At 56.5% G+C, this 230,686-nt stretch carries 186 protein-coding genes and 3 tRNA genes (1 of these 189 cut by a window edge); 134 read left to right on the top strand and 55 right to left on the bottom strand.

Features of this window, described 5'->3' with window-relative positions:
• Positions 1-1,632: 1,632 nt before the first annotated feature.
• Both VI215_10595 and VI215_10600 read left to right on the top strand, forming a co-directional pair.
• Positions 1,633-2,415, top strand: a complete 783-nt coding sequence (locus VI215_10595; protein HEY6192758.1) for a hypothetical protein — start codon at positions 1,633-1,635, stop codon at positions 2,413-2,415.
• A 72-nt stretch (positions 2,416-2,487) separates the two neighbouring features.
• Positions 2,488-2,871: a VOC family protein gene (locus VI215_10600; GenBank protein ID HEY6192759.1), complete on the top strand. Its 384-nt coding sequence runs from the start codon at positions 2,488-2,490 to the stop codon at positions 2,869-2,871.
• Between the two features lie 36 nt (positions 2,872-2,907).
• Here VI215_10600 and VI215_10605 read toward each other — a convergent pair whose 3' ends face one another.
• On the bottom strand, positions 2,908-4,956 hold the full coding sequence (locus VI215_10605) for an O-antigen ligase family protein (protein ID HEY6192760.1): 2,049 nt from the start codon (positions 4,954-4,956) through the stop codon (positions 2,908-2,910).
• A gap of 227 nt (positions 4,957-5,183) precedes the next feature.
• On the opposite strand from VI215_10605, the gene VI215_10610 reads away from it, so the two are divergent.
• From VI215_10610 to ndk, 10 genes are read left to right on the top strand one after another with little or no spacing between them, the layout of a single operon-like run.
• Complete coding sequence (locus tag VI215_10610; protein HEY6192761.1) at positions 5,184-5,891, top strand: phosphoribosylaminoimidazolesuccinocarboxamide synthase; 708 nt, start codon at positions 5,184-5,186, stop codon at positions 5,889-5,891.
• Between the two features lie 18 nt (positions 5,892-5,909).
• A complete protein-coding gene (locus VI215_10615) occupies positions 5,910-6,560 on the top strand; it encodes a phosphatidylserine decarboxylase family protein (protein ID HEY6192762.1) in 651 nt (216 codons plus the stop codon).
• A gap of 49 nt (positions 6,561-6,609) precedes the next feature.
• Positions 6,610-7,377 carry a CDP-diacylglycerol--serine O-phosphatidyltransferase gene (pssA, locus tag VI215_10620; protein ID HEY6192763.1) on the top strand — a complete coding sequence of 256 codons (768 nt, stop codon included), beginning with the start codon at positions 6,610-6,612 and terminating at the stop codon, positions 7,375-7,377.
• A 15-nt stretch (positions 7,378-7,392) separates the two neighbouring features.
• A complete protein-coding gene (gene purS, locus VI215_10625) occupies positions 7,393-7,641 on the top strand; it encodes a phosphoribosylformylglycinamidine synthase subunit PurS (protein ID HEY6192764.1) in 249 nt (82 codons plus the stop codon).
• A 1-nt stretch (position 7,642) separates the two neighbouring features.
• Complete coding sequence (gene purQ, locus VI215_10630; protein HEY6192765.1) at positions 7,643-8,365, top strand: phosphoribosylformylglycinamidine synthase subunit PurQ; 723 nt, start codon at positions 7,643-7,645, stop codon at positions 8,363-8,365.
• Between the two features lie 12 nt (positions 8,366-8,377).
• Entirely contained in the window at positions 8,378-8,572 is a 195-nt protein-coding gene (locus VI215_10635; protein ID HEY6192766.1) for a twin-arginine translocase TatA/TatE family subunit, read from the top strand.
• A 40-nt stretch (positions 8,573-8,612) separates the two neighbouring features.
• Positions 8,613-10,097 carry an Asp-tRNA(Asn)/Glu-tRNA(Gln) amidotransferase subunit GatA gene (gatA, locus tag VI215_10640; protein HEY6192767.1) on the top strand — a complete coding sequence of 495 codons (1,485 nt, stop codon included), beginning with the start codon at positions 8,613-8,615 and terminating at the stop codon, positions 10,095-10,097.
• The gene (gene sucD / locus VI215_10645) at positions 10,094-11,062 is read left to right on the top strand and encodes a succinate--CoA ligase subunit alpha (protein HEY6192768.1); all 969 of its coding nucleotides are present in this window, start codon (positions 10,094-10,096) and stop codon (positions 11,060-11,062) included. The genes gatA and sucD overlap by 4 nt, the downstream gene beginning before the upstream one ends.
• 1 nt (position 11,063) lies before the next feature.
• Positions 11,064-11,435: a rhodanese-like domain-containing protein gene (locus VI215_10650; GenBank protein ID HEY6192769.1), complete on the top strand. Its 372-nt coding sequence runs from the start codon at positions 11,064-11,066 to the stop codon at positions 11,433-11,435.
• 12 nt (positions 11,436-11,447) lie between these two features.
• The gene (ndk, locus tag VI215_10655; GenBank protein ID HEY6192770.1) at positions 11,448-11,876 is read left to right on the top strand and encodes a nucleoside-diphosphate kinase; all 429 of its coding nucleotides are present in this window, start codon (positions 11,448-11,450) and stop codon (positions 11,874-11,876) included.
• Positions 11,877-11,883: 7 nt separating this feature from the next.
• Here the strand turns inward: ndk and VI215_10660 are convergent, their stop codons facing one another.
• Entirely contained in the window at positions 11,884-12,696 is an 813-nt protein-coding gene (locus VI215_10660; GenBank protein HEY6192771.1) for an RNA methyltransferase, read from the bottom strand.
• A 325-nt stretch (positions 12,697-13,021) separates the two neighbouring features.
• Between VI215_10660 and VI215_10665 the strand changes: the two genes are divergently transcribed.
• The 5 genes from VI215_10665 to VI215_10685 all read left to right on the top strand — a co-directional run bounded on the left by VI215_10665 (position 13,022) and on the right by VI215_10685 (position 22,747).
• Positions 13,022-13,942 carry a TIGR01777 family oxidoreductase gene (locus tag VI215_10665; protein HEY6192772.1) on the top strand — a complete coding sequence of 307 codons (921 nt, stop codon included), beginning with the start codon at positions 13,022-13,024 and terminating at the stop codon, positions 13,940-13,942.
• Between the two features lie 152 nt (positions 13,943-14,094).
• Positions 14,095-16,275: a DUF4331 family protein gene (locus tag VI215_10670; GenBank protein ID HEY6192773.1), complete on the top strand. Its 2,181-nt coding sequence runs from the start codon at positions 14,095-14,097 to the stop codon at positions 16,273-16,275.
• Between the two features lie 501 nt (positions 16,276-16,776).
• Entirely contained in the window at positions 16,777-18,972 is a 2,196-nt protein-coding gene (locus VI215_10675; GenBank protein ID HEY6192774.1) for a DUF4331 family protein, read from the top strand.
• Positions 18,973-19,081: 109 nt separating this feature from the next.
• Positions 19,082-20,422 carry a tetratricopeptide repeat protein gene (locus VI215_10680; protein ID HEY6192775.1) on the top strand — a complete coding sequence of 447 codons (1,341 nt, stop codon included), beginning with the start codon at positions 19,082-19,084 and terminating at the stop codon, positions 20,420-20,422.
• A gap of 81 nt (positions 20,423-20,503) precedes the next feature.
• Positions 20,504-22,747 (top strand): hypothetical protein, encoded by a 2,244-nt coding sequence (locus tag VI215_10685; GenBank protein ID HEY6192776.1) that lies wholly within the window; start codon positions 20,504-20,506, stop codon positions 22,745-22,747.
• Here the strand turns inward: VI215_10685 and VI215_10690 are convergent.
• Positions 22,748-22,825 (bottom strand) — tRNA-Val (locus tag VI215_10690).
• 244 nt (positions 22,826-23,069) lie between these two features.
• Here VI215_10690 and VI215_10695 point away from each other — a divergent pair.
• Positions 23,070-25,121: a M13 family metallopeptidase gene (locus VI215_10695; GenBank protein ID HEY6192777.1), complete on the top strand. Its 2,052-nt coding sequence runs from the start codon at positions 23,070-23,072 to the stop codon at positions 25,119-25,121.
• A 14-nt stretch (positions 25,122-25,135) separates the two neighbouring features.
• On the opposite strand, the gene VI215_10700 is transcribed toward VI215_10695, so the two are convergent.
• The 5 genes from VI215_10700 to VI215_10720 all read right to left on the bottom strand — a co-directional run bounded on the left by VI215_10700 (position 25,136) and on the right by VI215_10720 (position 28,990).
• Positions 25,136-27,295 (bottom strand): efflux RND transporter periplasmic adaptor subunit, encoded by a 2,160-nt coding sequence (locus tag VI215_10700; protein HEY6192778.1) that lies wholly within the window; start codon positions 27,293-27,295, stop codon positions 25,136-25,138.
• A gap of 258 nt (positions 27,296-27,553) precedes the next feature.
• On the bottom strand, positions 27,554-27,715 hold the full coding sequence (locus VI215_10705; protein HEY6192779.1) for a hypothetical protein: 162 nt from the start codon (positions 27,713-27,715) through the stop codon (positions 27,554-27,556).
• A gap of 330 nt (positions 27,716-28,045) precedes the next feature.
• Positions 28,046-28,117, bottom strand: a tRNA-Gly gene (locus tag VI215_10710).
• Between the two features lie 229 nt (positions 28,118-28,346).
• Positions 28,347-28,700: a helix-turn-helix domain-containing protein gene (locus tag VI215_10715; protein HEY6192780.1), complete on the bottom strand. Its 354-nt coding sequence runs from the start codon at positions 28,698-28,700 to the stop codon at positions 28,347-28,349.
• Positions 28,697-28,990, bottom strand: a complete 294-nt coding sequence (locus tag VI215_10720) for a type II toxin-antitoxin system HigB family toxin (protein ID HEY6192781.1) — start codon at positions 28,988-28,990, stop codon at positions 28,697-28,699. The genes VI215_10715 and VI215_10720 overlap by 4 nt, the downstream gene beginning before the upstream one ends.
• An 882-nt stretch (positions 28,991-29,872) precedes the next feature.
• Here VI215_10720 and VI215_10725 point away from each other — a divergent pair.
• Positions 29,873-32,713, top strand: coding sequence for a T9SS type A sorting domain-containing protein (locus VI215_10725; GenBank protein ID HEY6192782.1), 2,841 nt, complete (start codon positions 29,873-29,875; stop codon positions 32,711-32,713).
• A gap of 361 nt (positions 32,714-33,074) precedes the next feature.
• Here VI215_10725 and VI215_10730 read toward each other — a convergent pair whose 3' ends face one another.
• A complete protein-coding gene (locus tag VI215_10730) occupies positions 33,075-33,242 on the bottom strand; it encodes a hypothetical protein (GenBank protein ID HEY6192783.1) in 168 nt (55 codons plus the stop codon).
• A gap of 134 nt (positions 33,243-33,376) precedes the next feature.
• On the opposite strand from VI215_10730, the gene rlmD reads away from it, so the two are divergent.
• A complete protein-coding gene (rlmD, locus tag VI215_10735; GenBank protein ID HEY6192784.1) occupies positions 33,377-34,786 on the top strand; it encodes a 23S rRNA (uracil(1939)-C(5))-methyltransferase RlmD in 1,410 nt (469 codons plus the stop codon).
• On the opposite strand, the gene ubiE is transcribed toward rlmD, so the two are convergent.
• Positions 34,776-35,507, bottom strand: coding sequence for a bifunctional demethylmenaquinone methyltransferase/2-methoxy-6-polyprenyl-1,4-benzoquinol methylase UbiE (ubiE, locus tag VI215_10740; protein HEY6192785.1), 732 nt, complete (start codon positions 35,505-35,507; stop codon positions 34,776-34,778). The two genes, rlmD and ubiE, sit on opposite strands and share 11 nt — an antisense overlap.
• A 242-nt stretch (positions 35,508-35,749) precedes the next feature.
• Here ubiE and VI215_10745 point away from each other — a divergent pair, with 242 nt between their 5' ends.
• The 7 genes from VI215_10745 (at position 35,750) to VI215_10775 (ending at position 47,746) form a co-directional block, all read left to right on the top strand.
• Positions 35,750-37,075, top strand: coding sequence for a hypothetical protein (locus VI215_10745; protein ID HEY6192786.1), 1,326 nt, complete (start codon positions 35,750-35,752; stop codon positions 37,073-37,075).
• Between the two features lie 239 nt (positions 37,076-37,314).
• Positions 37,315-39,798, top strand: coding sequence for a DUF5916 domain-containing protein (locus tag VI215_10750; protein HEY6192787.1), 2,484 nt, complete (start codon positions 37,315-37,317; stop codon positions 39,796-39,798).
• Between the two features lie 126 nt (positions 39,799-39,924).
• Complete coding sequence (locus VI215_10755; GenBank protein ID HEY6192788.1) at positions 39,925-40,530, top strand: sigma-70 family RNA polymerase sigma factor; 606 nt, start codon at positions 39,925-39,927, stop codon at positions 40,528-40,530.
• A complete protein-coding gene (locus VI215_10760) occupies positions 40,527-41,330 on the top strand; it encodes a zf-HC2 domain-containing protein (GenBank protein HEY6192789.1) in 804 nt (267 codons plus the stop codon). Before VI215_10755 ends, VI215_10760 begins: the two co-directional genes overlap by 4 nt.
• A gap of 13 nt (positions 41,331-41,343) precedes the next feature.
• Positions 41,344-42,651: a HEAT repeat domain-containing protein gene (locus tag VI215_10765; protein ID HEY6192790.1), complete on the top strand. Its 1,308-nt coding sequence runs from the start codon at positions 41,344-41,346 to the stop codon at positions 42,649-42,651.
• Between the two features lie 214 nt (positions 42,652-42,865).
• A complete protein-coding gene (locus tag VI215_10770) occupies positions 42,866-44,806 on the top strand; it encodes a TlpA disulfide reductase family protein (protein ID HEY6192791.1) in 1,941 nt (646 codons plus the stop codon).
• A 513-nt stretch (positions 44,807-45,319) separates the two neighbouring features.
• Positions 45,320-47,746, top strand: a complete 2,427-nt coding sequence (locus VI215_10775; GenBank protein HEY6192792.1) for a DUF5916 domain-containing protein — start codon at positions 45,320-45,322, stop codon at positions 47,744-47,746.
• A gap of 58 nt (positions 47,747-47,804) precedes the next feature.
• Here VI215_10775 and VI215_10780 read toward each other — a convergent pair whose 3' ends face one another.
• Positions 47,805-49,079, bottom strand: a complete 1,275-nt coding sequence (locus VI215_10780; protein HEY6192793.1) for a DUF6600 domain-containing protein — start codon at positions 49,077-49,079, stop codon at positions 47,805-47,807.
• A 281-nt stretch (positions 49,080-49,360) separates the two neighbouring features.
• On the opposite strand from VI215_10780, the gene VI215_10785 reads away from it, so the two are divergent.
• The 5 genes from VI215_10785 to VI215_10805 all read left to right on the top strand — a co-directional run bounded on the left by VI215_10785 (position 49,361) and on the right by VI215_10805 (position 55,568).
• The gene (locus VI215_10785; protein HEY6192794.1) at positions 49,361-51,082 is read left to right on the top strand and encodes a hypothetical protein; all 1,722 of its coding nucleotides are present in this window, start codon (positions 49,361-49,363) and stop codon (positions 51,080-51,082) included.
• Positions 51,079-51,396 carry a hypothetical protein gene (locus VI215_10790; protein ID HEY6192795.1) on the top strand — a complete coding sequence of 106 codons (318 nt, stop codon included), beginning with the start codon at positions 51,079-51,081 and terminating at the stop codon, positions 51,394-51,396. Before VI215_10785 ends, VI215_10790 begins: the two co-directional genes overlap by 4 nt.
• A 170-nt stretch (positions 51,397-51,566) precedes the next feature.
• On the top strand, positions 51,567-53,867 hold the full coding sequence (locus VI215_10795; protein ID HEY6192796.1) for a TonB-dependent receptor: 2,301 nt from the start codon (positions 51,567-51,569) through the stop codon (positions 53,865-53,867).
• 165 nt (positions 53,868-54,032) lie between these two features.
• A complete protein-coding gene (locus VI215_10800; protein ID HEY6192797.1) occupies positions 54,033-54,293 on the top strand; it encodes a hypothetical protein in 261 nt (86 codons plus the stop codon).
• Positions 54,294-54,314: 21 nt separating this feature from the next.
• Positions 54,315-55,568 carry an FAD-dependent oxidoreductase gene (locus VI215_10805; GenBank protein ID HEY6192798.1) on the top strand — a complete coding sequence of 418 codons (1,254 nt, stop codon included), beginning with the start codon at positions 54,315-54,317 and terminating at the stop codon, positions 55,566-55,568.
• A 13-nt stretch (positions 55,569-55,581) separates the two neighbouring features.
• Here VI215_10805 and VI215_10810 read toward each other — a convergent pair whose 3' ends face one another.
• On the bottom strand, positions 55,582-56,199 hold the full coding sequence (locus VI215_10810; protein ID HEY6192799.1) for a c-type cytochrome: 618 nt from the start codon (positions 56,197-56,199) through the stop codon (positions 55,582-55,584).
• On the bottom strand, positions 56,196-57,545 hold the full coding sequence (locus VI215_10815) for a c-type cytochrome (GenBank protein HEY6192800.1): 1,350 nt from the start codon (positions 57,543-57,545) through the stop codon (positions 56,196-56,198). Before VI215_10815 ends, VI215_10810 begins: the two co-directional genes overlap by 4 nt.
• A 316-nt stretch (positions 57,546-57,861) precedes the next feature.
• Here VI215_10815 and VI215_10820 point away from each other — a divergent pair, with 316 nt between their 5' ends.
• From VI215_10820 to ychF, 4 genes are all read left to right on the top strand, one after another.
• On the top strand, positions 57,862-58,515 hold the full coding sequence (locus tag VI215_10820; GenBank protein HEY6192801.1) for an XRE family transcriptional regulator: 654 nt from the start codon (positions 57,862-57,864) through the stop codon (positions 58,513-58,515).
• A 157-nt stretch (positions 58,516-58,672) separates the two neighbouring features.
• Positions 58,673-59,335 (top strand): response regulator, encoded by a 663-nt coding sequence (locus VI215_10825; protein HEY6192802.1) that lies wholly within the window; start codon positions 58,673-58,675, stop codon positions 59,333-59,335.
• A gap of 28 nt (positions 59,336-59,363) precedes the next feature.
• Positions 59,364-60,050: a hypothetical protein gene (locus tag VI215_10830; GenBank protein HEY6192803.1), complete on the top strand. Its 687-nt coding sequence runs from the start codon at positions 59,364-59,366 to the stop codon at positions 60,048-60,050.
• 280 nt (positions 60,051-60,330) lie between these two features.
• Complete coding sequence (ychF, locus tag VI215_10835) at positions 60,331-61,428, top strand: redox-regulated ATPase YchF (GenBank protein ID HEY6192804.1); 1,098 nt, start codon at positions 60,331-60,333, stop codon at positions 61,426-61,428.
• A gap of 3 nt (positions 61,429-61,431) precedes the next feature.
• On the opposite strand, the gene VI215_10840 is transcribed toward ychF, so the two are convergent.
• The 8 genes from VI215_10840 to VI215_10875 form a co-directional block, all read right to left on the bottom strand.
• Positions 61,432-62,484, bottom strand: a complete 1,053-nt coding sequence (locus VI215_10840) for a PA0069 family radical SAM protein (protein ID HEY6192805.1) — start codon at positions 62,482-62,484, stop codon at positions 61,432-61,434.
• Between the two features lie 265 nt (positions 62,485-62,749).
• A complete protein-coding gene (locus tag VI215_10845) occupies positions 62,750-65,284 on the bottom strand; it encodes a TonB-dependent receptor (GenBank protein HEY6192806.1) in 2,535 nt (844 codons plus the stop codon).
• On the bottom strand, positions 65,281-65,895 hold the full coding sequence (locus tag VI215_10850; protein ID HEY6192807.1) for a hypothetical protein: 615 nt from the start codon (positions 65,893-65,895) through the stop codon (positions 65,281-65,283). Before VI215_10850 ends, VI215_10845 begins: the two co-directional genes overlap by 4 nt.
• 78 nt (positions 65,896-65,973) lie before the next feature.
• A complete protein-coding gene (locus tag VI215_10855; GenBank protein ID HEY6192808.1) occupies positions 65,974-66,303 on the bottom strand; it encodes an iron-sulfur cluster assembly protein in 330 nt (109 codons plus the stop codon).
• Between the two features lie 157 nt (positions 66,304-66,460).
• On the bottom strand, positions 66,461-66,880 hold the full coding sequence (locus tag VI215_10860; protein ID HEY6192809.1) for a Rieske (2Fe-2S) protein: 420 nt from the start codon (positions 66,878-66,880) through the stop codon (positions 66,461-66,463).
• A gap of 8 nt (positions 66,881-66,888) precedes the next feature.
• The gene (locus VI215_10865) at positions 66,889-68,118 is read right to left on the bottom strand and encodes a hypothetical protein (protein HEY6192810.1); all 1,230 of its coding nucleotides are present in this window, start codon (positions 68,116-68,118) and stop codon (positions 66,889-66,891) included.
• Positions 68,102-69,427, bottom strand: coding sequence for a Fe-S-containing protein (locus VI215_10870; GenBank protein ID HEY6192811.1), 1,326 nt, complete (start codon positions 69,425-69,427; stop codon positions 68,102-68,104). The genes VI215_10865 and VI215_10870 overlap by 17 nt, the downstream gene beginning before the upstream one ends.
• A gap of 16 nt (positions 69,428-69,443) precedes the next feature.
• Positions 69,444-69,887 (bottom strand): Fur family transcriptional regulator, encoded by a 444-nt coding sequence (locus tag VI215_10875; GenBank protein ID HEY6192812.1) that lies wholly within the window; start codon positions 69,885-69,887, stop codon positions 69,444-69,446.
• A 397-nt stretch (positions 69,888-70,284) separates the two neighbouring features.
• On the opposite strand from VI215_10875, the gene VI215_10880 reads away from it, so the two are divergent.
• From VI215_10880 to VI215_10955, 16 genes are all read left to right on the top strand, one after another.
• Positions 70,285-71,043, top strand: a complete 759-nt coding sequence (locus VI215_10880) for an SDR family NAD(P)-dependent oxidoreductase (protein HEY6192813.1) — start codon at positions 70,285-70,287, stop codon at positions 71,041-71,043.
• Between the two features lie 145 nt (positions 71,044-71,188).
• Entirely contained in the window at positions 71,189-72,310 is a 1,122-nt protein-coding gene (gene speY, locus VI215_10885) for a deoxyhypusine synthase (GenBank protein HEY6192814.1), read from the top strand.
• A 73-nt stretch (positions 72,311-72,383) separates the two neighbouring features.
• On the top strand, positions 72,384-72,593 hold the full coding sequence (locus tag VI215_10890; GenBank protein HEY6192815.1) for a histone H1: 210 nt from the start codon (positions 72,384-72,386) through the stop codon (positions 72,591-72,593).
• A 121-nt stretch (positions 72,594-72,714) separates the two neighbouring features.
• Positions 72,715-73,929, top strand: coding sequence for a dipeptidase (locus VI215_10895; protein HEY6192816.1), 1,215 nt, complete (start codon positions 72,715-72,717; stop codon positions 73,927-73,929).
• Between the two features lie 173 nt (positions 73,930-74,102).
• A complete protein-coding gene (locus VI215_10900) occupies positions 74,103-75,272 on the top strand; it encodes a glycosyltransferase family 2 protein (protein ID HEY6192817.1) in 1,170 nt (389 codons plus the stop codon).
• Between the two features lie 96 nt (positions 75,273-75,368).
• The gene (locus VI215_10905) at positions 75,369-76,472 is read left to right on the top strand and encodes a glycosyltransferase family 9 protein (GenBank protein ID HEY6192818.1); all 1,104 of its coding nucleotides are present in this window, start codon (positions 75,369-75,371) and stop codon (positions 76,470-76,472) included.
• A complete protein-coding gene (locus tag VI215_10910; protein HEY6192819.1) occupies positions 76,473-78,767 on the top strand; it encodes a YfhO family protein in 2,295 nt (764 codons plus the stop codon). It begins immediately after the preceding gene.
• Complete coding sequence (locus VI215_10915) at positions 78,751-79,197, top strand: hypothetical protein (GenBank protein ID HEY6192820.1); 447 nt, start codon at positions 78,751-78,753, stop codon at positions 79,195-79,197. The genes VI215_10910 and VI215_10915 overlap by 17 nt, the downstream gene beginning before the upstream one ends.
• Positions 79,194-81,164 carry a tetratricopeptide repeat protein gene (locus VI215_10920; protein HEY6192821.1) on the top strand — a complete coding sequence of 657 codons (1,971 nt, stop codon included), beginning with the start codon at positions 79,194-79,196 and terminating at the stop codon, positions 81,162-81,164. The genes VI215_10915 and VI215_10920 overlap by 4 nt, the downstream gene beginning before the upstream one ends.
• 12 nt (positions 81,165-81,176) lie before the next feature.
• The gene (locus VI215_10925) at positions 81,177-82,307 is read left to right on the top strand and encodes a glycosyltransferase (protein ID HEY6192822.1); all 1,131 of its coding nucleotides are present in this window, start codon (positions 81,177-81,179) and stop codon (positions 82,305-82,307) included.
• Complete coding sequence (gene wecB, locus VI215_10930; protein ID HEY6192823.1) at positions 82,308-83,414, top strand: UDP-N-acetylglucosamine 2-epimerase (non-hydrolyzing); 1,107 nt, start codon at positions 82,308-82,310, stop codon at positions 83,412-83,414.
• 6 nt (positions 83,415-83,420) lie between these two features.
• A complete protein-coding gene (locus VI215_10935; GenBank protein ID HEY6192824.1) occupies positions 83,421-84,338 on the top strand; it encodes a glycosyltransferase family 2 protein in 918 nt (305 codons plus the stop codon).
• Between the two features lie 187 nt (positions 84,339-84,525).
• Positions 84,526-85,092 carry a dTDP-4-dehydrorhamnose 3,5-epimerase gene (gene rfbC / locus VI215_10940; protein ID HEY6192825.1) on the top strand — a complete coding sequence of 189 codons (567 nt, stop codon included), beginning with the start codon at positions 84,526-84,528 and terminating at the stop codon, positions 85,090-85,092.
• 247 nt (positions 85,093-85,339) lie between these two features.
• Entirely contained in the window at positions 85,340-87,538 is a 2,199-nt protein-coding gene (locus VI215_10945) for a T9SS type A sorting domain-containing protein (protein ID HEY6192826.1), read from the top strand.
• 225 nt (positions 87,539-87,763) lie between these two features.
• Positions 87,764-88,204 (top strand): hypothetical protein, encoded by a 441-nt coding sequence (locus VI215_10950; GenBank protein HEY6192827.1) that lies wholly within the window; start codon positions 87,764-87,766, stop codon positions 88,202-88,204.
• Between the two features lie 6 nt (positions 88,205-88,210).
• Complete coding sequence (locus VI215_10955) at positions 88,211-89,776, top strand: oligosaccharide flippase family protein (GenBank protein HEY6192828.1); 1,566 nt, start codon at positions 88,211-88,213, stop codon at positions 89,774-89,776.
• On the opposite strand, the gene VI215_10960 is transcribed toward VI215_10955, so the two are convergent.
• The gene (locus VI215_10960) at positions 89,768-90,763 is read right to left on the bottom strand and encodes a glycosyltransferase family 2 protein (protein ID HEY6192829.1); all 996 of its coding nucleotides are present in this window, start codon (positions 90,761-90,763) and stop codon (positions 89,768-89,770) included. The two genes, VI215_10955 and VI215_10960, sit on opposite strands and share 9 nt — an antisense overlap.
• Before the next feature lie 100 nt (positions 90,764-90,863).
• On the opposite strand from VI215_10960, the gene VI215_10965 reads away from it, so the two are divergent.
• From VI215_10965 to VI215_11020, 12 genes are all read left to right on the top strand, one after another.
• A complete protein-coding gene (locus VI215_10965; protein HEY6192830.1) occupies positions 90,864-92,081 on the top strand; it encodes a DegT/DnrJ/EryC1/StrS family aminotransferase in 1,218 nt (405 codons plus the stop codon).
• Positions 92,078-92,851, top strand: a complete 774-nt coding sequence (rfbF, locus tag VI215_10970) for a glucose-1-phosphate cytidylyltransferase (protein HEY6192831.1) — start codon at positions 92,078-92,080, stop codon at positions 92,849-92,851. The genes VI215_10965 and rfbF overlap by 4 nt, the downstream gene beginning before the upstream one ends.
• Positions 92,842-93,948, top strand: a complete 1,107-nt coding sequence (gene rfbG, locus VI215_10975) for a CDP-glucose 4,6-dehydratase (protein ID HEY6192832.1) — start codon at positions 92,842-92,844, stop codon at positions 93,946-93,948. The genes rfbF and rfbG overlap by 10 nt, the downstream gene beginning before the upstream one ends.
• A gap of 77 nt (positions 93,949-94,025) precedes the next feature.
• Positions 94,026-94,586, top strand: coding sequence for a dTDP-4-dehydrorhamnose 3,5-epimerase family protein (locus VI215_10980; protein HEY6192833.1), 561 nt, complete (start codon positions 94,026-94,028; stop codon positions 94,584-94,586).
• Positions 94,579-95,487, top strand: coding sequence for an NAD(P)-dependent oxidoreductase (locus VI215_10985; protein HEY6192834.1), 909 nt, complete (start codon positions 94,579-94,581; stop codon positions 95,485-95,487). Before VI215_10980 ends, VI215_10985 begins: the two co-directional genes overlap by 8 nt.
• Positions 95,484-96,461: a glycosyltransferase family 2 protein gene (locus VI215_10990; protein ID HEY6192835.1), complete on the top strand. Its 978-nt coding sequence runs from the start codon at positions 95,484-95,486 to the stop codon at positions 96,459-96,461. Before VI215_10985 ends, VI215_10990 begins: the two co-directional genes overlap by 4 nt.
• A 263-nt stretch (positions 96,462-96,724) precedes the next feature.
• Positions 96,725-98,692, top strand: coding sequence for a sugar nucleotide-binding protein (locus tag VI215_10995; protein ID HEY6192836.1), 1,968 nt, complete (start codon positions 96,725-96,727; stop codon positions 98,690-98,692).
• A gap of 12 nt (positions 98,693-98,704) precedes the next feature.
• The gene (locus tag VI215_11000; GenBank protein HEY6192837.1) at positions 98,705-99,649 is read left to right on the top strand and encodes a GDP-mannose 4,6-dehydratase; all 945 of its coding nucleotides are present in this window, start codon (positions 98,705-98,707) and stop codon (positions 99,647-99,649) included.
• A gap of 19 nt (positions 99,650-99,668) precedes the next feature.
• Complete coding sequence (locus VI215_11005) at positions 99,669-100,652, top strand: glycosyltransferase family 2 protein (protein HEY6192838.1); 984 nt, start codon at positions 99,669-99,671, stop codon at positions 100,650-100,652.
• Positions 100,653-100,680: 28 nt separating this feature from the next.
• A complete protein-coding gene (locus VI215_11010) occupies positions 100,681-101,910 on the top strand; it encodes a glycosyltransferase family 4 protein (GenBank protein ID HEY6192839.1) in 1,230 nt (409 codons plus the stop codon).
• A gap of 344 nt (positions 101,911-102,254) precedes the next feature.
• Positions 102,255-102,908 (top strand): class I SAM-dependent methyltransferase, encoded by a 654-nt coding sequence (locus tag VI215_11015; protein HEY6192840.1) that lies wholly within the window; start codon positions 102,255-102,257, stop codon positions 102,906-102,908.
• Positions 102,909-102,941: 33 nt separating this feature from the next.
• Positions 102,942-105,458: a YfhO family protein gene (locus VI215_11020; protein ID HEY6192841.1), complete on the top strand. Its 2,517-nt coding sequence runs from the start codon at positions 102,942-102,944 to the stop codon at positions 105,456-105,458.
• 73 nt (positions 105,459-105,531) lie between these two features.
• Here VI215_11020 and rpsU read toward each other — a convergent pair whose 3' ends face one another.
• From rpsU to VI215_11035, 3 genes are all read right to left on the bottom strand, one after another.
• Positions 105,532-105,726, bottom strand: coding sequence for a 30S ribosomal protein S21 (gene rpsU / locus VI215_11025; protein HEY6192842.1), 195 nt, complete (start codon positions 105,724-105,726; stop codon positions 105,532-105,534).
• A gap of 35 nt (positions 105,727-105,761) precedes the next feature.
• Positions 105,762-106,160, bottom strand: a complete 399-nt coding sequence (locus VI215_11030; GenBank protein ID HEY6192843.1) for a hypothetical protein — start codon at positions 106,158-106,160, stop codon at positions 105,762-105,764.
• Positions 106,161-106,502: 342 nt separating this feature from the next.
• Positions 106,503-108,926: a beta-propeller fold lactonase family protein gene (locus tag VI215_11035; protein HEY6192844.1), complete on the bottom strand. Its 2,424-nt coding sequence runs from the start codon at positions 108,924-108,926 to the stop codon at positions 106,503-106,505.
• Positions 108,927-109,313: 387 nt separating this feature from the next.
• Here VI215_11035 and VI215_11040 point away from each other — a divergent pair.
• From VI215_11040 to VI215_11055, 4 genes are all read left to right on the top strand, one after another.
• Positions 109,314-109,387 (top strand) — tRNA-Ile (locus tag VI215_11040).
• A 343-nt stretch (positions 109,388-109,730) separates the two neighbouring features.
• On the top strand, positions 109,731-110,600 hold the full coding sequence (locus VI215_11045; GenBank protein HEY6192845.1) for a hypothetical protein: 870 nt from the start codon (positions 109,731-109,733) through the stop codon (positions 110,598-110,600).
• Between the two features lie 86 nt (positions 110,601-110,686).
• Positions 110,687-113,914, top strand: coding sequence for a T9SS type A sorting domain-containing protein (locus tag VI215_11050; protein ID HEY6192846.1), 3,228 nt, complete (start codon positions 110,687-110,689; stop codon positions 113,912-113,914).
• A 166-nt stretch (positions 113,915-114,080) separates the two neighbouring features.
• Positions 114,081-114,224, top strand: coding sequence for a hypothetical protein (locus tag VI215_11055; protein ID HEY6192847.1), 144 nt, complete (start codon positions 114,081-114,083; stop codon positions 114,222-114,224).
• Between the two features lie 15 nt (positions 114,225-114,239).
• On the opposite strand, the gene VI215_11060 is transcribed toward VI215_11055, so the two are convergent.
• From VI215_11060 to VI215_11105, 10 genes are all read right to left on the bottom strand, one after another.
• Complete coding sequence (locus VI215_11060) at positions 114,240-116,033, bottom strand: ABC transporter ATP-binding protein (GenBank protein HEY6192848.1); 1,794 nt, start codon at positions 116,031-116,033, stop codon at positions 114,240-114,242.
• Positions 116,034-116,148: 115 nt separating this feature from the next.
• Positions 116,149-116,529 (bottom strand): hypothetical protein, encoded by a 381-nt coding sequence (locus tag VI215_11065; protein ID HEY6192849.1) that lies wholly within the window; start codon positions 116,527-116,529, stop codon positions 116,149-116,151.
• Positions 116,530-116,735: 206 nt separating this feature from the next.
• Positions 116,736-118,367 carry a DUF1501 domain-containing protein gene (locus VI215_11070; protein HEY6192850.1) on the bottom strand — a complete coding sequence of 544 codons (1,632 nt, stop codon included), beginning with the start codon at positions 118,365-118,367 and terminating at the stop codon, positions 116,736-116,738.
• A 12-nt stretch (positions 118,368-118,379) separates the two neighbouring features.
• Positions 118,380-120,098, bottom strand: coding sequence for a DUF1800 domain-containing protein (locus VI215_11075; protein HEY6192851.1), 1,719 nt, complete (start codon positions 120,096-120,098; stop codon positions 118,380-118,382).
• A 164-nt stretch (positions 120,099-120,262) separates the two neighbouring features.
• Positions 120,263-122,539, bottom strand: a complete 2,277-nt coding sequence (locus VI215_11080) for a M28 family metallopeptidase (protein ID HEY6192852.1) — start codon at positions 122,537-122,539, stop codon at positions 120,263-120,265.
• A 282-nt stretch (positions 122,540-122,821) separates the two neighbouring features.
• Positions 122,822-124,063 (bottom strand): M48 family metallopeptidase, encoded by a 1,242-nt coding sequence (locus tag VI215_11085; GenBank protein HEY6192853.1) that lies wholly within the window; start codon positions 124,061-124,063, stop codon positions 122,822-122,824.
• Positions 124,060-126,018 (bottom strand): tetratricopeptide repeat protein, encoded by a 1,959-nt coding sequence (locus VI215_11090; protein HEY6192854.1) that lies wholly within the window; start codon positions 126,016-126,018, stop codon positions 124,060-124,062. The genes VI215_11085 and VI215_11090 overlap by 4 nt, the downstream gene beginning before the upstream one ends.
• Positions 126,019-126,143: 125 nt before the next feature.
• Positions 126,144-126,527 (bottom strand): Co2+/Mg2+ efflux protein ApaG, encoded by a 384-nt coding sequence (gene apaG, locus VI215_11095; protein ID HEY6192855.1) that lies wholly within the window; start codon positions 126,525-126,527, stop codon positions 126,144-126,146.
• Positions 126,528-126,575: 48 nt separating this feature from the next.
• Positions 126,576-128,666, bottom strand: a complete 2,091-nt coding sequence (locus tag VI215_11100; protein HEY6192856.1) for a tetratricopeptide repeat protein — start codon at positions 128,664-128,666, stop codon at positions 126,576-126,578.
• Positions 128,663-130,447, bottom strand: coding sequence for a tetratricopeptide repeat protein (locus tag VI215_11105; GenBank protein ID HEY6192857.1), 1,785 nt, complete (start codon positions 130,445-130,447; stop codon positions 128,663-128,665). The genes VI215_11100 and VI215_11105 overlap by 4 nt, the downstream gene beginning before the upstream one ends.
• Before the next feature lie 652 nt (positions 130,448-131,099).
• Here VI215_11105 and VI215_11110 point away from each other — a divergent pair.
• The 43 genes from VI215_11110 to VI215_11320 all read left to right on the top strand — a co-directional run bounded on the left by VI215_11110 (position 131,100) and on the right by VI215_11320 (position 181,640).
• Positions 131,100-132,293, top strand: a complete 1,194-nt coding sequence (locus VI215_11110) for a glycosyltransferase family 4 protein (protein ID HEY6192858.1) — start codon at positions 131,100-131,102, stop codon at positions 132,291-132,293.
• Positions 132,290-133,489: a glycosyltransferase family 4 protein gene (locus VI215_11115; GenBank protein ID HEY6192859.1), complete on the top strand. Its 1,200-nt coding sequence runs from the start codon at positions 132,290-132,292 to the stop codon at positions 133,487-133,489. Before VI215_11110 ends, VI215_11115 begins: the two co-directional genes overlap by 4 nt.
• 59 nt (positions 133,490-133,548) lie before the next feature.
• Positions 133,549-134,391: an ABC transporter permease gene (locus VI215_11120; GenBank protein ID HEY6192860.1), complete on the top strand. Its 843-nt coding sequence runs from the start codon at positions 133,549-133,551 to the stop codon at positions 134,389-134,391.
• Positions 134,388-135,641 (top strand): ABC transporter ATP-binding protein, encoded by a 1,254-nt coding sequence (locus VI215_11125; protein HEY6192861.1) that lies wholly within the window; start codon positions 134,388-134,390, stop codon positions 135,639-135,641. Before VI215_11120 ends, VI215_11125 begins: the two co-directional genes overlap by 4 nt.
• A gap of 77 nt (positions 135,642-135,718) precedes the next feature.
• The gene (locus VI215_11130) at positions 135,719-137,005 is read left to right on the top strand and encodes a methyltransferase domain-containing protein (protein HEY6192862.1); all 1,287 of its coding nucleotides are present in this window, start codon (positions 135,719-135,721) and stop codon (positions 137,003-137,005) included.
• A gap of 179 nt (positions 137,006-137,184) precedes the next feature.
• A complete protein-coding gene (locus VI215_11135; GenBank protein HEY6192863.1) occupies positions 137,185-138,636 on the top strand; it encodes a glycosyltransferase family A protein in 1,452 nt (483 codons plus the stop codon).
• A gap of 379 nt (positions 138,637-139,015) precedes the next feature.
• A complete protein-coding gene (locus VI215_11140; protein HEY6192864.1) occupies positions 139,016-140,176 on the top strand; it encodes a glycosyltransferase family 2 protein in 1,161 nt (386 codons plus the stop codon).
• Between the two features lie 10 nt (positions 140,177-140,186).
• Positions 140,187-141,167, top strand: a complete 981-nt coding sequence (locus VI215_11145; protein HEY6192865.1) for a glycosyltransferase family 2 protein — start codon at positions 140,187-140,189, stop codon at positions 141,165-141,167.
• A gap of 35 nt (positions 141,168-141,202) precedes the next feature.
• Positions 141,203-142,333 carry a glycosyltransferase family 1 protein gene (locus VI215_11150; protein HEY6192866.1) on the top strand — a complete coding sequence of 377 codons (1,131 nt, stop codon included), beginning with the start codon at positions 141,203-141,205 and terminating at the stop codon, positions 142,331-142,333.
• Positions 142,334-142,343: 10 nt separating this feature from the next.
• Complete coding sequence (locus tag VI215_11155; protein ID HEY6192867.1) at positions 142,344-143,519, top strand: glycosyltransferase family 1 protein; 1,176 nt, start codon at positions 142,344-142,346, stop codon at positions 143,517-143,519.
• A gap of 742 nt (positions 143,520-144,261) precedes the next feature.
• The gene (locus VI215_11160; GenBank protein ID HEY6192868.1) at positions 144,262-145,257 is read left to right on the top strand and encodes a hypothetical protein; all 996 of its coding nucleotides are present in this window, start codon (positions 144,262-144,264) and stop codon (positions 145,255-145,257) included.
• Between the two features lie 80 nt (positions 145,258-145,337).
• The gene (locus VI215_11165) at positions 145,338-146,309 is read left to right on the top strand and encodes a glycosyltransferase family 2 protein (GenBank protein ID HEY6192869.1); all 972 of its coding nucleotides are present in this window, start codon (positions 145,338-145,340) and stop codon (positions 146,307-146,309) included.
• 111 nt (positions 146,310-146,420) lie between these two features.
• Positions 146,421-147,383: an NAD-dependent epimerase/dehydratase family protein gene (locus VI215_11170; GenBank protein HEY6192870.1), complete on the top strand. Its 963-nt coding sequence runs from the start codon at positions 146,421-146,423 to the stop codon at positions 147,381-147,383.
• A 111-nt stretch (positions 147,384-147,494) separates the two neighbouring features.
• The gene (locus VI215_11175) at positions 147,495-148,331 is read left to right on the top strand and encodes a class I SAM-dependent methyltransferase (GenBank protein HEY6192871.1); all 837 of its coding nucleotides are present in this window, start codon (positions 147,495-147,497) and stop codon (positions 148,329-148,331) included.
• 1 nt (position 148,332) lies between these two features.
• Positions 148,333-149,358, top strand: a complete 1,026-nt coding sequence (locus VI215_11180) for a Gfo/Idh/MocA family oxidoreductase (GenBank protein ID HEY6192872.1) — start codon at positions 148,333-148,335, stop codon at positions 149,356-149,358.
• 86 nt (positions 149,359-149,444) lie between these two features.
• Positions 149,445-150,293, top strand: coding sequence for an SDR family NAD(P)-dependent oxidoreductase (locus VI215_11185; protein HEY6192873.1), 849 nt, complete (start codon positions 149,445-149,447; stop codon positions 150,291-150,293).
• A 66-nt stretch (positions 150,294-150,359) separates the two neighbouring features.
• A complete protein-coding gene (locus VI215_11190; GenBank protein HEY6192874.1) occupies positions 150,360-151,343 on the top strand; it encodes a galactokinase in 984 nt (327 codons plus the stop codon).
• Positions 151,340-152,074 carry a sugar phosphate nucleotidyltransferase gene (locus VI215_11195; GenBank protein ID HEY6192875.1) on the top strand — a complete coding sequence of 245 codons (735 nt, stop codon included), beginning with the start codon at positions 151,340-151,342 and terminating at the stop codon, positions 152,072-152,074. Before VI215_11190 ends, VI215_11195 begins: the two co-directional genes overlap by 4 nt.
• Positions 152,071-152,667 (top strand): SIS domain-containing protein, encoded by a 597-nt coding sequence (locus tag VI215_11200; protein ID HEY6192876.1) that lies wholly within the window; start codon positions 152,071-152,073, stop codon positions 152,665-152,667. Before VI215_11195 ends, VI215_11200 begins: the two co-directional genes overlap by 4 nt.
• Positions 152,664-153,212 (top strand): HAD-IIIA family hydrolase, encoded by a 549-nt coding sequence (locus VI215_11205; GenBank protein ID HEY6192877.1) that lies wholly within the window; start codon positions 152,664-152,666, stop codon positions 153,210-153,212. The genes VI215_11200 and VI215_11205 overlap by 4 nt, the downstream gene beginning before the upstream one ends.
• A 182-nt stretch (positions 153,213-153,394) precedes the next feature.
• A complete protein-coding gene (locus VI215_11210; protein ID HEY6192878.1) occupies positions 153,395-154,162 on the top strand; it encodes a transaldolase in 768 nt (255 codons plus the stop codon).
• On the top strand, positions 154,159-155,193 hold the full coding sequence (locus tag VI215_11215; protein ID HEY6192879.1) for a GDP-mannose 4,6-dehydratase: 1,035 nt from the start codon (positions 154,159-154,161) through the stop codon (positions 155,191-155,193). Before VI215_11210 ends, VI215_11215 begins: the two co-directional genes overlap by 4 nt.
• 96 nt (positions 155,194-155,289) lie before the next feature.
• Positions 155,290-156,294 carry a GDP-mannose 4,6-dehydratase gene (gene gmd / locus VI215_11220; protein ID HEY6192880.1) on the top strand — a complete coding sequence of 335 codons (1,005 nt, stop codon included), beginning with the start codon at positions 155,290-155,292 and terminating at the stop codon, positions 156,292-156,294.
• 18 nt (positions 156,295-156,312) lie between these two features.
• Positions 156,313-157,398: a GDP-L-fucose synthase gene (locus tag VI215_11225; protein ID HEY6192881.1), complete on the top strand. Its 1,086-nt coding sequence runs from the start codon at positions 156,313-156,315 to the stop codon at positions 157,396-157,398.
• The gene (locus tag VI215_11230) at positions 157,385-158,221 is read left to right on the top strand and encodes a glycosyltransferase family 2 protein (GenBank protein ID HEY6192882.1); all 837 of its coding nucleotides are present in this window, start codon (positions 157,385-157,387) and stop codon (positions 158,219-158,221) included. The genes VI215_11225 and VI215_11230 overlap by 14 nt, the downstream gene beginning before the upstream one ends.
• 462 nt (positions 158,222-158,683) lie before the next feature.
• Positions 158,684-162,856, top strand: coding sequence for a PKD domain-containing protein (locus VI215_11235; protein ID HEY6192883.1), 4,173 nt, complete (start codon positions 158,684-158,686; stop codon positions 162,854-162,856).
• A gap of 201 nt (positions 162,857-163,057) precedes the next feature.
• Complete coding sequence (locus VI215_11240; GenBank protein HEY6192884.1) at positions 163,058-164,110, top strand: glycosyltransferase family 2 protein; 1,053 nt, start codon at positions 163,058-163,060, stop codon at positions 164,108-164,110.
• Between the two features lie 68 nt (positions 164,111-164,178).
• Entirely contained in the window at positions 164,179-164,766 is a 588-nt protein-coding gene (locus tag VI215_11245) for a radical SAM protein (protein HEY6192885.1), read from the top strand.
• The gene (gene queC, locus VI215_11250; protein ID HEY6192886.1) at positions 164,763-165,446 is read left to right on the top strand and encodes a 7-cyano-7-deazaguanine synthase QueC; all 684 of its coding nucleotides are present in this window, start codon (positions 164,763-164,765) and stop codon (positions 165,444-165,446) included. Before VI215_11245 ends, queC begins: the two co-directional genes overlap by 4 nt.
• Positions 165,447-165,810: 364 nt before the next feature.
• Positions 165,811-166,191, top strand: a complete 381-nt coding sequence (locus tag VI215_11255; GenBank protein ID HEY6192887.1) for a hypothetical protein — start codon at positions 165,811-165,813, stop codon at positions 166,189-166,191.
• Between the two features lie 84 nt (positions 166,192-166,275).
• Positions 166,276-166,653: a hypothetical protein gene (locus tag VI215_11260; GenBank protein HEY6192888.1), complete on the top strand. Its 378-nt coding sequence runs from the start codon at positions 166,276-166,278 to the stop codon at positions 166,651-166,653.
• Positions 166,654-167,097: 444 nt separating this feature from the next.
• Positions 167,098-167,475 carry a hypothetical protein gene (locus VI215_11265; GenBank protein HEY6192889.1) on the top strand — a complete coding sequence of 126 codons (378 nt, stop codon included), beginning with the start codon at positions 167,098-167,100 and terminating at the stop codon, positions 167,473-167,475.
• Positions 167,476-167,904: 429 nt separating this feature from the next.
• Positions 167,905-168,282, top strand: coding sequence for a hypothetical protein (locus VI215_11270; protein ID HEY6192890.1), 378 nt, complete (start codon positions 167,905-167,907; stop codon positions 168,280-168,282).
• Between the two features lie 287 nt (positions 168,283-168,569).
• Positions 168,570-169,928 carry a type II secretion system F family protein gene (locus tag VI215_11275; protein ID HEY6192891.1) on the top strand — a complete coding sequence of 453 codons (1,359 nt, stop codon included), beginning with the start codon at positions 168,570-168,572 and terminating at the stop codon, positions 169,926-169,928.
• Positions 169,929-170,025: 97 nt separating this feature from the next.
• Entirely contained in the window at positions 170,026-171,813 is a 1,788-nt protein-coding gene (locus tag VI215_11280; GenBank protein HEY6192892.1) for a GspE/PulE family protein, read from the top strand.
• A 187-nt stretch (positions 171,814-172,000) separates the two neighbouring features.
• Positions 172,001-172,570, top strand: a complete 570-nt coding sequence (locus VI215_11285) for a hypothetical protein (protein HEY6192893.1) — start codon at positions 172,001-172,003, stop codon at positions 172,568-172,570.
• Between the two features lie 66 nt (positions 172,571-172,636).
• Positions 172,637-173,218 carry a hypothetical protein gene (locus tag VI215_11290; GenBank protein ID HEY6192894.1) on the top strand — a complete coding sequence of 194 codons (582 nt, stop codon included), beginning with the start codon at positions 172,637-172,639 and terminating at the stop codon, positions 173,216-173,218.
• A 15-nt stretch (positions 173,219-173,233) separates the two neighbouring features.
• The gene (locus tag VI215_11295) at positions 173,234-174,268 is read left to right on the top strand and encodes a hypothetical protein (protein ID HEY6192895.1); all 1,035 of its coding nucleotides are present in this window, start codon (positions 173,234-173,236) and stop codon (positions 174,266-174,268) included.
• Between the two features lie 244 nt (positions 174,269-174,512).
• Complete coding sequence (locus VI215_11300; protein ID HEY6192896.1) at positions 174,513-175,742, top strand: PilT/PilU family type 4a pilus ATPase; 1,230 nt, start codon at positions 174,513-174,515, stop codon at positions 175,740-175,742.
• Between the two features lie 31 nt (positions 175,743-175,773).
• The gene (locus tag VI215_11305) at positions 175,774-177,357 is read left to right on the top strand and encodes a hypothetical protein (protein ID HEY6192897.1); all 1,584 of its coding nucleotides are present in this window, start codon (positions 175,774-175,776) and stop codon (positions 177,355-177,357) included.
• Positions 177,358-177,394: 37 nt separating this feature from the next.
• A complete protein-coding gene (locus VI215_11310) occupies positions 177,395-178,279 on the top strand; it encodes a hypothetical protein (GenBank protein HEY6192898.1) in 885 nt (294 codons plus the stop codon).
• Positions 178,280-178,298: 19 nt separating this feature from the next.
• Positions 178,299-179,579, top strand: a complete 1,281-nt coding sequence (locus VI215_11315) for a type II and III secretion system protein (GenBank protein ID HEY6192899.1) — start codon at positions 178,299-178,301, stop codon at positions 179,577-179,579.
• Positions 179,580-179,633: 54 nt separating this feature from the next.
• Positions 179,634-181,640 (top strand): hypothetical protein, encoded by a 2,007-nt coding sequence (locus VI215_11320; protein ID HEY6192900.1) that lies wholly within the window; start codon positions 179,634-179,636, stop codon positions 181,638-181,640.
• A gap of 84 nt (positions 181,641-181,724) precedes the next feature.
• On the opposite strand, the gene hemL is transcribed toward VI215_11320, so the two are convergent.
• From hemL to ccsA, 16 genes are all read right to left on the bottom strand, one after another.
• On the bottom strand, positions 181,725-183,023 hold the full coding sequence (gene hemL / locus VI215_11325) for a glutamate-1-semialdehyde 2,1-aminomutase (protein ID HEY6192901.1): 1,299 nt from the start codon (positions 183,021-183,023) through the stop codon (positions 181,725-181,727).
• 141 nt (positions 183,024-183,164) lie between these two features.
• On the bottom strand, positions 183,165-184,178 hold the full coding sequence (gene hemB / locus VI215_11330; protein ID HEY6192902.1) for a porphobilinogen synthase: 1,014 nt from the start codon (positions 184,176-184,178) through the stop codon (positions 183,165-183,167).
• Positions 184,179-184,569: 391 nt separating this feature from the next.
• A complete protein-coding gene (locus VI215_11335; protein HEY6192903.1) occupies positions 184,570-185,661 on the bottom strand; it encodes a glycosyltransferase in 1,092 nt (363 codons plus the stop codon).
• Positions 185,662-185,725: 64 nt separating this feature from the next.
• Complete coding sequence (locus VI215_11340) at positions 185,726-187,003, bottom strand: APC family permease (protein ID HEY6192904.1); 1,278 nt, start codon at positions 187,001-187,003, stop codon at positions 185,726-185,728.
• On the bottom strand, positions 187,000-187,797 hold the full coding sequence (locus tag VI215_11345; GenBank protein ID HEY6192905.1) for an alpha/beta fold hydrolase: 798 nt from the start codon (positions 187,795-187,797) through the stop codon (positions 187,000-187,002). The genes VI215_11340 and VI215_11345 overlap by 4 nt, the downstream gene beginning before the upstream one ends.
• Positions 187,798-187,942: 145 nt before the next feature.
• Positions 187,943-188,872, bottom strand: coding sequence for a TerC family protein (locus VI215_11350; GenBank protein HEY6192906.1), 930 nt, complete (start codon positions 188,870-188,872; stop codon positions 187,943-187,945).
• Positions 188,873-188,943: 71 nt separating this feature from the next.
• Entirely contained in the window at positions 188,944-190,251 is a 1,308-nt protein-coding gene (locus VI215_11355; GenBank protein ID HEY6192907.1) for a citrate synthase, read from the bottom strand.
• A gap of 186 nt (positions 190,252-190,437) precedes the next feature.
• Positions 190,438-191,799 carry a protoporphyrinogen oxidase gene (gene hemG / locus VI215_11360; protein HEY6192908.1) on the bottom strand — a complete coding sequence of 454 codons (1,362 nt, stop codon included), beginning with the start codon at positions 191,797-191,799 and terminating at the stop codon, positions 190,438-190,440.
• 93 nt (positions 191,800-191,892) lie between these two features.
• Entirely contained in the window at positions 191,893-192,870 is a 978-nt protein-coding gene (hemH, locus tag VI215_11365; protein HEY6192909.1) for a ferrochelatase, read from the bottom strand.
• The gene (gene hemF / locus VI215_11370; GenBank protein ID HEY6192910.1) at positions 192,867-193,745 is read right to left on the bottom strand and encodes an oxygen-dependent coproporphyrinogen oxidase; all 879 of its coding nucleotides are present in this window, start codon (positions 193,743-193,745) and stop codon (positions 192,867-192,869) included. Before hemF ends, hemH begins: the two co-directional genes overlap by 4 nt.
• A 304-nt stretch (positions 193,746-194,049) precedes the next feature.
• Positions 194,050-194,472, bottom strand: coding sequence for a ferritin-like domain-containing protein (locus VI215_11375; protein HEY6192911.1), 423 nt, complete (start codon positions 194,470-194,472; stop codon positions 194,050-194,052).
• 33 nt (positions 194,473-194,505) lie between these two features.
• Positions 194,506-195,546: a uroporphyrinogen decarboxylase gene (gene hemE, locus VI215_11380; protein HEY6192912.1), complete on the bottom strand. Its 1,041-nt coding sequence runs from the start codon at positions 195,544-195,546 to the stop codon at positions 194,506-194,508.
• Positions 195,539-196,399 carry a uroporphyrinogen-III synthase gene (locus VI215_11385; GenBank protein ID HEY6192913.1) on the bottom strand — a complete coding sequence of 287 codons (861 nt, stop codon included), beginning with the start codon at positions 196,397-196,399 and terminating at the stop codon, positions 195,539-195,541. Before VI215_11385 ends, hemE begins: the two co-directional genes overlap by 8 nt.
• Before the next feature lie 132 nt (positions 196,400-196,531).
• Complete coding sequence (hemC, locus tag VI215_11390) at positions 196,532-197,494, bottom strand: hydroxymethylbilane synthase (GenBank protein ID HEY6192914.1); 963 nt, start codon at positions 197,492-197,494, stop codon at positions 196,532-196,534.
• Positions 197,491-198,762 carry a glutamyl-tRNA reductase gene (hemA, locus tag VI215_11395; protein HEY6192915.1) on the bottom strand — a complete coding sequence of 424 codons (1,272 nt, stop codon included), beginning with the start codon at positions 198,760-198,762 and terminating at the stop codon, positions 197,491-197,493. Before hemA ends, hemC begins: the two co-directional genes overlap by 4 nt.
• Before the next feature lie 144 nt (positions 198,763-198,906).
• Positions 198,907-199,731, bottom strand: coding sequence for a cytochrome c biogenesis protein CcsA (gene ccsA / locus VI215_11400; protein HEY6192916.1), 825 nt, complete (start codon positions 199,729-199,731; stop codon positions 198,907-198,909).
• Positions 199,732-199,871: 140 nt separating this feature from the next.
• Between ccsA and VI215_11405 the strand changes: the two genes are divergently transcribed.
• Together VI215_11405 and VI215_11410 are read left to right on the top strand one after the other, a co-directional pair.
• Positions 199,872-201,260, top strand: a complete 1,389-nt coding sequence (locus VI215_11405) for a dipeptidase (protein ID HEY6192917.1) — start codon at positions 199,872-199,874, stop codon at positions 201,258-201,260.
• 1 nt (position 201,261) lies between these two features.
• Positions 201,262-201,804: a cob(I)yrinic acid a,c-diamide adenosyltransferase gene (locus tag VI215_11410; protein ID HEY6192918.1), complete on the top strand. Its 543-nt coding sequence runs from the start codon at positions 201,262-201,264 to the stop codon at positions 201,802-201,804.
• Positions 201,805-201,806: 2 nt separating this feature from the next.
• Here VI215_11410 and VI215_11415 read toward each other — a convergent pair whose 3' ends face one another.
• Positions 201,807-203,489, bottom strand: a complete 1,683-nt coding sequence (locus VI215_11415) for a glycosyltransferase family 39 protein (protein ID HEY6192919.1) — start codon at positions 203,487-203,489, stop codon at positions 201,807-201,809.
• A gap of 756 nt (positions 203,490-204,245) precedes the next feature.
• Between VI215_11415 and VI215_11420 the strand changes: the two genes are divergently transcribed.
• From VI215_11420 to VI215_11475, 12 genes are all read left to right on the top strand, one after another.
• On the top strand, positions 204,246-204,689 hold the full coding sequence (locus tag VI215_11420) for an NADH-quinone oxidoreductase subunit A (protein HEY6192920.1): 444 nt from the start codon (positions 204,246-204,248) through the stop codon (positions 204,687-204,689).
• A 14-nt stretch (positions 204,690-204,703) separates the two neighbouring features.
• On the top strand, positions 204,704-205,195 hold the full coding sequence (nuoB, locus tag VI215_11425) for an NADH-quinone oxidoreductase subunit NuoB (GenBank protein HEY6192921.1): 492 nt from the start codon (positions 204,704-204,706) through the stop codon (positions 205,193-205,195).
• Positions 205,196-205,232: 37 nt separating this feature from the next.
• Entirely contained in the window at positions 205,233-205,685 is a 453-nt protein-coding gene (locus VI215_11430; protein ID HEY6192922.1) for an NADH-quinone oxidoreductase subunit C, read from the top strand.
• 3 nt (positions 205,686-205,688) lie between these two features.
• Entirely contained in the window at positions 205,689-206,849 is a 1,161-nt protein-coding gene (locus VI215_11435) for an NADH-quinone oxidoreductase subunit D (GenBank protein HEY6192923.1), read from the top strand.
• Between the two features lie 4 nt (positions 206,850-206,853).
• Positions 206,854-207,915, top strand: coding sequence for an NADH-quinone oxidoreductase subunit NuoH (gene nuoH / locus VI215_11440; protein ID HEY6192924.1), 1,062 nt, complete (start codon positions 206,854-206,856; stop codon positions 207,913-207,915).
• A gap of 22 nt (positions 207,916-207,937) precedes the next feature.
• Entirely contained in the window at positions 207,938-208,567 is a 630-nt protein-coding gene (locus VI215_11445; GenBank protein ID HEY6192925.1) for an NADH-quinone oxidoreductase subunit I, read from the top strand.
• A gap of 2 nt (positions 208,568-208,569) precedes the next feature.
• Entirely contained in the window at positions 208,570-209,079 is a 510-nt protein-coding gene (locus VI215_11450; GenBank protein HEY6192926.1) for an NADH-quinone oxidoreductase subunit J, read from the top strand.
• Entirely contained in the window at positions 209,076-209,390 is a 315-nt protein-coding gene (gene nuoK / locus VI215_11455) for an NADH-quinone oxidoreductase subunit NuoK (protein ID HEY6192927.1), read from the top strand. Before VI215_11450 ends, nuoK begins: the two co-directional genes overlap by 4 nt.
• A gap of 12 nt (positions 209,391-209,402) precedes the next feature.
• A complete protein-coding gene (gene nuoL / locus VI215_11460; protein ID HEY6192928.1) occupies positions 209,403-211,652 on the top strand; it encodes an NADH-quinone oxidoreductase subunit L in 2,250 nt (749 codons plus the stop codon).
• Between the two features lie 44 nt (positions 211,653-211,696).
• Positions 211,697-213,295, top strand: coding sequence for an NADH-quinone oxidoreductase subunit M (locus VI215_11465; protein HEY6192929.1), 1,599 nt, complete (start codon positions 211,697-211,699; stop codon positions 213,293-213,295).
• A gap of 101 nt (positions 213,296-213,396) precedes the next feature.
• Positions 213,397-214,896, top strand: coding sequence for an NADH-quinone oxidoreductase subunit N (locus VI215_11470; protein ID HEY6192930.1), 1,500 nt, complete (start codon positions 213,397-213,399; stop codon positions 214,894-214,896).
• A gap of 54 nt (positions 214,897-214,950) precedes the next feature.
• Positions 214,951-215,691 carry a response regulator gene (locus VI215_11475; GenBank protein ID HEY6192931.1) on the top strand — a complete coding sequence of 247 codons (741 nt, stop codon included), beginning with the start codon at positions 214,951-214,953 and terminating at the stop codon, positions 215,689-215,691.
• Between the two features lies 1 nt (position 215,692).
• Here the strand turns inward: VI215_11475 and VI215_11480 are convergent, their stop codons facing one another.
• Positions 215,693-216,472, bottom strand: coding sequence for a type III pantothenate kinase (locus tag VI215_11480; protein HEY6192932.1), 780 nt, complete (start codon positions 216,470-216,472; stop codon positions 215,693-215,695).
• A 12-nt stretch (positions 216,473-216,484) separates the two neighbouring features.
• Positions 216,485-217,252 carry a biotin--[acetyl-CoA-carboxylase] ligase gene (locus tag VI215_11485; protein HEY6192933.1) on the bottom strand — a complete coding sequence of 256 codons (768 nt, stop codon included), beginning with the start codon at positions 217,250-217,252 and terminating at the stop codon, positions 216,485-216,487.
• A 352-nt stretch (positions 217,253-217,604) separates the two neighbouring features.
• On the opposite strand from VI215_11485, the gene dnaK reads away from it, so the two are divergent.
• From dnaK to VI215_11530, 9 genes are all read left to right on the top strand, one after another.
• Positions 217,605-219,548, top strand: a complete 1,944-nt coding sequence (gene dnaK, locus VI215_11490; GenBank protein ID HEY6192934.1) for a molecular chaperone DnaK — start codon at positions 217,605-217,607, stop codon at positions 219,546-219,548.
• The gene (gene clpB, locus VI215_11495) at positions 219,545-222,193 is read left to right on the top strand and encodes an ATP-dependent chaperone ClpB (GenBank protein ID HEY6192935.1); all 2,649 of its coding nucleotides are present in this window, start codon (positions 219,545-219,547) and stop codon (positions 222,191-222,193) included. The genes dnaK and clpB overlap by 4 nt, the downstream gene beginning before the upstream one ends.
• Positions 222,194-222,501: 308 nt before the next feature.
• Positions 222,502-223,404 carry an isoaspartyl peptidase/L-asparaginase gene (locus VI215_11500; protein HEY6192936.1) on the top strand — a complete coding sequence of 301 codons (903 nt, stop codon included), beginning with the start codon at positions 222,502-222,504 and terminating at the stop codon, positions 223,402-223,404.
• Entirely contained in the window at positions 223,401-224,762 is a 1,362-nt protein-coding gene (locus VI215_11505) for an RsmB/NOP family class I SAM-dependent RNA methyltransferase (GenBank protein ID HEY6192937.1), read from the top strand. The genes VI215_11500 and VI215_11505 overlap by 4 nt, the downstream gene beginning before the upstream one ends.
• Positions 224,763-224,848: 86 nt before the next feature.
• Entirely contained in the window at positions 224,849-225,370 is a 522-nt protein-coding gene (locus VI215_11510; protein HEY6192938.1) for a tetratricopeptide repeat protein, read from the top strand.
• A complete protein-coding gene (locus VI215_11515; GenBank protein ID HEY6192939.1) occupies positions 225,367-226,275 on the top strand; it encodes a DUF58 domain-containing protein in 909 nt (302 codons plus the stop codon). The genes VI215_11510 and VI215_11515 overlap by 4 nt, the downstream gene beginning before the upstream one ends.
• A 56-nt stretch (positions 226,276-226,331) precedes the next feature.
• Positions 226,332-229,247, top strand: coding sequence for an excinuclease ABC subunit UvrA (uvrA, locus tag VI215_11520; GenBank protein ID HEY6192940.1), 2,916 nt, complete (start codon positions 226,332-226,334; stop codon positions 229,245-229,247).
• Between the two features lie 90 nt (positions 229,248-229,337).
• Entirely contained in the window at positions 229,338-229,715 is a 378-nt protein-coding gene (locus VI215_11525; GenBank protein ID HEY6192941.1) for a response regulator, read from the top strand.
• A gap of 174 nt (positions 229,716-229,889) precedes the next feature.
• Entirely contained in the window at positions 229,890-230,051 is a 162-nt protein-coding gene (locus tag VI215_11530) for a hypothetical protein (GenBank protein HEY6192942.1), read from the top strand.
• A gap of 27 nt (positions 230,052-230,078) precedes the next feature.
• Here the strand turns inward: VI215_11530 and VI215_11535 are convergent, their stop codons facing one another.
• Positions 230,079-230,686: the 3' portion of a PBP1A family penicillin-binding protein gene (locus VI215_11535; GenBank protein HEY6192943.1), read on the bottom strand. 1,615 nt of this gene lie beyond the right edge of the window; 608 of the gene's 2,223 nt are visible here — the last part of the coding sequence; the start codon falls outside the window, past its right edge; its stop codon occupies positions 230,079-230,081.

Genomic DNA, 230,686 nt, shown 5'->3' on the forward strand with positions numbered 1-230,686 from the left:
ATCCAGAGTCAAGTGTGTTGCCAATTACACCACCGGGCAATGTCAAAAACACCAATTTTACCAAGGGGTTCTCTGGAAGGGGGCTGATTTAGCCGCGAGGGTGCAACCATTTTGCAACCACTGGGGTCAATTGGTATAGAATGGTACGAAAATGATTCCACTTGTGCAACCACTTGCCTGAATACAGAATGATGCAATGCGTGGTTAGCATCATTATGCGTCTCAACGAGATGGTACCAGGTTGTCCCATTTTGCGCGGGGAAATCAATCCTCAAACGAAAACTGCAACCGGAGCTATGAGAGTTTCGGATCGTAAACTCTGGGATTGTTCAGCTACTCACCCCCGATCGATTGTTTTTCCCCATTTAAACGCTTACCTTCCATTGTACTGCGCTTCTATGGAGGTAGCGCTATGGCCCACGGAAAGCTGCTCGCATCGCTAAGTTCCTTCCTCGTTGTAATGGTCTGTCACACAAACGCGTTCTCGCAAATTTCCAGTACTGTATGGCTAACGATTCGAGATAATGCAGGTGGCCATGATTCATTAGTGTTCGGCAATGACCAACGCGCTACATATTGCCTCGATACAGTATTGGGTGAAAACGCATCACCTCCTTACCCGCCAACCGGATTTGCTGCTGTTTTTTTGAGCATACCCGGAAGGCAGAACTGTTTCACCACCCTTGGGATAATCAAGAAGGATTTGCGTGATTTCCCACCTACACATAGAGACACATTCCAAATCCGGTTTCAAAACGTAGATTCCTTAGCGGAGCTACCCAATGTGTCTGCAACACTGCGATGGCCGGATGTAGCATGCTTAAGCGCTCGGTGCGATAGTATGTTTATTGTCGATCCCTCGGCTGCCATTCTACCGACCAGGGTTGACATGTTTGCGCAAGACAGTCTCATTTTGCAAAGTGTATATGATCCCAATGGGCCCAATCCAACCGCCCCGGTGTACACATTCTTCATCTACGATTACGGTCTACGGCAAATTGTTGATGATTGCATGCTCGGACCCGAGGTTGTCACTTACTCCGCTAGCCATATAGATACAGCGTCCGCGACCCTCAATGGAGGTGTTGCAGGTAACTGCTACAGCGTAGACTCCGTTGCCTTCCGATTCGGAACCACAACGAGTTACGGTAATGGGATTTCTGCGACGCAGGGTGCAGGAGCTACCTACTTCGCGCTCGTTGCAAATCTCACACCCAAGACAACTTATCACTATCAGATCATCTCATATCTAAAGCGTCCGTGTGGTCCATCCTGGATCTTTGCTGGCGGGGATAGTACTTTCACAACCGCGTTCTTGACATCTGCCCAAGATGACCTGATTGATCTTCCGCGGGAATTTTCGTTAGGCCAAAACTATCCTAACCCATTTAATCCATCAACATCAATCTCCTACAGCATCCCAAAACAAACCCACGTCCGACTGCAAATCTTCAATCCGCTAGGACAACTCATCACTACACTCGTGGATCAGGACAAACCCCCCGGCACCTACACCGCTAAATGGGACGCCAGCACCCAGCCCAGCGGCTTATATTTCTATCGGTTATCAGCGGGAGAGCTTGTTCAGACGAAGAAGGCAATCTTGATCCGATGAGAGAGCGTCGAGCAATCATGAATGGAATGAAGTGGGTTTGCTTTCTATTGGTGACAATTATTGCATATTCCTGCAATGATTTTATCGAGCCCGATGTATTCGGTCCGACGGTAAGTCGTGGGTCAGGGTACGCCCGCCGAATTCAGCTAAACTATTCCCACGCTGACTCGATTGAAGCTGGCAATTTCGCTGTGTGGTATTCCGGACAAAATCGTCCATCCGACAGCTTGATCTCTGAGTTGTTGTACTCGCTCAATTACCTGCGATATGCGTTCGACGACAGTATCCGTTTTCAAAATGCGCCAGTCCTCCAGCAGAGGTTTCTAGCTCCCTGGGTGGTTTCCGAATTGCTTTTGAAAGTTGATGATACGACAGCCCATAAGATAAACCTTGGACAATATGACGGCTGGAATAGACTTGACGAGTATCTCCGTCCGGCCTATCATGATTCGGCGGACGTATTGGCCTGGTTGGACCTGCATTTTAATGGATTTCTCCATCCGAGGAGACTCGGAGAATTGTACCGTCAACTTCCGGGAGTAATTGATTGGGAGGAAAATCTTATTTTCCTCGGCGACTGGGGTGCCTTTCCAATTTACCCCAGCTTCGATGGTGAAGATTGGTCGTACCTATTCACCAGCGGAACCGGTTTAGGGCCCGGCTCCGCTTGGTACTTCAGATATGTCAGAGGTATTCCGCACTACATTGGTGTGTGGAATTCTGGAGAGCCCGAACCTCCGTGGTGGATTGATGTTCAAAACGGTATAGATTTCGTGCATTGGGATGGACCGCCACATTGACCAACGAGCGGTGTCTTCTGCGTCATCCGAAGCATAACTTATCATCTTCTCAGAATTTAATTCAAGGACGCCATGGAAAACAATAAACAACCCGCTTATGGTAACGGCAAGATCTGCTACCTCGAGATTCCTGCCGTTGACATCGATAAATCTTCCGCCTTTTACAGAGACGTTTTCGGGTGGCAGCTCCGAACACGGGGGGACGGGCACATCGCCTTCGATGACACGGTCGGGCAAGTGAGCGGCACGTGGGTGACCGGACGGAAAGCGGGAAGAGAACCGGGAGTCTTGATCTACATCATGGTTGACAGTGTCGAGAACACGATAAAAGCAGTGAGCGCCCATGGAGGGAAGATAGTCCAACCCATCGGTATGGACGCACCTGAGATCACGGCGAGATTCAGCGACCTGGCGGGAAATGTCTTCGGACTCTATCAGCAGCCGTCAAAAGGGTAGATCCACTCCTCGCCCACACGGCACGAAAGGCAGTCCCTAGTGTAACCCCTTCGCAGCCCGCTGAGATACTGCCAGGCGCGCCAACCTCCCTTTGACACCCGGATCATCCGGGTTGATAGCCCGCGCCTGCTCCAGAGTCGACTCAGCTTCCTGCAGTGACCCTACCGCTTCATAAAAATCCTCCGCCGCAAGGAGCAGAGAAAGGTTCTGAGGAAAGGTCTTCCGGATGTTGGAAACCAGATCAGCGCACCCGGCGGGCGCACCGGGCCGGCTGCAGAGATCGGCCAGATTTTCAATCCCCTCCTTCGCATGGTCAATTGATCCGCTCCGGATCGAATTCGATAGCAGCAGCTTGAGGCACGCATACTCGCTATCCGGCTGATTCAGCTTTCGCCGAAAGAGGGATGCATAGTAGACCGTCTGAGGGGATGTCTCGAGCTGCATCTCTTCCGCCATGGTCCGGATTGCGCGCGTCGTATCGCCAAGCTCAAAGTCGGCAATCGCATGGATGAACCGTGCCATCGGATAGTTCGGGTACTTCGTCAGGATTGTGTCGACGTGCCGACGCGCCTCCTCATTGCGCCCCTGCTGCGCCAGATTTGCCGCTAGATAGATTCGGGCATCAGCAAGATCGGGATCATGAGAGATTGTCTCGGTGTACATGGTAAGGGCGGCGCCCGGCTTGACCTGAGTCCGCAGGAGGTTACCCGCGAGATAAAACTCCTGCGCGCGGTAGCGTTCTACTACTCGAGGAACATACCATATCAACAACAAGGCAAAGAGTGCATATGGTGCGAGATGAATCTTTTTCACCCACTGAGGGAGAGTGATCGAGAAAGAGCGTGCCTCCGTTGCGCGCTTCTCATGCAAAAGTGCGAGGATCATCCAGAACATCAAAGCGACGGGCACCGTCCGAAGATTCATGCTTGCAAGATTGTCCATGAGGATCGCTGCAATGGCGCACAAGAGTCCCGCCACCATAATCCTTTCAGCGGATTCCGCCTGCTTCATTCTCTTTATCGCAGACCGGATCGTCAGACCAACGATCGTCACGAATCCGAGAAGCCCGGAAAGACCTGTCTCCGAAAGAATCTCAAGGAATTCATTATGGGCGTGCGGGACGATATCCTCCGAATGGGCCATCCAATACTCCGGCGAACGGAATTTCGGAAGGAACGCTACGAAATTGCCAATCCCCTGGCCGAAGAGCGGGGAGGCGAGGAACGCGTTCCACGCTCCCTTGTAAAAATAGAGTCTCCGCGCAATGGAGGAGGTGGGGTTCGATTCGACGATCGCAAGTAATCGACGTTGTACCATCTCAGGGAAGAGGAGGAACATCAAGACTGCCGCCGCGGCAAGGATTCCTAGCGCAATCCAGCGTGTTCTCGCCGGGCGGACGTTCAGGAACACGAGCAAAAGGACTCCCGCTGCCGCTCCCGCCCACGCGCTTCTTGCTTCCGTTGTGATCAATAAATAGCCGATGACGATAAGCAATAGCCCCATCGGAATCCGGGCCTCGGGACGCGGGTTCGCAAGTATCCTGGCAGCGAGAAGAGCCACCATCGGTGCAAGAAAGCCGGCAAAATAGGTTACATTTCCGAATGTCGATATTGTCTCCCGTCCGATCGTCACGGATGAAGATCGATCCGCCGAAAAATGCTGGAAGATTGCGACGATGCCTGCTACGATTGTTATCCCGATGAGCGACTTGAAAATCCTTTGCGCGAATCCCCGGTCTTCAAGCAGTTGGATGCTGACGGCAAAGAGAAGCGCGTAACACAACAGATCTCCCAGACCGGTTACCCCGAGTGTCAGATTTGGCGCATTGAGGAGTGAGATCGCTGAAAGTGCGACATACGCGAGGACTGCGAGATCGATCGCACTGAACGTCCGGTGAATCTTCATCCTCTGCAGCGAGTGGGAAGTCCAGGCTGCGGCCAGGAGTGCGGTTGTCACGTAAAGAATCGGCCGCTTCAGCATCGTGCTATCGTTGACATTCACGACAAACACCAGCGACGTGCCGGCAAGTGCGAGTATGACGAGCCACTGCATGAAAAGGAGCCCGGTGTCCGTGCGGGTTTTCATCGTTCGAGGATCGGATGCGATGGAGGGACCTAAGTTTGAAAGTTGAAAACTGAAAGTGTCGCATTTTTCCACGAAAGTCAAGTATTTGGGGCGTGACGAGGCGTTTCGAGGTTTGACTTTCAGGGGTAATTTCGTTATATATCAACCGCACTTCGAATCCATCATCGCGATTCATGAAAGAACCGGTGCAATCTTTGCTCGAGGACTCAGCTGTTAAAGTAGCAAGAGTGGCAAAGGGAGACCTCATCTCGGAGCGGAACGGAAAGCACCTCTATCATTCCGAGAAGCCCGATCTTGCCATCCAGGAATTTGCCTCAAATGGAATTGACGACGGGAAAAAACGTTCCAAGTCGAGGGAACTCGACGGATTGAGGAACGAAATTTCCACCTACCTGTTTGAGTATCTCGAAGGGTTCCACATTCCCACCCACTTTGTCAGCAATCTCTCCGATATCCGGATGCTGGTCCGTCGCACGGAGAGTATTCCCCTTGAAGTCCGAATCTACAACTACTCCGGATCCGCGTTGACGAAACGGTTCGGGATGAAAGAAGGGGTGAAGCTCGATTTTCCGGTCATCGAGCATTACTATTGTAACGGCAACCAGACCCCATCCTGGATCAACGAGTATCACGTCTACGCGTTCGGGATCACGACAGCCGAGGAATTCAAGCAGATCAACCGCACTGCCGCCAAAATCAATGCGGTGCTGCGCGGGCTCTGCGACAGGCGGCAACTCCTGCTTGCGGATCTCCGGCTGGAGTTCGGACGCTCGAAGGGTCAGATTGTTCTCTCGGATGAACTTTCCCCCTCAACGTGCCACTTCCTGGACCTGTCGGTGGAAGACAAGAACGGCCGGGATCGCTTCCTTCCGGACCAGCCTAATGCGCTACCCGCCTTCACCGAACTGCGGGACCGATTAAAAGTCAGAGCTTAGAAGGACCGGTCAAGCTCGGTGATCACCCGATACGGTTTGGATACGGTTCTGAAAGTTTCGTTGCTTGCAGCGATCATCGTCACGATCGCGATGACGGCCCTTCGTAACGATCTCCTCAGGTACACGATTGTCGGCGCCGTCGCGATCTTCGTTCTGCTCGTCCTCAATTTCTTCCGTGATCCGAAACGAACGCCGCCTTCGGGCACTGACCTGATTGTTTCACCGGCCGACGGCCGGATTGTTGCGATACGCGAGGTGGTCGAGAGCGAGTTCCTCAAACACCCCGCGGTGCAGATCAGCGTCTTCATGTCCCCCCTCGACGTCCATGTGAACCGGTTCCCGATTTCGGGCCGGATTGCCCACTTTCAGCACATTCCGGGTAAATTCGGGCTTGCCTACACCGACAAATCGTCGGAAGAGAACGAGCGCACCCACATCGGTATTGAATCGGGATCGAGGAAAATATTGTTTAAACAAATAGCAGGCGCCGTGGCCCGGAGAATTGTGGCTGATCTTAAAGTCGGGCAGCCGGCGGTGCTCGGCGAACGCTTTGGCATGATTAAATTTGGCTCGCGCGTGGATGTCGTTATACCCAGAGAATCGATTGTGAAAGTTGCCCTCCACGACAGGGTCGTGGCGGGCGAAACCGTGCTGGCCCATTTCGCATGACCGGCGATGGGCGTGCTGCCCAGAATTTGGAAGTAAAAGGAGGGGATAAGTGAAAATTACTCGTGCGGTTGTTCCGAGCCTCTTTACGGTTCTGAACATGTTCTGCGGATTCGGGGCCATCATTCACACGGCGCAAGGGGATTACATCCTGGCTTCGTGGTTCATCATCCTCGCCGCGTTGTTCGATGCGTTCGACGGCGTCATGGCGAGGATCACGAAATCATCGAGCGATTTCGGCGTGGAGTTCGATTCGTTGTCTGATGTGATCTCATTTGGTGTGGCGCCCTCGTTCCTTGTCTATCGGCTTCAGTTGCACACGCTGGAGGGCCCCGGCATGCTTCTGAGCGCCATGCCCATGGTCTTCGGAGCTCTTCGGCTCGCGCGGTTCAATTCTCAACTCGTTTCATACGACAAGGACTATTTCAAGGGGTTGCCGATTCCGGCGATGGCGGTGATGATCGCGTCGTTCGTGATGTCGTTCTACCATGAAGGAACGAACCTCAATGCGCTTGAGACGTCGCTCCTTGTTCCGATGATCATCATCCTCTCTCTGCTGATGGTGAGTTCGATGAAGTACGACGCGGTGCCCAAGTTTACCGCGCGCGGGATCAAACAGCATCCGGCTCGTTTCACCGTGGCGATCATCGGCATCACGGCAATAGTTATCACCCGCGGCGGCGCGCTCTTTCCCTTCTTTGTGTTTTACACCGCGACGGGCCCGCTCCGGCACCTCGTCCGCGTGATCCAGAATTCGATCCACCCGGTCACGAAGGGCCTTGAGGAAAAGGACACCGAAATCACGAGCGTCGATCTCTGAGAGAGCGGAGGCGCATTGTACCTGGCGAAAATCATGGTGACGACACGGAAATCGATTCTGGATCCGCAGGGCAAAGCAGTCAGCCATGCGCTCGAAAGCCTGGGGATGGAAAAAATCGTCGAGGTCCGTATCGGCAAGTTCATTGAGTTGAAGATCGATACGGCGAGCGCTCCGGCGGCGGAGCAGATGGCGAACGAGGCGTGCAAGAAATTGCTCGCAAACCCGGTGATGGAAGATTATTCATTTTCTGTCGAGCAGATCTGAAATGAAGTTCGGCGTCGTTGTGTTTCCGGGATCGAACTGTGACCATGATGCATTCGATGTTCTGCACCGTGTCCTCGGGCAGGACACAGAGTTCCTCTGGCATAAGGACTCGTCACTCGGGAACGTCGATGTCGTGGTGTTGCCGGGGGGATTCTCGTACGGCGACTATCTTCGGTGCGGAGCGATCGCGCGTTTCTCCCCGATCATGAAGGAAGTCGGCGCGTTTGCGGAACGGGGCGGAATCGTCGTCGGAATCTGCAACGGCTTCCAGATCCTGTGCGAAGCGGGCCTCCTGCCCGGCGCGTTTCTCAGGAATGATCGCATGACGTTCGTGTGCAAGAAGGTACATCTCCGCGTGGAAAATTCCGGCACCCGGTTTACCTCCAACTGCCGGGCCGGCGAGGTTCTGCGCATCCCGATCGCTCACGGCGAGGGAAACTATCAGGTGGACGATGCAGCGTTCCATGAGCTCGAACGGAACCGACAGATTCTCTTCCGCTATTGTGACGGCGAGGGACAGGTGACGTCTTCCGCAAATCCCAACGGCTCGCGTTCCAATATCGCCGGCATCATGAACGCCCGCGGAAACGTGATGGGATTGATGCCTCATCCGGAGCGCGCGGCGGATCCCGCGCTCGGCGACACGGATGGACAAGAGATTTTTCTCTCGCTCATCGAGAGCTTTGTGTTGAACGAACAGATCACAGACCAGTCGATACCATAGAGGAGTTTCACAATGGGCAGTCTAGGCACACCTGAAATCATACTTATCGCTCTCGTTGTCCTGGTGTTGTTCGGCGCGAAAAGGATTCCTGAATTTATGCAAGGGCTCGGCAAGGGCGTCCGTGAGTTTCGGAAGGCCGCACGCGATATCCAGGGAGAAATCGAAAAACCCGACGAGCCGAAGAAAATTGACAACAGCACCAAGTAAGCCGGTCTGAAGTCCCGCTGCCCGAAACCCGGGCGGCATTATGCCCGGTCCCGCCAGAGCCGGGCACCTTTCCCGAGTCAACCAGAATCAGGAGATACAGGTACTGGAGAATTTCGATACTCTTCGCCAGGAGCTTGCATCCGGCCGCGCCACGTGCGCCGGGATTACGGAGCGCTATCTCGGCAGGATCGAGAAAAAGAAGCATCTGAACGCATTTCTCAAGGTCATGCGCGAGGAGTCATTGGAACGCGCGGCCCTTGTCGACCGGAGACTCGCCGCGGGGAGCGCGGGCCCCCTCGCAGGCATGGTCATTGCGGTCAAGGATGTCATCAATATGAGGGGCGTGCAGGTCACCTGCGGCTCGAAGATCCTCGAAGGGTACGAGTCCCCGTACGATGCCACTGTGATCCAACGGCTCGAGGCCGCGGATGCAATTCTGATCGGCAAGACCAACATGGATGAATTCGCGATGGGCTCGTCGACCGAAAATTCGGCGTACGGCCCCACGCTGAACCCGGTTGATGAATCCCGCGTTCCGGGAGGATCGAGCGGCGGGTCGGCGGTCGCTGTGGCTGCAGGGCTTGCGACGGCAGCGCTCGGCACCGACACGGGCGGATCGGTCCGCCAGCCGGCGGCGCTGTGCGGTGTAGTCGGGTTGAAGCCGACGTACGGCCGGGTCTCCCGGTACGGGCTCGTCGCGTTCGCCTCCTCATTCGATCAGATCGGCGTCTTCGGTACGACTGCGCTCGACGTTGCGAAAGTGCTCGGTGTGATCGCGGGACACGATCCGTGCGATTCGACATCCTCGACGCTGCCCGTGCCCGACTATGCGGCAGCTCTTAACGGAAGCGTCCGGGGTCTCCGGATCGGGTTGCCGAAGGAGTATTTCACTCCCGCGCTCAACCGCGAGGTCGCAGGCGCGATCATGGCAAAGGTCGATGTTTTGAAGAATGCCGGTGCAACGGTACACGACGTTTCATTGCCGCATACGGAGTACACGATCGCAACCTATTACATTCTCACGACCGCGGAAGCATCCTCAAACCTTGCCCGCTACGACGGCGCACGGTACGGGAAGAGAGCCGAAGGGGCGCGCGATCTCGTCGAGATGTACACGAAGTCGCGCAGCGAAGGATTCGGAGAGGAAGTCAAGCGGAGGATCATGCTCGGAACCTACGTTCTTTCCGCCGGCTACTACGATGCCTATTACCTGAAGGGGCAAAAAGTGCGCCGGCTGATCAAGGAGGATTTTGACCGTGGGTTCGGGGAGGTCGATTGCCTGGTTACTCCGACGTCGCCGACCACGGCGTTCAAGATCGGCGAAAAGGTGGAAGACCCTCTGACGATGTATCTCTCGGATATCTACACGGCTTCGGCCAACCTGGCCGGCATCCCCGGTATCAGTATTCTTTGCGGCCATGACCGCCAGGGTTTACCGATCGGGCTCCAGATTCTGGGGAAACAGTTCGACGAGGCGACAATTCTGCGAGTTGCAAACTTTTTGGAGACTACGAAATCCGTATGAGCATTCTTATCGATAACAAAACGCGTCTTGTCGTTCAGGGCATCACCGGAGGCGAGGGAACGTTTCACACCCAGCAAATGATCGAATACGGGACGAAGGTCGTCGGAGGGGTTACGCCGGGTAAGGGCGGCCTTCAGTATTCGGGGAACGACGAACACCGTTTCCGGGGGACAGTCCCGGTGTTTAATACCGTCGCCGACGCGGTGAAGAACGAAGGCGCCAACGCAAGTGTGATATTCGTCCCCGCTTCCTTCGCTGCAGACGCCATACTCGAGGCCGCAGATGCGGGGATCAAGCTGATCGTGACCATCACAGAAGGCATACCGACTCGCGATATGGTGAAGGTCTACGGGTACCTGCAGAACAAGGGTGTCAGGATGATCGGCCCGAACTGTCCCGGCATTATTACCCCAGGCAAGTGCAAGATCGGTATCATGCCCGGGTTTATTCACCGTCCCGGCCGCGTAGGCTTGATATCACGGAGCGGAACGCTCACCTATGAAGCGGTCTGGCAGGTGACCGAGCTGGGGATGGGGCAATCCACATGTATCGGGATCGGGGGAGATCCGGTTATCGGCACACGGTTCCTCGACGCCCTCAAACTCTTCAACGATGACGACGGAACAGACGCGGTCATTCTGATCGGAGAAATCGGCGGCACCTCGGAAGAAGAAGCCGCTGCCTATATAAAAAGGGAGTTTAAGAAACCGGTCATCGGGTTCATAGCAGGGCGCACAGCGCCGCCCGGACGGCGCATGGGTCACGCCGGGGCGATCATTGCGGGGGGAAAAGGGACGGCCGCCGAAAAGATGAAGGCCATGCGAGAGGCGGGCATTCACGTGGTCGAAAGCCCCGCGTCGATAGGGGAGATGACAAAAAAGGTTCTCGGCAAGAAGGCCGCTAGAAAGCACGTGGTCATTTCCAGGGGAAGAAAAAAACGGCCCGCTGCAAGAAAGAAGAAGTAGCGTGAAGCATTCCCCCGGTTTCCTGAAACTTGTCAATGATGCGAAAGCCCGCGTCAAACAGACGACGCCTGAAGAGGTCAAGGCCAGGATCGACCGGGGAGAGAAAGTCGTCCTCACCGATATCCGGGAGGACCGCGAGTGGGATGCAGGCCACATCGCCGGCGCCGTTCATCTGGGAAAAGGCATCATCGAACGGGACATCGAATCGAAGGTTCCCGATAAGGATACCGAGATAATTCTCTACTGCGGCGGCGGGTTCCGATCCGCCCTCGCCGCGGACAATTTGCAAAAAATGGGATACAGCAACGTCGTCTCCATGGACGGGGGCTGGAGAAGATGGAAAGAGCTTGGATATCCCACCACTACCCAATAACGAAGGAAACGTATGTCTGTCGAACGAACACTGGCAATACTAAAACCCGATTGTGTGCGGAAGAATCTCACCGGAGAGGTGATCGCGCGGATTGAAAAGGCGGGCTTCAAGATCATCGCCATGAAAAAGGCGCGGTTGAGCACAGAAAGCGCCGGAGAGTTTTACGCGGTACACAAGGGGAGACCCTTCTACGACGGACTCGTTGAGTTCATGAGTTCAGGCCCTTGCGTTCCGATCGCACTGGAACGGGAGAATGCGGTCGCGGAGTTCCGGACGCTCATCGGCGCCACGGATCCGAAGGATGCCGCCGCGGGAACGATTCGCAAACTCTATGCGGATAACAAGGGTGAAAACGTCGTCCATGGCTCCGACTCGGCGGAGAACGGGAGGATTGAAATCGGGTTTTTCTTCTCGAACAAGGAGCTGATCGAGGCCCGTTGATCCGGCCTCACCGCCTTCCGGCCAACGCCCTCGACTTCGCCGCTTCGTAGAGAAACACCGCGCTTGCGCTGGCGACATTGAGCGAATCGACTCCGTCCGACATCGGAATTGCGACCCGCTCGTCGCAAAGTTCCAGGATCTTCGCCGATATCCCCGCATCCTCGTTTCCCAGCACCAGGCAGCAATTCCTGCTGAGATCGATTTCGTGAAGAGATCTGTTCCCGCCTGGGGCGGCGGCGACGAGCATCATGTCATTGTTTCTTGAGAGCAGCGTCAAGGATCGTGCGAGGTCATCGACGTGGACAACCGGAAGCTTGAAAACGGTTCCCATCGAGTTCCTGACGGCACGCCGGAGGTAGGGGCTGCTTGACGTTTCTCCTACGATAAGAGCATCCACGCCGAAGGCGGCGCAATTCCTCACTACCACACCGACATTCTCAGCGCTCACAAGACCCTCAAGTGCGACAAGCAACCGCGGAGGCTTCAACTCCTGGATAATCTCTTCGAGAGTCCTGGGGGAGGGGATGGTGGCGACGGCCATTATACCCTGGTGAAGGTTGAAGCCGACGATTGATTCAAGAAGTTTTTTATCCGCAACAAAGAGCTGAGCGTTTTCGACCCGGGCAATAAGACCGGCGGTTTCTGGAGAATCGCCGGAGAAGAGTTGCTCATACCATTCTGGTGTAAGGAGGATCGAAACGACTTTGAGATCGCTCGCCAGCAGGCGGCGGACCACTTTGTCGCCTTCCGCGACAAAGAATCCCTGGCGAATGTGCTCAAGAGGCCGGCGAAGTGTTCGATAGGGCTGCAGCTCGGGCATTTCGAGAGATGTGACGCGATGAAATTGTGGCGGGTTCACAAGGGCAGTTAGGAAATGTTGGGCTTACATGGGATTTGCCATGTGCATGTTCACAAGATAGGGGGGAAGGCCGAGAGAAACAAGCTCACCCTGCGTTGGTAGAGTCTCACTTTCATCTCGTCTCGTCATCCCGACATGTTCCAGGTCGGGATCTTTCCAAAAGAGTTGAAAGATGCTGACCAGGAGCATGTCAGCATGACGAGTTCAAGTGAAGGAGGGCACCCCCCTTGCGGTGGCAAATTACTTCCAAAATCTGTATCATACCCACAATCCAAGGAAGGCCTTCATGCGAATTCTCATCACCGGCGGGACCGGATTCATCGGGAGCCTGCTGATCCCGAGGCTCACCAAAGAGGGGCACCATGTGGTTGTCCTCACGAGAACGCCGGGATCGGTCAGGCTTTCCTCCCAGCTCGTCGAAGCGGAGCATTGGGACGGCGTGCACCCCGGTCCATGGATCAATCGCATCGAAAGAGTTGACGCCATCATCAACCTGGCGGGCGAGAATATCGCCGACAAGCGGTGGACGCGGTCGCGGAAGCAGATGCTCATCGACAGCCGCATCCAGTCGACGCGCGCGATCGTCGACGCCATTCGACACGCACCCAAAAAACCGTCCGTTCTGATTAACGCTTCTGCGGTGGGTTACTACGGGAGCGTCGAAGAAGCGGATGTTGTTGAAAACTTTTCCCGGGGAAATGACTTCCTGTCTGAACTTTGCTGGGCGTGGGAACAGGAGGCATGGAATGCCGAACGCATGGGGGTGAGAGTAGTGAGGCTTCGCTTCGGCATCATTCTGGACAGAAAGGCGGGGGCCCTGAAGAAGCTCATTCTGCCGTTTCGTCTCTACGCGGGGGGATGGCTTGGTTCCGGCCGCCAGTGGTTTCCCTGGATTCATAGCGACGATCTGGTGGGCATCATCATGTTCGCCCTGGAACATACCGATCTCTCGGGCCCCGTCAATGTCGCCGCTCCGGAACATGTGACGAACAAAGAATTTTCCCTGGAGCTTGGAAGGGTGATGAGGCGTCCATGCTGGGCTCCGGTCCCGGGGTTTGTCTTGCGCCTCGCCCTCGGGGAGCTCGCGGGGATGATCCTCACCGGCCAACGCGTGATCCCCGAAAAGCTTCTGAACGCCGGTTATGAATTCCGATATCCCACGCTGACCCGATCCCTCGAGGCAATTTTCTCCTATCCGCCCGCCTGAACCCCGCCGGGGTTGCTGATCCGTTTCCAGTCCCGTTACGTATGATCAATATCGACCGGTTCCCGCGACAGTAAGCGCGTGAAACAGTTGCCTATTCCATCCATTTCACTAATTCATCGTTCCGTAAGATTCAATCCAATCATGGAGGTTGTATGAAGAAATATTTTCTCATCGCGGCGCTGGCGGCTGCGATACTCACGCCGATGACGTTCCTTCTCCGGCAACCGACCGACGCTTCCAGTCACCGGGAAGCGCCGCTCATTACGAACGATCCCCTTGCCGACAACACCGATCTGTACGCATTCCGGTGTCCGGATGACACAAACTTCGTCACCATTGTGGCGGATTACATTCCGTTGGAATTGCCCGAAGGGGGCCCGAACTACGGAAATTTCGGCGAGAACATCCGGTATGAGATCCATATCAAGAACAAGACCTCCGTTGCTACACTCGGAAGCGCAAAGGATGACATCACGTATCGGTACACGTTTACTCTGAAAAACGAAGATCCCACGACCTTTTTCAATATTCGCCTCGGAAAACAGAACCTGAAGGCGACCTACAAGTGCGAAAAAAGCGTCGGCGGATTGGCATTCGTCACGATCATACAGAACGGCGTCGTCCCGCCCAACAATATCGGTCCCCGGTCGATCGAGGGAGGCGCCGGCCTCAACACTTCGTATAACTCGCTTGCCACGTCCGCGATTGCGACCGCGTCCACCGGAGAGACGGTGTTCTGCGGTCCCCGCGACGATCCCTTCTTTGTCGACCTGGGTGGGATTTTCGATCTCGGGCAAACCCGCAGCTCGTTCGGGAGCGATCCGTCTGATCCGAATACGGCCCGCGACGCGGTCGCGGGCTTCAACACCCATTCAATCATCATGAAAATCCCGATTAACCTTCTGCAGAAGGATGGCAAGTCTGTCTCGCAGGCATCGAACATCCTCGACCCCGATTTTGTGATCGGAGTCTGGGCTTCGGCCAGCCGGCAAAAGCTCTCCATCCTCTCGGACGGCGGGAAACCCCCGAAGACTTCCGGACCCTGGATGCAGGTTTCACGCCTGGGAATGCCGCTGACGAATGAAGCCCTCATTCCGATCGGCGACAAAGATTATTGGAATTCCGTCACGCCTTACAGCGCCGATGAGCAGGAATTTGTTCATTACTTCGCGAACCCGGAGCTCGCCCTCTACATGGACGACAGCCAGTTCGGAGGCGCGGTTCCGGGACTCAGCCCTCTCCGCGTCCAGTCTCAATCGTTCCCGGCGATCGGCGTCTTGCCGGGCTACTCGACCCCGGGCTTCGATTTTCGGAACGGCAAGGACGGGGCGTTTGCGGTAACACACCTCTCCCCCGTGCCCGATCTATCCGGCACGGCGTTCGCGGTCCCGGTGCAGCCCGGACTTGTCGGTGCGGGGCAACCGCGACTGGCGGACATTTTTCCGATCTTTTACTTCGGAGTCCCGAACGCGATCCCCTATCAGCTTGCCACCGGTAAGACCGGCGGACCGTTGAGCGCCGGGAAGCCGTTCATCCACAATTTTCTCCCGATCACAAACGATGCCGGGAAATTGTACGGCGGCGATATGCTCCGTCTGAACATGGCGACACCGGTCACGCCCCGTGGGACGGACGAATTTACGAAGTACGCACGGATGGGGCTCATCCGGGCGGCCGTGCTTGGACTGGTTGCAGCCCCCTACAACACCAATCCGAGCCTCCAGGCGATACCGCACATGGATGGATTCCCGAACGGAAGGCGGCTTGAGGACGATGTGACCACGATCGAATTGCAGGCGGTGGGCGGACTCGTCCTCGGTGCGGTCGGGCTTCCGTTCAACGATGCGACGGCGGCGAACTACTCGGACCTCGCTTCGCCGAAGCTTCTTGCCGAACTCGGCTATAACGGCGGGCCGACAAAGAACGACGAAGCGATCCTGGCGGCGTTTCCGTACGTTCCCGAGCCCCATCGCGGTTACGATTACGTTAAGCAGCTTACGGTCGCCTCGGCGCCTCCGGCGGCAACCAAGATGAGCACCGGGGACTTTCTGGGAGCGAGCGCACCCAAGGCGTTCCTGCTGGACCAGAACTATCCCAACCCGTTCAATCCATCGACGGAGGTCCGCTATCATCTCTCTACGGCAGGCGCGGTGAAACTCGCGATTTACAACCAGATCGGTCAGCAAGTCGCAAAGCTGGTCGATGAGGAGAAAGGGCCCGGAACCTACGCGGCAAACTGGAATGCAGGAAGTCTCGCGAGCGGAACATATTTCATCACCCTTACGGTCGGGTCGGAGCTCGTATCAACGAAGAAGGCGACTCTGGTGAAATAAGGGTGGCGTCTCGGTCCCGGTAGGCGCAGCCTTTCGGCTGCGTGGCAAGATCGCAGCAGTTCACCAGCCACGCGACCTGAAGGTCGCGCCTACCGATGCCTCGGGCTTGGTAGGCGCAGGCTTTAGCCTGCGTTCGCTCGGCTCGGCAGTTGAAATTCAGCAACCACCCGACAAATCAAATTTACATGGAGTAGGAAGAAAGCCGTCTCCTAACAAGGGGGCGGCTTTTGTTTTGTCCGAATCCGGCAAATAATTGTCATGGATCTCGGATCGAGTAAGGAATCCGATTCCGGGTAAGTATCGTATATAGGTTAAACCTCGCTTAGCGGGATCGGTCAGTAGATGGATTTCCGATCCGATTCCGCTTGATTCAGACAGCAAAGTTGGCTATTTTGGTCTGCCTGAGGTAGGTATCAGGGTTCTGCAGGCTCCTCGGCTCGGGGGAGGAAACAGGTTCGAATAACCACCAAATCAACACCCACAATCCATCAGGAGTGTGTCATGAGGAAATTGTTCTTGCTGGCAATCGCCGGAGCATGCATCGCTGTTGCGATCGTCTTTGGACTCCGGAATTCCACCAATGCGTCGAGCCACCGGGAAGCGCCCATTATCAGCGCCGACCCCCTTGCCGACAACACCGATTTGTACGCCTACCGGAATCCGTATGACACAAGCGTCGTCACGATCGTGGCAAACTATATCCCGCTCGAACTCCCGGAAGGCGGTCCCAACTATGCGTCGTTCGGGGAGGGCATCCTGTATGAAATTCACATAAAGAATAAGACCACCGTCGGCCCTTTGGGGAGTGCCGGGGATGATATCACCTACCGGTTCACTTTCACCAAACAAAATGAAGATTCCTCGACCTTCTTCAACATCCGTCTCGGAAAGCAAAATCTCAAGACGACGTTCGTGTGCGACAAGAGTGTCAATGGCGGCGGCTTTTCACAGATCGCCAGCGGCTCTGTTCCTCCCAACAACATCGGGCCCCGTTCAATCGAGACCGGAGTGGGACTCAACACAACCTACGGCGCGCTCGTAGCGAATTCGATCGTGACGGCGGGATCCGGAGAGAAGATTTTCTGCGGGCCGCGCGACGATCCCTTCTTTGTCGATCTGGGCGGCGTCTTCGATCTGGGTCAAACGCGCAGCACCTTCGGAACCGATCCCGGGAATGCCGCCAATGCCCGCGATGCGGTCGCCGGTTTCAATACACACGCGATCGTGATGAACATTCCGATCAGCGTGCTGCAGAAGGACGGGAAGACGGTCGATCAGGCCGCCAATATTCTTGATCCCGATTTTGTGATCGGAGTGTGGGCCTCCGCCAGCAGACAACGTATCCGCACTCTGTCGCTGACCGGCGGTCCGCCGGTAGAGTCGGGACCGTGGGTCCAGGTTTCGCGCCTCGGAATGCCGCTGACGAATGAAGTGATCATCCCGCTGGGTCAGAAGGATTACTGGAACGCCGTCTCTCCGTACAGCGCCGAGGAGCAGGGGTTCGTCGATTACTTCGCCAACCCGGAGCTCGCGCTCTACATGGACTCGACTCTCTATGCCGCCGCCATCCCTTCCTTCGCGTCGCTCCAGATACAGTCGCAGTCGTATCCGGCGGTCGGAGTCATCCCGGGTTACTCGACCCCCGGCTTCAATTTCTATAACTTCCACGACGGCGCATGGGCGGTCACGAAGCTCGCGAGTCCGCCGAACCTTTCAGGCACAGCGTTCGCCGCCGGCGTTCAGCCCTCGCTGGTCGACAGCGGAAAACCCCGCCTCGTCGACATCTATCCGATCTTCTACTTCGGTGTTCCGAATCTCATTCCCTACCAGCTCGCGACCGGCAAGGACGGCGGACCGCTCGATACCGGCAAGGCGTTTATCAACAATTTCCTGCCGATCACCCTCGACAATGGAAAGTTATATGGCGGGGACTTGCTTCGCCTGAACATGGCGACTCCGGTGACGCCTCGCGGCACGTCGGAATACAATCAGTACGCCGGGATGGGCCTCATCAGGGCGGCCGTTCTCGGTTTGACCGCCGCGCCCTACAACACGAGCAAGAATCTTGAGGCGATACCTCATATGGACGGGTTCCCGAACGGACGACGGCTCGAAGACGATGTGACAACCATCGAGCTCCAGGCGGTCGGCGGGCTGGTTCTTGCAGCGGTCGGCCTGCCGTTTAACGATGCCGTCGCGGGCGATTATTCCGACCTCGCCTCCGGTGCTCTCGTCGGGCATCTGTTGTACAACGCCGGGCCGACACAGAACGACGTGCCGTTCCAATCGACGTTCCCGTATCTCGCCGATCCCCACCGCGGATGGGACTACGTGAAGCAACTGACTGCGTCCGCGCCCGCAGGGCCGACGAGCGTCGGATCGGACTTCATGGGCCTGAGCGTGCCGAAGGCGTTCTTCATCGATCAGAACTATCCCAATCCGTTCAACCCTTCGACGACGATAAAGTATCATCTCTCGGGGACCGACCAGGTCACTCTCAAGGTGTTCAATGAGGCCGGTCAGGAAGTTGCCACACTGGTCGACGCCCGGCAGAATCCGGGAACCTATTCGGTTAATTGGGATGCGGCTGTCGGCGGCGGGAACGGAAAAGCGGGTCTGGCGAGCGGTGTCTACTTCTATAGGCTGCAGGTCGGCAGTTCGATCCTCCCCGCCAAGAAGGCAATGTTGATAAAGTAATGTGTAACCTTACGCAGATGGTGAAAGCTCCGGCTACTGGTTCCCCATGGGGACAAGATATGGTGATGATGGGGCCGGAGCTTCCCACCTGTTTTCGAAACGGACAAATATGAAACAATCCTCCAAAATAGTCATTGCAATTCTTGTCGTCACCGGGCTCGGCGTGGCGGCGTACTTTGCGCTGTTGAAGCGGAACTCCGGACCTGAGATCCCGTCCCTCAGTCTGAGAGGGGGGAGCGCCAATGCCTCGACCGAATTCCTCAACGCGCAGAAGGCGGTGGAGTATTATCGCGACGAAATCCGAAAGCATCCCGAGACCGTGAAGAACTATCTCGAGCTCGCCCAGTTGTACCTGCAGGAAGCGCGTGTCACCGGACGGCACCATGAGTATATGCCGAAGGCGAGGTATCTGATCGACGAGGCCCTCAACCGCGATCCGCAGAACTTTGACGCGCGGATGATCAAAGGAACGATGTTGATGACGATGCATCACTTCGGAGAGGCAAGAGAGCTCGCCGAGGATGCCGTGAAGCAGAATCCTCACAGTGCCATCGGATATGGTGTCCTTTGCGACGCGCTCGTGGAATCGGGGCGGTATGAGGAAGCTGTCAAAACCTGCGACCGGATGCTCAGCGTTCGGCCGGATCTCCGGTCCTATGCCCGCGCCTCATACCTGCGCGAACTGCACGGAGACAATCCGGGAGCTGTTGAAGCCATGAAGATGGCCGCCGATGCCGGGGTCTACGGTCAGGAGAACCGTGCCTGGGCGCTCTACAACCTGGGGAAGCTCTTCCTGAACCAGGGCAACCTGGATACGGCGGCGTACATCTTCAAAGGGATTCTGGAGGAGCGTCCCGACTATGCCTATGCGATGAGCGGCCTGGCACAGGTTAGGCGGGCGAAGGGAGAGACACAGGAAGCGGTCGAGCTGGTCACGAAGGCCTACCAGCAAACCCCGGAACATATTTTTGTCGAGCAATTGGCCGACATCTACCGCGCGACGGGCCAGACGCAGAGCGCCGACGGCGTGGCGAAGATCGTGCTGCAAGCGTTCGAACAGCATGAGAAGGATGGATGGAACATCAACAGGGAATACGCGATGTTCTGCGCGAACCACGGGATGAATCTTAAGGAAGCGCTCGACCGCGCGAAGAAGGAGTTTGACCTACGCCCCGACAATATCGATGTTCTGGAAACGTATGCCTGGACGCTCTACAAGAACGGCAAGGGAGCTGAGGCGGTACCATATATAGAGAAGGCGATGCGCCTCCGGACGAGGAGCTTCAATCTCCACTATCACGCCGGCGCCATTTACGCCGCGGCGGGCATCAAGGATAGCGCGGATGCGTACTTCGCGAGGGCGAAGAATGAAAACCGATTTGTGAATGTGTTTTGTCCGGATGTGAATCAGCAGATGAAGAATTCTCCCGGAATCGCGGGGAATCAATAAACTGTCATCCTGAGCGCCTATTTGTCATCCTGAGTCCCGCCTGCGCGGGATAAACTTCGCGAAGGATCTCCAACCCAAAAAATGACAAAAAAACTTTCATATCTCCTCTTCCTGCTTCTCGCGATCGCAGGAATCTCCCAGAGTCATCCTCTCGGGATCTTCAGCATCAACCGGTACACCAGAATCGAACCCGGACGTGGGGCGATCCGGCTCGTTTATGTGATGGATGTCGCGGAGATTCCGTCAATCCAGGAGTTCACGAAGATCGATGCCAATCATGACGGAGTTGCCGACGAACAGGAGCGGAACCGTTATGCGGAGGCAAAGCTTGCGGAGATCGCAGGAGCGTTCCGGCTCTCCGTTGATGGAACGCAGGTCGAGGCACATCCGATCGTGCATGAGTTGTCATTTCCCGAAGGTCAGGGCGGGTTGAAAACCACCCGGCTGACGTCGATATTCGAAGCTCCGCTCTCAGGAGAGAGCCGCACGCACGACGTTTCCTTCCTCGATCACAATTTCGACGACCGGATCGGATGGAAGGAAATCGTTGTTCGCCCACTTTCCGGCGCCGAACTCGAGCAATCATCCGTCGGGACGGACGATCTTACGGACGAGTTGCGGAACTATCCTGCCGACCGGATTTCGAATCCCGTCAAGATTTCCGAGGCGAAGATTCGATTTTCACCCGGGAATTCATCGGCAGATTTCTCGGTTGCGTCGATGACCCGGAAGGTCATTTCCCGGACCAAAGACGGGTTTGCGGAATTGATTTCTCCGAAAGAGCTGAGCGGACCGGTAATGCTCTTCTCGTTACTGATCGCCTTTATCCTTGGAGCGGGACATGCTCTCACGCCGGGCCACGGCAAGACGATCGTGGCCGCGTATCTTGTCGGGTCGCGGGGCACCGCAAAACACGCCGCCTTCCTCGGACTGACGGTGACCGCAACTCACACGATCGGCGTGTTCCTCATGGGGCTTATAGCGCTCTTCGCATCCCGCTACATCCTTCCAGAAAATTTATTTCCCTGGCTTGGGATGGTATCGGGCCTCATCGTGGTGGGGATCGGTCTCTCGCTGGCCCGGAAACGCATTCGCCTGGCTCGTGGCAAGACGCAGCCGGAGGATGGGCATCCCGTTCATGAACACGGTGAGGGTCACGATCATGTTCATACTCACGATCATGCTCATTCGCACCATCACGAGGGGAGCCATGCGCACAATCATCTTCCGCCCGGGGCCGACGGGACGCCTGTTACATGGAAGAGTTTGCTCGCCCTCGGAGTGTCGGGCGGAATGCTTCCATGTCCCTCTGCGATCGTCGTCCTGCTCAGCGCTGTCGCGCTAGGACGCATCGGGTTTGGATTGCTTCTCATTGTCTCGTTCAGCGTCGGGCTCGCCGGTGTGCTGACGGGGATCGGGCTTCTCATGGTGTACGCGCGGCGCTTTTTTGAGCGGTTCAACACGACAGGAAGGCTGGCTCGCTGGCTTCCCGTGGGAAGCGCGCTGATAGTAACCGTGGCGGGGCTTGTCATCACGTTTCAGGCATTCGCTCAAACGGGCATCCATCTGCCTGTGGATTTTTGGGGTTCCTCAACTCCCCTGAGGACCGGATCGCTCTCTGTCCTCGGGCTGGGTTTTGTTCTCGGACTCAAGCATGCTCTCGATGCGGACCATCTTGTGGCGGTCTCCACGATCGTGAGCGAGAGGAAGGGGCTCGTAAGCGCTTCGCTTGTCGGAGCCCTCTGGGGTCTCGGTCATACGGCATCGCTTCTGATCGTGGGCCTTCTTGTCATTCTCTTCCGAGTTCAAATACCCGACCGGGTTGCCATGGGGATGGAATTTGCGGTAGCCATCATGCTCGTCATTCTCGGTGCCAACTTGCTCCGAAAACTCCGGAAGGGCGCGACTCTCCATCTTCATACTCATACGCATCACCACCACCTGCATATCCATCCGCATCTTCATGAACCGGCGGCTGCGCACGGCCACCCTCACGGAGCGGCGGGTCATCATGCAGTGAAGACATCCAGAAAACCGTTTCTGATCGGAATGGTACATGGAATGGCAGGAAGCGCGGCGCTCATGCTCGTCGTCCTCGCGGCGATTTCCTCCAGAATGGTGGCCCTGCTATACATCGCTATTTTTGGATTTGGGTCGGTGGGCGGGATGTTCCTCATGAGCGCACTGATCAGTGTTCCATTTGCGATCACTGCGAAGCATGACGGCATCAACAAAATCGTCCAGACCACGGCGGGAGTGGTGAGCGTCGGCTTCGGATTATTCCTGGTCTGGCAGATCGGGTTTTCGGAGGGATTCCTGCTGTAGTGGTGGACGCTGCTGGGTTCGAACCAGCGACCCCCGCCTTGTAAGGGCGGTGCTCTGAACCAGCTGAGCTAAGCGTCCGGGAATGACTTAAGAACACACGATCCGGGGCTGCCTAAGTAACCTCCACCTTTCGTAACAAACCACCCCTCTTCGCGTACCAAAGATAGCATATTGGCGCGACCATCGCAAACGACCGCCTTCTCCAGACCCTCTATTTCCTTGGGTTTTAGGAAAAATCTTGGTACATTTGTGCCGGGGAGGCGCTGATCCACCGGCAAAAATCTGTTACTCATCACACAATTACGCGAAAGAACAGTACATCATGAACAAGTTCATCCTCTCTCTCCTTACTATCGCCAGCTTCCTGGTCGCCCCGTTTGCCCTGTATGGTCAGGACGGACAGGCATTGGACGCGACCGACCCGCTTGTTTCTCACATCGATACCAGTGTGAAGCCCGGGGAAGATTTCTTCCTCTATGCAAACGGAAAATGGTTTAAGGAAAATCCGATTCCTTCAAGCGAGCAGAGCAACGGACTCTGGCAGTTGATCCAGGATACGATCAATGCGCAGGTTCGCGATGTGTGTGAGTCGTCCGCCAGATTGACAAACGCGGAGAAGGGGAGCAACAAGCAGAAGATCGGGGATTTCTTCCTCACCGGAATGGACAGCGTCGCGCTCAACAAGAGGGGGATCGAGGATCTCAAGAGCGACTTTGACATGATCGACGGAATCAAGGATACGAAGGGCGTCATGCAGGCAGCCGCATATGTTCACGCCGTCTCCGGCTCCCCGATGTTCGGATTTGGCGTCGGCCAGGACGATAAGATCAGCAGCAAGAATGCGGTCTTTATCGTCCAGGGTGGACTGAGCCTTCCGGACCGGAATTTCTATTTCGACAAAGACGCCCGGACGGTGATGATCCGTGGAAAATTCGCCGAACACGTCGGGAACATGTTCAAGATCATGGGCTATGACGAGGCAGCGGCGGGGAACGCGTCCGAGAGACTCGTCAAGATGGAAACGGCCATCGCGGAGAAATGCCGCAAGCGGGAGGACACGCGCGACCCGGTGAAGAACTACAATAAGATGTCCTTCAAGCAATTGACCGAGTCGACCCCCAACCTCGACTGGAGTACCTTTATGGACGGAGTCGGGTTGAAGCAGGTCGACACCGTGGTCGTGGGTCAACCCGAATTCCTCACCGGAATGAACGACTATATCAAATCGTTTCCCCTGGACGACTGGAAGATCTACCTCAAGTTCCATCTTGTGCGGGGTCTGGCTCGTTACATGGACGATAAGACCTATAAAGAGGCGTTCAGTTTCTATTCCACCGTCCTCCGCGGAGTTCCGGAACCGAAGCCGCGATGGAAACGCGTTGTCGAGCAGACAAACGGATCCCTCGGTGAGCTGATCGGCCAGGTCTATGTCGCCGAATATTTGCCGAAAGGAACGAAAGAAAAGCTCATGGAGATCGGTAATGCGATCAAGAGCGTCTATGCCGAGCGGATCAAGGCCCTGGACTGGATGAGCGATGCGACGAAGCAAAAGGCCCTCCAGAAGCTGAGCACCATCATGATGAAGGTGGGCTATCCGGACAAGTGGAAGGACCTGAGCAGCCTGGAGGTCGATCGTTCATCGTACGTCCACAACGTGAAGAACGCGAACCGGTGGAGATTCGACTACGACATCGCGAAGTACGGGAAGCCGGTGGACCGCACGGAGTGGGGAATGGAACCGCAGACCTACAACGCGTACTACAATCCCTCCAACAATGAAATCGTCGTGCCGGGATGCAATATCATCGTCCCCGGATACGAACGAAAGCTGGCGGACGATGCGCTTCTCTACTCCGTGATCGGAGGATCGACCTTCGGTCACGAGATTACGCATGGATTCGACGACCAGGGAAGCAAGTACGATGACCAGGGAAACCTGAACAACTGGTGGGAGCCGGAGGACAGCGCAAAGTTTTATACGAGAACCAGGATGATCGTCAAACAATACAACGAATATAGCCCGGTCGATACCCTCCATATCAACGGCGAACTGACGCAAGGGGAGAACATCGCCGATCTCGGAGGCATCATGATGGGATACGAGGCCTTCAAAAAGACAGACCAGTGGACGAAGCATCAGGTGATCGCAGGCCTCGACCCGGCCCATCGTTTCTTCCTCGGGTACGCGCTTGCGTGGATGGTCAACGAACGGCCCGAGGCGGTTGCCAATCAGATCAAGAGCAACGAGCATTCTCCCGCGAAATACCGCGTCATCGGCCCTTTAACCGACATGCCGGAATTTGACGCGACATTCGGTATCAAAGAGGGAGATCCGATGTGGCGCTCCGAAGCGCAGAAAGTGAAGATCTGGTAAGTGACTCAGCCGGGTCACCACCACGACCAGAATTCGACTCTCACGAACCGAACGAGCCGCCGCCCGATGATATTGATGAGAGGCTGATCGCCGCAGTAGATTTTCGCGTTTCCGCTCATCTCGGGCTTGAGGAGCATTGATGAATTCTCGAGGGAAGTCATGACGAGGATCGTCCGGTCATCCCTCAATTCTGTTTGCTTCACGGCGATGGGCGCTATCGAGCTGACCGTACCCTCAAAATCGAGGCTCGGAAACGCCTGAGCCTTGAGAACCACTTTCTCCCCCAGCCTGACGTCCGCGATCTCCTTCTCGGGTACCGAAATCTCCGCGGTGACGGTCTTGATATCGTTCACCGCGGCAATGAGGTCCCCCTTCTTTACATTCTGGCCGATCTTCTCCCTCAATTTGTGCGAGGTGACGACGCCGGAGATCGGGCTTGTGATCGTGAGGAGTTGTACCTGCCGTCCAAGGTAGTCCTTCTGCGCTTCCAAACTCCCGATTTTTGCCTGCAATGCCTCGATGACCTCTTTTCTGCTGCCGGCCTGCAGCAACCTCAGCTCGTCGGCGGCCTCATCCAGCTCCTTTTTCCGTACGACAGATGTCCCCTCCGTCTCGGTGAAGTTCTTTTGAGAAATAATCTGTTTCTCAAGAAGCGACTTATCCATGTCGAGGTCTTTGTTCGCGTACTTAAGGCGCTCCACGGCTTTGGCAAGACGGGTCTTGGCAAGCTCAATCTCCTCCGGCCGTGCGCCCGCCTGGAGCAGTTTAAGCTGCGCCCTATTCTCGTCGATCTGAGCTTTGATTTTCGCCAGTTCGGAGCTGTACTCTCTGTCGCCGAGGCGTGCGATCGGGGCGCCTTTTTCGACGACGTCCCCTTCGTCATGGAAGATTTCCTCGATGATACCTTCCACTTCGCCCCGGACCTCCGCGTTGCGGCTCGGCAGAATGGTAAACTGTCCCGAGACCTTGAGCTCGCCGCGGTAGAACACGAGGAATAGGAGGAGCACGGCTCCAACCACAAGAAATTTAACCGGTTTACTTACGCGCTTCATTATGGATTGGCTATTCGTGAAAACCGACAGAGGGCGCCGCAGAATTCTCCTGAGTGTCCCCCGAAAGAGCCCTGTCAGCAAGAGGACAAATATAACAAATCCCCAGCCTTGATACCGGGAGGTCAAAAACCCTCCAAGCCTCGAAAGGACAAAGCTGAACAACCAGTACGAATAGACAGAGGCGAGCACGCTATAGATGAGGAAAATCCGCCGTTGGCGCGGGGTTATTTTCTTCATCTGCCCTGCTGCAGAGCTCCAGAACCTGCCGACCGTCCCTCTCAGATACTCGAACGCTTTTCGCCGGAGGTTGGGAATCTCCAGATAGTCGCTCAGGAGGTAATAGCCGTCCAATTTTATCAGCGGATTGAGATTGAAAAGAGACTTGATGCCGGAAGTTGCCGTGATGACCACCGCCATATTATTCACGACGCTGCCGGGATCCGTCACCCGCCAGACGATCGTTGCAAGGGCCCAGAGAAAAATCTCGAAATAGGCTCCCGCAAACGTGACCCAGAGCCGTTTTGACTTCTCCCTGAAGAGCCAGGCGTCGCTCACATTGCAATAGAATGCGGGTTGGAAATACAGGAGCAGGAATCCGACCTCGTGGACGCTTCCCCCAAATCGTTTGCAGCTCACCCCGTGGGAAGTCTCATGGGCTGCGATGACAAACAACACCACCACCCAGGCGAACAAGAGCGATTGAAACTGGAGCAGGTTCCCGAAACTAACCCTGAGCTCGTTCCAGTTCGAAAACGTGATCGCCCCCGCGAACAGGATCAGAAGGCCCGACCCGACGACGAACGACGGAGTGAAGAGGAAGCCCAGCCGTTTCGCCAATCGGCCGAACAGCAGGTCGGGATCAAAAAGCTTTACTCGCACGTAGAAGGGGTTTCCGCGAATCCTCCCGGGTGCCGCCGGAATGGATCCCGTACCGCTCCGGCCTTCTGCCAGAAGGCCCTTCTGCCTCAGGTTATTAATGAACCGGTCGAGGGTCTCGCGCGGGAGCGTACCGCCCAGCTCTCGTTCAGCCATCGTCTTCACGGTCTCGAGAGAATTCCTTCCATCCAGCTGCCGCAGGATGACAGCTTCGGCCTCCTTGAAGCTGAAAAACCTCCCCGACACAGGGTCCTTAAGGACGAACCCCGTCTCTTCGGTTAAGTCGTGACGGCTGATAACAAGATCGCTACGTAGCCTCAGTTCAGAAGTTTCCATCCAAATTACGTTAGATACAAAATGGCGAAGGCCACCCTATCAGGGAAGCCTCCGCCATTCTTGTTTGTTGGATTTGCCTCGAGCCGAACCAGGTTTGTTTCAGGCATTCCGACAGCAAAGGTGCCATGGAGTCCGCCGTGCCTGTGCCCGGATCAGTTCGAATGCGGATTAGTGGCCTCCCTGGTTGCCCGGCTGGCCTTCGTATCCCAGAGTACCGTTGCCCTGGTTACCGGGTTGCCCCTCGTACCCGAGTTGCCCCGGGGCCTGAGAGGGAGCGATTTTCTCTTCGAGTTCTTCGAACTCGAGAGTGATCTCTCGATCTTTCTCCATTGTTGTCACCTCCTTTCCTGTTACCTATCCCGACAACAATAAGCTAATACCTGAACATCGAGCGAGAAAAAAGAATTCCAAAAAAAGGAACGGGGCCGGCAGATTAAGAAATTTTCACGGTGAGGGAATTAGCGCGTGCGGGGTATCTGACAAACAAGAGTGCCCCTGGTGCTAACGCCAAGATAGGGAAGCTCACTAATTTAGTCAAGAAAAATCAAGCGCGCTTTCCCGGTTTACTCGATTAATATTCCGGGAGGTGATTGAACGGGGACACAATCTGCGGGGGGGAAGGGAGGGGTGTGTTAACCTGGTAAACGCTCAAATATCTTGAGCGGGAGACGGGGATCGAACCCGCGACGTCCAGCTTGGGAAGCTGGCATTCTACCGCTGAATTACTCCCGCAAAATAGGATGTTTCCACCAATTCTCTGATAGATTCTATCGGAGTGAGCGCACTGCAGCTACAAATATAACAAAAAAGCGATGAATTGCAGCCCATTCGGATTCATGGGCAGTGTCTCAATTTCACCGAACATGTCATCCTGAGGAAGCGTAGCGACCGAAGGATCTCCTCTTTCCGAACTGAGAGATCCTTCGCTTCGCTCAGGATGACAAAATAGGAGACTACCGATTTATGCGCCGAGAAGCACTTCGGCAGGAACTTGCAACTTACGATGAAGGATTTTCATCATCTTCACAGAAAGATTTCGCTTGCCGTTGAATATCTCCGATACCCGAGCTGGCGTGCCAATGATTTTCGCCAGGTCTCCATTAGACATTCCTAATTGTTCCATTCTGAATTTGATCGCCTCGACGGGTGTCGGGGCTTCGATCGGAAAGTGCTCATCTTCGTATTTCTCGACCAGGATAGCCAGAACTTCCACCATGCGTCCGTCCCTGGAATCCGGCTTTGCATCGAAATGGGATTCAATGAAAGAAAGGGCTTCCTTGTAATCTGCCCTGGTTCTAATCGGTTGTATGCTCATATCGTCTCCGCATTTATCATATCGTACTCGTGATGAGTTCCGATAAATCGTATGTAAACTATCTTCGGCTTGAACTTGATTGCCGTAATAAGCCTGTATTTGTTTCCGCAAATGTTGAAAACGACCCTCCCGTTTTTCAAGACACTTGCAGTGCCGTAGAGCGCCTTGATTTCATTACTGTGCTTCCAATCCGCTTTCCTTGCCTCATGGTACCACGCCCTGATTGATTGTTCCGCATCCTTGTGCCGTTTGGCAAAGTGAATCAAAACAGGGCGTGTTATCACTCTCACGGCGGTTATGCGCCTTTCCCAAAGTGGGAATATTTATTCCCATTTTGGGAATACTCAAATTAAGCAAAACTATTCCTCTTTGTCAACAATGGAAGATTGAGAATTCGGCGCGTTGGGAGGCATGTCCCGGATAAAAGCCGGCGAAATAAGCCGAATTCACAATTGTAGGGACCCCAAACCAAAACATCGGTAATGTCGCAGTTTCATCTTCTCTCGTCATCCCGACATGTTTTAGGTCGGGATCTTCATGAAAGAGTTGAAAGATGCTGACCAGGAGCATGTCAGCATGACGAGGTGGAGAGGCGTTCGGTCAAATTTAGACACCACCAAAACACCCTGCCCCTTGACTTTCAAACAGGCCTTTCTATATTGGATCGATTGATTGTCTCTTCGAAAGTTCGGTACAATCTGCTAGTTTCTTTGGTTCGGCTCCGCCAGCCAAGGGATGTTAAGTCATCAGCCTTATCAACGCTCATTGGAGGAGTCATGATGTTCCGATACTCTTGTTGTTCCATTCTCTTCGCGCTTAGGTGTCGGTCAGGCCGCCGCGTGAAATCAGCGATCTGTCTGCTTTTTCTTATCGCTCTGCTATCACTCATGAGCGAGTCAGGTTCGGCCCAGTTTTTACAGCAGGGTGTCAAGCTCGTCGGCACAGGCGCGGCCGGTCTTGCCCAGCAGGGTGCCTCGGTCTCATTCTCCGCCGATAGTAACACGGTACTCGTTGGCGGAATCGCAGACAGCAATGGTGCCGGCGCGACGTGGGTTTTTACCCGTTCAGGCAGCGTATGGTCACAGCAGGCGAAACTCGTCGGTACGGGCGCTGTAGGATTTGCTTATCAAGCAAGATCGGTCTCCCTTTCCGCAGATGGCAACACGGCACTGGTGGGTGGAGACAATGATAACGGCCACGCCGGAGCGGCGTGGGTCTTCACCCGCTCAGGAGGTGTGTGGTCGCAACAGGGAAACAAGCTCGTAGGCACGGGCGCAGTGGGTAATGCCGGCCAGGGCGTATCGGTTGCCATTTCCGGCGATGGCAATACCTCAATCGTGGGGGGTCTAAGCGATAATGGCGGGATCGGGGCAAGCTGGGTTTTCATACGCTCGGGTGGTGTCTGGACGCAGCAAGGAAGCAAGCTTGTCGGCACAGGGGCCGTAGGCCCCTCCGTTTACCAGGGCTACTCGGTCTCGATCGCCGCCGACGGGAATACCGCCATTGTGGGTGCGGCTGCTGATAATAACAGCGTGGGTGCAGCATGGGTATTTACTCGTGCCGGAGGTGTGTGGACTCAGCAAGGAAGCAAGCTTGTGGGCACCGGTGCTTCGGGTTCCGCTAGTCAGGGTATATCTGTATCGATAGCCGCCGATGGAAATACCGCGATCGTGGGGGGACCTGGAGATAACAGCCTTGCCGGAGCAGCTTGGATTTTCATACGGAACCTGGGTGTGTGGTCCCAGCTGGGAAGTAAGCTCGTCGGCACCGGGGCTGTCGGCGCCGCTCACCAAGGGTCTTCGGTCTTCGTCGCTGCCGACGGGTTTACCGCAATCGTGGGGGGACCGCAAGATAGTAGTAACGCCGGTGCGGCGTGGGTCTTCGGACGCTCGGGCAATATATGGTCGCAGCAGGGAGGCAAACTGCTGGGTTCAGGGGTTGTGGGACTCAGTCAACAAGGGTTCTCGGTCTCCCTTTCCAGCGATGGCAGTTCGGCAATTGTTGGAGGGTTTAGCGACAGATCTGGTGCCGGCGCAGCATGGATTTACTCGCGGACAGGTAGCGTGTGGACTCAGCAAGGAACCAAGCTGGTCGGCACAGGTGCCGTGAGCATAGCCCGCCAGGGAGCCTCTGTTGGTCTCTCCGGCGATGGAAATACCGCGATCTCGGGCGGTACATTGGACAGTTCCGGCCTCGGCGCGACGTGGGTCTTCACTCGGGCAGGCGGAGTTTGGACACAGCAGGGGAGTAAGCTCGTCGGTACAGGCGCCTCTGGGAGTTCGGGTCAAGGCGTCTCACTCTCACTCTCCGCCGACGGCAATACGGCCATCGTTGGTGCAAACGCCGATAGCAGCGCCACGGGCGCCGCATGGATCTTTACGCGCACCGGAGTCACCTGGTCGCAGCAAGGAAGTAAGCTCGTTGGCACCGGGGCTGTTGGTGTCGCCCAACAAGGCGGTTCCGTGTGCCTCTCCGCCGACGGCAATACGGCAATCATGGGTGGGAGGGTTGATAATAGCTTTACCGGTGCGGCGTGGGTATTCACTCGAACGGGCGGGGTTTGGACTCAGCAAGGAGGCAAGCTTTTCGATGCGGGTGCCGCAGTTTCTACGCAACAAGGGGCCTCGGTTTCTCTTTCCGGCGACGGCAATACGGCGATTATAGGAGGGCCGGGACTTAATAGTAGTGCGGGTGCGGCTTGGATCTACGCACGGACTGGAGGCGTATGGACGCAGACAGGCGGGGCGCATGTGGGTACAGGCGCCACAGGCTCTGCGCATCAAGGCGCCGCAGTTTCGATTTCCGGTGACGGCAATACTGCGATAGTGGGCGGACCGTATGATAGTTCTCAGGTCGGAGCCGCATGGATCTACGCACGCGTTGCCGGAGTCTGGACTCAACAGGGAGGGAAGCTGGTCGGCACGGGCCATGTGGGTTTTTCACAGCAGGGCACCTCAGTCTCCATTTCGGGCGATGGAAATACGGCAGTTGTGGGGGGCCCTAACGACAGCAGCGGAGTGGGTGCCACATGGGTTTTCACACGGACCGGCGGTGTATGGTCTCAGTATGGAGGTAAGCTCGTAGGCGCCGGGGGTGTGGGCCTTGCCAATCAGGCCAAGTCGTCTTCCCTTTCCGCAGACGGCCATACGGCAATTGTGGGTGGGTATGTCGATAACTCTGGCTTTGGTGCGGCGTGGCTCTTCGCGAAAGCACCGACTACTCTGGAAGATACGCTGGGAAACGGGTGGAATATGGTATCGGTGCCGCTGAAGGTGGAGGATTATCACAAGACGGTGCGCTATCCCACGGCAATCTCAAACGCTTTCGCATATCAGGGTGGTTATATCACGCAGCCGATTCTCGCCAATGGGAAAGGATACTGGCTGAAATTCGAAGGGGCTCAGACTGTTCCCACCAGCGGTTACGAACGGTCGTTGGATTCGATTAACGTGTTGTCGGGTTGGAATTTGGTGGGATCTCTCAGTGCCCCTGTCAGCGTTTCGAGCATCACGAGCTCACCGGGCGGGATTGTCACATCGCCGTTCTTCGGATACGACGGCTCGTACCAGATTGCAACTGCTATCGAACCCGGCCAGGGATATTGGGTGAGGGCAAACCAGACGGGAAAACTTTATCTTTCCACAGCCAACGCCCTACCCGAGGCAGGGCGAATCAGAATCGTTAACAACGGCGAAAGTCCACCACCGCCGCCGGATCACGGAGACAATTCGGCGTCGAGTGCCGCCCCCAGAGAATATGCGCTTGAACAGAATTACCCCAACCCGTTCAATCCGGTGACGATTGTAAGGTATCAGGTGCCAGCGGCCGGTCATGTGGTGCTAAGTGTCTACAATCTCCTTGGTCAGAGGGTCGGGACTCTGGTGAACGGCCCTCAGAGCCCCGGGTACAAGTCGGTAAGCTGGGACGCGAGCGGAGTGCCGAGCGGTATTTATTACTATCGTCTGACGGCGGGTACGTTCACGGCGACGAGGAGCATGCTTCTAATCAAGTAGTATCGATTGAAGGTAGTGGCTGAGTTTAAACCGTCAAACCGAATGAACGCAGGCTAAAGCCTGCGCCTACCAAGCCCGAGGCGTCCCAATATGCGTTCCGCCGCGGAGCGGCGGAACGAGAACCGGGGTATAGGTAGCCGCAAGCTTTAGCTTGCGGGTTTTTGATCGAGGAGCTGTGCCATGGCGGGAAAAAGACCGCAGCCTAAAGGCTGCGGCTACCCTCCGCGAATGATTGGCGCAGCCTGAAGGCTGCGGTTACCAAGCCCGAGGCATCCGTAGGCGCGACCTTCAGGTCGCGTGAAGTTTTACGCAGGCTAAAGCCTGCGCCTACCAAAATGGTGGGGGAATACTTCGCGTCGGTTTACTTTATTCCCCGCTTCCTCTTCTCGATCAACACCTGCGCATCGACCGGCGCCGCGCAAATCGCGCAGACATAGCGACGGGTGGTTTCATTGAAGTCCGGTTCGCGAACCTGCTTGCAGTTCGGGCAACGGATCATCAAGGGTTTTTCTTCCTTTGGTTTCGGCACGATTTCCTTCCTGTTGTAATCTCAACCCGGTTCCGTTCAGATCCCGTGCGGCGCAGAGCGCCGCACATATGCGTTCCCCAGCAGAGCGTGGGAACGAGGACAAAGAGGCCAGTGAATATATTTGTATATTAGGTATGATGCAAAAAGGAGACGAAGTAACACTCAATATCGACAACCTCTCCGGAGACGGGAAAACTGTGGCCCGCCTCGACGGAATGGTGTATTTTGTCGATAGAGCGGTCCCGGGCGATATTGTCCGGGCGCGAGTCTGGAAAGTCAAGAAGAACTTTGCGGATGCCCGGGCTGTCGAGGTCCTCACGCCCTCTCCCTTCCGTACGGCGCCGAAATGCAAACACTTTGGAGTGTGCGGCGGCTGCAAGTGGCAGGATCTTGCCTATGAGGCTCAACTGCGGTTCAAACACAAGCTTGTCGTCGATGCCTTTGAGCGGATCGGCGGGTTTGTGGATCCCGTTGTTCATCCTGTCCTCGGTTGCGAGGATCCCTATTTTTACCGCAACAAGATGGAGTTCACGTTCTCGAATTACCGGTGGCTGACCGACGAAGAGGTCCACCGGAAGGAACCAGCAGAGCCCGCGGTCGCTCTCGGGTTGCACGTGCCCGAGCGGTATGACAAAGTAGTCAACCTCGAAGAATGCTGGCTCCAATCGGAACTGAGCGCGGCGATCGTGAATACCATCCGTGAAGTTTGCAAGGTCTGGAACCTCTCGGTTTACTCGACCGAAACCCAGGAAGGATACATGCGACACCTCGTGATCCGGGAGGGGAAGAGGACCGGCGACGTGATGGTCAATCTTGTGACGAGCGCCGACTGGCCGGAAGGGATGGCGAAGTTGAGCGGCCTCCTCTGCAAGCAGTTCCCGCAGATCACCACAATCGTCAATAATATCACGACGCGGAGATCGATGGTCGCCCGTGGTGAGGTGGAGAAGGTCTATCATGGTCCGGGTACGATCAACGAGAAGCTGGGAGAGTACTCATTCCGCCTTTCGGCAAATTCCTTTTTTCAGACGAACACGCTCCAGGCGGAACGGCTTTACGAAACGGTCCGCACCCTCGCGAATCTCACTTCCAGGGACGTTGTCTACGATCTCTATTGCGGAACAGGCACCATTGCGATTTATCTCTCACAACATGTCGACCGGGTTGTCGGGATCGAGCTCGTGGCGAGTTCCATCGCCGATGCCATGCGGAATGCGGAGGTGAATCGTGTGGGAAATTGCTTTTTCCTGCAGGGCGACCTGAAGGATCGGTTAACCACGGACCGCGCGTGGATCGGTGAACATCCCCGCCCGACAGTCATCGTCACCGACCCGCCGAGAAGCGGCATGCATCCGAAAGTCGTGGAGCAGATCGTTAAGAGTTCGCCGGAACGGGTCGTCTACGTGAGCTGTAATCCTTCTACTCAGGCGCGCGATGCGAAATTGCTGGCCGGGTCAGGGTATGTGCTGAAAGAGATCCAGCCTGTCGACATGTTTCCGCATACCGACCATGTCGAGGCGGTGGGTCTCTTCGTTAAGAAGTGACTTCCGGCTTTCTTCCGACGTAAATCGTTGCGCCCCCGAAGGTCAGCGGGTGCGCCGCCGGGGAAGCAAATCCCGCCTTCGCCATTGAGGAAAGAAAATCGCCCCGCTCGGGAAAATGTCGTATCGACTCCGGGAGGTACCGGTACGCACTCTCGTGCTTTGAAACGATCCTGCCGAACAATGGAATTCCGATCGAGGAGTAGAGGTTGTACAAGCCTCTCATGACAGCCCCATCGGGTCTCGAAAGCTCGAGAATAACGGAGATTCCTCCGGGAACGAGGACCCTCAGCATTTCCCGCAATCCGGCCTCGCGATCGGCGAAGTTCCGGATGCCGAACGCCACAATTGTTCCGTCGAACGACCCTTCGCGAAAAGGAAGCCGAAGAGCGTCGCAGATGACGAGATCCACAATCCCCCCATCCGCGCGGTTGTTAAGTTTCTGTTCGAACACTCGAAGCATCGCGGGAGCGAAGTCCGTGGCAACGACGCGGGCCGGCCTGATGGCCAGGACCTCGAGCGAAACATCTCCGCTTCCTGCGGCGATGTCGAGAATCTTCCCACCCTTCTTTTCCGCGAGGAACGAAACGGCCTTCCGCCGCCAGCGAATGTCCAGTCCGAAGCTCAACATTCGGTTCAGGCGATCGTAGGTTGGCGCGATCGCATCGAACATCTCCTTGATGCGGCGTGGATCCTGCGGATGGCTGTTGGCATTCTCATTCATCGGTCGTCAATTTCTCCAAAAATAGGATCAGTTGCAACACTTGTTCGCAGGAAGACGAATAGTCGGTAGCCGCAGCCTTCAGGCGGCGTTTGACGGCACGCGACCTAAAGGTCGCGCCTACCGAAACCTCTGGCGTCGTCTCTCTTGGTAGCCGCAGCCTTCAGGTTTTGTCATTGAAATCCATCCGAGCGAAACCTCGGACAGAGACGGACGTACACGTTCTAGTGATGCGCCCCGTCGACATGTCTCGATTCTATTCATCGATCTGCACCTCCCTTGGCCGGGGGATTCTCCTTTGTGCCATCGTGACGCTACCGTCGACAACGGCCCGCGCGCGCCAGCCGGGCTTTTCCGACACCGCCGCTGTCTATTTTGGGGAAATAAGAGCCGCCACCGCCCAGAACCGGGATCTGTGGAATCTAGACCTATACGGGCCGATCCTCCTCGTTGAGAGAGAATCGAGGAACGTGTACGCAAATCTTGCCGATTCGGCCGGGACCCTCAACCCCGAGGGATCCGTCTATACAGGCGTTCTTCCGAAAACGGTGAATATCTCCAACACCTCGCTCCGATGGGGAGGAAGGGAATGGGCGATGATCATGCTTCCCTTGCCGGCCGGGAAGAGCGCCCGGCTCAATCTCCTTGCGCACGAGCTCTTTCACCGATCACAATCTGCTCTCGGATTCACAAATCGGAACCCGGACAACAATCACCTCGATCGGAAGGATGGCCGGGTCTATATTCGTCTCGAGCTCGAGGCGCTGAAACAAGCGCTCCTTGCCGGCTCCGCCGATGACCTGCATGAGCATGTGGCGAACGCCCTAGCGTTCAGGCAATTCCGCCGCGCATTATTTCAGGGCGCCGACACCACCGAGAACCAGATGGAGCTGAACGAGGGGATGACCGAATTCACCGGCGTTATGCTGAGCGGACGATCCGACCGGGAAGTGCGTGATCATTTCATGAAAAGTATTGGCGACTTCCTCGTGGACCGCTCCTACGTCCGGGCGTTCGCATATGAAACAATCCCCGTCTATGGCTACCTGCTTGCCAGGACAAACCCAGGCTGGAACAGGGAAATTGGCGGGAATACGGATCTTACAGCCTACTTCGAAAAAGCGTTCGGCATCTCGCTGCCGCCGGATTTGAAGAGGACCATGGCCGGAATCGGGGAAAAGTACCATAGTAAGATTATCGTCGACGAAGAGACCGAACGGGATACCCGCCTCCAGAAACAGATCGCTGAATACAAGAGCCGCTTTATCGAAAAACAGCATCTCGAAATCCCTTTGCAGAACATGAACATGTCGTTCGATTACAAGCTGATTGTGCCGCTTGAGGACAAGGGGACAGTCTATCCCACGATCCGGGTCGTGGACAATTGGGGAATCCTGACCGTGAAAAATGGGGCGCTTATGAGCCCCGGTTGGGACAAGATCACCGTGAGCGTGCCCGCCGAACTGGGTGAGAAATTCTTGAAAGGTGACGGGTGGACGCTCGAATTGAAAGAAAATTATGAGGTGGTCAGCGACCGGCAGGGGGGAAACTATGTCCTAAAGAAGAAATGACCGGCAATTACACACAGAACCACCGCCCCTAGTTTGGTCGTGCCGCAGTTTCACCTTCTCTCGTCATCCCGACATGTTTTAGGTCGGGATCTTTATAAAAGAGTTGAAAGATGCTGACCAGGAGCATGTCAGCATGACGAGGTGGAGAGACGTTCTGCCAAACCGAGACACCGCCCCCAGTTTGCTTTTCTCCCTCCTTTCTCCTATGTTCGACAAATTCCATCAACCCTCTGACCATCTTGACGAGATATCCCTTACTGCTCGGCCTGGCATGTCTCGTTCCCATTGGCCTTCTTCAGGCAGAATCACCCACCAAAACGATCGCAGCGCACCGCGTCGCGTCCGGGCCGAGGGTCGACGGTATTCTGGGTGACGAGCAATGGCGAGGAGTCTCTCCCGACACGTCGTTCGAGCAGTTTGATCCCGAAGAGGGAGCGGCGCCGACGGAGAGAACCTCTGTCCGGCTTGTCTATGACGATCATGCGCTCTATGCGGGCATCGTTTGCTATGACTCATCTCCGGACGGCATTGTCGAGCAATTGACGCGGAGGGACCGGACCGGCCAGGCCGACCGGTTTTCCGTGATCATCGATTCCTACCACGACCACACGACCGCGTTCCTCTTCAGCGGAACGATTTCCGGCGTCCAGACCGACGGCATTCTTTCGGAGGACGGACGCGTCTATGACACGGAATGGGATGCCGTGTGGGAATTCGACGCAAAAATAACCAGGGAGGGCTGGTCGGCCGAATTCAGAATCCCCTTCAGCGCGATCCGCTTCGCTCCCCGGGACTCCGGATATGTCTGGGGAATCAATTTTCGCCGCTACATCGCCCGAAAACGTGAGACGGACGAGTGGGTGATGCTTCCCCGGAAAGAAACCCCGGTGGGTGTTATCTCCTCCGTCTCCAAAATGGGGCACGTCTACGGAATAGACCACGTTCGCCCTCCGCTTCATCTCGAACTCCTGCCGTACGCCGATATGAAGGAGAGTTTTCTCTCCCAGCCCGATCCGTTTCCTCTCCGGAAGGAGTTCAAGGCCTCCGCGGGACTCGATCTGAAGTATGGCGTGACGAACAACGTGACGCTCGATCTGGCCCTCAACCCCGATTTCGGCCAGGTGGAAGTCGACGCGGCTGTCCTCAATCTCACCGTTTTTGAGACCTTCTATCCCGAGAAGCGCCCCTTTTTTTTGGAGGGCTCGCAGATATTCTCCTTCGGCAATACGTTCGACAGCCAGTCGATGCGCCTCTTTTATTCGAGAAGGATCGGCAAGAACCCGCTCCCGTCGGAATCGCCCCCGCCCGGATATTACTTTCTGGAAACTCCGCCCGTGACGACGATTCTCGGCGCGGCCAAGATAACAGGGAAGACGGATGACGGACTTTCCTTCGGATTGCTCTCGGCCGCGACGGATCGAGAGGAGGGGGTTGCGGAGGATGCGCTCGGTCACCGGACTTCGCCCTTATTGTTTGAACCGAGGGCGAGTTACGACGTGTTTCGTCTCAAGAAGGATTTCGCCGGGAACTCGTATGTGGGAATGATGGCGACAGGAGCGTTCAAGGAGGAGAATTCCCCGGTCCTTGCGGGCGGCGTCGACTGGAACCTGCGCGTGGGCGATGCGGGTTATGCGCTCGACGGTTTTCTCGCGGGCTCCCAGGCGATCTCTCCGCTCGCCTATCCGGTGGTGGACCGGGTCACCGGAGGGTCGGGAAAGGTGGGCCTCGGAAAAATCCAGGACGAGCACCTCCTCGTTCTTTCCCTGTATGATTTCACGACGAGAAATTTCTGGATCAACGACATCGGCTTTTACAGCCAGCCCCGCGAGCATGGAGGGATCACTCAGATCACCTATAAGGATGAGCAGCCGGCGGCACCCCTCTTACGGTACTATCTGAACGCCGACGTGCAATACCGTTGGAACTGGGACGCGGTCAACACGGTCAGCATCTTTGAGACGGAACCGATTTTTCAGATGAGGAACTTCTGGTCGCTGGATATCGATCTGATCCACGACTTCCCCGCGTTCGACGACGAGAACCGGGGAATCAATGGAACGTACCATCGTTCCGAGGGAAACAGGATCTCGGTTAAGCTCGATTCCGATGTACGGCAGGTTGTGGTCGCCACCCTCATCGGGCAGTACCAGCATACGGCCCGGGGTATGAGTTCGGGTTCGGCGATAGCCCAGCTCACCGTTCGTCCGAGCAGCTGGATGGAACTCGACCCGTCGGTGGCCCTTACGCGAACAAGGAATGAAGAGACCTGGGTGAGGGATGTCTCAACGGGCGGACCGCATCTTCTTCCGCATGGGGAGAATCTCTTCGCCGACCGTGACATCGATCAGTATGATTTCTCATTGCGGGGAACGATCACCTTCACGCGGAGCATGAGCGTCCAGTTCTTCACACAAGTCCTGCTGGCAAAAGGGGCATACGAGCATTTCAAGCGGTTGGCGGGACCGGACCAGCTTCCGGACTTTGACTTTTTCAACAGCATCTACTTCCAGGGTTTTAATTTCAATGAGAAGGTGTTGAATGCGAACGTCGTCTTCCGTTGGGAGTACCTTCCGGGAAGCACGCTCTATTTTGTCTGGACGCAGGCGCGATTCGGCGAGAATGGGGTTTTTGAAAGGAATCTTTCGGATAATTTCTCCGACACGTTCCGGCTGCCGATGGATAATGTTCTCCTGCTCAAAATGAACTACTGGTGGAGCCTTTGATTTAGGGGCCGAAAACCCCCAAACACAACTCCCTTTGCCGTATTCCGTAAAACCCTCCATGGGCTGTCAACGGAACGGTTGCCTCCCTTGTCTAACCTCCAGAACATCATACAAAGAGACCTCCGGATGCCCGCCGAAGACGAGCGGCGACTGATTCTCGATGCGCAGAAAGGAAGCCGCGAGGCCTTTCGTCTTCTCGTCGAGCGCCACATGAAGCAGGCGTACAACATCGCCTATGGAGTCATCGCCGATCACGATGAAGCGGAAGATATTGCCCAGGAATCGTTTGTTCGCGTGCATCGATCCATCCGCTCGTTTCGCGGAGATTCGGGATTTGGGACCTGGCTCTACCGGATTGTGATGAACATGTCGATCAATCGACTGCGACAGAAAAAAGTGAGAGAACGGAGAGAGGTACATCTTGAAAGCGGATTTCATGAACGATCGGGCGCAAATCGCCCCGCGGGAATCATCCTTGGGAACGGCCAACCGGACACCGGGCTGCCGGGTTCTTCGGAACCGGACTTCCACGCGCATCTCGAGCGTGCCCTTCACAAGCTCCCGACCCTCCAGAGGGCGGTCGTGATCCTGAGGCATATGAACGGAATGTCGACGAAACAGGTTGGCGCGATCCTCAATTGCTCCGAGGGAACGGTGAAAACACATCTCCACCGGGGTCTGCGAAAGATGAGAACGATGCTGGATTTTCTGAAGGTTGAGGGGTTGGAATGAGGCACTCGAAGATAAAATTGATGCTCTATGAGTTTGTTCGCTCGGAACTCCCGCAGGAGGAAATGGCCGAGGTTGAGTCTCATCTTTGCTTCTGCGAACAGTGCGCCCGTGAGGCGGAGGGAATCAGGGAGATTGTGAACCTCACCGCAGCCGCGGGATCCACGCCGAGCGCCGGGCGATCCCCGGAATATTGGAACAAGTTCGCGTATTCCGTCGAAAGCAGAATCCGGGCAATCGGCTCGCGTGCGAAGCGCCGGCCGGTGACGATTCTTGACGATCTCGCCGCATTCTTCACGCTCCGGCCTCGCGCCCTCGCGATCGTTGGAAGCAGTCTTGCGCTCGTGGTTCTTGCCGTCCTCGTTTCCCGGAACACCCGGCCCCGGCCCGAAAACCCGGAGCAGTCCTCGAACATCGAGGCCGCGCCTGTCCAGCCTGTTCTCGCAGAAAATAAGATCGGCGACTATTTCCGCAGATCGAAAGTTCTGCTTGTCGGAATCACGCATCTCAAGGCGGACGACGACCAGCCGATCGACCTGAGCAGCGAAAGCAAGGTGTCCCGTGAGTTGCTGGACGATGCCCGCTACCTGAGGAACCAGCCGCTCGATCTTCGGTCGGCGAAACTGATCGACGATCTGCAGAAAATCCTGGTGGAGCTCGCGAATATCAAGGAGCACGAGGCGTTGCCGAACGTCGATATCATCCGGAGCGGGATTCATCGGGAAAACCTGTTGTTCAAGATTAGAATGGCGGAAGCGTCGTGCGATTCGACGCGGTTCGTACCGGTCCGTGACACCTACTAATGAAAGAAGGACTATGACAACCAGGAAAGTGCTATTTCTTTTATTCTGCGGTTCAGTGGCGTTGGGCCGGATCAGCGCTCAAACGGGGTCGGCATCTACAGTCTATTCGGGCGATCAATGGGCCCCTTTCACGGTCGCCGCAGCATGGGGATCGTCTGAGGTGCCGGAGCCTTTTGGCTCGGAAGGCAAGAAGAACGATCCCGCCTACCCCTTGTATAAAGAGGGATACCATTTTATCCTCGACGGCAAATGGGAGGAAGCAAGGAAGAAGCTCGGAGAAATGATCAAGAAGTTCCCTTCCAGCGCCTACATCGACGATGCGGAGTATTGGTCCGCGTATGCGATGATGTACCTCGACGAGAAAAAGGCCGCGAAGGAATACGAGAAGTTCATCTCCCGTCACCCCGAGAGCCGCTATTATGACGACGCCGTGGCCGACCTCTCAGGTCTGGATGGAAGCACGGTGGGCCGGCCGGTTCCGGTGCCGATGATCACCACCGCGCCGAGGGTCTGGACAAGCAGCAGCAGCGGCCGGGGGAAAGGGAGCGGCAGAGGGATGATGTACATCGACTCGCTCGGCGGAACCGGATTTGTCATGAGCTCTGAAAGCCTGATCGTGCACAACCTCGGCAGCTCGCTTCGATCGGGTGGAGTAAGGGGTTACGCCTACTCCTCCGGAAATCCGCCCGTACTAAGAAGCCTCAACCGTGCGCTTACGCTTCAGTCACGCGCCCTCAGGGCGGCCCGGCTTCCGAGCATGGCCCACGCTCCGAGGGCGACGCTGGCGCCGGGCTTGTTCGAGCGGGAGGAAGATCTTGACGCAGAAACCAGATTGAAGCTGGAGGCGCTCGAAGCTCTGGGATCGTCCAAGCAAGACTCGGCCGCGTTCCGGGCATTGAAGGATATTGCCCTCGATCGCTCGGAAAACCGGCGGCTCCGGACGGCAGCGATGGAACAGCTGGTAGATTTCGAGGCGTATGATCCGATGCATGTGTTTCTCGAGATCGCCAAGAAGGATACCGGCCTCGAAATCCAGGATGCGGCGATCGATTATATCGGCATGCTCACGAAAGACAAGAACAGGTCCGTTGAGACGCTGATAGAATTGTTCTATGCAATACCCAATAATCGGGCGGAACAGCGCGGGAACATCTTTTATTCGATTGCCGAGGTCGGAAACGACAAGGCGGTAGACTTTCTCGCCAAGATCGCGAAGACGCATGAAGGGTACGACCTTCGCAGCGAAGCGATCTATTACCTGGGCAGTATCGGCAATGAGCGTTCCAGGGCGGCGTTGTACGACGTTCTGAGGGAGAAGTAGCGGAGTTTGATGTTGTAGGGGCGACGCATGCGTCGCCCGGGGTGATTCTGCAAACCCGATGTGACGGGCGGGGCATGCCCCGCCCCTACGAAAACGACCTACCACGAAGTCAATCCTCCGTTTGGTTCCGAGGTATACATTTAGTACGTTGGGTCAGGGGTCTCAGGAAGACCTTCCGTCCCCGGCAGACCCCAAGACTACCCCAGGAGGATCCATGAAATCTGCAATCGTGTTCCTGTTTCTCGCCGCATGCGCCTATGCGCAGGGTCAGCAGGGCAACGCCCCATTTAGCATTCTTCCCGAGCAACCTACAATCGGTTCGACGATCAGTGTGACCTACAGTAGCGACGCCCCCGGAGCTCAGCTCGCCGGCGCCGATGCGATCGAGCTGTTCACACTAGTGTTCCGCCCGGGCGAGTATGAGATGTTCCTCGATACCCCGATGAAGAAGGAAGGGAGCAAATGGGTGGCTTCCTTCCCGCTTACGAACAAGAATAGTTGCTACCTGGTCTTTCGTTGCGTATCCGCGGGAAAAGCGGATGAAGGCGGGGATCAGGGGGTCGATGCGCTTATCTACGGCGAGAATGGGAAGCCGGTACTGGGCGCGCATGGCGCGCGTGCCTTTTTCATGAGCAGGGGTCAAATCAATTCGTTCAAGCGAACCAGAGACCCTGCCGGGGCCACCGAGGAGTTCAACAGGGAACGAGAACTCTACCCTCAGAACTGGCATGCGGTGAACGATTATCTCGGCATGATCTCGCGCCAGGACCAGAGCGACAAAGGAACGCCCAAGCTGGCGCCCGAAGTGGAGAAATTTGCTGAAATGTTCAAAGACAATGACGAAGCCACCTCCGCGATCACAAGCTGGTTCAACGCAATCGGAGATAGCGCCAGGGCGCAGGCTACAGGGAAGGCGGCTCTCACGAAGAATCCGGACGGTGTGTTCGCCCGCCAAACACGCTGGTCTCGTATCCTCGAAACGGGTGAGTTGATAACACGCGCCGGCCTGATCCACGAGTTCCTGGCCGATCATCCGGAACTGGACAAGAAGGAAGTCCGTTCAAAGATGCTGACCATGTTCGCCGACTACACGAAGGTGAAGGAATACGATCGGGCGGCCGACGTTCTTTCGAAAATCGAAAACCCATCGTGGCAATGGTACAACGAGTTGGCGTGGGGCCCCATTGAGAAAGGCGAAAACCTCGAAAAGGCGACAGCCTGGGCGCGGACCGGCGTCGATCTGAGCCGCCATCCGGATCCGGACGAAAAGCGATTTTATTCAACCCTCGCCGAGTGGGAGAACAACTGCAGGTATAGTACGGGTGAAATGCTCGATACGTACGCGTACGGATTATTCCAGCTCGCGAAGTACGATGAGGCGGAAAAGGCTTCTGCCGAATCGTTTGATCTCACCAAGGGGGATGATGCGGATATAGTCCAACGATACCTCGATTGCATGATCATGGACAAACATTACGAAAAGGCGGTTGAAGTCGGAATGGAGTCCGTCAAACGGGGGAAGAAGAACGAGAAGGTCCTGGCCAGTCTGAAACGAGCCTATGCCGTGAAAGAAGGGCAATCCGGGGGCTTCGACAAATTATCCGCGGAGAAGCAGAAGGAGTTCGATCAATTGCTCACTTCGGCGAGCCAAACGAGAAACGACCAGGTGCGCAAAGACGTCGCGGCAAGCCGGGTTAGCAAACCCTCGGTCGATTTTACCCTCAACAACCTGGAGGGAAAGCCGGTCGCCTTTTCATCCCTGAAGGGAAAAGTGGTCGTGATAGACTTCTGGGCGACCTGGTGCGGACCGTGCAAAGCATCGTTTCCCTACCTGCAGAAAGTGTACGATAAGTACAAGGATAACCAGAAAGTGGCGTTCCTCGTGGTGGACACCTGGGAACGCGTAAAGGGATTGCCGGCCACCGTCGAGAACGCGAAGAAATTTGTAACGGATAACAAATACACCTTTCCGATTCTGATTGATGAAATCTCGGGAACCAAACTCTCCGATAAGTATCAGGTCACCGGAATCCCGACGAAATTCATCATCGACAAGAAGGGGAATGTCGCGTTCGTGGCGGTAGGATTCAACGGTCCCGAGATGGAGCAGGAGTTGACCGCGCAGATCGAGCTTCTGCTGGGAGAGTCGATGTAATTGCACAGGCCGCTACGCCCCGAGGCTTGATGATTTTTGGTAGCCGCAGCCTTTAGGCTGCGGTCTTTTTCCCGCCATGGCACAGCTCCTCGATCAAAAACCCGCAAGCTAAAGCTTGCGGCTACCGGTACCCCGGCCGCAGAGCGGCCAAATATTCCGTCCCCACGCGGAGCGTGGGAACGAGGAATGCCTCGGACTTGGTAGCCGCAGCCTTTAGGCTGCGGTCTTTTTCCCGCCATGGCACAGCTCCTCGATCAAAAACCCGCAAGCTAAAGCTTGCGGCTACCGATACCCCGGCCGCAGAGCGGCCAAAAATTCCGTTCACACGCCGAGCGTGGGAACGAGACAAGATGCTGACCTGAAGCATGTCAGCATGACGAGTTGGAGAGGAGTGTCGCAAGAATCCGACACCACCGCATCGTGGTGTCGTTTGTTTATCACCCCCGCTTTGCGTATTTTCTTCCCACCGAAACACCCGAACAACAAACTCCCGGCAATGAATTGAAGCAATCCGTGTTCGTTCTACTGGCGGCCTCTGTTCTCTCCGCTGCGGCCGCGGTCGCGGGCGATAATCCCGCGAGCCTCCGGGCCGTCCGGGTGACGAGCCCTCCGCGCCTGGACGGAGTGCTCGATGACGACGTTTGGAAATCGGCCGAACCGGCATCCGGGTTCATCCAGCGAAACCCGGATGAGGGAAAACCCGCCTCGGAACGGTCTGAAGTCCGCGTCCTGTATGACGACGACGCCCTCTATTTCGGTTGCATGTACTACGACGCGGAACCGGAGAAGATCGTCGCACGCCTGACCCGCCGCGACAACGAGATCGAATCCGATGAAGCCTCCATCCGCATCGATTCCTACCACGATCATCAGACCGGGTACGAGTTCACGTTCAATGCCGCGGGCGTGAAGATCGACAAGCTGCAATACGACGATGCGGACCGGGAAGACGACTCGTGGGATCCGGTGTGGTACCTGCAAACGAGGATTACCGACCAGGGTTGGTGCGCGGAGATAAAAATTCCCTTCCGGATCCTGCGATACCGGACCGGGCTTCCCGACAGCGCTGAAAATGTCTGGGGGCTGAATCTCCTTCGCTATATCAGCCGAAAGCAGGAGGAAGAGCGTTGGGCCTTCACTCCGAAGAGCCAGAGCGGGTTCATCTCCCGTTACGGTCATCTGACTGGACTACGGGGGCTCCCCGATCCGCGGCAAATCGAAGCGCTCCCGTTCGTGACCGGCAAGCAGAGTTATGACCCCGCGACGGGCAACCGGGACCGGCGGCAGGAGACGTCTGGGAACGCCGGGCTCGACCTCAAGTACGGACTTTCGAGCAACCTGACGATCGATGCCACGTTCAATCCCGACTTCGGACAGGTGGAAGCGGATCCTGCGGTTCTCAACCTCTCGACTTTCGAGACGTTTTACCCCGAAAAGCGGCCGTTCTTCATCGAGGGAACGCAGATTCTTCACTTCACTACATTCGGCGATCAGAGCGGGCCGGGATTATTCTACTCCAGAAGAATCGGCCGGGGGATTTCTCCCGGCGAGGTATCGGTTCCGGCGGGCGGAAAGATCGAAGATCTCCCCGAGCAAACCACGATTCTGGGCGCCGCGAAGTTGACGGGAAAAACAAACGGCGGGCTTTCTCTGGGAGTTCTTCAGGCCGTCACAAAAGAAGAAAATGCGGTCGTGGTCGATGCTCAGGGCCGCCGCTCCGAGCAGCGCCTGGAGCCGCTCGCGGATTACACAGTCCTCCGCTTGAAACAGGATCTCTTTACGAATTCCAATGTCGGAATGATCTTTACTTCAGTGGCAAAAGACGGACGTCCCCCTTCATTTACCAACGGGTACGATTGGAACCTGAGATTTGCCCAGAACACCTACCTCCTGAACGGATTCCTCGCTTTTTCGCAGGCGACGGCTTCCGGCGACCAGCGCATCACCGGGGAGGCGGGAAAGGCGAATTTTGCAAAAGTGGGCGGGGAACACTGGCTCTGGTCGCTCTCGACAGACTTCACATCGAACCATTACAATATTAATGACGTCGGTTTCTTCTTCAGCCCCGACGACATCGGGTCGATCGCCTCGGTCACATACAAAGAGGATGTCCCCGGAACTGTCGTGAGGTCCTATAACGCCGGTGTCTTCTACCATCACCGTCACGATTTCGAAGGGGCGAATCTTTTCAGGGACTTTCATCTCAACACCAATCTTCTCTTCTCCAACTATTGGGGGATGAGCGCCTCCGCGGACGCAGATTTCGGGATGTATGACCACCGGGAAACCCGGGGAAACGGGTTGTACCGGAAGCCCGCGCGCTACGCGACAAACGTTTCTCTGTATTCGGATTCGCGCGGCCTTGCTGTCGTGTCGTTCGGTCAGACCTTCGCGTGGGACGAGAAGGAGAAGCGGGAGGCATCGACGTCCATCGGCCTCGATATCAACACTCCCTCCTGGATGGAATGGAACCTCTCCACAGGCATCGACCACGTAAGCCGGCTGGAAGCGTGGGCCGATACGATTCTCGTTTCGGGAACGACGCGAAGCATCTTCGCCGACCGGAGCACCGATCAGGTGAACTTTACTCTGCGAAGCACGATCACCTTTACGAGGGAGCTTACGCTCCAATTATACGGCCAGCTCTTTCTCGCAAAAGGGCATTATGAGGCGTTCCGGCAGCTGGCGGGGACATCGGATTTTATTCCGCCGGATCATTACGACCGAAACCGGGATTTCAACGGGCAATCGTTCAACACGAACGTCGTATTGCGGTGGGAATACCTCCCCGGAAGCACGCTCTTTCTCGTCTGGTCGCAGGCGAGGAGCGGCGGCGATGGGGAATACTCGTCGACATTTACCGACAACCTCGATGCGACATTTGTCCATCCTCCCTCCAATGTGGTCTTGCTAAAGCTGAGTTACTGGTTCAGCCTCTAAAAAAAAGGGCAACCCTGCAATGCGGGGTTGCCCTTTTTTTTGAACTTAGCGGCCGGAGTTACCCGCGTCTGCCGCGAGGCGGTTCGTCACGCCGTTCTTTCGGCTTCTCTCTGGGCGCTTCCCGTCCCTGGGGATTGCCGCGCTGGCCGGGGGCTGGTCGTACCGCCGGCATCCGCCGTTCCTGCGGTGCCTGCCGCGTTTCTTGTTGCCGGCGTTCGGGCCTCGGGGTTTCTCTCATCTGCCGTTCCCGCCCGTTGCTCCGGTCTGAAGGCCGGGGTGTCTCGATCCTTCGCTCTGGCGCCTGAGGACGTTCGACCTGAACGCGCCGTTCGACCCGCGTGTCGCGGCGTGGTTCCTGAGGCGTCTGGGGTTCGGCTCTTCTGCCCTGTTCCGGTGCGCGCTCGACCGGCGTTCGTTCCTGAATTCTTGTATCCCGCCGCGAATCGGGAGGGCGGACCGCAGGATTATCGGACCGGTCGCTCCGCCGATCAACGGGGCCGTCGAACGATATCGGATGTTCCGCACGCCGCGCATTCGGAGGTCTCACATCGTTTCCGCGAACCTGCGCATCCAGCCTGGGGCGGAAGACCTCTACGCGCTGGCGATCGCCATCCTTCATGAACCGTTCACCGTTGCCGCGATCACGGGCGATGACGTCGACTTTGTCCACACGCACATTGCCCCGCCGTTCCACGAAGTTCACGTCGATCCCCCTGTTGATGACACGATCGTTGTCGACGCTGATTCCGACGACCGACCGGGTATTACCGAAAATCCTTCGCGTTCGGTCGACCGGTTGAACGTAGTCGACCACCCGTGTCCCGCAAAAGTACCGGCCGGGTACGAAGTTCCAATAATTGTACGGCGTCGACCAATTGTCGCGGTAGGTGATTCCGAAGCTCACGTCGAACTCCGCGTACGGTGACAACGGCGCCCAGCCGATGTAGTCGTCGTCGTAACGCCATTCGACCCAGGCAGGACCCCACGTTTCACCCGGTACCCAGATCCACCCATAATAGTCGTCATAGTACCAGCGGCCGTAATGGTAGGTGGCCCATCCGAATGATTCATCGGAGACCCAATACCATCCGTAATCACTCCAAACCCAACGGCCGTACAGATAGGGTCGCCAGCCGTGCGATACGCCGAACGGTCTCCAGGCATATCCTGAATTGAAGTCGATCCATTCGCCGCGCCGGGAGAGCGAGGAGTAGAAAATTCCAAAATTTCCTCTGAACCCTTCGCGCCGTCCGAAACCGTCGAACGGGGGCTCGGATCTTGCCACCCCCGCCATGGTCGCCAGGGCAAAGAATAACACCAGTAATCGTTTCATGGCTGACTCCTTCTCTTAAAATTCATACTCCTTCCAGAGATGCGGCAAAGCGCGTGCCAGTGCCGGAAACGGCTTTATTCAACAGAATTTCGCTGTTTTTTGACCGTTTGTCCAAAAAATCAGTCATATTCGTTGATGAATAAAGACAACAAGCATATTGGGTAATTCGCAGTTGACTTTTTCAGGATATTCAGCTACGTTATGGCGGGTCGGGAAGAACGAGACCCTCCTCTTCCGAAACACGGAATTCAACCAACCACTTCTAAGCTTAAAGGTAACCCTTGAAAAGGGTCATCCGGCATTCATATCTCCTGTTCGCCGTGCTGTTGCTTCTTTCCCCCCGGGAAGCGCGTCCGCAGGCGTATGGCCCGGAGAACTTCCACTTGCTGGTGGGCGACATCGTGAAGCGCATCGTCACCGGCGAGCAGGAGTCAATCCCCCCGACGGCAAGCGACCTCCGTGAATGGCGGAAGGTGTTTTCCTCCCTTCACTCGCACACCTACGATAATTGCCGGAAAATACTCGCGAAGTATAATTACGTGCTGCTTGAAGTGTCGGACGGGAGAGGCGGGATTGCCTACGATGTCATCAGGGAGAACACTCCCGTCGTTCGCGGATGGGGAACGTTCATCTTCAACCGTAGCCAGTCGAAACGGCTGTATGTCCAGGTAGCGCACCCGTTGCGTGATGCAGAATCGGCGCCCATCGGAGCGGAGCTCTTCCGGCGGCTCGGCGCCGAATGGCTCCTGATCGCGGGAACCGACCGGTCGGGAGGATTTTCCGACGACGAAATCCCGAAAATGAACGAGAGGCTCTTCCAGCAATGGCATGAGATGCTGACAGACCTCATTCATGTGACTCTCTCGGTCCATACCTTTCCCTCACAGGGCTATCCCCACCCGATCGATACGACGGACGTCGTTGTGAGCAACGGCAGGACCTCGGATGAACAGTGGGGAATTTCGCAGATCAGCCTTGCACTTCGGGACACGCTCCGGAGGGCAAACCTCTCCTGCGCGCTTGCCATGTATGATTCGGGGTATGCCCGGCTTTCCGGCACCGGAAGCAGGCAGGGTACCTTCTCGAACGACAGCGTGGGATTCGGTCACTGGCTGAACCTGGAGTTTTCGGACCGGATTCAGAGAGATCAAATCGCCCGCACAAACCTGCTCGCGGCAGTCAACAGGGCGCTGGATGTCACCGGGCAGAAGGTCTCCCGGCAGATGAACCGGGCGTTCGGGCTGGTTTCCCCGAGGGTTGTGCGCGTCGATGCGCAGCACCCGTTGCTCTTTCCGCCCTCCGCAAGCGAGAACTACCGTATTATTTCGTTCAACAGCCGCGAGGTGAAGCACGATACCGTCGTGATCCGGGTTGGCGACTGGATGGACCTCAAGGAACCGTCCATCGCGAGCGCATCGATCTCCAGCCTCGATCCGCGCCAGGCGGATCTCATACGGCAGTTCGGATCGCGTTCCGCGCGCGATTCCCGGGGCGAAGCAAAAATTGTCGAACGTCCCCCCCCCACAGCCCGGTTCGGAGGCCCCGGCGCCGCCACCCAGCCCACCGGAAACGATAACGACCCGGCCGATGAACCGCTCCAGGTGCACCGCATTCCTCTTGAATCGGTTTTCGCATCGACCGTCACGAGCGATTATCACCCCGGGGGGGCGCAGTTTCAGTGGCAGGGCGCGGTCTACCCGGGCTTTTCTCCGTCGGGACCGGTCTTTCAATTTGCGGGAGGGGTGCCCCAATCGGGCGGGATCAATTCGCGCTCGAATCTCATGATCCCTCTTGTCAACAGCTCGTATCCCGCCGCCGGGGCGAAGTTCGTCGGCGTGCAGATGACGGCGATGCTGGTGAACCAGATTACACGGCTTGCGGAGGCCGCGCACGTTCAGCGCGATGTTACGCTTCTCGCAGAGCAGGATGAACAGGGAAAGTATTTCCTCAGGATCTTCCCGGGAAAGTCCTCCGGCCCCGAACCGGTGATGGTCAAACAGTGACCAGGATGGTGTTCTACCGGGCTCTCGCCCTCCTCGTTGCAGTCAACTATTTCGGATTCCGTACCGAGTTATTCGCGCGGGAGGTCGATGAAAACCATCCCGCCTATTTTAATCACTCCGCATTTTCAGCTCCCTCCGTCAATTGGGAGACGTACGACAAGGACAATGCCCCCAAGGCATTTGTCTTCCATGGAACGGCCCAGTTCGAGCTTCTCGGCACGCTTTCCCGGCCCGAACCTCTGACAGTAGAGTTCTACCCTCCGTATCGCCTCATTCAAGATAAGTCTCCTCCGGCACCCTTCCGTTCGGCATAGGCTGCCCGGAACCGCCGCACATTCGCGTGCGGGGTTCCCTGCCGGCCAGTTCATCCTACCAATCATTGCGCCCCGGTACAGAACGGCGAAATCGCCTGTCGGTTAGCATCGGCCGCCCGAACGTCCCCCGGTCGCAATCGTTCTCACAATATTGAAGAAGGGTTTATGCCATGCCAAACAGCGAATACCTGGTGCGTCTCAGACCGTTTATACCCGGAATGATCCTCCTGATGCTCTCCGTCGCCGCGGAAGCACGGACCGGAGGGATTCACGGAACCGTGAAGGGTCCGGCCGGACCAATCGTCGGCGCCACGGTCCGGGTTCTGGAACTGGATCGTGCGGCACGCTCGGACGGCAACGGCGAGTTTGCGTTCCCGAACCTGCCGGATGGAAACTACAGGGTCTTCGTTCGTGTGGTCGGGTACGCTTCTCAAACAAACTCGGTGGAGGTGCTGAATAACACCGCCGAGGCAGCCTTCACGCTGCATGAGTCGGCGGTCGAGATGGAGGAGGTCGTCGTCTCCGCCGCGCCGTCGGCCCGCACGGCGGATGAACAATATCAATCCGCCGAATCGAAGGCGATGGTGGAATTCCATGAGAGCCCCGGCTCGGGCTTTGCGGACAAGATCTCGGATCTCCCCGGCGTTGCGGTCCGCGGGATGGGCTCCGCCCCCAACCGCCCGGTTCTGAGGGGACTCTCCGACAACCGGGTGCTGATCCTGGAAAACGGTCTCCGGAACGGAGACATCTCCACGTACGATCCCGCCCATGCCACACCGATCGAAGCGATGAGCATTTCGCAGATCGATGTCGTTCGGGGTCCGGCGAGCATTATCTACGGTCCCAGCACGATCGGCGGGTTGGTGAATGTCATGACCAATACGATCCCTGCGGCGTCGACAAACCAGTTCTCGGGGACGGTCTCGCTCTCGGGGAATTCCGTGAGCGACGAGTACACAGGTTATTTCAACGGGGTGGTGAGCAGCGAGGGGCATGCGTTCGGGGTTTCAGGAGGCGGCCTCCATTCGCAGGACATTCGCATCCCGGAAGGAGTCTATAGCGACGGGATCCAGGATTTTACGCTCAGCCGCATCCCACAGTCGTTCAATCATTCGGACGAAGCGGGGATCGGTTACTCGTACCAGGGTGGGTTTGGAATGATCGGTCTCGGCGCAAAGTACTACGAGATGAACTATGGAATCCCGGGCACCCCTGCGAACGATAATTGGGAGACTCTCGAGGATCCGGCCGGAACTTCCCGGATAGCCCAGATCAGAAAGTCGATCGAGATGCGAAGCCTCTTCGATGTGGGGGGCTCGTTCGTAAAGCAGGCGAAACTGAACGCAAACTTCGTGGATTATAACCATTCGGAATACCCGACTGCGCAGGATGAGACGGGTGTCTATGACTTCCTCGCGACCCATTTTCACAAGCAGCAATTCAACGGGACCCTCCAGCTCCAGCACCAAAAAATCGACAAGATTGAAGGGACGCTGGGACTCTGGACCAATGTGGAGGACCTTTCTCTCGACGGCGATGAGCCTCTCGGTCCGAACTCGCTCACGACGGGGATCGCCTTGTATGCTTTCGAAGAGTACCTCTTGAACGACATGACCCGTTTCCAGGCAGGTCTTCGGTTCGATTATAATCACATCCATACCAATCCCGATCCGTCGTCCACCGATTCAGTCTTCCGGACCCTGGACGAGTCGCGCACGTCGAATGCGGTCACGGCCTCGCTCGGGATCCTCAACAGGTTGTCGAACGACCTGACGTTTTCGCTGAATCTTGCCCGCTCTTTCCGGGCGCCGACGGTCCAGGAGCTCTTCGCAGACGGCCTCGATGCCCCGAGTGGGACCTACACCATCGGGAGGGCGGATCTGAACTCCGAAACCGGGTTCGGTATCGACGCCTCGCTCAAGGGGAACACGTCCGACATGTCGTTCGAGTTGACCCCGTATGTAAATTTTATCGGCGACTATGTGTACGGATTTCTCACGGGAGAGGAGCTTCTCGGATTTCCGGTGCGCCGGTTTGCGGCGACGGACGCTCGTCTGATGGGGTTTGAGGCGAGCGCCATGGTCCAGGTTGCCCGGAATTTCGCGTTGAAGGCGAGCGCCGACTACGTGAACGCCGAAGACACGAAGCAGAGCGTGCCGCTCCCATTCACGCCGCCCGCGCGGGGGCTGCTCCGGGCGAGCTACCAGGACGAACGTTGGTCAGGATTAGTGGAATGGCGGTTGGCGGCGAGCCAGACGCGTCTCGGCGATGGCGATACGCCGACGGAAGGGTACGGCATCGTGAACATCGGGGCCGGGGTCCGGCTTCCCCAGGATGGCATCGTGCATAATATCAGCATCCATTGCGACAACCTGTTCGACAAGGGCTACCGGGATAACCTCTCCGTGATCAAGGACTTCCTGCCGCAGCCCGCGCGAGGGTTCCGGCTCAATTACGATCTGGTGTTCTAAGTTGTCATCCTGAGGAGCGCAGCGACGAAGGATCTCGTCGCCCGAATCGGTGAGATCCTTCGCTTCGCTCAGGATGACATTTCTCGTTCCGACGCTCCGCATCTTTTGTCCTTATTTTTTTATATATTTTGATGGCCTCATCACCATCATGCTCAAAAGGGTACCATGACAACGAAAGCGCCTTCTTCCGTCGCGGAATTTCCCGCCGAATCGCGGGAAAGAATCGCGTATTCGAGCGTCGCGTCGATTCCCACCGAAGAGCCCAACGATCGAAACCGGCTCGGGTATCACATCTGGCGGTGGATCTCGAACCGCGAAGGGACGCTCGAGGGAGCTATCGCCGAATCGGGATCGCGTATCAAGATCAGCCCCGCCGAGGCCGCCAGGATCATTCGCGAAGAATTGAAGAAGCAGGGGGTAGAATAAAACTTCCCTGACCGGCCATTCATGGGACACACCCATTCACCTCAGGTGGCCAGGCCGAATCTCACCATTCTGGGTTCAGGGTTCGGGGCGTTCAGCCTCCTCAAGGCGGTTGACGCACGAACCTACGACGTTGTCCTCATCAGCCCGCGCAATCATTTCCTCTTCACCCCGCTCCTTCCGAGCACCACGGTCGGCACCGTAGAATTTCGAAGCATCATCGAGCCGATCCGGACCGCCAAAAAAGGAGTGCGATACTACCAGGCCTCCTGCAATTCGATCGACGTGACGAAAAGAACCGCCGGGTGCGAGAGCGCTCTCGACGGCTCGGCCTTCACGATCACCTACGACAAGCTCGTCATTGCCGTGGGCGCCGTCGTGAATACGTACGGGATACCGGGAGTGGAGGAGCATGCGCATTTTCTGAAGGAAGCCGCAGACGCACGGCTGATCCGTCAGAAAATCATCGATTGTCTCGAGGAGGCGACGATACCGGGCCTTTCCGAAGAAGAGCGCCGCCGGTTACTCCACTTCATCGTGGTCGGGGGAGGGCCGACCGGCGTGGAGTTCGCGGCTGAGATGCACGATTTCCTGGTGGAAGACCTCCGGAGAGCCTACCCGGGCCTGACGGACGAGTTCAGGATCACGCTCCTTGAGGCCGCGGACCATATCCTGAGCACCTTCGACGCGGCATTGAGCTCCTATACGCTCGAGCATTTCCGGCGCCAGCGAATCGACGTCCGGACAGGTTCCGGCGTGGTGAGGGTCGATCGCGAATCGGTTCATCTGAAAGACGGGACTTCGTTCCCCTACGGGCTGCTTGTCTGGTCCACCGGCAACGGGGGTGCGCCGTTCGTACGGTCGCTACCGCTGAAAAAGGATCACAACGACCGGATTATTATAGACGAATACCTCCGTGTTCCGGGTTGTGACGGGGTCTATGCGCTGGGTGATTGTGCCACGCTCGAGGAGCGGAATGTCCCGGCTACCGCGCAGCTCGCGCAGCAGGAGGGACGTTATCTGGCACGCAGCCTGAACGCCCTTGCGAGGAACAAGCCTGTGCCTCCATTCCGGGAGAGGAATTTGGGGATGCTCGCCTACGTCGGGAGCAACCGCGCCCTCGCAGATCTCACCTCGGTGCGGGCCCACGGCTTTGCCACGTGGCTGTTCTGGAGGTCGGCTTACTTTACAAAACTGGTGAGTCTCAAGAACAAGGTGCTTGTGTTCTTCGATTGGTTCAAGGCCCTTCTCTTCGGCAGAGACATCAGCCGGTTCTGAGTCGGCTTCGCTCTTATTGCCCCTTATGACGGGCTACTTCGATCCCGGGATACATTTCGATGGTGGTGGTGTCATCGAAGGTTGCACCGGTAGCGTCTGCCGGGATCCCGTGGAACACCGGTTTCAGGTGGCGGAGATAGGTAACGATCGCATGCCGGTCTTCCTCGGTGAAGTTTGAGTATAAGGCCCACGGCATATCCCTGAAATGGGCAACCCGGCCCTCCGGCAATAATCCCGTCCGAAGAACACGTTTCGCCTGTTCGTCCGTCCGCCTCCCAAGACCGGTCTCTTTATCGGGCGTGAGGTTTCTCGTCACGAACGTGCCGAATCCCCGATAGACTCCCTGGTTCCCGCCCGCAAGGTACTCATCCCACTTTGGGCCTTGCTCCCCCAGGGGAGTGTGGCATCCGCTGCAGTCAACAGTCGTTACCAGATACTTGCCACGTTCTGCCAGGACCTTCTCGGCCGGGTCTGTGATCGAGTCAAGCGACGGAACCGGAGCGCCAGTTTGCTTCGTAAACTCTTCGGGGGGAACGAGCATAAACGGCGGAATGAAATAGAGGAATCCGAAGAATCCTGCCACTATCAGCACGGCGAGAACAATCCCCACCCACTTCAGTATCTTTTTCATGGCTGATCCTCCACGGTTGGCCGGTGTGATGGAATCATGTCGGAAGAAATGCCCTTTTCGCGTGTCGTCCCCGCATTTCCGGAATAGACACGAATGGGAAAATCTTTCTTTAGAATCAGAGCCTGGAATTTCCCCCACATGTACGAAAAGAACCCGGGCGATTTCGGATCGGGAATCTTGTTGTAGACCGGAGGCAACGTCCGGAGATATGCGACAATCGCATTGAGATCCTCCGTTTTCATGAGCGCGAATGCCGGCCAGGGCATGGGATAAGGAATCATGCGGCTTCCGTCGCGCCGCACCCCCTTCGTGATGAACGTTTTGATCTGATCGTCCGTCCAGGCGCCGAGCCCGGTCTCCTTGTCGGATGTAAGGTTATACGTTACGACATCATCGAACGGATAAAGGTTCATTCTCGTTCCGCCGGCAAGCCAGAGCGCTTCGATAGGGCTCCCATCCGCGTTCGCAGGCGTATGACAATACGTGCACCCGAGAGTACTGACGAGGTACTTACCCCGCTCGACGGGATGCTGTTTCGCCGCCTCATCCTGCATCGCATAGAGTGCTTTGATCTCCTCTCCGTTCATCGACCAGACAGGTTTCCTTGAAAGCGAGACGACGTAATTCGCAAGATCCCACATCTCATGGTCTGTGGCGGAGCCCAGGAACGAGGGCATCGGGGTTCCGTCGATTCCGGTCCTGAAACGGAGGTAGATGTCGGCGGATGTCGCACCCCCCCGGAACGTCCATCCCTCGGTGAGGTTCGTTGCATTGATGGAGTGTCCATCATCATCCTGCAAATCGGTTGCGATCGCATCCTTTCCCGCTCCATCGCTCCCATGGCACGAGGCGCATTCGAGCCGTTCGTAGACCTTCCTGCCCGAAGCAATGCTCGACGGTGATGCCGCCACCGGGGCACCCGGGTGCACCGCCTTTGGCGTTTCGTTCTGAAACCGGGGGGAGAGTGATTTGACATACTGGAGAAGCGCCATGAGCGAATCGCCGTTCAGAAATGGCTTCCAGTCGGGCATAGCGGTGCCATGAAGACCGTTGCGGATCGAATTCAGGAGATCGTCATCGGTGGGAATGCTCCCCGATTCCGTCGAACGGTACTTGAATTTTCCGGCTGTCAGATTTCTTGGCCGGGGTGTCAGATAACCCGAAGCTCCGCCGTCGCCCTTGCCATCCTTCCCGTGGCAGGATACGCATCGGGCATCGTAGATCGCCTTGCCCAGGACAATTTTCCCCTGTTCAGGCGGTGTTGGTGTCTGCCCCCTGCCCGTTTCCGCGATGAAGATCAGGGAAACAGCAAGCGGCGCAATGAGCAGGGTGTATCTTCCGGACATAAAGACTCCATTGCAAAATTTTGAGGTCGGCGGCGGAGGAGAAGCCCGTCCAATGTAGCAAACCCTGATGAGAAAACAAATGGGCCGGATTCGGGGGGGGCCGGTTTCAAGAAAAATGTCATCCTGAGCGGAACGGAGTGGAGCGAAGGATCTCCAATCGACAATCAATGAGATCCTTCGCTTCGCTCAGGATGACACTGTGCGCCGCCCCCACTTGACAAGAACCCTTAAAAGTCATATATTTGCATGGCGACAAATATGTCGCAGCATAAATGAAATCCGACAAAACTGGCGTAACCGGAGGGCATCAACCGAGATGAGATCGACACTGGGAGAACGTGTTCGGACCGCGCGTGAAAACAAGGAGCTCGATCAGCAAACCCTGGCCGTGAGGATCGACGTGGCGACGAGGACCCTCCAGCGCTGGGAGAAAGGGGAGCAGGTCCCCGACAGCAACTATTTGATGCGCCTCGCCAAGCAAACGGGTGTACGGCCGGAATGGCTCCTCACCGGTGAGGGGGAGTTGTACCCGCCCGTAAATTCGCCTGCCAATATCATCCCCCTTGTCCATGACAAATCGTTCAGGAAGGTGACCCTGGTCGAGATTCCGGTCCTCTCCTCCGTCCCGGCGGGGAAAGCGGCGGCTCTTTTTCACACCGAACAGGCAGAGCGATATGTGACGGTCGATAACATCAAGGATAGAAGCGCATTTGCGCTCGTGGTGAAGGGAAACAGCATGTCGCCGAGGATCGAAGATGGCGATATTGTGGTTGTAAGCCCCCAGCAGGAGGTGCACACCGGGGACATCTGCGTCGTCAGGGTCAACGATGAAGATGTGCTAAAAAAAGTCAAAATCGACGAGCAGTATGTCCACCTGATCCCCCTGAACACCAGCTTTGAACCGATGACCGTGCGAAAGCGCGATGTCATGCTGATTTGGAAGGTTGTCAAGGTTATTAAGAACCTCTAGATTCCCGCCATTTGAGCGGGTTCTTGCCCGCCGTGCCTACCCCGAAGGGCGCATTACGCGTGACGTGGACTACCCCTAGTGACTTCGATCACATACCCTCACTCCCTTTACTCATATCTTTGTACTGTATTAAATCAAAAGGAAGAAAAGGGGACAAATGGTCGAATACAGACAGAATACGAACGGACTGAAGTCATCGGCGGTCTACCGGAAGCCGTTGAACGTCGGGCTCGTCGCCAAGATCTGCAGAGTCAGTAAGAAGACCGTTCTGAATTGGATTTACCGTGATGCGATGAAGGCCTCGAGGACGTACGGAGGGCACTATCGCGTATGGCCCGCAGACCTGAAGGCGTTCCTGATCAAGTCAGGTCTGGATGTCCCGTTCATGTATGTCGACGACCGGCAGACAAAGTTCCTCATCGTGGACGATGACATGCAGTACACAATCCTGATGAAGGAAGCGATCTGCACACACTTTCCGAACGCCGATGTGATCACGACCGACGACGGATATGAAGCACTCCTCCTGATGGGGGAGCGCAAGCCGCACGTCGTGCTGCTCGATCTGAAGATGCCAAAAGTGGATGGTTTTCAGGTTCTGGAGCTTCTGAGGGCACGTAAAAAAGACAACATGCTTAAGATTGTCGTTATGTCCGCGTACCTCGACGAGGAAACGAGGGAGCGGCTGGAGGGGACGGTTGCGGATGAAGTATGGGAAAAAGGCAAAAATATCGATGAGATACTTCACGCCCTGACCGAATTGCTCGACATGAGGAGTAAGGCGCAGCTTCGCAACACGCTCCTCACACCCGTTCTCTAACAGCCATCCAACCAACCCGAAAATGGAAATGGTTCACATTCTGCTGATCGATACCTCATCGACGTTCAAGAAGCTCCTTGAGGCGACCTCCGACGGAGCCGAATCCGTCCAGTTCGAGGTGACTCTCATCCAGCCTCGCGGAGACGTGGAAACACTCAGCGAGGTGAGCCGGAAAGCGGACGCGATCGTCTTCGGCGAGAAGCTTCCTACCTCGACCGTCGTTCAATTCTCCCGGTCGGTTCGCGAGCGTGGAGTCCAGGCGCCGATTCTCGTCCTGACGAAGCAGAGCGAGGCCGGGGTGCCGAGGAATTATCAAAAGGCGGGTGTGGACGATATGTTCAACGTCGCAGAGATGAAGACGCCCCTCTTCTCATGGACGTTCATGAGCACCCTTCGGAATGCCCAGACGAAGAAGAAGGCGAAAGAGTTCGACACGCTCCAGGACCGTCTCAAGAGCGCAAACCAGTCGCTCGCATTCATCACGCACGAGATCAATAATCCACTGAGCGTCATCCGTCTCGCGTTGTACCACCTCCAGGTCGACGACGGCTCGAAGGGGCGGAAGGAAGCGCTGTTCCACATGCTGTCGGAAAATATCGACAAGGTGAACAAACAGCTCGAGCAACTGCGGAGCGTCAGACGGCTCCTCGGAAATGGTAGTTCCGGCTCCTCTCCCGATACTTCCACCGCGCGTCAGAAACAGCAGGTCGCGTAACCCGGGTCGCAGGATTCTCTAGGCCTCGGTAGCCGCAGCCTTCAGGCTGCGATCTTTTTTCCCGCCATGCCACAACTCCTCGATCAAAAACCCGCAAGCTAAAGCTTGCGGCTACCGATACCCCGGCCGCAGAGCGCCGCGATATGCATTCCCAAGCAGAGCGTGGGAACGAAGAAATAGCCCGAACCCCCACCGGCCATTTTCTTGTAAACCTCCCGGATTATGGCTACATTCTCACCGAGACACCTTTCCATTTCCATCTCATCCGAGTTATCTAAGAATGGGTTTTAATTGCGGAATCGTCGGACTTCCCAATGTCGGGAAGTCCACGCTGTTTAATGCCATCACGGCCGCCGGAGCTGCCGCGGAGAACTATCCCTTTTGCACGATCGATCCGAATGTCGGCGTCGTCGCGGTGCCCGACAGCCGGCTCGACGAGCTGGTCCGCGTCTACAGGCCCGCGAAGGTAACCCCCACGTCGATTGAGTTTGTCGACATCGCCGGACTTGTGAAGGGCGCGAGCCGGGGGGAGGGGCTCGGCAACCAGTTCCTGGCACACATCCGGGAGGTGGACGCGATTTGCCATGTCGTACGCTGTTTCGAGGATGAAAACGTCGTTCACGTGGACGGGAGCGTCAACCCGAAACGCGACATCGAGATCATCGAGGCCGAATTGATCTTGAAGGACCTCGACACGGTCGAAAAGAAAATGACCGATGCGGAAAAGCGGGGAAAAGGGGGCGACAGGAAAATCCGCGCCGAGGCCGAGTATTACGCCCGCCTGAGAGAGCATCTGCTCTCCGGCCGGCTGGCCCTCTACGAGCGTCCCGAAAACCCCGACGAGTCGCTCCTGCTCAGGGACCTCCACCTCATCACAGCCAAGCCGGTCATGTACATCGCCAACGTGGACGAAAAGCATCTCACGGATCCGGGCGGATTCGTCCAGCCGGTTCGCGAGATCGCTCTGAAGGAGGGGGCGAAAGTGGTCCTCGCCTGCACGAAAATCGAGGCGGAAATCGCCTCGATGCCTTATGCCGAGCGGGAGGAATTCCTGAAGGAGCTCGGTGTGAAGGAATCGGGGCTCGACCAGGTCATCCACGAGGGATATGCGCTCCTCGACCTGATCACGTTTTTTACCTGCGGACCGAAGGAAGTGAGGGCGTGGACAGTCAGGCGCAACACGCCGGCTCCGCAAGCCGCCGGGGAAATCCATTCCGACATCGAGCGCGGTTTCATCCGGGCTGAAGTGATGAAATCCGCGGATCTGATCACCTTCGGGTCCGAGCAGGCGGTCAAGGAACGGGGTCTCCTGCGAAGCGAGGGGAAGGAGTACGTCATCGAGGACGGGGATGTCGTCTTCTTCCGGTTCAACGTCTGATCGTCAACCGAACAGCTCTGTCTGGCTCCGGGGAGCCCTCCGGAAATGATGTGTGGGAAAGCTGTATTCTCTCATGTTCATCCCCAGTTTTCTGCGCGTCACCTCGAAGAGTTGTTTGACGGCCCGCGCGATTTCGCCTTCCCCCTTCATCCTGCTTCCGAAGCGCTGATCGCTCAATTTTCCCCCCCGCATACCGCGGATTCTGCCCAATACTTTCGACGCGGTCTCCGGAAGTTCCCGCTCCAGCCAGTCGATGAAGAGCGGTTCCACCGGACCGGGGAGCCGCAGGATGGTATACGCCGCCGACGAGGCGCCCCGGGCGGCTGCTTCTTTGAGGATCAGGGGTATTTCCCGGTCCGTTAATCCGGGAATGACCGGCGCGATGATCACGCACACCGGTATCCCGTTCGAGGCGAGTGCCTCGATGGTCTCGAGCCGTTTGTACGGGTCTGCGGTCCGGGGCTCCATTTTTCTAACGAGCCCGGGGTCGAGGCTTGTCACCGAAATTGTGGCAAGAACGAGGTCCAGCCGGGCGAGTTCCTTGAGGATATCGAGATCGCGGGAGATCAGCGAGTTCTTTGTGATAATCCCGACGGGATTTCGGAACTCGAGAAAGACCTCGAGGCACCGCCTCGTCAGTTGGAGGGTTCGTTCGACCGGCTGGTAACAATCGGTGTTCCCGGAGAGGCTGACCATCTGCGGTTTCCACGACTTGCGCCTGAAGGCCTCGGCCAGGAGTTCCGGAGCGTCGTGTTTGACGAGGATTCTGGTCTCGAAATCGAGACCTGCGGAGAATCCCAGATATTCGTGACTCGGCCGCGCGTAACAGTAAATGCAGCCATGTTCGCATCCCCGGTAGGGATTGAGGCTGTACGTGAAAGGGACATCGGGGCTGTCGTTCCTGGCAAGGACCGATTTTGACGAATCTTTGTAGAAGACTGTTCGCGGCCGCTCGGCCTCCCCCTCGTACTCTATCTCGAGGGGCTCAAGGTGGAGCGTCTCGAACCGGTTCGGGGTGTTAAAGGACGCGCCCCGACCTTTGATGCTCTCGGGCATGTCAGGATTAGAATGTGTCGGTGAACGATCCTCCCTAAAATAAATATAAGAGTTTTATGGGAAAGATCCGCGCCTACCGCCGCCTCGGACTTGGTAGCCGCAGCCTTTATTAGGCTGCGCCGATCATTCGGGGAGGGTAGCCGCAGCCTTTAGGCTGCGGTCTTTTTCCCGCCATGGCACAGCTCCCCGATCAAAAACCCGCAAGCTAAAGCTTGCGGCTACCGATACCCCGGATCTCGTTCCGCCGCTCCGCGGCGGAAGGCATTTAGAATTCCGCCTTCGCCCCGACCCTGATGCGGCGCGGTTCGTAATAGGCCGCGGGGTCGCCGAGCTCCCCTCCGATTTTCCCGTTCGAATCGACCCACCTGACGTTATCCCTGTTCAGCAGGTTGCGTACATCCGCGTAGAACGTCATCGAGCGTCCATGCTCGCCCCCGAAGCGCCTCGAGATTTTGAGATTGACCAGAAGCACGTCTTCCATCCGCGCATTATTGGGGACGAACAGGGCGTTCGGGTAGAGGGGATTGAATCCGTCCCGGGTCGGGAAATAGGTGTAGGGCCGGGGCGAATTGTAAAGAACGATCAGATCGCCTTCGATTCCGAGCGGCAGTCTCGGCTCGACGTCGAGTTTCAAGGTGTGGCGCTGGTCCCAGCTCAACGGGAAGGTCACAGGAGCGAGCGGAAACCCCCACTGGGCGAAATTGATCCGCTGGTCCGCATATTCGCTGACACCCTCGGTGGTCATGTAGGTGTACGAGACGCTCCCGGAGAGACGCTCGTCGTTTTCGCGGCTGACGACGAATTCCAATCCGCGGGCGAAGGCTTCCGCATTATTGACGTAGGAGGCGAAACCGAAATCCCCCGAGAACTTGCTGTCGAACGGGACGAGCGTCCTGGCGTCGATCTGGTTCTGGATGCTCTTCTGGAAATAGGTCACAGAGCCCACAATTTTTTCCGTGAACTGGCGCTTATACCCGATCTCCCAGGAGATCGTCCGTTCCGGTTCCAGGTTTGGATTTCCGGTCAACACGTTCCGCGACCCTTCCCGAAGCTGAACCGGGGTGATCCCGGAATAGAGATAGTTGAAAAGGGGGAACTGAAAGTACTGGCCGAAGTTGACGAAGAGAAAATCCGCCGGGCCCACGGGGGCCGCGACGGCAACACGGGGGCTCAGCGTTTGCTTAAAGCTTGCCCGTGCGGTGCCCGTCACCCGCTCCATAAACTCACCCGGAGCCGTTGGGACGAATTCGACGACCGGCCGGTCGGCCGTGGGGTCGAGAAAATCCCAGCGGAAACCGAAGCTCGCGTTCGATCCGTCCCGCGCAAGTTCAATCTTGTCCTGCACGAACACGCTCCCCGAGCGGGGATAATACCGGTAACTGTTGCTGTAGTTCAGAAGCGGCGCGTTCGCGACCGGTTTTCCGAAATAGGTAAGCTGCGGCTCATATTTTACAAGTTCGGAGTTCAGGTCGTACCCGTTGAGCTCGAAACCCGCCTTCAACAGGTGCGATCGGATCGCGTCATCGGTGATCTCCCCCTTGAGCGTGTAGATGATCTGGCGGGTGTCCGCCCACCAGTTTCGCTTTCCCCCGATCACATAGCGGAGGAACAAATCGTACTCGTACGGCTCCGGATCGATGCCGGCCTTCGAGTCCTCCCCGATGTGCGCCCCGAGATAAAACCTGCTCAGGCTTGCCGTATAGAAGAGGTGGTCGCCTACCGCGTGGGAGAGGGTCGCGACGAGACGGTACGAATTCCTTTTTTCAGGCGGAAGCCCCGCGAGATTGAAGCGCCAGCCGTACTCATAATCCCGCCAGGTGTGGAGGGAGTACATCCCCTGGACGCTCAGCCGCAGCCGGGGCGAGAAGAGATATTCGAGTTTGTCGAACCCGTCAAATTCCTTTGAGACAGGAGACGAAAAAAACAGGCGGAAGTCCTGCCACCACCTGGTGTCGGTGAGAAGGAAGTCGTTCGACGCGAAGTAGAACAGGCGGTCATGAATGACCGGACCCGATGCGGTGAGTTCCCCCTCCGTGGAGCGATTGCTCTCGGTACTCCAGCTTTCCGGGAGCAGGTTATCCTTTTCGACCCGGAGCGCGGCGGCGCCCGTATTCGAGCCGGACCGGGTGACGACATTGACGACTCCTGAGAGCGCGTTCCCGTATTCGGCTTCGAACCCTCCGGAAACGATCGTCATGCCGGTTATGGAACCCTTCGGGATGGTAGCGCCGGGCCCTCCTCCCATGACATCCTGGATGGGGAGGCCGTCGACGAGGAAGACGACCTCGTCGGTCCTGCCTCCGCGCACGTTTCCTTCGGAGGTCGTTCCGGGCTGAAGAGTGAGGACGTCTGACATCGTGGAGACCGGAAGCTTGTCGAGCTTGACCTCCCCGATCGAAAAGGCGGTCGCGGCCTGGTCTTTCTGTATGAGGGGCCGCTTTGCCTCGACTTCCACTTCGTGCAGTTCGATCGGCGACGGTTCGAGTTCCGCATCGAGAGTGTTGCGCAAATCCGGTATGACGGTGAAGTTCCTGATGACGACTGTCGTGTATCCAAGGAGGCTGAATGAAACTCTGTAGATCCCTGCCCGGACATTACTGATTTCGAAATAGCCGCCGGTGTCGGTGACGCTCCCCTGCGTGGTGGAAAGGATGAGGACGTTGACCGCGGCAAGCGGGATACGCCGCTCCGCGTCGAACACCCGTCCGTTCACGATTCCGGTTGTGCCGCGAAATCCCCGGGCCGCGACCGGATTGTGGAGCGACACAATCAAGAGAATGCCGCCGAGAAGGGGCTTCATTGCAGCACGCAGGGTCCGTCGGTCTGGATGGTCGGGCAGATGTTCCCCGGGACGAAGTCGCTCACCGGTTTGAACGTGAGGAGGATCGGTCCGAGCGGAACGACTCCGGTGTGGTCGAACACCTGTACCTCGCCCGCGATTGTGAGCGTGACCTCGCCGGCGATCCTCCTGTAGGGACAGGCGGGGTCGTCGGAGTAGACGAACGCGTCGCGGCGAACGTCTCTTCCGCTGTCGTCGATGAAGTCCCAGACGTAGCGGAGGTGGATCGGGGCGCCGGGATCGATCGTGAGAACGTTCGAGATGCTGTCGTAATTCGCAAGGGTGAGCAGGCGGGGGCCGAGAGCCGCGGTTGCGTGGAAGGAAGTATCGCTCCTCAGTGTGATCCGGAGCTCTCCTCTCAATAGCGCGGTCGACTGCAGTGTCTCGTCGAAGATATTCCTGACCGCGATGCAGGCCTCGACGTTGTTTTCACGCGTACGGAGGACGTATCGCGCCTCCATCGTTCCCTGGAAGACGTTTTTCGGATCGACCCGGTCGGGGAGTGTTTCGTGGCAGGAGCCTCCGAGGAGAAGGAGGAGAGCGTACAACACGCCCGTTCTGAGATAATTCAATCCAGCCAAGCGCCTGCCGGGTAAAAAAATGGAGGATTCCTGGAGGGTCCCCGTCGGGGGACTTTTAAGGGAGGACGCTTACTTGACGCCGAGTTTTTTCTTCGCCTCTGGCGACATCATCGACGGCTCCCAGCGGGGTTCCCAGACGATCCGGACGTCGGCTTCGTGCACGCCCTCAAGCTTGAGCAACCGCTCCCGGATGTTGTTCGAGATCTGGGCTCCCATGCCGCAACCGGGCGTCGTCAGCGTCATTTTCACGCCGACCCAATCATCGATGATTTTCACATCGTAGATCAGTCCCAGTTCCACCACGCTGATCGGGATTTCGGGGTCGTAGCAGTCCTTGAGCGCCTCATACACCTGCGCTTCGCTCGTCGATTGTTGTTCGGTCGATTGTCGTTCATCCATCGGAGGGTCCTTCCTTTCAGACTCAAGTTACGGTTTTTAGGAACCGATTCCAAAAGCACATAGTGGGTGAGTTTCAACACCCGAGCCTAAAGCCCGCAGCCTAAAGGCTGCGGCTACCAAGTCCGAGGAATCGGTACCCGCAATCTGAAGGTTGCGGCTACAGCAGGATGGTAAGGTTTGTTCCGTCGATGCGGGTCGCCAGCGCCCGGAGGGGTTTACTTGCGGGGCCGCGGGTTGCAGTGCCGTCCAATGCAAAGGTACTGCCGTGGACGCTGCAATAAAAGAGACTCCCGGTGTACTCCAGCTCGTTGGAGGCATGGGTGCAACGAAGCACCAACGCTGTGAACGTGGCGTCGGGGAGCTTGCGAACGGCAATTTCAAAGCCAAGGTTCTTCGGACGCACGATTTGAATCTCGCGGTCCTGAAACAGGGAGAGAGGCAACGAAATAGTCTTGTCTTTCGCGTCCGCCTCGATCGCGGGCACCGAGGCGCACGATTCCAGCTCCGCGAATGTCATCGCCCCGCCGATTGCGACGCAGAGCATGCACGAAAGCCGCAGGAATTCCTTACGCTCCATCACCCACCCTAAAACGACCACCCGATTCCGGCATTGACGAACGTAGTGCCCGACTCGGACGACGCGGCCGTATGAAAAAATCGGATATCCGCCTTCAGCGCAACGCTATTGACCGGCAGGTAGTTCAGTCCAACGATGACATGCTGCTGGTTCAGCCGCTCGTCGATCACCGCGTTCGAGGGGACCTTTGAATTCATATCCAGCTTCTCGTACCTGACGAAGCCGATGAGTTGCGCCCCCTTCATCCTGGAGGAGAGAAGATCATACCCAACCTCAAGGTAAGCCCCATACTCTGATTCTGCAGTGTTGTTGCCGTAGGCCCGATTGAGGGCGAAGGCGTCCGGTATCGAAACGAAGGTGCCAAGAGCCCTGAACGTAAATCCGTTCACGGAATATTGGAGATCCGCCTCGCCCAGACCGACCGGCGTCCCGAAGAAGCCGGAGTTCAACTGCAGGGCGCTTGCGCTGTCGGAATTAACCCCCACGGTCCCGCCATAGTAACCCGAAACCTTCGCCCGCAGATCCCCCCGGTTCCACTGAAGCGAACCGGTGAGCGCCCCGTTGTTCGCCGTCGCAAGACGGCCCTCAAATCTTCCCTCACGAATGCCGCTTCCGTTCTCGAACGCCGCTCCCGACAACCCCGTGACGAGTCCGGCGCTGTATGTCAACGGCGTCCCGTTGATGCTTCCATAAAAACCGACACCGATCTCCCGCCACGTGGAGGGGATGATATAGGTCTCGACCTGTGTACGTTCATTGCCGTTAAATGAGGTCGGAAGATGATCCTCGTTCAAAATCCCGAGCGGAGGCAGAAACAATCCCGCCTTAAAATAGTTCATCGGGTCGAGACTGAACTTCACATAGGCCTGTTCGAATGCGACTTCGCCCCCCTCTTCCCCGCCTGTCACTTTCGCGTCTTCCACCTCGAGCTCACTGAAAAAAGAAATATCCGGGCTGAACCGGTGGCCCACGAACAGTACCACGCGCTCCAAATCGGCCGTGGCGGTCTGTGAAGCGGAATTATGCTGGTAGAGAGCATTTCCGTATCCTCCGATGTCCGTGGAAGGCTCAAACCTCCAATTCGCATTGAGAGAATCTTCCGCCGTGCCCCCCGCCTTCTGTGCGTAAAGCGCACTTGTTGAACAAATGAGGAGCGATGAGAGGAGCAGTTGTTGCGCCGGGAACCGGGCTACCATCAGGGTGGAGATGAACGCGGTGAGCCTATTTTGAATCCTCATTGATATCGAAATATTTTCGTTTGCTCTGGAGGTCGCTGAGCTTGATCTCGATATTCCCTCCGCTCAGGCGGGATGGGAGATAGATGGGTGCGCAGCCGTTTCCCTCCATCGATCCGCTGTTATTCTCGTCCGGTTCGGCCTCCCCGCGGGTGAGATGGAGTTTGCTGAGGGGGGAAGGGGCGTCGCATTGCGAACAGATCAACTCGCCGTTCTTCAGGTAGTACCGGCCGAAGCTGTAGCAGGCATAGCAGGCGTCAAAGGCGGTTGCGAACTTGCCGAAGCCCGTCCGGAGGACAAAAAAACGGATCGTCAGGCCCGCATCGGTGATGGAATATCGGTGGAGGTTATTATCGCTCACCTGGCTAACGGGGATTTCGATTAGCCCGGAGGCGGGAGTCGAAATTGTCTTCGCCGAGAGGTCCATTTCTGTGTTTGACGAAAAGATATCTCCCACGCCGAGGAAAAAGATGATGCAGATGGAGGCGACGCCCGCGCTCAACTGCCATCTTCGCGAACCCCGGGCCCTCCCGGGCAATGCGGGATCCCCGGCAGGAGGGATGCCGGCCGGCTGCTTGGCCGGTTTCCCCGGAATCAGGAGCATGATCGCCGGAATGCTCAGGATTGCGAGGATGAAGAGGATGTTGTTCTGGACGATCGGCCCCAGGAGCCCCATCATCTTCGGGTTGGCGGGGAACACCCCGTACTCGTAAAACTCGTGAAACGCGTTCACGATCAGCTGGACGGTGAAAATCAAAAGGGTGACGGCGGTGACCCGCAGGAACCGGGTGATATTGATTCGCAGGCTCCCCCGGATGAAGAGGACGGCGAAGATGGCCGCCATCGCCAGGCCGATTACAGTCCCCCAGATGCTGCGCCACGCGCCCGTGCTTAACGCCACGGCCTGAAGGAAAATCGCCGTCTCGATTCCTTCCCGGACGATCATCAGGAAGGTGAAACTCAGGATGCTGGCGTGGGATTTCCAGGAGGTGGTCGACTCGACGATCGAGCTGATCCGGGCCTCGATTTCGCGTCGGATCTTCTTTGCGGTGAGCCACATCCAGGCGATCATGGAGATCACGAAGACCGCCGCGGCGAGCATAAACCAGCCCTCCAGGGATTCCTGGTCGATCGCGAACTTCTGAAGAAGAACGGCGCCTCCGACACTCGCGAGGAGCGCGAGGACAAGGCCGGTGTAGACCGAAGTCACGAGGGACGGCCTTTCGATCTTCCTCAGGTACACGATGAGGATCCCGAGGACGAGCGCGATCTCTATTCCTTCGCGCAGGGCGATGATCATCGATTCAATCATTGGCGGTCACTTGATATCATTTCTTTTTTGACTGGCAGGCCTGGCAGACGCCGAAAATCTGCAGGGTGGAGTTATGGGGCTTGAATTTATGCTCGGAGCAGACTTCCTGCTGCAGCTTGTCCAATTTGTCGTTAACGAACTCAATGATGTCGCCGCATTCCAGGCAGATCAGATGGTCGTGGCGTGGCCGCCCGAAGGCCTTTTCATACCGGGAGTGGTTTTCGCCGAAGCGGTACCTGGAAATCAAGCCGCAGTCGACAAGCAGGTCGAGTGTATTATAGACGGTGGCCCGGGAAACTTGCACCCCTTTTGCGTTGAGCTTTGCGAAAAGGTCGTCCGCGTCGAAGTGACCCCCTGTATGCATAATCTCATCGAGCAGGAGAAAGCGCTCGCGCGTCGGACGGAGCTTTTTCTCTTCGAGATATTGAATCAGGATGTCTTTTGCAGCCGAATCGTCCACGGAGGAGGAGGGTATTTAGAATTGGTCTAAATATAAACAATATCCCGAGTTGAGTCAAGAAAAATCAACGGGGAGAGATGCTTGACCAGGTTCTCTGGATCTTGATTATGACCGATGTGAACAAACATAGCCTAAAGGCTGCGGCTACCAAACCCGAGGAATCGGTAGCCGCAAGCTTTAGCTTGCGGGTTTTTGATCGAGGAGCTGTGCCATGCCGGGGAAAAGACCGCAGCCTAAAGGCTGCGGCTACCAAACCCGAGGCACCGGTAGGCGCGACCTTCAGGTCGCGTGACGGTGAGACAGCGAAATTCAGCGGGTATAGCTTGGGAGCCAATGTTTGATCCGATCTGAGGAATCTTGTACATTCAATAGTTTTTTCACTATTCGCGGGGATTTGATGCTCGATTTCAAGGATCGGATTGCGGTGGTTACGGGCGGCTCAAGGGGTATCGGCGCTGCCGCCTCCATTTTGCTGGCGAAGGCGGGCGCCAATGTGGCGGTGCTCTATGCCGCAGACAGGGCCGCGGCGGTAAGCACCTGCAGAAAGATTCAGGCGCTTGGAAGATCCGCCGAACCTTTTCGCTGCAGAGTGCAGAATTATCAGGAATGCAAGGCTGTCATCTCGTCGATCCTGAAGAAGTTCGGCCACATCGATATTCTCGTCAATAGCGCAGGTATTTGGGAAGAGGGGAAGATCGGATCTATGTCACCGGCCCATTGGAGCAGGACGATCGCGATAAACCTTACAGGCACCTTCAACATGTGCGATTTGATAGTTCCAAAGATGAAAGCGAGGCAATTTGGCCGTATTATCAATCTCTCGAGCACGGCCGGACAGAGAGGGGAGGCTGATCATTCTGCCTATGCCGCTTCCAAAGGAGGGATTATCTCTTTCACGAAGTCGATCGCGGTGGAACTCATTCCATTTGGAATTAGAGCCAATTGCGTAGCCCCGGGGTGGGTGCGGACTGACATGGTGTCGCATGTGATGCGTTCAAAGAAGCAGGAAGGAGCAATCCTCAACACGATCCCGCGAGGAAGGATAGGAACCCCCGGCGAGGTGGCTGGATCCATCCTTTTTTTGGCATCCGGATTAGCCGAGCATGTCGTTGGGGAAGTCATCAACGTCAACGGAGGTAGCGTTCTGTGCGGATAAAAGGCTCAAAATCCATTGATTTCAGAACCTTTCCCAATACCTGCAAATTCTTTGATTTTTGAAAGATTTTACTTGTTTAATTCTTCGAATTTTGTATATTTGAGCCATAAAATTGAGAAGCTTTGATTTCACATCGGAAAACTGATTGGCTGAGAACAAGAAAAACGACCTCAAAGGAAAACGAATTGTACCGAGACCAATACCCAAGGATGCCAGGGTGAGTGATCTCGTGGATAATTATTATCAAGCATATAACGCCGGTAGAATCCGCGAAGCATGCCATCTTATGGTGGAAAAGATACTTGCGCGTGATTCCACGGTCGGAATGAGCATTACAGGTGCGCTTACCCCTGCCGGTTTGGGCGGTTCTTGCATAGTCCCCTTGATGAAGGCGGGGTTTGTCGATTGGGTGGTCAGTACTGGTGCGAATCTCTACCACGACACGCATTTTGCAATCGGGCATTCACTCCATCGCGGTTCCCCGTTTGCGGATGACCGGTTGCTCAGAAAGAAGGGTATCATCCGTATTTATGACGTAGTTTTTGACTATGACGTCCTTCTTTCGACAGATGCCTTTTTCCGCCGTCTTTTCAGGTTGCCGGAGTTTCAACGGGAGATGGGAACAGCGGAACTGCACAACCGTCTCGGGAAGTATGTAGCTGAGCGCGAGCGGCTGGCAAGGGTCAAAAACAGCAGTATTTTGGCGACGGCCTACAAGTGCGGGATCCCGATCTATACCTCTTCACCCGGGGATAGCTCCATCGGGATGAATATTGCGGAAGTTGCCCTCGACGGGTACAAGATCAAGCTGAACGTCCTCCTCGATGTCAACGAGTCGGCGGCGATCGTGCTTTCAGCGAAGCGGCAAGGCGGCAAGAGCGGGGTTGTCATCCTGGGAGGGGGCTCTCCCAAGAACTTCGTTCTGCAGACTGAACCCCAGATACAGGAGGTGCTCGGCATAAAGGAGAAGGGGCACGACTATTATCTGCAAATAACGGACGCTCGTCCCGATACGGGCGGGCTTTCCGGCGCAACTCCGGGAGAGGCAGTCACGTGGGGGAAGGTCGACCCCGATAAGCTGAGGGATACCGTCGTGGCCTATGTGGACTCGACGATAGCGGTTCCGATCATGACATCGTACGTCCTGGCCAAAGTGAGGCCGCGGCGCCTCAGGCGGCTGTACGACAGGCGGGAAGAACTGATGCGGGGCTTGCACAGTGAGTATCTTAAATCCAAGAAGCAAAGATCAAAGTCCAGATATAAATAATCCATTCCCCTGGTAGATGGGGACCGGCCGGATCGACGGCGGGAAATTTCACTCACAATATGGAGTAAAAACAATGAGCAGATTCACTGAATTGCGTGACCTGTTGACCAGTTTCGAGAAGGATTTCATCAAATTCTACGAAAAGGGAAACAAGTCAGCCGGAACCCGCGTCCGGAAAGAGATGAACGAACTAAAAAAGAAGGCCCAGGAAATCCGCAAGGAAATCCAGGACATCAAGCAAAAGGCAAAAGAAGCAGAGGGCTCGGGCACGCCGGGCATGTAATCCACACCGGATCTTTCTTGTTGAGAGACTCCTGTCGATCCCCACGGGGACTGGCACGGAGTCTCTCGTTTTTGGAGCGCGCCTTCGCCGGAATCATCGACGTGGCCGCAGAACTGGAGGTATGTTCACGTTGAATTCACTCGGAAAGAGTCTGTTGACTCCGGCCCTCTCGCTCGTCCTTTTCGGGTCGATCATGGGGTTCGGCGCCGGTGAGAGCGATTACCGGAAACTCCACTTCGATGCCCTGGTTGTGGACACCCACAACGACGTCGTCCAGCGAATCCTCGCGGGGGAGGATATCTCGAAGCTCACCAGGCACGGTCAATCCGACCTTCCCCGGTTTCGCGAAGGAGGCCTCGATGTCGAAATGTTTTCGATCTGGGTCCCGCCGGAGAAAAAATCGCGCTCCTATTTCGATCAGGCGGATGAGCAGATCGATTCCGTCGAAAGCTTCGTCCGGCGCAACCCGTACGAGGCAGGTCTGGCGCATTCATCCGCCGAATTGGAGCGGCTGGTCAAGGATGGCAAATTTGTCGCGATGCTTGGGATGGAAGGCGGGCATCCGATCGCCGACGACCTTCACAAGCTCGAACACTTCTACGCACGCGGGGTCCGGTATATGACCCTCACCTGGAACAACAGCACCGACTGGGCGACCTCGGCCAAAGATGAAACCGACCCCGATGCCCGCCTCCCCAGGAAAGGGTTGTCGAGCTTTGGAAAAAAGGTCGTTCGCCGCATGAACCGGCTGGGGATGATGGTCGACGTCTCCCACGTCGGGGAGAGGACGTTCTGGGATGTTATGAAGGTGACCAGGAAACCGGTCATCGCATCGCATTCCTCCGCCTGGGCCCTGTCCCATCACCGGCGGAATCTCAAAGACAACCAGCTCAGGGCGATCGCGAAGAACGGGGGGGTGGTTTTCATCAATTTTGCCCCCTGGTTCATTGACAGTACTTATTCGGCGAAGGAGACCGCGCTGGAGGAACGGTATAAACCCCGGATCGATTCGATCAGGGGGTCGATCAAGGGGGACGATTTCATCAAGGATCAATTTACCGCCGAGGCGCTCAAGACCGAGTATGAGCCGATTCGGCCGACCCTCGCGACGCTGATCGATCACTTCGACTACGTCGCGAAGCTGATCGGCGTCGACCATGTCGGAATCGGATCCGATTTTGACGGCATCCCGGTCACCCCTCGGGGAATGGACGACGTGACTCATCTTCCGAACATCACCCGGGAGCTGCTCCGCAGGGGGTATTCCGAAACGGACGTCAGAAAGATCCTCGGGGAGAACTTCCTCCGGGTGTTACGGGAGGTGGAACGGCACTAGCTGCCGGCAGTGTCATCCTGAGGGAGCGGAGCGACCGAAGGATCTGGCTCTACCCCCGACAAATGGGATGAGATCCTTCGCTGCGCTCAGGATGACATTCGGGACAACCCGGAACCTTTGATTCTGAGCGAAAATTATCGTATCATGTTTTTTAAAACTATCACGAGCAAGGAATGCCAGAACAAGACGAACTGCAGCAAAACCAGCAGCCAGAACGACCATCCCAACCCCCAGCACCACCGCCACAGCCTTCAACTCCCCCGAACGATAAACCGCCTGTTCCGACCCCGGTGCAAGAGGGGCGGGATCGCCGGAATCAACAACAGCAGCATCAGCGCCAGCGGCAGCGGCATCAGGGCGGGCGCCGGGAAGGACAGCAGCAGCAGCAACATCAGCAGCAGCGGGGCGGGGGCGGAATGGACCTCTCGATCGTCATCCCGGTCTATAATGAGGAGGCGTCGCTCAGAGAGTTGTGCGATTCGATCCGCAGCGCGGCGGGACGGCTGGGCAGGTTTGAAATTCTCTTTATCGACGACGGCAGCACCGACGGCACCAACCGGGTTCTCCAGGACCTGAGGCAAAGAGACCGGAGAATAAAGATCATCCGGTTCCGGAGGAACTACGGGAAGTCTGCCGCCCTCTCGGTCGGTTTCTCCCATGCGGAGGGAAACATTATCATCACGATGGACGGCGATCTCCAGGACGATCCGGATGAGATCCCCGGCCTGGTGAGCGAGATCAAAAAGGGGTTCGACATGGTTTCCGGATGGAAGAAGAAACGCCATGACCCCCTTTCCAAGACCATCCCGTCGAGGTTTTTTAATTTCGTCACGAGGATTATCACCGGCATCCGGATCCATGATTTCAATTGCGGCCTGAAGGCATACCGGAAGGACGTCGCGAAGGAAGTCAAAGTCTACGGGGAGCTCCATCGCTACATCCCCGTGCTTGCCCACTGGCTGGGATACAAGATCGGCGAAATTCCGGTCCAGCATCGATCGCGGAAGTACGGGAAAACGAAGTTCGGCACCGGGCGGTTCTGGAAAGGCTTTCTGGACCTTCTGACCGTCATCTTCACCACCCGCTATCTGCAGCGCCCGCTTCACCTCTTCGGTTTCTGGGGGATGTTTTTTGTCCTGGTTGGCTTTGCCGTCGACGGCTATCTTGTCTTTCTGAAGTTTACGCAGGGGATGGCCCTGAGTAACCGGCCGCTCTTCACCGGAGGCATCCTCATGATTATCGTCGGCGTCCAGTTCGTCTCCGTGGGCCTCCTCGGGGAATTGATTTCGCGAACGCGCCCGAGCTCCGAGACGGAATATTCGATCCGGGAAATCTGGAAGTAACGGTCACACGATGACCTTTGTTCCTTCTGCGTCCCTCCGGGGGATCTCTGCGATCGCCCGGAGGTTTGCCCGATCCTTCGACCCATGAAACCCTCCATGAAAGACCTCAAGTTCGATTGCCGCCACTTCCGCGGTGACGTTCCGTGCAAACCGCATAAGGAGCACGGCGTTCACTGCATCGACGAGGCGGGTGACGATTGCCGCTACTACGACCGGACCGGAAGAAAAGTTCTCATCATCAAGCTCGGGGCGATCGGCGATGTCATCCGGACGACGCCGCTGCTGAAGAAACTGAAGGAAGTCGAGCCCGCCGCAGAAATCTGGTGGCTGACACACACTCCCGAAATCCTTCCTTCGGGCATCGATCGCATCCTCACATTCACCCCGCAGAATCTCGAAGTGCTCCACAACGTCCGCTTCGATGTGATCTACTGTCTCGACAAGGACCGCGAAGCGGGGGCACTCTGCGCGGGCCTCTCCGCGAACCGGAAAAAGGGGTTCACGCTCGCGAACGGCGTCTGCAAGCCGATCGACGAGGCGGCGGAGCCCAAATACCTCACAGGGGTGTTCGACGATTGGAGCAAACTGAACCGGAAGAGCTACCAGGAGGAAACGTTCGAGATCTGCGGATTTCAGTTTTCCGGCGAGGAATATATCATGCCCCCTCTCGAGGAGCACAAGTGGAAACTCCCGGCGAAGAAGCGCATCGTCGGCCTGAACACCGGTTGCGGGGGGAGGTGGACTTCAAGGCTCTGGCCCGACGCATCGTGGGTCAAGCTCGCCCGCAAGCTCAAGAAAGCCGGGTACCTCCCGCTTCTTCTCGGGGGGGAACAGGAGCATGCGAAGAACCTGCGTCTCGCAAAGCAGAGCGGTGCCCTCTATCTCGGCCATTTTCCGTTGCGCCAGTTCATGAGCGAGATGGACCGTTGCGAGCTGATCGTGACGGCCGTGACGATGGCGATGCACCTGGCGATCGGTCTGAAGAAGAAAATGGTGCTCTTCAATAATATTTTCAATAAGTACGAGTTCGAGCTCTATGGCCGGGGAGAAATTCTCGAACCCGACTTCGAGTGCAACTGCTACTACTCGCCCGTCTGCCCGAACAACTGCATGCAGTACCTTTCGGTCGACACGGTCTTCGAATCGTGCATAAGGCTCCTGGGTCGCCCGCCGGCCGCCGCCAGGGTGCCAAGAGTGTAAATGGGTAGTTCCAAACCTGTCAAACCGCAGCCACGGCCGAACCTTCCGGTCAAAGACTGGCACGCGGTCCTCACGATCGCCCTCCTCGTAGCGTTCTTCTTCCGCGACATCCTCCTTCAGAAAGCGTTCTTCTGGGAGGATTTCATCTATCAGTACTACCCGTTTCGTAATTTTGCGGCGGTCTCGATGAACAACGGTCAGCTGCCGCTCTGGAACCCGTTCACCTTCAACGGGATGCCGTTCCAGGCGGACATCCAGACGGCCGTGTTTTATCTTCCGAATCTGCTGCTCACGTTGTTCGTCAGCTCCGGCCGTCTCCCGTTCTACTGGCTCGAGGTGGTGATCGTCCTCCACTACGTGATCGCCGGCGTCTGCATGTATTATCTGTCGAAGGACCTCGGGGTGCAGAGGGTCTTCGCCCTCTTCGGGGGGGTCGTCTATGCGCTGAGCGGTTTCATGATCATGCAGGTCATTCACGAAACGTTCGTCTGCCAGGTGGCATGGCTTCCCCTTGTCGTCCTGCTCTTTCGCCGTTCGCTCCTTCGGTTGTCCGCCGGCTACATGATCGGCGCGGCACTCGTTCTCGGGCATGCCGTCCTGGCGGGATCTCCCCAGTTTACGCTCTATGTGTTCATGCTTCTCTTCCTCTACTTCTGCTTCGAGTTTCTGGGAGCCATGAAAAGCGCGGGCGCGAAGAGCGCTCTCCGGATGATTCCGCTCGGGGCGGGCATGATCGTCCTCTCGCTTGCGCTCACGGCGGTGCAATTGCTCCCCACAAGGGAACTCGCGTCGTTGTCCGCGCGCGCGGAGATTTCGTTTGCGCAGTCCGCCGAAGGCTCGCTCTCATGGGCGCAGCTCCTGACGTTTCTTGCTCCGAAGTTCTTCGGTACGAGCGGCGCGACGGGTTCCACCTTCTGGCTTTCGGGGCTCTACTGGCAGTACTGGGAGACCGCCATGTACATCGGTGCGGCGGGCCTGATGGCGGTGTGCGCGGCGATGGCGCTCTTCAGGAAGGAACGGTATGTGCGGTTTCTGACCGGGATCGCCCTTTTCGGGCTTCTCTACGCGCTCGGAGATAATTTTTTCCTCCATTCGTTTTTTTTCAACCTTGTCCCCGGATTTGACAAGTTCCGCGTTCCGGGCCGGATGGTCTTTTACTTCACCTTTGCCGCCGGCGTCTTGAGCGCCTTCGGATTGCAGCACCTCTTCGAGCTGGAGCTGTCGCAGCCCGCCCGTCTGCAGAAGAAGATCCTGTGGATAGGGGCGGCGGCCATTATCCTCTGGCTGATCGGCGTGTCGGGGACGTTCGAGCGCGGCCGCAACGCGCAGGAGCTGGCCCAGGTCCACAGCGTCGCGATGTCCGGTGTGACGTCCGCGGTGGTCATACTCGTGATCCTCACCGGAATCATGTTGCTTGCCTGCCGGCGCGCGATCTCCTGGCTGGCGGCTCTCGGCGCGTTGTTCGCACTCCAGTGCGTCGATATTAACATTTTTGCCTTCGATCAGAACAACGGCGAAACGAATCCCGACGAGTATTATTCCCGCTCTTCCAACATCATCGACCTGCTGAAGGAGGAGGGGAAGCAGGAGTACTTCCGGATCAATTCCCGTCTCGGCCAGGCGATGCTGCTCGACCGCAATCTCGGGATGGTCGACAGGGTGTTTATGATGGAGGGGTACACACCGCTAGCGCTGCAGCGGATTTTTCCCGCCGCGCGCGACTGGGATCAGACGTGCGATTTGCTCAACGCAAAATACCGGATTAAACTGAACGAGCAGGACAAGACGGCGGGAATGATCCGATCGACGACGTATCTTCCCCGCGCGTACATGGTCTACAGGGCGAAAGTCCTCCCGGCGGAAAGCGACGTGAAGTCCTTCATGACCGGCCCGGAGTTCGACCCGTCCCGCATCGTCGTCCTCGAAGAGGAGCCGGCTGGATTGCCTGCCGATACGGCCTACGGCGCGGGATGGAGTGCCGCGATCACGTCATATGGTCTCGACGAGATCATCCTGAGCGTGAACTCACCGAAGGACGGTTTGCTGGTACTCAGCGAGATCTTCTATCCGGGCTGGCAGGCGACGATCGACGGCGGGAAGGCGCCGATCTACCGCGCCGACTGGAATCTCCGGGCGATCCCGGTGAAGAGCGGGGCCCACCGGGTGGAGGTCCGGTTTGAGCCCCGGAGTTATCACGACGGTCTCCTGGTAACATCGTCGGCGCTCTGCTTGTCCGCCGGCGGGCTGGCTCTCTCATTCATTGCACAGAGGAGAAAGCGTGCCCGCAGCGAATGAGCATGGAGGCGAATGTCATCCCGAGGGAGCTTCAACTTGTCATCCTGAGGGAGCGAAGCGACCGAAGGATCTCCCCGCCGGAGTCCCCCGATTCCTGCCCCTTGTATTCCTTCTGATCGTTCCGTCCCTGGCCTTCGCGCAGAACTGGTCCGAACCGATCCGGCCTGCCAATCTTCCCGCCATACAGGTTCAATGGCGCGTGTGGGGGATCGACAGAAAGTCAAGGCAGAACATCTTCGAGTGGGTTTTCTCGAACACCTCGGATAGTTCGGTCGCGTTCAACTACAGAGTCGAAACCGAGCGGGGTGAGAGACGGACAGGACGGATTTCGTTCAAGCCCCGAAAAAAACAGATGTCCGGCTGGCTCTTTTCCGGAGACAGCCTGACGCGCATCGAAGTCGACCGGAGGCCCTTCGGGGTGCGAGATTGAGTCCCGGCGCGCAGGCAAAACCCGGGCAGCCCGGCGGCACACAGCGCCAGCCCGACGATCGGCGGATGGCCGCGTCATTGACTCGCGTCTCCTTCGTCCTGTTTGCGCTCTTTCTGCTGCTCTACGCGGTCGCTTCGCTCTATCCCGATTCGTTTCTCTGGGGCGTTCATCAGCTGGCGTTCATCGAGGCCGGGGTAAGGCTGGCCCTCCTGCTGATCGCTGTGGCGCTGGCTCTCCCGTGGATCAGTTCTCTCTATGTTCCCAGGCTCGAATCTCTGCTCAGGCCGGACACGGTCCGGACGGTCGTGTTGGTACCGGTCCTGCTGGCGGCGGGTGCGGCCGCAGCGCTTGCATGTTTTCAGTTCAGGATCTCCACCGACATGTACGGAGATTCGCGCACGCTTCTGACCCTTCTTGCCAACCGGCAATTCACACCGGCCGATCTCTTCAAACTCGACCTGACATCGAACGAGCTCCAGGAACCCCTCACCCGGCTGATCCATCAGTCGATCGCGCAGATCTTCGGTCTCGATCAACGGTTTGTGTTCCAGATCGTCAGTTCCGTGGCCGGAGGTCTGTTCCTCATTCTTGTCTCCTATACGGCGCTGACCGCCAAAGGGCCGTCGAACTGGAAGCTGCTCTTCCTTGTGGCATTCCTGACCTGCGGGGCGAACCAATTGTTCTTCGGGCACGTCGAAGACTACACGCTTGTCTACCTCGGCATCGTATTGTTTCTGATCCTTGCCTGGAAGTTTTTCGACGGCCGGAAGTCTCTGCCCCTCTGTGTGATCGTCTTCCTGATCGGGACCCGCCTCCATACGGGCATGGTGCTCCTTCTCCCCGCGCTTCTCTATCTCGTTTTCTATTCGAAATCGCAGAAGGACCCCCGGTTCAGGAAATGGATCCAGCCCCGGACGGTTCTCGCCGCGGTCGGCCTCACGCTGGTCGCGGGGACGCTCGCCTACTTTTTCTGGTTCAAGGCAAACCGGATGATCGTCGGCGACCGCGTGGAACGGGGGGAGAAGATCTTCCTGCCCATGAGCAACGTCTACCTGCCGCCGCACAATTACACCCTGCTCACACCGAGCCATTTTTCGGATATCGTTCAGGAGTTCCTCCTCACGGTTTCACCGGGAGCAGTCGTGGTCCTTCTGCTCGGGATCGTTTTCTTTCGTCAGATCAAGTGGAACACCCCGCGGATGATCTTTTTCGGACTGGCGGCGTTCTATTTCATGCTGTTCAATTCGACGGTCAACCCTCTCCTGACGCCGGAGCGCGACTGGGACCTCCTTTCCCTGGCCGCGGCCCCCGTCTGCTTCTTTGCGATCGCCCTCACGAAGGACTTGTTCGACCGTTTGAAGGATTCTTCGTTTTCAAGGAGCGTCGTGGGAATCTCTCTGGCGCTCGGGTTGCTCTCCTGCAGCATGTTTTACGTCAACTCCGATCCGATGAAGGCCGGAGAGCGTTTGCGGAGCCTGGGGGTGTGGGCGTTCGGGAGCTACTACCTCGGATCGGCGTATCTGCTCAACGTCGGCGCCAAATACGAGCCGGACCGCGCTTCCGAAATCCGCGATCGCATGGATGTCCTGAAGAAACTTGAGCCGCTGAAATCGACCCCCGACATGGAATTGGGGTTTCTCTCCCATAAGCTGGCCGACGTGCTCTATCTCGACGGCCGTTTTACGGAGGCGGCGGAGTACTATACGAAATCTTTGGGTGAGGACCCGTACAACGCCTCCGCAATCAAAGCGCTGGCAGGAGTCTCCCTGCACACCGGCAACCTCGACGGAGCCGTCGATTTTATGACGTACTACAATGAGAACATCAACCCGGGAAAGGTGATCGATCTGGACGGCCTCATGATCGCCGAGAAAATCAACTACCTGAGATACCTTCTCTACACCCGGGCAGACTCGGCCCTGATTGTCGGGACACTGGAGGAAATCAATCTGGGGCCCCGTGAGTGAGAGGATGAACGGATGAAGATCGTCATTGTCGGCACCGCCTATCCCCTCCGGGGGGGCATCGCGCATTTCAACGCACTGCTTGCCCGTGAACTCGGCGGCCGCCACGAAGTACGAACGATCACGTTCAAGCGCCAATATCCGAAGATCTTCTTCCCCGGGACGACGCAGGATGAACCCGCAGGGCCATCGGACACGCCCCCCTCGCCGCGCCTCGTCGATTCGATCAACCCCTTGAATTGGATCCGGGTCGGGAGGATGATTCGCAGGGAACAGCCCGACTTGCTTATTTTCAAATACTGGCTTCCTTTTTTCGGGCCCTGTTTCGGAACGATCGCGCGGTGTTCGAAGCGAAATTCGCGGACGAAGGTGCTTTTTATCTGCGACAACATCATCCCGCATGAGCGCCGCCCCGGCGATATTCTCTTCACGCGGTACGCCTTTCGCCAGGCGGATTATTTCATCGTTCAATCCGATACGGTCGAGCGTGAATTGACGGAGCTCTTCCCGGGTTCGAAGTATCGCAAGGTCCCGCATCCCGTCTATGAGAATTTCGGGACTCCCCGGTCGAAGGAAGAGGCGAGGAGTTCGTTGGGAATTACCGCGAAAAAAGTCATATTGTATTTCGGTTATGTCCGGCGGTACAAAGGGCTGATGGTGTTGATCGAAGCGATGGCGCGGTTAAGAGAATCCGGAGGAGGCGAGATCCTCCTCCTCATCGTCGGGGAATTCTACGACCCGGAGCCTCAGTACCGCGACCGGGTTCGGGATCTGAAGCTCGAGTCGTCCGTCCGGTTCGTCACCGGCTACCTCCCGAATGAGGACGTCGCAGTTTATTTCAGCGCCGCCGACGCCGTCGTGTTGCCGTACCTTTCCGCGACCCAGAGCGGCATCGCCCAGATCGCGTACAATTTCGACAAGCCGGTGATCGCCACGAGCGTCGGAGGCCTGGCGGAGGTCGTCGTCGACGGGACGACGGGGTCTCTCGTCCCGCCCAACGACCCGGCCGCGCTCGCCGCCGCAATCGGGAAGTTTTACACGGAGAACCAGGAAGAACGAATGGCCGGGAACGTCAGGAATGAGAAAAAGAAATACTCCTGGAAGCATTTTACGGAGAAGATTGAAGAACTTGTATCCGGGAAATAAGTGAGGCCGGCCGTCGTCTTTGGAACGCGCCCCGAAGCCGTCAAGATGGCCCCCGTGGTCAAGGAGCTCGAACGGAGGGGGATCGATCACGTCGTGATCGTGACGGCCCAGCACCGGGGGATGCTCGACCAGATCCTCGATGTCTTTGACATCCATCCGCACCATGATCTCGATATCATGCAGCACGACCAGGATCTCTTCTATGTGACCTCCGCCGTGCTGAACGGGATCAAGCCGGTGCTTCTCAAGGAAAAACCGGACGTCCTGCTCGTCCAGGGGGATACGACCACCACGTTCGCCGTGAGTCTCGCCGCCTACTATCTGAAAATACCGGTGGGCCACGTGGAGGCGGGGCTCCGCACGTGGGATAAGATGAACCCCTACCCCGAAGAACTCAACAGGCAGTTGACGACGCGTTTGACCGAGTACCATTTCGCACCCACCGAATGGGCGAAACGCAACCTTGCCGCCGAAGGGATCAAGCCGGAACACATTTTCGTCACGGGCAATACGGTGATCGACGCGCTGCTCATGACGGTCGATCAAGACTACCGGTTCGATGACGCGATGCTGGGTTCCATCGACTTCAAGAACCGGCGGGTGATTCTCCTGACGTCGCATCGCCGGGAAAATTTCGGGGAGCCGATGAAGGAGATTTTTTCCGCCTGCAAGGAGCTGGTCGAGAAAAACCCCCACGTCGAGCTGATTTACCCCGTCCATCCGAATCCGAATGTCCGGAAGGCCGTGCAGGAAATCCTGTCGAACGTTCCGCGCGTCCACCTGATCGAACCGATGGAGTACCGGCCGTTCGTCCAGCTTATGAACAAGTCGTATCTCATCCTTACCGACTCCGGCGGGGTCCAGGAAGAGGCTCCGAGCCTCGGCAAACCGGTCCTCGTGCTCCGCAAGACGACCGAGCGTCCCGAGGCGATCGACGCCGGGACGGCAAAGCTCGTCGGGACGGACCGGATGCAGATCGTCCGGACGGCCCAGAAGCTCCTCTCCGATCCGTCCGAATACCGCCAGATGTCGATGCGGTCGAATCCCTATGGCGACGGGAAGGCCGCACAGCGGATCGTCGATATCCTCCAGGGCAGCGCCGGGTAACATCCAGTGGCGGCCCGCAATCCCACCGTTTTTTGCATCGTGCTGAACGTGAACGGGCGCGAGCTCGTGCGCGAAGCTCTCGACTCACTCGGGCGGATGACCTACCCGGCGTTCAAGCTTATCGTCGTCGATAACGGATCGACGGATGGAAGCCAGGCGGCCGTGCGGGAAGGATACCCGGATGTCATGCTGATCGAGAACGGCGCGAATCTCGGTTTCGGCGAAGGGAACAACGTCGGGATGAAATACGCGCTCGACGCAGGGGCGGAATGGATACTTCTTCTCAACAACGATATCGTGGTCCACCCGGACATGCTCTCCGAGATGATGAAGGTTGCCGAGTCGGATCCCGCGATCGGCATGCTCGCGCCGAAGATCTACTACCACTCGCGCCCGGAGATCTTCTGGTACGCCGGGGGGGAGGTCAACTTTTGGACCGGCATCGTGTCGCACCGCGGGGTGGGGCGGCGGGATTCGGGCCAGTACGACCGTGTCGAGGATACAGGATACATCACCGGGTGCGCGATGCTGATCCGGCGGGAGGTGTTGGAGCGCGTGGGTCTGTTCGATCCGGTGTATTCTCCCGGATATTCGGAAGACGCCGACCTTTCCCAACGCGCGCGCCGCGCGGGGTTCCGGCTCGTCTATGTCCCGCAGGCGAAACTCTGGCATAAGGTTTCCGCCTTCAGCGGCGGCGGGATGTCGGCGATGAAGACCCGTCTCAAAGTCGAGCACAACATGATCTTCATGAAGCGGTACGCCAGGTGGTACCACTGGCTGACGATCCCCTGGTGCGTGGGCGGACTCGCGATCCTCTTCGTGATCGGACAACTGCTGAAAGGAAATTTTGCGACGGTCGGCGCGCTGGCAAAAGGTTTCCTCAAAGCCCTCGGCCGGCTTCCGGTATCTTCGAGGCATCGGTAGCCGCAGCCTTCAGGCTGCGGTCTTTTCTTCTCGTTCCCACGCTCTGCGTGGGAACGCATATTTCGGCCGCTCTGCGGCCGCTTTCCGTTGCATTCTAATAATTTGTACTTCTTTCCGATTTTGGCTATTTTCCCTCGCGCGTGCACGATATGTGCCGTGCAACCGAAATTATCTCTTCAGGATATCCATGCAAGTCAAAGTTGAATCCCGGCAGTTTCGCGACCTCGTCGTGCTCGCGCATGAGTTCTTCCAGGACGACCGCGGTTTCTTCTTGGAGTCTTACAGAGAAGACGTGTTCCGCGAGCTGGGACTCCCCACTACTTTTCCCCAGGACAATCATTCCCGCTCCGCCAAGAATGTGATACGCGGGCTCCATTTTCAGTGGGATCCTCCGATCGGAAAGCTCATGCGCGTCACGTTCGGCAGGGCGTTTGTCGTGGCGGTCGATATCCGGAAGGGCTCTCCGACATTGGGGCAGTGGACCGGTATGGAACTCTCCGCCCAGGACAAGAAGCAGGTCTGGGCGCCGGCAGGATTCGCCCGGGGATTCTGCGCGCTCTCGGATTTCGCCGAGGTGCAGTATAAGTGTACGGGCATCTACAATAATAAGACCGAGGGGGGACTCGTGTGGAACGACCCCTCAATCGGCATCAAGTGGCCGGTTACGAATCCCATTCTTTCCGCAAAAGACGCCGCCGCTCAGACTCTTGATCAATGGCTCAATTCCCCCAATTCCGCGCATTTCAAGTACTGAGAGGGCCGGTTCGACCCCGATCGAACAGTATTTGACATTGACGTTCGCCTTCCGTAGCTTCCAGCAGTTGAGTATTTCCGGGAGTGGAAAGTGAAGTTCCCCCATCATCTGATCCGTTCTATTCTTAACCCTGTTATGTAGAGGCTCGAAGATCTTTGTCGCATTGAGCGATAAAGGATCGGTGAAGCAGACCTGGAGCACTATTTTCATTTGTCCGAATTTTTTTCGCCCAAGAAAGGATGTTCCCATGATCCACCGCATTTGTATCCCAATTGCGCTTCTCATCTGTGTGGCAACTCAGTCTACGCAGGCTCAATATTTCCAGCAAGGACCTAAGCTCGTCGGTACCGGCTCGATCGGAACGTCCTACCAGGGGCATCATGTCTCGATTTCCGGGGACGGCAATGTCGCGCTCGTGGGGGGCTACGCCGACAATGGCGCGAGCGGGGCGACCTGGGCATACGAAAGGGTAGGCGGGGTATGGAGCCAAATCGGAAGCAAGCTTCTGGCGACGGACGCAGTGTACCCTTCACGGCAGGGGGTTTCTGTTTCTCTGGCCACGGACGGAAGTACTGCAATCATCGGCGGGTACGTGGATAACGGGGGAGTGGGAGCTTCCTGGATCTATAAGCGTATCGGCGGCGTCTGGGTGCAACAGGGGAACAAGCTCATCGGGACGGGCGCGGCCGGTAATGCCTGGCAGGGCGTTTCCGTGGCAATCTCAGGCGACGGAAACACAGTCATCACGGGCGGGTACAACGACTCGAATTATCGGGGGGCGGCCTGGGTTTACACACAAAGCGGCGGAGTCTGGACGCAGCAGGGATCGAAGCTTGTCGGAGCCGACGATGCCGGATCAGCCTTTCAAGGGGAGAGCGTCTCACTTTCTGATGACGGAAATACGGCGATCGTTTCCGGGAGTCACGACAGCAGCTTCACGGGCGCGACATGGGCATACATCCGGGTCGACGGGGTGTGGCATCAACAAGGGGGAAAGCTGGTCGGGAGCGGCGGAGTCGGAGGCGGTCAACAGGGTGTTAATATCGCACTCTCCGCCGACGGCAACACCGCAATCGTCGGCGGTTATCTTGACGACGGCGGCAAGGGGGCCGCGTGGGTGTTCACCCGCACAGCCGGCGTCTGGAGCCAGCAGAGAAACAAACTCGTGGGTTCGGGCGCGATCGGACTGGCACAGCTGGGCCGTTCGGTCTCGATCTCGGCGGACGGGAATACCGCCGTCGCCGGGGCTCCCCTTGATAATGGGGGAATCGGAGCAGCGTTCGTCTTCAAGCGCTCCGCGGGTGTGTGGAGTCAGTATGGAAACAAGCTGATCGGAGTTGGCGGAAATTCCAATTCAAATATTGGAAACACAGTCGATATCTCTGCGGATGCAAGCACGATCATCGTCGGCGGAGAGTACGATAATAATCAAGTCGGGGCCGCGTGGGTTTTCAGCACGGCGCAGACGTCATTTGACATCGTTTCCGTTTCGGATATTCCGTCCGATCAGGGTAAACAGGTGCGCATCAAGTGGCAAAAATCTCCCTTCGATGCTTCCGGTGCAATCCCCCAAATTCTCTCATACAGCATATGGAGACAATCTTCATCGGGCTCGAATCGGACCGCGAAGAAAAGGGATCTGCCTGAAGGCCTGCTCTCGGATAGCACGTTGCTGAACTATGATTACGTCACAAGCGTTCCGGCGATCCAGCTGCGACAGTATCAAACGGTTGTTCCCACACTCGAAGATTCGACGGCGAGCGGGATTCACAGGTTCATCTTCCGTGTAGCCGCCCATACATCGGATCCGAACGTTTACTTCGTTTCCCTACCGGACAGCGGATACTCGGTCGATAATCTTGCGCCTGCGAACCCGTCGGGGCTCTCCGCCACTCAGATCGTGGCAGAAGGCGGCGGCGAGGTCGTTCTCTCCTGGGCGCCGAATCTCGATCCCGATTTCGATCACTTTGACGTGTACCGCAGCACGACGCCGAACTTTGACCCGAAAGCGGGTCAGCCGATCGCGACAGTAACAAATGACCAGTATTTTGACCCCGATGTCAGTAAGGGTGCCGAATACTACTACAAGGTGTCAGCCAGCGATCATGCCGGCAACGAGAGCGGTTACTCGAATGAGGTCAACATTATCGTCGCGGGGGTGAATGACCAGAATGGTATCCCCGATCGCTATTCACTCGGACAGAACTATCCGAACCCGTTCAACCCTTCGTCGATCATCGAATATGCGCTTCCGGGAAGGGGATTCGTTTCACTGAAGGTCTTCAACATGCTCGGTGTTGAGGTCGCGACGCTTGTCCAGGAAGAAGAGTCACCCGGGTATAAATCAATCAGGTTCGACGCCTCGGGATTGCCGGGCGGAGTCTATCTTTACAGGCTGACCGCGGGGAATTTCACCGAGTCAAAGAAGATGGTTCTGATAAAGTAAGGGCGGGGCATGCCTCGCCCGCACCGTCTTTCAGGTGGTGTCTCAATTTGGCCGAAGGTCTCTCCACCTCGTCATGCTGACATGCTCCTGGTCAGCATCTTTCAACTCTTTTATAAAGATCCCGACCTAAAACATGTCGGGATGACGAGAGAAGGTGAAACTGCGGCACTACGGTCTTTCGGGGTTTGGCATTTCTTTTCAATTTTCTTACCTTGATGCCAGATTATGCCCGAAACACTCGGATCCCTCTGCGATAAACTCACCATTGTCAAGCTGAAACAATGGCATGCCGAAGAGGAACATAAACAAAAAAGTCTCACCGCCCAGGAGAAGCAGCTTCTTGAGGAGATCGACGAGTTTGTGGCCGCCGCCCTGGCAGGCCGGATTCCTCCGGAGCGCCTGACATTCGCCTCCAATAAGGTTTACAGGAAAGAGGGAAACGATTTCGATGAAGTGAAGGGAGGAGTCGCCGAGGTATTCGGGCGGCTTGCCGACGTCAACTGCCGGTTGTGGCACGTACAGGAACGCGTCTACGATTTCGAGGATGTCCCCGCCGATCAGAAAGACGCAGTCGTCAAGCAGCTCGCCCTGCTGAACCTTGAGAGGACTCAATGCATCGACCAGCTCGATAGCACCTTTCGGAGTCTCCTCGACGGCAGGTCCTGACGCTCGATGTCGCCCCCGATCCGCAACACCATCATCCGGAATACTCTCTATTCCATCCTGGGGCGTACCTGGACGATAGCGGTAAATATCGTCCTCGTCCCGTACATCATCTCCAAGATCGGTATCGATCGTTTCGGAATCTGGGCGCTCCTCTCGATCCTTGTGGGATATTTTGCCCTTCTTGATTTTGGAATCGGTGTTTCGTTCACCCGGTTCATCACCGAGGCGTTTACGAAGGGGGACGGCGACGAAATTAACCGCATCGTAAACTCCGGGTTCGTATTTTATCTCCTGCTGGCCCTTCCGGTCTCCCTCATCGCATTCTTTGCCCGCGGTCCGATCTTCTCGCTCCTCAACATCGACCCGATTGCATATCCGGATGCGGTCACGGCCTATTACGGGACCCTTGTGATCTTCCTCCTTTCGACGGCCCTCAGCGGATTTAGCTCGGTCCTGCTCGGGCTTCAGAGGATCGCGCTCGTCAACAAGATCGCGATCGTGGTCACGATACCGAACGTGGTTGGAACCGTTGTGCTGCTGCGGTCCGGCCTGAAGCTGGACGGACTCATGTGGACGAGCCTGATTTCATCCGTGAGCGGTCTTCTCATCACGTTCCTCTATGCAAAGAGAAATCTCGCATCGCTGCGATTCAATCCTTTCCTGTTTTCAAGCAAGACCGTCAAACGCCTCCTGGGTTTCGGTCTGAAGATTCAATTTGCGAAGTTTTCCGACCTGATCACCTTCCAGGCGGACAAGACGATCGTCTCCTACTTCTCGGGTATCACGGTGGTCGGATTCTATCAGATCGGATCCCAGATCGTCTGGCGCATCAGGGACCTTCCCCTTCTTCTTCTCTCCTCGCTGCTTCCCGCCGCCTCGGAATTGCATACGCTGAACGACCGTAAGAAGCTTCTCGAGATGTACGCGCGGGGGACGAAGTATCTTGCGGTGGTAAGCATCCCCCTGATGTTTTTTCTCGCCGCAACCGCCCACATGATTATGAGAGCCTGGGTGGGGCCGGGCTACGACATGTCCGCCAACATCTCACAGATTCTGATCGCGGGCTACCTCTGCAACGTCCTGGTGGGTGTGGGGGCCGCCGCCGCGGCGGGGATGAACCAGCCGGACTTTCAATGGCATTCCGCGATCGTGACAACGGTCGCAAACCTTGTGCTCGTGGTGATTCTGGGATATTTCTTCGGCATCTATGGGATCGCCGTGGCAAGCACGCTCTCGCTCATCGTGGGGCCGGCCTACTTCCTGGTGAAGTTTCACGGGCACATCCAGGTGCCTCTTCGTGCGTTCGCCTCGTCCATCATGATTTCACCCTTCCTTATTTCGCTTGCGGGCTGTTCGGTGCTCTGGGTCGCGAATACGCTCTTCTTCGGTTCGGCGAACTACGGGGGGAGGCTGCCCTACCTGATCATTCTGTCGGTGGAAGCGGTGATCTTTGCGGGGACCTACGGGTGGGGTATCCTGCGGAACCGCTACTTCGATGAGGTCGATAGGGAACTCTTCGTCAACAACTATCTGCTGACGAAGGTCCAAAAACTCGTACGCTTCTCATCGTGAGGGGACAAACCAGCCAGCGAGGTCTCGATCTGAAATCACCCGTTTTGACCTGATCCGCCCCCTCTTCCTGAACATCGCCGGCAACTTTGCGATCGCGTGGAGGTGGGGCCTGATGCGTGAAGCCTGCAACCCCATTCCCTTTCTGTCGAAGAGCGCCGCCCGGATCGCGAGCCTGAAGATCAATCCGGCAAGGTCTCTGGCTCTCCTCATCAGGAAGATCGAGACCATCGCGGGGGGCAAATCCTTGACGACATAGAAATAACGGTTCCTGTTCAACAGGTATTCCTTGAACGGCGAGGTGTTGCCGTAGGCGTGGGAGTGCTTGTGATAGACGATCGCCTTCGGGGCGAAGAAACATTTCCAACCGGCGAGCCGCGCCCGCAGGACCAGGTCGACATCCTCATAATACATGAAGAAATCTTCGTCGAACAATTCAATCTCCCTGAGCATCGAGGCACGGTAGAGCGTCGCACCGGCATTTGCCCCGAATACTTCCATCTTCCGGTCGTAGGCCCCGTTATCCGGTTCCTGCCAGCCGAGCTGGATTGGATCCCCGTTCTTATCGAAGGTAATCCCGACGGCGTCAATGATCGTTGGGGTATCCATGAGGAGAGTCTTCGCCTGGCACGAACCGATCCGTTCATCGGACCCGGCGGCGTCCACCAGTTCCGCAATGAAATGTGCGTCAACGCGCGTGTCGATACTGAGCAGGAGGACATACTGCACCGACGGGTCCTTCAGGACTTCGGCGATCCCGAGATTGCTCCCCCTCGCAAACCCGCAGTTGGGAGTGAGCGCGAGCACCTCAACTCCGGGAAACGTCGATCTCACAAAATCCGCCGATCCGTCCGTCGAACCGTTATCGACGAAGAGCACCCGGTAGTTGCGGTAGGTTTGTTCCAGGAGAGAACTGAGGCAGGGAGCGATGAGTCCGATCCCGTTCCAGCTGAGGAGTACGACTGCAACGCCCGGGGCTTGCGGATCCATCGGCCTGCGAAAGTGAATGTGAGAACGCTTGAGCGGAAGTATAGTTGCAAGTATAATCATAATTCTTTACGTTATCAATATTCTCACATGAATTAGGCAGATGAGTAAAGAAGATTTCCTTTACGTCCCATACGGCCAGACAGTCCACGGGGAGGAAGAAATCGCGGCCGTCGTGCGCGTGCTTCGTTCGTCCACACAAATGGGGCCGAATGTGAGGGAGTTCGAGAAGCGGATCGCCGCCCTGTTTGAAAAAAAATACGGGCTGATGGTGAACTCGGGATCGTCCGCAAACTACCTTGCCCTCGAAGTGCTCGGATTGCCCCCCGGGGCGGAGGTGATAACGCCCGCGCTGACATTCTCCACAACGGTCGCGCCCCAGGTGAAGAACGGGCTCGTTCCGAGCTTTGTCGACGTGGGGGAGGGAACCTACAATATCGACTCAGCCCTGATCGAGGAAATGGTCACGCCCACAACCCGGGCGGTGATGATCCCCTCGCTGATCGGAAACATGCCGGATTGGGACGCGATCCGCGGCATAGCGGACAAACATTCGCTTCTTGTGATCGAAGATTCCGCGGACACGCTCGGAGGCACGCTTCGAGCCAGGAGCACCGGTTGCCGGAGCGACGCAAGCACCACAAGTTTTTACGGATCGCACGTCATCAACTGCGCGGGGAACGGCGGGATGCTTTGCCTCAACAACGACGAATTTGCCACGCGGGCGAAACTCCTCCGGAGCTGGGGCCGGAGCTCGTCCCTCTTTGTCGAGTCGGAGAAGATCGAAAACCGGTTCAATGTGAACCTGGAGGGAATCCCGTACGACGCCAAGTTCGTCTTCTCGGCGATCGGATATAATTTCGAGCCCTCGGAAATCGGCGCCGCGTTTGGTCTGGTGCAGCTCGACCACCTCGAGCAGAATATCGACATCCGGAACAGGAATTTTGCAGCCCATCTGAAATTCTTCGGGAAGTATGAAGAATACCTGATTCTTCCGAAGCAGCAACCGGAATCCCGGACCGGATGGCTCGCGTTCCCGCTCACGATCCGGAACGGAGCCCCGTTTACGCGCCGCGAATTTCAGATCTTCTTCGAGGAGCGGAATATCCAGACGCGAACCGTCTTCACGGGCAACATCCTCCGGCAACCCGGATTCGCGGGAATCAATTGCCGGAAGAACAAGGCCGGGTATCCCAACGCCGACCAGGTCATGCGGGGGGGTGTCTTGCTCGGGTGTCACCACGGACTCAAACAGAACCAACTCGATCATATCCATGAGACCTTCCGCCAGTTTCTTCAGACAAGAGGCCTGAGCGTATGAAAGTGGTCATCCTTGCGGGCGGGTACGGGAATCGTTTGAGCGAAGAGACGCAGACAAAACCGAAACCGATGGTCGAGATCGGCGGGAAGCCGATCCTCTGGCATATCATGAAGATCTACTCCCATTTCGGTTACAACGAATTCATCATCTGTCTCGGGTACAAGGGATTCATGATCAAGGAATATTTTTCCAATTATTTCCTGCACCAGTCCGACGTGACGATCGATCTTGCGAAGAACGACGTAAAGATTCACAGCAGTGTCTCCGAGCCGTGGAAAGTCACGCTGGTCGATACCGGCGAGGCGACGATGACGGGCGGGCGCATTCTCCGCATCAAGCCGTTTGTGGGCTGCGAGCGGTTCATGATGACTTATGGCGACGGGGTGGCGGACATCGACATCCGCGCCCTGGCGGAGCTTCATGCGAAAAAGAAGACGCTCGCAACGATCACCGCCGCGCAACCGGGCGGCCGCTTCGGCGTGCTGACGATCGATTCCTCCCAGCGCGTGACGCATTTTCACGAAAAACCGGCCGGAGACGGCTCGTGGGTGAATGCCGGGTTTTTTGTGCTCGAGCCGGCGATCTTCGACTATCTTCACGACGATGCGACGATCTTCGAGAGGACCCCCCTCGAGCAGGTCGCAAAGGATCACCAACTCGGGGCCTACCGCCATGACGGATTTTGGATGCCCATGGACAAATTGAGCGACAAGATTCATCTCGAAAGTCTTTGGAATACCCATAGCGCCCCCTGGAAGGTGTGGGCCTGACCGGCGTGAGTCCCTTCGGAGGCGTATTTGCCGGCAAGAAAGTTCTTGTCACGGGAGACACGGGTTTTAAGGGATCCTGGCTCGCCCTCTGGTTAAACGAATTGGGCGCCGAGGTCTACGGTTTTTCCCTTCCCCCCAGGTCGGCTTCCGATAACTATGTCACTTCCGCTCTCGACAAGAAGGTGCGCCACACCGACGGCGACATACGAAACCGCGAGGCGCTTACGCGATCCATCCACAAGATTCAGCCGGATGTCATCTTCCATCTCGCCGCCCAGTCTCTCGTGCTGGATTCCTACCGGGAGCCGCAGGGGACGTTCGAAACCAATGTGATGGGCACGGTAAATCTTTTCGAAGCGGCGAGGACCGCGGGGAGCGTGCGGGCACTTGTGAACGTGACCAGCGACAAGTGTTACCAGAACAACAACTGGATCTGGGGTTACAGGGAAAACGATCCGATGGGCGGGAGCGACCCGTATAGCGCGTCGAAGGGTTGCGCGGAGCTGGTCGCCAACGCGTATCAGAAGTCTTTTTTCGAACAACATCCGTGCAATCTCGCATCGGCTCGCGCAGGGAACGTGATCGGCGGGGGTGATTGGGCGCCCAACCGGATCGTTGCCGACTTTTTCAGGGCCGTCAAGGAACAGAAAGCACTCCGGTTGCGAAATCCGGACTCCGTGCGCCCCTGGCAATTCGTGCTCGAACCGTTGAGCGGCTACCTGATGCTCTGCTCGAAATTGTTGACCGGGGGAAAGAAGTTCTGCGGCGGCTGGAATTTCGGACCGGCCGAGGTGTCCCAGCATACCGTGCTGGAACTGGTGGAAGAGATGATCAGGCTCTCCGGGAAGGGGTCGTACTCCATTGAACGGGAGGGTAAGGAGGCCCCCGAAGCCCATTTATTGAATCTGGACGTATCGAAGGCGGTAAATTTTCTCCGATGGTCTCCCGTGCTCAGCTTTTCCGAAGCCGTGGAGCGTACAGTGGAGGGATATCAGGCCGGGTTCAAGACAGCAAGCACCTATGACTCTCGTGTCGCCCAGATCAATGACTACGTGAGGAAGGCGGCGGGAAGCAAGGTAGAATGGGCAGGAACTTGAATACCGGCTTGAGCTGAAATGGAAGTATCACCCCTCCCCCCGGCCCGCCGGCCGCGCCGGTCGCCGTAAAGGAAACCGTGCAACTACAAGAGACAAAAACTCCCGGTTGTTACGAGATCATTCCGGCTGTGGCCGGAGACGCGCGGGGTGTGTTTGTCAAGACCTTCCGGGAGGACGTCTTTGCGAAGCACAAGCTTGAATCGCATTTTGTCGAGGAATACTACTCTATTTCCCACAGAAGGGTCCTCCGGGGATTGCATTTTCAAATTCCGCCGAAGGCGTGCGAGAAGATGGTCTACTGCGTTTCCGGCAGCGTCCTGGACGTCATCCTGGACCTGAGACTCGGCAGCCCGGCCTATGGGACCTGCGAAGCATTTACACTCGATTCCACGAAGGCAAATATTCTGCACATTCCTGCGGGCGTGGCGCACGGGTTCTACGTCCAGAGCGAGCATGCCACACTCATCTATAAAACCACCGCGTTGTACTCTCCGGCACACGACACCGGCATCCGGTGGGATTCGGTCTCGTTCTCCTGGCCGGATCCCGACCCGATCGTGTCCGACCGGGACAAAGGCTTCCCGCTGCTGAAGAATTTCAAGAGTCCGTTTGTGTATCGCGGATCCGAACGTGAGTAAGCGGGTGGCTCTGCTGACGGGAGCGACGGGCTTCGTCGGGTCGAACCTCACGAGGTTCCTCGTGCGGGAGGGATGGAGGGTGCATGTCCTTCTCCGGTCGGAACTTCCCGAGTTTTCTTCCCTCTCGGAGGTATTCGGGAAACTGCATCCTCACTATTACGACGGCTCGACCGGGAGCGTCCTGCAGTGCTTCGAGGAGGCCGAGCCGGATATCGTCTTCCATCTCTCGTCGCTCTATCTCGCGCAACACAAGCCTCAGGATATTATTCCATTGATCCAGAGCAATATTCTTCTCGGCGCGCAGGTCCTGGAGGGAATGGCGGGCAGCCGGACACGGCTCCTGGTGAATGCGGGGACATCATGGCAGCATTATAACGATGAAGAGTACAATCCTGTCTGTTTGTATGCCGCCACGAAAGAGGCGTTTGAGGCGATTCTGACCTACTACGTGGAAGCGCACGGCGTGAGGGCGATTACGTTGAAGCTGTTCGACACATTCGGTCCGAACGACAGGAGAAAAAAACTCTTTCACCTTCTGCGGAACGCGGCAGCCGGAGGGGAACAGCTTGCGATGTCTCCCGGCAAACAACTGCTCGATCTGGTCTATATCGATGATGTCGTGCAGGCATTTGCCGTCGCGGGGAAGCGATTACGGGATGGAAAAGTGAAAGGATCGGAATCGTATGCGCTTTCATCGGGCAACCCGGTAACGTTGAAGTCCATCGCCGGACTCTATGGCAGGATCGCGAAAAAGAAATTAAACATCCTGTGGGGGGGCAGACCCTACCGTGACCGCGAGGTGATGGTCCCATGGACGAAGGGGAAGAAACTTCCGGATTGGAGTCCCACGGTGACGTTGGAGGAGGGGATCAGGAAACTTGTGAGTCTGGATCAACAGTGACCGGAAACCGGGGATCGGGACCCCCCCTGGTCTCCGCCATCGTTATCAATTGGAACACGAGGGACCACCTCAACGAATGCCTCGCGTCGTTGCTCTCCGGCGGGGGTTCTCCCGAACTCGAGGTGATTGCGGTCGACAACAATTCTCCCGACGGGAGCGCCGAGATGGTCCGGCAGAAATTCCCTTCGGTGATGCTCATCGAGAACGACCGGAACCTCATGTTCGCGGGGGGAGTGAACTCCGGCCTGAAGCAAGCCCGGGGAAAATACTTCTTTATCCTCAATCCCGATGTCCTGATCACCCCCGATTCCATTGCGAAGCTGGCTGCCTTCATGGAGGAGCACCCGGATGTCGCCGCGGCGTCGCCGGCATTGTTTTATCCGGGGGGCGAGTTCCAGTCCGAATTTTTCCTGCGCCTCCCGTCCTTCATGCAGCTTTTCCTCTATTATACGCCGTTGTATTCCCTCGCCCGGAAGAGCACGTACCTGCGTTCCCGGTACTATGAGGCGGCGCTGAATCGCTCCGCCGACACCGATCTCGACCAGCTCCCCGGCGGATGCATGCTGGTATCACGCACGGCTGTCGAAGCCGCCGGCCCGATGGACGAAGACTTCGTGCTCTACTACGAGGATGTCGACTGGTGCACCCGCCTTTCGCAACATGGCCGGCTGGTCCTCCACCCGGGCGTCTCCGCGGTTCATCACGGCGGCGGAAGCCACCAGAAGGATGAATCCTGGGTGGACGGGCGGTTCAAGACAAGCATGCTGCTCTACTTCAAGAAACATCTCGGACCCGTATCGTTCCGGATGGCTTCCATCGTCTTCTTCGGCATCGCCCGCGCCAGCCTGATGCTTCGCTCGGTCGAGAGTTTCCTTCCCATGTTTGACCAGCGCCGCGTCGCCAACCGCATCGAGAAGAACAAGTTTTTCCTCCAGGAGTACCGTCAGCGCCAGAACGCCTTCGCAAAGTATTGAGTTGATGGGTGGTGCCTCCTTCTCCTGAGCTCGTCATGCTGACATGCTTCAGGTCAGCATCTTCATTCTCGTTCCGCCGCTCTGCGTGGGAACGAGGGGCCAAAATGATGTGCCCTCCGTGAGACCCTCCGCTGAACTGTTTCAAGTTGTCTGTTTGAGATTTTAATTCTATATTTTAAGCTCATTATCCCGCGACCCCCCGCGAGGGGCGTCGAATGCAGATAATTTCGTCGATTGGATGATCGGAATGGGTCGTTAGTGGCATGGGGTTCAAGATCATGGTTACGGGGGGAAAGGGACACCTCGCGCAGGAACTCCTCCGGATCGACCCCTCGATCGACGCTCCCGGCAGAGAAGAGCTCGATGTTCGGGAGTTTGAGAGCATCGAACGGTATTGCAGAGGCAAGGAGTACGACGCGGTCGTCCATGCGGCCGCGGTCACCAATAAGTTCAACGAGGATGCGGACGAAGCATACATCCGGTCGAATATCATCGGCACTTCGAACATCGTCCTCTGGGCGATGCGCCACAAAGTCCGTCTCGTCTACATCTCCTCGGACTATGTCTATCCATCCGAGAGGGGAGAGTACACCGAGGAATCGGTGTTGTACCCCGTCAATCGTTACTCCCGGTCGAAGCTCGGCGGCGAGATGGCGGTTCAGCTCTACGATAACAGCCTGATCGTCCGGACTTCCTTCTATGAATCTCTCAAGTTTCCGAAGGCCTGCACCGATCAATACACCTCAAGACTGCCGATCCGGGAAGCTGCGAAGGCGATCTTCAAGCTCTCGCGCGACAAAAATCTCAGGGGCATCATCAATCTCGGCACCCGGCGGAAGCGGAGCATTTACGAGATCGTAAGAAGTGAGTTCAACGATTCGGTCGAACCGTGCACCAGGGCCGACATCGGCATATCCTATATCCTCCCGCCGGATAGCTCTCTGGATACGGAGAAATATTACAGACTGGAATCTGAAATGAAGGAATCGAAAAAACTGGATCGCTGCAGAATGTGCGGCTCGGACCAATTGTACCGGTATCTCGAGCTCGGCACTACGCCGTTGGCGAATTCCTATCTCACGAACGAACAACTTTCCTCGCCCGAATTTTCGGAGGAGCTCGCGCTGCAGCTCTGCCTGAAGTGCGGCCTCTCGCAGCTCACGAAGGTCGTGCATCCGGACCTGATGTTCAAGAACTACCTGTACGTGAGCTCGACGACGCAGACCTTCCGCGACCATTGTGAGGAGCTCGCGAAGACTTCGGTTGCGAGGGCCCAGGCGCAAGCGGGCGATCTCGTTCTGGACATTGCGAGCAACGACGGCTGCCTCCTCTCCCGGTTTGCGGCGTCCGGGATGACGGTCCTCGGTGTCGATCCCGCTGAAAACCTCGCTGCGGAAGCGAACGCCGCGGGGATCCGCACGCTCTGCACCTACTGGTCGACCTCCGTCGCGAAGGATATCGTGAGCCGGTTCGGCATGCCGAAGATCATCACAGCGACCAACGTGTTCGCCCACGTCGACGACGTGCGGGAGTTCGTCGCGGCAGTCGACTCCTGCATGGCGCCGGGGGGGATCTTTCTGATCGAGTTCCCCTACCTGGTGGATTTCATCGAAAAGAACGAGTTCGACACGGCGTACCACGAGCACCTCTCGTACATCGCCATCCACCCGGTCCGCTCGCTGATGCGGGCGCACGGGCTCGACGTCTTCGACGTGGAATACTTCAAGGACCTTCACGGCGGGACCGTCCGCGTATTCGTCGGAAGGCCGAAGGAACACCCGGTGAGCGAGCGAGTCGAAACATTCCTGAAGCGGGAGCGGGAGTTCGGCGTTCTGACGCGCACGCCCTACGACGCGTTCGCGAAGAGGGTGCTTGAGAACAAACTGAAGCTTCGGGAGCTTCTGAACAAGCTTCACGGAGAGGGCAAGAAGATCTGGGCCTACGGCGCGAGCGCGAAGGGGAATACGTTGATGAATTTCTTCCAGCTCGGAAGCGACCTCGTTCCCGTCGTGGTGGACGACAACCCGAAAAAATGGAAGTATTATGCGCCCGGCTCGCACATGAGAATCACCGGGATCGACGAGTTGCCGAAATCGAACGTCGATTACCTTCTCCTGCTGGCATGGAATTTTCAAACCGAGATCATCCGCAGATGCAAGGCGGCGAAGTATTCGGGAGAATACATCGTTCCGGTTCCCGTGGCGTCGGTCATTCACTCGAACAACGAATAAAGGAACACCTCAATGCAAGTAGTCTGCATCACCGGATGTCTCGGGTTCATGGGATCCCATTTCACACGCCTCTGTCTGGAGAAAGGGTGGATGGTGTGGGGAGTCGACAAGAAAACGTACTCCGCGCACCTCGACATCCTCCAGGAATTTCAGGCCTTCGAATCGTTCCGTTTTCTCGAGGCGGACATCGTGGAGATGGATCATATGTACGACGTCGATTATGTCTTCAATTTTGCCGCCGAAACCCACGTCGATAACAGCATCATGGACAGCGGGCGGTTCACGCGAACGAATATCATGGGCGTGGAAAATCTGCTCGAGCTGATCAGGGGGAAGCGGAACTACGAAATGCCCGTCCTCTTTCATCTGAGCACCGACGAGGTCTACGGGGACATCGTCTCCGGCAGGCACACGGAGAGCGACGCGCTCCGTCCGAGCAATCCCTATTCGGCGAGCAAAGCCGCGGCGGACATGCTGATCCTCGGCTGGCACCGCACGCACAACGTCCCCTTCACGATCATCCGTCCCACCAATAACTACGGGATCAACCAGTATCCCGAGAAGCTCATTCCGAAGGCGGTCAAGTACCTGACGCTCGGAAAGAAAATTCCGCTGCACGGCGACGGATCCTACATTCGCAACTGGCTTCATGCGGAGGACACCGCGCGCGCGATCCTTCACCTCGTCGAGCGGGGGGAGAGGAACAGGATTTACAACGTCTCCGGCAACTACGAGGCGTCCAACAAGGAGGTCATCTCGAAAGTGCTCCATTGCTATTTCGGAAAGAAAACGGAGATCGAGCAGTATGTCCAGTTGAACTTTGTCCGGATGGGAGAGGATGTCCGCTACTCGCTGGACGACGGCGCGATCCGGGGTCTGGGCTGGTCGAACTGCAAGAACTTCGACACCGAACTTGCGCTGATGGTGGAGCACTACAAGAACAAATTTGTGTGGTAGCCCCGATGGCGTGTGAGAGATGAGCGGTTCCTCCCCCGCGCCGGATGTCTCCATCGTATTCGCAAACTGGAACACGCGCGATTATATGCGCGATTGTCTCCTGTCGATCCGCGAACACGTCCGCGGTCTGACCTACGAGATTATTGTGGTCGACGACGGGTCGACAGACGGAAGCCCGGAGATGCTTGCGAAGGAATTCCCCGAAGTGACCTCGCTCGTCAACGAGCGCAATCTGGGCGTTACCCGCACCTATAACAGGGGGGTCGCCCGGGCCCGGGGGCGCTACATTCAGATCATGAATACCGACATGATCCTCGTCGATAACTCGCCGAAGATCCTGATGGAGTTCCTGGAAACACACCCCGATGCGGCCGCCTGCGGAGCATGGCTCCGGAACAGGGATATGACCAGCCAGGTGACCTACGGCGTCTTTCCCTCCTTCCACCAGGCGCTCGTCGACGCCTTTTTCCTGAACGACCTGTTCCCCCGGGCCCACCTTCCGAACAGGGGCGCTCTCCCCGACGAATCGATCACCGAGCCGATGGAAGTCGACTACACGACCGGGGCGAGCATGATGACCCGGAAATCGGTCGTCGACCGGCTCGGGTTCTTCGACGAGACGTTTACGAGCTACTGCGAGGATACGGATTTCTGCTACCGGGTGAAACACGAAGCGCATATGAAGACCTACTTCGTGCCCGCCGCCAGGATCATCCACTTCGGCGGCGTCTCCTTCGCCAACGTGAGGAAGCGGCAGATCCGGCTCCATTATTCCAGCTACGACAAGTTTCTCACGAAACACCACGGGGCGTTTTATTCCTTCTGTACGCGGGCGCTCTACGCTTGGCAGCACGGGGTGAAGCTGGCGGTGAGATTCGTCCGGTACCTCGCGGTGCCGCCAGGGCAGAAAGAGAAGAAGGAGGAGAAGAAAAGCTATATGCTGAACGCCTGGTACATCGTCAGGTATAGCCTCGCCCCCTCTGAGGAACAGAGGGGATCCTGACCGCCCTGACCGACCTTTCCGGAACACGGTGAAAATCCTCCTCGTCAGCCCCTACCTTCCGCACCCCCTCTCGGGACACGGCACGGGCGCATTCATGTACGGACTTCTGACGAAGATCGCGCCCCGCCACGAAGTCACGCTGGTTTCGTTCTGCGACAAAAGGGAGCTCGGACTTGCCGGCGATCTCCGTGCGCTGCCGATCCGGCTTCACGCGGTTCCCCGCGGGAAGGGGGGGCAGGCGAATGTCTGGTGGAACCTGTATCTGGCCGCGACAAGAGCCCTTCAGTCTCTCCGCAGCGTTCTGCTCTGGCAGCCCTACTATGTCGCGAAGTTCTATCATCCCCGGATGGCGCGGCTCATCGGGCGAATCACCGCAGAATCCTCGCATGATATCGTCCAGCTTGAGATGGTCCAGATGGCGCAATACGCCGGAAGCGCTGCGAGCGGAAAACAGATCCTTCAGGCGCATGACGTGGCGTTTCGCCCGGCCTACAGACGGTTCAGATCCGCGGGTTCTCTCCCTGGTAAGATTCTTTCCTTCGTCGAATGGTGCCGTTGGGCGATGTATGAAAGAAGAATGACCGGAAAGTTCGACGGGGTCATCTGCGTCACGGAGCAGGATAAGATGCTGCTCGAACGGTTGACTTCGTCTACGAACATCAGCTATCTCCCCCGGGGGGTCGATGTTGCGGAGGAGTTCCCCCCGTACTCCGGGAGGGAATCTGAGAGCCTCCTGTTCGTCGGAACGTTCTCACACCGCCCGAACACCGAAGCGGCGCTCTGGCTCGCGGGTGAGATCTTTCCGTTGGTGTTGCAGAAGTTCCCCCGGGCGGTCCTTTCCATCATCGGTTCCAATCCTCCCCGGGAGCTTCAGGAACTTGCAGCCCGGATGCCGCAGATACGGATCCTGGGGTTTGTGGATGATATCGGCTCCCACTTCCGCACCTCGTCGGTGTTCGCCGCCCCCCTCCGATCGGGCGGCGGGGTGAAGGTAAAAATTCTGCATGCCATGGGCCAGGGGATTCCGGTCGTAACGACGAGTGTTGGGATCGAGGGGATCGAAGGCATGACACCGGAGACCGCTCTGATCGGAGAGTCGGCCGAAAGACTCGCCGGGCACATCTGTGGTTTGTTTGCAGACAGGGAGCGTGCGGCGGCCGCCGGGCGGCTCGGGTGGCAGGCGATGCGGTCGTATTACTCCTGGGATAGGGTGGTGGAACGCCTGGAGGGGATTTACAAACGGGCCATTGAATCATGAGTCGCACCCGGATCTCTCGTATGGGTGTCATCCTGAGGGAGCGAAGCGACCGAAGGATCTCCCATCCGGAAGAATCGAGATCCTTCGCTGCGCTCAGGATGACAAAATGGAGAGCGGATAACAGCCCACGACCTGAAGGTCGTGGCTACCGATGCCTCAAGCGTGGTGTTTTCGCAACCGATGCCTCGGCTTTGGTAGCCGCAGCCTTTAGGCTGCGGTCTTTTGGTTCGACGGTTAAAGAAATCAGCCACTCCCATACGCCCGGTCAGATTAGTATATTTCTTCTTACATTGTCAGCGCCAGCAGAGTGATATGAGAATCGAAGAAGGACAATGAGCTCCGAATTGGAAGAATTCTCACGGCGATTCGACATCCGGTGGCGGTTTTATCACCGGATCAGGGAGAGCCGGAAGATACTCGAACTCGGATGCGGCTCCGGCATCAACTATTCAAATCTCCGGGAGATCTCCTCCTCCGCGGAATTTCACGGCGTGGACCTCGTTCCCCCCGCCGAAGCGCCCGAGGGAATCCTCTACACCCAATTGAATCTCGACGAGGGGACTCTGCCCTATCCCGACGGAGCCTTCGATGCGATCCTCTTCACGCACGTCATCGAGCATCTCCGGAATCCTTTTTCACTCGGGATGGAGATCAACCGCGTGCTCAGGCCGGGGGGCGTGATCTACGTCGAGACTCCGAACTGGACCTCCATGCTGGTCCCGTCCTTCAGGTTCCATCCCGACCAGCACAACCCCTTCAATTTTTTCGACGATCCGACGCACATCAGGCCGTACACCAATCAGAGCCTGTTCGAGTTCTTGCACGAGGCGTGCCGTCTCCGCGTGGAGACGATCGAAACCGTCCGCAACTGGCCCCGGGTCCCCTGGGACATACTCAAGTTGCTCGTCTGTCTCACGACGGGAAACCGCCGGAAGGTCATCAACGCGTTCTGGAACCTCTACGGCTGGTGCATCTGCGGTATCGGAGTGAAAGCATGAACCGTCCAACCAATCCCATCCGTTGAAGACATTATGGCGAAAAAGAACAGACCCGTAACCCGCGAGGGAAGTGCAAAAACGGGACAGCCGTCGTGGTTCGACAGGCTGTCTCCGGCCAGGAAGGATCTCCTCTGCATCGGCGTCCTCTATGTCATAGTTCTGATTGTTTTCAATCAGATCGTCTTCAACAACATGATCTTCTCCGATTCGGGCGATACCGCCGCCGCCCAGGCGTGGTTCAAGGCGATGGACCACATCGATCAGGTCGAGCATGTGGAGCCGGTCTGGATCCCCTATATTTTCGGAGGGATGCCGATCTTCGGGGCATTCATCTTCCCCCGCGAGGTCAACTACCTTCAGCAGTACGTGGTGCTGCCGGTCGCCAAGGTCCTCTTTTTCGGCATCGATATGCACTGGATGGTCATGCCGTTCCTGGTCATCGGAGCCACGATGTTTCTCCTGGCCCGCCAGCTCAAATTCTCACATCTGCCTTCGCTCATCGCGGCGATGACCTTCATGTTGAACCCGTACGCCATCGGGCTGCCCGAGACCGGCCACGGATCGAAGCTGATCGTCCTGGGCTATATACCGCTCCTTTTTCTTCTGACCTATAATTTACTCCAGCGGCGGGACCTCCTGAGCATCGGACTTCTGTCGGCGGCGGTCGGTACGATGCTCCTCTGCCGTCACCCGCAGATGGCGTTTTACGGGCTGATGGTGATCGGCTGCTATCTGCTGTATGAAGTGATCCTCGACGTCCGGGAGCAACCGGCCGCGGCCGCGAAGAAAGTCCTCCTGTTTATGGTCGCGCTCGGGATAGGCTTTTTGCTCTGGTCCTACCAGTTCTTTCCGACACAGGAGTACGGAGAGTATTCCATCCGGGGGGGCGGAGAAGTCGGCGCACCCGGCGGCCTCAGCTACGATTACGCCACCAACTGGTCGTTTCATCCCTTCGAGATCCTGAGCTATCTCGTCCCCTCGGTCTTCGGTCTCGACTCCACCGGAGGTCTCTACTGGGGATGGATGCCCTTCACGAATTCAATACTTTATATCGGACTGGTGCCGTTATTTCTGGGGGTCATCGCCCTGACCTACCGTCGGAATCGAATGACCTGGTTTTTCGCCCTGATCACAGCGCTCTTCTTCCTCATCTCGTTCGGAAAACATTTCGCCCTGGTCTACGACCTGATGTTCTGGTATTTCCCGTTCTTCAACAAGTTCCGCACGCCGGTCATGATCCTTCATCTGATCCCCTTCACGTTCGGGATCCTCGCCGCGTACGGATTCACGGTCTTCTCCGACATGATCCAGCAGAGCAAGGAACCGGACCTTCTGAAACTGCGGAATCGACTCCGCAACCTGATCGTCGTGTTGGGAGCGTTGCTCCTCATCGGCCTGATCATGAATGACTCGGTCTACACGTTTCTATCGAGCTTCATGTTCGAGAAAACCGGCGAGCTCTCGGGGCTGAAGGCACAATACGGGGGTCAGGCGCAGCAGGCGCTCGCGCAGTTCAAACGAATGCGCTTTGATCTCCTCTGGAAGGATTACGTCAAGTTTTCTCTGGTCGGGATCGCGAGCCTCGGGCTTGTGATGGCCTATCTGAGAAAAAAGATCGGTACGACCGCGTTCGGGGCGGGGCTTCTGGTGATCCTCTTCATCGATTTGATCATGATCGACACGAAGTACATCAACCCGAAACCGGCGAACGGGGTCGCGGAGTACTTCGGGCAGGATCCGGTGATCCAGCAACTTCAGGCCGAGCGCGACACGAGCTTGTTCAGGGTCTATCCGGTCGGGCAGCTCGATCAGCAGGACAGGGGAAACATCATGATGTACTCCCTCCTGGAGTCGGTCCAGGGCTACAGCCCCGCGAAACTGAAAATCTACCAGGAGATGAGGGATTCGTGCCTCGACCGCGGCAACCGGAACGTGATCGACATGCTGAATGTGAAGTACGTGGTCGGCGCGCAGAGGTCGCAGGAAGGGGGCTCGCAGCTGGCGCTTCAGGTCAATCCCCAGTACCTCCCCCGGGCATGGTTTGTCGACAGCGTGGTAATCTCGCGGTCCAAGAATGAGACGTTCGGAATACTCAATTCATCCTCCTGGGATCCCCGGACGACCGCGATCCTGGAAAAGGCGCTCCCCTCGAAGCCGTCGAGGTCGGGTACCGACGTGGTCGCGGTGTCGGGGTATGCCTCGAGGGACATCGCTCTCAAGACGACCAACGCGAAGAGCGCCCTCCTGGTGATCAGCGAGATTTATTATCCTGCGGGCTGGCGTGCCTTTATAGACGGTTCGGAGACGGAAATTTATAAGACGAACTACATTCTCCGTTCGGTCTTTCTCCCGCCCGGGACCCATGAAGTGGAACTGAGATTCGATCCGCCCGTCTATTATCTCGGCTATACTCTCACTCAGGGAGCCTGGGGACTTGCCGGCCTCCTGATCCTTGCGGGGCTGCTCGGGAAACCGTCGATCAGGAAACGGCTCGGATTGAAGACGAAGGCGAAGCCGGCCGATCAGGGGTCTGCGCCCGTCGCGCCGTAGCAGCCGGAGGCAACGAAAAGCAAAAGGCCGGTTTCCCGGCCTTTTTTATTGAACAAGGGTCGATCAGGGGAGCTTACATCTCCTCCATGAGCGCACGGTAGCTTCTGCGAACAGCCTTGATTTTTTTCATCCGCTTTTTCACTGAGGGTTTGGTGAAATACGCGCGCTTCTTTACTTCCTTAAGAATGCCGGAACGCTCGTACTTTTTCTTGAACCGACGGATCGCGCGGTCGATGTTTTCATTTTCTTGAATAATGATACCGACCAACCAATTCACCCCCTTCCGTTATACTGCAAATAGTCTCAAAGTGTCGAAGCCGCATCTGCTGCTGGTTCTGGTTTCAGGTTCTCGATCAATCGCCGCTGGCCCTGTTTCTCGAAGGAGACCAGAATTGCCTGGCTTCCGTCGGATGTCTTCGTCTTCTGGAGCACCTTGCCGACGTCATTCCACTCCGTGTGAAATATCGCCTCTCCGACCTTGAAGCTCATCAGCGGGCTGTACGTCGTAGCGGTCGTGGCGTCGAGCGCGGCGTCAGCCGACGGATCCGATGCGGCCTTCAGTGTGATGAGGGTTGTGTGATGACAGCGTGTACAACGAAACCACGCCCGATTCTCCAGCCCCGCCATCTCTCCACCGAGCTCCATCTTCGTGGTCTTATTGCAATAGCTGCAGAAACGTTCAGAGTATTTCGTACGAGCCATGCGCGGTTCCCGGAAAATGAATGTACTGTTGATTGCGAGAGATGCGGGAAGCGTGGTCAGCACAGAAACAACTTAACATCGTCCTCCGAAAGAAATTGAAGAATTCGGCGAGGAAGAACACGCAGGAATAAGCATCCCATTACTTCAATATATGAAATTTAGCGATTTGAGTCAATGAAGAAATCGATGATTCTGCACGCTTTTAAAGAAATTCGCAAAGGGATTGAATTCAGGGGCTTTCTGCCGGGCCCGAAGTCCAACAACGGCCCGTTCCCCGGTTTTCCAGCCCTATTCGCTCCTTTTCGATTGAACCGGCGGATTGGCCCTGCTTTGAGAGACTTCCTAGTCGTCTGATTCCCGGGGCCGGGTATTTAGAAAAGCGCTGCGAGTGATAGGTGGAATTGCTGTGTGTTCTCCCTTGATCGCCTGCCAGAGCAATTGATTGAACTCTCGCTCAGGTACGTTATCGGCATGAGCCAGGTCAAAGCGCTCGGATTCTTTCATCAGGCGGTTGAAGACGAGGTTTCGCGTGCTGAGGTCCACATTGGCCCTTCGCGCCGAATAGGGATGCATGTCTGCGGTGTCTGAAAAGCAGCGCCACATCGAAGCCGCGGAAGCGTCATATTGACTCATCGGAGGCAATCCCAGGATCAACTCAATCGTCCTCAACATGGAAGTCGTGGAGTACATCGAATGATCGAGAAGATTTCGTTTGACATATCCGCCGGCGACGAATGCAATACTCCGGTGCGCGTCCACATGATCGGCGCCGTCCTGGGCGTCATCCTCCAGGACAAACACCACGCTTTCTTTCCATACAGAGCTGTGAGAAAGGTGATCGACGAATTTCCCGAGGGCCAGGTCGTTATCCGCCACTGCGGCGAACGGGCTATAGGCGCCTTTTTTCATGCCGCTCGTGTGGTCGTTGGGGAAATAGAGGATGTTGAGTTGCGGCAGCTCATGAGCGGCGAGGAGCGAGTCAAAGTCTCTCTCCCAGATACTCTCTCGCAATGTATCCAGTATCTTCAGATTCCACCCGGGATATGGTGCGCAGGTGTGGAGCCGTAAGGGTCGTAAGGGTGGAGGCCCCGTATCGACAAGCTCGCCATAATTTCTGAGTGTGATCCCATGGCGCAGGCAATTATCCCAGATGAAACCATCTTTTGGAAAGGCGATTTGCCTGGTACCACCGTAATCGTAATCGCCACCGCGGTCGCCGTACTCGGTAGGCCATGTCTTTTCGACAAAATCATTGGCATAAGCCGCCATGCTCCAGTTATGTCCGTCCGCGCTCACTTCCGCATCGACGTAGAAATTGTCGAGCAGGACGAACTCGCTTGCAAGGGCGTGCTCGTTTGGCGTGATCTTCTTCGGGAAGAGGCAGAGGGATGAGTCGCCGTTGCCGCGGGGATCATCGCCCAGCACCTGGTCATACGTCCTGTTCTCCTTGATCACATAGAACACGTGCCGAAGAGGCGACGGATCGCCCACCGTCATCGGTATAGGGTTGCCCTTGATCCCTCCGGTGAGCATTTCCTTTTCCTTCACATACGGCGTATTTTCATAGACAGCCCGGGAGTAATCCCCAAGCAGCCCGTCATCCGGTTGCGGGATCACACTCATGGTGCCGCGGAAGAGACCGCCGATGTACTCGGGATGAGATGAAGGAGACGGCCCCTTTCCCTTCTTGGTTTTTTCTTTCCGGATCAAGGGATTTGGTCCCAGCGGATTCGGAAGGGAATGAAAACCCTTTCCATTCGTCACCCACAGGGCACTTCCGATTACCCGTACGCAGGTCGGATACCAACCGGTGGGAACGAATCCCCTGGATGAACTGCTCCCGGGCCGGCTCACATCGAAGACGGCAAGGCAATTGTTGTCGGCATTGGCGACATAGAGAGTTTTATCGTCGGCACTCAACGCAACGCTGTTGGTCGTGCTTCCCTGAAGCGCGTCAGGATAGAGGGCCGCATTCAGCGTTTCGATGGCCTTGTGATGGTCCACATCGATGACGGAAACGCTATTATCGACCGCGTTTGCGACAAAGAGGAATCGACCGTCTTTGGTCAGACAAAGATCATTTGGATTTCTGCCGACCGCAATATGACCGGTGATCGAATCGGCATGCGTGTCGTATTCAAGAATCTCCCCGCCGCCCCAACCCGAAATGTACAAGACACCCTGCCGGGGTGAAAGGAGGCAGGTGTACGCTTCAGTCCCAAGCCGCATTCTTTTGATGATCCGCTTTCCGGTGAGACTGAGCACATAGAGGGAGCTGTCCTCCTTTGTGACGACATAAAGGCGATGGCGCGCTTCATCGAGTGCGAGCCCGGAAGGTGAAATCTTCACCGGCCATGGCTTGCCCAGCCTGTAGACCGACTTCTGGCGGAGCTTCCCGCGGGTAACGCCGTACTCGATGATTGTATTGTCGTTTCCGCCCGACGCATAGAGCCGACTGCCGTCGGCGCTGAACTCCAGGCCGAGCCACGATTTGGCTATCGGCAAGCTGTCCAGCACCCGTTCATTCTTCACATCGATCAACTCGATCGATTGGTCGCTCTCGCCGTTATTGGTAACGGCAGCATAGGTTCCCTGCGGGTTCACAGCGATGTTCAGAGGCAGGTCTCCCAACTGAATTGTATGCCCTACTGGAGTGAGGTGCCAGCCGTTCGGAAGATCGATTCTCTTGTCGCGGAGCGTCTGACCAACCGAGAGCGATGAAACGAAAATCCCTGCGGAAATGAGAATGGGGAGACGAATATTCATGGGAGGCCGTGCAAATGGTTCCTGTTCGAGTGAACGCGGGATCCGGTTCAGAGAGGATCGGTATCCGGGCGATGCGCTCCGAATCCTGCGCGAACGGAAATATACCATCGTCTGACAAGATTCACAAACCGGCGGTGGTGTCTCAATTTGGCCGAACCTCTCTCCACCTTGTCATGCTGGCATGCTCCTGGTCAGCATCTTTCAACTCTTTTATAAAGCCGCAGCCTCTAGGCTGCCGAGCGCCGCAACCAGCGTATCCTTGTGATCAACTGTAAAATTTCCTACATTTACGAGGTGATCGCCGGACTTCCGGCAGAAACAATGGTACTTTCTGTGAAGTGATTTTAGGTTCACAGGTACCGCTTTCATCCGAACCGATTTCGTCCGGGGCCCTTAGCTCAGGTGGTTAGAGCAGCTGACTCATAATCAGCGGGTCGGAGGTTCAAGTCCTCCAGGGCCCACTTTAATCGTTCCCTTCACGACATCCGCTTTTTCGCCCGGATTCTCTGTCCACCTAAGGTTTTTCCCCCCGGTAACCGCGGCATTCCCTTATTGGCACTTCAATAGATCTTTCGTATCTTCGATCCGAATTCATTCAATCCAGAACCCGGTTCATTCGCCATTCAAGCGGGAGGTCTGAGAGCCGTGCATCCCTGCCGACCGATCGGTTATCGTATCGCCGTTTTACTGACATTTCTCCTCTCTTCGTGCCGGGAGAATCCTCCCACGTCTGCGGGATTTGGTTTTCGGGTCGGTCCCATTCTCTTCGTGAGCAACAAGAGCGGGACCAATCAACTCTATAGTATGAATGACGACGGTTCCGGCGTACGGCAGGTCACCAGCGATCCCAACTTCCCGATTACGTTCGCCTCATGGTCTCCGGACGGAAAGAAAATCGCGTTCACCAGCGATGCCGGCGGCATCCAGAACTACGGTCCTGCAATTTACGTGATGAATGCGGACGGCACCGGGCTCACAAAATTGACCAGGGCATCTCCGGAGGCTCCAAACTATGGATCAGGCGACCGCCCCTCATGGTCCCCGGATGGAAGGCGAATCGCGTTCCATCGAGTCATGATCCCCGAGCTATTGGGCAACACGGATCTCTTCGTCGTCAACTCAGATGGGACTCACGAGGAGAGGCTGACCATGACTCTCGATACCGCCGAAATTGCCGGATCGTGGAGCCGGGACGGAAAATCTCTCTTTTTTTCGTACTTCGATTACACCCGGACCGACAGCAATGGGACGCTGCTGGAAAATTTCCGGATCGCGCGTATCGATCTGGAACACCGGTCCGTCGTGGACCTCAGCCCCATCGAGGACGTCGATAGCGGTCCGGTGAACTCCCCGGATGATTCTTTGATTGCTTTTAGCTCCCTGGTTTCGTTCAGTCCCGGCGCAGGGCTTGCCCGGCAGCTCTATCTCATGTCTGCCGGCGGCTCGGGCAAACGGAAGCTGACCGGAAACGACTATAGAAACGAGTACCCGGTTGCATGGTCCGGCGACGGCAGCCGGATACTCTATAACGCGCAAAACGACCAGCTTCTTCCGTATCAGAACCCGCCCCGGGATATTCTGATAATCGGATCAGAGGGCGGGGTGACGAGGAAGATCACGCCGTTTGATTTCAAGGAGGCGATCTCGTACGCCACGAGCTGGAGAAAGGAGTGACCGCATGAATAGCAGATGAGGTCAAGAAGCCGGATACACCCCGCCAACGATTATATCACCATTCATTTGAAAGGGAGGCCTTCAAGATGAACCATTTCTCCATTCGCTGTGCCCGCATCGCCCTGTTACTACAATTAGTCTTCACACTGAGCCCGTCACAATCTCTCGTTCCGTTCAGGGACAAGCACGGGAATATGAATTATGCAGAGCTGGACCGGCGAAGCGGGAGCGCCAAACGCATCCACGGTCTGAACGCGCATATCCGGGACTACGGAAAAAAGCAGAGTGACCTGAACGAACAATCGATCCGGGAATTGGCAAACGGGCTTGTCGCCGATTACGGAAGCATTCTCAAGATTTCAGCCGGTGAAATCCATCCCGCGAAGATAGAAACAGATGGGGCGTGGTGGTTTGCAAAATTTGAACAGGTCCACGAGGGCGTGCCGGTCGAGGGATCGGAGATCGGGTTCAGCATCGATGGGCAGGGCCGGATCGTGACTCTTGGTACGCACGTCTACCCGAACATCGCGATCAACAGCACGCCACGGACCTCCCAACAAGAGGCGTTGGAGGCTGCGAAGCGGAACTTCACGGGGACATCCCCCGCTGCGCTCGAACCTTCGCGCCTGGTCATACTGCCCGACGAGTCAGGCCCTGAAAATGTCTATCAGCTTGCCTGGAAACTCACACTCACCTCGGGGCTTGAGAGTGTCACCTATTTCGTCAGCGCCGCCAACGGAGAAATCATCGAGACGAAGAGCAACCTCAGCGAAAACAGTGTCTCGGGCACAGTCAAAGGGTCATACTACCCGGACAAAGCAACCGATACTCCCGTCGTGGTTCCGTTCGCGCTCCCCGGGATCGAGGTATGGAACGTGACAGATCAGCTTGGATCCGGTTCAGCGGACGCGAACGGCCATTATGTCATCTCCATGAACGCCGCCTACCAGCAGATCTTCGTCCGGTTCATCCTTCAGAACAGTCTCGTCCAGGTGCGAGACAACAACGGATGCGAGCATCTCGAGTGCAACGGAGATCTCGTTCAACCGGCGGTCGCTACGGTACCCGGGAGCACCAACGTGAACTACACGTTTACCGGGGACGGTTCGAACGTCTATTTTCAGGTCCCGGTCGTCCACGATTATTTCAAGAGAACGTTCAATTACGCGGGGATGGACTATCAGATGCGCGTCCATATCGGCATGGGACCGAACGTGAACGGAATGTCGAACGGCTACGACATCGGTTTCGGCACCCAGCTCGGAAGTCAGTGGGCACGGTCGAGGGATGTCGTCTTCCACGAATACTCCCATGACGTGGTTGAGCATCTCTACGGCTCGCAAATCAGAAACCTCGGAGATATTCAGGGTGCGGCACTCGAGGAAGGTCTCGCCGACTATTTTGCCTGCACGATCACCGGCGATCCGCTTTATTCCGAGGATGTCGATCCAAACTACCGGAACCTCGTGAATTCGCTCGTATGGGATCCGAACAGGGAGTTCCATTTGAACGGACAGGTGATCGGGGGTGCGTTATGGAACACCCGCCAGACAACCGGCTCATCTGTGGCGGATCAGCTGACCTTCAAGGCTCTACAGTTGACTCCCCATGCGAGAAATTTTCAAGACTTCCTCTTCAATATGCTGAAGGTGGACCTGAGCGCGTACAACGGGGCATATCACAGCCAGATAGAGGCCGCATTCGTCGCGCATGGGATCGTTCCGCCCGGACCTGCGGGCACACTCATCCAGTCCCAGGTAACGGGCGGATGGAACATGGTCAGCGTGCCGAACCAGAGCTACGATTATGTGAACCAGCTTCTGAAATATGATGCTTCGTTCGTCTATCCCGGCGCCGCCTCACCTGCATACGCCTACTCCACCGCGAGCGGATCGTACCAGGTCCAGAGCATTCTTGCGAACGGAACGGGATACTTCATGAATTTTCCTTCGACCCAAACGGCGACCTATTATGGACCCGCGCAGAACATAGTCACGATCAACGTCCGGAAGGGCTGGAACCTGATCGGTTCCATTACAACCCCGCTTCCGACCAACCGGGTCCAGTCGCTTGTGAACAACGCGCCGGCGAACATCGTCGTCTCGAATTACTTCACGCTCTCCGGGGGGTATCAGGTTGTTTCAAGTCTCCTGCCGGGCGGGGGGTACTGGGTGAATGTGAGTCAGGATGGCCAGCTCGTCCTTGATGCGTCCGCCGCTCCGACAGCGCCTCCTCCGATAACGCAGAATCAACCTCCGCCCGCCCCCGGTGCGCCCGCCGCGCCGGTTCTTACCTCTCCCATCAATGGTTCGACGGGTCAGTCCATAAGCCCGACACTCGCCTGGCAGCTCGCCGATGGGGCAGCGTCGTATCATGTGCAGGTGTCTACGGGCTCTGACTTCGGCTCGCTCGTGTTCGACAATTCATCCGTATCCTCCGCGTCGCAACCCATCGGCCCCCTCACCTACGCCACGACCTATTATTGGAGAGTGAGCGGCTCCAACAATTCCGGATCAGGAAATTGGTCTGCGATCTGGTGGTTTACGACGCAGCCGCCCCCTCCGCAGCCCTGCAATTGCTGCGCCTCATCGACGGCTTCCCTCGATCAATTCACGGTCTCGGATGCGCGCGGGAACTCGCAGAGCATGTTCGTCTTGAACGGGGGGCGGAAAATGGCGATGGGCTTCACCGATGTGGGGATGCCTCCCGCACCTCAACAGGGAATCTTTCAGGCCAGGTTCCAGTCGGGAAAATTTATCGAGAGCGTGCAGCCAGGAAATGGAGTTGCCAACCTGCCCATAGCCATACAATCGGCGGCGTATCCTCTCACGCTGAATTGGAACATTCTCCCCGAAAACAGGACGGCCTACTGGTTCTCTCCGGCAAACAACCGGAACAAAGTTTCTCTGAGCGGAGCGGGAAGCATGACGCTGAAAAACGACCAAAACGGAGTTCTTGCAATCACAGCCCAGTCGGTTTCTCCATGCCAACCCGCTTCCCGGACGGAGGGCGGAATAGCGGCGGGCGAGGGTGAGGGGGAGGACCGTCCCGCGCCATATTCGCTCGTCCAGAATTATCCGAACCCATTCAATCCGGCCACGGAGATCAGGTATGACCTCCCCGAAAACGTTCATGTTCTCTTGAATGTGTTCAACGTCCTCGGGCAGGTAATGACGACGCTCGTCGATCAGGACGAGAGCGCCGGCTCGAAAGTGGTCATCTTCAACGCCGGCAATCTGCCGGGCGGAGTCTATTTCTACCGCCTCCAGGCAGGGAAATTTGTTGACGTGAAAAAATTCGTCCTGGTGCGCTGATCCTCATTCTTAGGCTGCGGTCTCGTTCCCACGCTCCGCGTGGGAACGGGATATACGGCCGCTCCGCGGCCGAGCGATGGAACGTGCACAATGACGCGGGGGCAAACCGAAAACAATGCCGTATGAGCGAGGCATGCCTCGCCCGGAATGATCGAGCGAGTTTGGTTTGAGAGTGTACGCCTCGGTCTTTAAGACGGTAGAACTGCGCGCCGAGGCGGAGCAGTATATCGGCCTGGGCGAAGAGGATTTTCGGTGGAGACAAACCGACAGGCGGGCGTATAAAATCGGTCTTTCGTACCTGTTTCAGTGACCGGCTATCCCGCTCTCACTGCATGAGGATTTCCGGGGCCTTCACCATCGCCAGACCGGCTTTCCCGTCGGTCCGCTCGCCGATTTGCTGGCGCCACATGGCGTAGTAGAGGCCCTTCTGGTCCAAAAGCTCATGATGCCTGCCCGACTCGACCATCCGTCCGCGCTCCAGAACGAAGATCTTATCGGAATGAAGCACGGTCGAGAGCCTGTGGGCGATGAGGATGGTGATGAGGTCTTTACTCACCGACACCTCACGGATGGTGGAAGTGATCTCGTCCTCCGTCAGTGAATCGAGAGAGGAGGTCGCCTCATCGAACACCAGCAGGTCGGGACGGCGCAGCAGCGCGCGCGCGATGGAGAGCCGTTGTTTCTCGCCACCCGAAACCTTTACGCCCCCTTCACCGATCACTGTGTAGAGCCCCCGGTTGGCTCTTGCCAGCAGGGAGTCACACCTCGCCTGCCGCAGCACCTCCATGCAATCCTCATCCGTGGCGTCGGGATTGACAAACAGGAGGTTTTCACGGATGCTCCCCGAAAACAACTGTGTATCTTGTGTGACGAAACCGATTCGTTCTCTCAGCTTATCGAGGTCCACGTCGGTTGCGAGCTCATTGTTGTAAAGGATTCTGCCCGACCGCGGGACATAGAGTCCGACGAGCAGCTTGACGAGCGTGCTCTTGCCCGATCCGGAGGGCCCTACGAACGCGATGGTCTCGCCGCGTGCAGCGGTGAACGAGATATCCTGGAGGGCATCCGTTGAGGCGGTTTGATGCCGGAAGCCCACATGCTCAAACGTCAGCGTTGCGAGCGCGGGGATGGTGACCGGATCGGGAGGCCTGGTTTCTTTTGGAGTATTCAGAATATTTTGGAAATTCTGGAGGGAGGCCTCGGTCTCACGGTACATGTTGATCACATTCCCCAGTTCCTGCAGCGGTCCGAAGATAAAGAAGGAGTAGATCCAGAGGGAGAAAAACTGCCCGAAGGTGATCTCCTGGGAGAAAATCAGATAGAGCATCAGGCCGAGGATGCTCGTCCTGAGAAAGTTGACCGCCGTTCCCTGGATAAAGCTCAGGCTCCGGAGATAACGGACCTTCTTCAGTTCCAGCTTCAAGATCTGCTGTGTCGTTGCGTTCAGCCGGCCGATCTCCTGTTGGGCAAGCCCCAGACTCTTCACGAGCTCGATATTCCGGAGCGATTCGGTCGTTGAACCGGCAAGGGCCGCCGTTTCCCCCACGATCACCTTCTGGATGGTTTTTATCTTCTTTCCGATGGCCGAACTGAGAAAGGCCAGGAGGGGGATGGTCGAGAAATAGACGGGGGCGATAAGCCAGTGAACGCTGAACGAATAGATCATCACAAAGATGACACCCACCAGCGTCGTAAAGACGACGTTGATCAGCACGCCGATAAGCCGTTCCACATCTGTCCGGACTTTTTGCAATTTTCCAAGCGTTTCACCGCTCCGTTGGTCCTCAAAGACCTGGTACGGGAGTTCGAGAGAGTGGCGGAGTCCGTCGGAGTAGAGTTGGGCGCCGAGCTGTTGCGTGATGGTGTTGATGAAATAATCCTGAAAGTTCTTCGCAACGCGCGACACGAACGCGACTCCCACGGCCGCGGCGAGCAACAGGCCCACCCCGCGGAAGAACCCTCCCTCAGTGTACTCCTTGAATCGCGTGACGTAGCTGTCGATGATATGCCGGAAGATCAGCGGATCGAGGAGCGAGAAGACCTGGTTGACGGTGGCAAGAAAAAGCGCGAGGACTACAAGTTTCCAGTAGGGTTTGAGGTAGGTGAGAAGAAGCTTCATTCAAATAAGATAGGGAATTTGCCCGAAAGAAGAAATAAAAAGGCCGTGGGATTTGATCTCCACGGCCTGCCGTACTAAATTCCTGCGCGAAGGGGGCCCGTTCGAGCGGCGCTCTTTACCAACCTCCGTATGCGATGGACGTTTTTCCGCTATCATCGACGGTGCACGTCGCGACCCAGGCCGTATTAATTTTGGATGTCCCGATGAGCACCACTTGCGAGACGGTGGGTGAGCCTGAGAGAGCGTAGGTGCCGTTGTCATCCGCCTGCATTTTGGAAGGTACCGAGTATCCGACGTATGAGTTGCTTCCGCCGCCCATCGTCGACGGGCGGATCTTGTACCCGAATGCGTCTGCCCCCAGATTCACAAGACCGGTGGTCACAGAGTCCTTATTTGATTCGGTGCTCGAAGCTCCAAAAAGTCCGATGCCGACCGAAATAGCAATCCCAACGATAATTACGCCGAGAACGATGAGAAGAATCTGTTGTTGTCCCATTGTCTTCCCTTTTTGATGATAAACGAACCTTTGATGGGTGGATATTCCGTTTTAGCTTTACGTGTAAAATATCCACTAATCCGCAGAAAAACGCTATTGCCCCCCCGTACTACCCAATTAGTGAAATCAACAGGTGAGAATCAAATCGAGTGGTCTGAATTCGCCCCCGGCTTACCCGGTTTCTTCGATTTTATTACGGCCTCCGTTTACTTCACAAGCAACATCGTTTGGATCTGTTGGAAATCGCCGCTCTCGAGGCGGTAGTAGTAGACGCCGGCCGGCAGATCTCCGGCGTCGAACACGACCTCATGCTCTCCCGCCGGGAACGAGCCGGAAACAAGTGTGCGTACCTCGCGTCCGAGAGAGTCGTACACTTTCAACTGGAGCCTCTCCCCGTTCGACGAAAACCTGATCCGCGTCGTCGGGTTGAAGGGATTCGGAAAATTCCCGAGCAATGCCATGCGGTAATCCGATCCGTCCGAGGGCTGCATCGTGCCGGCCTTGCTCCGCACAGGCGCGAGCAACGGATCGCCCTTCGGAGGCTCGCCGTCGGGTGTGATAAGCGGGACAGTCGGAAAATCCCTAAGAAGCACCGTTTGCAACTCGGCCTGGGAGACGCCGAACCACTCCTTCAGGAGCGAGGCGTAGACGGCCCTGAAGTCGTATTGCATCGCCAGGTTGTCGTTGACCGTCGCGTTCGGCGGGATCACCGGATTGGTTCCGACAATCCCCGCGTGGACCTTGCGCCCGAAGATGAACATCGGGGCGGCGGTTCCATGGTCTGTGCCCGCGCTGGCGTTTGAGAGTATCCTTCTCCCGAATTCGGAGAAGGTCATGCCGATCACCCGGTCCTGGAGGCCCAGGAGTTTCAAATCGTCCTGGAACGCCGTAATCGCGACCGAGAGCTTGCCCAGCAGAGTCGCGTGTGTGCCCACATCGGTCCCGGTGTTCGTATCAACCTGCGACGAATGGGTGTCGAATCCCCCCATGTTGACGACATAGATCCTGGTCTTGAGCCCGCCCGAGATGAGTTGGGCCACGATCTTCAACTGATCCGCGAGGGAGTTCTGCCCGGATTGCGGATACATCGTCGAGTAGTTCTTGCCCTTGGCCGCGGCGGCCTGGATGACCGTCGCATACTGTTGAGTTTGCTGAACGACTTCGCGGATGAAGGTCAATTCGTGTCCGGCGGGCGTATTGGGTGCGGTGTCGACGCCGCCCGAGACGAGCTGGTAGAAGGAGGTCGGACTGGTAATTGCCATCCCCATCGAGACCGCCGGACCCTGGAGGACGGGTGATATCACCGACCCGATCTGGATCGCGACCGGGTCAGGCATCACGACGTTCGGATACCCATTGGGAAAATCGGGGTATTCCTGGTCAAGATAGCGCCCCACCCAGCCGTCCGGAACAATCTGGTTGTAATCGGACGCGCTCAGCCAGATGTCGGTTGCGCGGAAGTGCGAGAAATTGGGGTTGGGGTACGTGACGCCCTGGACGACGCATAATTTGTTGGCGATGTAGAGGGATTGCAGCCCGGTCATCGAGGGATGGAGTCCCGTGGCATCGGTGAGCTTGAGGACCTTATTCTCCGGCAGCAGGATATTGCTCCGGGCGTTGGCGAGCGCGGAATACTCGTCGAGGGCGATCACGGTGTTCAGGCCGTCGTTCCCCCCGTTCATCTGGACGATCACAAGGACGTGGTCAGTCTCCGTCCCGGAAGCGACGAGCGCCTCGAGGTAACGCGAGCGGCCGTAGGCGCGGAAATTATATCCCCCCAGGAGGAGAGGGAGGATCGACACAGGGACCGAGCTTTTTATGAAATCGCGTCTCTTCATGGCGTCAGCCGGCTATGTCAACTGAAACTCAGCCATATCCATCATGAACTTGATCAAGGCCTGGAGTTTCGTCTTGACGGCGGCCAGTTTTGTCGCATTGGTCGGGTCCGCCTTGTAGGCATTCCACTCGTTGGTCCACTCGTAGTCCGGAAGGCCCGGGATCAGAGTGTCTTTCAGGAACGCCTTCTGGTTGTCAGTGATCGAGATCGGGAAAAGGATTTGCGAGAATTCCAGGACGATCTTGTTCGGATCGGACGGGTCGGATACCTGGTTTGCAAACGCGATGGGATCGATGACGATCTTGGTCCCGCTCGCGCTGTGACCGTTGCCGGCCATCGTATCGGTGAAGAGGTTTCTCTTCGGGAGCGTGTCCGAGTTAATCCAGAGCTCATAAAACTGCGGGATCTGATAAAACGCCGGCCATCCCGCGACATTCGGAGGATCGCACGCATCGAGCTGCATGTTGGACGCCTGGGTCCGGAGGTAATTCCACTGCGCATATTGGGCCACCACGTTCGAGGAGTCGGGAAAGACGACAGATGTCTGCCGGCACGCCCCGACGACGAAATGGAGAGGGTCCTTGATGATGCATCCGATGTTCACCGGGTCGTAAAAATGGGCGCTCTGGAACAATGTCTGGAGGACGGGCTTCACCTCGTAGTTGTTCGACCGCAAAATGTCCGCCAGCGGAATGATGACCGTCGATTCGACGGTCGCGTCGATGAGGTAATAGACAAACCACCGGTAGAGCTTCCTGCAGAGGAACCTTGCGGTCTCCGGCTGGGCGAAGATCATGTCCATCAGGCTGTCGACTTCATTCGCCCCCGCTGTGCCGGTCTGGCCCACGATCATCGTGTTGCCGTAATCGGAGGAAAATTGTTTGTTGGTGGCGTCGTGGCGGGAGGCGGTGAAATACGAAACAAGGTTTGTCCCGTCGTCCCGCCACCCGGTGAGGACGCGCGCAGCGGCCTGCACGTCGACTTCCGAATAATTCGTGTAGTTGCCCGGCGAGATCTCAGGGCCTTTTCCGATCGTGAAGAGTTCCTGCAGTTCGCGGGCGTAATTCTCATTGGGGTGCGCCGCGGTGCTCGTGTTTCCGTTCAAATACCGGAGCATCGCCGGATCGATCGTCACCTGTTTGGCGAGGGTCTTGAAATTTCCGAGGGCGTATTGCCTCAGGAGTGCGAGGTACTTGTAGGAGAATCTGGCGTCGCTCACGACGTCGGCCTCGGTGACGAAGTTGTTGTGCCAGAACAACGTCATCCGTTCGCGGACGGAAATCGGCTGGCCGAGCATGAGCCCGATCCACCACGATTTGAGCGATGTCCGACGGGTGCCATCCGGATTGTTGCCGTTCGAGTTGAGCTTGGGGCTGTTGACCCAGGTCTGGCCGATCGGTACGTCGACGTCGGTGGAATTGGTGGTGACGGGCGGGTTGGGGGCGGCTGAATCGAGGAGCAATTGATTCACGATCTGGCTCATGCTGAGCCCGGTCACGCTCTGGATGTCGCTCCTCGTCACTCCGAACATCGTGCGGCGGAGGAGGTGCGCCACCTGGTCGGATCCCCACGGTCCGGAGTAGGGTTCGATCCCGGCCGTCGTTCGTGCTACTGTGGGAAGTTTCTTGTTGGCAAACTTGCTGATTCCGCCCGGGTCATCTACGGCGGGGAGGACTTCGACGTTGCGAAGTTTTGACTTGGAGGCCGATTCGAGAAAGGAACGCCGGTTCATCAGATTCGCAGCCAGGGTAAGCCTCGATTATGCGATTCTTGCTGTGCGCGGGGCGGGCGACCGTACGTCGAAATATGTCACAATCTCAAGAGATTGTCAAGACTCCTCTCAAATTCCACCCCCAAAAATACGTCTCCGGCACGATTTTCTTGATTAAATTTTCTTCATTTGCCCGCTGCCCGCACCTCGTTCACGATGGCCGTCGCGCGCCCGAGCTGCTCGGAGAAATTGCGCAACACACTGGCGACAACCTCCACCTGGTCGTCCGCCTCCTTCCAGTTTCGCTGCTCGATGGCTTCCCGCACGGCCGGAAGCGTCTTGACGCCGTACCCGGTGTAGGCTCCCGGCGCATAGACTTGATGAACGAACCAGGGGCGGCGGGGCAGGCCCTTTTCCGATGTGAGCGACCGTTCGGCGTGCATCAGAATATTGTCAAGGGAGTCGATCGTTGCGCGGGAAAGTGAAGCCGGATCGAGATCTTTGACCGCGGTTCCGAACTCCTTTGATTTCTGCTGAATCGCCGCAAGCGCGTTTTGCATCGGGGCAATGTTCAGATAGGGAACGGCGTCCTTCTCTTTCGGCGGCACATAGGTCTTTGTCGGATCTGAGACCGCTTCGAGTGTCTTCTCTTTGAGTTCGAGATTGAGCTCATCCGTCTTGGTCCTCATATCGTCGGCGAGCTTTGAGAGTTCGTCGACATACTTTCCGACGGTTTCGGCAAAATTTGAAAATTCAAAGGGGAGCAGGTCCGCGTCGGCGAGACGCAAGACGGCGCGGCCCCCCGTTTGCGCGAGGGCGATCCCGTACGAAAACGTCGGGTCGCCGAACCGTACATAGTGGTCGAAGGAATCATAGATCGAATGATACGATCCGCCGCCGTCCTCGCCGCCGTAGCCGAGGTTGAGCGACGCGATCCCGAGATGTTGAAGAAACGGAGTGTAATCGGATCCCGATCCCAGCGCCCCCATGCGGAGATCCTTCCGGTCCCGCGCCTCCTTCCGATCGTCTCCGCTTGACTCGACGATCCGAAGCGCGCGGGTCCGGTCGGCGACGCTGATCTGCTTTTCCGGGTCCACGACCTCGCGTGCGACCTGGTTCATGAAACGCTCGAGCGTATGCGATCCGTCCATGAACAGGTACCCCCGCCCGTTGGAATCCGAATTGATGTAGACGACCGCCTTCTGCTTCAAAGCGTCCGCATGCGTTTCGACCCACTCCGTCGATCCGAGCAGGCCCGGCTCTTCGCCGTCCCACGCGCAATACTTGATTGTCCGTTTCGGCCTCCAGCCGGATTTGAGCAGAACGCCGATCCCGCGTGCTTCCTCGAGTGTCGCGACCTGGCCGCTGATGGGATCGGAGGCGCCGTTCACCCAGGCGTCATGGTGATTCCCACGGATGATCCACTCATCCGGATACTCGGATCCGTCTATTGTCGCGATAACGTCGTAAGCCGGAACAATATTCCAGTTGAATGCCACTTTGAGGTGAACTTTGGCGGGCCCGGGACCAACATGATAGGTGATCGGGAGAGCTCCGCGCCACGATTCAGCCGCCACCGGCCCGGCAAGAGCGCGAAGGAGCGGCAGGGCATCTCCGTACGGGATCGGCAGCACAGGGATTTTCGTAAGGGTTTTCGCTTCCCCGATCTTGAGCCGCTTCGCGTCCTTCGTTGCGCCGATAAAGGGCGTCAGGGGATCGCCGGGATGGAGCGGCATATCGGCGACAGATCCGCGCTGTGCGCCGTAACCGCTGCGGTAGGCTCCCTTGGGATAGACGTCTCCCTGAAAATACCCGTCGTCGCGGGGATCCGAGTAGATGATACATCCGAGCGCGCCATGCTCTCCGGCCACTTTTGGTTTGATTCCGCGCCACGCCCCCCCGTACCGGGCGATGACGATTTTTCCCTTCACGTCGATCCCCAGCCGGTCGAGCTCTTCGTAATCGGCAGGAGTGCCATAATTGACGTAGACAAGCTCGCCCGCAACGTCTCCGTCGATTGAATACGCGTTATACACAGGGAGTTGCTCCGCCGTCTGACCGGAGGTCGAATCTTCGGGAATCGGCGGTTCTGCCAGTCTCGCATCGACCCTTTCCGGAAACGTCATCTCGAGCATTCTCGTCTTGGGGGTGGGGAAGAGAACATCGAATTCCTCGATGGTTGAATTAAATCCCCACGAGCGGTAGAGAGAATCCATGAACTCTGCGTTCGACTTGCAGTAGGCGGAACCGATATGGTGCGGTCTCGCGGCAAGCCGCTTCATCCAGGCCCGGAGGTCGTCCTTCCGGAGGGAGGAATCGAACCGGGATTCCAGGCGGCGCTGGTCTTCCGAAGTCGCATCGGAAAAACCGAGGAGTTGTTTGTCGGTCCCTCCCCGGGGAAGGGCGGGGGTGATCACGTGGTAACCGAGGAGCAAGAACGCGATAAGAAGCGAATTTCTCATGAAGAATCCTGTGAGGTGGTTCAATCGTTGACCCTGCTACGGAGGAAAATCGATTTCAAAGTAGACATTAATTTGAGAACTATCAAATCAGGGTGCCCGTCATCCCTAGCGCACCATGTCATCCTGAGCGCAGCGAAGGATCTCCCATCCACGGAGATGACGTTCTGAGGATTCAGTAGGCGCAGCCTTCAGGCTGCGTTCCCTTGTTCCCACGCCCTACGCGGGTTAAACTCCGCGAAGTATCTCTCCCCTCGTCATCCCGACATGTCTTAGGTCGGGATCTTAATTCTTTCCGCTGGTCCGGATCGCCTTGATCCTCTCCAGAATCGGCGGGTGCGAATAATTCATGAACACATAGAGCGGATGGGGAGTCAGATGCGAGAGATTGTCGACGGAGAGCTTCTTGAGAGCGTCGATCATCGGTTGCGTTCCACGGGTGGTTTCGACGGCAAATCGATCCGCTTCGAATTCATTGTGCCGTGAAAAAATGTGCATCAGGATGGAAATGATAAACTCAATCGGCGTATAGAGCATCCCGAAAAAGAGCATCCCCGCGTAAACGGACTGATGCTCCATGAAAAAGGCGTCAAACAGGCCGCGCTCGCTGAGGAAGAGGGAGAGGAGGTAGAACATAATTCCCATCTGAAGCATGCTGAGGGCAAGGCCCTTGAGGATGTGTTTCTTCTTGTAATGGCCGATCTCGTGAGCAAGGACCGCAACCAGTTCGGCGGCGGAGTGTTTTGCGACGAGGGTATCGAAGAGCGCAATCCGTTTGTGATTTCCGAACCCGGTAAAAAACGCGTTCGATTTGCTGGAGCGCTTCGACCCGTCCATGATGAAGACGTTCTCAAGCACGAAGCGCACCGAGCTTGCATACGCGAGGATCGAATCCCTCAACTCGCCCGGCTGGAGCGGCGTGAATTTGTTGAACAGCGGCATGATCCAGGTCGGCGCCACGAACTGGATGAAGAGCGTGAAGGAGGCCGCCGCGATCCAGCAGTAGAGCCACGCGGAAGCGCCCGCATATTCAAAGAGGGCGAGAAGGCCCGCCAGGAGAGGGCCCCCCAGCAACGATGCGAGGAGGAGTCCTTTCACGCGGTCGGAGACAAACGTGCGGAGGGTCGTCTTGTTAAATCCGAATCTCTGCTCGATCACAAAGGTCGAATAGATCGTGAACGGAAGTGCAAGGATCGCCCTGGCGGACAGAAGTACTGCGATATAGATGGCCCCAGTGAGAATGACGTTCACGTTCAATCCCCGAACGATCAGGTCCAGCCAGTTGAATCCCCCGGCGAACCAGAACAGCAGGATGATCCCCAGGTTGACCGTGGATGTGATGATGCCAAACAGCGTACGCACGCGGGTGTACTCCTGCGCTTTCCGGTACGCCTCCGGTGTAAACATCCCGGTAAACTCTTCGGGGAGCTTGCCGGCAAGCGTCCCGAGATTGAGAATATCGGCCAGGAGATTCATTCCGTATTCGAGCAGGAGGGCGCCGAGGATGACGAACGGATAGAGGTTCATTGATGCTTCTCCGGATCTTCCATGGCCTGGATAATCTGGTCGCGTGTCGCGCGGATCTTCTGATCGGAAGGGACCAGCTCGAGATAGGAGGTGTAATACTCGACCGCACGGTTATTTTCGTTGAGAATGTAGCAGACATCTCCCGCGAACCGGAAAATCGCAGGATCTTTCATCCCCAGCCTGATGGCGGCCGCGAAATGCCGCTCCGCCAGGGGATAGTTTTTCAAGCAGGCATAGAGAATTCCAAGGTTGCCATGGGCCAGAATCTGCGTGGAATCCATTGCGATCGCCTGCTCGTTGCACCGGACTGCGGCAAGCGTATCCTGACGGTTTGCATACTCGACGCCGAGGTTCTCATAGACGCGCGGATCGCGGCTCTTCATCTCGACCGCACGCTTGAGAGCCCAGAAGTATTTCTCCTTTTCGCCCATCTTCCCGTAGAACTCGGAAATGTTAGCCAGGATTCTCGGGTTCCTGTCGTCGATCTGCAGATACTTTTCGTAGTAGGCCTTTGCCTGGGGATATTCTTCCAGTGAGGTAAAGTGGCTCGCGAGAGCCTCATCGTACACGAGGAGAGAGGTCTTGGACATGTACCGGGGACTATCGAGGAGCTCGATCCTCTTCAGGTGCCGGTCTGCGCTCGCGTTGACGCCGATCCATGCGGCGGTGTGCAGCAGCGAGAATCCGGTGAGGAACGCGAGGAGGGACGGCGGGATTTTAAGACTTGATCCCCTGCTCAGCAGATAGACATCGAGGATCATCAGAGGCACCAAAAAGCTCGCAAGCAAATCCCAATCGCGCGCCATGCCCAGCGCGGAGTTAATGATCCACGTAAAGAGGAGTCCGCACAGCGATGAAACCGTCAAGAAAAGGAAGAGGGGATCGGCCCAGCGGGTTTCCTTTCTTTGCACCGCTATCATGGTAACGGCAACCGCAAGTCCGAATGGAACGATCAGGAATCCTGCATTGAGCCAGTCCCAGAGATGGGCGAGCGAGAACATCGCATACGCGAAGTTTCCTCCCTCCGCCGCGAAGGGCTGCAGGAAATCAACGCTCCCGGAGGTGACGTGGCGCAGAAAATCCCTCGGGTGGAAACCCAGGATGAACATGAACGCGAGAATAAGGCCCGAGAGACCTGCCATCGCGAGGAGCGCACGCGCCCGGTTGTTCCCAAGCCGTACGTAGAGCAGGATCAACACCCCCGGAAAGAAGACCAGGTTGCCGAGATGAAGCGCGACCATGAGCGCGAAACAGCCGATCGGAACATAAATGGAATGTTTTTGTTCGATCGCAAACCAGCCTGTCACGAGAAAGAGAGCCGTCACAACATATTGGAGCACGTAATTCTCAACGTATCCGAAAAAAAACTGGCTACCGCCGCCGGCGAGGAGGAAGCACCCGAGGAGCACCTGTTCGGACCTGGGCCGGTCGATGGATCGGACGAACCAGAAGACAACGGCGACAAACATCACACAGGCGAGGAGGTCGATGGCGACGTACACATCGTACGGTTTCACCGAACCCGCCTGGGAAACGAAGCTCATGACCGACCGGAAGATCCAGATCATCAACGGCTGATTGCGAAACGTTGCGGCGAGCTCCCCGCTCCAGTAAAAATAACTGGCCGTCCTCAGGAGTAACGCCCCATCCCCGAGCAAATGGAGCTTGACCGGGAACAACGCCGCCGCGCCGAGCAGGGTCCCCGCGACGATCACAAAACCAGCGAGTAGCGGGAGCGTCGCCAGACGGCGCACCAATCCATCGAATATCCCGAGGACCCGGGCGTTCGTTTTGGGGAGAAGGAGTAGGACGGTGAAAGCCAACGCGAGGAACATAATCGAAGGGTCGTAGAACGCGAAGACGTGAACACCCCAGTTATCGTGAGACGGCCAGAGCGTTCCCCAAGCGTGAAGGAGAACGATCAGGACGCTCACTCCTGCAAGGACCTGCGACAAGCGTTTGCCATCCTGACGCTGTATCTTCTTGTCATCCTGGGGGCGCGTTCTATTGTCATCCTGAGGGAGCGGAGCGACCGAAGGATCTCCATGATGACGCGCAGCGCCCGAAGGATCTCGCTTCTTCAATTTGCCGCCGCCCGAAGTGTGAAGCGGGGGATATTCGCGCGAAAATACTGTCCGTTATGGCGCCGGAGGAGGTATGTCCCCTCCATTGTTCCTTCAAACGTCTCCAGGATGCAGAAACTGTTGTATTCGTGCGCCTGTCCGGGCAGGATGGTCGGCTGTTTCCCGACCACGCCCTCACCTTCCACCTCTTCGACCCGGCCGCCCGCATGGTTGATGAACCAGTGGCGCCGCAGGATCTGAACTTCCTCCGATCCCCCGTTCTCAACACGGACGAAGTACGCAAAGACGAACTTCCGGGACATGGGATCTGACTCGCCGTCGATGTAAACCGGGCGCACCCTGATCGTCACATCCTCGGTCGTTGCAATATACTCGTTCATTTTGATCATCGAAGTCCGGCTGGGGTTACCTGGTCGTGTTCGATACGTTTATTGTTGTTTGGGCGAATCGGCCAATGCCCTGCGAATCCGGTCGCGTGCATCGCGAACCTTCTGGTCGGCAGGTACGAGCTCAAGATACGAATCATAGTAACGAAGCGCACGGTCGTACTGATCGAGCACGTAGCACACGTCTCCCGCATACCGGTAGATGGCGGGTTCGCGCAACCCGAAGTAGATCGCCGACGAGAAGTGCCGGTCCGCCAGTTTGTAATTCCTCAGATTCGTATAGAGAATCCCCAGGTTCGCATGGGCCAGCTTCTGCGTGGAATCCATGGCGACAGCCTGTTCGTTGTACTTCACGGCTGCGGCGGTGTCATGGCGGTTCGCGTATTCCACCCCGAGGTTGAGATACACGCCCGGGTCGCGGCTGTTCGCCGCCACGGCGTGCAACAGGGCGTCGAAGTACTTCTGGCGCTCGCCCACCCTCCGGTAGACGTCGGCGATGTTTGCAAGTATACGGGGATTATGATCGTCTATTGTAAGATAGAGCTCATAGTAGGTCCTCGCGTCCTTGTAGTTTTGGGTGTCGAAAAAGTAGTTCGCAAGCGCCTCGTCGAACACGAGTTGGGTGGTAGGCGACAGGTACCTTGGATTGTTCAGGAGCTCCATCCGTCTCAGGTGGCGATCCGCGCTCGCGTTCACCCCGATCCATGCCCCGGTGTGGAGGAGCGTGACTCCGGCGATGATCGCAAGGAGATACCTGCGAGACTTCAGTCCGATTGGCCTGCTCAACAGGTAGACGTCGAGAATCATCAACGGAGTGAAAAAGCTCGTAAGCAAATCCCAATCCCGGGCCATTCCCAGCGCCGAATTAATGATCCATGTAAAAAGCAGGCCGCACGCAGCGGTCGCGAGAAGGAACAGGAACGCCGGATCCCTCCACTGGAGCTCCTTCGAGTGAAAGGTGAGGAAGGCAAGGGCAACCGCGAGTCCGAACGGAACGATCAACAGGCTCCCGTTCAGCCAGTCCCAGAAATGAGAAAGGGAAAACATCGGATACGCGAAGTTCCCCCCCACGGCACTGAAGGGCTGGAGAAAATCGACGCTCCCCGAGGTGATATGCCGGAGAAAGTCATTCAGATTGAAGCCCATGGCGAACATGGATGCGACAATCACCGCCGAGAGCCCCGCGGTCGCGAGGATCGCGCGTATCCGGTTTCCGCCGAGTTTGAGGTACACGAGAATCAGGATCCCCGGAAAGAAGATCAGGTTTCCGAGATGGAGTCCCACCATCACCGCATAACAACAGATCGGTACGATCACGGACATTTTTCTTTCGGCGGAGAACCAGCCCGTCACGACGAAGAGGGCGGTGAAGACATATTGGAGAACGTAATTCTCGACATACCCGAAAAAGAACTGGCTTCCCGCGCAGCCGAGGATGAAGCAGCCGAGGAGTACCCGTTCCAGAAGCGGCCGGTCGAGCGACCTGAGAAACCAGAACACAAGGATCACAAACAGGGCACAGGAGATGAGATCGATTCCCTCGTACACATCGTAGGGTTTCACCGAACCGCCGGTGGCATAGATTCCCATCAAGGATCGGAAAATCCAGATCATGAGCGGCTGGTTGCGGAAGCTTGCGACGAGATCGGCGCCCCATTGCGACTGGTTGATCGAGCGGAGGAGCACGGCACCGTCTCCGAGCAGATGAAGCTTGGCGGGGAACTCAACGGCACACGCAAGGATGATGCCGCCGACAATAACGATATTTGCGACGAGAGGCAGCCTCGCGAGAAATCGCACGCCGTTCTCAACAAACCCCAACAACCATGTCTGTGTTTTTGGGATCAGAAGAAGCAGAACGATGCAAAGCGCACAGAGGGAGATCTCGGAGCTATAGAATCCGAAGAAGTGGACTCCCCAATTGTCATGGGATGGTTGGAGCATCCCCCACACGTGGTGAAGCACGATCAGCATGGCAAAGAACAGGAGAAGCTGCGACGATCGCTCCTGAGAGACCGCATCCAGCCGCCTGTCATCCTGAGGGCGCGACCCCTTGTCATCCTGAGGGCGCGAAGCGCCCGAAGGATCTCTTTGCTTCTCCGATCTTATCTTCCCCCTTCTTCTCGCCGTCATCTCATACCTGTTGGCGTTCGGTGCATTCGCGTCTTGATCGCTTCCAGAACAGGTTGAACGCGTTTGTCGCCCGGAGCCATCGACATATACGAGTCCAGGTAGTGGAGAGCCTTTTCGTCATCGTCGATCCTGAAGAAGGCATACCCGGCGCAATAATAAAGAACCGGTTCGTGCATTCCGAGCGCGATCGCTTCGGAAGCGTACTTGGCGGCCAGAGGAAAGTTCCTCTGAGTCATATAAATGATGGCAAGGTTCGCATGGGCCTCGCGGGAAGACGGATCGATTTCCAGGACACGCCTGATCATCCCGATCCCGGAAACCGTGTCTTTACGTCTGACATATTCGTTTCCCAGGTTCAGATAGATTGTCGCGTCACCTGCCCCCGAACGGGCGCCTTGCTTGAGCGTTTCGAAATACCGGTCACGCATTCCCAGCTTATCGTAATCAGCGGCAAGATTTCCAAGAATGCGGGGATTGAGGCTGTCGATCGTCAGGTAGCGTTCGTACCAGATCCTCGATCGATCGAAATCGTTCTTGTGCCAGAACGCCTTGCCGAGGGCCTCGTAATAGATCACCGGGAATGTTCCGCTCAACCCCGGGGTGGTGAGGACTTCCGCACGTTGGAGGTGCCGGTCGGTATCCGCATTAATCCCGATCCACGCGCCGACCCGCAACACACCCAGAATCACCATGACCGCGATGACCTGGTGGCTCTCCTTCCCAATCCGGAGGTAGGGAAGCAGCAAGTAGATGACGAGAAAATGTACGGGGATCATGAAGCTCACGAGCAAGTCCCAGTCCCGCGCCATGCCGAGCGCTGCGTTAAATATGAACGTGAAGCCAACCCCGCAGGACGCGGCGGTCAGAAGGAAGAGTCCCAACGGAGACCTCCAGCGGATCTCGCGAAGTGACAGGTACACAAGGACAGGTATCAAAAAACATCCGAAGAAGAGAAGGAATGCTGATGCGTTCATCCAATCGATGAGATGAAGAGTAGAGAACATCGGATACGGCCCCCCAGGGTACGATTTGAAAAAGGGGAGCATGTCGATTCGGATCCCGACTTCAATCCGGCTGACGAGCTGTTCGAGGGAATAATTGCTCAGGTGGAAGAAGAGGGCCGAGCCGATGATGCCCGCTGCCAGCAAGACCAACGCCTCGACCCTCCGCTCACGCCAGACCTGATAGAGGAGAATGAGGGGGGCCGGGAGAAAGATGATGGAGCCAAGATGTAGGCCGATCATCAGAGCGAATGACAAGATGGCGTACAACGGATGCATTTTTCCCTCGAGCGCCAGCCATCCTGAAATGACAAACGCCGTCATGAACACGCTCAGCAGGGCGTAATTTTCCACATATCCGAAAAAAAATTGGAGGCCCGTTTGAAAAAAGAGATACCCCCCGATCAAGAGCTTCTCCAGGGGAGATACATTCATGAAGTGAAGGAACAACAGAATAAGAAAGATGAACAGCAACCCTGCCACATCGTCCAGGATCTGATACGTGTATCCGATGTCGACCGATGCTCCGCCTCCCAGGAGGTATTGGATCCCGCGCAGGGCATAATAGGTGAGGGGCTGGTTCCTGAAGTTGGCGGAGATGTCCTGCATGCCCGGATTCTGCGGCGTCAGAGAGAGAATGAGATCGCTGTCTCCGAGGACGCTGATCTTCGCCGGAAAGAGGGAGGCGAGGGCGACTGTTATTCCCCCGATTGCCAGGAAAATGATCGGGGAGGGGAGCCGGGATGACCACTGCGCAGTTGAGGCGATCCTCCGGATCATCGACTCCCGCATTGCCGGAATAAGGAGTGAGGAGCCTAGGAGAAGGGCGATCAAGGAGACCCAGGGTGGATAGAAGGCAAAGAGATGTACACCCCAATTCTCATGGGACGGCCTGGCGGCCCCCCAGAAGTGGAGTACGAGCATAATCAGGCAGGAAGCCAGCAGGAACCGCGACCAAATTACGCTGGGGAAAGAGTGATCTCTCCCATCACCGGCCTGCAACACCTCTGCGAGCCCGCGTTCCCTGGCAGAGGGCGCTTTCCGGCGGGGGGGGTGTTCACGCGTTTTCAAGAAGGACGAGGATAGTAGTGGTGCGGGTTCTTCAAGCAGATGCCATCGTGATTGCAAATATACGATAAGAAGCAGGAACTTTCCACCCACCCCCTCCCGAGTTCTCGCAGATAGATTGATTTCGCCTCTATCTACCAACTGGGACTAGTCCCATGTCTCCCATCCCAATATCCTCATTTTCCGGCGAATTTATGCACTATATTAGCGAATCCTTTATTGACAAAAGGCCGGATTTTGTGTAGATTAATAGATGTTTTTCGGGTGAATCCCCAGGCTCCTCCAACCGGATGCAGACAAGCGTTGGATACCGTCTGCCTGCAAATCTCATAGCTAGAGCAACGCCTAACGTGTTCGACTCTGTATGACTGCATCGGCAGAACGAGGGACAAGAATCACAATTCTGTTCTTTAACTTATTCTCCTGGCTCGGGGGAGGGGAATATTCCGTCTATAATCTTGTGAAGAATCTTCAACCCGGGCACTATCGTCCCGTTCTCCTTTTCAACAAGTCCGGCCCTTTTTCCGCGAAAACAAAGGCCCTCGGCATTGAGACAGTGTTTATTCCCTATGATATCGTTGAACCTAAGAAGCTCCTTTCACCCGCCAGCCTGCTCCGGAATTTCAAGGCGTCGCTTGCCATCAGGCGTTACATACGGGATGAGAGAGTGGATATTGTGCAATGCAGCGACGTGCTGGCGCTTGTCCTGCTCCTCCCGTCTCTTCTTTCGAGGAGAACCCCGGTAATCTATTCGATCATCGTTTTTTATGGGCGTTTGCGATCCTGGTTCTTGAATCTGTTCGGGTTATTGTTCATCAAACGAATCGTGTCAAATTCAAACGCTGTGATGGAAGATTTCCTGAATAAGACGTTCGGTCTTCGCGGAAAGACCGGGGTGGCGTATAACGGAGTCGACCCGGAAGTATTTCATCCTCGTTCTTCCGAGAGGAGGATGCAGATACGGCGAGATCTCGGCATTCCTGCAGACAAAAAGGTGGTCGGCTTTATAGGTCGATTCGAAGTATGGAAGGGTCACGCCACATTTCTCGAGGCTGCCCGGATGCTCCTCGCTTCCCGGAAGGATCTTTTCTTCCTTATGGTAGGGGGTGCAATTACTGAGGCTGTGGCGCCGCAGGTAAGCCTCTATCAGAACGATATCATGAATCGATTGGATGGGATGGACCTGGACGGAAGGATGTTGATGCTGGGTCACCGGGACGATATTCCGGAAATCATGGCCTCTCTCGACGTGTATGTCTGCCCGTCGGACGCCGAGCCCTACGGACTCGTCGCATTGGAAGCGTTTGCGAGCGGAGTTCCGGTAGTCGCAAGCAGCACCGTGGGCGCGATGGAAATTCTGGGATCCCGGAAAGGGGTGTTCATCGCGGAACCCTTCGATCCCTCGTCGTTCGCGCGCCGTATCGAGGAGGCTCTGGCACATGATCACACCGCACCGCAGTCAGCCGGGGTTTCCAAAGGTAACGAGCTCAGCGGAGAATTCACCTGGCGGAGCTATGCGTCCACGTTTGAAGCCTGTTATCAGGCGGCGGTAGAATGATGGATCACCCGGAAGCCAAGAAGGCGAAAACCATCCTCTTCATAAATCTCTATTCCGCAATGGGGGGAGGAGAGTACGCTCTCTACAACCTTTTGAAACATCTCGACCGGAGCAGGTTTCGCCCCGTCATGATGTTCAATGAGCGCGGTGAATTCGCCCGGCGGGTCGAATCGCTCGGAATAGAGACCGTGGTGCTTCCGTACCAGGTGATGATGCTTCGCGAGCTTGTGCATCCCGCGAGGTTTGCTCAAATGCTGAAGTCGTCCCGCCAGATCGCGAATTATTTGAAGCAAGATCCCGCGGAGCTGATCCATTGCAGCGACGTCTTATCGCTCATGTTTATAGCAATCCCGGTGATACGCTTCAGAATTTCCGTTGTCTACAGCGTCATTTTTTTCTACGAATGGACGCGTATTTTGCTCTTTAATTTTCTTGCAATCATCCTTGTCGACAAGATTATCGCTAATTCATCGGCTGTTCGGAAACGCTTGCAAGCGCGGACACTTTTTCTTTCGGGCAGAATGGAAGTCGTTTACCAGGGAGTGGATACATCGGAATTCCGTCCCTCCCGAAATGGTGAACGTGATCTCCTCCGGGGTGAGCTTGCGCTTTCCGGTGCGACGCGATTGGTGGGGATGGTTGGAAGATTTGATCCCCAAAAAGGGCACATCGTTTTTCTGGAGGCCGCTGCTCAGGTCATTCAACGCCGCCGCGATGTAAGATTCGTCGTCATCGGCGGAGCGTTATTCTCCGACGTATTTCCATTTTACAAGCAATACCAAAACGAAGTGATGGAATGTCATAGACGTTTGGACCTGGGCGCACACGTGACATTTCTCCCGCAGAGGGATGATATTCCAGAAGTGATGAGAAGCCTGGATCTTTACGTCCTCCCATCGACGCAGGAGGGCTTTGGCCTGGTTGTTCTCGAAGCACTCGCGAGCGCGGTCCCCGTCGTGGTCAGCGATGCGGCGGGGGCGGTCGAAGTTGTCGGAACGATTCCCTCTGTCTATGTCGCGGAGACAGGGAATCCAGGATCATTCGCAGAGAAGATCCTCCACGCCCTCGATGACATCGAGCGGAGAGAGGGCGTTCCAACCGGCGGTTCGAGTATTCCGGCCGTATCCCCCGATATCACCGCATTGGACTGGGGCGGCTATGCAGACAAAATGGAAACTTTCTATGCGATTGTATAATCGATTCATTTTCGTTCAATATCAATTCTAACTCGCTCAAGGAAATGGCCCCGCGCGCGGTGCAAAACCTAATCTCTGTCCCCGTGGTCCATCACCCGTACTGGGCGACGATCAATTTGTTGAAGGATCTGCAAAAACTGTGGCAACATCGTGAGTTGCTCTTTACCTTGACAAGGCGTGAGATCGTCACTCGGTATAAGCAAACGATCTTCGGCCTCGGATGGTCGTTGTTCCAGCCGATCCTTCAGACCATGGTCTATACGATCGCTTTTGCAATAGTTTTGAAGACTCCGAGCGCTGAAGGGATACCCTATTCCATTTTCATTTTCGCTAACCTGACGCTATGGACCTACTTTGCGTCCTCAACGGTAAACTCGATGAATAGCCTTCGCGCCAACGCCGCGCTCATGTCAAAAGTCGCCTTTCCACGCGAAATTATCCCGATGTCCACTATTTTCTCGGGGCTCTTTGACTTTGCGGTTTCATTCGTGGTCCTATTGATTTTCGGCCTATGGTATGGCTTCTACCCAAATCTGAAATTCATCTACCTTCCGGCGATCCTTCTTGTGGAGATCCTCTTTATTCTCGACCTGGCGCTGATCCTCAGTGTCTTTACGGCAGCGAGGAGGGATTTAACATATGTTGTGTCCTTTCTCATTACACTGTACATGTTTTTGACCCCGGTTTTCTTTTCAATCACCGCGCTACCCAAGACTTTACAAGAATTCTACTTCCTCAATCCTATGGGTGCGATCATAGATGCTTTCAAGAACGTCTTCTTTTATAATTTGGAGCCGCGCTGGTACTCCCTCCTGATCGCCTCCACGATCTTGATCTTGCTGTTCGTGCCAAGCTATAAGTTCTTTAAACGTGCAGAAAAGTATTTCGTTGATGTGCTATGAATGCGATCAGCTTTGACCGGGTTTCAAAGGCTTATGATCTTCAAGCCGGACGCCGGACATTGTTTGCAACCTTAATGGTCGCCAGTGGCGCGATGCCTCAGGAGGGTCTGTTTCATGCACTAACGGACGTGAGTTTTGATATCCAAAGAGGAGAAGCGATTGGTATCATCGGAAGCAATGGATCGGGGAAGAGCACAATCTTAAAATTGATTGCAGGTATTACTGCGCCGACCTCAGGTGCGGTGCGAATCAGCGGAAGAGTTGCGTCATTGATAGAACTCGGGGCTGGATTTCATCCTGAATTTACGGGCAGAGAGAATATTTATCTCAATGCGGCGACATTCGGGATTCCACGAAGCGTAATTGATAAAAAGTTTGAGGAAATTGTAGATTTCGCGGAATTGGGGACTTTCATCGATGTGCCCCTCAAGAAGTATTCCTCTGGAATGCAAGCACGCTTGGGTTTTTCAACCGCTGTCAACGTAAATCCGGATATCTTGCTCATCGATGAGGCGCTTGGTGTGGGAGATCTAAAATTTCAGATGAAATCCCGGGAGAGGATGAATGATTTTAAAAAGCGAAATGTTACTATCGTCCTCGTTTCCCACAATATGTCTGATATCAGCGTGATTTGTGATCGCGCAATCTTTTTAGAATCTGGGCGCACGGCGTTCATTGGCGGCGTGAGCGATGCCATTAATGCTTACACGTTTGAAGAAAACCAAGCCGAATCCAGAAAGGTGGATCAGAAAAGCATTGAGCATCGAGACGATTGGGGTCTGCCCACGGAGTACGGAGGCGACATGGGGGGAACAAGAGATATCGTAATCACTAAGGTGTTGTGCTATGAAAAGGGGCGCGACAAGCAGACCCACGATATTAGTTTCGGTGAAAATATTATCATCGAATTTGACTACGAGGCTGCTCGAAGGGTCGAGCGACCCATATTCAGGGTAAACTTCTCTGTAACCGGCTACCGTTTTTTTGCAAACATCGATTCTGTTGATGCCGGATTGAAGATTCCGTTTGTCGAGGGCAGAGGAAAGATTGTGCTGGAGGTGAAGCGTCCTAATCTTTACCCCCAAGCATACAAAGTAAACCTGGCCGTGACGACAGAAGAATTGAATACTCATTTATTTTTTTGGAATGAAGCAGCTAGTTTCGTTGTTCGAGCACCAAATGGGAAATGCATGTCTTACCCGACCGCCATCATCGAACTGCAGAGTGAAGCTACTCACATTCGGGATTAGCAGATCGGGGGATCTTGGGGCCGATTAGATAAGAGAAATAGGGGTGGGGGTGGGCAGCATAAGGAAGGGTATGGTTGGTGATCCGGCAAAATAATAATGAGATTGAAATCGGCAACTATTCACCATTCATGAATGAGTTGGAGGTGATCTCCGTCGTGGAAGCCCTCCGACTGTTTTACAGACCAATCAAGGCTTTGGAATGGGGAAGTGGCAATAGCACAGCATATTTCCCGAAGTATCTACCAGCGGGAAGCCATTGGACTTCGATCGAACATAATATCAATTGGGCTAACAAGGTAAAGGCGCTAGTTTCTCGGCTTGGGGTTGCTAATATCCAAATTCATCACGTACCGAATTCCGACGGATGGTCCGAAGGTCTGGGCGATGGCACGATTGAGACATTCAGAGAGTATGTTCTCTTCCCGGAGACTTTGCAAGAGAAATTTCAGCTAATTTTAGTGGATGGTCGATCCCGCGCTGAGTGTATGCAGGTCGGTTGGATGCTATTGGAAAGCCCGGGGATAATGATACTTCACGATGCCCAGCGGTCGAAATACGACCGCGGAATTCCAGGCGACTGCTTTTTTCTGAGGATCACAAATCCTCGTATAGACATTGATGGTCAAATCAGTACTCTCTTCATGAGCAGATCCATGAGAGTCACTGGTTGGCTCCATGACGCGTTGCGGAGCATATTGCCTGATTACATACTCATTGATATGGATCAAACTAGCCTCTCCGAACACAGAAAGAGAATGACTTGGCTGGATCTGCTTGATCATAAATCGATAAACCTCTACGCGGGAGAAATTCCAAAAAGGGTGGAGTATGAGAATTGCATTGGCCTATCGCTCTCTCATGGAGATTCTTGTCATATCCATCATGATATCACAATGCCCTTTCCCTTGGATGATGAAACTATCGATAGCTTTCAGTCGGAGGATGTGTTCGAACACATTGCTTATGACATGCTCAATCCGATCATTCAGGAGATATTCCGCGTCTTGAAACCCGGCGGCCTATTTCGGCTATCGATGCCGGACTATCGATGTGATGTGCTATATGAAAGGAGCATAAGGAACGATGCTAACGAAATTATTTTCGATCCCGGCGGCGGGGGCACACCCGACAATCCCGGTCACCTTTGGTTTCCGACTATCGAGAGAGTCACAGAACTACTCAATGGAACACAGTTTTCGGAGCGCGGCAAGATTAATTATTTGCAATATTACAAATCAGACGGGAGCTCCGTAACAAGACCTATCGATTACTCTCATGGTTTTGTTCAGCGGACCCCCGACCATGACGCTCGGGTCCAGAGCCCATATAGGCCGATGTCTTTGGTGGTCGACCTCATAAAGTGACAGCATACACGCGGTTTGAAGTTAATTCAACTTGGAGGGTTGCTAAAGGGGGAATTTTAGAATCCTTTTTAAGAGGCTGTAATAGAACTAGCTGAGCCCTAGGTGAGCCGCAGGCCGATGCGTCACACCACAGAAGTTTGCTAACGGATGAACAGAACGGGGATAAATAGGATTCAATCGTGGCGCATTTGAGGATATCCTTCGGCATGATAGTTCTGAACGGGGAGCCGTTCATAAAGTACAATTTAGAAAATTTGTACCCTCATGCACATGAAATTCTGATTGTAGAAGGAGCTGTGGAACGCGCTTGGCACGCCGCCACGAGTGACGGACATTCACTGGATCGAACCGTTGAAATTATCAGGAGCTTCCCAGATCCACAGCGTAAGATAAAACTGATCCAGCGCAACGGATTTTGGTCGGAAAAGGATGAAATGTCGAATGCCTACATGGAGAGATGCTCGGGCGATTACATCTGGCAAGTAGATGTGGATGAGTTTTATAAGACTCGGGATATTGAGATCGTCAAGAATCTCCTCGAGAAGAATCCGGATGTTACGAGGGTAGATGTGAAAACCGTAAATTTCTGGCGGAGCTTTGAGGCGGTAATGCAGGGGGCGACGTATATTTTCGGTGCTGATGATTTTATTCGAATCTTTAGATTTAGACCGGGGTTTGGTTACCTCACGCACAGACCTCCCACTTTACGTGATGAGGAGGGATCCGAGGTGACGCATGATCGAATTGTTTCTGCCGAAGAACTTTCTCAGACTCATGGCGTGAGAATGTATCATTATTCATACGTCTTTCCCGACCTCGTCCGAAACAAATCAGAGTACTATGGCAAGATGAATTGGGGACAGGGTCATGAAGATGGTGTCGCGTGGTTCCGGGACGAATGGAAAACTCTCAGCAATCCCCTCAGAGTTCATATTATAAATTATCCCCCTTCGTGGATAATCCCCTTCGTGGGAGAACACCCTGAAGCGATTACGAAGATGCTGGTTGAGCAGAAAATCAAAGGTGACCAGGAAGTTGTCGCGTTTCTGGGCTCTGAGTACAGGAGGTATCAGAGAGCTGGAGAGAAGTTGACGCGGATTATCCTGCAGTATGATCGGGGCGAGGTGGGAAAAATTAGGGCATCGATGCAATTCATTACCGCACTATTGCTTCCTCTTGGGACTAGGAGTAGAAGAGCAAATCGAACAATCATGAAATCCCTTACGACTATGTTTGGAGATCGGTGGCGGAAGTTATATCTCGAGACGTTGAAAAATCGGGATGCGTTCAGGGGAGCATACGAAACTATCCTTGCAGATCGAGATCGATGGCAGAAGTTGTATAACGAGACGCTAGAGAACAGGGACGCGTACAGGCAAGCGTACGAAGCCATCCTTGCAGATCGGGATCGATGGCAGAAGTTGTATAACGAGACGCTAGAAAACAGGGAGGCGTACAAGCAAGCTTACGAAACCATCCTTACAGATCGAGATCGGTCGCAGAAGTTATATAATGAGACGTTAGAAAACAGGGAGGCATACAAGCAAGCGTACGAGACCATCCTTGCGGATCGAGATCGGTGGCAGAAATTATACAATGAGACAATCGGGAATAGCAAGGCGGATCGATAGCGTTTATAAACATCCAAACTTGAAGTCAGGACTTTGGTCCGATCTAATCAACAATCCGTGGAGAGTAGATCTTTCCAAGGCCAGTCATTCGAGGGTATGTAGAGGGATTGGAATCGTTGGCAACTGGTGTTCAATAATTTGGTCTGGAGGTTATCGGTTGAGGTGGCCCGATTGAAGAGAGAATACTTTCAATCTTAGTTCGGGACACACAATTACCTACGGGGGATGTGGAGGATAGGGCTCTAGGGCGCAATCAATGAGGAAAGTGTGATCCGTTTGATATTCTTTCGGAATCCCGCTTGATCAAGGATGCGATGAAGTGAGCAGCAGGACGAGTGAGTTGATTGCAAACGCCCAGAAATCCATTTGATCTGATTCTATGAATTCGCCAATCATATCCATAATCACCCCCTCGTACAATCAAGGCCATTATCTTGAAGAAACGATCCTGAGTGTGATAACCCAGGAGGGTGATTTTTCCATTGACTATCTGATCATGGATGGGGGTTCTACAGACAACTCCGTCGAGATCATTCGGCGATATTCCGATATGCTCGCCTCTGGGACATTTGTCTGCAAGTGCAAAGGGGTTTCAATAAGATGGGCATCTGAGAAGGATAAAGGTCAATCCGATGCGATCAATAAGGGAATCACCCAATCTCACGGAGAAATTCTTACTTACATCAACTCTGATGATTTGTTTTCTCCGGGGGCATTCGCACATGTTGTGAAATTCTTTCATCTTAATCCGGAGTCCGATTTTGTATATGGTGATGGTGACGTCATCGATGAGCGGGGTGAAACAATTTGGGAATGGCTCTCGCGGCCGTATAGGCATTCCGTCATGCTTTCTTATCATTTCCTTTGGAATGACTTTTCCAATTACATCATGCAACAATCCACGTTCTGGCGCAGGCGTGCCGTGAATAGGATTGGTTTATTTGATGCTTCATTCCATTACGCAATGGACGCGGAATATTGGATTAGAGCGGGCGATGCCGGATTAGTTCTCTCTCATCTAAGAGAAAAACTTGGAAAATTTAGGTTGATACGAGGGACAAAATCCCTCTCGAGCCCCACTGTTTTTTGGGAAGACTACCTCGAAATTTTTCGTAAGTATAGAAAGAATCGGGGTCTCTCCAAGTATCTTGCTTTTTACTATTTCAACTTGGCCTTGTCTTTCAATCTTGATGTAGACAGGGCATTTCTGAGTGATCGTCGACTTTTCGAGCGATGGAACTCACTGGAGGAGAAGGTGCGAAAATCTCTTTCTCGCCAGGCCAACAGGGGGAAGTCGATCTGTCGGCTGGTGGTTGCGAACGAACATCGAAAGAAGAATGAGCCTATGAATGGAGCGAAACAGATTCGCCGTGTGTTGAAAGAAGATCCGCTTATTTTATTTCACCCATTTGGAGCGTTTTACGCACTAAGATATCTGCTCTCGATTGTAGGGGGGGGCAGAGTCGACAGATGGCAGGCAGGACTTGCCTCGTGGTACCGACGCAACAGATACGATTACCGTTACCATGCTAATGATTGAGTCCCCCCGCATGGATAGAGCAATTGACAGCCGACCTCTTGTTTCAGTCATTATCCCGACATGCCGACGCAATTCCTTGACATTGGATTGTCTCGAGAGCATTCTCGCGAATTATTATGAGAAATTTGAGGTATTGATTATTGATCAGGATAGAGAAGGGTCGCTTGAAAAGGAGGCTAAGCAGAGATTTCCAAATGAAGATAGAATAAAGTTTTTCTATCTCGACATCCAGGCACTGGATACGGCTCGAAACCTCGGAATCCAAAAATCTACGGGCTCTGTGATCATCTTCGCGGATGATGACATCCTTGTGGCCAAAGAATGGATAAGTGCGTATGTTGAGGCATTTGCAAGTGGATCTCCCCAGCCCGCGGTCGTGGGCGGTCGGATTGATCCAATGTGGTTGGATGGAAAACCTAGATGGTTGCCATCGGAAAAGGAATATCTGCTTGGTTTATATCCTGAGGATTACCCGCTCGGTCCTATGTGCGAGGGTGATCTCCCGATCGGTGCAAATTTTGCGACATTGCGCCGTTATTGTGTAAGCGACAGCTTGTTCGACGAGCGACTAGACTACAGTTATTCTAGAAATAGCGGGCTCCTAAGTGGTGGCGATAGTTTGTTTTCCTTAAGAATGAAGCAAAATGGTTACCCGATCTACTATCAACCCGCTGCGCGCGTCTGGCATAAGATCTCGAGAACAAAGCTGAATCGAAGATATATGATGAAGAGAAATTACTGGGAGGGTGTCACGTACATAACCGTCCAGTTCATATTGGGGACGATCAGGCCGGAACGGTGTCCTGGGATCATTAGGTGGCATCTGAGGAGGGTTTTGCTTCATCCGTTTTTGATTATTCACAAGAGGCTCTTTAAAGAGGAAAACGATCCGTTCTCGCTTATTCTTGCCAGGATTCTGTTCTCCTGGTCGTACAGCTCGGGCATCATTCGGGCGTCGATGAGCTTATATTTCAGAAAGACTCTCCCATGAGGATAGGAGTAAATTGCTTTCTGTTAAGACCGTCCATGGGTGGCCTCAAACAATATTTTCACACGTTATTCAACAACCTCCTTGAAACCGATCACGAGAATGAGTATGTGTTTTTCTACTTTGACCAGAACGTAGACGAGCTGGAAGCCCTACATCACCCTCGGTGGAGGGAGTCTGCTATTCGTATCGCGGACCAGCGTGAAGTTTCAAACCATTTAGCCAAGATTGATATTTACTTTTGCCCGTTTGGCGCGATCTGGCCGATTCCGCTACCACTGCCCACCGTAGTTACGATTGTCGATCTTCAGGAAAAATATTTTCCTGAGTTCTTTACTCCAATGGATCATTGGAACAGGGATTACTTCTTCTACGGCTCTTCCCACGAAGCGGATGAAGTGATCACAATATCTGAATTCTCGAGACAATCAATTATTCATTTTCATGGGGTACCTGCGAATAAGATTCACGTAGTATACCTGAGCGCTGATCCTCGGTATGCCCACGCGGCCAAGATTGAGCAGGTTGTTCATGGCCTTCCCGATCAATTCATTTTCTACCCGGCAAACCAGTGGAAGCATAAGAACCACGATTGCTTACTGCGGGCCCTCGAAATCCTCAGACTCGAGGAACACACCGAGATACCTCTTGTGCTTACCGGCTTCGCTCAAGAAAATGGATACTTGCTTAACGATAAACTTCGAGAATTCGGTGTCACTGCAATAACGATGGAGTTCGTTACCGTTGAACAAATGGCATATCTATACAGACGCGCCCGGTTGCTTTGCTTCCCTTCTCTTTTTGAGGGGTTTGGCATTCCGCTTGTCGAAGCCATGTACGCGGGTTGCCCTATTGTCTGCGCTAATACCTCAAGCATACCCGAAGTCGTCGGAAATGCCGGAGTGTTCTTCGACGGGGGAAATCCTCGAGACTGCGCGGCGAAAATACTCGAGGTTTGGAACAATCTCGCTTTACGTGAAGAACTAATCGAAAGAGGCTGTCAACAGGCTCGACGATTCTCTGCAGAGAGGCTGGCTGAAGACCATCTATCGGTATTTCGGAAGGCCTGTATTGACTTCTCATATGTTCGATATCTAAAGAATAAGTTTCTCTTTAATCCGTTGCACGACTTTCGATTGAAGCGGAGGTTCCCATCCTCATCATCTTAACACCGGGTAAATGACGATTGGAATAGTCGCTTCGGGATATACGCCGGGACAGATGGGGGGAACAGAGGTTTACTTGCGGCGTTTGGTTTCCATGTGCCAGCTCTTGGGATCTGAGGCAGAGACGGTTCTTTATGTTTCAGCGATGAACCGGGCTGCGCTGGAACAACCCCTTAATGGATTGCCAGGCTTGAGAGAGATTAATCCCACTCTGGGCCAACTAGCGCGGAGAGTTCGGGTGCACGCTGGTCGATTGCTTCGTCGTCAATATTATCTTGGCCAGCTGGAAGATAGAATTGATTACGGTCGTGTGGATCTCTTGCATTTTCCATTCTGTATAGTGCGACCGATCCCCCGGAATAAGGTTAAGCCAAAGGTAGTCGTTACAATTCATGATTTGCAGCATGTTGAGTACCCTCAATTCTTCTCACGAAGAGAACTTGATTTTCGCGAACGCGAATACGGCCTCGCAGTGGAGTCCGCTGACCTGATTCTGACAGACTCGATCTACAGCCAGGGTACAATCACCCGACACTATGGTTTGGACCTCGATCGGGTGAAGGTAGTTTACCCGGGAATTGATGAGAAAACCCATGACAACCTGACCCTCAGCTTGGTGAAAACCTATCTCGAAGCGAAGGGCATTCAGAGACCGTACATGATTTACCCGGCAGCTACTTGGCCCCACAAGAATCACAAGAGGCTTCTCCTTGCCCTCAAGGATCTCATTTCCTCATCGAGCTTTGAAGGCGATATCGTGCTTACAGGGATGTCCAGGCAAAGTCACGGGGAGATCGAGAATCTTGCGGCGGAGCTCAGGCTCTCCTCCCATGTCAAATTTGTGGGGTTCGTCCAAGCAGATGATCTCAGACTCCTCTATGCGGGTGCCAGGATGCTCGTCTACCCATCTCTCTATGAAGGGTTCGGATTCCCAGTTATCGAGGCCATGTCGGTAGGCCTGCCGGTGCTGTGCTCGAACTGTACTTCGTTACCCGAGATTGGGACGGATGCTGTTGAGTACTGCGACCCCACTGATGTAGACTCTATGGCGATTTCGATACTGAACCTCTGGACGGACGAGGACCGAAGGGCTCAACTGCGTTCTCTCGGCTTGAAAAGGGCAGAGTTTTTTGAAGTTTCAGCGCGCGCGGCTGAACTAAAGAAGGCTTACCAAAGCATAGGATCATAGGTGTTTGGCATGCTTCTGATCTGTGTTTATCCCTAATCGTTTCATACGCCTTGTTGTCTCACCAAAATTCATGAAGCTCCACATTCCAGATTTGACGAAAGACCCAGGGCCGTTGACTTCGAACTTCAAATCATGGGTCGCTACGTTGAACAGATTGTATGAAACACGGACCAGGCTGAGACGTGCCGAGAGTATGATCGTATTCATTTTATTTTCATTGGTCTGGGGTTGGATCCTCGTATTTAGTGGATCCTTAACCTCAGGATTCCATCTGCTCGATGACCATGAAATAATCAGCATGAGCCACCAGATGCAATCGTCTACGGATGATTTTGGGACCATTATGTCTGGATGGGTTAAGAGAGATCTCAACAAGCGATTTCGGCCAATATATTACGTTCACCGAATCATCGAAGCGAAGCTTTTCGGAGGAAATCTTTTTTTATGGTCATGCTATCATGGTGTCTTGGCTCTGCTAACCTCATATCTCTTATATCTTTTCTGCCGGCTCAATGGTACGTCTTCTTTTTTTAGCCTTGTTTTCCCTTTTATTGCGTTGATTGGCCCACAAGTTCAAATTTGGTGGTGTTTGGGCCCTGCGGAGGTACCCGGGATTTTCTTATTTTCGCTGAGCTTGGTTCTGGTATTTCTTGCGGCTCGATCTGCGAGGTCCGTTGGAGTCTGGAAGCCAATCTTCGTTCTTACGATCGTCCTAATGTCACTATGTAAGGAAAGTTTCATTTTGCTGATTCCGTTCTTTGCCATCTTGTTCGTTGCGTTGTCTGGATCATGTGTTGAAGGACAATGGCGGGCGCTTGCGAAGCGAACGGCATTTGTCACATTTGCACTAACTCTCATCTTTCTCGCTGAAATATCAGTAATCTTGTTCGTTGTGGGAACATCAGGGGAGGGTTATGCTGGTGTGGATAGGTTAAACCTGATTGGTGATGTACAAAATTTGTTTGCCTGGTCAATGGGGCCTCCCTTCTACGGAATAATATTGTGTGCTCTCGCCAGTATTCTTGTGAATATTGTTGGGTGGGGAGTGAAATCGAGACATGCGTCCGATTTCTGGCAGATCGTACGGGACGTTCTCCAAAGGATCAGTTTTGCGTTGTTGATCATAATTCCTCAGGTTGTCCTCTACTCGAAGAGTGGTCTATTTTACTCCTATTATCTCCCGATAACCTTGGGCTTTTCTTTACTCTTGTATCCAATGCTTCATTCTCCGACAAGTCCTTCGATTATCTCCAGAGTGTTGGTCTTTTTGTGCATCGCCGCAATGGTATTGCCAAATCTAAAATGGAGTTATGGCGCAGCTCGGTATTTTGCTGTACAGGGAGAAGATATCAATTCGGCTTTAATGGAGGTGAGATACTCTACGCAAGCCGATACGCCAATCCTCATAGTCGCAGATCCCGCATTTCAATTCGAGCAAGCCTATTCCCTAAAAACTAACCTTAACATTGTTCAAGAACGACGGAATCTGTACATTGATACTGTTCTTACGGTGAGTGAGTACAACGGTTTTCAGAGGTCTCTCATACAAGGGTTCGGTGGATTGTTTAATCCCCCGCAATGGATCGATGATTTCCGTGGTCCAAACAAAATCGGCTGCATCATTGTCTTTCCGAACGCAGAATCTGCTTTTCTGAAGCAACGCTTAAGCTGGTTCGGGACAGCCGGATACCGGCGTCATAAGTATGAGAATTTCATTTTGTATTTAAAGAACTGCTGAGGCAGCGTGACTTTACCTATCTCGCAAGTTCTCAAATCTTGTTGTTGACATCATTTCACTCTGTTCAGTCGATTGGTCTCATGATCCCAAGAGATATTGTCCTTTCAGTGGTCGTACCGGTTTATAATGAGGAAGAGAATCTTCCGGAATTTTTTTATCGGACGATTCCTATCCTATCCTCGATTACCGAGAATTATGAAGTAATCGTAGTCATGGATCCATCGATCGATCGGACCGAAGAGGTGACCCTCGAACATCGAATTACCGATGACAGGATCAAGCTTATTAAGCTCTCTCGTCGCTTTGGGCAACCCATGGCTATCCTTGCGGGTCTCCAGTATTCGTCGGGAGCGGCTGTCGTGGTGATGGATGTTGACCTTCAAGATCCCCCCGAATTGATAATCCGGATGGTTGCGAAATGGAGGGAAGGATCCGATGTGGTGTATGCGCAGCGAAGCAAGCGTGAGGGGGAGACAGTGGTAAAAAAACTAATCGCCACCGTGGGTTACAAGCTGATTAATCGAATTTCAGATGTGTATATACCGCCAAACACGGGAGAATTCAGGCTGATGAGCCGCCGGGTGGTAGATCGAATCAACAGCATGAAGGAATCTCATGGTTTTCTTAGGGGGATGGTAGCGGTTGTAGGATTTAGGCAGACGGTAGTCGTGTTCGATCGCCCAGCACGCTTTGCGGGTGAAGGCAAGTATAATAGATTTGTCGGTTCATTGCGCATAGGTATGAACGGTCTCGTGGGCTATTCAAGTTATCTTCTTGCACTCAGCACGACTATTGGCTTTTTGATTGCTGGTTTCTCCTTCGCCCTTGGGGTTGTGTACCTTATCATGAAGTTAAGCGGGTTCCCGTTTCCGTTAGGGAATCCAACCGTCGTTGTGCTAGTACTGTTTATGGGTGGGATTCAGCTTATCAGCGTTGGGATATTGGGTGAGTACATTGGAAGAATATATGAAGAGGTCAAAGGGCGACCAAAGTTCATTGTTGATACCGCAGTGGGCCTTGCTGATCAAGAGCGTGTGAATAGCGATTCCTAATTTTGACCGCGGCTCGGATTTCGCGAGATCCTCACATGTTTTTGATTTCCCCCGTTTCCTTCTTCGGGTTTTTTGGGTAGACAACGCTAGAAACGTTTAGAGAAGGTACCAATGGGCAAAAAATCTACGAGAGTATGTATTACTGGTGGCGCTGGTTTTATCGGCAGTCACCTTGTGGATGAATGCGTGAATCGGGGGATGAAGGTATCTGTTATTGACAATCTCTCGGTTGGGAAGAAAGACTTTATCGCCCCACACATCCAGAGTGGCACGATAGAGTTTATCAGAGCCGATATTTTGGATCCGTATTTGCTCAAGGTCGCGTTGGGGGGTGCCGAGGTTGTATATCACCTTGCCGCCAATCCGGATGCTCGGTGGGGATTGGAGGACCCATCCATTGACCTAGAGTTAGATGTCATAACGACTTTTCAAGTGCTTGAGGGGATGCGGAAACTTAAGATTCCTCGGATTGTATTGGCATCCTCTGGTACAGTTTATGGAGATGTGGGAACGCTTGAGGTTGATGAAAAATATGGGCCCTGCCGTCCGATTTCTCTCTACGGCGCCGGCAAGCTGGCAGCGGAGGGGTTCGTCTCGGCTTACACCGAATCCTTTGGAATCCAAGGCGTCATCTGTCGTTTTGGAAACGTCATCGGGGCGAGAGCAACACACGGGGCGCTGTACGACTTTGCAAACAAGCTTCGGGCGGATCCATCCGTCCTTGAGGTCTTGGGCAATGGCAAACAGGCAAAGCCCTACATCAATGTCAAGGATTTGGTAGGAGCCCTAACTTTCATCGCGGATAAAGCAAAGGGGCCTTTCGAAACCTATAACATTGCCCCCACGGGGGCGACGACTGTTGAATTTCTTGCTAAGACGCTGCTCAAGGAACTTGGATTGAAGAAAACAGGTATTAAGACCGGTGATACTGCGGGGGGATGGCGCGGCGACATCCCTCAAAGCCGCATGAACTCAAGAAAACTTGCTGATCTAGGTTGGTCCCCGCGATATACTTCAGATCAGGCTGTAGAGGCTGGTGTAAAGGCCTTTGTACGAGACCTAAGGTCTAAGTGAGATGAGTTCACTTTCCCTCCTGGTTAGGGTATCGATAAGCAACATGGTCCCGAACGGCACGTCAATGTGGTACGTTTCTTAATTTCCGCACTTAGAATTTGGAGATCTTTCATGGTTGAATCAAAGTTCAGTTCTCGACAGGAAAGGGAGGGAGGTTTTTACGATTCATATATTCAGGGATCATCTTCCATACCCTTCGATCACACGACAGCATTTTCGCCTGTTGCAACGGATAATCAATGGATGTTTGAATACATTCAGCCCCTAACGGGTAAGAGAGTGCTCGATATAGGAGTGGGCACTGGTGAACAAAGTCTCTTCTTCGCATCAAAGGGTGCCGAGGTTCACGGCATAGAAGTCTCAAAGGGACTGGTGGACTTTGCCGACGCGAAGGCAATAGAATTGGGACTAAAGGGGCACTGTTTTTTTTACCAACGGCCTATCGAGAGATCGGAATTTCCGGACGAGTTTTTCGACTTGGTCGTCGCAAGGGAGGTGCTCCATCATGTTGAACTAGAAAAAGCTCTTCCGGAAATCTTGAGGATACTAAAACCTGGAGGAAAATTTGTATCACGCGATCCGCTAAGGAGTAATATTTTCGTGAACGCCTACCGTTGGGTTGCCAGGTCCACGAGGTCGCAGGATGAAACCCCTCTTTCAAAAAAAGAAATTGATTTTGTTTGTAAGCATTTCAAGGCATCTCAGGTGAGAACATTTTATTTAACAAGCCTGATCCCATTTTTCTTCGAATACGTCCGGATGAGGCTCTCGAGCTTTCGTCAAAAGAAAAAACCCGAATGGTATTGGATGAAAGCGGTCGAAAAGGGGATCGCTTTTCCACGCCTCTTTAAGGTTTTGCAGCGGATCGACGGCTCGATTTTAAGTTTGCCAGGATTCGATCAATTGGCGTGGGTGGTGGTTATCCGTGCCGAAAAGGAGGCTGGCTGAATTGATCTGGGGTGCAGTGATCGGTGCAGGGCTTATCGGGACCCAGCGCGCGACAGACTTCATTTCACTGGGTGATAACCAAATCGCCTACGTGTGCGATCCGGATCCTACACGCGGAAACAGCTTGGCGCAAAAGATCAACGAGAGACAATCCTCGAAATGCGAGTATGTTGAGGATGTTCATCGAATCAACAACCGTCGAAAAATCGATTTGGCTTTCGTTGCCGTGCCCCATCACCTCGCGGCTCGGATCGTTTTGGAGCTCTTGAAAGATGAGGTGAATATTCTGGTAGAAAAGCCGATGGGACTGACAATAGAGGAGGCGGGACAGATCGCTACGTTGGCAGAGAATTCTAGCGCGAAGGTGGCAGTGGGTTTTAATTATCGTCACTATCCGGCTGTGGTTCGCGCGAAAGAAATAATCTCAGAAGGGTTCATCGGGAAACCCCTGTTTCTCCGGATGATACTTGGACATGGTGGCCGCCCGGGATATGAAAAGGAATGGAAGCTTAGCAGGGCTCAATGCGGTGGTGGTGCACTTTTGGACCCAGGGATTCATCTTTTGGATCTCGGCCGATTCTTTCTTGGGCAACTCAGACCCGTCCAGAGTCATCTTGCCAGGCTCCATTGGCCGATTGATGTTGAAGATTGTGCTGTGGCAGTATTGCAGGGAGCGGATGGGGCTGAAATGTATATTCAGACAAGCATCCTCGAGTGGCAGAATAGCTTCTCCGTCCATATCGTCGGAGATCAGGGTTATCTGACGATCGATGGAAGAATGAAGAATTATGGGCCTCAAAAACTGGTATATGGTAAGAAGTGGGCATGGCTCGAGAGGGGTTCTCAGGCTGATGCTGTAAGGACGGAAGATTTCGGGGATAAGGACACAAGCTTCTTAAGAGAGACGGAATTAGTGGTGAGGGCGGTGGAGACCGGGGGATCAATGCCGTCGGATCACCATGATGGTTTGGAGTCGATGAAGCTGATCGATCAGCTCTATCGTCTATCAACCTTCGGCACGGCATAATAATGCCTGGTGCGTGGATGATACTGGGGTGGAACAAACAGGGCTTGGCCTCGAAAAGGTAAGCAACAAACAAAGGATTGGCGAGTTTGGAAGAATTTCGAAGGGTGGTGATCGTAACAGGAGCGGGGAGAGGAATTGGAAAATCTGTTGCGATCGCCTTTGCGAAACAGAAAGCATCCCTCAGCCTTATCGCCCGTACTCTAGCGGAGCTGGAGCAGGTGGCCGGGGAAATTGGCGAGGGTGAATTGCGCCCAATGATCCAGCAATGCGACATCGGAGATCCGAATCAGGTCGACAAGGTGGTGTCAGCCACACTAAAAAGATTTGGCAGAATTGATGTCCTGGTCAACAATGCGGGTATTCAAGGGCCAATTGGGCCCGTTGAAGATCTCGACTTTGACAGCTGGAAGCGAGTTATCGATGTGAACTTGATGGGCACCCTTCGGCTTATGCAGCGCGTCATTCCTGTCATGAAAGGACAACGTTGGGGTCGGATACTAAACGTCTCGGGCGGTGGAGCCACCAGCGCGCTTCCGAGATTTACGGCGTATGCTGCGTCAAAGGTTGCGATTGTCCGATTGACGGAGACTATTGCGCAAGAGGTAAAGGAATACGGAATTTGTGTGAATGCCGTCGCACCCGGGAATGTGAACACTAGAATGACGGAAGAAGCCATTGCAGCCGGGGATCGGGCCGGGCCAGAACATGTCAAGAAATTAAGGAGTATAAAAGACCAAGGCGGAATATCTTCCGGTTTGGTGGCGAATTTGATACTCTTCCTGGCATCCGATGAAGCGAGCGGGATTACGGGGCGGCTGCTTAGTGCAGTGTGGGATAATTGGAAGGCTATCATTGAGCATCAGGTGGAACTTGGCAGCAGTGATATTTATACGCTTCGGCGCATTTTGCCGGAAGACAGGGGATTCAAGTGGTGAGCACAATCCCTGAGTCCCGATCGATATACTTAGAGTGCAAGAGGCAGACAAGGCGATACAAGTCCCATGATCATTACTAGAAGTCCCCTTCGGATCACCCTGGGAGGGGGTGGCACGGATCTTCCGTCATACTATCGCGAGCACGGTGGATTCTTGATCGCTTCCGCCATCGATAAATACGTTTACATTACGCTTAATGCCCGATTCATCCCGAAATTGTTGTTGAAGTATTCGGAAATCGAAGAAGTCGGATCGATCGATGATATTAAGCACCCTCTCATGCGAGAGTCGCTGCGACTCCTGAAAATGGATGGCCACGCACTTGAGATTACCAGCATGGCTGATATTCCCGCAGGCACCGGGCTTGGATCTTCGGGGAGCTTTGCGACGGCGGTTCTTAGGGCGCTCCACGCATACAAGAAAAATCTGGTTCATCCCAGGGAACTAGCTGAGCAGGCGTGCCATATTGAAATTGACATCCTTCATGAGCCCATTGGAAAGCAAGATCAATACATCGCGGCTTATGGGGGGATAACCTGTTTTAGATATCTTCCCAGTGGCGAGGTAGAAGCATGGCCTCTGGCGCTTGCGAAAGACACACTCCATGATCTTGAGGATAACTTATTATTGTTTTTTACGGGCTATTCTCGGTCAGCATCAGATATTCTGCGTGAACAGGACGTGAGAACAAAGGGCAGCGACTCGGAAATGGTTAAGAATCTCCATTTCATCAAGGAACTTGGCTGTGCGAGCCAAACTGCGCTGGAACAGGGGGATTTGAAACAGTTCGCTGAACTCATGAATGTCCACTGGGAGCACAAGAAGAAGCGATCGGGCAAAATGACGAACCCCAAAATAGAAGAATGGTACAAAATTGCCTGCATGAATGGTGCATTAGGCGGAAAGTTGATTGGCGCCGGAGGCGGTGGGTTCTTGATGTTCTATGCTAACGATAAACTTTCACTTCGTCGAGCAATGCACCAGGCAGGTCTCGAAGAGGTGCGCTTTCGGTTTGATTTCGAGGGCACAAAAGTGATTATACATTCATGAAAACCGATCCATTCGCCGCTGCAATCCTGGCGGGGGGAGCAGCAACGCGTTTACGTCCATTGACCGACACGATTCCCAAGGCGCTTATTCATGTTAACGGAGAGCCATTTATCTATCATCAACTTCGTTTGCTTAAGCTACGAGGGTTGACAAGAGTTGTGGTTTGTACCGGTTATCTTGGTGAAATGATTGTCGATTCAGTCGGAGATGGCAGCCAATTCGATTTGGATGTTCGATACTCGTCCGATGGGCCAATCCTTCTTGGAACGGGGGGAGCCATTAAGAAGGCGCGCTCGCTGTTAGGAGAGAATTTTTTTATTCTTTACGGGGACTCCTATCTCGAGTGCGACTATCTGGCCATTCAAGGGACTTTCTTAGGGTATCAAAAACTTGGATTGATGACGGTCTTTCGTAATGATGGCAAATGGGATCGAAGTAATGTGGAATACACGGAAAATCACATTATTTCCTACGACAAAGTGAATCGTACGGAACGAATGCATCACATTGATTACGGGCTCGGAATCCTGAATGAAGCAGCTCTGAAAATGGTACCGGACAATTGTGCATATGATTTGGCCACCCTCTACCAGGACCTGCTCGCTAAAGAGCAGCTCGCAGCAGTGGAGGTTGATCACAGATTCTACGAGATTGGAACGCATGGGGGGCTAGAGGAATTAAGTTCCCATTTGATCGACAAGCATCACTCGCCAGGAGAAACGTGCCTATGAGCTTTATCCAGGAATATCTCGACGAAGCGATCGGGGTCGCTAAGCAGATTGATAAGAACGCGGTCGATAAAATGGTCAGGGTCTTGGTTGAGACGAGGCAGCGTGGGGGGCGCTTGTTCATACTGGGAGTTGGAGGTGGTGCGGGGAATGCATCCCATGCCGTAAATGATTTTCGCAAAATTGTAGGCCTTGAAGCTTATGCCCCCACTGACAACGTCTCAGAACTGACTGCGCGAACTAATGATGATGGATGGATAAGCGTGTTCGAGGGGTGGTTACGAACCAGTAGGTTGTGCAAGAATGATCTCATTCTGGTCTTCTCCGTTGGCGGGGGGAATGTCCAAAAAAATGTAAGTCCGAATTTGGTATCTGCACTGAAGTATGCCCGCGATATGCAGGCACAAATAATTGGCGTAGTAGGAAGGGATGGAGGATATACAGCGCAGGTAGCTGATGCATGCGTTATTATTCCGACGGTAAACCCTGATCATGTCACTCCGCACACAGAAGCATTTCAAGCGGTAATCTGGCATCTGTTGGTCTCTCACCCGGATTTGAAAGCCACGCAGACCAAATGGGAGTCTGTTAAGTGAAACCCCCGTTACTTTCTGCAGTTTTTCTTGACCGCGATGGAGTGTTGAATTCTGCAATTGTGAAAAAAGGAAAGCCACATCCGCCTTCTTCAGTGGAAGATCTCGAGATTCAAGAGGATGTCTTACCTTGTCTTGTTAGCCTAAGGAAAGCGGGCTTTGTTTTGATTGGTATCACGAATCAGCCTGATGTGGCGAGGGGTACCCAAACAAGGGAAGCGGTTGAATTGATCAACAAAACTCTCCTCGATAAGCTGCCCTTAGCTGATATCAAGGTCTGCTACCACGATGAAGCGGATCACTGTGATTGCAGGAAGCCTCTCCCCGGGCTCATTCTCCAAGCATCAGATGAGTACGGGATCGATTTGGCATCCAGTTATATGGTAGGTGACCGATGGAAGGATGTTGAAGCAGGTCAAAGGGCTGGATGCAGATCTATCTGGATCGACTGTGGGTATGACGAAATTGGCCCCGATTTGGCTCTTACTGAGCGCGTATTATCACTGCGTGAGGCCGCAGCCCTGATATTGGAAAGGGCTCAAGGATGAGGTGGCGGGGGCCAAAGTGACGACTCGCTGTCATTACGCAAAGCAGATGATCGTTCCACGCGCAAGTCAGGAATACGGGTTAAAACTGTGTGGGCTCGTTGCTGTTCTAAATCTCAGCTATTTCCATGTGCATCCAGAGAAACCGGAATCACCAAGACATTTGACTAACAAGGAGAAATCTTATGAATATACTATCTGCCTTTAAGGTGAAAATATTTGCCGATGGGGCCGACCTGGAGGGTATGTTGGAAATGTCCAAGAAACCCTTCATCAAGGGGTTCACAACAAATCCGACCCTCATGCGCAAAGCGGGTGTGTCTGACTATCAGTCCTTTGCATCCGAAATCTTGAAAGAAATCACCGATCGCCCGATTTCTTTTGAGGTTTTCTCTGATGAATTTGACGAAATGGAATACCAAGCTCTGAAAATTGCAGAATGGGGATCCAATGTCTACGTCAAGATACCGGTGACGAACACGCGCAGGGAATCCTCAGTGAATTTGATCCACAGATTGTCGCACGCGGGCGTAAAGATAAATGTAACTGCGATGATGACCCTGAGTCAAGTGCGCGATGTGTGTCGTGCGTTGGAAGGCGGCGCACAGGCCTGTGTCTCCGTTTTTGCGGGACGGATTGCAGATACTGGAAGAGATCCGGTTCCCATCATGGCAGCCACCGTTGAATTTCTACAGATGTATCCAAGTGTTGAATTAATATGGGCTAGTCCCCGAGAGCTTCTAAATATCCTTCAGGCAGATGCTGTTGGCTGCCACATAATCACTGCCACAAATGACATCATAAAGAAGCTCGATCAGATTGGGAAAGACCTAAATGAATTTTCACTCGACACGGTGAAGATGTTCTATGAAGATGCCCGCAAGGCAGGATTTTCGCTCGGTCCGAACCCCCGTAAAGAGTCTGTCGCACATTCCGAGCATGGAAGAGGATGAAAAAGGCACTCATTACGGGTATAACCGGTCAAGACGGCTCGTATCTCGCAGAGTTCTTGATTGAGAAAAATTACAAAGTAATCGGACTTAGGCGAAAAACTTCCACTGATCGGCCAGACAACCTGGAACATCTCCGCGGTAAGATCGATTTTGTTTATGGAGATCTTCTCGATACTTTTTCTCTGATGGGGATTCTAAAAGAGTATAATCCAGATGAAATTTACAATCTTGCCTCTCAATCCTATCCCGGGGAATCATGGCGGCTCGCCATCGAGACAGGCGAGATAACGGGGCTCGGCGCACACCGGCTTTTTGAAGCCCTGCGAGAAGCAAAAACGAACTGTCGTGTCTATCAGGCATCAAGTTCCGAAATGTTCGGGGAACCTGAGCAGATACCGCAGAATGAGAAAACGTCTTTTGCGCCTGTAAATCCCTATGCTGCTGCGAAGCTCTACGCCCATCATATCGCAAATATATACTCTAAGAGCTACAATCTCTTTATTTCTTGCGGCATCCTGTTCAATCACGAGAGCCCGAGAAGGGGGGTTCACTTCTTGAGCCAAAAAGTGACATATGCGGCGGCATGCCTCAAATTGGGTATTATGAATTCTTCAAGTTCAGATGAGGGTGGGCAACCGATAGTAAAGAATGGAAAGATTTCTCTCGGAAATCTGGATGCGAAACGGGATTGGGGTTTTGCCGGCGATTACGTTGAAGCCATGTGGATGATGCTTCAACACGATAAGCCCGATGATTTTGTGATCGGGACGGGTGAAATTCGGACAGTGCGACAGTTTTGCGATGAAGCTTTTCGCTATGTTGGACTCGATTGGCAGAATTACGTCCAAGTCGATTCACGATTATTTAGACCCATCGAGACGGGGCCCACGGTAGCGGATGCCTCCAAGGCTCGCGAAGTATTGGGTTGGAAACCCAGGACCAGCTTCTCCGAAATGGTGTCATTGATGGTGGAAAATCATCTTCAGAAGCTGAAACAAGACGCGAAAAAGATGCCCGATATCTCCTCATAAGAGGTTGCCTGGCTTAAGATTCAAATCTAACCAGCCCGGTGTCCGGCAAAATTATCCGAGATATTTCTATATTGAATTCACAAAACTGCAAGGGTTATGAAAAAAGCAATCATTACGGGAATTACAGGCCAGGACGGTTCGTACCTGGCGGAACTCCTCTTGCAGAAGGGGTACGAAGTCCACGGGATCATTCGCCGTGCGAGCACATTCAATACGGGCAGAATCGACCATCTCTATGCCGACCCGCATATTAACGGGGTGAGTTTCTTCCTTCACTACGGGGACATCAGCGATTCCACCAATTTGATCAAACTCCTCTACCGGCTCAAGCCGGATGAGGTTTACCACCTCGCCGCACAGAGCCACGTGCGCGTCAGTTTCGATATCCCTGAGTACACGGGCGATGTTTCCGGTCTCGGGACGGTAAGAATCCTCGAGGCGATCCGGGAGACAGGGATCAAGACCAAATTCTATCAGGCATCGAGCAGCGAGATGTTCGGGATGGCGCAGGAAGTACCCCAAAAGGAAACGACCCCGTTTTACCCTCGCAGTCCGTATGGGTGTTCGAAGGTCTACGCCTATTGGAGCACGGTCAATTACCGCGAGAGTTACGGGATGTTCGCTTGCAACGGAATACTGTTCAACCACGAATCCCCGCGCCGGGGCGAAACATTCGTCACCCGCAAGATCACCCGTGGCCTTGCGCGCATCAAGGCGGGGTTGGAGGATGCCATCTATCTCGGAAACCTGGACGCAAAACGCGACTGGGGATACGCCAAGGAATACGTCGAGGCGATGTGGTTGATGATGCAGCAGGATCAGCCGGAGGACTATATCATCGCCACGGGCGAGACTCATACGGTGAAAGAGTTTCTGGAAGAGGCGTTCGGGTGTGCCGGACTCGATTGGCAGAAGCATGTAAAGATCGATCCGCGTTACTACCGGCCCGCGGAGGTCGATCTTCTGTTGGGTGATGCGAGCAAAGCGAAGCGCAAACTCGGATGGGAGCCGAAGACGACTTTCCCCGAGCTGGTACGTCTGATGGTGGATGCCGACATAGAGCTGGTCAACAAGGAAAATCATCTTACCATAAAGCTGTAACCGAATTTGACCCGAAGGATGGAGAGGGACTCAAGAATATACGTCGCAGGGCACCGGGGGCTGGTGGGATCTGCGGTGCACCGTAGATTGACCCGCGACGGCTACAGAAATATCCTGACCCGGTCGCATGCCGAACTGGATCTCACGAACCAGAATGCCGTTTCAAAGTTTTTTGAATCGGAGAAACCGGAATATGTGTTCCTGTGTGCGGGCCACGTGGGAGGGATCCTCGCCAACAGCACCTACAAAGCCGACTTCATTTATGATAACCTCGCGATCGGGATGAACGTCGTCCACTCTGCGTTCAAGACGAAGGTCCAAAAATTGGTCAATCTTGGATCATCCTGCATTTATCCGAGGAATGCCCCTCAGCCGATGAAAGAAGAGAGTCTTCTGACGGGCGAGCTTGAACTAACGAATGAACCGTATGCCATCGCAAAGATTGCGGTGATCAAGCTCTGCCGCTACTATGATGTACAGTACGGCACGAATTTTGTGTCTCTCATGCCGACAAACCTCTTCGGCCCCAACGACAATTTCAATCTCGAATTGGGCCACGTCATGCCGGCGCTCCTTCGAAAGTTCTACCTTGCAAAGCTTCTCCAGGAACACGACACTGACGCTCTCCTCGCCGACATCAAAAAATATCCCATCGGATTCGGGCTCGACCACGTTGCCGACGCTTCGAATATGCCGCTGGTGCTCTCCACTCTCGAACGGCTCGGGATACGGGGAGATTCCGTGGTGATCTGGGGAACAGGATCTCCCTACAGAGAGTTTCTCCACGTGGACGATCTCGCGGACGCGTCCCTCCATATCATGAACAATCTCGATGCCAAGGAACTCGGAGAACTGATCAACGTGGGCACGGGTCAGGATCAACGGATTTTGGACATCGCGTCCCTCGTAAAAGAGACGGTCGGCTTCAAGGGAGAAATCCGCTTCGATCGTTCCAAGCCCGACGGGACTCCCCGCAAATTGTTGGACGTCGGAAAGCTTTCCCGCCTCGGCTGGACGAGTAAGATTTCACTGGAGGAAGGGCTGCGACGGACCTTCGAGTGGTATACCGCGACGAGAGAATCCCGGCATCATGCCGCTTCCTAAGTTTTCGATTGTCACCCCCTCCCTGAATCAGGCGACATACCTCGAGCAAAACATCAAGAGTGTTCTTGCTCAAAACTATCCCTCCACCGAACATATCATCATCGACGGGGGGTCACAGGACGGCACGATCGAGATCCTGAAGAGGTATCCGCATCTTGTGTGGAGCTCGGAACCCGACCGGGGCCAGGCCGCAGCACTCAACAAAGGTTTCAGGAAAGCGACCGGTGAAATTATCGGCTGGCTGAACGCCGATGACACCTACCTGCCGGACATATTTCACCTCGTTGCGCGCAGCTTCGAGGTCCCGGAGAATATGGTGAGCTTCGGGGATGCCAATGAGGTTGACGGAATAGGGAACATCCTGCGGGCTCGAAAGTCGAGAGGCGTTTCGTCGGAAAACCTCATCAGATATTGGTGGTGGAGCTACGAGTACACGCAGCCCGCCTTTTTTTTTCGCAGGTCTGCGTTCGATGAAATCGGCATGCTGGACGAGGACCTTTTCTATGTGATGGACCACGAGTTTTTCATCAGACTCAGCCTGCGATACCCGTTCACCTATATCCCGGCGAAGCTGGCGAACTACAGGCTCCACCCGGCCTCCAAGACAGGGAAGGTCTCCGGAAGCGTTATCCCCGATTCGGTATGGGAGTTGCACCGGGTATCCCGGCGACACTGGGGAAGACCGGGAGAATGGAAATTTTATTCACACGCCCTTTCCTTCGTTGGAGGACTTTTGCTCTCATTCGGCAAGAACCTTTTCTTCCGGAAGGACTCGAAGAGCCGGTTGCTCGCAGAACGGCTTCTGGGCAAGAGTGTGTCGTAGAAGCTGGAGCTTCCACCGGGCAACGGCGTAATGTCGCATTTTCATCTTTTCCCGTAATCCCAAAGTGTTCCGGTCCGGAATCTTTCTAAAAGCGTTGAAAGATGCTGACCTGAAGCATGTCAGCATGACGAGCTGGGGAGAAAGCCGGTCAGGCTGCGGCTACCGAGTCCGAAGGATCGGTGGTCGCGAAACGATAGGAAGCCGGAATTAGGCCGATACCCCTTGTATCAGTTGCCGGAATTCTGTATACTTGTCCTGCTATAGTTTGAAAGGCCGAGGAACCGAACGGGATTAGAAGTCTACGTAATGTCGCGTCGGATACTCGGTGAAGCTTCTCCCACACCCGCCCGCCAGACCGATCCCTCATCGTAGGATGGCGCCGTGATTTTTGATCGCCTCCGGTGCTGAGGGATTGATCGCCGTACTTTCACAAGGATTTCACAAATCGTTCCGGGGTTTACTATGATCTGCAGAGGCGCACTTATTTCAGGCCTTGCTCTCCTGTTCGCCATCTCGCCTGTGGGTGCGCAGATGTTCAGCAAGAATTCCACGCTCCGCCATCCGGAATCCGTAACCTCGGAGCCTGTCTTTGCGCTGGGGTTCAGTTCGGTGAATGCCGCGTCGGGCGCGACGTTCAGCCTCCCGACCTGTCTCGCCGTTGCCCCCGACGGGCGAATTTTTGTCGGGGAAAAGGGAGGTCGCCTTTTCGTCGTCCAGAACGGCGCAAAACTCGCCCAACCCTTCATCGATCTCGGTTCTGAAATCCTCACCGATGGCGACCGGGGACTTATGGGGCTCGCTCTCGATCCCAATTTCGAACTCAACGGATTCGTCTACCTTGCCTACGTGACGGATCTCGACAGCGCGAACATTCATGGGGACGGGTCGGCGGGGTATGGCCGTATTATCCGGGTCACGGCCAGCGCTGCCAACCCAAATGTCGCGGATCTGACGACGAGGCTGATTCTCCTGGGACGATCATGGTCGGATGGAGTCCCGAATCCTTCCGGGATGCATACGATCGACGCGTTACGGTTTGCTCCGGACGGCACCCTCCTTGTCAGCACGGGGGACGGCGACCACGCCGACTATGCCGACGGGGGCGGGCACGATTCGTCTTCATTCGTGCCGGGAAGATTTCCGCAGGATGAAGACATTGGAGCTTTTCGATCCCAGTTCGTCAACAGCCTGGCCGGCAAGATTCTCCGTATCGACCCCGCCACGGGAAACGGTCTCCCGTCCAACCCCTTATTCGACGGAAATCCTTCCCATAACCGGTCGAAGGTCTGGGTGAGGGGATTTCGAAACCCCTTCAGGTTTTCAATCAAGCCCGGCACCGGTACGAACAATCCTGCAGACGGAAGTCCGGGTGACCTGTACGTGGGCGACTGCGGATGGAAAACCTGGGAGGAGCTCGATGTGTCGGGCGGCGCAGGGGGGCAGAATTTCGGATGGCCCTGTCACGAAGGGCCGGAGCCCAACCCCGAATATGCCCTGCTTCCCGCCTCGTCCACCTGGTGTCCGATCGACTCATCGGGCATACTCACGGAGCCTCTTATTACCTGGAACCATGACGAGCAAAACCTCTCCCAGCCTCCGGGCTATACCGGATGGTGTGCAATCGGAACTCTCTTTTGCGCCGGCAATAGCTATCCATCCTATTACAGGGGAGCCTGTTTCGTCGCAGACTTCAGCGACTGGATCAATCTGGTTCGATTTAACGGAAACGGTGTCACCGTCCAACCCTTTGCGAGCAATCTCGGCGTTCCCGTCGACATGGCTAACGATCCTCAAACAGGGGAGCTTCTCTATCTCTCCATCTTCCGCGGGGAACTCCGGAGAGTGGTCTACACCAACCCTCAGGTTGTTCCGGTTGCGGTCGGATCGGTCGAGCCGGTGACAGGACCCTCGCCTCTCAGCGCAAGTTTTCACTCCGCGCTGTCATTCGATCCTCTCGGCCGGCCCTTGACCTTTCACTGGGATTTTGGAGACAGCACTTCCGCGACGGTCCCCGATCTCGCGCACACCTATCAGTCTTCCCGCCTTTATATAGCAACGTTGAGCGTCGCATGTGTCGACACGGTCGCACCGGCTCTTCAATTCGCGATTGCAGTCGGAAGTTACGGCACTGGATATGACGCGACAACTCTCGGTGCTCCGATTGCTTCGAGGCTCGTCCCCGGGAATCCGACGAAAGCGGCCATCGACGTCATCCACGATCGAACATATCCTCCTGTTGGGAACGGCGATTCACTCGGGGAGTATACCACCTACGACGGGACGAGCCCGGCTCTCGATTACCTCGGCTATTCCTTCCAGGACACCCTGATGATGTCCTCGATTATTTTCCAGGAAGGGATCAATTCCGCGCGGGGCGGGTGGTTTACGTCCCTCGGAGTCCAGGTTCGTTCAGGGGGGATCTGGAGCGACGTCGACAGTCTGCACGTCTCGCCGAGCTATACAGGCAATGACGGATCAAGCTACCGTAGCTTCGTTCTCTCGTTCGCTCCACGGCGCGGCGATGGGATTCGCCTGATCGGCCCCCCGGGGGGCACCCAGAAATTCGTCTCAGCCGGCGAGGTCCGGGTCATCACCCGGAACCAGTCTCCGAGGATGCACGCGGATGCCTCGACCACATCCGGGCGGCGAAATCTCACCGTACAGTTTTCATCGGCGGGCTCGTCCGACCCCGACGGGGAGTTGATCAACTCCCAGTGGGACTTCGGAGACGGGGGTAGCGGCACCGGCCAGCAGGTGACACATCAATTTACGGCGGCGGGGCAATACCGAACGATTCTCAAGGGGACGGATCCGCGCGGTGCGGCCGGCTATGACACCCTGATGATCACCGTCTATCCGAACACAAGCCCTCACGCAAGTATTGCGTCCCCGGCCGACAGCAGCTATTTCCAGGTCGGAGGGACTATTTTCTTCGACGCATCCGGCATCGATGCGGAGCAACCTGAATCCACGTTGACCTTTTCGTGGGAAATCACCCTGCATCGGAAGGATGTCGTTCACACCGGATGGTACACTCACTCAGGGAGGAGTTTTTCCTACTCTACGCAAAACGACGCCGGCGGCGACACTTCGTTCTATGAAGCACAGCTTGTCGTATCCGATTCGGGCCTGCTTGCCGATACAGGGCGCGTCTTCATTTTTCCCAACCATCCACCCATGATCATCACCCAGCTGAGGCCGTTCAGGACGGTGGCAGTCGAAGATAGCCTGTACCGGTTCACCCTCAGGGTCCTGAAAGTTGATGTGGGGGATTCGTTGCATGTTGTGGGGTCGTCCGTCCCGTCTTGGCTCTCCTATGAACGGATTCAGCCCGACTCACCCTATGTGGCCTGGAGGTTTTCGGGAATGCCCGCAGGTTCGAATGTCGGCGACACCCTTATCGTATTGAAAGTCGCTGACGAGCTGGGGGCGAGCGATTCGATTTCGTTCACACTGCACGTCGCAGCCAACCAGATGGCGGTCTCGGCGGGTTGGAATATGGTTTCCTACCCGAGGAACAGTTCAGGGGTTCTGGTGAAGAATGTTTTCCCGACATCCATCTCAAGGGCGTTCTACTACGCGGGAGGGTATCAGATCTCCGATTCTCTCGCCAGGGGTATCGGGTACTGGTTGAAGTTCGATTCAAGCGCGGTTGTGCCCATTTCGGGTCGGGTGGTCATTTCGGATACGATTCCGGTCGCGGCGGGGTGGAACATCATCGGGTCTCTTACTATCAACACGGATATCTCGCAGATCTCCAGCGCACCCCCGGGAAATCTGGCCCCGTTCTTCTTTGGGTATGACAACGGCTATCTAATTTCCACGGAACTATCCCCCGGGAAGGGGTACTGGATAAAGGCGGGCGCAGCGGGTGATGTGATTGTATCGAGGCCGCCCGGATCGACCCGGGGAAGTCCGAAAGTCAACCAGGCGACTCCGGTTCACGATCTCAACACGCTCTCATTCCGCGGGGCATCAGGAACGTCGAGGTCTCTCTATTTCGGGAACCGTGCGGTGGAACGGTTCGGGGCGTACTCCGAGCTTCCCCCGGTCCCTCCCCCGGGCGCGTTCGACGTACGGTTTGCGTCGCAAGGGTTTGCCGCGCGCATCGGTCCGGATTCCGGGTCCGAAAGCGAGCTTCCGATTCAACTTCAATCGTCCGATTCTCTCCTTTCTGTGAGCTACTCGATCGCGGAGGAAGAAGGGGTCGGCTATATGCTTGTAGAGCGGAAAAACAACGCGGTCACCTGGCGCGAACCCTTGAAGGGTTCTGGAGAAAAGGCAATCTACGGAAGAGGGGCGAGGTCCTACTCCATCGCATTGAATTCGGCTCCCCGGACTTTTTCGATTTCTCAGAATTATCCCAACCCCTTCAATTCGACCACGCTGATCAGGTTTCATCTCCCGGTTCCTTCGCTGGTATCCGTCAGGGTGTTTAACATTCTCGGGGAGGAAGTGGCAAGACCCGTCATGAACCGTGGCTTCGGACCGGGAGACCAGTTTGTGCCGTTTGATGCGCCCGGCCTGGCGAGCGGTGTATATTTTTACCGGCTGCAGGCCACCGGCCTCTCGCCTGACGGAACCCCTGCCGGTACCGTGAATTCGGGGACGGGGAAGATGATACTCGCCAAATAGGGGTTTTGCTTCGGGGGGCAATTCTTCTTATCTTTGGGGTGTCTCCCCGCTCCGGGTTTCTGCTGAGGGTTCCTTGGTGGAGATCAGTCTCATGTCCGTTTATCCCCAATCCTTCCAGGCGCTCCAGTAGAGGCATATCCGGGGAGGGGGAGTGTGTGAATGCCCAAATCCGGGATACAGTTCATCATCTGAAGGGTTCCAGTGAGTGTGATCGACGAATATCGTCCCCTCGTTTCCATCGTCATCCCGGTGAAGAACGGGGCGGCGACCCTGGAAGCCTGCCTGCGGTCCATCAAGCGGTCTTACTATAAGAATATCGAAGTGGTCGTGGTGGATGATCACTCAAGCGACGGCACGGTGCAGATCGCGAAGCAATTCAACACTACCGTCCTCGAGGTCGAAAACGGACGCGGCGCGAATAACGCGAGGAATGTCGGAGCAGCCAACGCGAAGGGCGATATTCTTGTTTTCATAGATTCCGACGTCGTGGTTGCGCGCGAGACGTTCCTTGGAATTGTTGAATCGCTCGAGAGCGGAGGCAATGACGCGGTCGTCGGCCTTTACACCGCGCGGCATCGCCACGAGCATTTCGTCAGCCAGTATAAAAACCTCTGGGTCCGGTATTCCTATATCAAGAGTCCCCCGGCGATTGACTGGTTGTTCGGAGCGATTTCAGGGATCAAGCGGGAGGCTTTCGAGAAACTGGGGGGGTTCAACGTCGAGCTTCTGGCCCAGCATGGGCATGACGATGTCGAACTCGGGAAACGGTTTGCCCGCGCGAACCTGAGCATCACCCTGAATATGGATATCGAGGTGGAACATCTCAAGAATTATACGCTGCGGTCGTTCATCAAAAACGAGTATCACCGGAGCGTCGGATTCGTCGAGCTGGCGATGCGTTTCGGGGAGGTCTCGCGATCGGTCAGAAAAGGGTTCGTGAATGTTTACCCGATGTTCGTCCTGTCGACGCTCGTCCCGGTCGTGGTCGTCGCGTTGCTGATCGCGGGTCTTGAAGGGTGGATCAGCAATTGGCCCCTCGCGCTGGGCGCAGTCATTGCCCTCTATCTCCTCATGAATATCCGTTTCCTCAATTACCTCGAACAGGTCCGGGGTTTGTTCGCGATGGTGGCGATGATCCCATTTCTGTTCATCGACCACGTCGTCTGTTTGGTCGGTAGTGGCGTCGGGATGCTCAAAGGCCTGATGAAACGGGGCGCGCGGCCCTCCTCCGGCGGATCCGACAGGTCGATGTGAAAAACGCGGCTCCCCATACGCTCGTCATTAATGAGATCTTCCACAGCATTCAGGGCGAATCGAGCCACATGGGCCGCCCGTGCGTCTTCGTCCGCCTGACCTACTGCAACATCCGGTGCTCCTACTGCGATACCGAGTATGCGTTCTACGAGGGGAAGGAAAGCCCGATCGACGAGATCGTCGCGTCCGTCCGGAGATTCGGATGCAAGCTGGTCGAGGTGACGGGCGGCGAGCCGCTGTTCCAGGCGAACGTGCACGAGCTGATGACACGTCTGTGCGACGAGGGGTACGAGCTTCTACTTGAAACCGGCGGCAGCCTCGACATCGGCGGGGTCGACGAGCGGGTGAGGCGCATCGTCGATTTCAAGTGTCCGTCGAGCGGGATGATGAACAAGAATCTCTGGGAGAATGTGAAGCATTTGAACGCAAGGGACGAGGTCAAATTTGTCATCGGCGACCGGGAAGATTATGACTGGTCGAAACGGATGATCGCAGAGTTTGAGATCGATCGGCGCTCTCCGGTCCTGATGTCCGTGGTGTTCGGAAAGCTCGAGCCCGTCCAGCTTTCGGAATGGATTCTGAGCGACAAACTGAATGTCCGCTTCCAGTTGCAGATGCACAAGTACATCTGGAACCCGGAGACGAAAGGGGTATGAAGGAGATTGCCGTTATTCTGGTGAGCGGAGGGATGGATAGCTGCGTGACGGCGGCGGTCGCGGTGAAGAATTATTCGCCGGCCTTCCTCCATCTGAACTACGGCCAGAGGACCGAGAAGCGGGAGCTGAAGGCGTTTAACGACATCGCCGACTTTTACCGGGTCGAGCGCCGTCTTGTGGTGAATATCGAGCACCTTGCTCAGATCGGCGGATCGAGCCTGACGGACAGCTCGATCCGGGTTGAGAAGGCGGATCTGAACCGGAAGGAAATCCCCGCATCCTACGTTCCCTTCCGGAACGCGCACATTCTTTCAATTGCCGTGAGCTGGGGCGAAGTCCTGGAGGCCTCGAAGATTTTCATCGGAGCGGTCGAGGAGGATTCCTCCGGATACCCTGATTGCAGGGAGGAGTTCTATCAGGCATTCAACCGGGCCGTGAAGCTCGGGACCAAACCATCAACGGACCTCGAAATTCAAACCCCGATCATTCATCTCAAGAAATTTGAGATCGTTCGGAAGGGGATTGAATTGGGCGCGCCGCTCGAGCGGACTTGGTCATGCTATCAGTCGGAAGACCTCGCCTGCGGTGTCTGTGACAGTTGTGCCCTCCGTTTGCGCGGATTTCAGCAAGCCGGGGTCGAAGACCCGATCCCTTATTCCCGGAAGAGCATCTATCTATAGTCGCTTCACCGGCTCGTTCTTCCGGTTTCCCCGCTACTTCTCCCGTCTGATTCCTCGTTGAGCCCGGTCATATCAAAAACCTCCCGTTTTAGGATACACAGCTAAAAACATCGCGATTCGAGGACTTTCGGACCCGTAGAGAGGTCTGAACTAACTGCACAACGGCCGGAAGGTACTACTGTATGTGTGGCATTATTTACCTCCCGATTCCGGAATCAGCCTATTGGATGGGTGATTCGGCCTCATGTGGGGCAATTTTGATAATTGATGGCCGTTTTTGAGCGGTCAGGTGGTGTGGCACGGGGGTTGCAGCATATCTTCCAGAGTTGTCAACATGTCAAATTTCTTAGAAAGATAGTTTCAGATGGGCCAGCAGCAGCTTCTTCTAATCATACTTGGCGCGATAGTGGTCGGAATCATGGTATTCGTGGGAATGACAACGTTCGACGCGCATAGCGTACAGGCAAATAAGGATGCGCTCACATCGAGCATGCAGAATATCGCGGCGGATGCCTACCAGTACAAGATGCGCCCCAAAGCATTTGGCGGGGGAAACCCTTCGTACGCCGGGTATACCGTCCCGAACAAGATGCTCCGCGACGACAACGGATCGTATGCGGTGAGCGGCTCGATTCTTTCGACTCAAATCGTATTTTCGGGAACTTCGGTCATTAATTCAGCCTGGGTCGCGACGATGACAGTCGACGATTCGGGCAAGGCGTTCGTCTCATACGTGGGATGGTGACTGGACCTATGAGAAGGTCATTCGACATTTGAACAATTAAATCACAAGCTACCATCTCACTCGTTAACATAAAGGAACAAGGCAATGGGTCAACAGCAACTTCTACTTATCATCCTCGGCGTCATTATCGTCGGTATCGCGATTGCCGTGGGTATCTCACAGTTCGGTGCGCACAGCACACAGGCCAACAAGGATGGCGTCACATCCAGCCTCGTGAACGTTTCCGCCAACGCATATCAGTTCAAGATCCGTCCCACGACAATGGGCGGAGGCGGCAGCACGTATACGGGCTACACCATCCCGTCGAAGATGTCGAAGGACGATAACGGAACCTACGCTACCGGGACCGTCAACGCCCAGAACGTTCAGATCGTCGGTACTTCCACGATCAACACCGCGTGGAAAGCCACCTGCACGTCGGACGATTCGGGCAAGACGACGATCGTCTACGCTGGCTGGTAAACTGAGGCGACAGATCTCAGGATTGGTTTGAGGGGTTATCTTTCCTGAGGCGTTTTGAAGGTGCTTTGCCGGGATAAAGTGGGAAAATCATTCCTCCTTCCCGGCAAAGCCTTTTTTATGGGGACCCCCTCCCTGGACGATATCGGCATAAATTACAGTTGGGGAGGAAAAGTTTTCCCGTTCACGTTTTTCCCGGCCGGAATTGTCCTGCAAAAAGCCCGATTCTGCCATGAAATTGTCTGACCGGTGAGGCGGATCACATGGATGGGCAATTGGCATAATGCTTGCGATATTTCTGACACGTAAGGGCGACCGGGTTCCACGTATAGGGGACCCCGGGGAAGTCCAAAAAACGAAGGGCAGCGGGAACGAGTAGTTAGAGAAACGATCGGTTAAGCAAGAACTAATTAACAAACCAGAACCAACAATCAAAGGAGCGGCACAATGGGTCAGCAACAGCTATTACTCATCATCCTCGGCGTCATTATCGTCGGTATCGCGATTGCCGTGGGTATCTCGCAGTTCGGCGCGCACAGCACGCAGGCCAACAAGGATGGCGTCACATCCAGCCTGGTAAACGTTGCGGCCAATGCGTATCAGTACAAAATCCGTCCCACGACGATGGGCGGAGGCGGTAGCACCTATACAGGCTACACGATTCCGTCGAAGATGTCGAAGGACGATAACGGAACATACGCCACCGGGACCGTCAACGCCCAGAACGTTCAGATCGTCGGTACTTCCACGATCAACACCGCGTGGAAGGCAACCTGCACGTCTGATGACTCTGGCAAGACGACCATCACCTACGCGGGTTGGTAATGTAACCTGGGGGGTTTTCGGGACCGGATCTTCACAGACACGGTTCTGGAAGCGTCTCTCTTAAATGCTTCGCCGGTATCGAGGAGAAGAAGGGAAGCTCCTTGATTCCGGCGAAGCTGTTTTATGGAGGGCTACAATCTGCGTCCAGGCGGAATAAATTACTTGAGGCGAGGAATTTTTTTCTCATATTATCCGTTCTCAACATTGATCTCGGGCGAAAGGGCTCATTTTCGTGCGGCTTCGCTTGATCCAAAGAGTCGGTTTTCGGCGCGTTATTGGCACGGCGCTTGCAGGAATTAAGCCGGAAATTGATTGAAAGATTCCGAGGGGAAGTAGAATCAGAGGACAGCTTACCCGCGGGAGATACGAGAAGTGTGGAGCGGCGGGCTGAAATAAAACACAACAACACACATCTGAAGGAGTAACAACATGGGGCAACAGCAACTTCTACTGATCATCCTCGGCGTCATCATCGTCGGTATCGCGATTGCCGTGGGTATTTCGCAGTTTGGCGCGCATAGCACGCAGGCTAACAAGGACGGGGTTACGTCCAGCCTGGTGAACGTATCCGCGAACGCATACCAGTACAAGATCCGTCCCGCAACGATGGGCGGCGGCGCCGGCACGTACACGGGCTACACGATTCCGTCGAAGATGGCGAAGGACGACAACGGAACCTTTGCTACCGGAACGATAAATGCCCAAACGATACAGATTGTGGGCACCTCCACGATCAACACCGCGTGGATTGCCACCTGCACGGCAGACGACTCCGGGAAAACCACGATCGTCTACGCCGGATGGTAATCATATTCGGCGGGTCTCAGAACTGATTTGAACGCGAAACAGTTCCTGAGGGTTGGTTTTTAGCTTTGCCGGGATCGGGGAGAGAAGGGAACCTCCTTGAACCCGGCGAAGCCTTTTTTAGGGGTGGGCCGTGGGTGCCGAAAATGTAGCACATCTCACAGGCCTATTGATTTTGTAGAAGATGATATGTACGTTGGAACCGTCTCGTGAATCGAGCGAGAGACGGGGCGTAAGACGCAGGAACAGAACGATGTGGGCGGGACAATAAAACCAAATGGAGTTGCGCTATGCCTGAGTTTCGAATTGAGGGTGTGTCGACAATAGGCAAGACGGTTCAGGGTATCATTGAGGCCGAGAACGCGCGCGCGGCGAAGGTCAAGGCGCAGCAGATGGCGACTCAGCGGAAATTCAAGATCATCCGTATCCTGCCCCGAACGACGTTCCTCTATAAAGTACAGCGGGGCGGCGAGAAGCCGGTCCTCGGAGAACAGAAGGCGTTCACCAAGGAAGAGGTTCAGGACGCCCTCTCCAAGATGGGGTTCCGCGTCCTCAGCGTCAAGAAAAAACTCTTCGACGTCAAGCTCAAACCCCCGACCGCGGAGATCGTCACGTTCGTGCGCGTCAGCGCGGATCTGATCCGGCAGAAGCTGCCGTACAACGAGATCCTGCAGCTCATGGTCAACGACATTTCCAACAAAGTCTTGCGGGACAGCATCCGCGAAATCAACAACGAGTTGAAACAGGGGAAGGACAGCGAGAAGGTCTTCATCAAACAGGAAGCGATTCTCGGCCGGTTCACCGCGCACATGCTCGGCCTCGCTTCCAAGAGCGGAAACATGGCCGAGATTTACGACAGTACCGCGAAATTTCTGGAGCGGCGCGCAGAATTCAAGAAAAACCTCAAGAGCGCGCTCATCATGCCGATCGTGACATTGATCGCGCTGTTCGGCGCGTGCCTCTACTACGTCGGATTCATCTTCCCGGGCATGGCCGAGGTCTTCGTCCGCCTCAAGATCGATATGAGACAGTTCCCGATGACGTATGCGACGTTGCAGATGAGCGGATTCCTGCAGAACAATTATGTGATCATCCTGGTGGCGACCCTGGTGCCGACGCTCCTGGCGGTTCGGTTCTTTTCGACGGAGCGCGGAAAATTCATCCGGGACAAGTACATCTGGAAAATCCCGGTGGTCGGCTCGCTGTTGCACAAAACGGCGATCGAGATATTCTGCCGCGTGTTTTATGCGCTCTATAGCGGCGCCGGCGAAAACATCGACGTGATCAAGATGGCTTCCGAAGCCTGCGGAAACAAGTACATGGAACATCAAATCAAAACCGTTGCGGTTCCCATGATGGTCGAGAAGGGCGCCGGGATCACCGAGGCGTTCGAGGCCTCCGGGGTCTTCACCAAGACCGCCATCTCCCGGCTTCACTCCGGCGCGGAAACCGGCACGGTGAAGCATACCGCGCTCCAGCTCGCCGAGTACTATGAAAAGGAAACGACCTACAAGATGCGGAATGCGATCGATTTCATCCAGCTCTGGATCAGCTTGATCATCATGGTGGTCCTGACGCTGTTGACGCTCGTTTCTTCGGAAACGGCGACGTTCCACCCGAGCACGAATCCCGGCGCGGGCGGAAGCTAAGATGCCGGTCAAAGGTTCAGAACCCGCGAAGCGGGACGCCGAAGGTGCGGCCGATTCAGGCCGCGCCGGCGGAGGAACAAATCCCCAACGAGTCGGAATGCCCGACGTAGATATCACCGATAAAATCGGGTACACGCTGCTCAAGAAGGGCATCGTGGATTACGAGACGCTGGAGAAATCCCTCCACGTCAGGGAAACCGAGGACAAAAAGACCCGGCGGAATCTCGGCCAGATTCTCGTCAGGGATTTCAATGTCGATCACGACGCGGTCTTCCGCGAGGTGGCCTCGCTCTACGCGTTCCGGGAAATAATCATCGACGATGAGACCCTGACTTCCGAGCGGATTGATTTCATCAAGCGCTTCATCGACCCGCTCCCCGACTACTATAAAGACCTCCTGATCCACACGAAAGTTCTCCCGCTCCGGTTCGACGAAAAACAGCCCGACAAGCTGATCCTCGTCGCGTGCGATCCAACGGACCGCAACATCCCCGCCATCGCGAGGGAGTTCCCGGTCAAGAAATATGAGGTCTGTTACTGCCGGTTGAAGGACCTCCAGGGATTGATGGAGCAGGTGATCCAGGTCGAGAACGAATTCCTGAAACTCCTCGCCAACGCCGACGTCGACATCACCTCGCCCGACGACGAGTCCATCCTGGACGAGGAAGCCCTCGAAAACGAAATCAGCAAGAGCGCCCTCGTCAACCTCGTGGAGGGAATCCTCGTGGAGGCGGTCAGGCAGGGTTCGAGCGATATACACATCATCGGCAAGGAGGGAAACCGCACCGAGTTTTATTTCCGTCTGGACGGCAGCCTCCGCCAGTGGTACGTTCAGGAAAACACGATGCCCGAGGCGATCGCGGCGGTCGTGAAGGACCGTTCGAAAAACGTCGACCGGTTCGAACGGGAAACGACGCAGGACGGATTCATCCAGAGGATGATCGACGGGTACCAGATCCGGTTCCGCGTTTCGATCATGCCGATCGTCGGCGTGGACATCAAGCACAAGTTCGAAAGCATCGTCATCCGCGTTCTCGACAACCGGAAGGTGATCACCGACCTCAACAAGCTGGGTCTGCAGGGTCCGGCAAAGGACTACTTCTACAAGGCGATATCGAAGCCGCAGGGGATCGTCATCCTCACCGGTCCCACGGGAAGCGGAAAGAGCACCACGCTGATCGCGGCGCTTCACCAGGTGGTCGATCCGACGGTGAACGTGCTGACGGTCGAGGAGCCTGTGGAATACATCATCAAGGGCGCGCGCCAGCTGAAGATCGGTCCGAAAATGGATTTCGATCAGGCGATCAGGGGAATTTTGCGTCACGATCCCGATATTGTGCTCGTGGGTGAAATGCGCGATAAGATCACGGCAGAAATCGCCATCAAGCTCGCGAACACGGGACATCTCACCTTTTCGACGCTTCACACAAACGACGCTCCGAGCGCTGTGACGAGGTTGTACAAGATGGGTGTCGAGCCGTTCCTCATCGCCTATGCCATCAACATCGTCGTCGCCCAGCGGCTGATCCGGACCCTCTGCGGCCTCTGCAAGCGTCCGATGAAACTGACGGACAAGGATATCGAGATTTACCAGAAGTTCGGGTTTACCGATCAGATGCTGCAGCAAGGGACCTTCTTCGAGCCGGTCGGGTGCGACAAGTGCGACCAGGGCTGGAAAGGACGCGCGGCCATCCACGAGGCATTGTATTTTAGCAGGGATATCCAGCAGATCATCGTCCGTTCAGGCCAGGAAATCGACGAAAACGCCATCCGCCAGCAGGCGATGAAAGACGGCATGTGGACCTTGCGGCGCTCCGGTATGGAACGGATGATGCAGGGAGTCACGACGCTCGAAGAGATCGTCTCCACTACGATCGAAGAATAGCCCACAGAATCGCGCTTCAGCGCGTTTCATTTCCACCCCCCGGAATTCCTCCGTTTTCGCCTTCAACCGGAGGCGTTTTCGCAACTACCCCCCCAGGGGTTGACCGCCCTCACATAACCCGTTGCGGCATTGGCCATCCTGTCGTAGATTGAAGCCAACACTTTGGAAATCTATGAACACTGGTCAAATGCTGTTGGTCCTGGGGGCGTTGATGCTTCTCTCGCTTGTCGCGCTCACCATCAATTCCATGCTCGTCAATAAGACGGCCACCATGCTTGAAGTGGAGGCCCATCTCGACGCCGTCTCGCTCGGTCAATCGATGCTGGACGAGATCCTCACGCAGGCGTACGACCAGGCCGTTGCGAACGGGGCGAAGGTCTTCGACTCGACCGGTTTCACCGCCACCGGAAGTTTCGGGCCGAACGGAACGGAAGCGACCAATGTCCCGTTGCCGGAACCGCCGGATACCGCGACTCCGTTCAAGTCGCTCAAGTATTATAACGACGTGGACGATTACAACGGATACAAGCGTCTTGCCTTTACGAGTGCCATGGGGACGTTCAGCATCATCGATAGCGTCTACTATGTCACCGAATTGGATCCGAGCGTGAAATCGACCCCGCAGACATTCTTTAAGAAAGTGGTGGTCACGATACGGCACCCGAACATGTATCCGTCTTCGGTTCCGTACAACCAATGGACGGGGAAGTATTACTTGCAGGTTACGGACGTGGCCGTGTACCGGCGATATTTTTGACCGCTTGATTTTTTTTCGAAGAGAGGGATTGCTTTTTGTGAACCGTGGAAAACGTGAGGTGAACAGATGTCAGTATTGATGGATATTATCGGGTCGATCGTCCTTGTCGGCATGCTCATGCTGATGGTCATGGGTATCAACATCAACATGAGTAACGAGACTTACAAGGGCTTAACGGATCTGAATCTTCAGACTCAATCGATTCAGCTCGCCCGGATTCTGGAGTTCGATCTGTATAAAGCCGGCTACGCCGTCTCAAAGCCGGGAGCCATCGCATTCGCGGACACTTCGAAAATAAAATTCTATACGAACCTGTTTAACATCGCCGGCAGGCGGGATAGCATCGAGTACGATCTCGGAGGGCTGGTGACCTCTTCACCGAATCCGGCGGACAAGTCGCTGTACCGCTTTGAGAACACGACAAAGGTGTTCATCAATTTCAGCGTCACCAGGTTCGTCCTGTCGTACTATAATTCGAGAGACTCGCTCCTGGCAGCGCCCGTCACGGGCAGCAATTTGGACAGCATCAAGGCGATCCGGGTCTACCTGACGCTCCAGAGCCCGACGCCGTTCGACACGACGCGGTCGGGTGGATCGAGCTATGTGTCCACGTATTATCAAAAACGGATCTATCCAAGAAACCTCTAATCGGGGGAAGCAGACATGGGAAGACTAGCGATCGTGATTGTTCTCGGGCTATCGATGACGGTGGGGATCGTCGGGTACACGCTCAACCAATCGAATAGAGGGTTGACGGAGAATGTGGCGGGATTCGACAAGTATGCGAATGCGCGAAATATTGCGCATACCGGTGTCAACATGATGCTCCGTGCGCTCGACAGGAATGACACCTCGATCATCGGTCCGATGAACCGCCTCGGGACTCCGATGATGGTCGTGAACGTAATGTCAGGGGTTTGTTCGGTCAGTATAAAACTCGCCAATCCTGCGTTTCTGGACACGGTCGATATCTGGAGTAAATCCAAATATATCGATACGACCCGCACCATGAATGTCCGTCTCAGGCGGCAGCCCATCCCGTTCCCGATCGTGAACGAGGCGGTAGGTCTTAATGCTACGAATGTCGGATTCAGCATGACCGGAGGCGCTTCCATCGACGGCCATAACCACGATATCGCCGGGAACCTCCTCGCGCCGAGTAGCAACGACAAGCCAGGGGTTGGAGTCATCACCCCCGGGGATACATCAAAGGTTCTCACCTACAGCAACAAAATCGATGGGACGGTGGACGTGGTGCGCGATAGCACCATGACCGACCCTTCGCAGTTCGTCGGCGATTACATAAATGCAGCAGACTATACGTTTACCAGCGGTTCCTACGGCAGCAATATGACATGGGGGTCGGTGAATACGCCCGCGGTCGTTTATTGCACCGGGGCGGTCAACTTCCAGGGAAATATCGAAGGTTGGGGAATTCTGGTCGTTTCGGGAAAGATTTCAATGTCCGGGACATTCGTCTTTCACGGACTCCTCATCGCCTATAACGACGCTACGATTGATCTCCAGTTCGGTACCGGCACCCCGACGGTGGTTGGCGGTGTGCTCATGGGAGGATCAAGCGGCAGCCAGTTCACCATGAAGGGGAGCAGTAACGTCAGCTACAGCAAGGATGCCCTCGAATTGGCCAAATACATTAATAAACTGCAGGCTTACAGGGTTATGTACTGGTATGAGTAAATCCGGATCGTAAGCCCTGAGCGCCTGCTTCCGAAGCAGGAAAAATGCCCTGAATACCGAAAAAACCTTATCCAGGGCATTTTTTTGGGCTTTTGTGTCCCTTGGCACACGTTTTACCCTTTTTTGGGTCGGGCTATTGACAAGGGCGTAATTTTTGCCTATATTCGACACGCTGTTAACAAGAAGGTAATATAAGATATCTAAAGGATAACTTTAAATCATTGCCTGAACGAGAAAATCGCGAATGGAAGAAGCAATCTCCATACTGAGAGAAATTGTCCGCAACATCCCGGAGACGGCTTACGGGGTGGAACGACAGATGCTGATCGGGGACCTGGCGACAAGGGAATCGCAGGAAGAGCGCACCCTGATCAAGCGGATGTTCGACGGATTTCTCCTGCGGATGTCCGAAATAACGGCCTCGGACATCGACCTCGGGGGCACCGGGACCCGGGGCCAGATATGGTACAGGATCCATGGCGTGAAGAAGCCCGATCCCTCGCTTCCAGCCCTCACGTTCGACGAGGTCAACGTGCTTATCCAGAGCATCATGCTGGAACGGCAGCGCCAGTACCTCTACGAAAACAGGAATCTCGATTTCTCCTATTCGATCGTCCAGGGCGAGAACTATTACCGTTTCCGCGCCGACGCCTATTTCGACCTCGATCAGCTCGGCCTCAACATGCGTGCGATCAACAACGCGGTGAGGCCCTACAAGAGTCTCGAACTGCATCCCAACGTCACCCGGATCGTCAGCCTCGCCCACACGAAGGAAGGCCTCATTCTCGTCACCGGGATCACCGGTTCGGGCAAGAGCTCGACGCTCGACAGCATTCTCGATCTGAACAACCACTCGATTGACGCCCATTGCGTGATCATCGCGTCGCCGGTCGAATTCGTGCACAAACCCGACCGCTGCATCATCCGGCACCGGGAAGTCGGGCGCGACGTGCTTTCTTTTAAGGAGGGCGCCGTCCAGTCCCTCCGCCAGGATCCCGACATCATCATCATCGGCGAGTTGCGCGACCCGGACACGATCCTTACCGCGCTGGAAATCACCGATAGCGGTCACAAGGTGTTCTCGACGCTTCACACCTCTTCCGCGGTGGAAAGCATCGACCGTATCATCGGAGAAATTCCCCCGATCGAACAGGAACGCGTGAGGAACCGGCTGGCGGACGTGATCGTGGCGGTGATCTCCCAGAAGCTGATCCCGAGCCTCGACAAGCGCCGCGTCCTCGCGAAGGAAGTCATGATCGCGACTCCGTCGGTGAAGGCGGCGATCAAGAACAACAACACCGGGGAAATTTATCAGATGATGTCGGAATCGTCCGAGCAGGGCATGACGACGATGGAGCAGGACCTGAAACGCCTGTATCTGGCGAAACGCATTTCGCTCGAGACGGCGATGAATTTCGCGAACAACAAGAGGAGGCTGCAGCAGATTCTGAACCTTGTTCCGCAGGGAAATTGATTTCTGATTATTCACAAGGATAAGCACATCTATGGCGTCACTGAGGGGAAATAGAAATAGTGCCATCGGGCTGTTTGTGGACGGCCTGGAACTCAAATTTGCGAAGCTCTCTCTCAAGCGCGGGACCGTTGTGCTGGATGAAGTCCAAACCGCGCAGCTTGCGACCAAGCTCGAGGAACGTCATACCGCGACCGCAGAGCTCGACACGCTCGGGGAATCGATGGACACCTTCGCTCTTCCCTCCAGCGGAGAAGGGGGCGAAACCCTTGCCATCGACAACAACAGCGTGCTCGTCGGGCTCCTCTCGAAGTACCCGGCCGCAAGTTACGTTTTGGGATATGCGATCTCCGAGCCGAGCATCTATTATCATGTGCTCGAGAGCGACTTCGGGCTCGCCGGAAAGAAACTGAAACAACGGGCGGTCGACGAGCTGAGGAACGTCCGGGCGGTGCAGCCGTCGCTCGATTCGATCGATTTCTTCCATTCCGCCGAAAAGAATCTTGTCTGCGTTGTGCGCGAAAACGGCGCGACGATGCTCAATACCCTCCAGGATATCAAGCCCTTCCTCGGGAAGCGGCTTCCGCGCATCGCGCTGATCGAGATCGCCGATGTCGCCTTGATGAACCTTGCGCGCGCCAACTACGGGTTTGCCGCCGACGAAATCACGACGATCGTGTACGTCGGGGTCGAGTTCACGCGCCTGATCTTCATGAGGGGTTCGGAGTTCTTCCATTTTGCGCCGTTGCTCGGCGAGGGCCACGATTCCCCGAACATCCAGAACACGATCTACAGCCGCCTGCTTCTCGAGCAGGATAACATGGGCATTCCCCGCATCGACAAGATCCTCCTGGCGGGGGAGAGCCGGCGGATCGATCTCGATAAGTTCATCCGGGAACAACTGCCGGAGGTCGACGTCCAGTACATGCGGGTTCCGTATCTCGATACGACCAGCTTGTCGGCCGAAATGCAGGAACAGATCCCGGAGTATGCCGTCGCGATCGCCACGGCGTGGAAACTCCTCGATGACGATCATCCGGGGTTCTATCCGGTCAACCTCCTGCCGGAATCGGTCCGCGAGGGGCAACGGACGTTTAAGCTTGCGTGGCACGGCCAGATACTTCTCGCCCTGGTGTTTCTGAGCACCTTCTATTTCACGTCCCAGTACGGCACGGTGCAGAAGGAGGTGTCGACCCGGAAGGCCACGCTGAGCCAGCTGCAGGACAAGGTGGCTGAGAACGAAAAGCTGAAAGTCGCAATCGCCAGCCTGAACGAACAAATCGGCAGGTATAACACCGCGCTCGCCGTTTACGACTCGCTTGTCCCGGGAAGCGACCGTTGGAACAGGATGCTTGCCCAGCTGACGAAGGGTGTCGAAGACCTGGGAGCGGTCTGGATCACGGAAGTCAAGTCTCTCGGCGCCGGAGCGATGAGCATTACGGGGTTCACCCTCTACCGCGCGCGCATTCCCAGGATCGCGGCCCTGTTCGATAACGCGACCCTCACGAAGGTGGAAGTGAAGGAGATTCGGGAAAAATCGCCTTCGGTCTACAGCTTCATCATCTCGGTTCCGCCGCAGCAGGAAAAAACGCCGCCGGCGGCTGGCGGCACTCAGTAACAGCAATGGAACTGATTCCAATAAACCGGAGATAAACGTGTCATATACGATTCGAAATACGATTGTCCTGGGTTCCGTCCTCCTGCTCCTTCTCCTGGTCGGATTTTACGTGACGGCGATCTACCTGCCGAGAAGCCTGACGGCCATCAACGCGGAGATCAGGAAACTCGAGGTCGATCTTCAGAACACGCCCGATCTCGCCAACCAGTACAACCAGACGGCGGCCCAGCTGGCCGACATGAAGAAACGGTGGGAGACCCGCAACAAGGATGTTCCCCCGAAAGACGTCACGGGCGAGACCTACGGCTACCTGAACCGCACGATCGACGTGAGCGGCGAGGTGAAGATGGATCTTACGTACGTCGGGCCCCGGGATTTCGGCACCTACGGGTATAACGTTTATACGCTCAAGGGTGAGGCGCCGTTCAATAATATCTACCGGTTCATCTGGTACGCGGAAAACGGGCGCCGGCTGATGAAGATTTCAAACCTGAGCCTGAGAGGGTATGAGGCCAAGGACAAGGTGACCGCGGAAACCAAAATCCTGGTCCTCTTCGAGATGGAGCTTGAATCCTATTATTCCTCCATACCCGAATTGAACAACGCGCCGGGTCAGGTGACCGCAACGCCGTTGACGCTGACTTCGAACCCCTTCTACCCGCTGATCTTCCACGAGATCCCGCCGCCGCAGGCGAACGAGATCGAGATTGAGCGGTCGGATCTGAAGGCGGTGATACCGGGTAAAGCATTCATTGTCGATCAGAATCAAAAATCGCGGATCCTCGAAGAGGGCGATAAAGTGTACCTGGGCTACGTCACGAGGATCCTCCCGAACGAGGGGAAGATCGAGTGCCTCCTCAATAAGGGCGGAGTGGCGGAGCGGTATGAACTCAGAATTCGTGTTGGTCAATCGGTTAAATAGAACAAACAACGGAGTATTCATGAAAAAGGCATTCATTCTGGTATCGTTCCTGCTGTCCCTGCTGTTCGTTCAGATCGCGCTCCCGCAATCGCGCGATACGCGGATAAAAACCAAGGGGTATGTGAATCCGCAGGAAATTGTCTCGCTTGATTCGACGATGCGCATGGACCAGGCACTCCTTGTGATCGGCGAGCTGAGCAAGCAATACGCAGGAAAGATCATCATCGATCCCGGGAAGCACAAGAACCCGATCGGTGTCTATATCGTGAATGAGCACTGGCGCGACGCTCTCGACAAAATCTGCCGGTTCAACCATTTGCAGGTCGTCGAGGAATCGGAATATATCCAGATTCTGCCGGAAGGCGCGACGACCGTCGCCGAGAGCCAGCAGCGTCCCGGACAACCCCTGACCGAACCGCCGCCGACGCTGCAAAGCCGGGACATCAGAATCTCCGCGGTCTTTTTCACCACAAGCCTGTCGAAACTTCAGGATTACGGCATCAGCTGGAATTTCTTCCGGTCAAAGCCGAAGGAACCCGCCCTCACCGGATATATCGCCTCGGGGATTAACAAGGGCGACACGACCTCCCATGTACCCCCGGCCCAGGCGGCGGGGGGAGCAGCCGGAGCCGGCGGCGCGGGGGGAAGCGGCCCTTCGCTCGACAAGTTCATCGGCGTGATTCAATCTCCGCCTTCATTCACCTTTGCGAATATTGACGCTCTCGTCAAGTTCTTTGGCCAGAACTCACTTGGAGAAGTGATCACGAGCCCCGAAGTCGTCGTCCGCGACGGCAAGAAGGGAAGAATCCAGGTTGGCAAGGACATCTATATCCAGACGAGGGATGTCGCGGGCAATACCGTCAACCAGCAGATATCGACGGGTACCATCATCGACGTCACCCCGACCCTCTACACGCAGTCGGATACCGATTTCATCTATCTCGATCTGACGATCGAACAGAGCGATGTGGCCCCTGGACCGGAAATCAACAAGACGAATGTCAACACCAGAACGCTCCTCTACGACGGCGAGGAAACCGTGATCGGCGGCCTCTTTAATACGACCGACGTGGAAACAAGGGAGGGAATACCCTTCCTGAAGGATCTGCCCTGGTGGTTCCTCGGGCTCCGGTATGTGTTCGGGTCTGAGAGCAAGGTCAAGACGAAGAACGAGCTGATCGTCCTTCTGAAGGCGGAACTCCTTCAGCCGCTCCGGGGCAGGATCTCCGCCCACAAGACCGAGCAGGAGCTCCTGAGGGATAAGAAGAAAGAGTACGACAGAGAAATCGACAAGAAATGACCACCCAATGGCGAACCTAAGACAACGACTTTTATATACCAAGGGAAATTAAATATGACCTCCAGACTCATACTTGTACTCGCCTCAGTCTCCCTGATCTTCGGATTGTGGAACTGCGAGGATCTCCCCCCGACGGGGACGCCGGGCGGAAAGCCGACGGCGTCGACGGCCCACCTGACGGGTTTTGTGCACGACGTCAGTACAAACTCGGTCCTCGCCAACGCGAGCGTTTCCCTCACGGTTGCCGGGGTGACGAACTCGGTGACAACCGGCACGGATGGGGTGTTCCGGTTTGAAATCGACCTGGCCGCCAATGAGGTCGCGGACGCGATCCTGAATGTCCACAAGAACGGCTATATCAACAGGTCGCTGGAATTCGGGGTAGCGAAGGACACCACGATCGATGTTGGACTCACGGTGGATCTTTCCACCTCCGCCACCATCGTCGGTGTGGTGCGGGACAGCGTCACGCTCTATCCGCTCCGCAACACGAACATTCTCGTGGCGCTGCCGGGCGTGACCGATGCCGCGACGACCCCCATTGACGGATCGTTCCAGATCTATGCGGATTTGGTGGACCGCGACTCCCTGCCCGTGACGATTACGGCGTTCCATGACGGTTATAAGACGAAGCAGATAAGAGTCGTGCTCCACAAAGGACGGACGACCAATCTGGGCGGCGTCTTGATGAGCGTGGATGTGGCATCGACGGTCGCGCAGGTGCTGGGAAGGGTCCTTGACAGCCAGTCGAACCTCCCGCTCAACAACGCGAAGGTCACGATCGTCACGAACCTCGTCGTGGACAGCGTCCTGACGTCGGTGGCGGGTGAATTCTCCTTCACGATCGATCTCCAGGGGCTCTCCTCGATCTCGGGCCTCCTGAAGCTCGACAAACCGGGGTATTCGTCGCAGGCGTTCAACTTCTCCGTTCCGGCGGGCCAGGCGCTTTCACAGACCTTTACGATGGACCGCGACACGACGACCGGCGTCCGGGATTCGTCGGCGACCGGAAGCGCGCATTCAATCGCGTTCATCGGGATGTCGTCGAACCAGATTTCGGTCTACGGAGTGGGCGGCACCGAAGCGACGATCCTTACGTGGGAAGTCCGGGATTCGCTCGGATTCCCGATCGACTTCGACCACAGGGATACGGTGCAGTTCTCCATCACCGGAGCTCCCGTCGGCGGCGGGGCCTACGTCTCCCCGGCGACCGCACAAACGAACGCTTCCGGAAGGGTCTCGACGACCGTCAATAGCGGAACCGTTTCGGGTGTCATCCAGTTTTCCGCGACACTCAGGCGAAATTCCGACGGGGCGATCATCTCCTCGACGCCTGTCATCATCACGGTCAACGCCGGACTCCCCGATCAGGCGCACTTCACGATCGGATTCGACCAGTTCAACTTCCCGGGTTGGGATTGGGTGAATCACACGGACGGAGTCCTCGTTCAGGTCGGCGATAAATACAGCAATCCCGTCAAGGTCGGAACCGCCGTCTATTTCAGCACAACCGGCGGGCTCATCGATGCTTCGGGATTCACCGACGTCACGAGCCATGCGAGAGTGTTAGTCTACAGCGGCAATCCGCGGCCGGTCGACCCCTTTGCCGGGATCGGTTTTGGCCGGATAACCGCTACGACGATCGGCGAGAACGCGGCGACAGTCAGTTCCTCCGGGCTGATCTTGTTCTCGGGGATCTCGCAGATTTCGAACGTAAATCCGCTTTCATTCGCAGTGGCACGCGGCGGAGCTTCCGTCCCGATCACGTTTACGGTCTCGGATGAGAACGGGAACCCGCTTTCGGCGACCACACACATCACCGTCACGCTTCAGTACACGCCGCCCCCGAATTCGCAGATCAATCTGGTCGCGAACGGGGATGTGGATGTGACGCTGGGGGATGTGCAGGCGCGGGGTGTGGGATCGACTCAGTTCTCATTCCGCGTGGTGGATCAGACGATCGGCGGAGTTCCATCACAGGTTCCCGTGACTGTCGTTATCAAGGTCACGAGCCCCAACGGAAATCCGGCGGACGTTCAACTATCGGGAACGATCGGCTAGACCAGCGGTCAAAGGTATCCGGAAATGCCATCCTGCCTTCGAGGCGGGATGGCATTTCTTGTTAACGCAGCCTGAAGGCTGCGGCTACCGGGAGGAAAGGACTTTGGAAAGCGCGTACTTGCACGCCTTGAGCGTCCGCTCGATATCGGCCTCCGTATGCGCAGCTGAGATGAACGCCGCCTCGAACTGGGAAGGGGGGAGATAGACGCCGCGCTCGAGCATCGCGCGGAAGAATGTTGAGAAGCGGCCGGTGTCGGAGCATTTGGCCGTGTCGTAGTCCACGACCTTTCGTTCGGTGAAGAAAATCGTAAACATCGAGCCGACACGGTTCAATTGATACCCCACACCCAGCGATTCGAAGATCCTGCGAATTCCGGATTCCAGATGCGCTCCCCTTTGCTCGAGCTTCGCGTAGATCGACCGCTGGCGGGAGAGAATCGAAAGCATTGCGTTTCCCGCCGCCATCGCCAGGGGATTTCCGGAGAGGGTGCCGGCCTGGTAGACTGGCCCGGAGGGGGAAACCATTTCCATAAGGTCGCGCCGCCCTCCGTACGCGCCGACCGGCAATCCTCCCCCGATGATCTTGCCGAGCGTGGTCAAATCGGGCCGGATCTTGAATCGCTCCTGCGCCCCGCCGGGGGCCACGCGGAATCCTGTCATCACCTCATCGAAAATCAATACGATTCCCTCGGCGTCACACAGGGCGCGCAGCTCCCCGAGGAACCCCGGAGCGGGCGGTACGCATCCCATGTTTCCGACGACCGGCTCAACGATGATTGCCGCGATCGATCCTCGGTGAAGCCGGGCATGCTCCCTGACGGACCCGATGTCGTTGAACCGGGCATTCAGCGTATCCGCGGCGACGCCCGTCGTGACGCCCGGGCTGTCGGGGGTCCCGTGCGTCAGCGCGCCGGAGCCCGCCTTGATGAGAAACGCGTCGGCGTGGCCGTGGTAACATCCTTCAAACTTCAGAATCTTCGCTCTCCCCGTGAAAGCGCGCGCGAGGCGGATTGCGCTCATCGTGGCTTCCGTCCCGGAGTTCACCATCCGGACCATCTGGACAGAGGGCATATTCTTTGTGACAAGCTCGGCGAGCATTACTTCGGCCTCGGTCGGGGCCCCGAAGCTGGTTCCCTGTTTGGCAGCGCGCTGAACCGCCCGGATCACGGGAGGATGGGCATGGCCCAGGATCATCGGTCCCCAGGAACCCACATAATCGATGAACTTGTTTCCGTCGGCATCCCAGAGCGAGGCATTCTTCGCCCGGGCGATGAAGAGGGGGTTCAATCCGACCGACTTGAATGCGCGTACGGGTGAGTTGACGCCCCCGGGGAGGACGTTCTTGGCTCGTTTAAACAACTTGTCGGACTTGGTCGTTTTCATTACTTGTTGAATTTGTCATCCTGAGGAAGCGAAGCGACCGAAGGATCCCGCAGCCTAAAGGCTGCGGCTACCTAACTGGGGAGATCCTTCGCGAAGTTTACACTGAGCGACGCGAATGTGCTCAGGATGACAATGAAGGGGTCACAGAAGTTTTGCGGCGTCCTTGGCGAAGTAGGTCAGTATGAGATCCGCACCGGCGCGCTTAATGCCCGTGAGCATCTCCATCATCACGCGTTGTTCGTCGATCCAGCCGAGCCTACCTGCCGCTTTCACCATCGAATACTCGCCGCTGACATTGTAGGCGGCGGTCGGCATCCCGAATGTGTCCTTCACGCGGCGGATGATGTCGAGGTAGGGCATCGCGGGCTTGACCATGACGATATCGGCGCCCTCGTCGATATCGGCCTGAACCTCGCGCAACGCCTCGTCCGAATTTGCGGGATCCATCTGGTGCGAGCGGCGGTCTCCGAATTTCGGCGTGCTCTCCGCTGCTTCCCGGAACGGTCCGTAGAAGCCGGAGGCATATTTCGCCGCATAGGACATGATCGGCAGGGAGCGGAAGTCGTTCTCGTCCAGGATCCGGCGGATCGCCTGCACACGCCCGTCGAACATGTCGGAGGGAGCGACCATATCGGCGCCCGCCTGGGCATGCGTGAGAGCTTCCCGGGCCAGGAGATCGATCGATTCATCGTTCATGATCTCGGTGCCGCGGACAATACCGCAGTGCCCGTGGGATGTGTATTCGCAGAGACAGACATCGGTGATGACAAAGAGATCGGGCACATCCTTCTTGATCGCGTGAATCGCCCGCTGCACGATCCCGAGCTCGTCGTACGCCTCGCTTCCGACATCGTCCTTCTGCTCCGGAATGCCGAAGAGGATCACCGCGGGGATGCCGAGGGCGTGCACCTCGTGGCATTCGCGGACGATCTGATCGACCGACATCTGGAACACTCCGGGCATCGAGGAGACTTCCTTCCGGACGTTCGCCCCCGGGCAGGCGAAGAGGGGATAAATGAAGTCGGCTTTCGAGAGTTCGGTTTCACGGACCATCGACCGGAGAACCGCGGTCATCCGTGTCCGCCGAAGCCGTTTGAAATCGCGCGGGCCGGTCTCGGTTTGAGGGGCGAAATGTGATTCTTCTGTCGTGTGCATAAGGATTCCTCGAATTCGTTCCGGAAGTCAGTCAAATGTAACGATCCTGCCGGGCAAGTTCAACTGGGGGGAGTGAATGAACTTCAGCTGCCGAACTGAAAGACCGCAGGCTAAAGCCTGCGGCTACCAAAGCCCGAGGCATCGGTAGCCGCGACCTTCAGGTCGCGTTCCGTCTAACGCAGGCTAAAGCCTGCGCCTACCAAAGCCCGAGGGATCGGTAGGCGCGACCTTCAGGTCGCGTGACGACCCCAAGCCCGAGGCATCGGTAGGCGCGACCTTCAGGTCGCGTGCAGTCTAACGCCTCCGCCTCTGCGTCCCGGCCGAGTTTCGGCGCAGAGCGCCGAAGTATGCGTTCCCACGCAGAGCGTGGGAACGAGAACAACCAATCGTTTCAGATTTGTCCGAGCACGTCCTCGAGGATGGCTGTGGCGGCGTGGGGCCTGGCGATCGCGCGGGCGCGGCGCTTCATGGCGGCAAGAAGCGCCGGCTGTTCGATCAGCCTGTCGAGCTTGAAATAGAGGTTCGAGAAACCCGTTGCGGTAAGAGCCGCGCCCTGTTCGACGACGTACTCCGCATTCCGGCCTTCCTGGCCCGGGAACGGATCGAGGATCACCATCGGAAGATGGCTGGCGAGCGCTTCGCTGACGGTCAGTCCGCCCGCCTTCGTGATGAGAAGGTCGGAGGAGGCCATCGCAAGATCGACAAACGGAATGAATTGGTAGAGCTTCACATCGACATTCGGTGGGAAGGAAATCCGGTTCAGCTTCGCATAGAGCTCCGGGTTCTTTCCGCAGACGACCAACAGCTGAAATCTCCGGTGGCCCCTGGTTGAGAGAAACTGCGCAATGGAAGGGACCAGCTCATCGATCACTCCCACCCCGTACCCTCCGGAGAGAATCAGAATCGTGAACAACTTGGGCTGCAGCTCCAGTTTCCTGCGGGCATCCAGCCGCTTCGCGGGCGATCTGAACTGCGGCATGACCGGTATGCCGGAGACGCAGGTCCTGCTCTCCGGAACGTCGTGTGCCAGAATCGTCCACGCCGCCTCGTCGGTCGCGGCGTAAAAGCGCCGTATGGCCCGGCTGATCCAGAGGGAATGCACATCATAATCGGTCGTCACCGCAAAAAACGGGATCCGCCATGAGTCGCGCATGATCTTCTCTTCGATCGCAACGTACGGGAGGAAGTGGGTGCAGATGACCGCATCGGGCTTCAGCGAGTCCAATCGGGCGAGATACTTCTTGTAGTTGAAATGATCGAACAGGCGCATCAGACCGGCCTTGCTCTTCCGGGGCGCTGTCCGCTCCGACCGCTTGTAAAGGTATCCCCAGAGTTCGGGCGAGCGGCGCACCACGGCATAGTAGCTTTTGCTGTAGAGTTTCCGGAAGAGCGGGAAGGTAAAATCGAGTATGTCCTGATGGCTGATCGTGACCGGCACGGAGAGGGACTCCGCCGCCGCGGCCAGCGCCTCCCCGGCGCGCACATGGCCCGCCCCGACCGTCGCGGAGACGATGAGAATCGTTTTCCCGGGCCGGGCCGCCGCTTCGTTAGCGATGTTTCCTCCTCACAATGAAATACAGGAAGGTTCCCGCGGCGATCCCGCCGATCGTATAATATAATTCCTCGGGCCTGGTAAATTTCAACAGGGCGCAGGCAAAGAGGATTCCCAGCAGCGGTATCGCGGGCCCGAAGGGGATCGTAAAGGGGGCGCGGCTCTCTTTCCGGAATGCGAGCACGGAAGCGGAGGTGCTGATGTAGAATAGCAGGCGCGAGACGATGCTGATAGCCGCGAGCGTCACAAAATCGGAAAGTGCTGCCAGAAGAAAAACCATTCCCGCATAAATGTAAATGGAGGCATCGGGCGTTTTGTAGACCGGATGGACGTGGCGAAAGATCGAAGGGAGCTGGTTGTTCTCGGCAAGCGCGAACGTGAGGCGTGGCGCGCCGAGGATGTTGCCTCCGATGAGTCCCAATGTCGAGATCACCGCCCCCGCGGCAATCACCCGGGCGCCGGCCGGCCCCATGACCGCGGCCGCAAGCGCGGCGATCGGCCGTTCTTCCGAGGCCAGGCCGGGGAGGACCCCCGTGGCGACGAGCTGGAGAAGGAAGTAGACGGCGGCGACGACGAACACTCCGGCGATCAGGGCCCTCGGCACATTGGAACGGGGATCGACGGCCTCGCCCGACGGGATCGTCATGATTTCAAATCCTCCGAAGGCGAACGTCAGCAGGAAGAGCGAGCGCATGAAGCTTTCGGCCGGAGGAACGGTCTCCACGGCGAGGTTTTTCCCCTGGATGAAAAATAGGCCCACCACGACGACGAGTACAAGCGGGAGGACCTTTGCGATGGTGATGAAGTCGACAGTGAGGGCGCCGTACCGAACACCCCGCACGTTGATGAAGGTGAGAACCGCCGTGAGAAGCAGAAACACTCCCAACCGAACGGCCGGTGCGTTCATCCCGGGGATAAAATATCCGAGATAGAGCGTAAAGAGCCCGAAACTTGCCGCTGTCCCAGCCAACCGGGTAAGATAGACGATCCAGCCCACCTGGAACCCTGCGAATGGCCCGAACGCATGATAGGCGTACCGGTAGGGTCCTCCGCCTGATTCGAACCGGCTCGATGCCTCCGCAAACGACAAGACGAATGTGAGTGTCACAACGGCGCAGGCGATGCAGGCGTACGGGCTGAGGGGCCCGAGGAGGCCCGCGATCACCGCCGGGAGAAAGAAAATTCCGGCTCCGAGGATGCTGTCGATCGTCAGCGCGATCAGATCCCACCGGCCCATGGCGCGGGCGAGTCCGGCCGGATGCTCGAGCGTCATTTCAGCCAGGCGAGAAAATGCAGGAGGTGGCGGTTGAACTCTTCGGCGTTTTCCAGGTTGCTCAGGTGTCCAGCGCGGGAAATGATGTGAAGCTCCGCGCCGGGTATTTTTTCCCGCATGGCGCTCGACGCGGCCGGCGGGGTGATGGTGTCGTTCTGACCGACGAGAATGAGCGCCGGGATGGTGAGCGTGAAGAGCAATGGGGTGGTGTCGGTGCGGGCTGCGAGCGCGAGGAGCGTCCCGGCTGCAGCGACGGGCGATGTCTGTTCGATCACCTGGCGGATCCCCCGCACCACCTCCGGGAGCCGTTCCGGAGTTTCGGGGTGAAACGCCGCGCGGAGAAAGGCGTCGGCGAACTTCTTCATGCCGTCCCTCTTCACGGACCGGGCCTGGGCCGCCCGGTTGACTTTCCCTTCATTCGTGTCCGGCTCGCTTCTCGTATCGGCGAGGATCACTCCCCTGAACCGGTCCGGGTGCCGTTCGATAGCGCGGAGAGCGATGTATCCCCCCATCGAGAGTCCGGCCACGACGGCTTTCGGGATCTTGAGATGGTCGAGCAGGCCGATCAGGTCGTCCACAAAATATTCGACCGAATACTGCCCGTCTCCCGCGTCGCTCGCCCCGAAGCCGCGAATATCGTACGTGACGGCATAATATTGTTCCTTGAGGGCCTCCAGCTGGGGCATCCACATGCGGCGGTCGAACGGAAAGCCGTGGACAAAGACGACCGGCAGGCCGGCCCGGGGCCCGGAGACTTCATATTCAATCGAGATGCCGTCGGTCAGGAATTTCATGGGTTCCCCATCCTGTCATCCTGAGGGAGCGTAGCGACCGAAGGATCCCGGTCCACGAAGCGGGGAGATCCTTCGCTTCGCTCAGGATGACAACTCCCACGCTCAGGATGACATTTCAAGTGGTCAGGATGCCAAGGGTGATAGTTCACGGTTTCACCGCAGAAGCATTCTTTTCGGGCCGGAGGAGTGACGCCACTATGGCGACCGACAGCAGAAAGAAGATGATCAGGAGGGAGACGTGGATCGGCACCTGAACCCACCGCTCGAGAAGCATCTTCGCACCGATGAACGCCAGGACGGCGGAGAGTCCGTACTTGAGAAACCGGAATTGCCCCATGAATCCCGCGACGAGGAAATAGAGCGAACGCAGACCGAGGACGGCGAAGATGTTCGACGTGAAGATGATGAACGCGTCTCTCGTAATGGCAAAAATCGCCGGGATCGAATCGGTGGCGAACGCGATGTCTGTCGTTTCAATCGTCAGGAGGACGAGAAAGAGCGGCGTCATGCTCCGCTTCCCTCCGGTCCTGACGAAGAATTTCTTTCCCGCGTACTCCCGGGTGACGGGGAAAAACCTCCGGGCGAGGCGGATCAGGGGGTTGCGCTCGGGGTCAACCTGCGTGTCGCGCTGAATGGCGAGCTTCACCGCCGTGACGATCAGGAACGCGCCGAGGAGATAGAGGATCCAGTGGAATTGGGTGACGAGCGCCGATCCGAGGAGGATAAAAACGGCCCGGAACACGATCGCGCTCAGCACTCCCCAGAAGAGGACGGCGTGATGCACCTCCTTCGGCACAGCGAAATAGGTGAGGATCACGATGAAGACGAAGACATTGTCGACGGAGAGCGCTTCTTCGACGAGATAGCCGGTGAGATACTCGAAGGCTTTGCCGCTCCCCTGGTTGAGCCAGATGAAGAGGCAGAAGAGCATCGCCAGGAGGAACCAGACCGCCGTCCAGATTGCCGCCTCCTTCATGGACGGAAAATGCGGCCGCTTCTGGAAGACGCCGAGATCGAGAGCCAGCATCACCAGAACGACAACGATGAAGAGAACGAGAATAAAGGTGTCGCTCATTGAGATGGCACTGCCTGATAGCCGGCGCCGGAGCTCAACACCCGCCCTGGGCTCTCAGCCCGCGGTTTGAGCTACGATTTTTTTTCTTCGGTACGCTTTCCCATCATCACATAGTCCCGCATGCCCGGACCGAGGTAGATCTGACGGGGCCTCGCGATCTTCTGCTCCGGATCGAGCAGCATCTCCTCCCATTGCGCCACCCACCCCGAAGTCCTGCCGATGGCGAACAAGACCGGAAACATCTCGACCGGGAAGCCCATCGCCTGGTAAATCAATCCGGAGTAGAAATCGACGTTCGGGTAGAGTTTCCGCTTGATGAAGTACTCGTCCTGGAGCGCGATGTGCTCGAGCTCGAGGGCGATGTCGAGCTTCGGGTTTCGTCCCGTGACCTCGAACACCTCGTCGGCGAGCTTCTTGATGACCTTCGCCCTCGGATCGTAGTTCTTGTACACGCGGTGGCCGAAACCCATCAGGCGCCCCTTTCCCTCTTTCACCGACTTGATGAACCCGGGGACGTTATGCTTCGAGCCGATTTCGTCGAGCATCAGCAGCACGGCCTCGTTCGCGCCGCCGTGCAAAGGGCCGTAGAGGGCGGATGCGGCGGCCGCGGTGGCGGAGAACGGGTCAACCTGCGAGCTTCCGACGCTTCGCATGGCGCTGGTGCTGCAATTCTGCTCGTGGTCGGCATGGAGAATAAAGAGGACATCGAGCGCGTGTTCCAGGACGGGGTCGACCTTGTACTTCAGTTCCGTCATCTTGAACAACATGTTGAGCAGGTTTCCCGCATAGGTCAGATCGTTATCGGGATAGACGTACGGCCTGCCGACGCTGTGGCGGAACGCGAAGGCCGCAAGCGTAGGCATTTTGCCGACGAGCCGGAAAATCTGCCTCTTCCTCGATTCGGGGTCGCTGATATCCTTCGCATCGGTGTAGAACGTCGAAAGGGCCCCCACGGCGCTGATCAGCATTCCCATCGGATGGGCGTCGTAATGGAACCCGTCCACGAACTTCTTGATGTTCTCGTGAATCAGCGTGTGCATGACGATATGATTCGTCCACTGCTCGTACTGGGACTTTGTGGGGAGCTCTCCGTAAATCAGGAGGTACGCCACCTCGAGGTAGTTGCTTTTTTCCGCCAATTGTTCGATCGGATATCCGCGATACCGGAGGATCCCCTTGTCGCCGTCGATGTAGGTGATGCTGCTCTTGCAGGCGGCTGTATTGAGGAATGCGGGATCGTAGGTCATCATCCCGAAATCCTCGTTCTTGAGCTTGATCTGGCGAAGGTCCATCGCCCGGATTGTCTCGTTCTCGATGGGGATTTCGTACTGCTTTCCGTTGCGGTTGTCGGTGATCGTGAGCGTGTTTCGTCCGTTCATCGGTTGCGCGGTGCGTTGTTCCTGGCTGAGAGATGTGGGTGCGTCTTGTTTCGGCATGTAAGATTCTCCTGAAAAATACAACCCGGCAACACCGGGAAGATTATTTGAAGAAATGTACGAATTTTTGTCCAAAGTTGCAGCCCTGGTTGTGACGGCGAGCGCACCCGCGGCGGAAACAAAAGCGGCTCAGCCGGAGAGATACCGGACAATTTGCTCCGAGATGTTCGATGCGCTGGAGACGCAGTCTCCCACAGCGATCCCTCCCCGGTAATTGCTGCAGATGAATGCGCCCCGAAAATTCTGCTCGAAACGATCGATGGCCCGGAGGACGCTCTCGTACCCCATGGTGTACTGCGGAATCGCATGCTCCCAGCGAGTGATCCGGGAGAAGAGAGGGTCCCCACGGATTCCCATGATCGATTGCAACTCCTTCAGGACGAGGCTCTTCAACTGTTCGTCATCCAGCGAAACCAGGCCGGGCTGGCGGGCGCCCCCGACAAACGTCGTGAGCGCGACGCAGCCCTCCGGCGCACGCCCCGGGAATAACGCCGCCGACCAGATTGAGCCGAGGATCTGGCGGCCTTCCACCTCGGGAACCAGGAATCCGAAGCCGTCGAGGGGACGAGCGAGCTGATCCTGTTTGAATCCAAAAAAGACCGATGCCACCGGAGGGTAATAGATCGATTCCAGTTTCTTCGACATCTCGGGATCGATCGGCCGGATGATTGCGGCTGTCGCGGCGGCCGGACTTGCGAGCACGACCGCGGACGCCTGGATCGATTCGGATGCGCCGTTCCTGCGGACGGTGACCACGTGAATCGGGTTGCGGCCCGCGCGCATCGGAATGATCCGCTCCACCGGGGCGTTCAGAACGAGCGAATCTCCGAGTTCCGACGCTAGCGAGCGGGGCAGGGTTTGCATCCCGCCGGAAAATGTCAGGAGCCGCGATCCGCCCGCCGGATTCTTTGAGCCCTTCCGCTCCCTTTTGAGCGCGAGCATTCCGCGGAACAGCCCGCCGTATTTCGATTCGAGGGCGTACATTTTGGGAAACGCCGAGCGTATCGAGAGCGTCCGGGGGTCTCCGGCATAGACTCCGGCGACGAACGGATTGATCGCATAGTCCAGGAACTCCTTCCCGAGGCGTCGGGTCACGAACCCGGCCACCGATTCCTCTTCGGTCGCGCGGCCGACGAACGGTTCCTTCAGAATCCTGAGCCGGCCCTTGAGCGACCACAACCGTGTGACAAGGGCCGAGGAGGGAGTCATGGGGATCGCCCGCAGCTCCCCCTCTCTGAGGATATATCTGCGCGAGGCCGCCGGGTCGGCATAGATGCGTTGTTCGAGGATCCCGAGTTCGCTCAGGAGCTGCCCGAGGAGAGGCGTGGTCTCGAGGGCGCTGTTGGGCCCGGCTTCCACGAGCCAACCCTCTTCCCGGTCTGTCCGCATGGTGCCGCCCGGTTCAGAACCTTGTTCGAAGACAAGCACATCGAGACCCCGCCGCTTCAGCCAGTGCGCGGTGCATAATCCGGAGATCCCGGCGCCGGCCACGACGACCGGGAGCGATGCGCCGCCGCCGCGCGGGTGATTCAGAACTTCAGTCTCCGGAGCGTTCAGGAGCTCCTCCGCCCTGGCGTAAGACGTTCAGACATTCTTGAGGACAAGGTCAGCCAGACACTGGATGAACTTCGGATGGTCGTTCAAGGCAGGCATCATTTCGAACTGCTTTACGCCGAGCTCCATCGCTTCTTCCCGTGCTTCGATATCGATTTCATGGAGGGTTTCGATATGTTCGGTGACAAAGGCGACCGGTATGACAAGGAAATGTTTTCGTCCGCGTGACGCCAGCTCGCGCAGGGTATCGGGGAGGGAAGGTTTGAGCCATTCCGCCGGGCCGACCTTGCTCTGGTAGCAGAGCGTATGGGGAGAGCTCCATTTCCCGCTTTCGACGACGAGAGCGACCGTCTCGCCGATCTGCCTCTCGTACGGGTCGCCCCCCTCCACAAGCTTGACCGGCACGCCGTGGGCGCTGAAAATCAGGTCGACATCTTCCGGCCGAACGGAGGCGAACCTGGGATACACCTGGTTGATTCTCTCCACGATTGCAGAAACATAGAGCGGATGGTTGTGATAACAGCAGACGGTCTCCGTCGGGACGGAGGTGTAGCCGTGCACGGCGCACTGCCGGTCCCACTCCCGCAGGCTCGACGCGGTTGTCGCGACGGAGTATTGGGGGTAGAGGGGGAGGAGGATAATCTTCCGGAGCTCTTCGTCTTTCATCCGGACTATCGCCTCCTCCGCGAGGGGATGCCAGTAGCGCATCGCCACATGGACGGAAACCGGAAGGTGCCGTTTGAGCTCGGCCTCAAGGGCGCGCGCCTGGGCCGCGGTCAGATCGACGATCGGGGACTTGCCGCCGATCTCCCTGTAGCGCCCGGCGACCTTCCCGGCCCGTCTCGAAGCGATGAACCGGGCAAGCGGTTTTCTGGCGAGAAAGGCGCCGGGAAAGTTTATGATGTCGGGATCGCAGAAGAGGTTATAGAGAAACGGCTCGACAGCCTCGAGCGAATCGGGCCCCCCGAGTTGAAGGAGCACAACGCCGACCTTTGCGTCCGGTCTCAAATCCAGTCTCTCGGTTCCCTGAGGACGTTCAGGAGTTCGGCCTCGCGCGATCCGGGTTCCGGTTCGCTGCAGTAATCCCACCTCGCCTCCGGGGGGAGGGAAACAAGGATCGACTCGATGCGGCCCTGCGTCTCGAGCCCGAAGAGAGTCCCCCGGTCGTAGAGGAGGTTGAATTCGACATAACGTCCCCTCCGGAGAAGTTGCCACTTCTTTTCGGCCGGCCCCCAAGCGTCGGATTGCCGCCGCCGGAGGATTGGAAGATATGCGGTCAGGAACTGGTCCCCGAGGTCGGTGACGAAGAGAAAGAATCGGCCGGGGTTGTCGCGCCGGTAGTCGAAGAAGATTCCCCCGACCCCCCGCGTTTCCTGCCGGTGCCTGATAAAAAAGTATTCGTCGCACGCCCTCTTGAACAGAAGGTGCCAGCCGGAGTCGTGCCTGTCGCACACGGCCTTCATCACTCCGTGGAAATGGGCGACGTCTTCCTCGTGCAGGTAATTTGGAGTCAGGTCGGCGCCCCCTCCGAACCATGCGTCGCCGTTCGCGAGTTCGAGGTATCGAAGGTTCATGTGGACGGTCGGGATCATGGGGCTGACCGGATGGAGGATGAGGGACACGCCGGTGGCGAAGACCGGCTGTGGATCGACGCCGAGCTTCGCGGCCATCGGAGCAGGGATCCCGCTCTCGACCGCAGAGAAGTTTACTCCCGCTTTTTCAAAGATCGCTCCGTTCTCGAGCACCCGTGTGACGCCCCCGCCCTTCTCCGGATGAGCCCAGCGGTCCTCCCGGAATTGTCCCTTCCCGTCAGCCTCAGCCAGGGCGGAGCAGATGGTATTCTGAAGCGTTTCGAAGTATTGTTGGACGCGAAGTTTGAACATCTATCTCATTTGGAAGTGTCATCCGGGCATTGGGAGCCGCGACCCTCAGGTCGCGGGCTGTTGAACGCAGCCTGAAGGCTGCGGCTACCGATTTTTCATCCTCATTCTCGTTCCGGCGCAGAGCGCCGGGGTATGCGTTCCCACGCGGAGCGTGGGAACGAGAAAGAAATCCGTGCGGCGACCGGTAGGCGCGACCTTCAGGTCGCGTGCCGTCTATCTGTCATCCTGAGGGAGCGTAGCGACCGAAGGATCCCCGTCTACAAAGGGGAGAGATCCTTCGCTGCGCTCAGGATGACATTCTGTATTACATCCCCCTCAGGATGCGATCGAGCTGCTCGGCGTGCCCGGTTTCTTCGACGATGAGTTCCTCGAGCTTGATCTTCAGGCCGATCTCGCCCGCTTCCTCCGCCTGCATCGTGCGTTCGCGGTAGTTCTGAATCACCTGCCGCTCCAGAGCGAGATCATATTTTAGCATCGCCTTCACGTCCTTCGGCGATTTGTATTGAGTCGGGACCGTGGTCGGCTTTCCTCCAAGGGCTGCGATTTTTTCGGCGAGGAAAATGGCGTGCGCCATCTCGCCGGAGACCTCGGGCGTCAGAAATTCCCTCAATTCCTCTCCGTCCCACCCGGTGGCGGTCGATGTCTGGTAGAGATAGAGAATCGATGCGCCGAGTTCGTTGGCGAGATCCTGGTTTAATCCGTCGATGAGGGTTTTCTTATTTGTCATGGAAATGCTCCTCCTTGGTGAATATGGCGGTGGTTAGTGGTATGGGACGCTTTCTTCCTGTACGGCCCGGACGAACTCGCGCGCGTTCTCCACGGGAGTATCCGGAAATATTCCGTGGCCGAGATTGAAAATGTGACCCGATCCGGTCCCGAACTTCGCCAGGATCCTTCTCACCTCTTCCCGGATCGTCGCGGGCGACGCGTACAACACCGCGGGATCGAGATTTCCCTGGAGCGCGACCCGTTCCCCCACGGTCACGCGGGCGTGGCCGATGTCGGAGGTCCAGTCCAGGCCCACGACCTGACACCCGGCAGCGGAAATCCGCTCGATCAGGTGCCCGCAGTTCTTGCAGAAGAGAATGATCGGCGCTCCCCGCGCGTTCGTTTCTGCGATCACGCGCTCGATATAGGCGAGCGAGAATTCCTGAAACGCATCCCCGGTGAGGACGCCTCCCCAGGTGTCGAAAATCTGGAGCGCCTGCGCGCCCGCCTCGACTTGCGCGCTGAGATAGGCGGCCACCGCGCCCGACAGCTTGTCGAGCAACCGGTGGAGCGCGTCCGGACGATCGTAGAGCATTTCCTTGATCCACCGGAACCCTTTGGAGCCGCCCCCTTCCACCATGTACGAAGCCAGCGTCCAGGGAGACCCCGAGAATCCGATCAGAGGCGCCGTTCCGTTGAGCTGCTTCCGGGTGAGGCGGATGGCATCCATGACGAATGCGAGGTGGTCGGCGGGATCAGGGATCCGCAGCCGCGCAATGTCCGCGTCGCTCCGGATGGGAGAAGGGAACCGGGGCCCGCCCTTTCCCTCTTCGACGATGAGTTCCATCCCCATCGCTTCGGGGACCACGAGGATGTCCGAGAAGATGATCGCCGCATCCACGCCAAGCAGTTCGACCGGCTGGAGAGTCACGCGCGCGGCCAGCTCGGGCGTCTTGCAGAGCGTGAGAAAATCGGTTTTTGCGCGCACTTCCCGGTACTCCGGGAGGTACCTTCCCGCCTGCCGCATCATCCAGACCGGAGTCCGGGCCGTGGTCTGGCGGAGGCACGCCCGCAGAAAAAGATCGTTAGCCATTGTCCGGCGCGACAGGGATTGATGGACGGAAGGGGCTGCGCTCTCCGTGATCCGTTTCCGGATGATAATACCGGATAATGGCGTCAACGAGGGATGCGGCGGAGGGTTCTGCCGGGGCGATATCCGTCCCCATCCCGTGCCGCCCGATCGCCGCGGAGGTGGCCGGGCCGATGGCGGCGATGAGAGTGCGAGGGCGGAATTTCATGAGTTCGTCTCCGGAGAATAGGGCGACAAAATTATTGAACGTCGAGGGACTCGTAAAGGTGACAACATCGATTCTCCCCTCCAGGAGCATTGTGCGGACGGGCTGAAAATTTCCGGGACGGGCCAGGCGCGTCTCGTAAACGGTCACGCCATCCACGAGCGCCCCGAGCAAGGAGAGATGTTCCGGGATCGTATCATCGCCCAAACTGCCCCGGGGAAAGAGAAAGCGTTTACCCCTGAGGTCTCCCTGCGCGAGAGTGTGGGCCAGATCGGTGGCGGTAAAGCGCTGCGGCATAACCGTTACCCTGAGACCGAGTCCGGCCGCGGCCCGCCCTGTCTTTTCTCCGACGACGCAGATGATCTTCGTCTGAAGGCTCGCGACCGGGAGGCCGCGGCCCGACCAACGCTCACAGAAGTATTGAACTCCGTTCGTACTGGTGAAGATCAACCCGTCGTAACTGTCGATGCGGTCGATCGAACGGTCGCACTCGTCCCACGACCCGGCCGGCCGGATTTCGATGGTCGGGAACAGCACGGGTGTGCCACCCGACTTCTCAATTTCCGCGGCCAGCTCTCCGGCTTGAAGTGCCGCACGCGTGACGAGGATCTTCTTGCCTGCCAACGGTGCGGATGATTGTGACTTATTCATGTCGTCTCTACTTGAATGTCATCCTGAGCACGTTCGCTGCGCTCAGTGTAAACTCCGCGAAGGATCTCCCCGGTCGTGGACCAAGATCCTTCGGTCGCTTCGCTCCCTCAGGATGACAGCCCTTTCGCGGTTTTAGGAATCGGGTACTTCCTGGAGGTCGGGGTGCCTCACCCGGTCGAGGAGTTCCTTCCCGCCGCTTTTCAGCAGAACAACGGCGAGCTGCTCTCCCAGCGCGGCGCTCTCGCCGGGTTCCCCATGGATCGCTCCCCGGACAATCTTCTTCCCGTCCAGTCCCCCTATCATGCCGTCGAGCAGAAAGCGGCCCGATTCGATCCTTCCGTACGCCCCGATCGGGACCTGGCATCCTCCCTCGAGCACCCGGAGGAGGGCCCGTTCGCCGTTTGTGGAAATCAGCGTCGCCTCGCTGTTCAACGGCTTCACAAGATCGAGGGTTTCCCTGTCCCCGTCCCGAATTTCGATACCGAGCGCCCCCTGTCCCACCGCCGGCAGAATCCGGTCCTCGGGAATCGTCTGTGTGATCCGCTCACCGGCTCCGAGCCGTACGATCCCCGCTTTCGCGAGGATAATCCCGTGCCAATTCGATCGATCGAGCTTCGCGAGGCGGGTGTTCAGGTTTCCGCGCAAATCGACGATCCGCAGATCGGGACGCCAGCTGAGGAGCTGGCATTTTCTCCGCAGGCTTCCCGTGGCGATCACGGCGCCGGCGGGCAGTTCTTCAATCGGAAGCCGGGGTTTCCCGGGATGCCCCACGAACACATCGCGCACGTCCTCCCGTTTCGAGACGGCGGCGATCATCAACCCCGCCGGCAGCATCGTCGGGACATCCTTCAGGCTGTGGACTGCGAGATCGACGCGCCGCTCGAGCAGCGCCTGCTCGATCTCCTTCGTGAACAATCCCTTGGAGCCGATCAGCGAGAGGGGCGAATCAAGAACGGCATCGCCCGTCGTCTTGATAATCTCGATTTCGACGGGCAGGCCCGGATGGAGTCTCTTCAGTTCGTTCCGGACGAAGTTCGCCTGCCAGAGCGCAAGCTGGCTTCCGCGGGTGCCGATGACGAATTGCCGGCCGCTCATTCCGGCTTCCTCTTGTCGAGCCCGAACAGATGGCGGACGACATGGATCCTGTCCCGGATTCTCTCGCCGCTTCCGCTCTCCGGTTCGGTTTTCAGATTGACGGTCGGAGTGTGAAGAATCTTGTTGATGATCCGTTTCGTCAGGAGTTCGAGTTCCTCCCGTTCGCCGGGTGAAAAGTGGCGGAGGTGTTTTTCGACTTCCGCGCGGCGGATCGCCTCGACATGGTCCCGCAATTGTTCGATGGTCGGGTTGACTTCAAGCGAGCCGTACCAGCGGTTGAACTGGATGAGCTCGTCGAGGACGATTTGCCTCACTTTCGGAACCTCCGCCGTGCGGTGCCGCAGGTTTTTTTCGACAAACCGGTTGAGGGCGTCGAGGTCGTGAAGGAAAATATTCTCGATGGAGTTCGCTTCCGGATCGATATTGCGAGGCACGCCGAGATCTATCAGAAAAAGCGGTCTGTTTCCCCGCAGTTTCATCGCCTGCCGCAGATCCTGGGCCGAAAGGACGTACGAAGGCGCCTGGATCGAGCAGATGACGATATCGACATGGTTGATCTCCCCGAGAAACGACTCAAAATCGACGACGCGGCCGCCCAGGTCGGGGGCGATGGCTTCGGCGTGCATCCGCGTCCGGTTCGTGAGGAGCAGCGTCCCCACGTTTCGGCCGACGAGGTGTTTGGCGGTGAGCGAACCCGTTTCTCCCGCGCCGATCAGGAGGGCGGACCGTTTCGAGAGGTCGCTGAAAATTTTTGAGGAAAGCTCCGCCGCGGCGTAGCTGACGGAGACGGCCCCGCTGCTGATTTCCGTTTCGGTCCGCGCCCGTTTGCCGATCCGGAGGGCCGTATCGAACACCCTGTTCATCACCGACCCCATCGCCGCGAGCTCATGCGAGATCGCGTACGCCTCCTTGATCTGGTTGAGGATCTGGATGTCGCCGACCACCATCGAATCGATGCCGGAGGCGACGTTGAAGAGGTGTTTTACGGCGTTGAGCGATCCGATCGTATAGAAATGATCTCCGCCCGCCCCGCTTGCCCCTTTGTGATTCGCGAGGACCGTCCACATCGGCGACCCATTGGAGGATTCGTCCCGCGTCGTGTAATAAAGTTCCGTCCGGTTGCAGGTGGAAATCAGGACGCATTCGGGGAGTTGCCTCTCGTGCAGGGACTGAACCAGGGACCTCGCCTCCTGCGCGGAGAACCAGAGCTGCTCGCGCACCTCGAGGGGGGCCGTACGGTGATTGATACCCACGCAGTGGAGGTTCATGAAGCGATCCGTACCCTACCCACGCTTTGAATTCCTCCTCATTGTCATCCTGAGGGAGCGAAGCGACCGAAGGATCTCGATCCGGAAACAACGGGATCCTTCGCTTCGCTCAGGATGACAATCTTGATGGAGTTGCAGCATCTTTTAGTAGAATTTGTGAAAGCTGGAGAGAAACACGTTGATAAACGTCATTGAAAACATCGCGGTGGCGAAACCGAACATCGAGAGGACCATCATCTTGCGTCCCTGCCAGCCTTTGAGCCGCTTGGCGGTGAGTCCGATCGCGTAGATCAGCCAGATCCCCATCGTGCCGAACAGTTTCGGGTCGGCGTAGGAGACGCCTCCGGAGATCCGGGGGAGCCAGATGAGACCGACGACAATCGCAATGGTCAACAGGATGAACCCGAATACCGTCGCGGTGACGCTCATCCGTTCGAGTGTTTCGAGGTTCGGGAGCCGCTGGTAGATCACCCCGAACCGGCTCGATTTGATGTCATGGTAGAGCATCAGGTAGAGGAAGCCGTACACGGCTGAAATCGTTATGGCGGCATATCCGAGGAGCGCGCTCGAGACGTGGACGCCGAGCAGATTGCTCTGGAGAATGGGCGGAACGGAGGTCACTTCCCTGATGAATATCGAAGAGGCGAGTTGAAAGAAAAACGGCAGGATCAGGATGAAATACCCGGTCGATTTGATTTTCAACCGAAGTTCGATGTAGGAATAGACGAATGCGACGGTAAAGGCGATGAGAGAGAGAATCTCGAAGACCGACGTGATGGGGGGATGGTTGAATTCGGCCGTCCGGAGGGTGATGTAGAGCGCGTGAACGGCGAGGGTCGTAAAGAGGAGCGGTGTGCGCAACCGTTCCGCCGGCTTGATGTTGCTGAAGAATGCCCTCGCGTAAGCCCAGATTGTCCCGAAGTAGAGGAGGGGCAGCAGAATTTCACAGAGGCCGATCAGATTCCGCATCACCGAAGGTTGCTGTTGAGCCAAAGATACCGAAAATCCGCCTCAGTATCAAGGAATCCCCATCTTGCAACTCCATTCGGGCTTTGCTATATTGGGGTGCAATTTTTCGCCTTCTTGGACACTTCAACAAACACGGGGCTATGGAAACAATCCTCCGCTACATCGAGTCCAATAAATCGCGCTATCTCGAAGAGTTGAAAGAACTCATCTCCATTCCGAGCATCAGCACAAACCCCGAAAACAAGCCCGACGTCCTGCGCTGCTCCGAGTGGATTTCCGCGCATCTCCGCAAGATCGGGATGCAAAATATTCAGATATTCCCGACCAAAGGGCATCCGATCGTCTACGCCGACTCGCTTTTCGCGCCCGGGAAGCCCACCGTCCTCCTCTATGGCCATTACGACGTCCAACCGGTAGATCCCCTGGAGTTGTGGACTTCGCCCCCCTTCGAATTGACCGAGAGAGGCGGGAACCTGTACGCGCGGGGAAGCGCGGACGATAAAGGGCAGGTCTTTATCCATCTGAAAAGTATCGAAGCCTACCTGGAAAACGAGGGGAGCCTCCCGATCAACCTGAAGATGATCATCGAAGGGGAGGAGGAAATCGGAAGCGAGAACCTGGATGCGTTTGTGCGCGCGAACAAGGCCCTCCTGAAGGCCGACCTCGCGGTAATCTCCGATACTTCCATGTTCGCCCGGGGGGTGCCGTCGGTCTGTTACGCGCTGCGCGGCCTGAGTTACATGCAGCTCGAATTAACGGGCCCGAACAGAGACCTTCACTCCGGTTCCTTCGGAGGATCGGTCCACAATCCCATCCAGGCGCTCGCGGAAATGATCGCGCGCCTCCACGACAAGGACGGGAGGGTGGTCATCCCCGGCTTCTACCGTGACGTCCGGTCCCTCGGCAAAAAAGAACGCGCGGCAATCAAGAAACTTCCCTGGTCGGATTCCCGGTATGCCCGCGATCTTGGTGTCGGCCGTCTCTACGGCGAGAAGGGATACTCGACCCTCGAGCGGCTCTGGGTGCGCCCGACGCTCGAATGCAACGGGATCTGGGGAGGGTTTACGGGAGAGGGTGCGAAAACGGTTCTTCCCGCGAAGGCGCATGCGAAAATATCGATGCGCCTGGTTCCCGACCAGAAGTCGGGCGTCATCGCGAAGCTCTTCGAAAAGTATATACGAAAGATCTCGCCCAAAACGCTGCAGGTCAAGGTGACCTATCTTCACGGCGGCGAGCCGGCGCTCACTCCGATCGACAGCCCGGGCGTGCGGGCCGCGGCGGTTGCCCTCGAGAAGGGGTTCGGGAAGAAGCCGATCTACCAGCGCGAGGGGGGCTCGATCCCGATCGTCGTGCAGTTCAAGGAGATCCTCGGCCTCGATACGGTCCTTCTCGGGTTCGGCCTTCCGGATGAGAACGCGCACGCCCCCGACGAATTCATGAGCCGGGAAAATTTCTTCGGCGGGATCCGCACCGCCGCCTACTTCTACAACGAGCTCCCCAACTTCATGAAGAACGGCCGGAAACGGTGACGTGAGAATCTACACGAAGACCGGTGACAGGGGGGAGACCTCTCTTTTCGGGGGGCGCCGTGTCTCCAAAGACGCGCTGCGGATCGAGGCCTTCGGGACGGTGGACGAGCTGAACAGCGTTCTCGGTCTCTGCCGCGCCCTCAAGCCCCGGAGGGAAATCGGGACGATCCTTGAACAGGTCCAGCGCGACCTGTTCGCACTCGGCGCGGAACTCGCAACCCCTGAAAAAGCACGCGGCGCCCGACGCGCGCAGGTCGGTGCCGCGGACGTCGCCCGCCTGGAACGCCACATCGATTCTGTCGAACCAAAGCTGGCGCCGTTAAAAAAGTTCATCCTCCCCGGCGGGAGCGGTGCGGCAGGGATGATTCATTTCGCCCGGACGGTCTGCCGGCGCGCCGAGCGGAGGACGGTCCAACTCTCGCAGAAGGAACGGCTGGGGGATTTTCCGGTCGTCTACCTCAACCGGTTATCGGATTTATTGTTTGTGCTGGCACGGTGGGAAAACGCGCGAGCCCGGATTCCGGAAACGAAGTGGAGCGCGTGAACTCATCTCCTCTCAAACACAAGAAGCGCCGAAGCCGCCTTCACCCTGTAGTCTGACCCCTTCACGTTCCAGTCATACCTCGTCGAGTCGGCCGATACGATCTCGGCGACTCCCACCGTTGAGTAGTGATCCGTAAGGTAAGACCGAAGCCAATCGAGTATATGGGTCTCGGATCCGGGCCGCTGCGCCCATGAGGCATACGTCGTGACGAAAACGATGAACTTCACCTCCTGAGATTCGATTTCACGGATCATATCCGTCTGCATCCAGAGCGCATCCGGGTGCGGCACCATCAGGTTGTAGGTGTCGATGTACGAGGTTGCCGATTGCCTTCCCGAGTAAAAACAGATCTCGGGTTCAGAGCCGAGCACGGCGATCTTGTCGGTGGGGGCGCTCCGTGAGGCGATGAATTCAGCCACCTGTACGGCCTCCGGAAACGGGTTGGCCCCATAGGTATCCCGGAGGATCTTTTTCATATCGTCCCGGAAAAAGTATCCCCGCTGGCTGAACAGACCGGTCGCGATTGCGACAGCAACGAGTCCGGAGGCGGCGATCAGAGACAGTCTGCCGCCGGGGCCGCCCGGGGTTCTCAACCGGACGAGATTGGCAAAGCTCCCCGCGAGAAGGGCAACGGCGGGAAGGACCATGACGAAATAATGGGGCCGGAACAAAAAGCCCGGACAGACGGCGAGGAAGGAAAAAAGTGCGAAAAGTACGGGGAAGGATTTTTTTACGTTCAGCCCCGTCTGGAATGGCAGTGTGAGCATCCCCAGGAGGCCCAATATCCAGAGGAGGAAAAAGCCGTCCACCACGCGTGAAAAATTGCCCCAGAAAAGACCCAGGCCTTCGGACATCGACGCCTGTGATCCGAATGTCGAGGCGTAAACGACCGCCCAGTACCAGAACTTTTCAAACGCCCCTATCGCATACAACCAGAGGATCGCCGCCGAAAGCGGCAGGAGCGATCCGAGCACAAGCCCGGTAAGCTTGAGGACGGTTTCCTTGCCCGGCCGGCGGGCCCCGGAGCCGAGGGAGTGAAGAACGGCGTATGTCACCGAGAAGAGAATGAAAAAGATCGCCGCCTGTTTCATGACGAGGGCGACGCCGCTCGCCACACCGGACCACACGTAGTATCTGACTCTCCCCCCGTCTTCCAACGCCCGGAGCAAAAGGAATACCCCGCCGAGAGCGGGGAGGACGACGAATTGAGTCGCATGGGTGGCGAAACCGTTCGTCGATACGCTCAGCGAAAGAATCGCGAACCCTGCTGCCGAGATGATGCCGGTAAATCCCCCGGCTATTTTTTTCCCGAGAAGAAAGAGCAGAACGGTGCTGATCGAGTTGACCAGAAGCAGCCCGAGGTGGATCCCCACGGTGGTCTGTCCGAACAGGGACATGATCAGGGCGTACATGAGGTAGACGCCCGGGAATTTGATATCATACGCCTGCGTGTAGAGCGGGATTCCCTTGAGAATCTGTTGCCCCATGTAGGCGAATTCACCCTCATCGCGCTCCAGGGGAATTCCCAGGAGCCGGAACCGCAGCAATCCGACCAGAAGGAGGATCAGGGCAAGAAGAAACCACTCCGCCGCCTTCCGGCCGCGGCTGTCCTCCCCGGCGAAACCGGGCTGATTTTTGCCGGATGTTGGTCCTTCCGGGCCCCTTCTATGGAAAAAGAATTTCATGCAGGTATCGATCCGATATGCTCTGAACGCACCGCTGGTCCAATTCGCCGATCAATGTAAGACATTTTTCAGTGGCACGAAAGGTATTTAAATCGGGGGTGCCGGTTGGATTTCAACCCCCGATTCAAAAGAACGCAGGCTAAAGCCTGCGCCTACCACGCCCGAGGCGTCCCAATATGCATTCCGCCGCTCCGCGGCGGAACGAGAACCGGGGTATCGGTAGCCGCAAGCTTTAGCTTGCGGGTTCTTGATCGAGGAGTCGTGCCATGGCGGGAAAAAGACCGCAGCCCAAAGGCTGCGGCTACCCTCCCCGAATGATCGGGGCAGCCTGAGGCTGCGGTTACCAAGCCCGAGGCGTCGGTAGGCGCGACCTTCAGGTCGCGTGCCGTTCAACGCAGGCTAATGCCTGCGACTACGAACATTCACTGGGGGTGTCGGATAAGGCGGGCGATTCTTCGGTCAGGGCATAAAAAAAGCACGGGGCGAGTGTGGCATTCCAACTTGGGAGGCGAAGTCAGAAACCGTGGATCCCGCCCACGTGCAGTTCTAAGATACAACAGCAGGTTTGAAAAGTCAAGTAAATAAGTTTTGTGAACTAAATTTAATTTCCTTTTACCCGTTCGGGCATGATCCGCGAGATGTTTCTCCTATCCGGCATCCTTTCTACCCCCTGTTTTCCGTTGACTTTCTGGCATATTCTTCCTATATTCCAGCGAAATTTTTAGCATTTCGACCCCCACTCCAGTTGACAACTGACTGCAAGAGATGATCACTGACTTCGGCAGGGTTTTCATTTTTTTTATCATCGGGGCGGTATTCGTCGCCGGGGGCCTGGTCACTGCATGGCTGGTGCGTCCGAGTCGTTCCTACCCGGGGAAACTTACCTCCTACGAATGCGGCGAAGAACCGGTGGGAGGCTCCTGGGTCCAGTTCAACATCCGGTTTTACGTCCTCGCCTTGATCTTCCTGATTTTCGACGTCGAGATCGTCTTTCTCGTGCCCTGGGCGGTGGTCTATCAGAAACTCGGGGGCTATTCGTTCGTCGAGATGATGATTTTTCTGGTCATTCTGGGCGTCGGGTACGCCCACGTTTGGGTAAAGGGGGACCTGGACTGGGACCGGCCCCAACCCAACATACCGGTCATGAGGCGCGGGACGCCTCTCCAAACGGAGCCGGTCTCTGAAAAAGCGATCGCATAACACGAAGGCATCCTTTGGGACTTCTTGACAAACAGTTCGGGACCAGCAACGTCGTCGTCACGAGCCTCGATAATCTTCTTAACTGGGCGCGCCTTTCCTCGCTCTGGCAGATGCAATTCGGGCTCGCCTGCTGCGCGATCGAGATGATGGCCGCAGCCGCCTCCCATTACGACTTCGACCGCTTCGGGGTCATCCCCCGGGCGACCCCCCGGCAATCAGACGTCATGATCGTCGCGGGAACGGTGACGCTGAAAATGGCTTCGCGGATCAAACGGCTCTACGATCAGATGTCCGAGCCGCGCTACGTTATTTCGATGGGGAGCTGCTCGAATTGCGGCGGCCCCTACTGGGAACACGGCTACCATGTTCTCAAAGGAGTCGATCGTGTGATCCCGGTCGACGTCTACGTGCCGGGTTGCCCTCCCCGCCCGGAAGCCCTGATGGAAGGGCTGATCAAGTTGCAGGAGAAAATCCGCGGCGAGAGCCTTGTGAAGAAGAGCGCATAACTCCTTGCTCATGACCCCCCAGGAAATTTCGGAGAAATTGAAATCGAAGTTCGGCGATCGGATCCTCGAAGCGAAGATCGAGGGCGTGGTCGATCCGTTCGTCAAGCTTGCCCCCTCTGCGGTCGCCGACGCGGCGCTCTTCCTGCGCGATGACAGCGATCTCGCGTTCGACACCCTCATGTGCCTGAGCGGCGTCGATTACACGAAGGAGACGCTCGGTGTGGTCTACCATCTCGCCTCCATGGCAAAGCGCCACAAGATTACCGTGAAGGTGGAAGTCCCGGCGGCCAGCCCGTCGGTTCCCACCGTATCGGCGGTCTGGCCGGCCGCCATCTGGCACGAGCGCGAGGCATTCGACATGCTCGGCATCGTCTTCGACGGTCATCCCGACCTCCGCCGCATTCTCCTTCCCGACGATTATCCGGGCCACCCCCTCCGGAAGGATTTCAAGGTCCCCGAATTCTATCAGGGGATGAGGGTTCCCTACTAGACCATGCCTGAGACGCTCACAGCTCCGTTGAGGACATCGACCGGACGGGCCATCCGGACGGAGGAGATGATCCTCAACATGGGCCCCCAGCACCCCTCCACCCACGGCGTCCTCCGGCTCGAACTCGTCGTCGACGGCGAGATTGTGGTCGAGGTGATCCCCCATATCGGGTATCTCCACCGCTGTTTCGAGAAGCACGCCGAGCACATGACGAATTACCAGCAGGTGATCCCGTACTGCGACCGGCTCGACTATCTCGCCTCGATGAACATGGACCTGGGATACGCGCTCGCGGTGGAAAAACTCCTCGGTCTGCAGATTCCCGAGCGCGTCGAGTACATCAGGGTGATCATGGCCGAACTGCAGCGGATCGCGTCGCATCTTCTCGCGCTCGGCACGTACGGATTGGATGTCGGGGCGTTTACTCCCTTCCTCTTCTGCTTCCGGGACCGGGAGAGGGTCCTCGACCTGTTTGAGATGACCTGCGGCGCACGGCTCCTCTATAATTACATCTGGGTCGGAGGGCTCTCGCACGACCTTCCGCCCGGATTTGTCGACAAGGCGAAGGCGTTCTGCAGCTATTTCCGGCCCAACATCAAGGAATTGAACGACCTCCTCACCTATAACGAGATTTTCATCAAGCGGACCGCCAATATCGGAATCCTCCCGGCGGACGCCGCCATCGCGTACGCCTGTTCCGGCCCGATGCTGCGGGGGTCGGGCGTCGACTGGGATTTGCGGCGTGACGATCCCTATTCGATTTACTCCCGGTTCGACTGGAAACCCGAAATCGGGAAGGGAGAAGTGGGGACGGTCGGCGATTGCTGGGACCGCTACATCGTCCGGGTAAGGGAGATGGAGCAGAGTCTTAAGATTATCGAGCAGGCGCTTGAGCAAATCCCGGAGGGAGACGTCCAGTCCGCGGTCCCGCGGCGCATCCGTCCCAACGCGGGGGACGTGTACGTCCGTTCCGAGTCGCCCCGCGGAGAGATCGGGTTCTATATTGTGAGCGACGGCTCCGCCACCCCCTATCGTGTGAAGGCGAGAGCTCCGGCGTTCGTCAATCTCGCCGTCTGCCCCGAAATCTGCAAGGGATATATGATCGCCGACGTGGTGGCAATCGTCGGCAGCATCGATATCGTCCTCGGGGAGGTGGACCGCTAGGGCCATGGATCAATTCCTGCGGGCAATCCTCAACGACGAAGCTCCCCGTTGGCTTCACGACCTCTTCAATGTGGAGATCCTCGTCTATGTCGTGATGGCCCTTCTCCCGCTCTTCGTCTGGGTTCTCCCGTACGCCCTGTTTGCCGTCTGGCTTGAGAGGAAGGTCTCCGCGCACATGCAGGACCGCCTCGGCCCGATGCGCACGGGCGGCTGGCACGGGTGGGCACAAACCATTGCGGACATCCTGAAGCTGATCCAGAAGGAAGACATCGTCCCGACCGCGGCCGACTGGAAGCTTCATTTGCTTGCCCCCTTCCTTGTGTTCATCGGATCCTACGCGGCGTACGCTGCGATCCCCTTCAGCAGCATGTATATCGGAAGCGACATCAGCATCGGCCTCTTCTATATCATCGCGGTGTCGTCGATCGTCGTCGTGGGGATTCTCATGGCGGGCTGGTCGTCGAACAACAAGTGGTCGCTCTTCGGGGCCATGCGCGCCGCCGCGCAGATCGTGAGTTATGAGATCCCCTCCACCCTCGCGCTGATCGTCGTGGTAATGATCGCCGGCACCCTGAACCTTCAGGAGATCAACCGGATGCAGGCGGGGTGGTTCTGGAACTGGTTCGTTTTCAGAAAATTTCCGTTCGTGTTTATCGCATTCCTGATCAATTTTATCGCGTCGCTCGCGGAAACCAACCGCACCCCGTTTGACATCCCGGAGGCGGAGTCCGAGCTGGTGGCAGGGTACCACACCGAATACAGCGGGATGAAGTTCGCCCTCTTTTTCCTCGCGGAATATGCGAATATGTTCGCCGTCTCCGCCATCAGCGCCACGGTTTTCCTGGGAGGGTGGAACAGCCCCTTCGGAGAGTTCCTCGGCGGCCCGTTCTGGGGAGTCTTCTGGTTCTTGTCGAAAGGGATGTTCTTTGTCTTCGTGCAGATGTGGCTCCGGTGGACGCTTCCGCGCCTGCGCGTCGACCAGTTGATGTACGTTTCGTGGAAAGTGCTGACTCCCTGGGCGTTCGCCTGTATCGTGGGGGTCGGAACCTGGATGATGCTGGGATGAACGAATCCTCGGGAAGAAGGTAATGGGCAGGTACTTCAGAGATATTTTCCAGTCGGTTTGGACGATCCTTGTCGGCATGAAGGTGACGTTCAGCCATCTCTTCACCCCCGCGGTCACCATCCAGTATCCCGACGTCAGGCTGAAGCTTCCGGAGCGCGCGCGGAACCGATTGTACGTCAACATGGACGACTGCATCGGTTGTTTTCAGTGCGACATGGCCTGCCCGGTCGATTGCTTCAAGATTGAAACGGTGAAGGCGCTTCCGACCGAAGACCTGGGCATGACCTCGACGGGGCAGAAAAAACGTCTCTGGGTCCCCACGTTCGACATCGATATCGCGAAGTGCTGCTACTGCGGGCTGTGCGTCTATCCCTGCCCGACCGAGTGCATCAAGATGACGGACGTCTACGAGTTTTCCGAGACGAACCGGCAGGACCTGATCTACAATTACGCGACCGTCACGCAAGCCGAAGCGGTTGACATCCGCGATCGTGCCGCGGCGTTCGAGAAAGAGCAGGCCGCGAAGAAGGCGGCCGCGGCCGCCGCGGCGGCCAAAGCGAAGGCGGCAGCGCCGCCGCCCGCGCCCGCAGGGGAACCGCCGAAGCCCCCGTCCGGATCAGCCACCCCTCCTCCAGCCGCTCCCGGAAGCTGAGCATGGAACTCTACGACGCGGTCTTTTATTTCTTCGGCCTTATCACGCTCGTTTCCGCCTGGATCGTGGTCTCCTCCCGGAATATCGTTTACTCCGCGTTCGCGCTCCTCTTCACGTTTTTCGGAGTGACCGGACTCTATGTCCTTTTGAGCGCCGATTTCCTGGCGATAGCGCAGCTCCTCATTTATGTCGGCGGGATACTCGTCCTGTTGCTCTTCGGCGTCATGCTCACGAACAAAGTCGTCAACGTCGATATCAAAACGGGGACGATGGGAACGATTCCGGCGCTGATACTTGCCGGAAGCACGGGCGGAGCCCTCTTTGCGGTCTTTTACGCGACGGACTGGCGGATCGTCCGGGGCGCTCCTCAGGCTCCGACGACGACCGATGCCCTCGGTCAGATGTTCATGACGACCTACCTGCTCCCGTTTGAGGTCGCCTCCATCGCGTTGCTCGTAGCTCTGATCGGCGCGGCGCTCATCGCCCGCAGAGAAAGGGTGGTGCGGAATTGACTATCCATGCCGGCCTCTACCATTACCTCCTGATCAGCGCGATCCTCTTCGCCCTGGGTCTCGTCGGGGTCGTCACCAGGCGCAACGCGATCATGGTGCTGATGGGAATCGAGCTGATCTTGAACTCCGCCAACATTAATTTTATAGCCTTCTCCCGTTTCGGCGGACTGAATCTCGACGGGCAGGCGATCGCGGTGTTCGTGATCGTCCTTGCGGCGGCCGAGGCGGCGATCGCGCTGGCGATCGTGCTCAATATCTACCACCGGTGGCATACGGTGAATGTCGATGAAATCGACAGGTTGAAGGAATAGGCGTTGGCCCCCATGGATCCGGTTCTACAGCTCGCACTTGCGATACTCCTTCTCCCGCTCGCGGGATTTGTGATTCTCGTCTTTTTCGGAAAGCGTCTTCCCCGCGGGGGCGATTGGCTCGGGACCGCCCTGCTGTTCACCTGTCTGGCCCTTTCGACCGCGGTCTTTTTCACGGTCCTCAAGACTGAGACGCCTGCGGCGCTGAACTTCCGCTGGGTCGATTTCGGTAACGTGCCTGCGATCGGCGAACTCCATATCGATCTCGGGATGGCCGTCGATCACCTCTCGGCGATCATGCTGGTGGTGGTCTGCCTCGTGAGTTCCCTCGTGCATTTGTTCTCGATCGGGTATATGCACGGCGACGTCCGTTACTCGCGGTATTTCTCCTACCTCGGACTCTTCACCTTTTCCATGCTGGTCATCGTCCTGACCAACAACTTCTTCACGATGTACGTGGGATGGGAGCTGGTCGGGCTGAGCTCGTACCTCCTCATCGGCCACTGGTATGAGAAGAAATCCGCCGCGGATGCCTCGAAGAAGGCGTTCATCGTCAACCGGGTGGGCGACATCGGGATGTTCACGGGCATCCTGATCCTCTACCGCACGTTCCATACGTTCGGATTCACGGAAATTTTCTCCGGCATTCAATCCGGCCATCTTCCCTTCGGGAGCGAAGGGTGGCTGACCGCCGCCGGGATCCTCGTCTTTTGCGGCGCGATCGGAAAGTCGGCCCAGTTCCCGCTCCATGTCTGGTTGCCCGATGCGATGGAGGGCCCGACGCCGGTGAGCGCGCTGATCCACGCCGCCACGATGGTCGCCGCGGGCGTCTATCTTGTCGCGCGGACATTCCCGATGATGACTTCCGGGGCGCTCATGTTCATCGCCTACACCGGGGCGATCACGGCCTTCATTTCCGCCACGATCGCGATCGCTCAGAACGACATCAAGAAGGTGCTCGCCTATTCGACCATTTCCCAGCTCGGGTACATGGTCATGGGGCTCGGCGTCGGCGCGTACACGGCGGGGTTCTTCCACCTGGCCACCCACGCGATGTTCAAGGCAGGGCTCTTCCTCGGCTCCGGATCGGTGATCCATGCGATGCACAACGCCCTGCATCATGCCGGAGACCATCACACCGATCCGCAGGACATCCGGAATATGGGCGGGCTGAAAAAGAAAATGCCGGTCACCTTCTTCACCTTTTTGATCTATACGCTGGCGATCTGCGGCGTGCCGCTCACGTCCGGATTCTTGAGCAAGGATGAGATCCTTGCCGGGACTCTCGCGTTCGGCGGGCTCACCGGACACTACCTGATCCCAATCATCGGTTTTCTGGTGGCCGGGATGACCGCGTTCTACATGTTCAGGATCGTGATCATCGCGTTTTTGGGCGACCATGCGGAGCCGGGGCGCTTCGGCTCGGTGCACGAATCTCCGGCGACGATGACGATCCCTCTCATCGTCTTCGCGGTGTTGAGCTTCTTCATCTTTTATTCGTTCAATCCCATCGGCGCGTCGGAGGGCTGGTTCTTCCACGCGGTCGAGCGGCCGCAGTCGGTCGTGCCTGCGTCGCAGCAGGCGGCCTCAATCGAGACCTTCGAGGAGGCGCTTCACCAGAGCCACATTCCCGCCATGGCGCTCTCCCTGACCGTCGCGGGGCTCGGAATTCTCCTCGCCTTCGCGACCTACTCCTGGAAGAAGATCAGCGCCGACGCGTGGGCTGCCCGGATGAAAGGCCTCTACACGTTCCTTCTGAACAAGTGGTATTTCGACGAGTTGTACGGGGCCGTGGTCGTGGGGGGAACGCTCCTCGCCACCCGGGTGCTTCGCTGGATCGACGAGAAGATCATCGACGGGCTCGTGAACGGGACGGCGACCTGGACCAGGTCGGTCGTCTTCGGGTCCGGCGAGCAGAAGGGCGAAGGGAAGGGAAGCGGGATCGCTTATACGGCGGCCGGGGGAATCCTTTCGGTCGTCATAGCCGTGCTGGTGGGAGATTCGATGTGGACCGCCCAGGCGGGGTTGGGCTCGAATATCCTGGCGGTCGTCACGGCCTGCATCTGCGGCGGATTGACCTTTTTCTTCTTCTGGGGCGGGGCCGGGTCGTTCGACCGGTACGTGGTGGACGGGCTCGTCAACGGCGCGGCACAGGTCTCGGGGTTGTTCGGGAGGGCGTTCAGAAAACTCCAGACCGGGAGGGTGCAGACGTATCTCGCGTTCGTCATCCTCGGCGTGATGGTGTTCTTCTTCTGGTTTCGGTAGGCGTGAATCGACAGACGATTTCTTCAACTTGAACTGAAACGAACATGAATTTTCTCGGAATCGGCATACTGAGCTGGATGACGTTCCTTCCGGTCGTCGGTATGGTCATCGTTCTCGCCCTCTCGAAGGAGAAGGCGAACGCCATACGGTGGACGTCCGCTCTCGTCACCGCCGTCCAGCTCGTGCTCGCGGTGGTCATCTACCTTAAGTTCAACCGCGGGATGGCGGGGATCAACACGCAGGAGGGGTTTCAGTTCGTCGAGAAGGCCAGCTGGATCGACGTGAAATCGGTCTCCTGGTTCGGCCGGATCCATATCGATTATCTGATGGGGATCGACGGGTTAAGCGTTCTGATGGTGATCCTCACCGCTCTCATTTCCTTCGTGGCGGTCTTTGCTTCCTGGGGGATTGAAAAATCGATCAAGGGATACTTCGCGCTCCTTCTCCTTCTCAATACGGGCATGATGGGCGTGTTCGTGTCGCTCGATTTCTTCCTCTTCTACGTGTTCTGGGAGCTGATGCTCCTGCCGATGTACTTCCTGATCGGCGTCTGGGGCGGGCCGAGGCGCGAGTATGCCGCGATCAAGTTCTTCCTCTACACGCTGCTCGGAAGCGTCTTGATGCTTCTTGCCCTTCTGGCTCTCTATTTCAGCGTGACGGTGGCCGATCCGGCGACGGGGGAGAAGATTCATACGTTTAACATGCTCGCGATGATGAACCCCGCCAATTACGACCCGGGGTCGATCCTCGGCGGGTTCAATACGGCCTGGCGGTATGCGGCGTTTATTGCCCTATTCATAGGTTTCGCAATCAAAGTTCCGATCTTTCCGTTCCATACCTGGCTTCCCGACGCGCACGTCGAGGCGCCGACCGCGATCAGCGTCATACTAGCCGGGGTGCTCCTGAAAATGGGTACGTACGGGCTTCTGCGCGTCAGCTTTCCGATGTTTCCGGATGCGACGGCGCACTACCAGATACCTCTTGCGGTCCTCGGGTTGATCAACATCGTGTACGGGGCTCTCGTGGCGATGGCCCAGACCGACATGAAAAAACTGATCGCCTACTCCAGCATCAGCCACATGGGGGTGGTGGTTCTCGGCATGGCCGCCCTCAACACGCAGGGAATCACGGGAGCCGTCATGCAGATGTTCAATCACGGCACGATCACCGCGATGCTCTTCCTTATCGTCGGAGTCATCTACGACCGCGCGCACACGCGCGGGCTGAACGACTTCGGAGGGCTGATGAATCAGATGCCGAAGTTTTCCGCCGTGATGACGCTCGCGTTCTTCGCAGCGCTGGGGCTTCCGGGCCTCAGCGGCTTTATCAGCGAAGCGTTTTCGTTCCTGGGAGCGTTCCAGTCGTTCCGGTGGATCACGATCGCCTCATCGGTCGGAATCGTCCTGACGGCCGCTTATATGCTCTGGACGCTCCAGCGGGTCTTCCTGGGGACCCTTCCCGAGAAGTGGAAATCGCTTCCCGATATCAACGGGCGAGAGCTTTTTACGCTCGTTCCCCTTGCCGCGATCGTCCTGTTCCTGGGGATCTACCCCGCTCCCATGATCGATCTGATGTCGACCGCGGTCAACACCCTCGTCGATGTCGTCAGGGGCGGCGGCGGAATGGCGTTGCTCGGACATTAGAATTGTCATCCTGAGCGCAGCGAAGGATCTTCGCCTTCGTGGAGGGGGATCCTTCGGTCGCTTCGCTCCCTCAGGATGACACATCAAAAGGCTGAATCGAAATGCTTGAACAAATACTGACCGGCGCAAAGGCGCTCCAGCCCGAAACCGCTCTGAGCGTCGCGTTCTGCGCGGTCCTGGTCGCGGACCTCCTTTTCCGGAAAAACAAATCCGTTCTCCCGTGGCTCGCGTTGCTCGGTCTCGTGGCGGCGGGTCTTTACCTTGCCTCCCAGGCGGCTACCGGCACGAGTTCGATCCTGTTCAACATGTTTGCCGTCGATTCGTTCTCGATGTACTTCAAGGTCGTCATCCTAGTGAGCAGCATGGTTGTGGTGTTGTTCTCGATGCAATCGCAGCATCTCAATGCGGGAACGAGGCCCCTGGGCGAATACTACGCGCTCCTGATGGCGCTGACGCTCGGAATGTTCCTGATGACCGGCGCGAGCAACCTCCTGATGATGTACCTCTCGCTGGAATTGACGAGCATCAGCTCGTATATTCTGGCCGGCTACATGAAGGAGTCGCCCGGTTCGAACGAGGCGTCGCTCAAGTACGTGATCTACGGCGCCGCGTCGTCGGGATTGATGCTCTACGGGTTTTCCATCCTCTACGGCCTGACCGGAGCGGTCGATATCTACGGAATCAACACTGCGCTTTCCGCCGGCACGGCCAATCCGGCCGCGCTCCTGATCGCCGGGGTCCTGATCATCGCGGGGTTCGGATACAAGATCTCCGCAGTCCCGTTTCACTTCTGGACGCCGGACGTGTACGAAGGGGCGCCGATCACCATCACGGCATTACTCTCGGTCGCATCCAAAGCGGCGGGGTTTGCGATGATGATCCGCTTCCTGAAGGTTACCTTCCTCAACTCCGCGCTGCCCGGGCTTGTTCCCGGAACCTGGGGGTTGCTGCAGGGGTTCGAGTGGAACCGGATCCTGGCGATCATCTCGGTGCTGACCATGACGCTCGGGAACCTCGTCGCGATCTGGCAGAACAACCTCAAGCGGCTCCTTGCGTACTCGAGCATCGCGCACGCCGGGTATATGCTGCTCGGAGTCGTGGTCCTGAGCAACGAAGGGCTGGCCGCAGTCCTGATCTACTTCGTGGTCTATCTCTTCATGAACCTCGGAGCGTTTTACGTGGTCATGCTCGTCGCCGACAAGACCGGGAGTGAGGATATCGAGGCCTACAGGGGGCTCGGGTACAGGACGCCGCTGGTGGGAGTGGTGTTCACGCTGTTCCTCCTCTCGCTCACCGGAATTCCGCCCACGGCGGGATTTGTCGGCAAGCTCTACCTGTTTTCCGCCCTGATCAACGCCAAGATGTTCTGGCTTGCGGTCGTGGCCGCGCTCAACAGCGTCGTTTCCCTCTACTATTACGTGCGGGTTCTCAGGAATATGTTCCTTCGCGATCCGGTCGGTTCGGTCACACCGATCAGGTTTTCCGCGGGACAGGTTGCACTCCTCGTGGTCCTCTCGATCCCCACATTGCTCCTCGGAGTCTATTTTGGACCGCTGGTCGAGTACGCTCAGGCATCGGTGTCGATGTTCGGGGGTCACTGACCCGGGAGAGGTTCATCTGTCCGGTTCGTAGCGTTCGGTCGGGAGAGAGGTCTGATGCCGAAAAAATCAATTCAATCCAACACCAATCCTCCGGTGCCTGCCGCCCCTCCGGCGGGGCAGAAGACGCACCTCCTCATCGTTGAAGACGAGCAGCACCTGGCGGATTCAGTCGCCCGCCGGCTGGAAGAGGAGGGCTATGCCGTCGATATCGCAAACGACGGCGAGGCGGGGTTCCGGATGGCCAGCTCAGGACGGTATGATCTGATTATTCTGGATTTATTGCTCCCGCGTAAAGACGGCCTGGAGGTGCTTCGGGAACTCAAGCGGAGCGATGTCCGGAGCATGATTCTCATCCTGACCGCAAAAAGCACCGTGGAAGATCGTGTGCAAGGGCTGCAGCTTGGGGCGGACGATTACCTCCCGAAGCCGTTCGCGTTTGCGGAGCTGAGCGCGCGGATCGAGTCGCTCCTCCGGCGGCACGGACTTGGACCCGGTCCGGTTCTGGAGGTGGCCGACCTGAAACTGGATCTGGAGACACGGACGGTGAGCCGGGGGAGCAAGACCATTCAACTTACGCAGAAGGAATTCTCGCTCCTCGAGATCCTGCTGCGGAACAAAAACCGGATCCTGACCCGGCGGACGATCGCCGAGCAGGTCTGGGGGTACACCTTCGACACGGGAACGAACGTCGTCGACGTCTACGTCAACTACCTCCGGAAGGCGATCGACGAGGGTTTTCCCAAGCGGCTTATCCATACGGTACGCGGCGTCGGGTTCATCCTGAAGGAAGAGTGAGTCACGCGCGCCGTTCCCTCCTGAGCCGCTCGTAAATCAACCTGGCCCCTTCCAGAACAAGCGCGGGTTCGACCTGCACGATCGAGCCGCTTTGTTCCGCAATGATCCGGGCATACCCTCCCGTGGCGATCACCGTCGCTTTCTTGCCGATCACGCCCTTGATCCGGCGGACAATTCCTTCCGTCGCCTCGAGAGCGCCGTACATGATTCCCGCCTGCATCCCGGCGACGGTGTTCGTCCCGATCACCCGCTCCGGGAAAAGGAGATCGACCCTGGGGAGAACTGCGGTCCGCCCGGAGAGGCCGGCCGCCGCCGTCTCGACCCCGGGCGCGATGACTCCGCCGAGGTATTCCCCCTTCGCCGAGATCACGTCGAACGTCGTCGCAGTCCCGAAGTCGATCACGATGGCCGGTCCCCCGTATTTGGAAAAGGCCGCAACGGCATTGCAGAGCCGGTCGGCGCCGAGCCGCGAAGGGTCGTCGTAGTGCACCGTCATGCCGGCATCCATATCGCCGGTGATGATGAGCGGCGTCGTGCCGAGAAAGTTTTTTGCCATCCTCCCGAACCCCTTAGTCAGGCGCGGATTCACCGATGAGATGACGACTCCCTCAATGTCGTCCGGGGCGGCCCCGGTTTCCGCCGCGAACGTTCGCACATACACGCGGAGATCCCGGGCGCTGAGCGAGAGCTTGCTCGGCATCCGCCATTCGTCGACCAGTTGATCTCCGCTGAACAGGCCGAGGACTGTGTCGGTGTTCCCGACATCGATTGCAAGAAGCATCGCGGGCCGTCTCTAGGGATGAATGCTGATGTCGCCGGCGGAGATTTTTCGCTCGATCCCGCCGGCCAGGAGAAGCAATCCGCCGTCCGCGGCGAGCCCGGTCGCAAGTCCGCTCACGGTTTGGTTCTCCGTCCTGACCGTCAGGTTCCGCCCGATCGTTCCGGAGTGATTGATCCACTCCCTCGGAATCGTTCCCGACTCATGATCGAGAAGGTCCGGATAACGCCGCTCGAGCCGCTCGAGGAGGGAAGCCAGAACAATATGCAGTTCGAAGGGACGCCCCGCGATGAGCTGGAGGGAGGTTGCGGCTGATTTCAATTCGGGGGGGAAAAGGGTCTGGTTCACGTTCAGTCCGATTCCAACGATCGCCGATGCGACCCTCCCGCGATCGATGCTCGATTCGGAGAGGATCCCGCAAACTTTCAATCCTGCCATGAGAACGTCATTGGGCCACTTGCACTCAAGGGTCAAACCTGTGAGGGACCCGATCGCCTCAGCCACGCTCAGGGAAGCATAGAGCGATATCAGGCCGCTCAATTCCGCAGGCAGACCGGGCTTCAAAATGAGAGAGAAGGTGAGGTTCTTTCCCTTCTCCGCGCTCCAGACTCTCCCCTGCCGTCCGCGCCCTGCGGTTTGCTCGCCGGCGACAACGACCGATCCCTCCCCGGCCCCGGATTCGAGGAGAGACCGGGCGAAAGAGTTTGTTGAATCGACGGTATCAAGGGAAATGATCTGTTTTCCGAATCTGGCGGTCTTTGTCCCCTTCTCGGGTCCGGTCATCAGGATTTGAATTTCCGCATCGATTCTTTGAGTGAACGTTTCCGCCAGATCACCCCGATGGTAGCAAAAAGGGTGTCCAAAGTCAAGGATTCGCAACCCGTCTTTGGCAGGAAGAAGGTGCCAAATCCGTTCAAATTCGCTGTCAGATTGACAGTATGGCAGACCGGAAGAGGGCGTCCGGAACCCCCGACATTTGCAAGTCCTTCATATTCGCCCCAATTCCGCAGGGGCGCCTGGCCGGGATCTCTGGCACGAGTGTTGACTCTATGAATGTAGGCAAATTATGGTTTTCTTTCCCGGAGTACGAATCCCACCAGGGGAAGATCTACACTTTTCATAAGGAGAACAAGTAATGGCCGGTAAAATTATTGGCATCGATCTGGGAACCACCAACTCCGTCGTCGCAGTGATGGAAGGGAACGACCCCGCCGTGATCGCAAATTCGGAAGGTGCCAGGACCACACCCTCGGTCGTCGCCTTTACCAAAGGGGGCGAGCGATTGGTAGGCCAGGCTGCGAAGCGGCAGGCCGTCACAAATTCTCAGAATACGGTTTTTTCGATCAAACGGTTCATGGGCCGTCTCTACAACGAGGTATCCGAAGAGATGAAGCTTGTGCCGTACAACGTCGTCAAGGGGGACAATAACACGGCGCGTGTACAGATCGGGGACAGGGTCTATTCGCCCCCCGAAATCAGCGCGATGATCCTGCAGAAAATGAAGCAGACCGCGGAGGACTATCTCGGCGCGAAGATCACCGACGCCGTGATCACCGTCCCGGCGTATTTCAACGACGCGCAGCGGCAGGCGACCAAGGAGGCCGGTGAGATCGCGGGCCTCAACGTCCGCAGAATCATCAATGAGCCGACGGCCGCGGCGCTCGCGTACGGACTCGACAAGAAACACAAGGATTCGAAAGTGGCCGTCTTCGATCTGGGAGGCGGAACGTTCGATATTTCAATACTCGAGCTGGGGGAGGGCGTCTTCGAGGTGAAATCGACAAATGGCGACACCCACCTTGGCGGAGACAATTTCGACCAGCGGGTGCTGGACTATATCGCGGATGAGTTCAAGAAGCAGGAAGGGATGGATCTGAGAAAGGATCCGATGGCGCTTCAGCGTCTCAGGGAAGCGGCCGAGAAGGCGAAGATGGAGCTCTCGCAGCTCCTCCAGACGGAAGTGAATCTCCCGTTCATCACCGCCACCGCCGACGGTCCGAAGCATCTCAACCTGACGATCACACGGGCAAAGTTCGAGCAGCTGGTCGAAGACCTCGTGCAACGCTGCGTGCCGCCCCTTGAGAAGGCGCTCAAGGACGCAAACCTCAACCCGAACCAGATCGACGAGGTCATACTCGTCGGCGGGATGACCAGGATGCCGAGAGTCCAGCAGCTCGTCAAGGATACGTTCGGCAAGGAAGGGCACAAGGGGGTCAACCCGGACGAGGTCGTTGCGATCGGCGCGGCGATCCAGGGTGGAGTTCTGTCGGGCGATGTCACCGATGTGCTCCTCCTCGACGTCACTCCGCTGACTCTGGGAATCGAAACGCTCGGCGGCGTTACGACATCGATGATCCCGGCGAATACAACGATTCCTACGAAAAAAATGGAGGTCTTCTCCACGGCTTCAGACAACCAGCCCTCCGTGGAGATACATGTGCTGCAGGGTGAGCGCCCCATGGCAATCGACAACCGGACGCTCGGGAGATTCCATCTCGACGGAATCCCGCCGGCTCCGAGGGGAGTGCCCCAGATCGAAGTCACTCTCGATATCGATGCGAACGGCATGCTGCACGTCAACGCGAAGGACAAGGCGACCGGGAAGGAACAGAGTATCCGGATTACGTCATCGAGCGGCCTGAGCAAGGAAGAGGTCGCAAAGATGAAATCGGACGCGCAGGCCCATACCGCCGAGGATCAAAAGCGGCGCGAAGAGGTCGATACGAAAAACCAGGCCGACACGCTCGTGTTCCAGACTCGAAAGCAGATGAAAGAGTTCGGCGAGAAGATTCCGGCCGAGATGAAGGGGAAGGTCGAAGCCGCCGCAGACGCCCTCGACGCCGCAGTGAAGAGCGGGAACATCGTCGACATCCGCGCGAAAATCGAGACCCTCAATGCGGCATGGAACGAGGCATCGAGCGCAATGTACCAGCAGACGACTGCCGGCGCCGGGCAACAGGCCGGTCCGCAGCCCCCTCCGGGCACGGGCACCGGAGCCCCCGAGGGTGAAGCAAAGGGAAAGAACGGCAAAGCCGTCGAGGACGCATCATTCGAAGTGGTGGATGACAAGGACAAATGAACTTCAATAAATTCACGATAAAATCGCAGGAGGCGATCCAGGCCGCCCAGGAGATCGCCGCGAGCTACTCGAACCAGTCGATCGAGCCGGAACACCTTCTCGCGGCGCTCGTCCAGGACAGCCAGGGGCTCGTCGTCCCGATCCTCAGGAAGATCGGGTCAAACCTCGACTATATCAGAATCAAGACCAACGAAATCGTCGAGAAACTGCCGAAGGTGACGGGCAGCGCCGCCGGAAACCAGCATCTTGGCCAGGCGTTACAGCAGGTCTTCGACGCGGCCCGGAGCGAGGCGCAGGCACTGAAGGATGAGTACGTCAGCACAGAGCACCTCCTCCTCGCGCTGATCTCCGGCCGGGGCCCTGCGGCCAAATTGCTCGCCGACCAGGGTGTGACGAAGGATCAGGTCTACAAGGCGCTGAAAGAGGTCCGGGGGAATCAAAGGGTGACCGATCAGACTCCGGAGGAGAAATACCAAACCCTGGAGCGCTTCGGGCGCGATCTGAATGACCTCGCCCGGAAGGGAAAGCTCGACCCCGTGATCGGACGCGATGAGGAAATCCGCCGGGTGCTGCAGGTTCTCTCGCGCCGGACGAAGAATAACCCGGTCCTCATCGGCGAACCGGGAGTCGGCAAGACCGCGATCGCCGAAGGAATCGCCCGGAGGATCGTTCAGGGCGACATCCCGGAGAACCTCAAAACAAAGAGAATCATCGCTCTCGACATGGGCTCGCTCGTCGCTGGGACAAGCTTCCGGGGACAGTTCGAAGAACGGTTGAAGGCTCTGCTGAAGGAAGTGTCGGAATCGGAGGGTGAGATCATTCTGTTCATCGACGAGCTTCATACGCTCGTCGGCGCCGGATCGGCGCAGGGTGCGGTCGATGCCGCAAATATGCTGAAGCCGGCCCTGGCAAAGGGGGAGCTGAGGGCGATCGGCGCCACGACGATCGACGAATACAGGAAGTATATCGAGAAGGATCCGGCGCTCGAACGGAGGTTCCAGCCGGTCCTGATCGATGAACCGGGAATCGAGGATACCATCTCGATCCTCCGCGGCCTGAAAGAGCGGTACGAGGTGCATCACGGAGTGCGGATAACCGACGGCGCCATCGTGGCCGCCGCCCAACTCAGCTACCGGTATATCAGCGACCGGTTCCTCCCGGACAAGGCGATCGACCTTGTCGACGAGGCGGCCTCCAAGCTCCGGATCGAAATTGATTCGATGCCGGAGGAACTCGACGAGATCGAGCGAAGGATCAAACAACTCGAGATCGAGCGGGAAGCGATCAGGCGGGAGAAGGACGAAGCGACGAAGTCGCGTCTGGCCGGGATTACACGCGAACTTGCGGAATTGCAGCAGCAGCGCTCGGAGTTGCGCGCCCACTGGCAGAACGAAAAGGAACTGATCCAGTCGATCCGGAAGATGAAGGAAGAGATCGACCGGTCGAAGACGGAGGCGGATAAATACGAGCGGGAGGGAAATCTCGCGCGGGTCGCCGAACTGCGGTACGGAACGATCGCCTCCCTCGAGAAGGACCTGAAGGCGGCGAGCGCGAAGCTGGCTTCCGCCCAGCAGGACAAGAAAATGCTGAAGGAGGAAGTCGATGCGGAAGACATCGCGGAAATCGTGGCCCGGTGGACCGGAATTCCGGTGAGCCGGATGCTCGAAAGCGAGAGGACGAAACTTCTTCACCTCGAAGAGCGGTTGCACGAGCGGCTGGTCGATCAGGAAGAGGCGGTCCGCTCGGTGAGCGATTCCATCCGCCGAAGCCGTGCGGGCCTGCAGGATGAGCAGCGTCCGATCGGATCGTTCATGTTCCTGGGGAGCACCGGGGTCGGGAAGACGGAGCTTGCGAGGGCGCTGGCCGAGTTTTTGTTTAACGACGAAAACGCCCTTGTCCGGATCGATATGAGCGAGTATATGGAGAAGTTTTCGGTCTCCCGTCTGATCGGGGCTCCTCCCGGCTACGTGGGGTATGACGAAGGGGGGCAATTGACGGAGGCGGTCCGGCGCAAGCCCTACTCGGTGGTCCTCCTCGACGAGATCGAGAAGGCGCACCCCGAAGTGTTCAACCTCCTCCTTCAGGTGCTCGACGAAGGGCGCCTCACCGACAACAAGGGCCGGACGGTGAATTTCAAGAACACGATCATCATCATGACCTCGAACCTCGGATCGCACCTGATCCAGCAGAAACTTGCGGGGCATGCGGAAGGGAACGGCCAGCTCGAAGCGTTGTACGACGGGCTCCGTGCGGAGTTGTATGAGATGCTCCGCCAGTCGATCAGGCCGGAGTTTTTGAACCGGATCGACGACATTATCCTGTTTAAATTATTGAGCAGGGAGGATCTGCGGAAAGTGGTCGATCTTCAGCTCAAGCGCGTCCAGGCGATGCTGATGAAAAAGAATATCACGCTCGAGCTGACCTCCGACGCGAAAGACTGGCTGGGCGAACTCGGATACGACCCCTCCCTCGGGGCAAGGCCGCTGAAAAGGGTCATCCAGAAACACATTGTGAACGAGATTTCAAAAAAGGTGCTCTCGGGCGAGATCAACGAGGGCGACGTTGTCAAGGCCGGCCTCAACAAGCAGGGCCTGATCGAGTTTACGAGAAAGAAACATCCCGCCGCTGTGGCGGCAGCCCTGTAATCCCCAGAACGTCTCTAGAGGATTCGGTAGCCGCAGCCTTTAGGCTGCGGTCCGCGACCTTTAGGTCGCGGCTACCCTATCCAAAGCCCGCAAGCTGAAGCTTGCGGCTACCGATGCCTCGGGCTTGGTAGGCGCGGCCTTCAGGCCGCGTTTGTTCGGACGACAGACGAGATCCTTCGCGGAGTTTACACTGAGCGAAGCGAACGTGCTCAGGATGACATTCTCCCCCCGCAAGCTAAAGCTTGCGGCTACCTCCGTATTTTCGTATTTTCCACCAGCATCACCACACTCAAAACCCTTAAGGAAGCATGATTTCTCTTATTGTCCATGGTGGCGCCTGGGATATTCCCGATTCGCTGGTCGAAGCGCACCGGGCCGGTTGTGCGAGTGCTCTGGCGCTCGGGTGGGCGCTGCTCGAGCGCGGAGGATCCGCGGTCGATGCAGTCGAGCAGGTCGTCCGTCACCTTGAGGACAGTGCGGCGTTTGACGCCGGTCATGGCTCCCATCTCAACGCCCTCGGCCAGGTGGAACTCGATGCGAGCATCATGAACGGAAAATCGCTCCGTTGCGGCGCCGTCGCGGCAGTGCATTGCATCAGGAATCCGGTCTCCCTCGCCCGAAAAATCATGGAAGAAAGCGAGCACATCCTCCTCGTCGGGGAGGGGGCGGAACGGTTTGGCAGCGAGCATGGCATCCCGCTCTGCGATCCGCGTGAGTTGATCGCGCCGAGGGAAGAGGCGCTATGGAGGTCTGTACAACTGGACGATCAATATACTTCGAAAAACGCGTTCCGGGCGAACGGCGGCGATACCGTCGGGGCGGTCGCTCTCGACCGCGATGGGACGATTTGCGTCGCTACTTCCACCGGAGGCACGCTCAACAAGTATCCCGGCCGGGTCGGAGATTCCCCGCTGATCGGCTGCGGCTCCTACGCGGACAATGCCATTGGCGGAGTTTCGACGACGGGTTGGGGCGAGGCGATGATCAAAGTCGTCATGGCGAAGAGTGTTATCGATATCATGGAGGCAAACGGGGGAAACGCCCAGGCAGCCGCGGACCGGGGGATTGAGTTGCTCAAACGTAAAGTGGACGGCGACGGGGGAGTGATCGTGCTCAACGCCCGGGGCGAATACGGGGTCGCCTTCAATACCCCGAGGATGGCGAGGGCCTATATGACCTCCGGGATGCGCGTACCGTTCGTGGCTGCATGAATGTCAACTCCCTCGTCGGGCATATTCTTGAGCTGACCGAGCTCACCGATAAAAGCAGCGAGCCGGCGGACCAGGTTGCTTCAAAGTTCTTCCGCCAGAAAAGCTATCTCGGCGCCGGCGACCGCCGGTTTATTTCCGAGGGTTTCTTCGGGATCATCCGGCACCGCAGATTGATCGAGGCCTTGCTTGAGGAGTATGTCCGGCAGAAGCCGCAAGAATCCTCCCTTGATGCTCCCCACGTCCGGTATCTCTCCCTCTACGTCGCGTACTCCCTGCTCGATCCCGTTCGCGGGACAACGACTGCGGAACCCGACCCGGGCCAATCCTTCCCTCACCGGATCGACGCCCTCTGGAACTCCTTCTTCCCCGAGTCCGACCTCGCTTCCTACATTCTCTGGCTGCGTGAGCACCGGAGGCTTGATTTTCTTCCGGAGAGCGGACCGGGCGGAGAGCTCCTCCGGCTTGCGGTGGAGTATTCCTTCCAGGACTGGATGGTCCGGGAATGGGACCTCCAGTTCGGCGGCGATCTGGAGAAGTTGCTCCGGTCCCTGAATACGCCGGCGAAGCTGACGCTCCGCGTGAACGGCTTGAAAGTGGGGAGGGAGGAGTGCCGCAAACGCCTGGCGGGGGAAGGGATTGATACCGAGCCCACGGCGTTCTCTCCTGCGGGACTCGTTGCGTCAAAACGATTTAACTCGCAGGCCTCGGCCGCGTTCAAAGATGGGTGGTACGAAGTGCAGGACGAAGGGAGCCAGTTGATTTCACTGATCGCAGAACCGCAGCCGGGGAGCATGATCCTGGATGCCTGCGCGGGCGCGGGTGGGAAAGCGCTCCATCTGGCCGACCTGATGAAAGGGAAGGGGACGATCTTTGCCGCGGATGCGGGGCGTTCACGGATCGACGAGCTCGATCAGCGCGCCCGGAGGGCAGGAGCGAAGAACATCCAGGCCGTCACAGAGGGGCATTCCCTGCCGGATGTGTTTCGGGCGGACCTGGTCCTCGTCGACGCCCCTTGCACGGGGGCCGGAACGATCCGGCGGAACCCATGGATCAAGTGGCGCGTTACAGAAGACTCGGTGGCGAAGTATGCGGAGAAGCAGCGGAACCTGCTCCACGCGAACAGCCGGTTCGTCAAAGAAGGGGGAGTAATGATGTATGTCACCTGCTCGTTGCTCCGCGGAGAAAATGAAGAGGTCGTGGGGTCGTTTCTCGCCGCCCATTCCGGATTTCAGGTGGAACGGATCGAGCCGCGCGCTTGCCCTCCATCGATGATTACGCCAGAAGGCTTTGTAAAAATGTTGCCTCACGATGCAGGCACAGACGGCTTCTTCGCCGCGAAACTGGTTCGGACGCCATGAATTTTGCTTCTGGAACGCCCAATTCGTAGATTAAAATTGCATCCCTTGAATGTCTCAACTTCCCGGCTTCCGCAGAGGTATCCGATATGAAACGATTTGAACTTCTGGTTCTGCTTGCGCTCCTTTTAGCCGATTGCTCCGGGAAATCGGACGTGCAGCTTTTCCAGGAAGGCACTGCCGCCGAGGAATCCGGAAATTTCCAGGTCGCGGCAGACAGGTACGAAGAGGTCGTCAAACGCTTCCAATCGAGCGCGTACGCGGAAAGCGCCCTCTACCGGGCGGGCCTGGTGTACAATAACGACATGCACGACCCCGCAAAGGCTGTCGGGGCGTACAGGAGATTCTATGAATTCTTCCCGTCGAGCAAGCAAGCTCCGACGGCGTTGTTCCTCTCCGGGTTTTTGCTCAACAACGAACTCCATCAGACCGATAGCGCGAAACTTGCCTATGAGATGTTTTTGAAGAACTATCCCAAACACGACCTGGCGGCTTCGGCAAAATTCGAGCTCGAAACTCTGGGGAAAGACCCCGGACCCCTGTTGAAAATCGACACCGCAGCCGACAACCGGAGCCGCACCCATCCCCCGCCGCAGGCGTCGTCGCAATGACACAAACGGTTCAGGATTACAGGAAATACCTGCAGCCCGACGTCGTCGCGCGACTCGCGAATATGGAACTCGTCGCACGCCTCGTGGTCGAGGGATTTATCACCGGCCTGCATAAGAGCCCGTACCACGGTTTTAGCGTCGAATTTGCCGAGCACCGGCAATATATGCCGGGGGACGAGATCAAGCACCTTGACTGGAAGATCTACGGCAAGACCGACCGCTACTACATCAAGCAGTTCGAGGAAGAGACAAACCTCAAGTCCTACATCATCCTGGATGCGAGCCGCTCGATGTCGTATTCCTCCGAGGGGCGGATGTCAAAGCTCGAATACGCGTCGTATGTCACGGGAGCGCTCGCGGAACTGATGGTGCAGCAGCGGGACGCGGTGGGTTTCACGATCTACGACGAAAAAGTGCGCACGTACATGCCCCCCCACGCGACCAAGTCGTATCTGAAAGAAATCCTTCGCCAGCTCGAGACGCTCCAGGCGGGCAACAAGACCGGCACCGCCGACTCGCTCCACGTCATCGCCGAGCGGATCAAGCGCCGGGGCCTCGTCATCATCCTCTCCGATCTTTTCGACCGCCCGGCAGAAGTGATGAGCGCCTTGCGCCATTTTCGCCATAAGAAAAATGAAGTGATCGTGATGCAGATTCTCGATCCGCTGGAGCGGAGCTTCGCCTTCGGCCGCGACGCGGTCTTCAAGGACCTCGAAACGGCGGAGGAACTGATCACCCAGCCGGTGCACATCCAGAAGGCCTACCAGCAGGAGATGAAGCAATTTCTCGACTCCTACAAGAGAGAATGCCGGGAGAATAATATCGATTACATCCTCCTCGACACCTCGACACCGTTCGATGTTGCGCTCTTCGAATACCTCCACAAGCGGCAGAGAATCGGCTGAGCTGACGCCCGGAGGGCCGCAGTACCCATTCACGTTCGTTCACAACCGGAAATCAGGTGGAACAGGATAAGCTCATCGTTAAGGGCGCTCGCGTCCATAACCTGAAGAACATCGATGTGGAAATGCCGCGAGACCGGCTGATCGTCATCACCGGCCTTTCGGGCTCCGGCAAATCGAGCCTCGCCTTCGATACGATCTATGCCGAGGGCCAGCGCCGGTACGTCGAAAGTCTTTCCTCCTATGCCCGCCAGTTTCTCGGACTCATGGAGCGGCCGGATGTCGATTACATCGAGGGGCTGAGCCCCGCGATCTCCATCGAGCAGAAGACGGTTTCCCACAATCCGCGCTCGACGGCGGGCACCGTCACGGAAATCTACGATTATCTCAGGCTTCTCTTCGCCCGCGTGGGCGTGCAGCACTGCACGAACTGCGGCCGGGTCGTCCAGAAGCAATCTGTCGATCAGATCATCGACGCGATCATGGAGTACCCGAAGGGGGCGAAGATCCAGATCCTCGCCCCGGTGGTCCGGGGAAGAAAGGGACACTACCGGGAGCTGTTCGAGGAAATCGTGAGGGACGGCTACCTCCGCGTGCGGATCGACGGGGAGGTGAGGGAAATCGGGAAAGCGATGCAGATCGACCGGTACAAGGTTCATGATATCGAGATCGTCGTCGACCGGCTCGCCATCAAGCCGGAGATGCGGTCGCGCGTGGCAGAATCGGTGGAGAGCGCGCTCAGGATGGGATCCGGCCTGGTGATCGTGAACCGCGGCGAGGAAGGGAAACCGGCTCCCGACGGGAAGGGCGCGCGCGGCGATCAATTGTTCAGCCAGCACCTCGCCTGTCTCTATTGCGGCCTCAGCTACGACGACCCCGCGCCGAACGCATTCTCCTTCAATTCGCCGTACGGTTGGTGCCCGGCCTGCACGGGTCTGGGCGAGACACAGGAGTTCGACGTCAACCTGATCATTCCGGACGAATCGCTCAGCATCAACGAAGAGGGCCTGGCTCCGCTCGGGAAGCCGCGGTCCACCTGGCTCTGGACTCAGGTAAGGGCTGTCGCGAAAAAGCACGGCATCGATCTCGACACGCCCATCGGAAAGATCCCCAAGAAACTGCGCGCGATCCTTCTTGACGGCGCGGGGGATGAGAAATTCGAAATGCCGTACACCTACTCAAGCGGCCGAACGGTGATCTACCGCCAGCGCTACACCGGGCTCATGGCGATCCTCAAGCAGTATTTCATCGAGACGACGTCGGAGGGGCTCCACCGCTGGGTGGAGTCGTTCATGAACACCAAACCGTGCGAGACGTGCGGGGGCGGACGCCTCAAGAAAGAAAGCCTCGCGGTGAAACTCACGGACGCGAAGTCGGGGAGGGAGGTCAACATCCGCGACGTGGTCAAGCTCTCCATCCGCGACGCCTCGGCTCTCTTTGACTCGTTTTCGCTGACCGAACGTCAGCTTCTGATCGCGCATCAGATTCTCAAGGAAATCAAACAGCGCCTCCGGTTCCTCCTGAACGTCGGGCTGGAGTACCTGACGCTGGACCGCTCGGCCAGGACCCTCTCCGGCGGCGAGGCCCAGAGAATCCGGCTCGCGACACAAATCGGCTCCCAGCTCGTCGGGGTGCTCTACATTCTCGACGAACCGAGCATCGGTCTTCACCAGCGAGATAACATCAAGCTCATCTCAAGCCTCAAGGAGCTGCGCGACCTCGGGAACACGGTGATTGTCGTCGAGCACGACAAGGAAATGATTCAGCAGGCGGACTACGTCGTCGACCTCGGACCCGGGGCGGGAGAGCACGGGGGCCATGTGGTCACCGCCGGAAGCCCGGACCGGCTCAGGATGAAAAATGAGACTCTGGCGCTCTCCGGAAACGGCAGGACCGGCGTTTCCTATACAGCCCTCTACCTGCACGGCAAGCGAAGCATCGAAGTTCCTCCCACCCGCCGGAAGGGGAACGGCATGTTCCTCACGCTGAAGGACGCCCGCGGGAACAACCTGAAATCCGTCACACTCGAGATCCCCCTCGGAACTTTTGTCGCCGTCACCGGTGTCAGCGGGTCGGGGAAGTCGAGCCTCATCACGGAAACCCTCTACCGGATTCTCTCGAGAAAGTTCTACAAGTCGAAGGACGTCCCCCTCCCGTACGGGTCGATCGACGGGCTCAAGCAGATCGACAAGGTGATCGAGATCGATCAGTCGCCGATCGGCCGCACCCCGAGGTCGAACCCCGCGACCTACACGGGACTTTTCACTCTCATTCGGGACCTCTTTGCCCAGCTCCCCGAAGCGAAGATCCGGGGGTACCAGGTCGGGCGCTTCAGCTTCAACGTCAAGGGGGGAAGGTGCGACGAATGCGAGGGGGACGGTGTGAGGAAGATCGAGATGAACTTTCTCCCCGACGTCTACGTCCTCTGCGAGGTCTGCAAGGGGAAGCGTTACAACCGGGAGACCCTGGATATTCTATATAAAGGGAAGTCGATCTCCGACGTCCTGGAAATGACGGTCGAGGAGGCAGTCTCTTTTTTCAGCGAAATTCCGAGGTTGCAGCGGAAGCTCCGGACCCTGTACGATGTAGGCCTCGGGTATATCAGGCTCGGGCAGCAGGCCACGACCCTCTCGGGAGGCGAGGCGCAACGGGTAAAACTCTCCACGGAACTCTCGAAGGTGGGGACCGGAAAGACGCTCTATATACTGGATGAACCGACGACAGGACTGCATTTTGAGGATATCCGGATGCTCCTCTCGGTCCTCTCCAAGCTCGCCGATCTGGGAAACACCGTCGTGGTGATCGAACATAACATGGAGGTCATCAAGACGAGTGATTGGATCGTCGACCTCGGCCCGGAAGGTGGCGAGGGAGGGGGGAAGATCATCGCCGTGGGAACCCCGGAGCAGGTCTCCCGCGTAAAGGGGTCCTACACGGCGGAATTTCTCAAGCTTGAGCTCGCTTCGCCCTCATAAATCGCGGAATTAGTTGACTTTCGACAGCCGAAGGGGTATATTTAGCCCCATGAAACGTTTAATTCTTCCCATTCCGGCGGCGTGTAAGCGATGAATAAGGCCAAGACGATCCTGTTCATCGAGGATGAGGAAGAGCTTCTCAATACAATCGGCAATCTGCTCCGGGATATAGGGTACGAGGTTATGGCAGTCCTCGACGCCGAGGATGGCCTGATGAAGATCGAAGAGACCACTCCCGACCTGATCCTTGCGGACATCAAGCTGCCGGGGATTGACGGGTTTGCGTTCTTCAAACAGGTGAAGCAGGATAAGCGGTTCGCGGCGGTCCCGTTCGTTTTTTTGACCGCCTACAACGACCTGAAAGCGATGCGCTTTGCGAAGGAAAATGGAGCCTCCGAATATATCACCAAGCCGTTCGACTTCGAGTACCTGATCGCCCGCATCAAGGACCTCCTTCCCCCACCGTAGTACTCCTCTCCAGAGATTTTACCCGAAATGCGCGTTTCCCGCAGGAAGGCGGGGATGGCCGTGCCGCATAAGACCGGATCCGGTGATATTCGTCACCATCTCCCGCCGGGCAAACGCGTATCTTCCTGATGAAGCTGTTATTGGGTCAACGAACGCAGGAGTCGCTGAAGCAGAATGGATAACGAGCATACAACGGTGAAGTTTCTCAAATGGGTGGGCCTCGTCGCGCTTGTCTCGCTCCCCCTGGTGGTCTTTCTGAAAAAACGGAAGCCGCAGGAATCCGAATTCCCCAACGAAGACGATTCAAACATCTTCGCCTCCGAACTGAAAGAGTAAGCCCTCCGTCCCCGGCCGCTGCCGGGATCAGAAGTTAATCAGATTTTTCGGATCCTCACTCTCGCGCCAACGCCAGCTGGTGTGTTTTTGGCATTTTCCCGGAGGATACTTCTTGTTGAAGTATTCCACAGTCCGTTCCGGACAGAACGGCGTGGCGATCTTCTTCGTATCGGTGCAAATGGTGTCAACCTCGATTCCATCCGGCTGGACGAATTCGGCCGGTGCCATCCCGATCTCCTTATCCTCATAGACATACTTCATGAAGCGTCCCCAGATGGGGGCGGCGGCCCTTCCTCCCTGGCCGTCGGCGTTCGTAAAGTGAACCGTCTTGTTGTCGAACCCGACCCACACCCCGGCTGTGAGGTTCGGCGTGAACCCGATAAACCATGCGTCGGCAAATTCCTGCGTCGTTCCGGTTTTTCCGGCGGCGGGTCCCGCATAATAGAGCCGCACGCGCGCGCCCGTCCCTCCGTTGACGTTGTCCTTCATCATACTCGTCATCAGATACGCCGTCTCGGGGCTTAAGACCTCACGCTTGTTCGGCTGGTTCTCTTCGAGGACATTTCCGTCCTTGTCCTCGATCCTGAGGATGGAGCCCGGCTCCACGTACACCCCCTCGTTGGGAAACACGCCGT

This window comes from Bacteroidota bacterium (assembly GCA_036522515.1).
Classification (GTDB): domain Bacteria; phylum Bacteroidota; class Ignavibacteria; order UBA10030; family SZUA-254; genus VBOC01.

What these genes read in the sequence shown, in the direction of transcription:
- VI215_10595 (HEY6192758.1), top strand. Translation starts at nt 1,633, where the DNA reads ATGAATGGAATGAAGTGGGTTTGCTTTCTATTGGTGACAATTATTGCA.
- VI215_10600 (HEY6192759.1), top strand. Translation starts at nt 2,488, where the DNA reads ATGGAAAACAATAAACAACCCGCTTATGGTAACGGCAAGATCTGCTAC.
- VI215_10605 (HEY6192760.1), bottom strand. Translation starts at nt 4,956, where the DNA reads ATGAAAACCCGCACGGACACCGGGCTCCTTTTCATGCAGTGGCTCGTC.
- purQ (HEY6192765.1), top strand. Translation starts at nt 7,643, where the DNA reads ATGAAGTTCGGCGTCGTTGTGTTTCCGGGATCGAACTGTGACCATGAT.
- VI215_10635 (HEY6192766.1), top strand. Translation starts at nt 8,378, where the DNA reads ATGGGCAGTCTAGGCACACCTGAAATCATACTTATCGCTCTCGTTGTC.
- gatA (HEY6192767.1), top strand. Translation starts at nt 8,613, where the DNA reads ATGCCCGGTCCCGCCAGAGCCGGGCACCTTTCCCGAGTCAACCAGAAT.
- sucD (HEY6192768.1), top strand. Translation starts at nt 10,094, where the DNA reads ATGAGCATTCTTATCGATAACAAAACGCGTCTTGTCGTTCAGGGCATC.
- ndk (HEY6192770.1), top strand. Translation starts at nt 11,448, where the DNA reads ATGTCTGTCGAACGAACACTGGCAATACTAAAACCCGATTGTGTGCGG.
- VI215_10660 (HEY6192771.1), bottom strand. Translation starts at nt 12,696, where the DNA reads ATGCCCGAGCTGCAGCCCTATCGAACACTTCGCCGGCCTCTTGAGCAC.
- VI215_10665 (HEY6192772.1), top strand. Translation starts at nt 13,022, where the DNA reads ATGCGAATTCTCATCACCGGCGGGACCGGATTCATCGGGAGCCTGCTG.
- VI215_10670 (HEY6192773.1), top strand. Translation starts at nt 14,095, where the DNA reads ATGAAGAAATATTTTCTCATCGCGGCGCTGGCGGCTGCGATACTCACG.
- VI215_10675 (HEY6192774.1), top strand. Translation starts at nt 16,777, where the DNA reads ATGAGGAAATTGTTCTTGCTGGCAATCGCCGGAGCATGCATCGCTGTT.
- VI215_10680 (HEY6192775.1), top strand. Translation starts at nt 19,082, where the DNA reads ATGAAACAATCCTCCAAAATAGTCATTGCAATTCTTGTCGTCACCGGG.
- VI215_10685 (HEY6192776.1), top strand. Translation starts at nt 20,504, where the DNA reads ATGACAAAAAAACTTTCATATCTCCTCTTCCTGCTTCTCGCGATCGCA.
- VI215_10695 (HEY6192777.1), top strand. Translation starts at nt 23,070, where the DNA reads ATGAACAAGTTCATCCTCTCTCTCCTTACTATCGCCAGCTTCCTGGTC.
- VI215_10705 (HEY6192779.1), bottom strand. Translation starts at nt 27,715, where the DNA reads ATGGAGAAAGATCGAGAGATCACTCTCGAGTTCGAAGAACTCGAAGAG.
- VI215_10715 (HEY6192780.1), bottom strand. Translation starts at nt 28,700, where the DNA reads ATGAGCATACAACCGATTAGAACCAGGGCAGATTACAAGGAAGCCCTT.
- rlmD (HEY6192784.1), top strand. Translation starts at nt 33,377, where the DNA reads ATGATGCAAAAAGGAGACGAAGTAACACTCAATATCGACAACCTCTCC.
- ubiE (HEY6192785.1), bottom strand. Translation starts at nt 35,507, where the DNA reads ATGAATGAGAATGCCAACAGCCATCCGCAGGATCCACGCCGCATCAAG.
- VI215_10745 (HEY6192786.1), top strand. Translation starts at nt 35,750, where the DNA reads ATGTCTCGATTCTATTCATCGATCTGCACCTCCCTTGGCCGGGGGATT.
- VI215_10755 (HEY6192788.1), top strand. Translation starts at nt 39,925, where the DNA reads ATGCCCGCCGAAGACGAGCGGCGACTGATTCTCGATGCGCAGAAAGGA.
- VI215_10760 (HEY6192789.1), top strand. Translation starts at nt 40,527, where the DNA reads ATGAGGCACTCGAAGATAAAATTGATGCTCTATGAGTTTGTTCGCTCG.
- VI215_10765 (HEY6192790.1), top strand. Translation starts at nt 41,344, where the DNA reads ATGACAACCAGGAAAGTGCTATTTCTTTTATTCTGCGGTTCAGTGGCG.
- VI215_10770 (HEY6192791.1), top strand. Translation starts at nt 42,866, where the DNA reads ATGAAATCTGCAATCGTGTTCCTGTTTCTCGCCGCATGCGCCTATGCG.
- VI215_10780 (HEY6192793.1), bottom strand. Translation starts at nt 49,079, where the DNA reads ATGAAACGATTACTGGTGTTATTCTTTGCCCTGGCGACCATGGCGGGG.
- VI215_10795 (HEY6192796.1), top strand. Translation starts at nt 51,567, where the DNA reads ATGCCAAACAGCGAATACCTGGTGCGTCTCAGACCGTTTATACCCGGA.
- VI215_10800 (HEY6192797.1), top strand. Translation starts at nt 54,033, where the DNA reads ATGACAACGAAAGCGCCTTCTTCCGTCGCGGAATTTCCCGCCGAATCG.
- VI215_10805 (HEY6192798.1), top strand. Translation starts at nt 54,315, where the DNA reads ATGGGACACACCCATTCACCTCAGGTGGCCAGGCCGAATCTCACCATT.
- VI215_10810 (HEY6192799.1), bottom strand. Translation starts at nt 56,199, where the DNA reads ATGAAAAAGATACTGAAGTGGGTGGGGATTGTTCTCGCCGTGCTGATA.
- VI215_10815 (HEY6192800.1), bottom strand. Translation starts at nt 57,545, where the DNA reads ATGTCCGGAAGATACACCCTGCTCATTGCGCCGCTTGCTGTTTCCCTG.
- VI215_10820 (HEY6192801.1), top strand. Translation starts at nt 57,862, where the DNA reads ATGAGATCGACACTGGGAGAACGTGTTCGGACCGCGCGTGAAAACAAG.
- VI215_10825 (HEY6192802.1), top strand. Translation starts at nt 58,673, where the DNA reads ATGGTCGAATACAGACAGAATACGAACGGACTGAAGTCATCGGCGGTC.
- VI215_10830 (HEY6192803.1), top strand. Translation starts at nt 59,364, where the DNA reads ATGGTTCACATTCTGCTGATCGATACCTCATCGACGTTCAAGAAGCTC.
- ychF (HEY6192804.1), top strand. Translation starts at nt 60,331, where the DNA reads ATGGGTTTTAATTGCGGAATCGTCGGACTTCCCAATGTCGGGAAGTCC.
- VI215_10840 (HEY6192805.1), bottom strand. Translation starts at nt 62,484, where the DNA reads ATGCCCGAGAGCATCAAAGGTCGGGGCGCGTCCTTTAACACCCCGAAC.
- VI215_10845 (HEY6192806.1), bottom strand. Translation starts at nt 65,284, where the DNA reads ATGAAGCCCCTTCTCGGCGGCATTCTCTTGATTGTGTCGCTCCACAAT.
- VI215_10855 (HEY6192808.1), bottom strand. Translation starts at nt 66,303, where the DNA reads ATGGATGAACGACAATCGACCGAACAACAATCGACGAGCGAAGCGCAG.
- VI215_10860 (HEY6192809.1), bottom strand. Translation starts at nt 66,880, where the DNA reads ATGGAGCGTAAGGAATTCCTGCGGCTTTCGTGCATGCTCTGCGTCGCA.
- VI215_10865 (HEY6192810.1), bottom strand. Translation starts at nt 68,118, where the DNA reads ATGAGGATTCAAAATAGGCTCACCGCGTTCATCTCCACCCTGATGGTA.
- VI215_10870 (HEY6192811.1), bottom strand. Translation starts at nt 69,427, where the DNA reads ATGATTGAATCGATGATCATCGCCCTGCGCGAAGGAATAGAGATCGCG.
- VI215_10880 (HEY6192813.1), top strand. Translation starts at nt 70,285, where the DNA reads ATGCTCGATTTCAAGGATCGGATTGCGGTGGTTACGGGCGGCTCAAGG.
- VI215_10890 (HEY6192815.1), top strand. Translation starts at nt 72,384, where the DNA reads ATGAGCAGATTCACTGAATTGCGTGACCTGTTGACCAGTTTCGAGAAG.
- VI215_10895 (HEY6192816.1), top strand. Translation starts at nt 72,715, where the DNA reads ATGTTCACGTTGAATTCACTCGGAAAGAGTCTGTTGACTCCGGCCCTC.
- VI215_10900 (HEY6192817.1), top strand. Translation starts at nt 74,103, where the DNA reads ATGCCAGAACAAGACGAACTGCAGCAAAACCAGCAGCCAGAACGACCA.
- VI215_10905 (HEY6192818.1), top strand. Translation starts at nt 75,369, where the DNA reads ATGAAAGACCTCAAGTTCGATTGCCGCCACTTCCGCGGTGACGTTCCG.
- VI215_10910 (HEY6192819.1), top strand. Translation starts at nt 76,473, where the DNA reads ATGGGTAGTTCCAAACCTGTCAAACCGCAGCCACGGCCGAACCTTCCG.
- VI215_10925 (HEY6192822.1), top strand. Translation starts at nt 81,177, where the DNA reads ATGAAGATCGTCATTGTCGGCACCGCCTATCCCCTCCGGGGGGGCATC.
- rfbC (HEY6192825.1), top strand. Translation starts at nt 84,526, where the DNA reads ATGCAAGTCAAAGTTGAATCCCGGCAGTTTCGCGACCTCGTCGTGCTC.
- VI215_10945 (HEY6192826.1), top strand. Translation starts at nt 85,340, where the DNA reads ATGATCCACCGCATTTGTATCCCAATTGCGCTTCTCATCTGTGTGGCA.
- VI215_10950 (HEY6192827.1), top strand. Translation starts at nt 87,764, where the DNA reads ATGCCCGAAACACTCGGATCCCTCTGCGATAAACTCACCATTGTCAAG.
- VI215_10955 (HEY6192828.1), top strand. Translation starts at nt 88,211, where the DNA reads ATGTCGCCCCCGATCCGCAACACCATCATCCGGAATACTCTCTATTCC.
- VI215_10960 (HEY6192829.1), bottom strand. Translation starts at nt 90,763, where the DNA reads ATGGATCCGCAAGCCCCGGGCGTTGCAGTCGTACTCCTCAGCTGGAAC.
- VI215_10965 (HEY6192830.1), top strand. Translation starts at nt 90,864, where the DNA reads ATGAGTAAAGAAGATTTCCTTTACGTCCCATACGGCCAGACAGTCCAC.
- rfbF (HEY6192831.1), top strand. Translation starts at nt 92,078, where the DNA reads ATGAAAGTGGTCATCCTTGCGGGCGGGTACGGGAATCGTTTGAGCGAA.
- VI215_10995 (HEY6192836.1), top strand. Translation starts at nt 96,725, where the DNA reads ATGGGGTTCAAGATCATGGTTACGGGGGGAAAGGGACACCTCGCGCAG.
- VI215_11000 (HEY6192837.1), top strand. Translation starts at nt 98,705, where the DNA reads ATGCAAGTAGTCTGCATCACCGGATGTCTCGGGTTCATGGGATCCCAT.
- VI215_11005 (HEY6192838.1), top strand. Translation starts at nt 99,669, where the DNA reads ATGAGCGGTTCCTCCCCCGCGCCGGATGTCTCCATCGTATTCGCAAAC.
- VI215_11020 (HEY6192841.1), top strand. Translation starts at nt 102,942, where the DNA reads ATGGCGAAAAAGAACAGACCCGTAACCCGCGAGGGAAGTGCAAAAACG.
- VI215_11030 (HEY6192843.1), bottom strand. Translation starts at nt 106,160, where the DNA reads ATGGCTCGTACGAAATACTCTGAACGTTTCTGCAGCTATTGCAATAAG.
- VI215_11035 (HEY6192844.1), bottom strand. Translation starts at nt 108,926, where the DNA reads ATGAATATTCGTCTCCCCATTCTCATTTCCGCAGGGATTTTCGTTTCA.
- VI215_11045 (HEY6192845.1), top strand. Translation starts at nt 109,731, where the DNA reads ATGAATGACGACGGTTCCGGCGTACGGCAGGTCACCAGCGATCCCAAC.
- VI215_11050 (HEY6192846.1), top strand. Translation starts at nt 110,687, where the DNA reads ATGAACCATTTCTCCATTCGCTGTGCCCGCATCGCCCTGTTACTACAA.
- VI215_11060 (HEY6192848.1), bottom strand. Translation starts at nt 116,033, where the DNA reads ATGAAGCTTCTTCTCACCTACCTCAAACCCTACTGGAAACTTGTAGTC.
- VI215_11065 (HEY6192849.1), bottom strand. Translation starts at nt 116,529, where the DNA reads ATGGGACAACAACAGATTCTTCTCATCGTTCTCGGCGTAATTATCGTT.
- VI215_11070 (HEY6192850.1), bottom strand. Translation starts at nt 118,367, where the DNA reads ATGAAGAGACGCGATTTCATAAAAAGCTCGGTCCCTGTGTCGATCCTC.
- VI215_11075 (HEY6192851.1), bottom strand. Translation starts at nt 120,098, where the DNA reads ATGAACCGGCGTTCCTTTCTCGAATCGGCCTCCAAGTCAAAACTTCGC.
- VI215_11080 (HEY6192852.1), bottom strand. Translation starts at nt 122,539, where the DNA reads ATGAGAAATTCGCTTCTTATCGCGTTCTTGCTCCTCGGTTACCACGTG.
- VI215_11085 (HEY6192853.1), bottom strand. Translation starts at nt 124,063, where the DNA reads ATGAACCTCTATCCGTTCGTCATCCTCGGCGCCCTCCTGCTCGAATAC.
- apaG (HEY6192855.1), bottom strand. Translation starts at nt 126,527, where the DNA reads ATGAACGAGTATATTGCAACGACCGAGGATGTGACGATCAGGGTGCGC.
- VI215_11100 (HEY6192856.1), bottom strand. Translation starts at nt 128,666, where the DNA reads ATGACGGCGAGAAGAAGGGGGAAGATAAGATCGGAGAAGCAAAGAGAT.
- VI215_11105 (HEY6192857.1), bottom strand. Translation starts at nt 130,447, where the DNA reads ATGATCCGGAGGATCGCCTCAACTGCGCAGTGGTCATCCCGGCTCCCC.
- VI215_11110 (HEY6192858.1), top strand. Translation starts at nt 131,100, where the DNA reads ATGACTGCATCGGCAGAACGAGGGACAAGAATCACAATTCTGTTCTTT.
- VI215_11115 (HEY6192859.1), top strand. Translation starts at nt 132,290, where the DNA reads ATGATGGATCACCCGGAAGCCAAGAAGGCGAAAACCATCCTCTTCATA.
- VI215_11125 (HEY6192861.1), top strand. Translation starts at nt 134,388, where the DNA reads ATGAATGCGATCAGCTTTGACCGGGTTTCAAAGGCTTATGATCTTCAA.
- VI215_11140 (HEY6192864.1), top strand. Translation starts at nt 139,016, where the DNA reads ATGAATTCGCCAATCATATCCATAATCACCCCCTCGTACAATCAAGGC.
- VI215_11145 (HEY6192865.1), top strand. Translation starts at nt 140,187, where the DNA reads ATGGATAGAGCAATTGACAGCCGACCTCTTGTTTCAGTCATTATCCCG.
- VI215_11150 (HEY6192866.1), top strand. Translation starts at nt 141,203, where the DNA reads ATGGGTGGCCTCAAACAATATTTTCACACGTTATTCAACAACCTCCTT.
- VI215_11155 (HEY6192867.1), top strand. Translation starts at nt 142,344, where the DNA reads ATGACGATTGGAATAGTCGCTTCGGGATATACGCCGGGACAGATGGGG.
- VI215_11165 (HEY6192869.1), top strand. Translation starts at nt 145,338, where the DNA reads ATGATCCCAAGAGATATTGTCCTTTCAGTGGTCGTACCGGTTTATAAT.
- VI215_11170 (HEY6192870.1), top strand. Translation starts at nt 146,421, where the DNA reads ATGGGCAAAAAATCTACGAGAGTATGTATTACTGGTGGCGCTGGTTTT.
- VI215_11175 (HEY6192871.1), top strand. Translation starts at nt 147,495, where the DNA reads ATGGTTGAATCAAAGTTCAGTTCTCGACAGGAAAGGGAGGGAGGTTTT.
- VI215_11190 (HEY6192874.1), top strand. Translation starts at nt 150,360, where the DNA reads ATGATCATTACTAGAAGTCCCCTTCGGATCACCCTGGGAGGGGGTGGC.
- VI215_11195 (HEY6192875.1), top strand. Translation starts at nt 151,340, where the DNA reads ATGAAAACCGATCCATTCGCCGCTGCAATCCTGGCGGGGGGAGCAGCA.
- VI215_11200 (HEY6192876.1), top strand. Translation starts at nt 152,071, where the DNA reads ATGAGCTTTATCCAGGAATATCTCGACGAAGCGATCGGGGTCGCTAAG.
- VI215_11210 (HEY6192878.1), top strand. Translation starts at nt 153,395, where the DNA reads ATGAATATACTATCTGCCTTTAAGGTGAAAATATTTGCCGATGGGGCC.
- VI215_11215 (HEY6192879.1), top strand. Translation starts at nt 154,159, where the DNA reads ATGAAAAAGGCACTCATTACGGGTATAACCGGTCAAGACGGCTCGTAT.
- gmd (HEY6192880.1), top strand. Translation starts at nt 155,290, where the DNA reads ATGAAAAAAGCAATCATTACGGGAATTACAGGCCAGGACGGTTCGTAC.
- VI215_11225 (HEY6192881.1), top strand. Translation starts at nt 156,313, where the DNA reads ATGGAGAGGGACTCAAGAATATACGTCGCAGGGCACCGGGGGCTGGTG.
- VI215_11230 (HEY6192882.1), top strand. Translation starts at nt 157,385, where the DNA reads ATGCCGCTTCCTAAGTTTTCGATTGTCACCCCCTCCCTGAATCAGGCG.
- VI215_11235 (HEY6192883.1), top strand. Translation starts at nt 158,684, where the DNA reads ATGATCTGCAGAGGCGCACTTATTTCAGGCCTTGCTCTCCTGTTCGCC.
- VI215_11245 (HEY6192885.1), top strand. Translation starts at nt 164,179, where the DNA reads ATGGGCCGCCCGTGCGTCTTCGTCCGCCTGACCTACTGCAACATCCGG.
- queC (HEY6192886.1), top strand. Translation starts at nt 164,763, where the DNA reads ATGAAGGAGATTGCCGTTATTCTGGTGAGCGGAGGGATGGATAGCTGC.
- VI215_11255 (HEY6192887.1), top strand. Translation starts at nt 165,811, where the DNA reads ATGGGCCAGCAGCAGCTTCTTCTAATCATACTTGGCGCGATAGTGGTC.
- VI215_11260 (HEY6192888.1), top strand. Translation starts at nt 166,276, where the DNA reads ATGGGTCAACAGCAACTTCTACTTATCATCCTCGGCGTCATTATCGTC.
- VI215_11265 (HEY6192889.1), top strand. Translation starts at nt 167,098, where the DNA reads ATGGGTCAGCAACAGCTATTACTCATCATCCTCGGCGTCATTATCGTC.
- VI215_11270 (HEY6192890.1), top strand. Translation starts at nt 167,905, where the DNA reads ATGGGGCAACAGCAACTTCTACTGATCATCCTCGGCGTCATCATCGTC.
- VI215_11275 (HEY6192891.1), top strand. Translation starts at nt 168,570, where the DNA reads ATGCCTGAGTTTCGAATTGAGGGTGTGTCGACAATAGGCAAGACGGTT.
- VI215_11280 (HEY6192892.1), top strand. Translation starts at nt 170,026, where the DNA reads ATGCCCGACGTAGATATCACCGATAAAATCGGGTACACGCTGCTCAAG.
- VI215_11285 (HEY6192893.1), top strand. Translation starts at nt 172,001, where the DNA reads ATGCTGTTGGTCCTGGGGGCGTTGATGCTTCTCTCGCTTGTCGCGCTC.
- VI215_11290 (HEY6192894.1), top strand. Translation starts at nt 172,637, where the DNA reads ATGTCAGTATTGATGGATATTATCGGGTCGATCGTCCTTGTCGGCATG.
- VI215_11295 (HEY6192895.1), top strand. Translation starts at nt 173,234, where the DNA reads ATGGGAAGACTAGCGATCGTGATTGTTCTCGGGCTATCGATGACGGTG.
- VI215_11300 (HEY6192896.1), top strand. Translation starts at nt 174,513, where the DNA reads ATGGAAGAAGCAATCTCCATACTGAGAGAAATTGTCCGCAACATCCCG.
- VI215_11305 (HEY6192897.1), top strand. Translation starts at nt 175,774, where the DNA reads ATGGCGTCACTGAGGGGAAATAGAAATAGTGCCATCGGGCTGTTTGTG.
- VI215_11315 (HEY6192899.1), top strand. Translation starts at nt 178,299, where the DNA reads ATGAAAAAGGCATTCATTCTGGTATCGTTCCTGCTGTCCCTGCTGTTC.
- VI215_11320 (HEY6192900.1), top strand. Translation starts at nt 179,634, where the DNA reads ATGACCTCCAGACTCATACTTGTACTCGCCTCAGTCTCCCTGATCTTC.
- hemL (HEY6192901.1), bottom strand. Translation starts at nt 183,023, where the DNA reads ATGAAAACGACCAAGTCCGACAAGTTGTTTAAACGAGCCAAGAACGTC.
- hemB (HEY6192902.1), bottom strand. Translation starts at nt 184,178, where the DNA reads ATGCACACGACAGAAGAATCACATTTCGCCCCTCAAACCGAGACCGGC.
- VI215_11340 (HEY6192904.1), bottom strand. Translation starts at nt 187,003, where the DNA reads ATGACGCTCGAGCATCCGGCCGGACTCGCCCGCGCCATGGGCCGGTGG.
- VI215_11345 (HEY6192905.1), bottom strand. Translation starts at nt 187,797, where the DNA reads ATGAAATTCCTGACCGACGGCATCTCGATTGAATATGAAGTCTCCGGG.
- VI215_11350 (HEY6192906.1), bottom strand. Translation starts at nt 188,872, where the DNA reads ATGAGCGACACCTTTATTCTCGTTCTCTTCATCGTTGTCGTTCTGGTG.
- VI215_11355 (HEY6192907.1), bottom strand. Translation starts at nt 190,251, where the DNA reads ATGAACGGACGAAACACGCTCACGATCACCGACAACCGCAACGGAAAG.
- hemF (HEY6192910.1), bottom strand. Translation starts at nt 193,745, where the DNA reads ATGTTCAAACTTCGCGTCCAACAATACTTCGAAACGCTTCAGAATACC.
- VI215_11375 (HEY6192911.1), bottom strand. Translation starts at nt 194,472, where the DNA reads ATGACAAATAAGAAAACCCTCATCGACGGATTAAACCAGGATCTCGCC.
- hemE (HEY6192912.1), bottom strand. Translation starts at nt 195,546, where the DNA reads ATGGCTAACGATCTTTTTCTGCGGGCGTGCCTCCGCCAGACCACGGCC.
- VI215_11385 (HEY6192913.1), bottom strand. Translation starts at nt 196,399, where the DNA reads ATGAATAAGTCACAATCATCCGCACCGTTGGCAGGCAAGAAGATCCTC.
- hemC (HEY6192914.1), bottom strand. Translation starts at nt 197,494, where the DNA reads ATGAGCGGCCGGCAATTCGTCATCGGCACCCGCGGAAGCCAGCTTGCG.
- hemA (HEY6192915.1), bottom strand. Translation starts at nt 198,762, where the DNA reads ATGAACCTCCACTGCGTGGGTATCAATCACCGTACGGCCCCCCTCGAG.
- ccsA (HEY6192916.1), bottom strand. Translation starts at nt 199,731, where the DNA reads ATGCGGAATCTGATCGGCCTCTGTGAAATTCTGCTGCCCCTCCTCTAC.
- VI215_11405 (HEY6192917.1), top strand. Translation starts at nt 199,872, where the DNA reads ATGGAAACAATCCTCCGCTACATCGAGTCCAATAAATCGCGCTATCTC.
- VI215_11415 (HEY6192919.1), bottom strand. Translation starts at nt 203,489, where the DNA reads ATGAAATTCTTTTTCCATAGAAGGGGCCCGGAAGGACCAACATCCGGC.
- VI215_11435 (HEY6192923.1), top strand. Translation starts at nt 205,689, where the DNA reads ATGCCTGAGACGCTCACAGCTCCGTTGAGGACATCGACCGGACGGGCC.
- nuoH (HEY6192924.1), top strand. Translation starts at nt 206,854, where the DNA reads ATGGATCAATTCCTGCGGGCAATCCTCAACGACGAAGCTCCCCGTTGG.
- VI215_11445 (HEY6192925.1), top strand. Translation starts at nt 207,938, where the DNA reads ATGGGCAGGTACTTCAGAGATATTTTCCAGTCGGTTTGGACGATCCTT.
- VI215_11450 (HEY6192926.1), top strand. Translation starts at nt 208,570, where the DNA reads ATGGAACTCTACGACGCGGTCTTTTATTTCTTCGGCCTTATCACGCTC.
- nuoL (HEY6192928.1), top strand. Translation starts at nt 209,403, where the DNA reads ATGGATCCGGTTCTACAGCTCGCACTTGCGATACTCCTTCTCCCGCTC.
- VI215_11465 (HEY6192929.1), top strand. Translation starts at nt 211,697, where the DNA reads ATGAATTTTCTCGGAATCGGCATACTGAGCTGGATGACGTTCCTTCCG.
- VI215_11470 (HEY6192930.1), top strand. Translation starts at nt 213,397, where the DNA reads ATGCTTGAACAAATACTGACCGGCGCAAAGGCGCTCCAGCCCGAAACC.
- VI215_11475 (HEY6192931.1), top strand. Translation starts at nt 214,951, where the DNA reads ATGCCGAAAAAATCAATTCAATCCAACACCAATCCTCCGGTGCCTGCC.
- VI215_11480 (HEY6192932.1), bottom strand. Translation starts at nt 216,472, where the DNA reads ATGCTTCTTGCAATCGATGTCGGGAACACCGACACAGTCCTCGGCCTG.
- VI215_11485 (HEY6192933.1), bottom strand. Translation starts at nt 217,252, where the DNA reads ATGACCGGACCCGAGAAGGGGACAAAGACCGCCAGATTCGGAAAACAG.
- dnaK (HEY6192934.1), top strand. Translation starts at nt 217,605, where the DNA reads ATGGCCGGTAAAATTATTGGCATCGATCTGGGAACCACCAACTCCGTC.
- clpB (HEY6192935.1), top strand. Translation starts at nt 219,545, where the DNA reads ATGAACTTCAATAAATTCACGATAAAATCGCAGGAGGCGATCCAGGCC.
- VI215_11500 (HEY6192936.1), top strand. Translation starts at nt 222,502, where the DNA reads ATGATTTCTCTTATTGTCCATGGTGGCGCCTGGGATATTCCCGATTCG.
- VI215_11505 (HEY6192937.1), top strand. Translation starts at nt 223,401, where the DNA reads ATGAATGTCAACTCCCTCGTCGGGCATATTCTTGAGCTGACCGAGCTC.
- VI215_11510 (HEY6192938.1), top strand. Translation starts at nt 224,849, where the DNA reads ATGAAACGATTTGAACTTCTGGTTCTGCTTGCGCTCCTTTTAGCCGAT.
- VI215_11515 (HEY6192939.1), top strand. Translation starts at nt 225,367, where the DNA reads ATGACACAAACGGTTCAGGATTACAGGAAATACCTGCAGCCCGACGTC.
- VI215_11525 (HEY6192941.1), top strand. Translation starts at nt 229,338, where the DNA reads ATGAATAAGGCCAAGACGATCCTGTTCATCGAGGATGAGGAAGAGCTT.
- VI215_11530 (HEY6192942.1), top strand. Translation starts at nt 229,890, where the DNA reads ATGGATAACGAGCATACAACGGTGAAGTTTCTCAAATGGGTGGGCCTC.